Source organism: Streptomyces sp. ISL-12, from assembly GCF_018614415.1.
Lineage (GTDB): Bacteria > Actinomycetota > Actinomycetes > Streptomycetales > Streptomycetaceae > Streptomyces.
In genome coordinates this window covers 1-223313 of the sequence record NZ_JAGGOO010000028.1, presented here as the reverse complement: position 1 = coordinate 223313, position 223313 = coordinate 1, and the positions used below count along the sequence as shown (strand labels likewise).

Below are 223313 nucleotides of genomic sequence, written 5' to 3'. Positions count from 1 at the left end.
GCTGATGACCACGCACGACCTGGCGGCGGCCGCCCGCACCTGCGGCCGGGTGGCCCTGCTCAACCGCACCGTGGTCGCCGACGGCGGCCCGGAACTCCTCGCCGACCCGGACCAGATGCTGCGGGCCTTCGGCCTGGACCGTGCGATCGGCACGGTGACCGCGCCGTGAACGCTCTCGCCGGCTTCCTCACGGACCCCTGGCAACTGCCCTTCATGCAGCGGGCCTTCGCCGTGGCGGCGATCATCGGCGCGGTGTGCGGTGTGGTCGGGGTCCACGTCGTGCTGCGCGGCATGGCGTTCATCGGCGACGCCGTCGCCCACTCCGCCTTCCCGGGCGTGGCGCTGGCCTACGCCTTCGAGGGCAACCTGCTGCTCGGCGGGGCCGCGGCCGGGATCACCACGGCCGTGCTGATCGCGTTCGTCTCGCAGAACCGGCGGTTGAAGGAGGACACCGTCATCGGCGTCTTCTTCGCCTTCGCGTTCGGCCTCGGCATCGTCCTGGTCTCCACCCGCGACAGCTGGACGACGGACCTCTCGTCGTTCCTGTTCGGGCAGGTACTGGCGGTCAGCGCCGGGGACGTACGGACCGTGGCCGTCGTCGGGGCCGTACTGGTCCTGGTCGTCCTGGCGATCGGCAAGGAACTCGTCACCGTCAGTCTCGACCGCGAGACCGCCCGGTGCGCGGGCCTGCCGGTGTTCCGCCTCGACCTCACCCTGTACATCCTCGTCACCACGACGATCGTGATGTCGCTGGAGGCGGTCGGCAACATCCTCGTCCTCGCGCTGCTCATCACACCCGCCGCCACGGCCCGCATGCTCACCGAGCGGCTGTGGGCCATGACCCTGCTCGCCTCGTCCGTCGGGTGCCTGGGGAGCATCGCCGGGCTCTACGTCTCGTACGTGTACGACCTGGCGGCGGGCGGGTCGGTGGTCGTGGTGCTGACCGGGCTGTTCGTCCTGACCTGGTGTCTGGCGCCACGCCACGGGCTGCTGGCGAAGCTGGTCCGGCGACCGGAGGTCACGGCCCCGGTCGTGGCCGGCCGCTGAGTCCCGTCCGGCCGGGGCGCCGGTGACAGCGAGCCCCGCCGGCCTGCCGGCCGGCGGGGCCTCGTGCTGCGGTCCTGCCGCGGCGGTCAGGCGGGGGTGATGTTCTCCGCCTGCGGGCCCTTCTGGCCCTGCGTGATGTCGAAGGTGACGGCCTGGCCTTCCTGGAGCTCACGGAAGCCCGTGGCGTTGATGTTGGAGTAGTGCGCGAAGACGTCGGGGCCGCCTCCGTCCTGGGCGATGAAGCCGAAGCCCTTTTCCGCGTTGAACCACTTGACGGTGCCGCTGGCCATGTTGGTGCCTTCCGATCGGTGACGGGTCCGCACGGTGCGTCCCGGAGGTGGTCGTCCTGGTCCTCGGGCACACAGCAGAACGCCCGCGCCACGGCGCGGGCTGGTACGGCGAACCACGACATCTGCTGCTGACGCTACACGGCGGCACGGTGCCCTGCCAACGGGGAACGCCATTGTCACCAGCCGTAGTTAAGCCTGGTCACGAAGGCTCGTTCCGGGCGACGCGGGCGAAACCGGGTGGCTCGCGGTACCGCGCCCCCCTTCGGCGTCGCCGCCGTGCGCGCTCCGTGGGGGCGGGTCAGGACGTCGCCGGCCTGCCCATCACGTCGGCCACCGTGCCCAGGTCCGCGTCCGGTTCGGCGGCCCGGGCGAGGGACCAGAAGAGCAGGGCGACACCCGTCGCGCCGGGGTCGGGGGCGCCGAGGGCGCGTTCGCCGAGGTAGGAGGCGCGACCGCGGCGGGCCTTGATGTCGGCGGTGGCGCGTGCTCCGGCGAGGGCGGCCCGGGCCGCGTCGGCGAACCCCGCGCCGCCGACGAGGGCGTCGCGGGCGGGGGCGAGCGCGTCGACCATGGTGCGGTCACCGGGCTCGGCCTCACCGACGCGCTGGATGGCGGCGAGGCCCTCGCGCACGCCGGCCGCCCAGCCCTCGCGGCCGTCCCCGTGGACGGCGAGCGCCCGGCCGATCTCCTGGAACAGCAGGCCGATCAGCGGGCCGCTGGTGCCGCCGACCTCGTCGAGGAAGACGCCGGCGGCGACGGTGAACGGGGCGTCGGCGGGGCGTGCGTCGAGCGCGGCCTCCACGCCGTCGAGGCCGCCGCGGAGGTTGTCGCCGAAGTCTCCGTCGCCGGAGAGCTGGTCGAGGGCGGTCAGCGCGTCGTGGGCGGTGCGGGCGGCCTGCGCGTAGGTGCGCAGGACCTTTTCCTGGTCGGCGGTCGTGGTCATCGGGCGGTCTCCGAAACGGGGAAGGCGGGGGTCAGGGCGGGCGCGTGCCACCAGTCGAGCCAGTTGTCGCGCAGCGCGGTCACGGTCACCGAGAACCCGCTCATGTCGAGTGCGGGCACGAAGGTGCCGACGAGTTGCCCGGCGACGCTCACACCGCGCTCGCCGAGGAGGTGGCGGACCCGGTCGTGGACGGCGTACAGCTCCAGCAGGGTGGTCGCGCCCAGGCCGTTGACCAGCAGCAGTACGGTGTCCGGGGCGCCGTCCGGGAGCGCGGCGAGGACCTGCTCGGTCATGCGGTCGACGAGGTCGGCGAAGTCGGGGCGGGGCACGGTGCGGGCGGCTCGTTCGCCGTGGATGCCGACGCCGTACTCGATCTCCCCGTCGGCGAGTTCGAAGGCCTCGCCGCCGCGGCCGGGGGCGGTCTGGGCGCGGGCGGCGACGGCGATGCTGCGCGAGGCGGCCGCGAACCGGGCGCCCGCCTCGGCCAGTTCGTCCAGCCCGAGGCCCGCGTCGGCGGCGCCGCCGAGGAGCTTCTCCACGACGACCGTGGCGCCGGTGCCGCGGCGGCCGGTCGCCGTCTCCGTGTCGTCGGTGGCGAGGTCGTCGTCGACCAGGACGCGGCGTACGGGGATGCCGTCGGCGCGCAGGCGTTCGGCGGCGATGCCGAAGTTGATGCGGTCGCCGGTGTAGTTCTTGACCACGTGCAGCACGCCGTCCGGGCCGGCGACGGCGCGGGAGGCCTCGTAGACCTGGCGGTTGTGCGGGGAGGCGAAGACGCGGCCCGGTACGGCGGCGTCGAGCATGCCGCGGCCGACGAACCCGCTGTGCAGGGGTTCGTGTCCGGAGCCGCCGCCGGACAGCAGGCCGACCCGGCGGCTGGGGTGGCGGTCGCGGGCGGTGACGTAGAGCGGGTCCTCGTGGAGGCGGACGAGGCCGGGGTGGGCGAGCGCGAAGCCGCGCAGGGCGGCGTCCACGGGCGCGTCGGCCGGCAGGAAGAGATGGTTCACGGCGTTGCGTTCCTTTCGGGGGTGCGCCCGGCCACGGTATCCGCCCGTCCGGGCCGGCCTCACCCCGGTCCGGCCGTGTCGTGGCGGGCGCGGCGGGACGGCCACGCCGCCGCCCGGGGTGGCGCCTACCCGTCCGTCCGGTGGGTGACCCGGATCTTGGACTGGCCGTGGCCGAGTTGCTCCCAGTCGTCCATGAAGCGGGCCGCCAGGCCGTGGTCGGCGGCCAGGGCGGTCAGTGTCTCGGTGCGGTAGTAGAAGTCCTCCCGCAGGACGTGGTGTTCCTCGCCCTCCGTGCGGTCGAAGGTGAAGTCGAACCAGCCGCCCGGTGCCAGGACGCGGCCGATGTGGGCGAAGCACTCCTCGATGACCGGCAGCGGCGAGTGGGAGAACACGCTGTGCGCGTGCACCACGTCGAACCGGCCCTCCGGAAGGAACCCCAGGGTCAGGTCGCGTACCGGTGTCAGCGTCGGCAGCCGGTCCTGGAGGCCCTGGTCGCGGAGGGTGTCCTGCGCGGCGAACAGGATGTCGGGCGAGATGTCCACGCCGTAGTAGTGGCCGGGGCGCAGGTACTCGATGAACCGCCAGCCCGCCCGCAGGTTGCCGCAGCCGATCTCCAGCATCCGGTGCTCCGGGCGCAGTCCGTGGCCCAGCAGGTAGTCGAACTGCATGGCCCCCAGCGCCAGCCAGCGTTCGCGGTTGCGGCTGCCCACGGCGGCGTCCGGGTCGCGGCGGGTGTCCGAGCGCATGACCGCGCGGTAGTAGGCGACGTGGTCCGGCGAGCGGTGGCGCAGCCAGGCGTCGCGGGCGGTGCGGCGCAGGTGCCGGGGTATCCGGGCGGGGTGGCGCAGCGCGTAGGACAGGCGGTGGCCGAGGGCGGCGCGGTTGGCGGTGAGGTTCTTGGGCATGGCGGTGCTCGTTCTCCGTAGGGTTTCCCGGGGTGCGGCCGGGGCCGGTCCCCGCAGTCTCGCGGGCGGGGCGGTCGGGGTCGTCCCACGTCCAGTCATCCCCGGGGGGCCGCGGAGGGCCATGCCATGTCGGCCGTTCGGATGATGTGCCTCGCGGGGCCGGCGTGTATACGTGGTGGGGCAGGCACGGGCGAGGCGACGGGAACGCGGCGGTGGAGCGAGACGGCACGGAGCCGGACCCCGACGCGCGCTGGCTGACGGCGGCCGTGCACGCCGCCTTCGTCCTGCTGCTGGGCGGCGCGGTGACCCGTCTGCTGACCCACGGCCTCGCCGACGGCGCGCGCACCGGAGGGGTCCTCGCCCTGTTCCTGGCCTTCGGGGCCCTCTACCTGTTCGGGCAGGTGCGGGCGCCCGCGCCCCGGCCCGGCGAACGTCCCGCCGTCCGGCACCTGCTCTGGCTGGGCGCGGTGCTCGCGCTCTGGCTGCTGCTGCTCGCCCTGGAGCCCAGTGCCACCTGGTGCACCATGCCGCTGCTGTTCACCGGCCTGCACCGGCTGCCGGTACGGCTGGCGGTGCCGCTCGCCGCCGTACTCGTCGTCCTCGTCGTCGTCACCGAGGTGCGGATCGCCGAGGGCGGGTTCAATCCGAACCTGGTGATCGCCCCGGTAGCCGTCGGCATCGTCGCCACGGCCGTCCTCGTGCACAGCCGGCGGCTGACCGCCCGGCAGCGGGTGCTCATCGACGACCTGGTGCGCGCCCGCGACGAGCTGGCCGCCACCGAGCGGCGCGCGGGCGTCCTGGCCGAGCGCCAGCGCCTGTCGGCGGACATCCACGACATTCTCGCCCAGAGCCTGTCCAGCCAGCAGATGCTGCTGCAGGCCGCGCAGCGCCACTGGCACACCGCCCCGGACACCGCGTACGGGCACGTCCGGGACGCCGCCGCGAGCGCGGACCGGGCGCTCGCCGAGGTCCGCCGGTTCGTCCGCGACCTGAAACCGCTCGACCTGGCGGAGAGCTCGCTCGTGCAGGCGCTGCGCGACCTCGCCGGACGGGACGGCGGGGCGCCGGGGCCGGCCGTCGAGTTCCGCCTGGACGCCGCCGACGGCGCGCCGGGTGCCGTCGGTCCGCTGCCCGGGCCGGCCGAGGCGGCTCTGCTGCGGGTGACCCAGCAGGCGCTGGCCAACGCGCGGGAGCACGCCGGGGCCGGCCGGGCCGTGGTCACCCTGACCTGTCTGGAGGACCGGATCACCGTGGACATCGCCGACGACGGACGTGGCTTCGATCCGCACGCGCTCGGCCCGGGCCGGCCGGCCCGTCGCGACCGGGCCGCCGGCCGTGGCCACGGTCTCGCGCTGATGCGGATGCGGGCCCGGCGGGCGGGCGGCACGCTCACCGTCGAGTCCGCGCCCGGTGAGGGGACGGTGGTGACGGTGTCCGTGCCGTTCGCGGCGGACGGCGCCGGGACGGGGGCGCCATGACCGTGCGGGTACTGCTCTGCGACGACCACGCCGTCGTCCGTGCCGGACTGCGCGCCCTGCTGTCCAGCACCGAGGGGATCGACGTCGTCGGGGAGGCCGGCAGCGGCGAGGAGGCCCTCGGCATGGTGCCGGGGCTGCGGCCGGACGTGGTCCTGATGGACCTGCACCTGGGCACCGGCATGGACGGGGTGACCGCCACCCGCCGACTGACCGCGCCGGGCGGCGGTCATGTCCCGCGCGTGCTGGTCCTGACGATGTTCGACACCGACGCCGACATCGCGCGGGCCGTCGCCGCGGGCGCCACCGGGTACCTCCTCAAGGCGGAGCCGCCGGAGCGGCTGTTCGCGGCGGTCCGGGACGCCGCGGCCGGACGCGCCGTACTGTCCGGGTCGGTCGCCGACCGGGTGGTCTCCCGCCTGCGCGCCCCCGGCCCCGCCCTCACCCCGCGCGAGCGCGACATCCTCGGCCACCTCGTCCAAGGGCTCGGCAACCGGGAGATCGCCCGGACCCTGTTCCTGAGCGAGGCCACCGTCAAGACCCACCTGAGCCGTGTCTACGCCAAGCTGGGCGTGCGCACCCGGGCCGGAGCCGTGGCCGCGGCGGCCCGCCACCGGCTGCTGCCGTGACCGGTCGCGGGGTTCCCCGGGCTACGGACACGATCTCCCGCCGGAGACGGCCGACTGGTGGGCGGCGAACCAGGCGGCGGTGTGCGGGGCCAGGGGCGGGACGTCGACGGGGACGCCTCCGGAGCGCAGTGACGTGGTGGCGGCCAGTCCCGCGGCGACCGCCTCGCGGGCAGCGACCGGCGAGGTGTCGGTGGCTCCGCCGTGGGCAGCGAACCGCAGGAACTCCGCGACGATGGCCCCGTCCGCGCCGCCGTGCTCCCCGCTCCCCTCCTCGGTGACCGTCAGGTTCAGGTCGGCGTCGGGCCGGTAGCCGGAGCGCCGCCGGTTCCAGACCTTGATCACCGAGTCGTCGCCCTCGATGCCGTCGCCGAAGTTCTCCATGCGGCCCTCGTCGCCGATGACCGTGTAGTTGCGCCAGTAGTCGGGGGTGAAGTGGCACTGCTGGTAGCTGGCGAGCACCCCGTTGTCGAGGCGGGTGAGCATCATGCTGATGTCCTCCACGTCGATGACGGGGTTGAGGTCACGCAGGGCGGACGGCGGCCATACGCCGGCGTCGAACCAGTCCTGGACGCGCTGTGCTCCCTGCGGCCGGGTGCGCCGGTGCGGGTTGCCGCCGTGGACGGCGAGGTCGCCCAGGGCGGTCACCGAGCGGGAGTAGCCGCCCGCCAGCCAGTGGATGGCGTCGAGGTCGTGCGCCCCCTTCTGCAGCAACAGGCTTCCGGTACGGGCGCGTTCGGCGTGCCAGTCCTTGAAGTAGTAGTCGCCGCCGTGGCCGACGAAGTGCCGGCACCACACCGCGCGCACCTCACCGATGGCGCCCTCGTCGATGAGACGCCGCATGCGCCGCAGGACCGGCAGGTGGCGCAGGTTGTGCCCGACGTACAGGCGGGTGCGGGTGCGGGCGGCGGTGGTCAGGACGCGGTCGCAGTCGGCGAGGTCGACCGTCAGGGGTTTCTCGACGAACACGGCGACGCCGGCTTCGAGGAAGAAGAGGGCCGGCTCGGTGTGCGCGTCGTCGGGGGTGAGGACGAACACCGCGTCGAGGCCGTCGGCGAGCATGTCCTCGTACCGCTCGTGGACGTGGACCTGGTCCCCGAAGAGCTTCCGCGCGTCGTCCCGGCCGCGCCGGGCCGGGTCGGCGCAGGAGACCACCCGGGCGGTTCCCGGGCGGTCGGCGAGGGTGGCCAACTGGGCGCGCTGGCCGACGCCGACGACACCGACGCGCAGTTCGGACGCGGCTGGGGCTTCCGACATGGTCATCCCTTCTGCGGACAGGGCGATCACGTCTGACGATAGATGCTTGAAAGTGCTCGATCAATGGCCGTAATGAACACATGTGAGCAGAGCTGCCCGTGGTGGCGGGGCAGTCGGTCGCCTGCCCCGCCACCACCCGGGGCGTCAGCTCACCGCGAGGGTGAAGACGTGCAGGTTCGCGTTGTCGGGCAGCCGTACGCCGCTCACCCGCTTGCCGTCCGGCGCGGTGAACGGCTCGGTGGCGAACACGTACGTCGCCACCGGGTCCTTGTCCGCGCCCGCGACGTTGCGGTACGCGGTCTTGGCGACGGTCCGGTTGCCGTACTGGACGGCGCCGCCCCCGCCGCCGACGGTCCAGTCGGTGAAGGCGAGGTCGACGGTGGCGGTGGTGCCGTCGGTGTAGGTGACGGTGGCCTCGGACTTCTGGTTGCCGTTGACGGCGCTGCCGATGAACGACAACCGGGCCGCCGGGTCGGTGAGTTCGATGGTCTGGCCGGTGGCGGAGGCGTTGTCCGGGCGGCCCGCCGGGGAGTTCGGCCAGGTGAAGGTGAGGCCGTCGACCGTGCCCCGTTCCCCCGGGGTCAGGCCCGCCGCCGCCAGTGCCTGGCGTGAGTAGCTCCAGCCGCCGCCGTCGTAGTCGGCCTCGTCGTGTTCGCCCTCGTCGTCGGAGACGCCGGTGTTGTCGTAGGCGGCGAGGAGGGTGCCGGGGGCGGCGACGGTGAGGGAGACGGGCTGCTCGTAGGAGGTGTCGCCGGAGGTGACGGTGACCTTCACGTCGTAGAAGCCCTGGGCGGTGCCGTCGGCGGCGGTCAGTGCGATCTGCTGGGCGCCGTCCGTGACGGTGCCCGCGGCGGGGCTCGCCGTGATGCCGTCGGGGGGGGTGACCCGGAAGCGCACGTCGGGGCCCTCGCCGCCGCTGACCGCGAGGGCGCGGATGCCGACCGTGGTGCTGTCGCCGGGGGCGAGGGTCGCGGCGGTGGGTCCGACGCCGATCTGGTAGGGCTGCTCGCCGTCGCGGAAGGACGGCGGGGCCTGGTCGGCTCCCCAGGTGGTGTCGGGGGTGGCGGAGAGGGTGTAGTCGAGCCGGCCGCCGTGTTCGACGACGGAGGCGGGGAGCCACGGGCGGTCGCTGGTGCGGCCGTCGACCTTCAGGGAGTGGATGTACGGCGCGTCGGCCGCAGCGCCCCGCGCGCGGACGGAGATGTCCTTGCCGCCCGGCCGGTCGATCTCCACCCGGGGGAACAGCGGTGAGGCGAGGACGAGTTCGGCGCGGGAGGGCACCTGCGGGTACATGCCGAGCGCGGAGAAGACGTACCAGGACGACATCGCGCCGAGGTCGTCGTTGCCCGGGATGCCGCCCGGCTCGGTCGACCAGAGTGCGCGCATCGCCGCGCGGACGGTCTCCTGCGCCTTGTACGGGGCGCCCGCGTAGTCGTACAGGTAGGGCACGTTGATCGACGGCTCGTTGTCCATGCCGGCCTTGTCGCCACCGCCGCCGCTGAAGACCCAGCCGCCGTCGGCGTCGTGGAAGAAGGTGTCCAGCCGCTTCAGTGCCTCGTCGGTGCCGCCCATGGCCGCGAACAGGCCGGCCGGGTTGTGCTGGACCATCCAGGTGTACTGGGCCGCCGTACCCTCGACGAAGCCGTTGCCGGTGGCGGGGGTGAAGCCGGTGACCCAACTGCCGTCGGCCTTGCGGTTGGCGATGTATCCGCCGGTGGGGTCGGCGGCGATGTTGAAGTCGTTCTGCCAGTACTGGGCGCGGGTGGCGAAGGTCTTCGCGGTGTCCTCCTGCCCGGCCTCGGAGGCGAGCAGGGACAGGGCGAAGTCGGCGCCGGACATCTCCAGTGTCTCGGCGGCGCCGCCCCAGGCGTTGGATACGGACGGCATGTAGTGCAGTTTCAGGTACTTGTCGAGGGAGGGGCGCTGGCCGACCGACAGCACGGGTTTCCCGGCGGGTGAGAGGTCCTGTTCGGTGGGTACGGTGGCCGCCTCGACGAGGGACTTCAGCGCGCCCTTCAGGTCGAAGCCGGTACCGCCGAAGGCGTGGATGCCGGCCAGGGCGATGGGTGACGGGTCGCCGTTCATGACGTGGGTGCCGCTCGCCCCGTGCAGCCAGCGGTCCCAGATCCCGCCGTTCTGCCCGGCGAACTCGTACAGCGACTGGGCGATGTCGGAGCCCACGCGCGGGTCGAGCAGGGTCAGCAACTGGACCTGGCTGCGGTAGACGTCCCAGCCGGAGAAGGTGCCGTACTGGGCCTGGTGGCCGCGGCCGACGCGGTGCACCTTGTCGTCGGGGCCGCGGTAGCGGCGGTCGGTGTCGCTGATGACGTTCGGATGGAACAGGGCGTGGTAGAGCGCGGTGTAGAAGATGGCGCGCTCCTCGTCGGTGCCGCCGCCGACCCGGATCGCGTCGAGGCGCTCCCGCCAGGCGTCGTGGGCGGCCTTCCGGACCGAGGCGAAGGAGCGGCGGGGCGGGTTCTCCGCCCTGAGGTTGGCCTCGGCGCCGGCCTGGTCGACGTAGGAGATGCCGACCTTGACACCCACCGGTCCGGTGCCCGGTTCGAACTCGACGTAGCCGCCCGCGCCCTTGCCGGCGACGGGCCGGCCGCCGTTCGCGAAGCCGCCGGTGCCACCGGAGGCGGTGGTGGAACCGGGGTTCAGCCGGTCGTCCTGCCAGGTGCCGGTGGCCTTGAAGGCGCGGTCGAAGGTGGCGGTGAAGTACAGGGTGTAGTAGGCACGCCGGCCCTCGGGGTCGAGGTAGCCGCAGAAGTTCCCGGAGGTGACGGAGCCGGAGATGGTCCGGGTCTCCGGGTCGATCCGCACCGTGGAGTCGGTGGAGCCGACCTCGGAGTTGGCGGTGCGGACCAGCAGGCTGGCGGGCTTGTCGGCCGGGTAGGTGAACCGGGCGGAGCCGGTACGGGCGGTGGCGGTGAGGTCGGCCGTGACACCGGAGGCGAGGCCCACCTCGTAGTGGCCGGGCTCGGCCGTCTCGTCGTCATGGCTGAAGTCGGCGGCGTAGACCGCGTCCTCGGTGTCGCTCGCCGGGGACGAGGTGACCTCGCCGGCGTAGGGGAAGAACGGGATGTCGCCGCTGCCGCCCGCGCAGCCGGTGCCCGACATGTGGGTCAGGCTGAAGCCGCGGATACGGGTGGCGTCGTAGTGGTAGCCGCCGGGGGCGACGGTTCTGGTGGCGTCACCCTTGGTGTTCTCCGGGCTCCAGGAGAGCATGCCGAAGGGGACGACGGCTCCCGGGAAGACGTTGCCGGCGTTGGCGGTGCCGATCAGGGGATCGACGTAGGCGGTGGGGTCCTTGACGAGGGAGGTGTCGGGTGGGGCGGCCGGGGCCGCCAGGGCGGGGGTGGCACCGCCGACCGCGAGCGCCGCGGCCAGCAGCAGGGACATCGGACGGAAACGCATGACGCGGCCCCTCCTCCGGACGGGTCGCGCACCACGGGTCGCACAAGCCGCAGGGACAGTAGCGTGTGCGGGTGGTGTGGCGGAAGGGTGCGTCGGCCGGTGGGGTGGGGCGCCTCGTGGACGGCGGACGGAGTCGCTCGGACTGGCGGAGCTGCGCCGCGTGGTCGACCCCTGGTAAGACATCGCCTGGGGGTTGACATCGTTGTCCGTCCGCGCGGTAGTCTCGGCGGACCATTACGACAACGTTGTCGCACCGTGATGTCGCCACAAGCCGTTCACCGTGCGGGGCGGTTCACCCCGTCGGCCCCGTGAGACAGCGAGGGCCGCACTCCTCGGTGGGAGTGCGGCCCGTCCTCGTGCGGGCCTCTCTACGCTCCGTCAGGCGGCGCGTCCGAACCGGGCGCCGCGGGTGCGGGCGGGCAGGCCGAGGAGTTCGTGCAGCGCGGAACCGTCCTCCGCCCAGCGCCGCAGTTTCTCCCGGTCGACCCAGTGGACGCCGTACCGGTCGCCCCAGGCCATGGCGTCGCGGGTGAAGGACCCGTTGGTGACGACGACCGCGTGGTCCGCGCCGTGGGCCGGCCCGGCCGTCCCCTTCACCGCGTACATCACCGACGAGCCGACCTTCCCGGCGACCCGCGTGTGCTTGGCCTGCACGACGATCCGGCCGCGTACCGCGTGGTCACCGATGACGTCGGCGGCCTGGTCGCCGCCGCCTCCCACCCGCCGGGCCGGCCAGCCGTCACGGACGAGGAGGTCCCGCAGGGCGTGCTCGAAGTCCCGGTCGTCCATGGCGTCGAGCTCGGCGAGCGTGAGGCGCAACGCGGCCAGCCGCGCCCTGTCCCGGCGCCGGCCCGCGACGGCCTGACGGAGCCGCCACGCCACTGCCGCCCCCGCCGGCACCGCGATGAGCAGCAGCACCGGCCACGCCTCGGCCAGAGCCTCGACGGCCGCACCGGCCGTCCGGACCGCCAGTACCACGGCGGCCAGCGCCACCACGGCGGCCGAGGCCGACTCGACCGGGCCGTGCGGGAGGCGCGGGAGGCGCGGATGACCCAGGCGGCGCGGGGGGCGCGCACGGCCCGGACGACTCGCACGGCTCGGGCCGCTCGGGCGTGATGGCCGCCTCGCCGTCACCGCCGCCTCACCGGCCCTCGGCCGGTGCGCTGACGGCCGGGTTCGGAGACGCCGGGGACGCGGGGGCGGCCTCTCCGGAGCCGAACAGCTGCCCCCCACAGCCAGACCCCCGCCAGCAGACCGGCGATCGTCCACCCACTCATCCGCTTGGCACTCCGAGGCCTCGGATTGCGGCGGATGTGCGCGCGTACGGTGTGGAACCCGTCCGGTACCTTCGCCATGCTTCCCCTCCCGGTCGTGGCCGCCGGGCGCGGCCCGTCTTGAGGAACGGGTCTAGCAGCGGGCACCGACAACACCTCGGGGTGCCGTTATCGGGCGGGAAGTCATTCGGACACGGTCCACGGGCCGCCGCGCCGGGCCCGGGAGGACCGGGGCACGGTGGCCGCGAGGGACATCGTCCGAGGTCGGCGGCGCGCGACCGTCGGCGCGTCACCCGCACGAACGGGATACTTCACGGCAAAGGCCGCCCCGTGGGAAATGGCCGGATACAGCGGGCGTGTTCGACAGCCGCCCGGAGTCGGCGGGCGACGCCGACGGTGCCGGACGGGTCTGCCGGCGTTGCACGCGGGGCGCGGCAGGCGACAGACGGTAGGAGCCGGCCAGCTCCCGCACCTCCGCCGACAGGACCACGTCGTCCGCCCGCAGGTGCTTGCCGACCAGGGCCAGGATGCTCTCGGCCAGGTGCCCCTTCAGCGCCTCGGACCGCCCTGGTTTGAGACCGACCTCCACGTGCACGAAGGCGGCCCCCTCCCCCGCTCCGTCACCGACGTACGTCTCGGCCGGACGCACCAGCGTCTTGCACACGCCCGCCGATCCGCTCTCCTCGAGGACGAGCGGATGCAGCTCCCTGACCAGGGCCGCACGGTCGAAGACATCGGCCAGGTGTGCGGAGTAGTCGATGGCGAGGTGGGGCATGGAGGACCTTTCACGCGACCTGGTTTCTGCAGGCAACCATTTTCTCGCACCGCTTTCTCACACCGCGAGACACCTCCTCCCACCGGCCACTTCATTCGCCTCACGTCAACAGCGCGCCGGGATGGTCACCCGTACGAGATCCGGTGCGGTACGGCCGGACCGGCCGCGTCACCGGGGTGCCTCCCAGGGGTGACGCGGGCACCGAGGGGCCCGCCGACCGGCCACGCTGCGGTGATCGGCCGATTCCAGACCGTAACGTGGCTGCGGCACACTGCTCTGCCGCGCAGCGAAGAGATCACGGCGTGCGGCGACGCGAGGGAAGGGGACGAGGATGGAGTTGGAGGCCCACACGGCGGGCGGGCCGGTCGAGAGGGCGCCGGGGCGGTCCTGGATGGTGCGCCTCGATCCCGTCGGTCGCGGCAGCGCGGCGGTGCGGTTCTCCTGCACCCGTCCGGCGTGCCCGGCTCAGCGTCTGCCCTCCGCCGCCGCCGGCCGGTCCTTCGCCGTCGCGCACCTCACCGCGCATCTGCGGGCCGCCGCGGGCCCGCGGGGCGAGGCGTACTGCGCGTGCCGGGCCGACGGGTGCCCCGGACACGGCGACGCCGCCACCGGTGGCAGGCAGGCCGGCGCCGCGGCGTGGCGGTGCGGCGGCGGGGTCGTGTTCGCGGTCGTCGCGGACCGGGCGGGACGCTGGTGGCAGGCGCTCGAGTGCTGTGCGCGCTGCGCGGCCGCTCGTCCCGGCGCGCAGGTCGTGGCCACCGCCCCGACGCCGGCCGGCCCGGTGCCGTCCCCGGCCGACGCCCGGCCCGCCCGGGCCGCGGTGGGACCGAGCTTCTCCCACGCTCCCGCGTCCCTGACCGAGCCCGGCGGTACCTCGCGAGCCGGCGGCGCGCGGGCCGGACTGCCCGCCCCGCGTCCTTCCGGGAACCGGCCGTACGGCAAGCAAGGGAAGATCGCGCAGCGCATCGTGCCGCACCATCTGCGGCCGACCAGCCTGCGCGACGAACTCATCGAACTGGGCAACCAGTTCCGCGCCTACCAGAAGCGCGCCGAGCCCGACCTGTCGCTCCTCGCCGACCTGCACGCCCGCAAGGCCCGCGCCTTCCACGAGTGGGCCGACATCATCGGCGACGTCCAGTTGCGCGCGGACGCGGTGCGGGCGGAACAGGCCGCGGCCACCGCCCGCAGTCAGCACCAGCAGCGCACCGGACACACCGTCGACGGCCAGGAACCCGCCGTTCCGCGCGTGCTGTCCGGACCGCAGCTGTGGGAGCACGCCCGTACCGTCCTCGCCTACGCGCGCGACCACGCGCCGCTGCCCGGCCCGGAGGCCCGCCTGCTCACCTTGCTGCTCGTCCTGCGGACCGCCCGCACCGGTGCCGGCAATCTGACCGGGCAGGATCTGACCGCCCTGCCCCTGGAGGAACCCGAACAGCTCATCAGCCGGCTGACGGAGTGCGGGTGGCTGCGGATTCCCGGTTCTCCCGCCGACGTGCTCGCCTCCCGGCCCGAGAACCCGACTCCGGTCACCGTGCCGTCCCTCGCACCCGGTCCGGACGGCAGCCGTCCGCTCCCGTTCGGGAAGAACACCCGGGCCAAGCTGAGCGGCTGGACACAGCGCGTCGTCACCGAGCGGAAGCTGCGCAAGTCGCGGACGAGCGCCGGAGCCCGGCTGCTGGCCCTCTCCCTCGCCACGCGCACCGGCCTGGACGGGCAGACGCTCGGACCCGCCGGGGAGGGGGTGGACGTCGGTGTGCTCGCCGCCCTGTGTGCCGGTGATCCCGGCGCGCTGCAGCCGCTGGTCGACCAGTTGACGACCGCGGGATGGCTCAGCGACGCGGAGCTGTCCGGCGAGCGCCTCACCGGGCGGTTGTCCGAGCGGGTGTGGCCGCTCAGCTGCCCGGTGCCCTGAACCCCGTCCGGGGGCGGCACGGATGCGGGTCACGGGGGCCGCCCACGGGTGCGGGTGACAGACGCGGGTCACCGGGGCCGTCCACGGGCGCGGGTCGCCGGGGCCGTCCACGGGCGCGGGTCAAGGGGGCCGTTCACGGATGCGAGGAGGCAGGGGGTGCCTGATCATCGTGCCTGTGCAGAGACTCGAACTCACCCGGCCCCCGGCCGCCTCCGCGTCCATGATCGTCCGCAGGCCCCCGGAGGAGGTGTTCGAAGCCTTCGCCGATCCGTCCGTCACGACGCGGTTCTGGTACAGCCGGAGCAGCGGGAGGATGGTCCCGGGGGCCGAGCTGCGCTGGGAGTGGGCGGTCTACGGGGCGTCCGTCCAGGTGCGTGTCGAGGCGGTGGAGGCCGGCCGGCTGATCCGGTTCGAGTGGGGCGACCAGGATCAGCCGACGCTGGTCGAGATGACGTTCACACCGCACACGGCGAACGCCACGCTCGTGCGGGTCACCGAGACCGGATTCCAGGGTTCCGGGGACGACGCCGTCGGCTGGCTCAATGACACCGTCGGCGGATTCACCACCGTGCTGTGCGCACTGAAAGCCCTCCTCGAACACGACATCGAACTCGGCGCGGTCGCCGACCACCACCCGGCCTGACGCATGACGGAGACGACCGGAGCCGAGGACAGACACGTCCGGGCCCGCCGTATCGAGCCGGCCGCCCCGGACCGCCCCCGCTCCTCGCGCACGGCTCGCTGACCGTCGGTCGCGGTCCGTCAGCCCTGCTGTACCGGGACCACGACCACCTCGGCCATGTTCACGTTGGCCGGTGCCGCCGCGGTGAAGGCCACCGTCTCGGCGATGTCCTCGGCGGCCAGCGGCCGCAGGTCGGTGCGCATCCGGGCCAGGGCGGTGCGCAGGTTGTCGTCGAGCATGTCCGCGCCCAGTTCGGTGACGGTGACGCCGGGCTCGATATTGCGTACCCGGACGTTGCGGGGTCCCAGTTCGGCCCGCAGGTTGCGGGTCAGGTGGGCCACGGCGGCCTTGGTCGCGCAGTAGACCGACCAGTCGGGGTACAGGCTGTGGCCGCCGACGGATCCGACGAACGCGAGGTCGGCCGGACCGGTCTGCGCGGCGGCGAGCAGGTCGTCGACGAAGGCGCGGCCGGTGAGCAGCAGTCCGCGCAGGTTGACGTCGAGCATGCGGTCCCACTCGGCGGTGTCGGCGCTCTCGAACGGTGCGCCCAGCATCACGCCGGCGTTGGCCACGACCAGGTCGGGCCGGCCGAGCACGGCGCGTACCGAGGCCGCGGCCTCCGTGAGGGCGGCGGAGTCGGTGATGTCCACGGCCACCGGCAGGATCTTGCCCGCGGTGGTGGAGCGCAGTTCCTCGGCGAGGCCGGTGAGCCGGTCCTCCCGGCGCCCGAACAGGGCGACGCCGGCACCGCCGCGGGCCAGTCGGCGGGCGGTGGCGGCACCGATACCGCTGGTGGCGCCGGTGACGACGGCCACCCGCCCGGCGAGCGGGCCGTCGGGCGTGGCCGGGGAAGGGGAAGTGATCGAAGAATTCATGTCCCCACCGTCGTGCCGGTCCGGCGACCGCACCAGGCAGCCGCTCACCGGGGACCGCTCATCGTAGGAGTGGCACGGCCACCCTCGCCGGCTCCGCTCGTTCTACGCTCCTGTGTATGGACCGCGTGGAGAGTGACAACCCGATCGGGCAGTATCTGCGGGCCCGCCGCCGGCTCGTGCGCCCGGAGGACCTCGGGCTCGCCCCGGGGGTCCGGCGCCGGGTGCCCGGCCTGCGGCGCGAGGAGGTGGCGATGCTGGCGGGGGTGAGCACCGACTACTACGTGCGCCTGGAGCAGGGCCGGGAACGCCGTCCCTCGGCGCAGGTCGTCGACGCGATCGCCCGGGCGCTGGTGCTCGACGAGGAGGCGACCGCGTATCTGCGGCGGCTCGCGGCTCCGGCTCCGCGCCGCCGGCGCCGGGCGGGGCGGAATCAGCGGGTGAGCGAGGGACTGCTGCGGATCATGGACGGCTGGCAGCACCTCCCGGCGGTGATCCTCGGTCCGTATCTCGACGTGCTGGCCCACAACGACCTCGGCCGGGCCCTGTTCGCCGGTCACACGTACAGCGACGACCTGATGCGGCTGGTCTTCCTGGACCCGGACGCCCGCGAGTTCTACGTCGACTGGGACCGGGCGGCGCTGAACGCCGTGGCCGCGCTGCGGGCGGCGGCCGGGGACGCCGACGATCCGTCCCTGACGCGGCTCGTCGGCGAACTGAGCCTGCGCAGCGAACCCTTCCGGCGTCTGTGGGCCCGTCACGACATCGGGCACAAGACGCACGAGACCAAGCGCCTGCGGCACCCGCTCGTCGGCGAACTCACCCTGTCCTACGAGACCCTGACCGTGAACGCCACCCCCGACCAGCAGCTCGTCGTCTATCACGCCGAGCCCGGCAGCCCCTCCGCCGAGGCCCTCGCCCTCCTCGGCAGCCTGGCGGCGGAGTCCTCGCAGGACGCCGGGCAGCAGCGGCACCCGGCCGGGTGGCCGCCGCGTCCGCGCGGGTAGCAAAACCGGCCGGGCCGGTTCCCGGGCCGCCGTCTCCTCGGGTCCCGCCACCGCGCCGGGACCGGAGGAGGCGGGCGTCAGCCGCCCGCGGACAGCAGCGGCAGGTCCAGGCGGCCGGCGAGTTCGTCGACGGTGGTGCCGAAGGTCTCCCGCACCGAGACGCCCCGCTCGGTGATGTCGAAGACGGCGAGGTCGGTGTAGACCCGGTCGACACAGGCCAGCCCGGTCAGCGGGTAGGTGCACTCGGGGACCAGCTTGGGCGCGCCGGTCTTGGTGAACAGCGTCATCATGACGAAGACCTTCTTCGCCCCGATCGCCAGGTCCATGGCCCCGCCGACGGCGGGTATGGCGTCCGGCGCGCCGGTGTGCCAGTTGGCGAGGTCACCGGCGGTCGAGACCTGGAAGGCGCCCAGAACGCAGATGTCCAGGTGGCCGCCGCGCATCATGGCGAAGGAGTCGGCGTGGTGGAAGTACGCCGCGCCGGGCAGCTCGGTCACGGGGACCTTGCCGGCGTTGGTGAGATCGGGGTCGATCTCGTCGCCCTGCGCGGCGGGTCCCATGTTGAGCATGCCGTTCTCGGTGTGCAGGACCACGCCGGAGTCGGCCGGCAGATGGTCGGCGACCAGGGTCGGCTGGCCGATGCCGAGGTTGACGAAGGCGCCGTGCGGGATGTCGCGGGCCACCAGGGCGGCCATGTCGTGCTTGCCGAGCGGGCCGCGCCCGGTGTCCGTGACGAGGGAATCGGTGCTCATGCGGTCGCCTCCTGCACCACGCGGTCGACATAGATGCCCGGGGTGATCACGGTCTCGGGGTCGATGGTGCCGGTGTCGACTATCTCGCGGACCTGGGCGACCACGGTGGTCGCGGCGGTGGCCATGACCGGTCCGAAGTTGCGGGCGGTCTTGCGGTAGACGAGGTTGCCCATGCGGTCGGACCGGTGGGCGCCGATCAGCGCCACATCGCCCTTGATCGGGTACTCCAGGACGTAGGTGCGCCCGTCGATGACGCGGGTCTCCTTGCCCTCGGCCAGCAGGGTGCCGGCGCCGGTGGGGCAGTAGAACGCGCCGATGCCGGCCCCGGCCGCCCGCATCCGCTCGGCGAGGTTGCCCTGCGGCACGACCTCCAGCTCGATCCTCCCGGTCCGGTACAGCTCGTCGAAGACGTAGCTGTCGGCCTGCCGGGGGAAGGAGCAGACGACCTTGCGGACGCGTCCCTTCGCCAGCAGCGCGGCCAGGCCGGTGTCGCCGTTGCCGGCGTTGTTGGACACGACGGTCAGGTCGGTGGCGCCCTGCCGGATGAGGGCGTCGATCAGGTCGACCGGCATGCCGGCCATCCCGAAGCCGCCCACCAGTACCGTCGAGCCGTCCTCGATCCCCGCGACCGCCTCGTCGGCGTTGGCGCACAGCAGCGTGCTCATCCCTTGGCCTCCGTCACGTTCTCCAGGACCACGGCGAGCGCCTGGCCCACCCCGATACAGATCGCGGCGACGCCCCACCGCTCGCCGGACCTCGTGAGCCGGTGGGCGAGGGTGCCGAGGATGCGGCCGCCGGAGGCGCCCAGCGGGTGGCCGAGCGCGATGGCGCCGCCCTTGGTGTTGACGATGTCCGGGTCGATCCCCCAGGCGTCCACGCAGGCCAGCGACTGCACGGCGAACGCCTCGTTGAGTTCGACCGCCGCTACGTCGGACCAGGTGATGCCCGCGCGCTTCAGGGCCCGGTTCGCCGCCTCGACCGGCGCGAACCCGAAGTCCTGCGGATCGAGCGCGAAGACGCCGCGCCCGGCGACGCGGGCCAGCGGGGCGGTGCCGATGCGGGCCGCGGCGGCCTCCGAGCCGAGCAGGACGGCCGAGGCGCCGTCGCTCAGCGGTGAGGCGTTGCCCGCCGTGATCACACCGTCGGGCCGGAAGGCCGGCTTGAGCCCGGCGAGCTTCTCGGGTGTGGAGCCGGGCCGGATGCCCTCGTCCCGGGCGAGGGTGGTGCCCTTGGCGTCGGTCCCGACCGGTACCACCAGGTCGTCGTAGAAGCCGTCCGTCCAGGCGGCGTCGGCGAGTTGGTGGGACCGGGCGGCGAACTCGTCCTGCCGCTCGCGGGGGATGGTGAACCGCTCGGCGAGCTGCTCGTTGGCCTCGCCCAGGGAGACCGTCCACTCCTTCGGCATGTTCTTGTTGACCAGGCGCCAGCCGAGGGTGGTGGAGACGGCGGTCACGTCCCCGGCGGGGAACGCGCGGGAGGGCTTGGGCAGGACCCAGGGGGCCCGGCTCATCGACTCCACGCCGCCGGTGAGCACGATGTCCGCGTCGCCGGTCTCGATGGCGCGGGAGGCGATGATCGCCGCGTCCAGCGAGGATCCGCACAGCCGGTTGACCGTGGTGGCGGGCACCGAGGTGGGCAGCCCTGCCAGCAGGACGGCCATCCGGCCGACGTTGCGGTTGTCCTCGCCGGCGCCGTTGGCGTTGCCCCAGACGACGTCGCCGATCTCACCCGGGTCCAGCTCCGGGGCCTTGGCCAGGACGCCCCGCACGGCGAGCGCCGCGAGGTCGTCGGGCCGGACGCCGGCGAGGGCACCGGAGAACCGTCCGAAGGGTGTTCTTGCCGCTGCGTACACGTAACTGTCGGTCACGCCCTCACGCTAGGCCCACGGCCTTCATCGGGTCCAAGACCTAATCCGGATCGATTGATAAGGCTCTCTTATAAACTGTCGGTATGGAGCTTCGTCAGGTCCGCTACTTCCTCGCGCTCGCGGAGGAGTGCCACTTCGGGCGGGCGGCGGCCCGGCTGCATGTCGCCCAGCCCGCCCTGTCCCAGCAGATCAAGCAGCTGGAACACGAGTTGGGCACGACGCTGTTCCACCGCTCCACCCGGCACGTCGAACTCACCGAGGCCGGCCGGCACCTGACCGGGTACGCGCGCACGCTGGTCGCCGAGGCCGAGCGCGCCCGCGTGCACATGGCGGAACTGGCCAGCGGCCACACCGGCCGGGTCTCCGTCGGCTTCATCGGCACCGCCACGTACGACGTCCTGCCCCAGGTCGCCCGCATGGTGCGGTCGCGGCTGCCGCACATCACGCTGGACCTGCGCGGCGAACTGCTCACCCCGCAGCTGGTGGAGGGCCTGCTCACCGGCGCCTACGACCTCGCCGTGTCGCGGGCCGGCGCGGCCGGCACCGAGGGGGTGAGCATCACGCCGCTGCGGGCAGAGCCGCTGGTCGCCGTGGTCCCGGCCCACCATCCGCTGGCGGCCGGGACGGAGATCCCCCTGGCGGCGCTGGCGGACGAGCCCTTCGTCATCCATCCCTCGCAGCCGCGGTCCGCCATGTACGACCGGGTGCTGGCCGCCTGCGACCGGGCCGGGTTCCGGCCCTCGGCCCTCGTCGAGGTCGGCGAGACCGCGACGCTCGTCGTCCTCGTGGCCGCAGGGCACGGTGTCGCCCTCGTGCCGCGGTCGGTGCAGAGCCTGCGGCTCGACGGCGTGACGTACGTGCCGCTCGCCGAGACGGAGACGATCGACCTGGTGCTGGCCCGCCGCGCGCACCGCAACTCGCCGGCGACGCAGCAGGTCGCCTCGGTCATCGAGGAGTGCGTGCGCGGCTGAGAGCGGCGGGCCCGGCTCGTGGCGCGGGGTCGCCGTACGGCGTATCGTGCTCCGGCCGTGCGATCTTCCGCAAGGCCGTTTCCGCTGGTCACCCGTGGGGGTCTCCTCGTCATGTCCGCATCCGGTGCGCCGCGTCCGCTGCCGGCGCTTCCCGCGTCACCGCCCGTGCCCGCGCGAGGGTTCCTCGTCGCCGTGGTCACGGGGCTGACGCTCTCGGCGCTCGTCGATCTGTTCAGCGTCTTCGCCGGGATCCGGTACCGGATGGTCATCGGCGGGGACACCGGGTTCCTCACCGCTTCCGAGGAGGAACTGGACGCCGCCGCCTCGCTGTACGACACGGCCGCGCGCTGCCAGATGATCGCGCTGCTGCCCTGTGCGGTCGCCTTCGTCGTCTGGTTCTTCCGGATGCGCCGCGCCACCGGGCCGCTCGCCCCCGACCGGTTCCGCAACGGTGCCGGCTGGGCCATCGCCGCCTGGCTCGTTCCGGTGGCGAACCTGTGGCTGCCGTACCGCGTCGCCGTCGACATGTGGAGCGCGGCCACGATGCTGCCGTCCGACGGCGGGCTGCCGCGGATGCGGCTGTGGCCGGTCAACCTGTGGTGGGGGCTGTTCGTCGCCGGCAGCCTGTCCGGCCGGTTCGCCGGGAACGATTTCGAGACCGCCCAGACGCTGATCGATACAGAACGGGCTGGTGCAGTACATGATCTCGGACGCGCTCGACGTCCTGGCCGCGGCCGCCGCCGCGTACTTCGCCGTCCAGCTCACCGCCATGCAGCGGGACAAGGCCGTGCACGGTCCTTACGGCAGGGCGGCCGTCGAGGACCCGCCGGCCACGTCCTCCTGACATCGCCGGGCGGGCGTGGACACCCCGCCGAGGCCGCTCACACCGCACCTACCACCCTCGGCGAGGCCCCTCACACCGCCCGTACCACCTCCGCCGGTGCCGTCCGCAGCGCCCGTCGGGTGGGCAGTTCCACCGTCAGGAAGGACGTCAGCGCCACCGTCGCCGCGGTCGCCGGAAGCAGCCAGGCCGGGCCGGCCGGCCAGGGGCGGCCGAGGAACCCCTGGCCGAGGAGGGCGAGGGGCAGCGCGGAGAGGGCCAGGCCCGCGGCGAGGGCGGCGGCGGCCGTCATCGCGGACTCGCGGCGCGTCATCGCCAGGATCTGCCGCGGGGTCGTGCCGACCAGGCGGAGCGCGGCGATCTCGGTGCGGCGCTGGGCCGTGGCGGCGACCAGCCTGTTGGCGATGCTGAGCAGCAGACAGCCGAGGAGGACGACGATGACGACGAGGTTGATCCACACCTCGGGCGGTGTGTCCTGCCCGGCGGCGCGGTCCGCACCGGTGCCGGTCAGGGCGAGGCCGGGGCGGGCGGCTGCGAACGCGGCCAGCCGCTGACCGGCGGCGGCCGTGCCGTCGGTGTGTACCAGGACGCTCTGCGCCGCCGGGTCGGCCGTGGTGTGGCCCGCGGCCAGGTCCGGGGAGAGGACCACGGGGCCGAAGCCGAGCCCGCGCGCGTACACGGCGACGACCTCGGCGGTGACCCGGGCCCCGTCGCCCAGCACCAGCCGCACCCGCCGGCCCGGCCGCGCGTCGCGCTGCCCTGCGGCCTCGCCGCTGACGGCGACCGTGGCCCCGGTGAGCCGGTCCAGGGAGCCCTGCTCCACCCCGAGGTCGAGGACGTCGGCCGCCCGCCCGCCGAGGATCACGGCCGAGGACGCCTCGGTCTCCGTCTCGCCGAACAGCCGGTACGGCCACACCACCGTGGTCGCGCCGACCGGCTCGGCCGCCCGGACGCCCGGCACGGCGCGCACCCGGGCCAGGGTGTCCGCCGGGAGGCCGCCCAGGGCGGGCGCGGTCAGCCGGTACTGGGCGAGGGTGCCGGCGCTGGTGTCGGCCGAGGTGGCGGCGAGCACGGTGGTCTGGGCGAGGGTGTACGTCAGGACGAACACGACGCCCATCGCCAGCGGGCTGATGACTCCGGAGAGCCGCTGCGCGTAGGCGCGTACGTTGGAGAGCGCGAGCCAGGCCGGGGCCGCCGCCCCGGGCCGCAGCCGCCGCAGCGCCGTCCGTCCCGCCGCCCGGACGAGGGCCGGGCCGGCCAGGGCCAGGCCGATCGCGGCGACGATGCCCGCCATCGAGGTGGCCGAGGCGCCGAGCGCGGTACGGGAGATCAGGGGGACGGCACAGAGCGCGCTCGCGCCGAGGATCAGCAGCAGGCCGGCCCGGGTGCGTACGCGGGACGGTGCCCGGGGCTCGGTGCGGGACTCGGCGACCGCCTCGGTGGCCGGCATCCGGGAGGTGCGCCAGGCCGCGCAGCGCGCCGCGAGCTGCACCGCGCCGGCGGTGAGGAGGAGCGTGGCGAGGGCCGGGAAGGGGCTCAGCGTCAACGGCAGGCCGGCGGGCAGGACGTCGCGGTCGACGAGGACGTCGCGGAACGCGTCCGCCAGCAGGTAGCCGAGGGCCACGCCCGGGACCAGGGCCACCGCGGCGACGAGGGTCGACTGGGCGGCGGCCAGGCGGCGGATCTGCTTCGGTGTCGCTCCCACGGCCCGCATCAGCGCCAGGTCGCGGCGCTGTCCGGCGACGGCGAGGCCGAGCGCGCCCGCCGTGACGAACCCGGTGATCAGCAGGACGATGCCGCCGAGCGAACCGGCGAGCAGGACGAGCAGGGAGCGGGCCGAGCCGATACCCGGCTCCACGGCCTCGCCCCGGTCGGTGCCCGTGAGGACCTCCAGTCCGGTGCCGGCCAGACGGTTGCGGACCGCCGAGGCGAGCCAGGCCCCGGTGCCGGGTTCGGCCCGCAGACCGATCAGGTCGACGGTGCCGGCCCGCGGTCCGTCGCCGCCGGCCGCCCGCCGCGCCAGCCGCGCGGCCGTGGCGTCGGCGAGGTAGACGCCCGCGTCCGGGGCGTCGACCAGGGCGGTGACCCGGTAGGGCGCGGCGGCCCGGCCGTGCACGGCGGCCCGGACCCGGTCGCCGACATCGAGGCCGCTGTCCGCCGGTACGGCGATCTCGTCCGCGCCGACCGGTGCGCGGCCCGTGACGCGTGGTGCGGCCAGCAGTTCGGTGGAGGACCAGCCGTGGCCCGCGGCGGCCGGGTCGGCGGCGGACGGGAGCGGACGGCCCGCGTCGTCGAGCAGGGCGGCCGGGAAGGTGATGTCGCCGACCACCGCGGTGACGCCCGGCAGTCCGGCCAGGCGGTCGGTGAGCCGGGCCGGGATCGCGGCCCGCTCCGGCAGGGCGATCGGCGGATCCGCCGCCGGGTGGTGCTCCTGGTCGGCGGCGACCACGACGTCCGCGCCGCCGAGCCGGCCGGGCGGCAGCTGGGAGCGCAGGCCCGTGTCGGCCAGGACGCCGGTGCCGGTGATCAGCACGGCGCCGCCGAGGACGGCGCAGGCCACGGCGAGCAGCGCGGTGATCCGGTGCCGGGCCGTGCGCAGGGCGAGGTACAGCATCGGCTACTTCTCCCCCAACGCGACGAGCCGCTCGGCGAGTTCGGGTGCGGTCGGTGAGTCGAGGGACTCCACCACCCGGCCGTCGGCCATCACCAGGGCCCGGTGCGCGCGGGCCGCGGCGGCCGGGTCGTGGGTGACCATCACCACCGTCTGGCCGAGGTCGTCGACGAGGTCGCGCAGCAGGTCCAGCACCTGGTGGGCGCTGCGCAGGTCCAGTGCCCCGGTCGGTTCGTCCGCGAAGACGACGGCGGGCCGGGCCACCAGCGCCCGTACCAGCGCGGCGCGTTGCTGCTGGCCGCCGGAGAGTTCGGCGGGGCGGTGCGCGAGCCGGTCGGCGAGGCCGACCCGCTCGACGAGGGTGCGCAGCCAGGGACGGTCCGGTGCGCGGCCCGCCAGCCGCAGCGGCAGTGTGATGTTGTCCTCGACGCTGAGCGACGGGATCAGGTTGTACGCCTGGAAGACGAAGCCGACGTGTTCGCGGCGCAGTTCGGTGCGGCGGGTCTCGCTCAGCCCGGTGATCTCCCGTCCGCCGACGCGGACGCTGCCCGAGGTGGCGGAGTCCAGTCCGGCGGCGCAGTGCATCAGGGTGCTCTTGCCGGAACCCGAGGGGCCCATCACGGCGAGGAACGTGCCGCGTTCCACGGTCAGCGACACGTCGTCCAGGGCCCGTACGCCGCCGGGGTACGTCTTGCCGACGCCGGTCAGCGCGACGGCGGGTGCGGTGCGCGCGGTGTCCGGCGCGACTGCGGTGTTCATCGGCGCCCGCGCAGGGCGCGCACGGCCAGGGTGCCGGCGGCGAGCACGGTGACGAAGCCGCAGGCCAGGTTGGCCACTACAGGGGTGTCGCCGTAGGAGACCGCCATGTTGGCGACGGCGCTGAGCACCACCACGGCCCACAGCAGGGTCCGTACGATGTCCGAGCGGCTGACGCCGTCCGTACGGTCGCCGTCGCCGGCGTCGCTCAGCCGGTAGGGGTCGGTGTGCGGCATGGCGGCTGCCTCCAGGGGTTGGTGACGGCCGGTCTCCACGGCCGTCTTTGCTGCCCCCGACGCTAGGGACCGGCACCCCTTGCCGCCGATCCAGCGGTCCGCCCGGTCGGAGGTACAGCAGGCTGTACCTTTCCGGCCCCCGGCTGACGGTCGCCCCGCGGGCGGCCTAGGGTCGGTGTGCGACACAGTGGAGGAGGGCGGATGACGACCCGCGACGCGGCGGCCGGGACCACCGGCTTCAAGGACATCGCGGTACGGGCCCTCAGGGACGCCCGCGCCGCGATCGCACAGCTCGCCGGCGGGCTCGGCACCGCCGTGCCCGCCCTCGGCCTGCTGCTGCTGACAGCGGTGGCGGCGGTGACCGCGCCGCTCGGCGTGGGCCTGCTGATCGGACAGCCGGTGCCGCGCGCCCTGCACGCCCTGGCCCGCCGGGAACGCGCACGGCTCGGCCGCTGTGGGCCCGAGGTGATCGCCCCCGAGCCGCCGCCCGTCCGGCTGCGGGCGGCGCTCGCCGATCCCGTCACCCGCCGGGAGCTGCGCTGGCTGGCCCGGCACGCCACCCTGGGGTTCGTCCTCGGGCTGCTCGGCGTGCTGCTGCCGATCGCCGCCGTCCGGGACTGTGTCTTCCCGCTGCTGTGGCCACTGGCGCCCCCGGACGCCACCAGCACCTCCCTCGGGATCGGCACCGCGCACACCTGGCCCCAGGCCGCCGCCGTGACGCTGCTGGGGCTGGGCTGGACGGCCATCATCCTGGGCCTGTTCCCCGCCCTGGCCCGCCTCCAGTCCGCGCCCGGACGGCTGCTGCTGGCGGCCGGTCCCGAGACCGACCTGTCGCTGCGGGTCGCCGAGCTGACCGCCACCCGCGCCGCCGCCCTGGACGCCCACGCGACCGAACTGCGGCGCATCGAGCGTTCGTTGCACGACGGCACGCAGAACCGCATCGTCACCGTCACGGTGCTGCTGGGTGCCGCCCGCCGCATGGTGGCCCGCGACCCGGAGGGCGCCGGGGAGTTGCTGGAGCGCGCCCAGTCGGCCGCCGAACAGGCCCTGGCCGAACTGCGCACCGTCGCCCGCGGCATCCTGCCGCCGGTGCTGGCCGACCGGGGGCTGGCGGGCGCGCTGACGGGTCTGGCCGCGCACTGCGCGGTGCCCTGCCGGACCGACGTCGACGTGCCCGAGCGGTGCGCGGCCTCCGTCGAGGCGACCGCCTACTTCGTGGTCGCCGAGGCCCTGACCAACGTCGCCAAGCACAGCGGCGCCGAGGCGGCCACCGTCACCGCCCGCGCCCGGGGCGGCCGGCTGCGCCTGCGGATCGAGGACGACGGGCGGGGCGGGGCCGACGAGCAGGGCGGTTCCGGGCTCACCGGCATCCGTGACCGCGTCGCGGCCCACGACGGTACGCTCACCCTGGCCAGCCCGCCGGGCGGCCCCACGGTCCTGGACGTGGACCTGCCGTGCGGAACGTGAACTCGAACTGCGGAACGTGACATGCGCATCGTGATTGCCGAGGACGACCCGTTGCTGCGCGAGGGGCTCGCCCTCCTGCTGCGCGCCGAGTCCCTCGACGTGGTCGCCACCGCCGGCACCCCCGACGGCGTGCTCGACGCCATCGACGAGCACCGGCCGGACGTCGCCATCCTCGACGTGCGGATGCCGCCCAGCCACACCGACGAGGGCATCCGCGCCGCCGTCGAGGCCCGGCGGCGCCACCGGGGACTCGCGGTGCTGGTGCTGTCCGCGTACGTCGAGCAGTCCTTCGCCACCGAGTTGCTCACCGGCGGGGTGACCGGCCTCGGGTATCTGCTCAAGGAACGGGTGGGCCGGGTCGAGGAGTTCCTGGACGCGCTGCACCGGGTGGCGTCCGGCGGCACCGCCATCGACCCCGAGGTGGTCGCCCAGCTGTTCACCCGCTCCCGTCAGGACACCCGGCTGGAACGGCTCAGCCCGCGCGAACGGGAGGTCCTGGCGCTGATGGCGGAGGGGCTCGGCAACACCGCGATCGCGCGCCGGCTGGTCGTCACCGACGGCGCGGTGCACAAGCACATCCGCTCCATCTTCGCCAAGCTCGACCTCTCGCCCGCCGACCAGGTCGACCGGCGGGTGGCCGCGGTCCTGCGCTACCTGGAGGACGCCCGCCGCCGCGGCTGACGGCGCCACCCGTTCGACTTTGCCAGTTCTTTACAACCGGTCCTCCTCCTGCCTCGTCTCTCCGGTCGATTCCCGCGCCGCCCCGTCACGCCGACCGGGCGGACCGACGAAAGAGAGCGACCGATGCGCCGGACCACCCTCAGTTCCCTGGCCCTCGCGGGCACCGCCGTACTGGCGACCGCCGTGCCCGCGTTCGCCTCCTCCCCGAGCCCCGTTCCCACCGAGAGCAAGCCGCCGACCCCGGTGCCGTCCTCCCCCGGCACGGCCGCCCCCGCGGAGGAACCGACCGAGGCGCCGACCGAGGCGCCGTCCGCGAGCGCGGTGCCCGCCGAGGAGCAGGTCCCCTCCCCGGGGCAGGTCTCCGTCGTCCCGTCCGGCGCCGCCGACACCGGAGTGAGCACGGCCGACTCCTCGTCGTCCGGGCCGGGCGGGGCGCTGGTCGGCGGGGGTGCCGCCGCGGTGGCCCTCGCGGGCGGCGCGACGGTCCTCGTCGTCCGCCGCCGTCGGGCGAACGGGGCGTGACCACGTTCTCCAGGCGGGCGTTCGTGACCGCGGCGACGGCCACGCTGCTCGCGGGCTGCGGCAGCGGCGGTACCGGCCTGCGCACCAGTACGGCCGGCCGCACGCCGCGGCCGCCCTCGCCCGCCTCCCCCGGCGCGTCGGCTCACCCCGGCGACCCGGCGCGGGCGGTGGCCCGTTCGGTCCCGGTGCGGCTGCGGATTCCGGCGATCGGCGTGGACACGCCGGTCGTCCGGCTGGGGCTGGCCCCGGACGGCAGCGTGCGGGTCCCGCCGGTCAGGGCGCACGACCCGGCGGGCTGGTACGAGCACTCGCCCACCCCGGGACAGGTCGGCCCCTCCGTCGTCCTCGGCCACGTCACCGTGGGCGAGTACGGTGACGGAGTCTTCCGGCGCCTGGCCGAACTGCGCCGGGGCGACCGGGCCGTGGCCCGCCTGGAGAACGGCACGGCCGTCACGTTCGAGGTCACCGCCGTGCGCACGGTGGCGAAGTCCGACTTCCCGACCGAGGAGGTCTACGGGGACGTGGACCGCCCGGAGCTGCGGCTGATCACGTGCGGCGGCCCCCGCACCGGTGACGGCTACGCCGACAACGTCATCGTCTTCGCGGCCCGGGTCCCCGCCGGCCGCTGACCCCTCGCCCCCACGACCCTGGAGTACGTTGAAACGCTCCCGTGACAGGGCGGCGTCCGAACTGTTCGCCGCCCTCTACCCGCGCCTGGCCGGCTGGTGCCGCCGGCTCGTCGACGACGACGAGACGGCCCACGAGATCGCCTCCGAGGCGTTCACCCGGCTCTGGGCCCGGTGGACGTCGGTGGAGGAGCCGCGCGGCTTCCTCTACGTCACCGCCGCCAACCTGGTCCGGGACCACTGGCGGAAACTGGAGCGCGAGCGCCGGGCCGTGCGCCGGGCCGGCACGGAGGCCGCCGTGCGCCCGCACGCCGAACAGGACGACCCTTCCGTACGCCTGCTGGTGCAGTCGCTGCCCGAACGGCTGCGGGTGCCGATCCTGCTGCACTACTACGCTGACATGCCGATCCGGGAGGTGTCCGCGCTGACCGGACGGAAGGAAGGAACCGTCAAGGCCGATCTGCACGCGGCCCGGGAACTGCTCCGTGTCCATCTGAGGAGAAGCCTTGACCACACGCGTTGACGAAGGCGAGGGCGAGGGCCCGGAGTCCGGCCCCGACGACCCGTTCCTGGTGGTCCTGCGCCCCGCCCCCGGGCACCTCTCCGCGCCCCCCGGCCGCTACGAGCAGATCCGCCGCGCCGCGTCCCGCCGCCGCCTGCTGCGCACCGCCGCGGGCGCCGGTCTGACCGTCGCCGTGGCCGGCCTGGTCGCGCTGCCGTTCCTGCGGGCGGCGCCCGAGCGGCCCGCGTCCCCGACGGTGCCGATGGCGCCGCCCTCCGCGACGGCCCCGTGGCCCTCACCCCCGGCCACCGACGAGCCGCCCACCCCGGCGCCCTCCGGCCCGGGGCAGACCGCGTCCACCCCCTCCGAGGCACCGTCGGCCTCGCCCACCGCCAGTGCCCCGCCGACCGTGAGCGAGAGCCGACGGCCGTGACCGGCGCCCCGGGAGCCGGCCGGCGGCCCGGGGCTACTCCCAGACCACCACACTGCGCCGCACCGGCACCGTCGAGGAGCCGGAGGCGAACAGCTCGGGCGCGTGGGCGCGGATGCGTTCGATGTCGTTGAAGACGGCCCTCAGGTGGTCGCGCATGCGCGAGCGGGCCAGCGGCACGTCACCGCTCTCGACCGCCGCGAAGATCTCCTGGTGCTGGTCGGCGAAGACCGCCGGGGACTCGTGCCCGTGCAGGCCGAGCCGGCGGGCCCGGTCCAGGTGACCCTTGGCCGCGGCGACCGTCGTCCACGCGTTGCCGTGGCCGCTCAGCCGCAGCAGGGCCTGGTGGAACGCCTCGTCCAGGGCGAAGAACTCCTCCCGGCCGAGGCCGGTGGCACGCTGGCGCTCCAGGTTGTCCCGCAGCTCCGCCACGATCCCCGCGTCGAGCCGTTCGGGCAGGTCCTCCAGGGAGGCGAGCTCCACGGCCTCGCGCAGGAACTGGGCGTCGGCGACCTGCGCCGGGTCCACCCGTGACACGAACGACCCGATCTTGGGGAACACCTGCACCAGCCCTTCCTGGGCGAGCAGGATCAGGCTCTCGCGCACCGGGGTCCTGCTGACCCCCAGCGACGCGGCCAGCTCGTTCTCCGACAGGGCGGCGCCCGGGGCGAGTTCCAGGGTCAGGACCATCTGACGCAGCTTCAGGTAGATGTCGCGCCGACTGGTCCGCCGCCCGTTCGATTGAGGCATGGGGCCATCCTACGTACCTGCGGAAAGGGTATTGCACCCCTGCACGACAGATGCTTGTATACAAGCACTGCACGACAGGATGGAGCCGCAAGTGAGCACAATCGAGCGGGCCGAGGTGTTCGTCTCCTCCCCGGGGCGCACGTTCGTCACGCTGCGCATCACCACCAGCGACGGGGTGACCGGGCTGGGCGACGCCACGCTCAACGGCCGGGAACTGGCCGTCGCCGCCTATCTGCGCGACCACGTGGTGCCGCTGCTCATCGGCCGGGACCCGGCCCGCGTCGAGGACATGTGGCAGTACCTCTACAAGGGCGCGTACTGGCGTCGCGGTCCGGTGACGATGACGGCGGTGTCGGCCGTCGACACGGCGCTGTGGGACATCAAGGGCAAGGTCGCGGGCCTGCCCGTGTACCAGCTCCTCGGCGGCCGGTCCCGGGACGGCGTCCTGGTCTACTCGCACGCCAGCGGCACCGACGTCCCTTCCCTCCTGGACGACGTCCAGCGCCACCTGGAGCTGGGCTACAAGGCGGTGCGGGCGCAGGCCGCCGTGCCGGACGTCGGCGGCACGTACGGGGTCCGCAAGGGCACGATCTACGAGCCGGCCGCGACCGACCTGCCCCAGGAACAGCCCTGGGACACGGAGGCGTACCTCGGTTTCGCGCCCGCCTATCTGGAGGCGGTCCGCGAGCGGTTCGGCTTCGGCTTCCACCTGCTGCACGACGTGCACCACCGCCTGACCCCCATCGAGGCGGCCCGGTTCGGCAAGAGCGTCGAGGCGTGCCGGCTGTTCTGGATGGAGGACCCGACCCCGGCGGAGAACCAGGAGGCGTTCCGGCTCATCCGGCAGCACACCACCACGCCGATCGCGGTCGGCGAGGTGATGAACTCGGTCTGGGACGTCCAGCACCTCATCACCGAGCAGCTCGTCGACTACGTACGCACCACCGTCGTGCACGCGGGCGGCATCACCCATCTGCGGCGGATCTTCGACCTGGCGGCCCTGTACCACGTACGGACCGGCTCGCACGGCGCGACGGACCTCTCCCCCGTCTCCATGGCCGCCGCCGTGCACCTGGACGTGACGGTGCCGAACTTCGGCATCCAGGAGTACATGGGGCACGCGGAGGAGACCTTCGAGGTGTTCCGCAGCGGTGTCACCTTCGCCGACGGGTACCTCAACCCGTCGGACGCTCCGGGCCTGGGCGTCGAGTACGACGAGAAGGCGGCCGAGCGCTTCCCGTACCAGCGGCGTTATCTGCCCGTGGCGCGCCGCCTCGACGGCTCGGTGCACGACTGGTGAGCGCGGTGACACCTCCTCGTCTGGACCGTACGGCGCTGTCCCGGCTGGCGCCGGGGCTCCGGCCCGCCGTGGACCCGGCCGGGCTGCGCCCGCGCGTGGTGCACTTCGGGCTCGGCGCCTTCCACCGGGCGCACCAGGCGCTGTACACCGAGAACGCCGCCGCGCTGTCCGGTGAGCCGTGGGGCATCACCGCCGTGGCCCCCCGCTCGGCCGGCACGGTGCGCGCCCTGCGCGAGCAGGACTGTCTCTACTCGCTCGTCGAGCGCCGTCCCGCCGGCGACGCCTGCCGGGTGGTGGGTTCGGTCATCGGCGCCCTGGCGATGGGCCCGGACGCCGGAGCCGTGGACGCCCTGCTCGCCGATCCCCAGGTGACGGTGGTGACCCTGACGGTGACCGAGAAGGGGTACCACCGGTCGGCCGTGACGGGCGGGCTCGACACGGCCGCGGCGCCGGTCGCCGCCGACCTCGCGGCGGGCCCGGACGGCCCGCTGACCACGGTGGTGGGCCGCCTCGCCGCCGGACTGGCCGCCCGGATGCGGGCCGGCGCGCCCCCGGTCACCGTCGTGTCCTGCGACAACATGGCGGACAACGGCGCCGTGCTGGGCCGGGTCGTGGCCGACTTCGTACGGGCCTCCGCCTGGCCGGACCGCGACCTGGTGCTGGACCGGATGGCCCGGGCGGTGGCCTTCCCCTCGACGGTCGTCGACCGGATCGTGCCCGCGACGGGCGAGGCCGACCGGGCCGCCGCCCGCGCCGCGCTCGGCCTCGACGACGCCCTGACGGTGGCCGGCGAGCCCTACCGCCAGTGGGTGCTGGAGGACTCCTTCGCCGCGCCCCGGCCTCCCTGGGAGCGGGACGGCGCGCTGTTCGTGCCGGACGCTGGCCCGTACCAGCTCACCAAGTTGCGGCTGCTGAACGGCTCCCACTCGGCCCTGGCCCACCTGGGCCTGGCCACCGGCCGCGAGACCGTCGCCGACGCGATGGCGACGGACTGGGGCGAGCGGCTCGTCCGGGCCCTGTGCGCGGAGGTCGCCCCGACCCTGCCGGAGGGCGGCCCCGACGCGGGCGCGTACGCCGACGACCTCGTCGTGCGGTTCCGCAACCCGGCGATGCGCCACCGGCTGGAGCAGATCGGCTCCGACGCCTCGCTGAAGATCACCGAACGCTGGCTGCCCGCCCTGCGCGAGCTGCGCGCGGCCGGCGCGGACACCCCGGTCCTCGCCCTCGCCGTCGGCGCCTGGGCGTACGGCACCCGGCCCGGCGCGCCCGGCCGGTCCGACCCCGCGGCCGAGGCGCTCGCCGCCTGCTGGAAGGCCGGGGGCCGGCCCGCCGGGACGGTGGCCGCGCTGCTGCGGGCCGTCGGCGCGGCCGACCTGGCCGACGACACCGCCCTCGTCACGGCCGTCGCGGACCGGCTGCCGGCACTGCGCGCGGGCCGCGTCGAGATCTGACGCCCCCTCCTCCCGTTTCACCGCTCCCGTCCCCTCGAACAACGGAGTTCACGATGAAGGACAGTGCCGTCACCGCGGAGCAGACCCGCCCCGCGGAGCGCACCACGGGCGACCTGGCCAGAGCCGCCGTCTCCGGCTGGCTGGGCACGGCCATGGAGTTCATGGACTTCCAGCTGTACTCGCTGGCCGCCGCGATCGTCTTCAACAAGCTCTTCTTCCCGGACGTCAGCCCCGCCATCGGCCTCATCGCCGCGATGGCCACCTACGGCGTGGGCTACGTGGCCCGGCTCGCCGGCGCCGTCTACTTCGGGCGGATGGGCGACCGGATCGGCCGCAAGAAGGTCCTGTACCTGACCATCCTGCTGATGGGCGCCTCCACCACCCTGATCGGCGTGCTGCCCACCTACGCCACGATCGGCATCATGGCGCCGGTCCTGCTGGTCGTGCTGCGGCTCGTCCAGGGGTTCGGCGCGGGCGCCGAGATCGCCGGCGCGACGGTGCTGCTCGCCGAGTACGCCCCGGCCAAGCGGCGCGGTCTGATCTCCTCGCTGGTGTCGCTCGGCACCAACTCCGGGACGCTCGCCGCCTCCGGGCTGTGGGCCGTGCTGCTCGCCGTGCTCAGCGAGGACCAGTTGCTGTCCTGGGGCTGGCGGCTGCCGTTCCTGCTCAGCTTCGGCCTGATGATCTTCGCGGTCTGGCTGCGCCGGGGCCTGAAGGAGAGCCCCGTCTTCGAGGAACGCCCCGACGTGGTGGACGGTGTGGCGCTGGCCCGCGACGAGGTGGAGGCCGCGATCGCGGGCACCGGCGAGGGCACGGAGAACGTGCTCGCGGCCGGCATCCGGCAGCGCAAGGGCAAGGCGTTCTTCCTCGCCCTCGGGCTGCGCTTCGGCCAGGCGGGCAACTCCGGGGTGATCCAGACGTTCCTGGTCGGTTACATCGCCACCAACCTCGCCGTCGGCCGGTCCGTGCCCACCGACGCGATCGTGTACGGCTCGCTGCTCGGCTTCGCCACCGTGCCGCTGGTCGGGCTGCTCGGCGACCGGCTCGGACGCCGGGTGGTCTACCTGGCGCTGACGCTGCTGACCGCCGTCATCGCCTTCCCGGTGATGCTGCTGATCACGTCCGGCTCGACGCCCGGGGTGATGATCGGCATGGTGCTCGGCCTCAACGTCGGTGTGCTGGGGCTGTTCTCGCTGGAGAGCGTGACGATGGCCGAACTCTTCGGCGCCCGCACCCGGTTCACGCAGCTGGCCCTCGCCAAGGAGATCGGCGGCATCCTCGCCACCGCGATCGGCCCCGTCCTCGCCGCCACCCTCACGGCCGTCACCGGCAGTTGGTGGCCCATCGCCGCGATGCTCGTCGTCTACTCGCTCATCACCTTCGTCAGCGCGTACCTCGCGCCCGAGACCCGCGGACGCGACCTGGTCCGCCTGGAGGATGCCGTATGACCGCCGTGACCGAAGAACGCGCCGCCACCGAGGGGCGCACCATGCGGGCGGTCGTGGTGCACGGCCCCGGTGACGTGCGGGTCGACGCGCGGCCCCGCCCGGTGCCGGGCGCCGGTCAGGTGCTGCTGGCCCTGGAGTGGGGCGGGATCTGCGGCTCCGACATCGCGTACTGGAAGAAGGGCGCGTCCGGCACGGCCGCGCTCGCCCATCCGCTGGTGCTCGGGCACGAGGTCGCGGGCCGGATCGCCGCGCTCGGCCCGGGCGTCACCGGCCTGGCCGAGGGGCTGCCGGTGACCGTGCACCCGGCCCGGCTGGTCGGCGACGGCGTCCTGCCGGACCGGATCGCCGGCCGCACCAACCTCTACCCGCACGTCCGCTACTTCGGTTCGGCGGCGTTCACCCCGCACACCGACGGCGGGTTCAGCGAGTACCGGGTGGTCGACGCCGGCCAGGTCAGGCCGCTGCCGGACGGCGTGGGCACCGAACAGGGCGCGCTGGCCGAACCGCTGGCGGTGGCCCTGCACGCGGTCGGCCGGGTACCGGATCTGCGCGGCCGGACGGTCCTGGTGAACGGCGCCGGGCCGATCGGCTCCCTGGTGGTGGCCGCCGCCCGGTACCGCGGCGCGGACACCGTGATCGCCGCCGACCTGTCGGCGGACGCCCTCGCCGTAGCCCGTGCGATGGGCGCCGCCGAGACCCGTGACCTCTCCCGCGGCGAGGTGCTGCCCGAGGACGTGGAGGTCGTCTTCGAGGCGTCCGGCGCTCCGGCGGCGCTCGGCGCGGTGCTGCGGGCCACCGCCCGGGGCGGCACCCTGGTCCAGGTCGGCAACCTGCCCGGTACGGCCGTCAGCGCCGTCCTCGGTGACCTGGTGACCCGCGAGATCACCTGGACGGGCTCGTACCGTTTCGTCGAGGAGATCGACGACGCGCTGCTCGCCCTGCGGGACGGCGTGGACGTGCGCCCGCTGATCACCCACCGGTTCCCGCTGGCGCGGGCCGAGGAGGCGCTGTCGGCCGCCGCGGACCCGGGCAGCGGCAGCAGCAAGGTCATGCTGCGTCTGTCCGGCGCGTGAGCCCGCGCGACACCGATCCCCAGGAGGTTCCCGTGGCTCTGCCCACCCCGCCGCCCGCCGCCGACGCCGTGTGTGTCGGCGAGACGATGGCCGTCCTCGGCCCGCCGGACGACCGGCCGCTCGCCGAGCAGGCGCAGCTCAGGCTGGGCATCGGCGGCGCCGAGTCCAACGTCGCCTGCGCGCTGGCCGGGCTCGGCCACCGGGCCGCCTGGCTCAGCCGGCTGGGCGACGACCCGTTCGGGCGCCGTGTCCTGGCCGAACTCACCGCGCGCGGCGTTGAGGTGGGCGCGGTCCAGACCGACCCGGACCGGCCGACCGGCGTCTACTTCAAGGACCCGGGGCCGGACGGCACCCGTGCGCACTACTACCGCCGGGAGTCGGCCGCCGCCGGCATGGGCCCGGAGCTGGCCCGGCTGCCGCTGCTGCGCCGGGCCCGGCTGACGCACCTGACGGGCATCACCGCGGCGCTCTCGGACGGCTGCGCCGGCCTGCTCGACGCGCTGCTCGTGGACCGGGTCACCGGTACGGGCCCGGTCGTCTCCTTCGACGTCAACCACCGTCCCGCCCTGTGGCGCGGCGGCCGGGACGAGGCGGCGCCCCGGTTGCTGGCCCTCGCCCGCGCCGCCGACCTGGTGTTCGTCGGCCGGGACGAGGCCGAGGGGCTGTGGGCCACGCCCCGCGCGCAGGACGTGGCCGCGCTGCTCGGACCGGCGCCGGCCGTGGTGGTCAAGGACGCGGAGCACGGGGCCACCTCGTACGCCGGGGGTGTCCGGACGTTCGTGCCGTCGCTGCCGGTCAAGGTGGTCGAACCGGTCGGCGCGGGCGACGCGTTCGCGGCCGGTTACCTCTCCGGTGTCCTGGACGGCCGCGACGAGCGCTCCCGGCTGCGGCTGGGCCATCTCGCCGCCGCGGCGGCCCTGCGCACCCGGGACGACGTACCGGTGATGCCGTCGCGCGCGCGGACGGAGGAGTTCCTCGCGCTGGACGACGACGCCTGGGCGGCCTTGGCGCCGCGCTGACCCGTGCGGGGTCAGGCCGTCCCCCGGGCCGCCGCCCGGAACTCCAGCGGGGTGCGCCCGTCGTGCCTACGGAAGAACGCGCCGAAGTCGCTGGGGTCGGCGAAGCCGAGGTGGCGGGCGACGTCGGCGGCGGTCCGGTCGGTGTGCACCAGCAGGCGTTTGGCCTCCAGCACGATGCGGGCGTCGAGGTACGCCTTGGCCGTCGTCCCGGTGGCGGCGTGGACGGCGCGGGTGAGGGTGCGCACGCTGTAGCCGAGGGCGGCGGCGTAGTCGGCGACGCGGTGGGTGCGGGTGAAGTCCCGCTCCACGGCGGCCCGGAAGCGGGGGAAGGGCCCGTCCCCGGCCGCCTCGGCGCCGGTGGTCTCCGGCGGTGCGGCGTGGGCCAGCCGCAGCAGCAGGACCGTCAGCAGCATCCGCAGCGCCTTGTTGTGCGCCTCCAGGGGCATCGTGCCCAGGTCCGCGTACTCGGCGACCAGGTGCCGGCGGGCGTGGTCCACCGACCGGGCGTGCGGGCCCGCCGGGACGACGGGGCCCGCCGCGTCCGGGGGATCGTCCGGGACGAAACCGGGGCGCCAGATCACGATGTCCCCGGTCGCCACGGCCCAGGGCCCCTCGGGTCCGGCGCCGTACTGGTGGACCTGGCCGGGCCGCACCCACAGCCAGCCGCCGGCCGGGACGACGTACCGGGTGAAGTCCACGGTGTGCGGCAGCGGCGCGGAGTCCGGGTGGACGTGGATGAGGTGGTGGAAGTCCGGGCGCTGCGGGCTGGACAGGTCGATGCCGCGGCGCCGGCCGCGGGCCCGCAGCTCCGCGAAGTCGACGACGTCCATGCCGATCGGCGCGCTCAGCGCGGGCCGGTACGCCACGTCGGTGATCGTGGAAGCCATACCGCGCACCTGTCCGTTTTTCCCCATCAGTTGTCCTCAGCATACCGGCCCACGCCAGCAGTGGCTCCTAGCGTGGACGGAGAACGGACCGGGAGCTGACCGAAAAGGAACAGGTGTGCCGTGCGGGTGATCGTGGCGATGACGGGGGCCACCGGCGCGCCCTTCGGGGTGCGGCTGCTGGAGCGCCTCGCCGAACTGCCGGACGTGGAGACCCACTTCGTCGCCAGCCGCTGGGCGCGGGCCACCGTCGAGCTGGAGACCGGCCGCACCATGCGGGAGGTGGCCGCGCTGGCCGACGTGGCACACCCGCCCGAGGACCAGGGCGCCACCATCTCCTCCGGTTCGTTCCGGACGGACGGCATGGTCGTGATCCCGTGCTCGATGAAGACACTGGCCGGCATCCGCGCCGGTTACGCGGACGGCCTGGTGGGCCGGGCGGCGGACGTGACGCTGAAGGAGCGCCGGCCGCTGGTGCTGGTCCCCCGCGAGACGCCGCTCAGCGAGATCCACCTGGAGAACATGCTGGCGCTGGCCCGCATGGGGGTCCGCGTCGTCCCGCCCGTGCCCGCCTTCTACAACCACCCGGAGACGGTCGACGACGTCGTGGAGCACATCGTCTCCCGCGTCCTGGACCAGCTGGACCTGCCCGCCGCCGGCGCCCGCCGCTGGACCGGCCTGCGCGCAGCCCGCGGCGCTTCCTGACCCCACCGCCCCACACGAGGAGAGAACCCCCATGCCCTACGACGACCTGCGCTCGTTCCTCGACACGCTGGAGAAGGAGGGACAGCTGCTGCGGATCACGGACGAGGTCCTGCCGGAACCCGACATCGCGGCGGCGGCCAACGCCGCGGGCCGTATCGGCGAGGGGGCGCCGGCCCTGTGGTTCGACCGGGTCAAGGGCTTCACCGACGCCCGGATCGCCATGAACGTGCACGGCTCCTGGCGCAACCACGCCCTCGCCCTCGGCCTGCCGAAGGAGACCTCCCCGCGCGAGCAGGTCGAGGAGTTCGCCCGCCGCTGGGACGCGTTCCCGATCGCCCCGGAGCGGCGCGCGGACGCGCCCTGGATGGAGAACACCGTCACCGGTGACGACGTCGACCTGTTCGACGTACTGCCGCTGTTCCGCCTCAACGACGGCGACGGCGGCTTCTACCTCGACAAGGCCGCCGTGGTCTCCCGGGACCCCGCCGACCCGGACCACTTCGGCAAGCAGAACCTGGGCACGTACCGCATGGAGGTCATCGGCCGCGACCGGCTCGCGCTCCAGCCGGTGCCCGTGCACGACATCGCCCAGCACCTGCGCACCGCCGAGGAGCGCGGCGAGGACCTCCCGGTCGCGATCACCCTCGGCAACGACCCGGTGATCCCGATCGTCGCCGGCATGCCGCTGCGCTACGACCAGTCCGAGTACGAGATGGCCGGCGCCCTGCGCGGCGCGCCGATGCCCATCGCCACCGCCCCGCACACCGGCCTGGACGTCCCCTGGGGCTCCGAGGTCGTGATCGAGGGCGTCGTCGAGTCCCGGGTACGGCAGATCGAGGGCCCCTTCGGCGAGTTCACCGGGCACTACTCGGGCGGCCGGCGCATGCCCGTCATCCGGATCGAGCGGATCTCGTACCGCACCCGGCCCGTCTTCGAGTCCCTCTACCTGGGCATGCCCTGGACCGAGTGCGACTACCTCGTCGGCCCCAACACCAGCGTGCCGCTGCTGAAGCAGTTGCGCGCCGAGTTCCCGGAGGTGCGCGCGGTCAACGCCATGTACACCCACGGACTGCTGGTGATCATCTCCACGGCCAAGCGGTACGGCGGTTTCGCCAAGGCGGTCGGCATGCGCGCCATGACCACACCGCACGGCCTCGGTTACGTCTCCCAGGTCATCCTCGTCGACGAGGACGTCGACCCGTTCGACCTGCCGCAGGTGATGTGGGCCCAGTCGGCCAAGGTGAACCCGAAGGAGGACGTCCTCGTCCTGCCGAACCTGTCGGTGGTGGAGCTGGCCCCCGCCTCCCAGCCGGCCGGTGTCACCAGCAAGATGATCATCGACGCGACGACCCCGGTCGCCCCCGACGTACGCGGCAACTTCAGCACGCCCGTCAAGGACCTGCCCGAGACCGCCGAGTGGACCGCGCGGCTGCGCACCCTGCTCGCCACCCGCTGAGCGACTCCCTGGAAAGGAACACCCTCTGATGTCCGACCTCTGCCCCCGCTGCGCCGACCGGACCGTGCGTACCGTCGCCCACTCCCCCGTGCCCGGTGTCTGGCAGGTGCTCCAGTGCGCCCGCTGCCTGTACATGTGGCGCACCACCGAACCCGCCCGCCGTACCAGCCGCGACGCCTACCCCGAGCGGTTCCGGCTGACCGCCGAGGACATCGCCTCGGCGTCGGAGGTGCCGGCCGTCCCGCCGCTGCTCGGGTCCGCATAATCTGTTCCCGTGTCAGCTTCCCGTCTGCGCCGCGTGGCCGTCCTGGTCCTGGAGGGCGCGAAGCCGCTCGACGTCGGCATCCCCGCCCAGGTGTTCGCGACCCGCGCGAGCATGCCGTACGAGGTACGGGTGTGCGGTGCGCGGCCCGGTCTCGTCTCCGGCGGCGAGGGACTGTCGTACCACGTCGCCGACGGCCTCGACGCGCTCGCCTGGGCGGAGACCGTCTTCGTCCCCGGGTACCGGTTCCCGGACCGGGAGGACCCGCCGGAGGCGGTCGTCGAGGCGCTGGTCGCGGCGCACGAGCGGGGCGCGCGGCTCGCCGCCATCTCCACGGGCGCCTTCGCCCTCGCCGCCACCGAGCTGCTGGACGGCAGGCGTGCCACCACCCACTGGCACTACGCGCGGGCGCTGGCGGCCAGATACCCGCGGGTCCGGGTCGACGAGAACGTCCTCTTCGTCGACGAGGGCAGCGTGCTGACGTCGGCGGGCGCCGCCTCCGGGATCGACCTGTGCCTGCACATACTCCGCGGCGACCTCGGGGTCGCCGCGTCCAACCACGCGGCCCGGCGGCTGGTGGCGGCCCCCTACCGCAGCGGCGGGCAGGCGCAGTACGTGCCGCGCAGTGTGCCCGAGCCGCTCGGCGAGCGGTTCGCCGCCACCCGGGAGTGGGCGCTGCACCGGCTCGGCGAGCCCCTCACCCTGGAGACACTCGCCCGGCACGCGGCGGTGTCGCCGCGCACGTTCTCCCGGCGCTTCGCCGAGGACACCGGGTACACGCCGATGCAGTGGGTGATGCGGGCCCGCCTCGACCTGGCCCGTGAGCTGCTGGAGCGCTCCCAGCGCAGCGTCGAGCAGATCGCGGCCGACGTCGGACTGGGCACCGGCACCAATCTGCGGCTGCACTTCCAGCGGGTCCTGGGCACCACGCCCAGCGAGTACCGGCGCACCTTCACCAGGGGCGAGTGACCCGGTCGGACGCGGGTGGCGCGGGGGTGGCGCGAGGGGTGGCGCGATACTTTCGAACCCTGGCTCCCGCGCCGCTGTCGACAACCGGCGTCCCGCGCGAACCTGGTGGCGAACCGACGGAAAGGGACACCCTTCATGACCCGCATCGCCATCAACGGATTCGGCCGCATCGGACGCAATGTGCTGCGCGCGCTGCTGGAGCGCGACAGCTCGCTGGAGGTCGTCGCCGTCAACGACCTCACGGAGCCCGCCGGTCTGGCCCGCCTGCTCGCCTACGACTCGACGGCCGGCCGCCTCGGCCGGCCGGTGACCGTCGACGGGGACACCCTGGTGGTCGACGGCCGGCGGATCAAGGTGCTCGCCGAGCGGGAGCCGGCCCGGCTGCCCTGGGCCGAACTCGGCGTCGACATCGTCCTGGAGGCGACCGGCCGCTTCACCTCCGCCAAGGCCGCCCGCGCCCACCTCGACGCGGGCGCGCGGAAGGTGCTCGTCAGCGCCCCGTCGGACGGCGCCGACGTCACCCTGGCCTACGGCGTCAACACCGACGCCTACGACGCGGAACTGCACACGATCGTCTCCAACGCCTCCTGCACGACCAACGCGCTGGCGCCGCTGGCCAAGGTCCTGGACGACCTGGCCGGCATCGAGCACGGGTTCATGACGACGGTGCACGCCTACACCCAGGAGCAGAACCTCCAGGACGGCCCGCACCGCGACGCCCGCCGGGCCCGCGCCGCCGCCGTCAACATCGTGCCGACCACCACGGGCGCCGCGAAGGCGATCGGCCTGGTCCTGCCGGGCCTGGACGGCAAGCTGTCCGGCGACTCGATCCGGGTGCCGGTGCCGGTGGGCTCGATCGTCGAACTCAACACGACCGTCGCCCGCGACGTGACCCGCGACGAGGTGCTGGCGGCGTACCGCACCGCCGCCGAGGGCCCGCTCGCCGGTGTCCTGGAGTACTCGGAGGAGGCGCTGGTCTCCTCCGACATCACCGGCAACCCGGCCTCGTCGATCTTCGACTCGGCGCTCACCCGGGTCGACGGCCGGCACATCAAGGTGGTCGCCTGGTACGACAACGAGTGGGGCTTCTCCAACCGTGTGATCGACACGCTGGAGCTCCTCGCCCGCGGCTGACCCCTCCTCCTGCCGCAGCGGCGGGCACGGCCGGCGCGGCCGGCTGAAGAAGAACCCGGTGATGCCCTGGGCGGGCAGGCCGGGTTCTCGGTTTTCGGCGGCGCGGCGGACGCGGGACCGCGCCACCGGCCCGAAAGGCACTGTCGGAGGGGTGCGGGCGGCGTGGGGCCGGCCCTCAGCCCAGCGGCAGCATCGCGACCGCCACCAGGGCGAGCAGGCCGATGTACGCCCAGGAGTGGACCCGGTCCGGGATCCGTGGCGGGCGCCGCCGCAGGACGACGATCACCGGCAGCGCGCCGAGCAGCAGCGCCGCGGCGGCCACGGGGGCGACCAGGCCGACCAGGCGATGGTGCGTGTCCGGGACCGCCGTGAGCGCGGTACCGGACAGGGACACCGCGGTCGCCGGGAGCGCGATGGCGAAGGTGAGCGGATTGGCCAGCGCGGTCGCCACCCGCATGGGGTGCCCGGCCCGGCGCATCGCGGGGACGGTCAGCACGCTGCCGCCCACGCCGAGGAGGGCGGCGACCGCTCCGACCGGGGCGCCGAGCAGGGGCGGCAGCGGACGCGGTCCGCCGGACGTGTCCCCGTGCTCCGCGCGCGGGCGCAGGAAACCGGGGCGCAGCAGCAGGTCCACGACGGTCAGGGCGACGTAGCCGACGAACGCCCACCGGGCCGGGCCGGGCGGGGCGACCCGGCCGGCGAGCGCGCCGGCCGCGCCACCGGCGGCGAGCAGGAGCAGCAGGACGCCGCTGCCGCGCAGGGCCGCGAGCACCCGCCGCGGGGTGACGGCCGTCGCGAACCCGGCGTTCACCACCATCACCAGGGCGGAGGTGGCCGTCGCCACCCGCATCGCGTCCGCGCCCAGCGCGGCGTCGGCCCACACCACGACCGGCACCGCGACGAACCCGCCGCCGAACCCGAACAACACCGTGGTCAGCCCGGTGAGGACTCCGATTCCGGCCAACGCCACAAGACTCATGGGACCTACCTCACCAGGTCTCCCGGCCGTCCCGCATGCGAAGGTCGGCGCGTTTCCTTCGCGTCTCGGCCTGTACCGTGGCGGGGGTGAGAAACGTCCCCCTGGCCGACGTCGACCACATCGACCGGGCCGTCCTGCCGATCGCCACCGACTACCCGCCCGGCCACCTGCTGGACTGGCACGGGCACCGGCGGGCGCAGTTCCTGCACGGCGCCACCGGCGTCATGGTCGTCGACACCGCCGAGGGCACCTGGACGGTGCCGCCCGACCGCGCGGTCCTGATCCCGCCCGCCACCCGGCACCGCGTGCGCATGCTGGGCGTGAGCACCCGGAGCCTGTACGTCGAAGCGGGCGCCGTCCCCTGGTGGCCGATGGCCTGCACGGTCGTGGACGTACCGCCCCTGCTGCGCGAACTGCTGCTGGCCAGTGCCGAGTTCGAGCCCGACTACGGCATGGCGGGGCGGGCGGGGACCATCGCCGCGCTCCTCCTGCACGAGATCGCCGCCCTCACTCCGCTCCCGTTCCACGTCCCGGTCCCCGTCTCCCCGGACCTGGCCGCGCTGTGCCGTACGTACCTGGACGCCCCGGACACGGGGATCGGCAACGCCGCGTGGGCGGCGCGGGTGGCCATGAGCGAGCGAGCCTTCACCCGGCGCTTCCGCTCGGAGACCGGCGTCAGCCCCGCCGTGTGGCGGTCCCGCGCCCGGTTGCTCGCCGCCGTTCCGCTGCTGCGCGCGGCGTCGGTCAGCGAGGTCACCGGCCGCCTCGGCTACTCCTCCCCCGCCGCGTTCACGGCAGCGTTCACGCGCACCTTCGGCACGCCGCCCTCCCGGTTCACCACGAGCCGGGCCGGCGGCGGCGCGCGGCCGTGACCGGAACACGCGCACCGATTCCCCACGCCCAAACGCCAACTCTCCCAGGGCTACGCCTTGTTGAGGACCCTCCGCGTCGCGTGTCCCAGGAGTTCACGATGTCCGCACTGGACGACTCGCCGAAGACCTCACGGATCGACAACGGCAGACCGCACCCCGCGCGCATGTACGACTGGTTCCTGGGCGGCAAGGACAACTACCCGGTCGACGAGGCGATGGGCCGGCAGCTGATGGCCCTGGAGCCGAACATCCCCTTGATCACACGGGTCAACCGGGCCTTCACGCAGCGGGCCACCCGCTGGGCGGCGGCGCAGGGGGTCAGGCAGTTCCTCGACATCGGCACGGGGATACCGACCGAGCCCAACTGCACCAGGTGGCACACGCGGAGGCGCTGTTGCGCGGCAGCGCCGAGAGGGCGCTCGACTACGTGCAGGCCGACGCCCGCGGCACGGAGCTGATCCTCCCGCGGGCCGGGGAGACGCTGGACTTCGGCCGGCCGGTGGCCCTGTCGATGATCGCGCTGCTGCACTTCCTCGGCGACGAGGACGGGGCCCACACGGTGGTGGACCGGCTGAAGGAGGTCCTGGCGCCGGGAAGTCACATCACCCTCTCGCACGTCACCACCGACTTCCACTCGGCGGAGGTCGCCCGGGGGGCCGACAGCAGGTACAAGGCCGGCGGGTTCACCCTGGCGCCGCGCAGCCGCGCCGCGTTCACCCGCTTCTGCGAGGGGCTGGAACTCGTCGAGCCGGGCGTGGTGCTCGCCGAGGAGTGGCACCCGGAGCTGGGCGAACCGATGCCCGGCCGGGAAGAGGGGTGCACCAGCGCGATCTACGCCGGAGTGGCCCGGAAACGGTAGCCGGGCCCTACGACACCAGGACGGCCTTTAGCCGGACGCGATCAGTCCGGCGCGGACGAGGCGCGCGACCGGCGGTGGGCCAGTACGGCGAGAACGTTCTCCACCAGGCGTTCGGCGTCCGCGTCCGGAGTGAGCGGCTCGCCCAGCAGGGCGTGCGCATAGGCCGGGGCCAGGATCAGTTCTCCGATGTCGAGGAAGCCGATCTCGGTGGTGCCGCTCGCGGCGAGGACCGCCTCGACCTGGCGTACGCGGGGCTCGGCGAAGTCGGCCAGGCCGGTGAGGCCGTCGGTGCGGGCCGCGGCGGCGATCGCCCTGACGAAGACCCGGTTGGCGGGAGCCTGAAGGTCCGCCAGCATCCGGCGCGTGTACGTGAGCAGGTCGCCGCGCAGGTCCCCGGTGACCGGCAGGGGCGAGCGGCGGCTCAGCTCCTCGAACAGGGTGTCCAGGACCAGGCCCTCGGGTCCGCGCCAGCGCCGGTAGATCGTGGCGGTGTGCACGCCGGACCGCTGGGCGACCTCCGCGACCGTCACCGTGCCGTCCGCCGACTCGTCCAGCAGCGACCGCACGGCGGCGTGCACCGCCGCGCGCGTCCTGGCCGATCTGCCTCCGGGACGGGTCACTCCCACTGCCTGTGTCATGACACCAGCCTATCGCGAGCAAGTCGCGTTAGGCAGCCGGACGGGTGTAGCGTCTAACGCGAGACTTTCGCGTCAGTGCGTCAGTCAGTGGGTCAGTGGTGGGGAAGGAACGGACATGGCACGTGTTCTGGTGGTCGGGGCCGGTATCGCCGGTGACACCCTCGCGCTTCTGCTGGGCAGGGCCGGCTGGGAGGTCACGGTGGTGGAGATCGCGCCGGACCTGCGCACCGGCGGGCAGACCGTCGACCTGCGCGGGGACAGCCGTGACGTCCTGGAGCGGCTCGGCCTGCTGGACGAGGTGCTCGGCCGGCTCGTCCCGCAGCGCGGCGCCGCGTGGATCGACCGCACCGGCCGTCCCCTGGCCACCATGCCGGTCGAGGCGTTCGACGGGAACGGGTACGTGTCGAAGGAGGAACTCCTGCGCGAGGACCTCGCCCGGGCGCTGCACGACGCGGCCGGCCCCACCGTCACGCACCGCTTCGGCGAGACCGTCGAGGAGCTCACGGACACCCCGGACGGGGTGCTCGCGCACTTCCGCGGCGCACCGCCCGAGGAGTTCGACCTCGTCGTCGGCGCGGACGGCGCGCACTCACGGGTCAGGCGGCTGCGCTTCGGCCCCGAGGCGTCCTTCCGTCGCCCGCTCGGCCTCGCGCACGCCTGGTTCACCCTCACCGAGACACCGGCCACGCCCGGTCTCGACGGCTGGTTCCTGACCCACAACGCGCCCGGCCGACGGTCCGTGGAGGCGCGGCCCGGTCATCCGGGCACGCAGGAGGTGGGGTTGACCTTCGCCGCCGTCGAGCTGCCGCCGCGGCACGACCGGGCCGCCCGGTTCGCCCTGCTCGACGAGGTCTTCGCGGACGCGGGCTGGCGTACGGCGGAGTTCCTCGCCGCCGCACGCGTCGCGCCCGACTTCGCCCTCGACACCTTCGACCAGATCCAGGTGCCGAGGTGGTACGACGGCCGGGTCGTCCTGCTCGGCGACAGCGCCTGGTGCGCCAGCCCGCTGAGCGGGCTCGGTACGGCCCTCGCCCTGCGCGGCGCCGCCGAACTGGCCGACGCCCTCGGCTCGGCGGCGGTGAGCGAGCACCCGGACCGGCTGTCCGACGCCCTCGCGGCGTTCGAACGGTCGATGCGGCCCCGTACCCGCGCCGCGCAGCGGCTGTTCCCGGGCCGGGTGCGGCAGGCGGCGCCGGTCACGGAGCGCGGTATCCGCGTCAACGCCTGGATCATCCGGCAGTTGCAGTCCCGGCCGGTGCGGAAGGCCGTCGGCCGCGTCGCGGCCCGGCACGGGCAGGACCCTTCCGCCGACGGCCCGGGGCCCGCTGCCGCCGGGCGGGCGGCGGCGCGCTGACGTACGGTCGTCCGCCGGTCAGAGACAGGCGAGCAGGCCGTCGAGCGGGGCGGGTACGCGGTCGGCGTCGCATGCCTCGACCAGGACGCGACCGTAGTGGATCTTGCGGCCCTTCTTCGTGCCGAGGAAGCGGCGCAGTTGCTGTCGCGGGGTGCGGCCCCGCTGGGCGGGCTGGCGCAGGAAGGAGTCCAGGGCGCGCTGGTCGCCCCCCGCCCGGACGAGTTCGGCCACCCGGGTCACGCCGAGCGCGCGGATCAGCTCGTCCTCCAGGTCCGCCGCGCAGACGAAGAAGCCCTGCTGAGCCGCACCGGCCCGTTCCAGACCGCGGGCGTAATAGGGGTGTTCCCGCTCGTCGCACAGGCCCGCGAGGCGCAGGCCCAGGCCGGGCGGTCCGAGGAGGCGGGCGAAGCGGCCGATGTTCATCGCGCCGCCCATCGACAGGACGCAGACTCCTTCGGCGGCCAGGTTCCGCCGGCGCCGCTCGGCCAGCGCGCGGACCGCGGCGACGTCGCTCGGACCTTCCAGCAGGACGGCCGCCCGGACGGGCAGCCGCGCGGCCAGCTCCCGCGCGGGGTCGCCGGACCCGCCGGCCGCCCACACGGCGACCGCCTCCCGGAAGGGCCCCATGTCGTCGGTCATGGGGCCAGTCTGCGCCGTTCGCCGCCACCGCGGTAGCGGATTACGACGCGGCGCGGGGTCAGGTCACCGTGATCCGGTCGATGTCGGGTGCCCATCCGGAATCGTTGGCGAAGGTGATGCTGTTGCCCGTGCCGCTGTCCAGGGCGAGACTCAGTGTGACCGTGCCCGGGGTCGTCCAGTCGGCGGTGGGGGCGAAGTCGACGGTGCGCGGTGTGCCACCGTCGACCTGGACGGTGGCCGAGCGGGCGACCGCGGTGGCGTAGTGGACCGTGACCTGCCGGGTGCCGCCGTCGCCACCGTCGACCCGGGGGAAGGTGAGGGTCGCGCCGTTGCCGAGGTAGCCGACCTTGGCGCCGCCGGAGCAGCCGGCGCAGTCGGCGACCACGGCGGTGCCGGTGAGGGTGTTGCCGCCGGCCTCGGCCTCGTAGCCGGCCGGGTCGGCGCTGCCGCCGGAGCCGACGGTCATGGCGCCCAGGTCGAGCCAGCCGTCCGCGTTCTGGCCGGTGTTGGCGAACCGCAGCTTCTTGGCGTCGGAGCTGATGTCCTCCAGCGGGTTCTTGGCCTTCATGACGAGCCGGTAGCCGCCGGCGGTGACACCGCTCAGGTCGATGTCCGCGTCGAAGTACCGGGCGTAGCCGTAGTCGAGGTAGGTGGGGTCGGAGCCCACGCCCCAGTCGGGGAAGGCCCGGATCTTCTTCGGCATGACCTCGCGCAGGTCCCAGGGCGTGTCCCAGCTCTTGACGACGTTGCCGGCGGAGTCCTTGAGGCCCAGGCTGACGGTCCAGGGGTAGTAGAACGGGGCGACCCCGTTGTTGCTGATGCGCACCCCGACGGTGGTGCTGCCGGCGGCGGTGTCGTGGAAGTAGGCGTCGTCGACGGTGAGGTCGTAGCCCATGAGCCGGACCGCCGCCGCCACGTTCGGGTCGGAGGAGGAGTAGCCGGCGCTGCCCTCGTTCATCTTCCAGGTGGTGTGCTCCAGTTCGAGGCACGCCCGCATGTCGTCCACGTCGCCGGAGCCGGCGGGCCAGAAGGTGAAGGCCCTGGGCTGGATCTCCGGGCGCACCTCACCGCCCATGGAGGCGGTGGTCCAGCGGTTCTCCACCCCGCGTTCGACGGCCCGCTGCAACTGGGAGTACGAGGCTCCGCCCATCGACGTGGGCAGGGTGACACCGGCGAGCGGGCTGCCCTCGCGGAAGCAGAAGGAGTCGTCGTGGAAGCCGACCGACGGCAGCTCGGCGGCGGCGCCGCCCGCCGAGTCCGGGTAGCGCACCTCGACCTTGGTGTGGGTGAAGGCGCTGGTGTAGGCCCGCATGATCTCGGCGCCGTGGGCGTCGGTGGGCATGTGGTTCGGGTGGCCGTCGCCGGTGTCGGTGTCGTAGGGGTAGGTGTGCCACTCACCCCAGAGGCCGATCAGACCCATGTGGATGAAGCCGATGCGCGGGTCGCCGTCGTAGCGGGCGCCGAACGCGGCGATGAAGTCCTTCAGCCCGTCCAGCAGGTACGCGTTGTCGTAGTCGGGGCGGGTGGTGCCGTTCACGGCGTCGGCGCGGTAGTCGACGTGGCCGTCGAAGCAGTGCGGGATGGCGTTGGAGGGGTGGGTGCCGCCGGGGTCGCCGGGATACTCCAGGTAGAAGCGCAGCGCCAGCTGGTTGCCGTAGGAGGCGGACTCGTCGAGCGCCTCGTCCAGCACGCTCCAGTCGTAACTGCCGCAGTCCGAGGCGTTGTTCATGACCTCGGAGAGCCCGAAGTAGCTCCAGGTCAGCGCGTGCGGGTAGCCCGTGTTCTGGTCGGCGCCGGGCTGGTAGAAGCGGGCGAAGCCCTTGAGCGGGTTGTCCAGCGGCGCGTCGGCGCGGGTGAGGGTGTGGACCGGGAGCGAGGGATCGGGGTCCGGGCCAGGTGCCGGGCGCTCGGGCACGCCCTGGGCGGCGGCGGCCGAAGCGGTTGCGGTGTCGGCGGCCGGTGCGGCCTGGGCGGTGAGCGGCAGCACGGCCAGGGACAGGGCCAGGGCGGAGGAACAGAGCGCGGCCAGCAGTTCTCTGCCGCGTCGTGGTGCGAAGGTGCGCATGGTGACGGCCTCCGAGGCTCTAGAGGTAAGCGAAGTTATGCGACAGCATTGACAAAGTTTCGCTGTTGCTCATCAATATGTTGTCCACGGTGCCCCACTGGCAAGAGGTGCGGCGCGAATCCCTTCGGAGGGGAACCATGGGCGCGGAGACCGCAGTTGCGCCACCGCACAAGAGCGTCGGCCCGCCCCCGGACGGGTCCCCGGCGCCGGGCGGGGCACGCCGGCCCCGCGACGACCGGAAGGCGGCGTGGCTGTTCCTGGCCCCCGCGCTGCTGGGGTTCGCGCTGTTCTACGCGTATCCGACCCTGCGCGGCGTCTACTACTCACTCACCGACTACAGCCTGCTCGCCGCACCTGACTTCGTCGGCGCGGACAACTACCGCGAACTGATCGGTGACGAACAGTTCTGGAACGCGCTGGAGGTCACCGGCTCCTACGTGGTCCTCAACATCGTCTCGCAGACCGTGCTGGCGCTGCTCCTGGCGACGCTCATGCACCGCCTGACCCGGTCGGTGGCGCTGCGCGCGATGCTGCTGGTGCCCTGGCTGGTGCCGAACGTCACCGTCGGCCTGCTGTGGATGTGGATGCTGGACGCCAACCTCGGCCTGGTCAACCACGTCCTCGGCGCCTTCGGCATGGGCCCCAACGGCTTCTTCACCTCGCCGGACTGGGCGATGCCGTCCGTCGCCGCCGCCAACACCTGGGCGTACACGGGCTATACGGCGCTGCTGCTGTACGCCGGGATGCTCCAGGTCCCGCAGTACCTGTACGAGAGCGCCTCACTGGACGGCGCCGGCGAGTGGCGGATGTTCACGAAGGTCACGCTGCCGCTGCTGCGGCCGGTGCTCTCGCTCGTGCTGGTGGTGTCGCTGATCGGCTCGTTCCAGATCTTCGACACGATCGCGGTGACCACCCAGGGCGGTCCGGTCAGCGCCACGCGCGTCATCTACTTCTACATCTACGAACAGGCCTTCACCTACTTCCACATGGGCTACGCCTCCGCCGTCGCCGTGGTACTCGCGCTGATCCTCGGCGTGCTGACCGCCGTACAGATGCGCCTGCTGCGTGCCTCCCGCTCGGACCTGGCCTGAGGAGCACATCATGACCCGTATCCGCACGAAGGCCCGTACGAAGGCCCGCGTGACGGCCCGTGTGAAGGTCTCGCCCGGCCGGATCGCCGCGTGGGCGGTGCTCGTCGGCGCGCTGTTCCTGACCGTCTTCCCGTTCTACTGGATGGTCCGCACCGCCCTGACCCCGGCGGCCGACCTGTACACCGACTCCACGGGGCTCGTCCCGGACCACCCCACGATGATCAACTTCCTGCGGGTGCTGGGGCTGACCAGCCAGGAGGAGGCGGTGGCCGCCGGGGGTTCGGGCGCACAGGTGGACTTCCTGCGGTACCTGCTCAACTCCGTGGTCTACAGCGGGCTGATCGCCGTGCTCCAGACGCTGTTCTGCGCGATGGCCGGGTACGCCTTCGCCCGGCTGCGCTTCCCCGGGCGGGACCTGGTGTTCGGGGTGCTGATCGCCGCGCTGATGGTGCCGCCGATCTTCACCGTGCTGCCCAACTTCGTGCTGGTGAAGGATCTGGGCTGGCTGAACACCTTCGCCGGCATGGTCGCGCCGAGTGTGCTGATGACCCCGTTCGCGGTCTTCTTCCTGCGGCAGTTCTTCCTGTCGATCCCCCGCGAGGTGGAGGAGGCGGCCGTCCTGGACGGGGTGGGCCCCTGGGGTCTGTTCTGGCGGGTGGTGCTGCCCATGACCCGTGGGCCGCTGCTCACCATCGGCCTCACCACCACGGTGTGGGCCTGGAAGGACTACCTCTGGCCGCTGCTGTCCGGCCGTGAGGAGCAGACCCGGGTGCTCACCGTCGCCCTCGGCATCTTCCAGCAGCAGTCGCCGAACGCCCAGCCCGACTGGACCGGGCTGATGGCCGGGTCCGCCCTGTCGGTGCTGCCCGTCCTGGTGCTGCTGGCCCTGCTCGGCCGCCGGCTGGTCGAGTCCCTCAACTTCACCGGCGTGAAGTGACCGCCCGCACGTCCCGAAAGAGGCCCCTTGCGATGAGCCCCCGACTCTCCCGCGCCGGCGCGGCCCTGCTGTGCCTGACCGCCACCGCCACCCTCGTCTCCTGCGCGGGCTCGGACACCGACGCCGGGGGGAGGACGACCCTGGACTACTGGCTGTGGGACGACCTGCAACTGCCCGCCTACCAGGAGTGCGCGAACGTCTTCCAGAAGGCCAACCCCGGCATCACCATCAAGATCACCCAGACCGCCTGGACCCAGTACTGGCAGAACCTCACCACCGAGATCGTCTCCGGTGAGGCTCCGGACGTCTGGACCGACCAGAGCACCTACTACCCGACGTACGCCGACGGACAGCAGCTCCTGGACCTCCAGCCCTACGTCGAGCGGGACAAGGTCGACCTGTCCGGCTACCAGTCCGGGCTGACCGACGTCTGGGTGAAGGACGGCAGGCGGTACGGCCTGCCCAAGGACTGGGACACCATCGCGATCGTCTACAACACCGACCTGCTGAAGAAGCAGGGCGTGGACGCCGCCGACCTCGCCGGCCTCACCTGGAACCCGTCCGACGGCGGCACCCTGGAGCAGACGATCGCCAAGGCCACCATCGACACCGAGGGGCGCAACGGCCTCGACCCCGCCTTCGACAAGAACCATGTGAAGACCTACGGGTTCCTGCCCGAGTGGAAGGACGGCAACACGGGCCAGAACGGCTGGGGCCCGCTCGCCGCCGCCAACGGCTTCTCCTACCTCGACAAGAACCCGTGGGGCACCCACTACCAGTACGACGACCCCAAGCTGGTCGAGACCATCGCCTGGTTCAAGCGCCTGATCGACAAGGGGTACGCGCCCCGCCTGGACCAGAAGTCGAGCCTCTACAACTCCGAGCTGCTCATGGCGGGCAAGGGCGCCATGACCCTCGCGGGCTCCTTCACCGTCTCCACCTACCTCGATCCGGAGCTGAAGGGCAAGTTCGCCTACGCCCCGCTGCCCATCGGCCCGGCCGGCCGCAAGAGCTCCATCAACGGTCTGTCGGACGCCATCTGGGCCGGCACCGACCACAAGGAGGAGGCGTGGAAGTGGGTCAAGTTCCTCGCCTCCGCCGACTGCCAGGACATCGTCGCCGAGCACGGCGTCGTCTTCCCCGCGCTGAAGACCTCCACCCAGAAGGCGCTCGCCGGGCACCAGGCCAAGGGTGAGGACGTGCGCGTCTTCACCGACGCCGCCGCGGCGAAGGACGGCACCTTCCTGCTGCCCGTCACCGAACGCGGCACCGAGATCGGCCCCATCGTCCAGGACGCCATCCAGTCGGCGATCCTCGGCCAGACCACGCCGGAGGCCGCCCTGAAGTCGGCCAACGACAAGGTCAACGGCCTCCTCGACTGACCACCCGGGCACACCCTCCGGTACCCGGAAACCCTCATACGCAAGGAGATCCATGGCCCAGCTCGTAGAACTCGGCGGGCGCGCGTTCGCCGTCGAGCTCGAAGGCGACGCCCCGCCCCGGGCCGTCGACGGTGGTCTGCTGCTGCCACCCGGCCGGACGGCCGTGCTGCACGGGCTCGGTGACGCGCTCTTCTACCGGCACGGACACAACTCGTGGAGCCCGTGCGGCTGGCGCCGGCTCTCCGACGCCCCGCTGCGCATCGAGAGCGCCGAACGCCGCCTCACCGCCGACGACACCGTGTGGGACGCCCCCGCCCGCCACCACTCCTCCGCCGTCGCCGCGCTGGAGGGCCCCGACGGACGGGTGCTCCTGCTCGGCGCGCTCGGCCTCGACATCCCGCGCCTCACCGCGGACCGGGACACCCTCGCCGGGTGGTACGAACGCGACGGGGCTCCCTGGTTCCTCGCCTACGGCGACGAGGAGGAGGTGTTCGCCGCCTACACCCGGCACCTCGGTGAGCGGCTGGGGCTCAGCCGCAAGCGGGCGGGGAACGTGTGGTGCAGCTGGTACGCGTACTACGAGAACATCACGGAGGAACAGCTCACCAAGGACATCACCGCCCTGCGCGGCCTGCCCTTCGACGTCGTGCAGATCGACGACGGCTGGGAGCGGGCGGTGGGCGACTGGGAGGCCAACGACAAGTTCCCCTCCGGTATGCGCGCGCTGGCCGACCGGATCACGGACGCCGGGCTGCGGCCCGGGCTGTGGATCGCCCCGTTCATCGTCCTGCCCGACTCCCGCACCGCCCGGGAACGGCCGGAGCTGCTGCTCCGGGACGCCGCCGGCGAGCCGGTGGTGGCCGGGCACAACTGGGGCACCGGCTACTGGGCACTGGACCTCACCCTGCCCGCGGCGCGGGAGCACCTGCGGGAGATGATCCACCGGGTCAGCCGGGAGTGGGGGTACACCTACCTCAAGCTCGACTTCATCGGGGCCGGCGCGGTGACCGGCGTCCGGTCCGTGGACACCGGCCGTGAGGAGGCCTACCGGGCCGGTCTGAGCGTCATCCGGGAGGCCGCGGGACCGGACGCCTACCTGCTCGGCAGCGGCGCCCCGCTGCTGCCCTCCCTCGGACTGGTCGACGGCATCCGCAGCGGCCCCGACGTCGCGCCGCTGTGGGAGCACTACGCCACCCAGGACCCCTCGGACGCGCTGGCCCGCAACGCCGTCGTCAACACCGTGCACCGGCTGTGGCAGGCGCCGCTCCTGGAGGTCGACCCGGACGTCGTGTACTTCCGCAGCCGCCTCAACCTCCTCACCGAGCCGCAGCAGGGCCTGCTGCGCGATCTGGCCGACATCTGCGGCTTCCGGGCGGTGTCCGACCCGCCGGGGTGGCTGCGTCCCGACGAACTGGAGGCGTTGACGGCGTACTTGACCGCCCGGCCGGACGTACGCAGGCTCGGCCGGTACCGGTTCGCGCTGGACGGACGGGAGGTGGACTTCGGCCCGGCGGTGACCCCCGAGTCGGAACAGCGGTATCCGATCGCGTGACGCCTTCGACGGGCGGCACGGCCACCGCCGGCAATTAGTAAACTGCTCAGCATTATCCGGCGGTGGCCACCGAACCGCGACGCCTCCAGGGAGCACCAGCATGGCGACGACCGGAACAGACATGTCCCGGATGCGCGAGATGAACCAGCTGTCCATCGTGAGCGCGCTGCGCGGCAACCCGCCGTCGACGGTCACCGAGCTGGCGGGCCGGGCCGGGCTGTCCCGGCCCGCGGTCGACGTGCTGGTGCGGGGTCTGGTCGCCGACGGCTGGGCGGAGGTCGAGGAGCCGGGGGCCAGCAGTGTGGTGGGGCGACCGGCGCGCCGCTACCGGTTCCGGGCCACCGCCGGCCATGTGCTGGGCATCGACATCGGCGTGCACAAGATCCTCGTCATGCTGAGCGACCTGGAGGGCCGGCTCGTGCGGACGGTGCGCCGCCCGGCCGATCCCGAGGCGCCGCCCGAGGCACGCCTGGCGGCGGTCGACGGTGTCATCGACGAGGCGCTGCGGGGTGCGGACATGACCCCGGCCGACATCTGGGCGGTGACGGTCGGGGTGACCGGCCCGGTCGACGCCTCCGGCCGCACCACCCTGTTCACTCCGCTGCCCGGCTGGCACACCACCGATCCGGCCGCTCACCTCGCGGACCGCTTCTCCTGCCCGGTCCAGGTGGAGAACGACTGCAAGCTCGCCGCCGTGGCCGAGCGCTGGAACGGCGTCGCCCAGGACGCCGACGACATCGTCTACCTCCTGGCCGGCCTGCGCACCGGCGCCGGCCTCATCCTCGACGGCACCCTGCGTCGCGGTCACGGCGGCGCCGCCGGGGAGATCGGCGCCCTCAAGGCGGTGCGCTGGCTCTCGGCTCCCGAGCATCTCCAGAGCTGCCCCGGCGTACCGGCGACGGCCGCGCCGGGCGAGGCGGCGGCCTGGGTGTTCCAGGCGGCCCGCGAGGGCGACCGGGACGCGCGGGCGGCCGTCCGCCGCTACACCCGCGACCTGGCCGTGGGGGTCGCCGCGCTGGTCCTCGCCCTGGACCCGCAGGTCGTCGTCTACGGCGGCGGCTTCTCCCGCTCCGCCGACGTGGTCCTCGACCCGCTGCGCCGCGAACTCACCAAGCACTGCCTGCGCATGCCGGAACTGCGCGCCTCCACCCTCGGCGACGAGAGCGTGGCCCTGGGGGCGGTACGGCTGGCCCTGGACGAGGTCGACAGCCGCCTGCTCAGCGACGGTCTGGCGGCCCCGACCGCGCCGCGCCGCTGACGCGCGCCGACACATCGACACATCGACGCACCCGCACATAGACACATAGACACATAGGCAAAACGGTCAATAATCGATTTTATCGTCGGTCGTCTATGCTGCCCCCATGACGCAGTCGGCCCCCACCTCCCCCTCTCCAGGGAAGCGGATGCTCTCCGAGCAGGTCCACGCGCATCTGCGGGACGCGATCATGCGCGGTCACCACGCGCCGGGCGAGGCCCTCAAACCGCAGGACCTCGCCAAGGAGCAGGGGGTCAGTCTGGCCGTGGTGCGCGAGGCGCTGGTGCGGCTGGTCGGTGAGGGCTTCGCGGACCGGCTGCCCAACCGCGGCTTCGCCGTCCCGGCCTTCTCCGACCGCCGCTGGCAGGAGATCGCCGAGGCCCGCCGGACCATCGAACCGGTGATGCTGCGGATGTCCGTCGAGCGCGGCGACGTCGACTGGGAGGCCCGGGTACGCGCCGCCCACCACCGGCTGGTCCGCACCCCGGCGTATGTGCCGGAGGAGGGCGAGTACTACAGCGCCACCTGGGCCGAGGCCCACCGGGTCTTCCACCGGACCCTGCTGGAGGGGTGCGGCAACCCCGTCCTGCTGGAGACCTTCGACCGGATGTGGACCGCGAGCGAGCTGGCCCGCCGCTGGTCGGCGCACCGCAATCCGGGCCGGGACGGCGTCGAGGAGCACCGCCGGCTGGAGGAGGCGGCACTCGCCCGGGACGCCGACGCGGCGGCCGAGGTGCTGGTCCAGCACCTCACCCGGACCGCGGCCGACCTGAAGGACGGTTCCGCGCCCGCCTGAGGGAGTCGGTCCCTCGCGGTACGGGTGATGAGGTCCTCGTCGCCTGTGCGGATACCGACGTCGTCGACGAACGCGCGCAGTCCGCGGAGGTATCAGCGCCGGGACAGGTAGAACCCGACGGCCCTGTGCAGGGCCTTGTTGAGCGGGTACTCCCACTCGCCGAGATACTCGACGGCCTCGCCGCCGGCGCCGGCCTTGAAGCGGAGCAGTCCCACGAGGTGGTTGCTCTCCTCCAGGGTGTCGGTGATGCCGCGGAAGTCGTAGACGGCGGCCCCCTGTTCATGGGCGTCGGACATCATGCGCCACTGGAGGGCGTTGTTCGGCTGCACCTCGCGCTTGCGGACGGTGGAGGCGCCGTAGGAGTACCAGACGTGCTCGCCGACGGTCAGCATCGTGGCGGCGGCGAGTGTGTCGCCGTCGTGGTGGGCGAGGTAGAGGCGCATGCGGCGGGGGTCTTCTGCCGTCAGGGCGGTCCACATCCGCTGGAAGTAGGGCAGCGGGCGGGGGACGAAGCGGTCCCGTTCGGCCGTCTCGGTGTAGAGGGTGTGGAAGACCGGCAGGTCGTCGTACCCGCCCTCGACCACCTTGACCCCGGCCTTCTCCGCCTTCTTGATGTTGCGGCGCCACTGCTGGTTCAGGCCCCGCTCGATCTCGTCCAGCGACCGGCCGGTGAACGGGACCTGGAACACGTACCGCGGCTGTCCGGCGGCGAAGCCGTCCTCCGTGCCCGGTTCGGTCCGCCGCCAGCCCGCCCGGTGCAGCCGGCCGGCGATCTCGTCGGCCGCCGGTTCCCGGGTGGTGGCCTCCACGTCCCCGAGCCGCTCGGCCGCCGGGTCGGCGATCGCCGCCTTGACCACGTCGGCGCTCCAGCGGCGGGCGACGACGGGCGGTCCCATCCGTACGGAGAAGGCACCGCGCTCCTTCAGGTGGGCGAGCATCGGTGCGAGCCACTGCTCCAGATCCGGCGCGGTCCAGTCGACGACCGGCCCCTCGGGCAGGTACGCGAAGTACCGCCGCACCTTCGGCAGCGACCGCAGGAGCACCAGCCCGGCCCCGACGAGCCGGCCGTCCCCGTCGAACCACCCCAGGCTCTCCGCCCGCCAGTCCGGCTTCACGTCCCCCCACGAGGGGACCTGCATGTGGCTCACCGAGGGCCGGGCCGCGGCGAAAGCCAGGTGTTCCTGACGGGTGATCACCTTCAGGCGGTAGCTCATGCGCAGCGCTCCTTTGTCGGGCGCACCAGCCTAATGAGCGGCGCCCCCGCATCCGCGCAGCACACGGCCGCGCCCTTGCGTTCCCCTCCTATGGGTGCATACGATCGATCAAGTAAGTAATAATCGATTATCTTGGAAAGAGGGATGGGCATGGACGCACCCACCGGCCGTCGCTGCCACAACGCCGTCAGCCCCCTGCACTCGACCGTCTACTTCGCACCGGAGTACCGGGACGAACTCGCCGCGCTCGGGCTGGAGCCCGGGGCCATGTCCTACCTCGCCGGGCGCGCGGCCCCGCTCGGGGCGGTCGGGGCGGGCGCGGTCACGGCGACGTTCTACAACTTCGACCACGCGCACGTGGCCCGGTACATGCCCGCGGCCTGGACGGTCACCACGCCGGAAGCGGTGCTCGCCGCGCGGCTGCGCGGCGCGGACAGGACGCTGCGCAGGCTGCTCGGAGAGAAGGCGCTCGCCTCCGAGGAGATGGCCGAGGCGGCCGGCCTGGCGTTGCGCGCCGCCGGCGCGGGCCGCCGCGAGGGACGGCCGCTGTACTCCGCCAACGCCGCCCTCCCCGTGCCCGCGGAACCGCATCTGGCGCTGTGGCACGCCGCGACGCTGCTGCGCGAACACCGGGGCGACGGCCACCTCGCCGCGCTCGCGGTCGCCGGGCTCTCCGGGATCGAGGCGCTGGTCCTGCACAACGCCACCGGTGAGACGGTGACGTCGGCCGTGCTCAAGCAGACCCGCGGCTGGTCCGCGGCGCAGTGGGCCGCCGCCGCGGACCGGTTGCGGAAGCGCGGCCTGCTGGACGACGCGGGAGACCTCACCGAGGCGGGCGCCGCCCTGCGCGGCGACACCGAGACGCTCACCGACCGCCTCGACGCCGCCCCGTACGACCACCTGGGCCCGGCTGCCACCGCGCGGCTGACCGAACTGGCCGGCGGCTTCACCCGGCTGGTGCGGGCGGCGGGAGCCTTTCCCCCGGAGCTGTTCGGCAAGGACTGACCGGCGGCCGGGGAGCGGCTGCCCTCAGGCGGTCTCCGCGGCGGCGGCGCGGCCGGCCTGACGCCCGGAGAAGAGGCAGCCGCCGAGGAAGGTGCCCTCCAGCGACCGGTATCCGTGCACGCCGCCCCCGCCGAAACCGGCGGCCTCACCGGCGGCGTAGAGGCCGGGGACCGGGGCGCCGTCGGCGTCGAGAACGCGGCCGGAGAGGTCGGTCTGGAGCCCGCCGAGGGTCTTGCGGCTGAGCAGGTTGAGCCGGACCGCGATCAGGGGCCCGGCGGCGGGGTCGAGGATCTTGTGCAGGTCGACCGTGCGCGAGAGGTCGTCGCCCACGTACGCCATGGAGTTGCGGATGCCCATGATCTGGACGTCCTTGCCGAACCGGTTGTCCACCTCGCGGTCGCGCGCGGTGATCTGCCGACCGAGTTCAGCGGCGTCTACGAGGTTCTCACCGGTCAGCTCGTTCATCCCCGCGACCAGTTTCTCCAGGGTGTCCGCGACGACGAAGTCCTCGCCCTTGTCGAGGAACTTCTGGACCGGTGCCGGGGTCTGGTCGAGGAGCCGGTTGGCGAGGTAGGCGACCAGGTTCTTGTCGGTGAGCTCGGGGTTCTGCTCGGAGCCGGAGAGCGTGAACTCCTTCTTGATGATGCGCAGGTTGAGCACGAACCACGAGTAGTCGTACCCCGTGTCCTTGATCATCTTCAGGGTGCCGAGGGTGTCGTACCCCGGGATGGCGGGCGTCGGGAAGCGCCGGCCCTTGGCGTCGAACCACAGGGAGGAGGGGGCGGGCAGGATGCGGATGCCGTGGCCCGGCCAGATGGGCGTGTGGTTCTTCAGGCCCTCGGTGTAGTGCCACATCCGGTCCCGGTTCACCAGCCGGCCCCCGGCCCGTTCGGCGATGGCCAGCATCCGGCCGTCCACGTGGGCGGGGACACCGGTGACCATGGTGCGCGGGGCGGGCCCCAGGCGGCTCGGCCAGTTCTGCCGGACCAGGTCCAGGTTGCCGCCGATGCCACCGGAGGCGACGATCACGAGGGGGGCGCGCAGTTCGAAGGAACCGACGGCGGTGCGCGAACTGGCGGTGCCCCGTGGCGCGTCGCTGGCCTCCAGTACGGACCCGCGCACCCCGTTCACCACACCGCCGGTGGTGAGCAGTTCGTCCACCTGGTGGCGGAACTTGAAGGTGACCAGGCCCTTCCGCGCGGCCGCGCGCACCCGCTTCTCGAACGGTTCCATCACGGCCGGTCCGGTGCCGAGGGTCACGTGGAAGCGGGGCACGGAGTTGCCGGGCCCGGTGGCGAGCTGGCCGCCGCGTTCCGCCCAGCCCACGACCGGGACCCAGGTCATGCCCATCCCCGCCAGCCAGGAGCGCTTCTCACCCGCGGCGAACTCCAGGTACGCGTCGGCCCATCTGCGGGCCCAGTAGTCCTCGCCGAGTCTGTCGTCCACCCCTCGGTCGAAGCCCGCCGTGCCGAACCAGTCCTGCCGGGCCAGTTCGAGGGAGTCCTTGATGCCGCACAGCCGCTGCTCGAAGGAGTCGATCAGGAACAGACCGCCGAACGACCAGTACGCCTGACCGCCCAGGCTCGCCTCCGGTTCCTGGTCGAGCAGGAGCACCTTGCGGCCCGCCGCGGCCAGTTCGGAGGTGGCGACGAGACCGGCCAGGCCGCCTCCTACGACGATGACGTCCGCGTCCGCGGCGGCGGCGGACGCGGACAGCGGGGCGGCGGCGGCACGGGACGCTCCCATGACCGTACCGGCCGCCACCACACCGCCCGCCACCTGCAGTGCGTGGCGACGGCTGAGCGGGGTGCGGTGCTGGATCTCTTCCACGGTCGTACCCCTTCGGTAGGCGAGAGGCCGCCGGGATTTGATGCGGCCACGACAACAACACGACGACAGCAGTGCGGAGTTACTCGAAAGTAAGCACGCGGCGTGCGGTGCGCAAGACTCCTGACGAGGAGGAGGGCAGCGGAGGAGACTCCTGACGTGATCGACGGGAACCGGGACCGGACGACAGGCGGAGCCTTGGCTGGACGCGACCGAGTCAGGACGCGCCGCGCGGGTCCACGCGTACGCGGCTGACGGACCTCGAACTGCGGCCCCGGCACGTCCGGTCGACCGCCAACCTCTTCGGGCTCGCCCCTCTGCTACCAGTGCGCGACAGGGTCGGCGGGTTTAGGCGCCTGGCGTGAACTGGCCGCACACCCCATGACCACGCGGCGGGTGCTGCGCGACGAGTACACGGGTTCCCCCTGCTCTACCACTGGCGGGTCCTGCCCGACACTCCCCCGGCCGGCTTCGGGGACGCGTTCGGAGGAGTGGAAGGGGCCGTCGCGCACTGGGACGGGACGCAGGCCGTGCGCCGCCGGCTGGAGGCCATGGGGCGCTCCGCCCGCAGTGTGGTCCTCTTCCTGGAGCACCTGCCGCGAACGCCGGCCGTCTGGCTCGGTGGCCACCGTGCCGCGGGCGGGACGGAGTCGGTGGGCGCGGAGCATGTGGGTCGGTGCGTAGGAGCGGTCGTAGGCGAGGAGCCGGGTGAGGAAGGCGGCCCCGGGCGCCGCCAGGTCGAAGTCGCGGACCCTCCTCAAGGGGTGGCGTTCGAGCCGTCGGCCCGACGGCGTCTGCGCCGGCCTGCGCGCGCTCATCGACCGCCACGCCCCGCACGCCGCCGTCATGCACGCCGCCGTCATGCACGACGTCCAGCACCGCCTGCTCGCCCGGAGCAAGCGCGGACCCGTTCCCCGCGGCCGAGATCGAGCGGGCCCCGGCCGGGGCCGAGGGCGGTGACGCCCCGGCCGCTACGGCCCCGTAGCGGCCGGCCCGCGAGCGCTCCGCGCCGGTGGTCCCCCGTCGGCGCGGCGCCGTCCGCTGCCCGGCGAGAGGTCAGCCCAGGGGCCGGACGGCGCTCCCCCGGTAGCCGACGGCGGGACCGTGGCCGTGCCGGAGAACACCGGAGAACTGCCCGTAGGCGGGAGTCGGGTGACTGTCCTTCCTCAGCAACTGCACCCTGTTGAGCTGGATCTCGCCCACGCCCTCCGCGTTGGCGGTGATGTGCAGCCGGTAGCGGGCGTACGGCGCCGCGCCGGTCACGGTGAACTCCCGTACCAGGAAGCGTTCGGGGAACGTCTCACCGGTCCGGCGGTCCAGGGTCACCCAGGTGCGGCCGTCGTCGGAGCCCTCCAGCCGCCAGTCCTTCGGGTCCCGCGAGCAGTGGTCGTCGGCCGAGGTCAGCGCGTAGTCCGTGACGGTGGCCGGGGCGGGCAGCACGAACTCCAGCCGGGCCGTCCCGGAGAAGACGAGCCATTTGCCGGCGTCGGCGCGGAGCAGGTTGGCCGCGACCTCACCGGCGCCCGTGTGCTCGCCGCTGGCCTCGATCCGGGAGACGGGGACGGGGGCGCCGACCAGGCCGGGGTCGGCGTCGGTGAGGAGTTCCACCCGGTTCAGCTGTGTCTCGGGCGCCCGCCCCCAGTTGCGGTCGATGTCGAGCCGGTACAGCGGGTAGGCCGTGGAGTTGGCCACGGTGTACTCACGGCTCTGGTCGCGCCGGGGGAACGCCTGGTCCACGCGTGAGTCGAGGGTGTACCAGGTGGTGCCGTCCTCCGATCCCCGCAGCCGCCAGTCGCGGGGGTCGCGGTCCCGGTAGTCGTTGGCCGAGGTGAGCCGGTAGGCGGTGACGGCGGCCGGGGCGGGCAGGGCGAAGTCGAGGGTCGCGGTGTCCTCGGGCGTCAGCCACTTGCCGGGCCCGGGGCCGAGCAGGTTCGCGGCGACTTCGCCGGCCTTCCGGTGTTCGCCGCTGGCCACGACCTCCTTGACCGCCACCGGTACGGTGTTCCGGGCGGGCGCGGGGCGCAGGGTCACGGTCCCGAAGGTGCCGTTCCCCGTACGCCAGATGACCCGTTCCACGGGGCCCTGGCCGTCGTCCAGGACCAGGCGCAGCCGCCCGACCCACGGCCGGGCGTCGGCCCCGTCCCCGTCCCCGTCATCGATCCCGTCATCGATTCCGTCATCGATCCGGTCCTCCTCGGTGACGAAGACGTGCGACGGGACGACGGGTATCTCCCCCTCGCTCGCGCGGCGTCCGCGCTCGGTTCCGCGGTACTCCCGTGTCATGCCGTCGGCGGTGCGGCACTGTCCGCGGAATGCCGTCATCGCGTCGTCGAACACGATCACGGCCTCGGCTCCGCTCGCGGACCGCCAGGCCAGCTCCCTCAGCCCGCCGGGCTCGCCCCGGTCCAGCCGGACCGTCAGCCGGGGGCCCCGGTGCCACCACCGGTCACCGGCCCGCACCTCGGTGTCGTAGACGAGGACGGGGGCGCCGGGGGAATTCCCGGTGCGTCCGGTCGGTCGCGCGTCGGTCCGGTCCCGCATGGAGATGCTCCGCTTCAGTCGCTGGACGAGTTGGCGCGGAGCACTCTTCCACAGGGGTCTGACAACGGAGTTGACAGCTGGTCAGAGTCCGTGGTCGCGCAGGAAGGCGCGGAGCAGGTCGTCGTACCGCACGGGGTCCTCCAGGAACGCCGCGTGGCGCCGGCCCTCCAGGACCGTCGGCGTTCCGCGCCACAGCGCGGCGTACGGGAGGGACGCCACGTAGGCGTGGTCGACGAACGGGTCGTCGCGTCCGTCGATGATCGCGAGCGGTACCGGGGACTTCTCGACGAGCGCCTTCTGGTCCGAGTCCCGCCCGGCACTGAACGACTCGAACATGAGGCGCCGGGACCGCCCGTCCGTCCGTACCACGTCGTCGACGACCCAGGCGGGGGGCGGGGAGAGCGTGATCTGTCCGGCGAACTCGGCCGCCTGGGCGGGCGTGAGGTCCTCGGTGCCGGCGTATGCCAGGCCCGGCCGGAAGCCCTCCCTGAGGGTGTCCCGGTTGACGGGCGGGGTGCCGGTGACGACGAGCCCCGCAAGGCCGGGGAAGAGGGGGACGAGCTCCAGGCCGATGTGCCCGCCGAGCGACCAGCCGACGACCACGGCCCGGTCGATGTCCAGGGTGCCGAGGAACTCGACGATCGCGGCGGCGTAGCCGCGCTGCGTGTACGCCGCCCCGGGGTCCGCCGCGTCGTCCGACTCCCCGTGGCCCGGCAGGTCGAGGGCCAGCAGCCGCCGCCCGCCGAAGTCGTCGGCGAGCTGGGCGTGGAAGACCTTCCGGGACGAGGAGTTGCCGTGCACGAACAGCAGCGGCGGCGCGGCGGCGGAACCTGACGGGTCGGTGTCCGTGTAGGCGATCCGTCCGTACCGTGTCCCGGCGTACCGGGTGGCGCCGGGCAGTCGCGGCGGCTCGTGTTCTGCTTCCATGACGGCATGGTAGCCAGCGGATTCCGTCAGGCGCCGGGGGTACCCGGGTCACCGGTGCCGCGCTGGACGGTGCCGGGTTCGCCCGTGTCCCGGTGCCAGGCCACCACCAGTTCGTCCCTGGCGCCGAAGCGCACCAGGTGACGGCCGACGACGTCCTCCAGCCGCGGCAGCCTGTCGTCCGGCGCCTCCACGGTCAGCAGCAGGGCCCCGTCGGTGGCGGCGAGGGTCCCGGTCCCGTCCTGGAAGACCAGGCGGCCCTCGGCGGCCTCCTCGTCCCAGTCGGTACGGGCCCGCCTGCCGAGGTGGGCGGCGAGCTGTCTGGCATAGCGGTGCGGGCGGTCGGTGACGACACGGGCCTGTGAGCGGGGCACGGGCGACTCCCTGGGAGACGGTCGGTGGGCGGTGCGCCGGCGGCGGCACGCGCCGACCGCTCCTGACTACCAGGCCCCGGCCCGCCCCGCGCCGCGCCCGCCGCAAGCTATGTGTGCGTCCCGTCCGCACCTGACAGGGCGCCGCGCGTCAGGCCGCCGCCTCGACGGCCTGCTCCGTCCGGTTCGTGTCCCGTACGACACGGCGGCGGCGCACCGGCAGGCCGAGCGTCGGGTGGGCGACGCCCCAGGCCGCGCCCTTGCAGACCAGTTCCTTGTAGAGGGCGGCGAGCCGGCCGGTCAGGGCCGCGCCGACCGACCGGTCGTCGGCGGTGACGTACTGGATCAGGCCGTCCCCGCGGCCCAGGGAGACGCACTGGTTGAAGTAGCGGATCGTCAGGTCCGGGAGCTTCCCGCCGGTCAGGCGGGCCGCGATGGCGTCGGCCGCTTGCCACGCGGTGGGGCCGCCCGAGGCGCACGACATCCGCAGCGGCTTGTCGCCGGGGCCCATCGCCCAGGCCGCGTCGCCGACGGCGTACACGTCGGGGTGGGAGACCGAGCGCATGGTCCGGTCGACCACGACCTGGCCCGTGCCGGTGACCTCCAGGGCGGTGGCCCGCGCGATCGGGTGGGCCGCGAAGCCGGTGGTCCACACGGTGGCCGCGGCCGGTACGGCCGTGCCGTCGGTGGTGACGACGCGGTCGGCCTCGACGGCGGTGACGGCGGTGTGCTCGTGCACGGTGATGCCGAGCCGGGCCAAGACCTTCCGCAGGTGCCGGCGGCCCTTGTCGGACAGCCAGTCGCCCAGAGCGCCGCGGGTCACCAGGCCGACGGCGAGGTCCGGGCGGGCCTCGGCGATCTCGGTCGCGGCCTCCAGGCCGGTGAGGCCGCCGCCGACGACGACCACGGGCTGCCCGGCGGCCAGGCCGGCCAGCCGCTCGCGCAGCCGGAGGGCGCCGGGCCGGCTCGCGACCTCGAAGGCGTGCTCGGCGGCTCCGGGGACGCCCTGGTCGTGCCGGCCGCTGCCGAGGGCGTGGACGAGGGTGTCGTAGGCCAGTTCCCCGGTGCCGCCGTCCGGGTCTGCGACGGTGACGGTCCGGCGGTCGACGTCGACGCCGGTGACCCGGGCGATCCGCAGTTCCACGCCGGTGCCGGCGAACATCTCGCGCAACGGCCGGGGCCTGAGATCCTGGCCGGCCGCGAGCTGGTGCATCCGCACGCGTTCGACGAAGTCGGGCTCGGCGTTGACGAGGGTGATGGTCACGTCGTCGCGGTGCAGCCGCTTGGCGAGGCGGCCGGCCGCGACGGTTCCGGCGTAGCCGGCGCCGAGGACGATGATGCGGTGCTGCATGGTCCTGCTCCTGTCTGCGCGGGTCCCGCACGTGTCGTGCGTGCTTCCGCCCCTTGAACCGGGCGGCCGGCCCTTTCCTGACAGGAACGCGATGTGAAGCACCTCACATCACGAGTGACCGGCCTGAAGTGTTCCGAAGTGTTCAGAAGGCGTGGAACAGGGGCTCCCCGTGCTCGGTGGCCGCCCAGACCTCGGTCGCGCGCCGGAGTTTGTCGGGGTTGGCCTGGCTTCGGAACGCGGCGATGCCGTCGGCGGTGACCTCCAGGCACATGATGCCGACGACCCGGCCGTCGAGGACCGCCACGACCGCGGGGCCGCCGTTGGCGCTCGTGAGGTGGATGGCCGGCGAGCCGCCGACCAGGGCGCGCTTGGAGCGGGCGGGTTTGAACAGGCCCCGCAGGAACTTCGCGACCGCGAGGGCCCCTTCGAACGGCTTGGTCCGGGCCGGGACCTTCCCGCCGCCGTCACCGATCGCGACGGCGTCGGCGGTGAGCAGTTCCACGAGCGTCTCGGTCCGCCCGCTGGTGGCGGCCGCCAGGAACTCCTCGACCACCCGCCGCGCGGCGGCCTCGTCGACCTCGCCGCGGGCCCTGCCCTCGGCGAGGTGCTTCTTGGCGCGGTGGAAGAGCTGCTGGCCGGCCGCCTCGGTGACGTCGAGGAGCGCGGCGATCTCCCGGTGGGAGTAGTCGAAGGCCTCCCGCAGCACGTACACGGCCCGCTCCCTGGGGGACAGCCGCTCCATCAGGGTGAGGACCGCGTACGAGACCGACTCGCGCCGCTCGGCGGTGTCGGCCGGGCCGAGCATCGGGTCCGGGGCGAGCAGCGGCTCCGGCAGCCACTGCCCCACGTAGGTCTCGCGCCGCGCGCGGGCCGACGTGAGCTGGTTGAGGCACAGGTTGGTGAGCACCTTGGTCAGCCAGGCCTCGGGGACCTCGACGCGCTCGACGTCGGCGCTCTGCCAGCGCAGGAAGGTCTCCTGGACGATGTCCTCGGCATCGCTCGCGGAGCCGAGGAGGCGGTAGGCGATGGCCTCCATACGGGGCCTGGCGGCCTCGAACCGGTCCACGTCCTGCACGGTGAGCGGCATGCCCCGGATCCTAACCGGAGGAGATTGCGCGCGCTGCGCGGTGGAGGCGCCCCGTCACCGGCGAGGGGTGACGAACCTGTCCACGGCCGGGGCCGCGTCGTCCCGGCCGGTGCCGGCCCAGGCGACATGCCCGTCGGGGCGGACGAGGGCGGCGCGCACGTCGGCCCAGGGGGCGGGGGGCTGGTCGAGCGTTCCGGTGCGGACGGCGAGCCCCGGCCGTGCGAGGCCGCCGAGCGCGCCGCCGGCCGTGAGGTCGAGCAGCAGGTACGCGTCGGGCCGCAGCAGGCCGGACAGGCCGGTGTCCGTGCCGGTGAGGGACAGGTCGGGGGCGCGGGTGCCGGTGAGCGGGTGGGCCGTGGGGTCGGCGGCGGGGTAGCGGACGGCGAGCGCGGTGAGCCGTTCGGCGAGGGCGCGGGCGAACGCCGGCTGGTCGGCGATCATGCCGCTGAGCAGGGAGCGCAGATCGAGGGCCTCGGGGGTGAAGGTGGCCATGAGGGAGGTCTGGGCGCGGCTGTGCTGCGCCAACTGGGCGCCCACCGGCCACCGTTCGGCGTGGTAGGTGTCCAGCAGGCCGTCCGGGGCCCAGCCGTTCAGCGTCGCGGCCAGCTTCCAGCCGAGGTTGTGGGCGTCCTGGATGCCGACGTTCATGCCGACTCCGCCGGCGGGGAAGTGCTGGTGGGCGGCGTCGCCGGCCAGCAGGACCCGGCCCCGCCGGTACTCGGCGGCCAGCCGGGTGGCGTTGCCGAAGCGGGAGAGCCAGGACGGGTCGCGCATGCCGAAGTCGTCCCCGGTGACGGCGGTGACCTTCTGCCGCAGTTCGTCGAAGGTGAGGTCGCCGGGCCACTCGGTGGTGAGGCTGTCGGGGCTGACCCCGACGATGCGGAACCGTCCGCCGGGCAGCGGCGCGACCATCACCCCGCCTCGGGTGTTCAGGGAACTGAAGCCGGGCCGGGGCGGGTTGTCGAGGGTGACGTCGCCGAGCCAGCCGAGGACGGTGGAGGGCGTGCCGGGGAAGCCGATGCCGGCGGCGGTGCGCACGGTGCTGCGGGTGCCGTCGCAGCCGACGACGTACGCCGCCTCGATCTCGTACCCGCCCTCCGGCCCCGCCACCTGGGCGGTCACCGACTCCGCCCGCTCGGTGAAGGCGGTGACGCGGTGCCCGCGCCGGATCGTCGCGCCCAGCCCGTGCGCGTGCTCCTGGAGCAGTTCCTCGGTGCGGGCCTGCGGCAGGGCGAGGGTGTACGGGAACGGTGTGTCCAGTTCCCGGAAGTCGAGCCGGTCGTCGAGCATCGCGAAGTGGCCCGTGGGGATCGGCAGGCCCTCGGCGAGGAACGGCCGGTGGGCCCCGCGTGCGGCCAGGACCTCGATGGTGCGCGGGTGGATGGTGAGCGCCTTGGAGCGCTCGTCGGCCTCGGTGCGCTGCTCGACGACGGTGACGGGGATCCCGCCCAGCCGCAGTTCGGCGGCGAGCCAGAGTCCGACGGGGCCGCCTCCGGCGATGACGACGTGGTGTGCCTGCATGACTGGGCCTTTCCGGGTCGTGTTCCGGTCAGCGCTTCTTGGTCACTGACCAATGCGCCTCGCCCGCAGTAAACTAGGTCAATGACCAATAAGCAAACGGCCGAGCGGCTCGAACCCGGCACCGTGATCCGCGCCGCGCTGGAGCTGCTGGACGAGAAGGGCCTGGACGCGCTCTCCACCCGCGCGGTGGCCCACCGGCTCGGCGTCCGGATGAACACCGTGCTGTGGCACGTGAAGACCAAGGCCCGGATGCTGGAGCTGATGGCGGACGCGGTCGTCGGGGAGATCCCGCTGGACGGCCTGCCTGACACGCCGGACCCGCGCGCCCGTGAGCTGGCCCGCCGCTACCGCCGCGCCCTGCTCGGCCACCGCGACGGCGCGGCGCTCGTCGTCGGCACCTACGCCGCCGAACCGCACACCCTGCGGTTCGCCGAGACGTTCGTCGCCGCGCTCCTGGAGGGCGGCCTGGACGAGCGCCGGGCCGCCTGGACCACCTGGACGGTCATGTACTTCGCCCTCGGTCTCACCCAGGAGGAACAGGCCGCCCAGCGCCAGTCCCTGGGCGACCGGCTGCGGGACGCGGTCACCGAGGCCACCCACCCGGCCCTGCACCGGGTGGGCGATCACCTCAGCCCGGGCTCCTTCGAGGAGCGCTTCGAGTTCGGCCTCACCGCGATCCTCGCGCGGCACTGAACCTGACCGGAGCGGACGCTCAGCGCAGCGCGGCGACGACCGTCTTCGTCGCGTCCGCGATCAGCGCGTCGTCGGAGGCGGCGTCCTTCGTGCCGCGGTCGGACAGGACGGCGACGACGATCGGAGCGCCGTCCGGCGGGCGGACGACGGCGATGTCGTTGCGGGTGCCGTAGCCGCCGGCGCCGGTCTTGTCCTGGACCTTCCAGCCGGAGGGGACACCGGCCCGGATGTAGGGGTCGCCGGTCGTGTTCCGCGCCATCCAGTCCCCGAGCATCTTCCGCCGGGCCTCGGGGAGATGGTCCTCCAGCAGCAGCCGGCGCAGGTCGGTGGCGAGGGCGCGCGGGGTGCTGGTGTCCCGGTCGTCGCCGGGCGTCGCCTCGTTCAGCTCCGGTTCGACGCGGTCGAGGTTGGTCGTGGTGTCGCCCAGGCCGCGCAGCGCCGCCTCGACCTTCCCGGGGCCGCCGAGTTCCTCCAGGATCAGGTTGGCGGCCGTGTTGTCGCTGTAGCGCAGCATGGCGTCGACGAGGGCGCTCAGCTTCATCCCGGTGTCCACGTGCTCGGAGGTGACCGGCGCGTACTCCAGCAGGTCGGAGGAGTCGTAGGAGACCACCCGGTCGAGCTGGTCGTCGGTGGCGCGCTTCAGCAGGACGCCGGCGGCCAGGGCCTTGAACGCCGAGCAGTGCGCGAACCGCTCGTCCGCCCGGTACGTCACGGTGCGGCCCGTGCCGGTGTCCAGTGCGTACACGCCCAGCCGGGCGTCGTCGTACCGCTTCTCGACCTCGGCGAGAGCGCGGGTCGCCGCCGGGGAGGCGGACGACGGGACGGAGGCGGAAGCGGAGGGGGTGGGGGCCGCCTGGACGCCGGTGGCGTCGGCACAGCCGGTCAGCAGGCCCGGTACGAGCAGGAAGGGCGCCGCGAACAGCGCCGCCCGGTTCTTCGGAGTAGGCATGTGAGGAGCCTGTCAGCGGCCCGGTCATGCGGGCAAAGACAGAAATGAGGGTTCCCATGCGTTTGTGGCATAGGCTCGGGTGCCGTGGATCTCGTCAGTGCCTGCCGGGTGTTCGTGCACGTCAGTGAACGCGGCAGCTTCACGCTCGGTGCCGCGGCGGCCCGGGTGCCGCAGTCCGTGGCCAGCCGGCGGATCGCGGCGCTGGAACGGCACTTCGGGGAGCGGCTCTTCGACCGCACGACGCGGCGCGCCACGCTGACCGTGTTCGGGCGGGACATGCTGCCGTCCGCGAAGCGGCTGGTGCGGCTCGCGGAGGCGATGGAGTACGACGCCGAGCGGGCCAGGCTGCGGCCGTTCGGTCTCGCGGTGCCCCGGACCTGCCCGGTGCGGCGGCTGGCGCTGCTCGACGCGGCCGCCCGGGACCAGGGCACCGTCCTGGACCTGCGCCCCGCGGGGCCGGCGGAACGCGCGGAGCTGCTCCGCTCCCACGACGTGCGCGCCGCGCTCCTCGCGCTGCCCCGGGACGAGGCCGACTGGACCGTGCCGCTCGGCGTCGCGTCCCGGGCCGGTGGCGACGCGCCGGTCAAGCCGCTGCGGCTGGAGACCCTGCGGCCCGGGCGGGCGCAGCCCGGGTTCCGGCGGCTGCGGATCCAGCCGGAGGACGACGTACCGCACATCCGGGACCGGCTGGAGCAGCTCGGCCACCGGGCCGCGCTCGTCCCGGCCCAGATCACCGTCGCCGCGTCCTTGGTCGAAGCGGTGTCGGAGACGCTGCGTACGGACGACCTCCTGCTCTGCCCCCGGCCGCAGGCGGCGGAACTGGGGCTGCGGTGGCGTCCGCTCGCGGGCGAGGCCGTCGTGCGCGGGTACGGGGTCGCGGCGCTGACGGGCGACGACGCGGAACGGGTGCGCGAGGGTCTGGGGGCGCAGGTGGCACGGGCCCTCGGCGCGGAGGCGGACGGCTCGGCGGCGGACAGCGCGGAGCGGAACGGCGCCGAGGAGGACGGCGCTTGAGTACCGAACGCGTGGTCAGGCAAGCACGGGGAATGCTCGCCGACGCGGGTCTGTCGGGCTCCTTCCTGGTCCGGGACCTGTCGACGGGCGAGGAGATCGGCGTCGACGCGGACCGGGAGTTCCCCGTCGCGTCCCTGGTGAAGGTCGCCCTCGCCGTCGCCGTGCTGGAGCGGGTCCACCGCGGGGCGCTCGACGGCGCCACGACGGTGGAGGTGGCCCCCGGGCAGGTCACCTCCCCGGGGCCGACGGGACTCAGCCGGTTCCGGCACCCCGCGCGGGTGGCCGTGGACGACCTGCTCTACCTGTCCACGTCCGTCAGCGACAACGCCGCCGCGGACGCCCTGTTCGACCTGGTACCGCCCGCCGAGGTGCACCGGACCGTACGGGATGCGGGCGTCACCGGTCTCGCGGTACGGCACCGCATGCGCGACCTGGTGGAGACCCCCGCCGAGCGGCTCGGGCCCGGTGACGCGCACCTCGCCCACTCACTGGCGATCGGGTCCCGGACGGCGGGCGGCGGGCATCCGGTCCCGCAGCTCGACGTGAGCCGGGCCAACTCCGGTTCCGCGCGGGCCTTCGCCGACCTGCTCCAGGCACTGTGGACGCCTTCGCGCATCCCGGCGGAGGTGGCCTCCCGGGTGCGCTCCCTGATGGGCCAGAACGTCATCCGGCACCGGCTGGCGCCCGACTTCTCCTCCGACGCCTCGACGTGGTCGTCCAAGACCGGCACCCTGCTGAACCTCCGGCACGAGGCGGGCGTGGTCGAGCACGACGACGGTGACACGCTCGCCGTGGTCGCGCTGACCGAGTCCACGGTCCCGGCCGTGCTCCAGCCGGCCGCCGAGGCGCTGATGGCCCGGGTGGCACGCACCCTCCACGACCACCTGCGCGGCGGATGAGGAGAGTGCCCTTCCCCGGGCGGCCGGCCGGTGACCGCCTCAGGGCGCGGGGTCCGGTGACGCCGTCCAGCGCAGCGTCATGTCGGGCAGGTTCTCCATGTTCCGGCCGCCGTCGCTCGTGTCGAGGACGCGGAAGCCGTGGCGCTCGTAGAACGCGCGCGCCTCGGTGTTGCGCTGGAAGACGTACAGGGACAGGGCGTGCGGGCTGTGCCGTCGGGCCTCGTCGAGCAGGAGCGTGCCGATGCCCCGGCGGCGGACGTCCGGCCGCAGATACAGGTGTTCGAGCATGTCTCCTTCGAGGGCGGCGTAGCCGACGACCTCGGTCCCCCGTACCGCCACCCACACGCGGCACGTCTTGAGCACCACGTCCTCGATCCACCGGGTGACGTCCTCGTGGCCGTGGCGCGGCGGGGGCAGGTACGGCATCGTCGCGGCCCGGGAGTCCAGGTGGATCCGTGCGATCACCGCCGCGTCCCGCGCGGTCGCGGGACGGATCGTCGTCGTCGACGACGCCGGCACGGGCCGGCGTTCGATCCTGGACCAGCCCGTGGCCGTCACGCGGTAGTGGTCCCCGTCGTCGGCGTCCATGCGCGAGTGGCCGTGCACGCGCAGGGAGTTCTCGTCCAGGCGGTAGGTGAAGCCGCCCATCATGCCGATCACCGTGAACGTCATCGCCACGGCCGGGCCCTCCGTCAGCGGGGTCAGCGGTGGCAGCAGGTACTCGGTCTGCTGGAAGCAGGTGCCGGTGCGTTCCCGCAGCAGGGTGTGGAAGTGGTGCTCCAGCACGTCCTCGGGGCCGGGGAGGCGGCGCACCTGGACCGGTTCCAGGAGCTGGAGCAGACGCGTGTGCCCCCGCTCCCGCGCGACGTCCACGGGGCGCCGCCCGTCCCGGGCGCGCTGGGTGCGCCAGGCGCCGTGCGCGATCAGCCGGGAGACGACGGCGAAGTCCGCGCCGTGCCAGGCCGCCTGGTGCAGCGGGGCGAAACCGCTGCGGTTGCCGGGCCGGGGCAGGTTGGCCCACCCCGGATGCTTGCCCAACCGGTCGAACACGCCGTTCCAGTCGGCGTCCCGGGCCGCGTCCGCGAAGCGGTCCCGCTCCGCCACGTACCGGTCGTTGAAGCGGTCGCGGTCGGTGAGGCAGTCCCATTCCATGGTGATCACACGGACACGGTAGTGCGTTCTTCCCTGGCGTCCGGCCGCCGGTCCGTCGACAGTGGGGGCAGTCGGGGCGACGGGGGGCCGGCATGGCGACGCACACGCATCCCGCACGGGGACAGTCGCCGCAGCGGCGGCCGGAGCTGGACGTGATCCGGATGCTGATCGTGATCGGGCTGGTCTTCTTCCATTCGGCGCTGGTCTTCGCCGCGGACGACGACTTCTACGTCAAGAACGCCGAGACCAGCGAGGCCGTGCTGATCGTCGCCGGGTTCGGGGTCGTCTGGGCGATGCCGCTGCTGTTCCTCATCTCCGGGCTCGGCGCCTGGTACTCGCTGCGCCGCCGTGGCGCGGGCGGCTTCGCCCGGGAGCGTCTGCTGCGGCTCGGCGTCCCGCTGGTGTTCGCGACCCTGGTGCTGAACCCGTTGCCGCAGTGGCTGCGGCAACGCGCGGCCGGCGCGGACCACCACGGGTCGTACCTCGGCTTCCTGCCCCGTTTCTACGACGTGCGGCTGGAATTCGACGAGGTGCCGTTCATCGTGCAGGGCGAGTACTTCGAGACCGGTCACCTCTGGTTCGTCGTGCTGCTCCTGGCGTTCTCGCTCCTGCTGGCGCCGCTGCACCGGTGGCTGCCGCGCGGGTGGCTGCGCCGTGCCCGCGACCGTGCGGCGCGGACCGCCGCGCGCCGCCGTGGCGTGGTGCTCCTGCCGGCCCTCGGCACCTCGGCGATCTGCGCCTTCGGGAAGATGGAGGAGAACTACGCGGGCTGGCACCGCTGGTCGTACCTGCTGTTCTTCCTGGCCGGGTTCGCGCTCGCCGCCGACGACCGCTTCCGTGCCGCGGTGCGGGAGTCGGCGGTGCCCGCGGCCTGGCTCGGTGTGCTGCTGTTCGCGGGGGCCGGTCCCGGGTTCGCCGTCGCCGAGGAGCCCTTCACGGACACCGGCGCGCAGGCCACCGTCGCGCGGGCGCTGTTCGGGGCGTCCGGATGGTGCCTGGTGGTCGCCGTCCCCGGCCTCCTGGACCGCCGCCGCACCCGACGGCCGCCCGACACCGCACCGGAACCGCAGCCGCGACCGGTGCCGGCAGCGACGGCACGGCGGCGCCTTCACGGTTGTCTCGCCGCCGCCGTGCTGCCCCTGTACGTCCTGCACCAGCCGGTCGTGGTCGCCGTCGCCTACTTCGTGACCGGCTGGCCGGCCCCGATCCCGGTCGAGTACGCCGTCCTCGTGGCGATCGCCCTGCCGCTCACGGTCGCCGCCTACGAACTGCTGGTCCGCCGCGCCCGGGTGACCCGTTTCCTGTTCGGAATGCGCGCCTGAGCGCCTCGGTGACGCTCACCGCAGCGGCCGCCGCAACCACGGACGTGACCTTTTCCGTCTCATGGGGAGACCAAGGAGGCGGCAGGTGTTCGCGTGGCTTCTGCTCTGGCTGGTGCTGGTGGTCTGGCTGACCGCCGGGGTGGCCGGTCACGCGCTGTGGAAGCGCCGTCGGCGTCCCCCGCGGCACCTGAGCTGGTGGGTGGCGGGCGCGTGCCTGGTCGTCCTCGGATACGCCCATACGCTCGCCTACGGGTTCGCGCTGACGCGGTCCGCGGAGATCTGCGGGCAGCGGACCCTCGACGCCGACTACCCGCTGCGGCATGCCCGTGCCGACGTGTTCCCCCCTGACCTGTCGTGCTACTGGTCGGACTCGTCGGCGTACGGGCCGAGCCATCCGACAGCCGCCGGCACCTGGCTGATGTGGTGGGGCGCGGCGCTCCTGGTGGCGGGGACGGTCGCCTGGGCGACCGCCCTGCCGTCCCGCGCGCCGCGCTGGGCCAGAGCGGGACTGGTGCTGGCGCCCGCGGTGGCCGCCGTCCTGTGGGCCACTCAAGTGTCGCCGCTCATGGGGATGTCGGCCACCGAGCTGCACAACGCGTGCTTCCGGTGGCAGGTGGCCCGTCTGCACTCGGCACCGTCCGGCGAGGTCGCGGCGACCGACCGCGGTCTCCTGCCTCCGCACGTCGACTGCGTCTTCACCGACGCACGACGAGCCTCATCCCCCTCACCTCCCTCGGACTGTGGTCCTGCTGCGCCGCGTTCCTCGGCTGCTGCGCGGCGCTCCGGCTCCTCAGGTCTCCGCCTCTCCCGGGCCGGTGAAGCGGGCGCGGGCCGCGCCGCACGGGCCTTGTCGAGGGCCGGCCCGCCGCCGTCACACCCGTACGGGCGTCTTCCCCTCGTCCGCCGCCGGTACGTGTTCCAGCGTGGTCAGACTGGGGTGTCCCGCCAGTTCCCGGTCGGTCAGGAAGCGCGCCAGCACATCGCTGAAGTCCTTGGGCCGCTCCAGGTGGACGACGTGTCCGCTGCCCTTCATCGTGGTGAACACCGCGCCGGGGATGCTCTGTGCGACCGCACGGGCGCGCTGCGGCGGGCACAGCCGGTCGTGCTCCCCGCTCACGCACAGCGCCCGCACCCCCCGGATGCCCTCCGGGTGGTCGAAGGGGTGCCGCAGCAGGCGGTCGTTGGCGGCGGCGTAGCGCTCCACGTCGTGCGGGTCGGCGGCCTCCAGGACCCGGCGCAGCACCTCGGCCGCGCTGTGCGGATGCGCGGCCAGGCACTCCGGGCGCCGGCACACCAGCAGGTCGACCGCGCGCCGCGCGAACTCCGCCATGTCGCCGGTCCGCAGCAGCCGGCTCATCGCCTCCACCGTGGCCCGCGCGTCCCCCGGCAACGAGGGCGTGGCCCCCACCAGGGCCAGCCGGGCCACCCGTTCGGCGTTGCGGTGGGCGTAGCGGTAGGCGATGGCGGTGCCGTAGGACACGGCGATGATGTTGACGCGTTCCAGGGCGAGTTCGTCCAGGAGATGTCCCAGCGCGTCGCCCATGAAGTCGAAGCCGTACTCGGCCGGCAGGTCGTCCGCGGTGCCCAGTCCCGGCAGTTCCACGTTGACCAGGGTCGCCGCGCGCGCCCACGGCCGCTCGGAACGCCGGTTGGAATGCATGGTCTGATAGGCCCCGCCCAGGACCACGACCGGTTCCGTTTCGGCTGCCGGCTGCTCCACCACCCGGCAGCCGAAACGGAACCCTTCGAAGACACTGTGATGGATGAACTCCACGTCTGCTCCCGCACCTGGTCGTCACGCTTTACCGGCGGTCAACGAGCCGGGCCCGTCTCGGTCACTGCAACGGGCCCCACCGCGTGGGAAGCAGGGCGCGAGCCTCTCCTGGGAGGACGTACCGGGCCGGGTCCGGGCCTGGCGTGACACCATGGACACGGAAAACCACCCGAACACTGTGAAAGCCGTCATCGCGGCGCAGTTCCTCGTGGTGGCGGCGGTCGTCGTCGAGATCATCGGCGGGGCGGACCACCCGCTGACACCTCCCGGTCCGCTGGTCCCGCTCGCCGTCGGACTGGTGCTCTGTATGCGTCCACGGTTCGCGTTCGTGGCCGCACGGTCCGGCCGGGTGGGCGGTCATCGGCCGCCGGGTCCGGACGACGCTGCTGCGGATCGTGGCCGTCGTCGCGGTGATCGTGACGGGTGCGCCGGCGCTCGCGCGCAGGCGCCGGGCGGCGGTACGCCGATGACCGCGCCGACGGAATCGAGGAGACCCGCGGGCCCCTCGCCGCCGTCGCGGGTCCGCCGGCGGCCGGTGCGGCGGACGCCGGTCAGGGTACGACGGGCCGGGCCCTCACCTCTGCTGGGCCGTCGCGGCGCTGGTGGCCCTCCGGCCGCGGCGGTGGACCCTGGCGGTGGCCGCGGGGTGCTGCGTCTTCCTGCTGACCGGGGCGCTCGTCGCACCCCAGGTGGCGGAGCTGCTGTCCGCGCCGTCCGGCACCTTCCTCTTCGTGACCACCCTGCTCCAGCTCGCCGGCCTGACGGTGGGCCTGGCCGCCGGGCGCCTGGGCGCCCGGCGGAACCGCGGGAGGCCCGCGCCGTGGGTCCGCGGCGCGGGCGGTGAGGTGACGGCGGCGGTGCGGCTCGTCCGGACCCGGCGGCCGATGACCGCCCACCGGCCGGACCGTGCGGGCCGGCCGGGTGGGCGGTGATGCCGCCACTCCCCTCGCGCGTCCGCCCCTGCCGCACGGCGGCGCCGAGCGAGAACGGACCGCCGGGGGTGAGGACGGCGGCACCCGCGGTCAGCCGCCGTACACGGTGAGCCGGTAACCCTCGGGGCCGGTGAAGGAGAACATCGGGCCGAACGGGCTGTCCTGGAGAGGGCCGACGTCCGGCGTGTCCGCCGCCAGGAGCCGCTCGCGCACCGCGCCCGCGTCCGGGGTGCGCAGCCACAGCGCGACACCCAGGCCGGGGCGCGCGTCGCCGGTGAGGTCGACGCCCGGCAGCGGCTCGCGGACGGCGAACGCGATCGGGCTGGTGGCGAAGACGACCGCACCAGGCGGCGAGGCGGGGGCCCGGCGCAGCCCGAGGCGCTCCTCGAAGAACGCGGCCGCGGCGGGCACGTCCCTCACCTGGAGAGCGACGAAATCGGGACCTTCGACGGCGGTGGCGGACATGGTTCCTCCGAGGGGTTACTGGAGCTGCGATGTCAGGACTTTGACATGCCCGACTGTAGGCACCACCCCTCCCCCATGTCAAAATGCTGACATGGATGACCGCACACCCGTACCCTCGCCCCATCCGGCCAAGGACGTCACCGAACACGTGGGGTACCGCCTCAAGCGCGCCGCCGCCGCCCTGCGCGGCGCCATGGACCGGGCCCTGCGCGAGCACGACCTCACCGTGCCGCAGTACTCCTGCCTGGAACTCTGCGACGAACAGCCGGGCCTGTCCAACGCCGACCTGGCCCGCGGCACCTTCGTCACCCGGCAGTCGGCCAACGTGGTCCTGCGCGGCCTCATGGACGCGGGTCTCATCACCCGGGCGGCCGGCGCCGAGCACGGCCGGGCCCTGCCCGTCCACCTCACCCCGGCCGGGCGGCAGCGCCTGCACGCGGCCCGCGGCGCCGTCTACGCCATCGAGGAACGCATGATCGAAGCCATCCCCGGGCAACGCCTCGCGGCTCTCCTGGCCGACCTCGACACCATGGCGGCGGCACTCGGCGAGTGAGCCGGGTCCGACGTGCGCCCGGGGCGGACTGCCCGGATGCTGGGGGGAGTGTCGGCCACGGTGGTCCCGCCGTGGTTCTCCACTGCTACGGAAACGCCAGGGAACGGCTACGGGAACGGACGGGTACGGCTCATGGACAAGGCGCGTCTGGTCGCAGCGGCCTCCGAGGCGACCGCCGGGCACGGCGGCGAACGGCCGCTGGCGCCGGAGGAGGTCGGCAGGGTCTTCGACGCTGTCTTCGGCACCGTGGAGCGGCCCGGCGCCATCGCCCAGGCCCTGCGCCGCGGTGAGACGGTGTCCCTGGGCAGCTTCGGCGGCTTCCACAGCGAGGACGGCACCGCGGCCTTCCGGCCGGGCACCGCCCTCACCGAGTATCTGCGCGACAGGGTCCGCTGACCCGGCCGGCCCTGCGCTACGACCGGTCGGCGTACCCGCCCCCGGCGCCCCGCGCCCGGTCCGCCGGGCGGTGCGCCCCGGCCTCCCACAGGCACCAGGTGGACCACAGCAGCAGGACCAGGAAGGCGGCCAGCAGGGCCAGCAGCAGGACCGTCTGCCGCGCCGACCCGTCGCCCGTGACCACGCCGAACAGCAGGCAGAAGGACCAGGCGGCCACCCCGCCCGTGTACACGGCCCTGAGCTGCCGCAACTGAGCCACCGAACCCATCGTCACCCTTCCGGCCGTCCCGTCACCGTCGTCCTCCCGGTACCCCCGATCCGCCTACTGCAACGCGCGTACTACAGCGTGCGTTCCAGACGGTCCGTCATCAGCTTGACGAAGCGCGCGGGCTCCTTCGGCTGACCGCCCTCGGCGAGCACCGCCAGGCCGTGCAGCAGTTCGGCGGTCTCCACGAGGGAGGTACGGTCCTCGCGCTCGGTGTACGCCTCGTTCAGGCCCTTGACGACCGGGTGGTCGGGGTTGAGCTCCAGGATGCGCTTGGTCTCCGGCACCTCCTGGCCCATCGCCCGGTACATCTGCTCGAGGGCCGGGGTCATCTCGTGCGCGTCGGAGACGACGCAGGCCGGGGAGACGGTGAGCCGGGACGACAGCCGCACGTCCTTGACCTCCGCGCCGAGCTGCTCCTTCAGCCAGCCGAGCAGGTCCGCGTAGTCGGCGGTCTGCTTCTCGCGCTCCTCCTCGGACTTGCCGTCGCCGTCCGTGCCGAGGTCGATGTCGCCCTTGGCGACGGACTTCAGCGGCTTGCCCTCGTACTCCCCCACCGCGTCGGCCCACACCTCGTCGACGGGGTCGGTGAGCAGCAGCACCTCGATGCCGCGGTCCCGGAACGCCTCCATGTGCGGGGAGTTCTCGATGGCCTGCCGGGACTCGCCGGTCATGTAGTAGATCGCGTCCTGGCCGTCCTTCATCCGCTCCAGGTAGCTCTTCAGCGTGGTCGGCTCCTCCTCGGAGCCGGTCGTGGCGAAGGAGGCGACGGCGAGGATGGCGTCCCGGTTGTCGGAGTCGGTGACCAGCCCCTCCTTCAGGACCGCCCCGAACTCCCGCCAGAACGTGGCGTACTTGTCCGGGGAACCGGTCATCAGCTCCTTGACCGAGGACAGGACCTTCTTCGTCAGCCGGCGCTGCATCAGCTGGATGTGCCGGTCCTGCTGGAGGATCTCGCGGGAGACGTTGAGCGACAGGTCGGCCGCGTCGACGACGCCCTTGACGAAGCGGAGGTAGGGCGGCAGCAGCGCCTCGCAGTCGTCCATGATGAAGACGCGCTTGACGTAGAGCTGCACCCCGCGCCGGTAGTTCTGGGTGAACAGGTCGTGCGGGGCGTGGGAGGGGACGAACAGCAGGGCCTGGTACTCGAAGGTGCCCTCGGCCTGGAGGCGGATCGTCTCCAGCGGTTCGCGCCAGTCGTGGCTGAGGTGCTTGTAGAGCTCGTGGTACTCCTCGTCGGACACCTCGTCCCGCGAGCGGGCCCACAGGGCCTTCATGGAGTTCAGCGTCTCGGGCTCCGGCGTCGCGCCGTCCTCACCGGCCTCCGGCACCATCCGGACCGGCCAGGTGATGAAGTCCGAGTACCGCTTGACGATCTCGCGGATCTTCCAGGCGGAGGTGTAGTCGTGCAGCGCGTCCTCGGAGTCGGCCGGCTTCAGGTGCAGGGTGACCGAGGTGCCCTGCGGCGCGTCCTCGACCGTGTCCAGGGTGTACGTGCCCTCGCCGCGCGACGACCAGCGGGTGCCCTGGGTCTCGCCGGCCCGCCGGGTCACCAGGGTCATCTCGTCGGCGACCATGAACCCGGAGTAGAAGCCCACGCCGAACTGGCCGATCAGCCCCTCGGCGTTGCTCTCGTCCTTGGCCTCCCGCAGTTCCTGGAGGAACTTGGCCGTGCCCGAGTTGGCGATCGTGCCGATGAGCTGTCCGACCTCGTCGTACGACATCCCGATGCCGTTGTCCCGCACCGTGAGGGTACGGGCGTCCTTGTCGGTCTCGATCTCGATGTGCAGGTCGGACACATCGGCGTCGAGCGTGTCGTCGCGCAGCGCCTCCAGGCGCAGTTTGTCCAGCGCGTCGGAGGCGTTGGAGACGAGCTCGCGCAGGAAGACGTCCTTGTTCGAGTAGACGGAGTGGATCATCAGCTGCAACAGCTGACGGGCTTCTACCTGGAACTCAAACGTTGCGGCCGGCATGGTTGCTGGGCACCTCACAGGTCACTGCTCCGAGAACTGACGGAGACACTGTAAGGCAGCCGGTCACGCCGTACGTACCGTGGACCTCAGGCGGCCAGCGGCCGGGGCACCGCGCGCGCCGGGGAGACCGGCGGGACCGGCGTCCGGACCGGCGCGGCCGGGAGGCGGGAGGGCGGTGCCGGGGCGCCGGCGGGGCGGACGCGGTACGTCGTCTTGCCGGGGTCCACCAGCGGCCCGTCGAGCGCGATGCGGCCCCCGGCGTACAGCTCCTCGCAGACCGCGCTCGGCAGGGCGACGTAGCAGCCACCCCGCTTGGTCCGGGAGTCGTAGGGCTGCCAGTAGCCGTAGCGGCGGCGCCCGCTGGTGTGCACGGTGACGAAGACCGGGGTGCGGGGGTCGGCGATGACACGGAGCACGCCGGGGCCGTCCGCCTCGAACGGCACGGCGGGGTACGGGGCGTCGGGCCGGTAACTGGGCGTGGCGACCCGCAGGGCGCCCTGGTGCCTGGCCGGGAAACGGTCTGCGGTCCTGCCGCCGCGCACGGGCGCACCGGTATGGTCCGTCGCCGCGCGCGAGGCGGGCGGAACGACGGTCGGGGCCTGGGCGAGGACGGAAGACATCAGCGAGCGCCTTTCACGGACAGGAACGCAAGATCACCTGCCCAATCCAATCAGATGTTGATCTCATTTACCCAACTTTCCGTCCCTCATGTTCCGTTGATCGCGCGGCGTGCGTCGCACGGCCCCCTCCGTGCTCTCCCGGAGCACGAGCCGGTGGGCCACGACCAGGTCCTGGGGCGACCGGACGCCGGCCGCGGCGGCGTCCGCCGGGGCCGGGTCCGCGGCCTCGTCCATCCGGCGCAGCAGCAGTTCGACGGCGATCCGGGCCACCGCCGCCTTGTCGGGGGCGACGGTGCTCAGCGTCGGTGTGCTGAACCGTCCGCCCTCCACGTCGTCGAAGCCGATGACGGCGACGTCCTCGGGCACCCGCAGCCCGTGCTCGTACAGGGTGCGCAGCGCGCCCAGCGCCAGCTGGTCGTTGAGGCAGAGCAGCGCGTCGGGGCGGTGCCCCGCGCCGAGCGCCCGGGCCACGGCCTCCGCTCCGTCGGGCATCCGGAAGGAGGACACGGGCAGCAGCGCGGCCGGGTCGAAGGCGAGGCCCGCCGCGGCGAGGGCGGCGCGGTAGCCGCGGGTGCGGGCCTCCGCGGTGCCCAGGCCCGCGTCGTCCCGGCCGCCGACGGCCCAGATCACGCGGCGCCCCAGGCCGATGAGGTGCCCGGTCGCCTCCCGCGCGGCCCGCTCGTTGTCGATGGCCACGTGGTCCGCGCCCTCCTCCAGCAGCTCGCCGAGCAGCACGGTCGGCGGAGTGCCGGCCCGGTCGCGCAGATCGTCGGCGGTCAGCGCGAGCGGGCTGAGGATGACCCCGTCGACGAAGGTGGAACCGAATCCGGCCAGCGCCGCCAGTTCGTGGTCGCGGTCGGCGCCGGTCTGGTGGATGAGGACCGTCAGGGAGCGCTGCTCGGCCTCGCGGATGACGTGCCGGGCGAGTTCGGCGAAGTAGGGGACGTCGAGTTCGGGGACGACCAGGGCGATGATGCCGGTGCGGCCCTTGCGCAGGTGGCGGCCGGCCAGGTTGACCTTGTAGCCGAGCTGGTCGATGGCCTCCCGGACCACCCGCCGGGTGCGCTCCGAGACATGGACGTAGTCGTTGATCACGTTGGACACCGTCTTCTCGGACACCCCGGCGTGCCGGGCGACGTCCTTGATCCTGGGCCGTACCACCGCAACCTCCCCGTCCCTCGTCGGCCCCGAGTGTAGATCGCGGCAGGCCGAGGACCAGCGGGGCGGTCCCCGTCCCCTCTCGTCCGCCGGGGAGTTCCCCGCCTCCGGCCATCCGACGCAGACTCTTTACAGCCAATGTACATCGATGTAAAAACGTGCCACCGCACCGCGTCAGCCGGTGCGCGCCCCGCCTGCCGGACCCGGCGGGGGCCACGCGCCCCGTGGTCCCCCGCCGCGCCGGCACGCGTGTCCGGCCGTCGAAAGGTCAATGATGACTGCGCGATCTCCTGTCCCCGCACCGCCCGCGGCGGCGTCCGATCCGGGCCGCGGCCTGACCCGCCGCCGTCTGCTGGGCACCGGCCTGGCCGGGGCGGGCGCGCTGCTCGCCGCGGGCTCGCTGTCCGGCTGCGCCTCCCCCGCCTCGGCCTCCGGCGCCTCCGCGCTGAGCGTCTGGGACCTGTTCCAGGGCGGCGACGGCCTGCTGATGGACGACATGATCAAGGCCGTGGCGGGCGGCTCCCGGGGCTTCGACGTCGACCGGACGATCCTCGACTGGGGTCCGTCGTACTACACCAAGCTGGCCATGTCGGCGGCCGGCGGACGGGCCTCCGACGTGGCAGTCCTTCACCTGTCCCGGCTGGCCGGCTACGCGCCCGGCGGCCTGCTCGACCCCTTCGACCTGGACCTGCTCGCCGAGTTCGGGGTCACGGAGCGGGACTTCACCCAGGCGGTGTGGAGCCGGACCCGGCACGACGGCACCGTCTACGCGATCCCGCTGGACATCCACCCGTTCATCGTCTTCTACGACAAGGACGCCGCCGACAAGGCGGGACTGCTCGACTCCTCGGGCGAACTGGCGCCGATGGGGTCCCCGGAGGCGATGCTGGACGCGGGCAAGGCGCTCGCCGAGGCGACCGGCCAGGCCGGCGTCGTGTTCGGCCACGTCAACGACACCGCGCAGAACTGGCGGCTGTTCGCGGGCCTCTACGCCCAGACCGGAGCCGAGTTCACCCTCCCGGACGGCGGCCCGCCGAAGATCGACGTCGACGCCGCGATCCGGGTCGTGTCGTTCCTGCAGCAGTTGTTCGACGGCAGGACCAACCCCAACAACCTGGACTACTACGCGGGTCTCACCATGTTCACCGGCCGCCGCGGCGGCATGGCCATGCTCGGCGAGTGGGAGCTGCCGACGCTGAAGAAGTCCGGCTTCCCGCTCGGCGCCGCGCCCTTCCCGCAGGTCTTCGACCAGCCCGCCGTATACACCGACAGCCACAGCTTCGTCCTTCCGCACCAGGACGACCCCGACCCGGCCCGGCGGCGCGAGGCCCACCGCTACGTCGCGTCGATCATCAAGCAGAGCCTGACCTGGGCGAGCGCCGGTCACATCCCCGCGTACCAGCCCGTCCTCGCCGAGCCGGAGTACGCCGCCCTGAACCCGCAGTCCTCGTACGCGGACGCCGGGAAGGCGGCGGTGCTCGATCCGCCGAACTGGTTCGCCGGAGCCGCCTCGAACTTCCAGATCCGGATGTGCCAGCCGCTCCAGTCGGCGCTGCTGGGCGACACCACCGCCGAGAAGGCGGTGCGGCAGATGGTCCGCGAGGCCGACACGCTGCTGAAGCAGCCCGACCCGGTGGCCTGACCGGCAGAAGGAGTGACCCACGTGACCACCACCGCACCTTCCGGCGGCGACCTGCGCACCGGCTCGGACCCGAGCCGCACGGACGGCCCCCGCCGCACCGGCCGGCGCCGCGGCCTCGGCTCTCCCGGCTCCGGCCTGGTCTTCGTCCTGCCGTTCCTGCTGCTGTTCGCGCTCTTTCTCGTCTGGCCCCTGGTACAGGGCCTGTGGATGAGCTTCACCGACTCCTCGCTGACGCTGCGCGACACGTCCTTCGTCGGCTTCGACAACTACGCCGAGGCGTTCGGCGACCCGGACGTGTGGAGCAGCCTCGGCAACACCGTCTTCTTCACCGTCGTCTCCAGCGTCCCGCTGGTGCTGATCGCACTGGCGATGGCCCTGCTGGTGCACAGCGGGATCGCCGGGCAGTGGGCCTGGCGGCTGGCGTTCTTCGCCCCCTACCTGCTGCCGGTGACGGTGGTGACCCTGATCTGGACCTGGCTGTACCAGCCGGACCTGGGCTTCGCCAACCAGCTCCTGGACACCCTCGGCATGGAGCCGGTCGGCTGGCTGTCCGACGAGTCGGTCGCCATGTGGTCGATCGCCGCCCTGACCGTGTGGTGGACGGTCGGCTTCAACTTCCTGCTCTACCTGTCCGCCCTCCAGTCCCTGCCGACGACCTTCGACGAGGCCGCGGCACTGGACGGCGCGGGCGCGTGGCGCCGGCTGTGGTCCATCACCCTGCCGCAACTGCGCCGGACCACCGCGCTGGTGGCCATGCTCCAGGTCCTCGCCTCGCTCAAGGTGTTCGACCAGATCTACATCATGACCAAGGGCGGCCCCAACGGCTCGACCCGTCCCGTCCTGGAGTACGTGTACGACGTCGGCTTCACCGGTTACCGGCTCGGTTACGCCTCGGCGGTCTCGTACCTCTTCTTCGCGCTGATCGTCGTCGTCTCGCTCGTGCAGCTCCGCCTCTTCCGCCAGGAGGACTGACCGTGTCCGCTACCGCAACGCCCCTGAGCCCCCGGCGTCCCCGGGAGGCGGCCGGCTCTCCGCTGCTCCTCGGCCACGGCCGGCTGCCCCGTGTGCTGGCCGGGACGGCGCTCGTCGTCCTGGCGGCGGTCTGGCTGCTGCCGTTCGTGTGGGCGGTCGTCACGTCCGTGCAGAGCGAACAGGACGTATCGAAGCCGGGACTCTCCCCGTTCAAGGGCGCCTTCACGCTGGACGCGTACCGGCGGATCCTGGAGCGCGGGGACGTACCCGTCTGGGCGTTCAACAGCTTCCTGATCGCCGGCCTGGTCACCCTCATCACCGTGGCCGTCTCCACGCTCGCGGCGTACGGCTTCTCGCGGGGCACGTTCCACGGGCGCCGGGCGCTGCTCGCCGTGACCGTGGCCGCCATCATGGTCCCGCCGCAGCTGCTCATCGTGCCGCTGTTCAAGCAGATGCTGCTGTTCGACCTGGTCGACACCTACGCGGCGGTCATCCTGCCGCAGGTGGTCGCGCCCATGATGGTGTTCATCCTCAAGCGCTTCTTCGACGGCATCCCCCGGGAGCTGGAGGAGGCGGCCCGGATCGACGGCGCCTCCGAGTTCCGGGTGTTCCGGTCGGTCGTGCTGCCGCTGTCGCGGCCGATCGTGGCCGCGGTGTCGATCTTCGTCTTCATCGGGGCGTGGAACAACTTCCTGTGGCCGTTCATCGTGACCAACGACTCGGACCTGATGACCCTGCCGGTCGGACTGGCCACGGTGCGCGACTCCCACGGCGTCCAGTACGTGCCGGGGATGGCGTCCGCGCTGCTGGCCGCGCTGCCGCTGATCGTGGTGTTCCTGTTCTTCCAGCGCCGCATCGTCGACTCCGTGGCCACCACCGGCCTCGGCGGTTCCTGAACCCTTTCCCTCCGCTCTGCCCGATCGATCCACTGGAGCATGTGTGCCCACTCACTCCGTACCGCGCCCGGAGTACCCGCGACCGCAGTTCACGCGCCGCGACTGGCTCAATCTGAACGGCGCCTGGCAGTTCGAGACCGACCGGGGGGACAGCGGCCTGGAACGCGGTCTGCTCGGCCGGGAACTGCGCGGCGAGATCCTCGTGCCCTTCCCGCCCGAGTCCGAGCTGTCGGGCATCGGTGACACCGACTTCCTGCACGCCGTCTGGTACCGGCGGGCCCTGACCCTGCCCGCTCAGTGGGCGGGACGCCGGGTGCTGCTGCACTTCGGCGCGGTCGACCACGACACTACCGTGTGGGTGAACGGCGTGGAGGTCGCCCGGCACCGCGGCGGCTTCACGCCGTTCACCGCCGACCTCGGCGACATCGCCGGAGCGGGCGAGGAGGTCGTGATCACCGTCCGGGCCCGCGACCCCAAGTCCGGGCCGCAGGCCCGCGGCAAGCAGGCCGTCCAGTACGCCAACCACGACTGCAACTACACGCGGGTGACCGGCATCTGGCAGACCGTGTGGCTGGAGCCGGTGCCCGACGTCCATCTGCGCCGTCCCCGGATCACCCCGGACCTCGCCGGCAGCGCCTTCCACCTCGAACTGCCGCTGTCCGGCAACCGCCCCGGCCACCGCGTGCGGGCCGTGCTGACCGACAGTGACGGCGAGGTGAGCCGCGCCGAGGCCCGCGCCGACCTCGACCTCGCACCGCGCCTGCACCTGCCGGTGCCCGAGGACCGGCGCCGCGAGTGGGGACCGGACGACCCGCACCTGTACGGGCTGCGGCTCGAACTCCTCGACGCGCGGGGGGAGGTCGTCGACAGCGCCGAGAGTTACGCCGGTCTGCGCGCCGTCGGCCTGCGCGGCAAGGCCGTCCTCCTCAACGGCCGCCCGGTCTTCCAGCGCCTCGTCCTGGACCAGGGCTGGTACCCGGACGGGCTGATGACCGCGCCGACCGACGAGGCACTGGTCCGGGACATCGAACTGGCCCTGGAGGCCGGCTTCAACGGCGCCCGGCTGCACCAGAAGGTCTTCGAGGAACGCTTCCTCTACCACGCCGACCGCCTCGGCTACCTGGTCTGGGGCGAGTTCGGCGACTGGGGCTGCGAGACCGGCGGCTCCTCGGGGGACAACCAGAAGCCCGACGCCTCCTACGTCGCCCAGTGGCTGGAGGCCCTGGAACGGGACTACTCCCACCCCTCGATCATCGGCTGGTGCCCGCTCAACGAGACGTACCAGAAGCTGCACGACCGCATCACCCAGCTCGACGACGTCACCCGCGCGATGTTCCTGGCCACCAAGGCGATGGACACCACCCGGCCGGTGATCGACGCCTCCGGCTACGCCCACCGGGTGGCCGAGACGGACGTCTACGACTCCCACAGCTACGAGCAGGACCCGGCCGCCTTCCGGCAGCAGATGTCGGGGCTGGCGAAGGACGAGCCGTTCGTCAACGCCTACGAGAACGGCGCCGCCTACTCGCTCCCCTACGGCGGACAGCCGTACTTCGTCAGCGAGTTCGGCGGCATCTGGTGGGACCCCGAGGCGGCGGCCGAGCTGTCCGGTGAGGACCGTACCCAGTCCTGGGGTTACGGCGAACGGGTGCGGGACGAGGACGAGTTCCACGCCCGGTTCAGCGGCCTGACCGAGGTGCTGCTGAACGACCCGAACATGTTCGGCTACTGCTACACCCAGTTGACGGACGTCTTCCAGGAGCAGAACGGCGTCTACCGCTTCGACCGTTCCACCAAGCTGGACATCGCGCGGGTGCGTGCAGCGCAGCTGCGGCCGGCCGCCATAGAGGAACAGGAGTAGGAGAGGGAGGGGGCGGGGGCCGCGGCCCCCGCCCCCATCTCATGCCCGCTCCAGCCGCCAGATCTGCGGCTGGAGCCCGTTGCAGGTGTACTGCTGGACGTTGGCACCGGCCGTCCGCGAGCCCTGGGCCACGTCCAGGCACTGCCCACTGGAACGGACGACCGCGCGGTAGTAGCCCCGGCCGGTGTTCTCCAACTTCCAGTCCTGGGCGGCGGCCGCGTTGCAGTACCACTGGCGGACGTTGGCGCCCGCGGTGGCGGAGCCGTTCTCCACGTCCAGGCAGTAGCCGCTGTTGCGGCCGGTGAGCGTGAAGTACCCGGTGCCGTGGGCCTTGACGGTCCACTGCTGCGGGCCGAGGCCGTTGCACGTCCACTGCTGGACGTTGCCGCCTGCCGTGCGGGAGTCGGCGGCCACGTCGAGGCACTGCCCGCTGTTGGCGTTGACCAGCCGGTACACCGCCCCGTCGACGACTCCGGCTCCGTCACCGGTGCCGGTGACGGAGCCGGTGGCGTAGTACGGCTTGCAGACCGCGCCGTCGAAGTCGGTGGCGATCTGCAGGACGGTACGGCCGTCGGCCGAGGGCAGCAGCGGGGAGCTGTAGTTCTGGCAGTAGTTGATCTGCGGGTCGGGCACGTCGACCGGCGCCTCGATCTCGTACCAGGGGCCGCTGCCGTTCTCGGTGTTGGCGAGGATCGTCCGGCCGCTCTCGGCGGCGACGCTGCCGTCCTTGTTGAGCAGGCGCTGCCCGATCAGCAGCAGCCGGCCATTGGCGCCGCCGTTCGGGTCCGGGGCCCAGGCGATGGTCGGCGTGGCGCGGAAGTACTTGCCGTCGACCGTCTCGGGGCGGACGCCGAGGTCGGTGACGGTGCCCCAGTTCCAGCCGTCGGCGGAGGTGCGGTAGTGCACCACGCACTGGTACTGGCCGCCGGGGGTGCAGATCTCGTAACTCATGAAGTAGGTGCCGTTGGGCAGCTTGCGGACGACCGGCATGCCCGGCCGGTCGGTCTGCAGGCTGCTGGCCACGGTGTCGTGGCGGCCCTGCCAGGTGACGCCGTCGTAGCTGCGTACGGCGACTAGCTTCTGGCTGTGCGCGGAGTCCGTCTCGTCGGAGTAGTGGCAGACCAGCGCGCCGTCCGAGGCGATGGAGAACTCCGGTTCCCACAGGCCGCCGGTGCCGGTGGCGACGGCGCACGAGGAGAGGTAGGACCAGGTGCGGCCCACGTCGTTGCTCCGCCAGATACGCAGCGCCATCCGGCGGTCCGTCTCGTCCTGTCCGGCCGAGGAGGCCCAGAGCAGGGTGCCGGCGGGCAACGCGCCGACCTGCCGGGGCAGTTCGAAGAGGGTGGTGCAGCACAGCCCCTGGCCGGACGTCGACTCGGGGTCGGAGACCCGGCCGACCTCACGGAAGGTGGCGCCGTTGTCGGTGCTCTCGTGGATGGCGCCGATGCCGTTGTTTCCGTCGAAGGTGACGACACTGGCGAGGATCCGGCCGTTGGCGGCGCCGTTGTGGGCGAGGCGGACGGCGCGCGGGTACAGACCGGTGCCGTCGCGCAGCGGGGTGCCGGTGGCCGTGGCGGAGACGGCGTCCGTCGTGGAGGCGGCGGGGGCCGCTTCGGCGGGCGCGGCGAGCACCAGGCTCGTCAACGCGACGGCGAGGGCGAGCAGCAGGGCGTGGGGGCGGCGGCGTCCGAGGGCGTGGAACAGGCGGAGCATCAGCGGGTTCTCCTCTCCTGCGGGCTTCCCGGGACCTTCTGGGAAGCGGAATGCGCGCCAGGCTAGAGCCGCGTGTACATCGATGTAAACAGGCGTGCAGGCGTGCACAGGGGGAAGCTCTGTGGCGCGCTGTGCCGGTGGGCCAGCGGGCGATGGGCGCCGGGGTGCGGATCGCACGGGTCCTGCTCACCGCCCGACACCACCGCTCGCGAGCGGCTGACGGGCCGTGAACTCGGCTCGGAGCTGGACCGGGACCTGCGCGGCAGCCTGCGCAAGGCACGGCTCCTCGACGAGCGGGTCCCGGCGGACACCGTGCGGGTGGCGGCGGACGGCTGCCGGGTCACCTACATCGCGCGGGAGGCGGTGGCCGCCACCGGCTGGGCCGCCGGCCCCTGATCAGCCGTGCCGCTCCAGCCGTACGCGGCCGCCGGCGTCGCCGGTGTCGGTGCCGGTGTCGTCATCGGTCAGGAAGGCGGCCAGCGCCCGGCCCTCCTCGGTGACGTCGGCGCGCTCCGCCGGGGAGAGGGTCCTGAGCGGGGTGACGACGAGGGTGCCGAGGTCCATGGACCAGGTGGCGGAGACCCGGCCGTCGACCAGGACGACCCGTTCGCCGGCGACGGACAGGCCGCGGTGGGCGTCGTCGATGACGCGGGTGCGGTCGTGGTAGCCGAGGATCGCGTTGTCGAACGCCGGCAGGAACCGGACGGGTGCGGGGGTGTCCGGGTCGGGCCGCGGCGCGTCGGGGAGGTCGAGGAGTTCGCGTCCCCGCTCGTCGCGGAAGGTGACGAGTTCGTCGCGTACGGCCTTGACGGCGGCGGGCAGTCCGGTCAGGCCGCACCAGGAGCGCAGGTCGGCGGAGGCGGCGGGTCCGTAGGCGGCCAGGTAGCGGCGGACCAGGGTCCGGCCCACGGGGTCGGAGCCGTCGGCGGGGAGCGGGTCGGGGTCCCGTCCCAGCCAGGTCGACAGCGGCAGGTTGCGTACGCCCGCCTTGGCCCGCCACAGGCCGCGCGGGGGCAGTTGGGCCATGGGGACGAGGGCGGCGACGAGCAGCTCGCCCAGGACCCGGCGGGGCGGTCCGGGCCAGCGGCCGTCGAGGGCCTGGACGAGTTCGGCCATGGTGCGGGGCCGGCCGTCGGCCATCACCGCCCGCCCGGCCGCCGCGACCTCCTCCAGGTCGAGGCCGGCGAGTTCGGCGCGGTAGGTCGTCACCACCCGCTGCCGCAGCATGCTGTCGTGCCGGGCGCGCCAGGCCAGGGCGTCGACGGCGGCCATGAGGTGGACGGTGCGGCGCATCAGGTGGGTGCGCACGGCCCTGCGCCCCGTCAGCAGCGTGTCCAGGTGCGGGGGCCGGAAGGCCCGTATCCGCGACCACAGTCCGGTGAAGGGTTCCTGCGGCTCCTGGGCCTGCATGCCGCACAGGTGGGTGATGACGTCGAGGGCGGGGGCGGTGGTCCGGTCGAGCAGGAACTGCCGGGCGAGGGTGGCGCGGTTCAGGGCGCGGGTGTCGAGGACGGTCGTCATGGTCTCAGGCCGCGGCCCGCTCGCCGGCCGGGCGCCTGCGCAGGGCGGGGCGGGTGAGGGCCGGCGGGGTGTAGGACACGTCGATGGGGCCCACGTCGGTGCCGGGCGGGACGATCTCGTCGATCCGGTCGAGGACGTCGTCGCCGAGTGTGGTGGCCGCGCCCGCGAGGAGGTCGTCCAGCTGCTCGCCGGTGCGGGGGCCGATGATGGCGGAGCTGACGTCGGGGTGGGCGGTGGCGAAGGCCATGGCCAGGTGAGGCAGTGACAGACCGGCCTCCTCGGCGACGGCGGCCAGCCGCTCCACGGCGTCGAGTTTGCGCTCGTCGGTGAGGTGTCCGGGCACCCAGCGCATCCTCTGGTTGTCGGGCCGCGGGTCGCCCTTGCGGTACTTCCCCGTCAGCAGTCCCATGGCCAGCGGGCTCCACACCAGGACGCCCATGCCGTACGTCCGGCAGACCGGCAGCACCTCGCGTTCGATGCCGCGGTTGAGGAGGGAGTACGGGGGCTGTTCGGAGCGCGGCCGTTGCAGTGCGCGCCGCTGCGCCGTCCACTGCGCCTCGACGATCTGTGACGGTGGCAGGTTGGAGGTGCCGATCGCGCGGACCTTGCCGGCGCGCACCAGGTCGGTCAGCGCGGACAGGGGCTCCTCGATGTCGGTCGTGGGGTCGGGGTGGTGGAGCTGGTAGAGGTCGATGTGGTCGGTCCGCAGGCGGCGCAGCGACTGTTCCACCTCGGCGATGATCCAGCGCCGGGAGCTGCCGCCGCGGTTGGGGCCCTCCCCCATCCGGCCGTTGACCTTGGTGGCCAGCACCACGTCGTCGCGCCGGCCCTTCAGCGCCTTGCCGACGATCTCCTCGGTCTCGCTGTAGCCGTAGACGTCGGCGGTGTCGATGAAGTTGATCCCGGCGTCCAGCGCCCGGTGCACCATCCGGGCGCAGTCCTCGTGATCGGGGTTGCCCAGCTTGCCGAACATCATCGTGCCCAGGCAGTAGGCGCTGACCTGGATGCCGGTGCGGCCCAGCTCACGCATTCTCACAGCGGTGTTCCCTTGGTTCGCGGCGGAAGGGGGCGGAGGGGACGGGGTGCGGCCGGACGTCCGGCCGCACCCCGCTGGAGGGGTGAGGTCAGCCGTTGTACGGGGCGGCGACGTCCAGCACCCAGACGACGCCGAAGCTGTCCTTGAGCATGCCGTACAGCGGCGCCCAGGCGGAGGGCGCCAGCGGCTGCACGACGGTGGCGCCGACGGCCAGCTTCTCCCACAGGCCGGTGATCTCGTCGGCGTCGTCACCGCGCACCGAGACGAAGACGGGGTTCTCACCCGGGTGGTACGGCATCGCGGACGGCACGTCGTAGGCCATGACGTGGAAGCCGTTGTCCGCGGTCACCTGGCCCCACATCACCCAGTCCGCCTCGGCCTGGACGGGGACGTTCCCGGTGTCCTTGTAGGTCACGGCGACGACCTGGCCGCCGAAGACGGAGGAGTAGAAGTCGAGCGCGGCGCGGGCGTCGCCCCGGAAGTTGAGGTGGGTCGTGGTCTTGATGGACATGGGGGCTCCTGGCCTGTGGTTCTGTGTGCGGTTTCGGATCGGACGCCGGTCGGTGACGGTCGGTGACAGTCCTTGTCGGACCCCGGCCGGCGTCGGTGACCTCACACTCGCAGGGGTAGCGGACAGGGAGTGTCCGCTACCGGGAGAGAATGTGTCCCATGCCGAAGACGTCCGCTCGACTGCTCGCGCTGCTCTCGCTGCTCCAGACCCGCCGCGACTGGCCGGGGGAGGAACTGGCCGGCCGGCTCGGCGTGAGCGCGCGCACGGTCCGCCGCGACGTGGACCGGCTGCGGGAGCTCGGCTATCCCGTCACGGCCGTCAAAGGACCCGACGGCGGATACCGCCTCGACGCCGGATCGCAGCTGCCCCCGTTGCTGTTCGACGACGAGCAGGCCGTCGCCCTCGCGGTGGCGCTCCAGACGGCCACCGTGACCGGCGCGGGTATCGCGGAGGCCGCCGCCCGCGCCCTCACCACCCTCCGGCAGGTACTGCCGGCCCGGCTGCGGCACCGGATCGCCGCGCTCCAGGTGACGGTGGTGGCTCCGCCCGAGGCCGAGCCGGTGCAGGCGGACAGCGGGGTGCTGATGGAGATCAGCGGCGCGATCCGCGCCCGCGAGGAACTGCGCTTCGACTACACCACCGCCTCCTCCCCCGCCCCGGGCCCGGAGGACACCGGCGCTGCACGGCGCCGGGTGCAGCCCCACCACCTGGTCGCCTGGCGGGGCCGCTGGTACCTCCTCGCCTGGGATCTGGACCGCGAGGACTGGCGCACCTTCCGCGTGGACCGCGTCTTTCCGCGCACGCCCACCGGCCCCCGCTTCACCCCTCGCGAGGTGCCGGGCGGTGATGTGGCCGCCTTCGTCGCCGGACGGTTCCGCGGCTCCGACGGTCCGGCCGCCTGGCCCTGCCGGGGCGAGGCGGTCCTGGACGTGCCCGCGGCCTCCGTCGCTCCCTACGTACAGGACGGAATGGTGGAGGCGCTGGGCCCCGGCCGCTGCCGGGTGGTGCTCGGCTCCTGGTCGTGGATGGGCCTGGCTTCGGCGATGGGCCGGTTCGACGCCGGTCTCCACGACGTCCGGCCCGCCGAGCTACGGGAGGCGTTCGCGCTGCTGGCCCGCCGCTGTGCCGTCGCGGCCGGCGAGCAGCCGGGCGCGTCCCCGGCGGGGTGAGCGTACGGCCGGGCGCTGTCAGTGGTGCCTGCCAGACTCCGTAGGACCCCGGCCGACCCCCGGGGCCCCGGACCGGAAGGCCGACCATGAGCGACACGCCCGTACCCCAGCACTACGCACCGCGTTGGGCCGCCGACGCCCGCCCCGCGCTGCCCTCCGTCGGCACCGAGCGCGAGACGCTCGGCGCGTTCCTGGACTGGCACCGGGCGACGTTCGAGCAGAAGTGCTCCGGCCTGTCCGCCGAGCAGTTGTCCACGCGGGCGGTGCCGCCGTCCGGGATGTCCCTGCACGGTCTGGTACGGCACCTGGCCGGTGCCGAACGGTGGTGGTTCCGCATGCAGTTCGCCGGGGAGGACGTCCCGATGCTGCACTACTCCGACGACGACCCGAACCAGGACTTCGACCGGCTCGACGGTGACCCCGAGGCGGCCTTCGCCGTCTGGCGCGCGGAGTGCGAGCGGTCGCGGCGGATCGTCGCCGCCGCGGCGACGCTGGACGAGACGGGCATCCGTGCGCGCACCGGAGAGCCGGTGTCGCTGCGCACGATCATGGTGCACATGATCGCGGAGTACGCCCGGCACAACGGTCACGCCGATCTGCTGCGCGAACGCCTCGACGGCGCGGTCGGGATGTGACACGGCCGGTACCGCGTCGCCGGGCGGCCGACCCCTTGCACCAAAGGGCAGGAGAACGTGCCCGACAGCACCCGGAGAGAGCCTGCGCAAGGGCGTCCGGAAAGCGCCTCCGCGATTTACTTTTTCGTCAAAAGGAAGGGTCGCAGCCCCTCTTGAGGTGCTCATTCCCGGGCCTCCCGGACTGCACCGTCACGAATCGGTCATGATTCGTTGCAAGTCGTTCACACGCAATCATTCTGCATCTCAGTTGTTCATCTGACGGCTGGTAATGTGCCCGCCGTTCCACCCCACAGAACGATGTAACCGATCTCTGGATTTCCTTTATGACTGGTACGCCAGAAGAAACCCCCACGAACACCTTCTCCCCCGGCGGCAGCCGCCGGCACCGCAAGGCAAGAGTGAGCCGCGTCGGCGCGCGCCGGGCCCTCGTGCTCGCGATGGCCGTGCCGGTGGCCTCGGCCACACTGGCCGGCACCTCGGCGTTCGCCGCCGACAGCGCCTCCACGACTGCGGCGCAGGGCGTCTCGGTCGACGGCCTCGACGCCGACGACGCGCAGTTGGTGAAGAACCTCACCGAGCGCGTCGCCGACGAACGCCTGGGCTCCGACGTCAGCGGCGTGGTCCTCGACGCCGACTCGGACACCGCCCTGTGGGACCACAACGGCTCCACCGCGCTCATGCCGGCCTCCAACGCCAAGCTCGCCACGGCGACCACCGCCCTGACGCTGCTGGGCGCGAACCACGAGTTCACCACCAAGGTCGTCTACGGCGACGGCACCCTCACCCTGATCGGCGGCGGTGACCGCACCCTCACCAGCGACGACCTGGCCGAGATGGCGAAGACGGCGGTCGACGGCCTCAAGGCCGCGGGCGTCACCGACGTCAAGGTCCGCGTGGACGACAGCCTGTTCGCCGAGCCGACCCTCGCCAACGGCTGGAACGAGGGCTACTACCCCACCGAGGTGGCCCCGGTCCGTTCGCTCGTCGTCGACGGCGCCGCGGTGAACGACACGTCCATCGACGCCGGCAACGTCTTCGCCGAGAAGCTCGCGGCGCAGGGCGTCACCGTCGACGGCGAGGTCAGCCGGGCGACGGCGAAGCAGTCCGACGTGCCGGTGGCGCAGCACAAGTCGGCGCCGCTGTCGTCGATCGTCAAGCAGATGCTCAAGACCAGCGACAACAACATCGCCGAGACCCTGCTGCGGATGACCGCCGTGGAGATGGGCAAGCCCGCCACCTTCGAGGGCGGCGTCGAGCTGGTCCGCCAGGTGCTCAGCTCGTACGGCATCTCGCTCGACAACTTCGAGATGTACGACGGCAGCGGTCTCTCCCGTGCCGACCGCATCCCGGCGGCCACCCTCGCGCAGCTCCTCGACTCGATCACCGAGGCCCCCGCCCTCAGCTCGATCCTGGACGGCCTGCCGGTCGCCGGTGAGGCCGGTGCCAGCCTCGGCCCGGAGTGGGGACGCTTCGACGACGCCAACTCCGAGTGCGCCGTCGGCAAGGTGCAGGCGAAGACCGGCACCCTCACCGGGGCCATCGCGCTGAGCGGTGTGACGCGGACCGAGGACGGCGAGTGGCGGATCTTCTCGTTCATCGAGAACAACTCCACGGCCGCCCCGGCCGACATCAAGGACGCCATGGACGGCCTCGCCGCCACGGTGAACGGCTGCTGGGCCTGAGCCGCCGTATCTGAGAGGGACACCTCACCTCGCACGGCCCGTCTGCGCGTCGCCCACCGGCGGCGCGCAGACGCGTGAACCCGGGGCCGCTTCCGCTCGTTGACTCCACGACAGCTCTCCACGCACACGACCGTTTGAGGAGTTTCGGTGAAGGATCTCGCGGACTCGACCGAATCGATGGAGCAACTCGCCACGGTGTGGCGGGCCTTGGTCCTCGACCGCGACCCGGGGGCAGACGTACGTGACCTGCCGGGCATCGCCGTCCGCTGGGCGGACAGCCGCTTCGCCTTCTGGAACTGTGTCACGCTGACCGAGGTGAAGGCCGACGCCTCCCTCCTGGCCCGGCGGCTGGCCCAGGCCGCCGACGTCATGCGGTCCAAGCGGCACCCCGGTTTCCTCTGGCTCTTCGAGGACCTCCTGGACGACGGGGCCCGCGCGGCCCTGGACGACGCGGCCGGGCGGGCAGGGCTCCGGCTCGCCTTCCCCGGCACCGGCATGGCCGGTGACCTGCTGCCCGTGCCCGACCCCGTCCACCCCGACCTGACGTTCGTACGCGTGAGCACCGACGACCACCTGACGGCCTACGCGGACCTCAACTCCCGCGCGTACGGCTTCCCGCTGGACGAGGGCCGCGACGGGCTGGCCGGCTCCGCGCTCTGGAAGAACGACGTGTACGCCTATCTCGCCCTGCGGGACGGTGTCCCGGTGGCGTGCGCCGGGGCCGTGCCGGCCGACGGCCGTCTCTTCGTGGCCCTCGTCGCCACGGACCCCCAGTGGCAGCGCCGGGGCTACGGCGAGGCCGTGACCAGGAAGGCGCTGCACGAGGGCGCGCGGGCCACCGGGCTGACGCGGGCGACGCTGCACGCGACGGAAGCCGGCGCGCCCGTGTACCCGCGCATCGGCTTCCGGCCGAACTCGCCGATCCGCTTCTACGGGCTCGGCGGCTGACGTCTCAGCGGGCGGCGAGGGTGATGCGCGTGACGCGGTCCTCGCCGCCCGGCCCCGAGGCCGACTTGTCCAGGACGTAGGCGGTGCCGTCGTCACGCACGTGGACGTGGTTGGGGAGCGCCGCGGTGGCGATGGTCTCGGTGACGGTGCCCGGCCGCGGGGCGACCACGGAGACGCTCGCGGCCAGCCGGTTGACGACCAGGACCCGGCCGGAACACGGGTCAGTGGCCACGGACTTGGCACCCTCGCCGGTGGCTATGGACCGGGTGACCGCGCCCTTGCGCAGATCGACGACCGACACCGTGCCCGCGCCCTGGTCGGCGGTGTAGGCGGTGCGGCCGTCGGCGGAGAGCGCGACCGAGAGCGGGCCGTCACCGGTGGGGGCGATCCGGGGGACGTCGGAACGGGGAGTGATGCTCAGTATGCGGTCGTGGGTGAAGTCGGCGGCGTGGACGGTGCCGGTCCGCTCGTCCAGCGCCAGTCCCGTCGGACCGGCCCCCGCCACGGTGACGCGCCTGACCTCCCGGTACGTACGGCTGTCGAAGGCGACGACGGAGCCGCTGCCGTAGGCGCTCGCCCACACCAGGTCGCGCTCCTCGTCCACGACGACCTCCCGCGCGTGCGCGACGCCGGGCACGGTCGCGAGGTGCCGGCCGGTGCGCTGGCTGTAGACGGCGACGCTGTCGTCGCGGGTGTTGGTGACCCACACCGTGTTGTGCTCGTCGTCGACGTCGATGCCGTAGACCGCCTCGACGGTGCCGTCGGACTCGTCGAGCGGGGCGTCGTAGGCCGCCTCCACCTCCAGGGTGTCCGGGTCGAGCCGCACCAGCCGCGACCGGGTGACCGCCGCCGGGGGCTGTCCCACCGACGCCGTCGCCCACAGCACGTCGTTGCGCTCCGAGTACGCGGACTGGTACAGCCCCTGGACGAGCGGTGCGGAGGTGACGGACGAGGCGGGCGCCGCGGCCTCGGCGCCGGCCGGCACGAGTGCGCCGGCCAGCGCGAGGGCCACGGCGCCCGCGGCGGTCAGGGGGACACGTCGGTGGAGGGTAGGCATGTGTGCGGTCTTTCTGCGGGTGCCCCACTGACGAGGGCAGGCTGAAGGTATTCCCGAGGTAAAGCTTAGGTAAGCCTAAGCCAATGGGATCCTCAGCGAAGAGGCGCCCTACAGCAGATCGCGGCGGACCGTCTCGTTCCAGGTGCGGGAGAAGACCCGGCGGTCGCCCTCATAGCCGTCGAGCGTGGCGTCGACGTGGAAGTCCCGTTCGTCGCAGGTGAGCCGGGTGTGTGTGACGACGCGGACGTCCCAGTCCGCGCGCCGGAACGTCATGGTCCAGGTCGACTCCCCGCTGACGGAGGTGAAGTCGTCGGCGACCGCCGCGTAGCGCTCGTGGGCGCGGCGGCCCACGTCCAGGCCGATCTCCTCGAAGCGGACCGTGCCGCGGTCCTTCACGATGTCCAGTGCGGCGTGGTAGTCGATCAGGTCGCGCCTCACCTCCCAGCGCTCCTCGGGCGGGGTGAGCTGCGTGGTGGCGAGGGGCTCGGTGCCCTCCGGTTCGCCGAACGGGGTGGCCGGTGCGCCGTCGGGCGCGTCCGCCGGGCGGACGGGCAGGGTGAGCGTGCTGGAGTGCTCCCGGACGCCGAGGCGGGCCGGCTTCGGCGGCGGCCAGGCCAGCGGCCAGTAGGACGTCGACAGGGAGAGCCGTACGCGGTGGCCGGGCGGGAAGGTCTGCGCCACTCCGTTGAGGTGGACGGTGGCGCGGTAACGGCGTCCGGGCTCCAGGGGTTCGGGGTGCTCGGTGCTCTCGTGCCGGGTGAGGTTGAGCAGGCCGTAGGTCACCCGGGTCGCGGCCCCGTCCGGGCGGACGTCGGAGAGCCGGGCGGCCACCATGGCGACCGGCTGGTCGACGGACAGGTCGAGGTCCACGGTCGGCGAGCCGAGGATCTCCAGCGGCTCGGTGAGCGGATCGGTCTCGAAGACCAGGGAGCCGCCGTCCTCCTCCCGCTGGTCGTAGGGCAGGTCCGGGGGCGCGTTGTACGAGGCCCACTTCCCGCCGAACTGGCCGACGGACAGCGGCGACTGCACGGTGAGCACCTCGCCGTCCCCGTCGGCGGCGGGCTCGCCGGGCGGCGCGATCCGGTGCCGTACCAGGGGGTGGGTGACGGGGTGGACGTTCGGTGAGGGCCAGGACGGTTCCGCCACCCAGCGGCCGGGCCGTTCCTCGTAGGAGGTGGACGGCGGCACGCTGTCCTGCATCCACGTGTGCAGCATCGGGCCGTCCATGACCCCGTTGTCGGCGCCCTTGAGCCAGTGGTCCCACCAGCGCACCACCTCCTGGAGGTAGCCGATGGCGGGGCCGGGCTCACCGAGGTGGGGGTACTTGTGCGACCAGGGGCCGATCAGTCCCTTGCGGGGGACGTCGAGGCGGGCCAGGAGCCGGGTGACGGCGTTGGAGTAGCCGTCCGCCCAGCCGCTGGAGGCGAGCACCGGGCAGCGGACGTCCTCGGGCCGCTCCCCGACGGAGGCGTGCCGCCAGTAGTCGTCGCGGCGCTGGTGGCGCAGCCACGGGAGGACCCAGGGCTCGGTGCGCTCCAGGCGTTCCCGCCACATCTCGCGCCAGCTCTCGCCGACCACGGCCGGGTCGGGCGGGCAGGTGGCGTAGGCGAACATGGTGCCCGCCTCGGCCAGGTTGTCGGAGAGCATCGCCCCGCCCATGTAGTGCATGTCGTCGGCGTGCCGGTCGTCGGTGAAGGAGGCGATGACGATCGCCTTGAGCCCGGGCGGCTGCCGGGCCGCCACCTGGAGGGCGGCGAAGGCGCCCCAGGAGATGCCCATCATCCCCAGGGAGCCGTCGCACCAGGGCTGCTCGGCGAGCCAGGCCAGCACCTCCTCCGCGTCGCGCTGTTCCCGCTCCAGGTACTCGTCCTCCAGGACCCCTTCCGACTCCCCGGTGCCGCGCAGGTCGACGCGGACGCAGGCGTAGCCGTGTCCGGCCAGGTAGGGGTGGTGGACGGAGTCGCGGACGGCGGTCAGGTCGCGTTTGCGGTAGGGGATGTACTCCAGGACCGCCGGCACGGGGTCGTGGTCGGAGGAGGTGGGGCGCCAGATCCGCGCCGACAGGCGGACGCCGTCGGACAGGGGGACGACGACGTGTTCCTCTTCCTTCGTCGCGTACGGCAGATGGGTCACGTGGCGCATGCGGCGGCCTCCTTACGCGCGCGGTCCCGCTCCGGGCTCGTCGATCACGAGCCCGAGGGCCGCCACGCACTGGTCGAACTTGCGGCGCAGGTCTTCCTCGTCGTCACCGCCGGTGAAGACGTGCGCCACCTCGTAGCTGTAACTGTCCTGCTGGGACAGGTCCGAGAGCCGCTGCCCCCGCTCCGGTACGACGTGGACGCGCACGCCCGGTATCTCGCGTTCGATCCGCGCGATCTCCTCGGGCGAGGGCACCGCGCGCACCACGCCGTCCGTGAACCAGCGGTAGTACCACTTCGCCGCCATGGCGTACTCGCCCTGCCGGTAGGGCATCGCCGGATCGGTGCCGAGGGCGAGGGCGACCATGCAGTGGTGGTTGGGCACCCCGTCCACGTACTCGAACAGCTCGGCGTGCGACTGGGAGTGGCGGGGGTTGATCTCCAGCAGGCTGACCTCCTGCGTCTTCGGGTCGTAGAAGTACTCCACGCTGAAGGTCGCCGCGTCGAAGCCGATCCGGGTCATCACGCGCCGGGTCACGTCGTGCAGCCGGTCGATCACCGGGGGCGGCAGGGTCGAGGGGTACTGGTGGCGCAGGAAGCACGGCGAGTCGGGGTAGTCGATGGAGTCCAGGGTGCCGTAGACGGTCACCTCGCCCTGGTGGACGTAGCCCTCCACCGCGACCTGGATGCCCGTCAGCGCCTCTTCCGCCAGGCACACCCGGCCGCCGACGCCGTCCATCTCGGGCGGCAGGTCGACCCGGTCGAGGACGTGCTCGAAGGGGCGGCCGACCCGGGAGATGCCCTCCCGTATCTCGGCGGCGGCCTTGCGGAACTCCTGCTCGTCCTTGACGCCGAAGGCGAGTTCGGAGGAGTAGGACAGGGCGGGCTTGAGCCACATCGGGAAGCGCAGGCCCTCCGGGACCGGCGGCGGATCGGCCTCCAGGTCGACCCGGCCGAAGCGCGGCAGCGCGTCGGTGACCTTGCGCTGTTCCACCCGGCTCCAGTATTTGTGCTCGCACTTGACGATCGACGCGAGGCTGGTGGTGCGGGTGCCGTAGCGTTCGCCCAGGATCGGCACGAGGGTGCTGACCGGGAAATCCCAGTAGCCGACGATCGCGTCGACGCTTCCGTCGAAAGCGTCGAGCACGCTCTCCGCTTTCTTGATCACTTCCGGTAGCGACACCTCTCCGTCCTGCAGTTCCTCGATGGTCAACAGGCCGTGGAAACGCAGTGATTCGGCGCCCGGTACGGCCTGGAGCGTCGGCAGATTGGCCTCGTCCAGGCCGATCATGAAAATGTTCTTCTTTTCCTCAGCAGACAACGGCTCTCCCTTCCAGAATGGGCGGAGTACCCTGCCCTGTCCCGGCCAACCTCGCCGTACCGGAGGGGAATCACGCGATGGGAACAACACCCCGGCACGCCAGGCCGAAGCCGCGCTCGCTGCGTATCGGCATTCTCGTCACCGCCGGGGCCGTCACCACGGCGGCCCTTTCCCTCGCCACCGCGGCCAGTGGCGACCCCTCAGGTCCTCGGGTCACTCAACTCGGCCTCGGACCGGGTTACCTCACCGCCGGGCAGCGCGCGTCGGCGCGGCTGGAGATCACCGCGGACCGGTGCGTCACGGCGGACCGGGTCACGGTCGCCGTGCGCGACGGTGCCGGGCGCAACCTCGACTTCCCGGACGCGGAGTCCGGCGTACGGCTGTGCCCGTCGGGCCACACCTTCACCTCGGGGGCGCGGGAGTTCGCCGCGGGGTCGTACACCATGTTCGGCTCGTGGCAGGACACCGACGGAGTGTGGCATCCGCTGCCGTCGATCACCTTGAAGGTCGGTGCGACACCGAAGACGGAGCCGGAGCCGGCGCGGGAGCCGGGCGGCGGCGGTCCGTCGTGGGAACCGTCCGGCGCGTGGCAGCTCCGGTTCTCCGACGAGTTCGAGGGTGACTCGCTGGACACCTCGAAGTGGAACACCGGCTGGTTCGGCACCGGCGTCACCGGCCCGGTGAACAGCGCCGAGGACGCCTGTTACGACGCGCGGAACGTCGGTGTGTCCGGCGGGGCGCTGCACCTGAGGCTGACCGGTGAGGACAGCTCGTGCAAGGGGAAGGCACGCCGGCACACCGGAGCCCAGGTGAACACGATGGGCACGTTCTCCTACAGCTACGGCGCCGTCGAGTACCGGGCCCGCGTCCCGTCGGCGGACGGCGAGGTCGCGAACTGGCCGGCGCTGTGGGACACCGGCGAGTTCTGGCCCCGGGACGGCGAGACCGACACCATGGAGGGCCTGTCCGGCGAGGTCTGCTCGTACTGGCACGCCACGGACACCGACCGGGGGCACTGCCCGTCCGGCGATCTCACCGGCTGGCACACCTTCGGGCACCGGTGGGAGCCCGGGAAGATCACCTGGTTCTACGACGGGAAGCCGGTGCACACCCAGACCTCGGGCGTCGTCGGCTCCCCGCACTATCTGGTCATGCAGAACACCCAGGGCTCCTTCGGCGGCCCGACGCTCGTGCCGGCCGACCTCCAGGTCGACTGGGTCCGGGTCTGGACGGAATGACGGTCACGCGGCAGGACCAAGACATGTGGCGGCCCCTGCGGGGGCACCCGAGACTGCAAGAGGACGAGCGCTCGGAGACAGGCGGGTCATGGGCACCATCGAAGAGACCATCGAGATCGCGGTGCCGGTGCGCACCGCCTACAACCAGTGGACCCAGTTCAAGGTCTTCCCGCGGTTCGTGTCCGTGGTGCGCGGCGCCGAGCAGATCAAACCCGCGCTCGTCCGCTGGCGGGTCGGGCTCGGTCCGGTGCACCGGGACTACCTGACGGAGATCGTCGAACAGCGGCCGGACACGGTGGTGCGCTGGCGGGTCCTCGGTACGCGGGTGCGCGGCGAGGCGGTGTTCGCCGCGCTCGCACCGGACCGGACGTCGGTCACGGTGCGGACGGGGCCCGCCGACTCCCTCGGGATCACGCGGCGCGTCCTCGGGTCCGGGCTCGCGCACTTCAAGGAGTTCATCGAGGGGCTGGGGGAAGAGTCAGGGGCCTGGCGGGGCACGATCCGCGACGGTCATGTCCTGCCGGCCGAGGCCGTGCCGGCCAGGAGCCTGGTCCCGCACTGGCCGCACGGCTGACCCGACCCCGAGAGAGCGAGAGATCCGCCTGATGCCGAAGCCGCAGAAGTCGCCGGGCGACGAGCCCGCGGAGAACCTCACCGTCGAACCGCCCAAGACCTGGGCCACGGGCGCCCCCGCGGTGGCGCACGCGCTGCGGTACTCCCTGGCGGAGACCTCGCCGCGGCGCACCGGCACGACGCTGCTGACCATGAACCAGGTCGGCGGCATCGACTGCCCCGGCTGTGCCTGGGCCGACCCCACCCCCGGTCACCGGCACGTCAACGAGTACTGCGAGAACGGCGCCAAGCACATCAACGACGAGGCGACGACGCGCCGGATCACCGCCGACTTCTTCCGCCGGCACTCCGTCTCCGAGCTGGGCCGGCGCTCCGACCTCTGGCTCAACCAGCAGGGCCGGCTCACCGAGCCGATGGTGAAGCGGCCGGGCTCGGACCACTACGAGCCCATCGGCTGGCAGGACGCCCTCGGGCTGCTCGCCGAGGAACTCCAGGGACTCGACTCGCCCGACGAGGCGGTCTTCTACACCTCGGGCCGGGTCAGCAACGAGGCCGCGTTCGTCCTCCAGCTCTTCGCCCGGGCCTTCGGCACCAACAACCTGCCCGACTGCAGCAACATGTGCCACGAGTCCAGCGGCTTCGCCCTGCACGAGACGCTGGGCACCGGCAAGGGCACGGTGAGCCTGGAGGACCTGCACCACGCCGACCTGATCTTCGTGGTGGGCCAGAACCCCGGGTCCAACCACCCGCGCCAGCTCAGTGCCCTGGAGGCGGCCAAGCGGGGCGGCGCCCGGATCATCGCGGTCAATCCGCTGCCGGAGGCGGGACTGCTGCGGTTCAAGAACCCGCAGAAGCCGCGGGGCGTGATCGGACGCGGCGTCGAGATCGCCGACCGGTTCCTGCGCATCCGCGTCGGCGGCGACCTCGCGCTGTTCCAGGGGCTGAACCGGCTCCTGCTGGAGGCGGAGGACGCCCGGCCGGGCACCGTGCTCGACCACGAGTTCATCCGGTCCAGTACCGCCGGTTTCGAGGAGTTCTCCCGGCACGCCCGCTCGGTGGCCTGGGAGGACATCCTCCGCGCGACCGGGCTGACCCGGGCGGAGATCGAGCAGGTGCGCGACGACGTGCTGGCGAGCGAGCGGGTCATCGTCTGCTGGGCCATGGGCGTCACCCAGCACCGGCACGGCGTCCCCACCATCAGGGAGATCGTCAACTTCCTGCTGCTGCGCGGGAACCTCGGCCGGACCGGGGCCGGGGCCTGCCCGGTGCGCGGGCACAGCAATGTGCAGGGCGACCGCACGGTGGGCATCTGGGAGCAGATGCCCGACTCCTTCCTCGACGCGCTGCGCGACGAGTTCGGCTTCGAGCCGCCCCGGCACCACGGCCTGGACTCGGTGAACTCGATCAAGGCGATGCGCGAGGGCCGGATCAAGGTCTTCCTCGGGGTGGCGGGCAACTTCGTGCGGGCCGCCCCGGACAGCGAGGTCACCGAGGAGGCCATGCGGCGCTGCCGCCTCACCGCGCACGTCTCCACCAAGCTCAACCGGTCGCACACCGTGTGCGGACAGACGGCGCTGATCCTGCCGACGCTGGGCCGCACCGAGCGGGACGTGCAGGCCACCGGCGAGCAGTTCGTCACGGTGGAGGACTCCATGAGCGAGGTGCACGCCTCGCGCGGACGGCTGGAACCCGCCTCCCGGCTGCTGCTCAGCGAGGTGGCGATCCTGTGCCGGCTGGCCCGCCACACCCTGGACGGCAGGACACAGATCCCGTGGGACCGGTTCGAGGCCGACTACGGGACCATCCGCGACCGGATCTCCCGCGTCGTGCCGGGCCTGCACGACTACAACCGGCGGGTCGCCCGGCCCGGCGGCATCAGGCTGCCCAACCCGGTCAACGAAGGGGTGTTCGGCACGGCCTCGGGCAAGGCCCAGTTCACCCCCAACGACTGGCGGATGCCCGAGGTCCCCGAGGGGCACCTGCTGCTGCAGACGCTGCGCTCCCACGACCAGTGGAACACGGTCCCGTACACGAACGACGACCGGTACCGGGGCATCCACGGCAGCCGTCGGGTGGTCATGGTCAACCCGGACGACCTCACGGCGCTCGGGCTGGCCGACGGGGCGCGGGTGGACCTGGTGAGTGTGGGGCCCGACGGTACGGAGCGCCGCGCCGCCGGTTTCACCGTGGTCGCCTACCCCAGTGCCCGCGGGTGCGCCGCCGCGTACTACCCCGAGACCAACGTCCTGGTGCCGCTGGACAGCGTGGCCGAGTTCAGCAACCAACCGGCGTCCAAGGGGCTGGTGGTACGTCTGGAGGCCGCCGCGACCCCGGTTTGACGTGCGATTTTGGCGTCCATTAGGTTTCTGTGAGACGCGCCCAGCCGGTGTGCGGCCCCGTGCCGCGAGCCCGGACCGAGTCGCCAGGACCACTGCCGGTCCGAGGCGGGGCCGTGTCCGCCAGATGGAGCCCGTCAGTCATGCCCAGCCACCGCGTCCGCACCCGTCCGTCCGCCGCCGTCCTCGCCGTGACGACCGCCCTCACCGCGCTGCTCGCCACGGCGTGCGCGAGCGGCGCCGAGGGCGACCCGAAGGCCACGGCCTCCACGACGGTGACACCGCCTCCCGCGCACGCCGGGTTCGACTACCAGCTCGGCGGCCCGTACGCCCCGCCCGACGGCGTACGGGTCGTCGTACGCGACCACACGGTGAAGCCCGCCGCCGGCCTCTACAACATCTGCTACGTCAACGCCTTCCAGGCCCAGCCCGGCGCCGAACGGGACTGGGACTCCGACCTCCTGCTGCGCGACGAGGACGGCGAGGTCGTCATGGACGAGGACTGGGGCGAGGCCATGCTGGACATCGGCACCGCCGGCAAGCGCGAGCGGATCGCCGAGAAGGTGAACGGCTGGATCGACGGCTGCGCGGCCAAGGGCTACGACGCGGTCGAGCCGGACAACTACGACAGCTACACCCGGGCCCCCGAGGGGCTGCTGAGCGCCGGCGACGCCAAGGCGTTCCTCACGCTGCTCGCCTCGTACGCCCACGGCCAGGGCCTGGCCATCGGCCAGAAGAACACCCCGCAGCTCGCCGGGGACCGCGAGAAGGTCGGCCTGGACTTCGCCGTGGCGGAGGAGTGCGGGAAGTACGCCGAGTGCGGGGAGTACGTCAGCGCGTTCGGCGACGCCGTCCTGGTGATCGAGTACGACGAGAAAGGCCTGCAGTCGGCTTGCGAGGGCTGGGGCGACGACATCAGCATCGTCCGGCGTGACCTCGACGTCCTGCCCGGCGGCCGCTCGGGTCACGTCCGGGAGACCTGCGACGACGTGTGAGGCGCCATGGCCGACGTCCACTGCACGGTGTGGGACGAGACGCGCGGTGAGGGCGCTGCCGCCGTCTTCGTGCACACCATCTTCACCTGGGGCGACGACGACGCCTACGGGTTCGCGGCGCAGCGGCCGCTGGCCGACCGGTACCGGCTGCTGCTGATGGACCGGCGCGGCTACGGACGCAGTCCCGGCACCGGGCGCAGCGACTTCGACACCGACGCCGCCGACCTCGTGGACCTGCTGGCCCGGCAGGACGGGGGCGCCCATGTGGTCGGCCACGGCAACGGCGGCCTCGCGGCCATGCTCGCCGCCGGGCGACGGCCCGACCTGGTGCGCTCCCTGACCCTGATCCAGCCCTCGGCGTTCTCGGCCGCCGCTGGTGATCCGGCGGTGCGGGACATGCTGCGGCGGGTGGCTCAGAGCGCCGGTGTGCCGGAGTCGGTCACCCCGGAGCAGTATCTGCGGGCCTCGACCGAGGGCATCGGGCTGCCCATGCCCGAGCCGACCGAGATGCGGCTGCGGGCGGTGGCCACCTCGATGCGGGAACGCCCGGTCTGGGAGGCGCGGGTGCCGCTGGAACCGCTGCGGGACGCGCCGTGGCCGACGCTGGTGATCTGCGGGACCTGGCAGGACGCCCCTGAGCCGTACCGGACGTACGCCGGTGAGCCGCTCGTCGCCTGCGCGCGGGCCGTGGCCGAGGCCGTCGGCGCCCGCCTGCTGCGGGTGGACGGCTATTACCCGCACACCCAGCGGCCGGCCGCCGTCAACGCCGCGCTGCGGGAGTTGTGGGGCTGACCGGCCGGAGCGGCCGTCACCGCACCAGGCAGGGCCGCTTGGCGTCGAAGGTCCAGTCGGGGACCAGGTAGCGCATTCCGACGGCGTCGTCCCGCGCCCCCAGCGCCTTCTCCCGGTACAGCTCGTGGGCGGCGAGGAGACGGTCCATGTCGAGGCGGACCCCGAGGCCCGGGGCGTCGGGCACGGCTATCTCACCGTCGACGATGCGGGGCGGGGCGACGGTGAGCCGCTCCAGGCCCTCCTGCCAGATCCAGTGCGTGTCCAGGGCGTTGTACTCGCCGGGCGCGGCGGCCCCGCAGTGCGTGACCATCGCCAGGGAGATGTCGAAGTGGTTGTTGGAGTGGCAGCCCCAGGTCAGTCCCATCGCGTTGCACAGCTGCGCCACCCGCACCGAGCCCTGCATGGTCCAGAAGTGCGGGTCGGCCAGCGGGATGGACACCGACTGCAGGGCGAGGGCGTGGGTGAGCTGCCGCCAGTCGGTGGCGATCATGTTGGTGGCGGTGGGCAGGCCGGTGGCCCGGCGGAACTCCGCGAGCACCTCCCGGCCGGAGTAGCCGCCCTCGGCTCCGCAGGGGTCCTCGGCGTAGGCGAGGGTGCCGACGAGGGGCGCGCAGAGTTCGACGGCCTCGCGCAGCGACCAGGCGCCGTTGGGGTCGAGGGTGATCCGGGCCTCGGGGAAGCGCTCCTTGAGCGCGCGTACGGCCTTGACCTCCTCCGCACCGTCCAGGACGCCGCCCTTCAGCTTGAAGTCGCGGAACCCGTAGCGGGCGTAGGCGGTCTCGGCCTGGCGGACGATGGCCTCGGGGGTGAGGGCCTCCTCGTGCCGGATGCGGTGCCAGGTGTCGTCGGCGTCGGGTTCGCGGACGTACTCCAGGTCGGTGCGGTCGGGGTCGCCGACGTAGAAGAGGTAGCCCAGGACCCGGACCGAGTCGCGCTGCTGTCCGTCGCCGAGGAGGGCCGCGACCGGCACGTCCAGGTGCTGTCCCAGCAGGTCGAGCAGGGCGGACTCGACTGCGGTGACCGCGTGGACGGTGGTGCGCAAATCGAAGGTCTGCGCGCCGCGCCCGCCGGAGTCCCGGTCGGCGAACCGGTCGCCGATCTCGCGCAGCACCCGCTTGTAGTCACCGACCTTCGCGCCGACCACCAGGGACTCGGCGTCCCTGAGGGTCTGCGTGATCTTCTCTCCGCCGGGTACCTCACCGAGTCCGGTGCGTCCCTCGGAGTCGGTCAGGACGACGATGTTGCGGGTGAAGTAGGGGCCGTGGGCGCCGGAGAGGTTCAGCTCCATGCTGTCCCGGCCGGCCACGGGGTAGACGGCGAACGCGGTGACGGTCGGCTGGCTCGTGGTCATGTGGTGTCAGGTTCCTTGGGGTAGGGGGGTGGTCACAGGCTGAGGATGTCGAGGGCCCACTCGCCGGCCAGGACGCCGGCGAGGCCGAGGACCGACAGCACCGTGGTGTAGCTGGTGCGGACCTTGATGGCCTGGATGACGGAGAGGTTGAAGTACTCCTTGAAGAGCCAGAATCCGGGGTCGTTGACGTGGGAGAAGGCGATGGAGCCGCAGGAGACGGCGAGCACCATCATCTCGGCGTGCGTGCCGCTGCCGGCGAGCAGGGGCAGCACGACCCCGGAGGCCGTGACGACGGCGACCGTCGCCGAGCCGAGGGCGATGCGGAGGATGACCGCGATGAGCCAGGCGAGAACGAGCGGCGAGATGGACCAGGTGTCGGTGACGTCCTGGATGTAGTCGGAGATGCCGCCTTCGACGAGGACGTTCTTGAACGCGCCGCCCGCGCCGATCACCAGCAGGATCATCGCCATCGCCTGCGCCGCGGAGCCGCACGAGGCGCCGACGTCCGCGAGGCTCCGGCCGATCCGCGGGCCGAACGCCCAGATGGCCAGGCACAGGGTCAGCAGCAGCGCGATCGGCGCGGAGCCGATGAACGCGACGGTGTGCAGGAGCGGGGTCTCGCCGGAGGCGGCCATGTCGGTCACCGCGGCGCCGGCGATCAGGACGACGGGGAACAGCGCCACGGACAGCGACCAGCCGAGGCCGGGCATCTCCTCGTCGGTGAACTCGCGCTCGGACACCAGGCCCTTGGGGATGGCGGGGCTGATGGCCTTCACGAACGGCAGGCGCGGCCAGAGCAGGGCGATGAAGGCGCCGACGGGGACCGCGATGAACAGGCCGTAGAAGAGGGTCAGTCCGACGGAGGCATGGAAGGTGGCGGCGACGGCGGTGGGGCCGGGGTGCGGGGGCAGGAAGCTGTGCATGGTGGACAGGGCGATCGACATCGGCAGGCCGACCCAGAGCAGGTTCGCCCGGGTGACCCTGACCAGGGTGAAGGCGATCGGCACGATGATGATGAACGCGACCTCGTAGAACATGGTCACGCCGATGAGCATCGAGGTGACGACCATGGCGATCTGGACCCCGCGGGGCCCGAAGGCGTCGAGGAGTCTGCCGGCGATGCGCTGGGCGGCGCCGGAGTCCCCCATGACCCGGCCGACCATGGCACCGAGCCCGATGGTGAGCATCGTGTCACCGATCTGGCCCCCGATGCCCTCCGAGAGGATGTCGGGTATGTCCTTCACCGGTATGCCCTGCACCAGGGCGACACCGACCGCCACCAGCAGGAGGGCCGCGAAACCGTTCAGCTTCAGTCTGGTCATGAGCAGCAGCAGGACCAGAACGCTGATGCCGACTACGACAAGTGGCATGTCAGTTCCCCTTTGAACTGTGGGACAAGTGACCGCCGAACGGCACCGAACTGCGGTTACCGGCTGACCGTAGAGATCGTTCCGATTCCCGTCCATGTCGAATTTTGTTGGTTGCGATACCTTGCGTGCATGACTGGCGTGTGACGCCCGTGCGTCAGGTATGTGTCACAGGTGGTGCAGGAGGGCGTCCAGGGCCGGGTTGTCGTTGTTCTTGCGCCACACCAGCTTCAGTTCCACCGGCCGCGGGTCCGGCAGGACCACCTGCCGGAAGACGATCCCGCCGTAGCGCATGTGTGCCGCGGTCTCCGGTACGAGGGCGATGCCCCAGCCGCCGTTGACGAGGGCCAGGATGCTGTGCACCTGGGTGAGGTACTGGGTGAAGACGGGCCGCACCTGGGCGGCCCGGAAGATGCTGATCAGCAGTTCGTGGAAGTAACGGGCCTCGATGGGCGAGTACATGAGGAAGTCCTGCCCCGTGAAGTCCTCGATCGGCATCGGCCCGTCCTGGACGGCCATCGGATGCCCTTCCGGCAGGGCGGCCACCAGCGCTTCCCTGACGGCGGTGCGGGAGCACAGGTCGGTCCCGGTGGCCGAGGGCCGGATCAGTCCGAGGTCGAGGGAGCCCGCGCTCAGGGCCTCCAGCTGACGGCGGGTGACGAGTTCCTGCAACAGGATCTCCACGCCGGGCAGGGCCGCCCGCGCGGTGTCCAGGAGGCCGCCGAGGGCGGAGTAGGCGCTGGCGGCCGTGAACCCGACCGCGATCGTCCCCGCCTCGCCGCTGGACACGCGGCGCACGGCGAGGGTGGCGTGCTCGGACTGGCGCAGGATGCGGCGGGCCTCGACCAGGAAGGCCCGGCCCGCCGGGGTGAGCCGCACGGTGCGGTTGGTCCGGTCCAGCAACTGGACGCGCAGTTCGTTCTCCAGCAGCTGGATCTGCCGGCTGAGCGGTGGCTGGGTCATGTTGAGCCGCTCCGCGGCCCGGGTGAAGTGCAGTTCTTCGGCGACGGCCACGAAGCTCGTCAGCTGCGCGAGGGTGAACATCGATGCGCTCCAGGTATCAGTACATCCAATATCTATGTTGGACGTGCATTAAAGCCGACCGTAGCGTCGGGGCCATGACCACCATGAACGTCGGGCCCATGAACACCGTCAGTGAGGTCGCGCAGGACCGGATCGCCTGGGTGCGGCTGTCCTCGGTGACCCTTCCGCTGGCGACGCCGATCAGTGACGCGAAGGTGTTCACCGGCCGGCAGAAACCGATGACAGAAGTGGCCCTGCTGTTCGCGGAGGTCTCGACCGAGCAGGGTCATGAGGGCATCGGCTTCAGCTACTCGAAGCGGGCCGGCGGCCCCGGGCAGTTCGCGCACGCCAAGGAGATCGCCGGGGAGCTGATCGGCGAGGACCCCAGTGACATCGGCAGGATCTGGACCAAGCTGGTGTGGGCCGGCGCCTCGGTGGGCCGCAGCGGACTGGCCACCCAGGCCGTGGCCGCCTTCGACATCGCCCTGTGGGACCTCAAGGCCAGGCGGGCCGGCCTGCCGCTGGCCAAGCTGCTGGGCGCGCACCGCGACTCGGTGCGCTGCTACAACACCTCCGGCGGTTTCCTGCACACGCCGATCGAGCAGGTCCTCGACAACGCCACCGCCTCCCTGGCCAGCGGCATCGGCGGCATCAAGCTCAAGGTCGGCCACCCCGACGGGAAGCACGACCTGGCCCGCCTCACCGCCGTACGCGAACACATCGGCGACGACGTGCCGCTGATGGTCGACGCCAACCAGCAGTGGGACCGGCCCGCCGCCCAGCGCATGGGCCGCGCCATGGAGGAGTTCGGCCTGGTCTGGATCGAGGAACCGCTCGACGCCTACGACGCGGCCGGGCACGCGGCGCTCGCCGCCTCCCTCGACACTCCCGTCGCCACCGGCGAGATGCTCGCCAGCGTCGCCGAACACGTCGAGCTGATCCGGCACGGCGCGGCCGACGTCGTCCAGCCCGACGCGCCCCGCATCGGCGGCATCACCCAGTTCCTCAAGCTCGCCGCCCTCGCCGAGCACCACCAGCTCCAGCTGGCCCCGCACTTCGCGATGGAGATCCACCTCCACCTCGCCGCCGCCTACCCGATCGAGCCCTGGGTGGAGCACTTCGACTGGCTGGAGCCCCTGTTCGACGAACACATGGAGACCCGTGACGGACGCATGCTCGTGCCCTCCCGTCCCGGTCTCGGCATCACCCTCAGCGACCGGGCCCGTGCCTGGACGGTCGCCGCACACGAAGCGGGCTCCCGGCCCTGACCCCGGCCCCGGTGCGGACGGCGTCGAAACGGACAGCCGCGCCGCCCGCACCGGCCCCCTCCCTTTCCCGACACTCACTGGAGCCTTCCCATGACGTCCTTCACCCCCGCAGAACTCGGCCGCCGCATCGGCTCGGGCCTGCTGTCCTTCCCGGTGACCCACTTCCGCGACGACCTCTCCTTCGACGAGGACGCCTACCGGGAGAACATCGTCCGCCTCGCCGAGTACGACGTGGGCGGTCTCTTCGCCGCGGGTGGCACGGGCGAGTTCTTCTCCCTGACGCCCGCCGAGGTGGAGCGGGTCGTCACCGCCGCCGTCGAGAGCGCTCCCGACGGCACGCCGATCCTGGCCCCCGCGGGCTACGGCACCGCCACCGCCGTCGAGTTCGCCGCCGCGGCCGAGCGGGCCGGCGCCGACGGCATCCTGCTCTTCCCGCCCTACCTCACCGAGGCGTCGCAGGAGGGCCTGGCCCGGCACGTGGAGGCCGTCTGCCGCGCCACGTCCCTCGGCGTGGTCGTCTACAGCCGCGCCAACGCCGTGTACTCCGCCGACACCATCGCCCGTCTCGCCGAGACCTGCCCCAACCTCATCGGGTACAAGGACGGCGTCGGCGACATCGACACGGTGACCCGGATCGTCGCCGGGCTCGGCGAGCGCCTCACCTACATCGGCGGCCTGCCCACCGCCGAGACGTACGCCCTGCCCTACCTGCAGCTCGGTGTGACGACGTACTCCTCGGCCATCTTCAACTTCCTGCCCGAGTTCGCCCTCGCCTTCTACGCCGCCGTCCGCGAGCACCGGCAGGCCGACGTCACCCGGATGCTGTCGGACTTCGTGCTGCCGTACACCGGGATCCGCAACCGCCGGGCCGGTTACGCGGTCAGCATCGTCAAGGCCGGCATGACCGCCACCGGTCACACCGCCGGCCCGGTCCGCCCGCCGCTCACCGACCTGGCCCCGGCGGAACTCGACGAGCTGTCGGCGCTGATCGCCAAGCTGCCCGCCACCAGCGCCTGATCCGCCGCCGCCCGGCGCCCGGCGCTCAGCGCGCGGCCGGTTCCGGCAGTCCGAGGACGACGGTGCGCTCGCCCTGGGAGAAGTCCGCGAAGGACTGCTCCCAGCGGGCGCCGGGCCAGTGGTAGGTGACGTGGCCGTCGGCGGGACGGTAGTGGGCGGTGTACACCGTGCCGAGCCACTGGTCGTACGCCTGCTGGTAGAGGGGCGGTCGCAGCATCGCCGTCACGTCCGTCCCGGCCGCGCGCACGGCGGCCAGCCGCTCCAGGGTCCGGGTGACCCGCTCCTGTCCGTCCGGTACCGGCAGGTGCTGGTGGTTGGCGGCGCAGGCGTCCGGTGCCTCGGTCAGCGGTATGTCGGGTCCCACGTGGACGGTGACGGCCCGGCCGGGGTCGACGAGGGTGACGTTCTGGGGGATGGCGACGGGCACGGTACGCAGCCTGCCGACGGCCTCGTCGACGGTCCGGCAGGTCTCCAGCAGGTAGCGCAGGACGAGGGGCATGGCGAAGCCCGGTCCGTGCACATGGCGTCCGCCGAAGGTCAGGGACACGGCGAGCCCCGCGTCGTTCATCCCGTCCAGCAGGCCCCACCCCGCTTCCTGCATGCCGATCACGGGCCGCAGGAAGCGGGAGGAGACGATGACCGCCTCGCAGTGCTCGGGGGCGTGGTCGTAGTTGCGCAGCAGGGTGCCGGCGGTGCCGGTCTGGGTGCAGGCGGAGAAGAACGGCCGTACCGCGGCCAGGGTGAGCAGTGTCCCGGCCCTGGGTGACGGCAGTTGTCCGGCGAGCCCGTCGAGTGCCGGGACCAGTTCGGGCAGATGTGTCTCGAACAGTTCCCGGGCCCGGGCCGCACCCTCGGGAGTGCGGCCCTCCTCGGTCAGCCAGAAGTCCTCGGCGCCCGCCATAGCCGGCCCGGCGTGCGCGGCCCAGCGCCCGTCGCCGCCGTCACCGATCTCGATCGCCCGGAACGTCTTGGTGTACCTCACGCCACGCATATCCCATCCCTCGGTTCGTCAGGTGCTTGCTACCTCTTTCCGCCGCCACGCGCCACCTCCCGTCCGTTCCGTCCGACGATGGGCGGATGACACGGACCCGGGAATCTCTCGGCGGGTGGGAACCGGCTTCCCTGGCCGAGGTCGTGGAGAGGTTCTCCGTCCTGGTCCTCCCGCCACCCGCCACCCGCCGAGGGACGTCGCCGGTTGCGGGGCCACGGTGACATCGACGTCATGCTGCTGCCGCGGGACCAGCTCGCGGCCCAGCGGGCCCCGGCAGGCCGGCAGTGGTGGGCCGCGGACCCGCCGGGCACCCTGCGCCCCTGGGCAGAGGGTGAACGGCTGCCCACCGACGTGCACGACATCTGGTGCCGGCCCGCTCCGGAGCGGCCGTGGCGCAGCCAAGTCACGCTGGACGAGTCCCGCGGCCACGAGTGGTGCTCCCGCCGCGACCCCCGTGTGCACCGGCCGGTCAGCGCACTGGGCCTCAGGCCGGCGGACGGCATCCCCTGTCTGGCCCCGGAGGCCCAGCTGTACTACAAGGCCAAGTCGCCGCGGCCCAAGGACGAGCAGGACTTCGACGCCACCCTGCCCCTGCTCACGGACGGGCAGCGGCGGTGGCTCACCGGGGCGGTCACCGAGACGTAGGGACCCCACCCGTGGACCGGGCGCCTCGGCACATGAACCGGCCCGCGTCCCGCCGCCCCTCCGTCAGCCGAGCATGACCCGGGCCGCGACCGGCAGGTGGTCGCTGCCCGTGGCGGGCAGGGTCCGTATGGGGCCGACGGTGGCCGAGGCGGCCATGATCTGGTCTATGCGGGCCAGCGGGAAGCCGGCGGGGAAGCTGAAGGCGAAGCCGCTGTCGGGTACGTCCAGGCGCGAGGTCAGCGGGGAGAGTCCGCGGTCGTCGACCGTGCCGTTGAGGTCGCCCAGCAGCAGTACCCGGTCCAGGTCCTCGGCGGCGACGGCCGCGCCCAGCAGGCCGGCGCTCTCGTCGCGCCGCGCGGAGGCGAGGCCGGTCACGCCGAGGCGGACCGAGGGCAGGTGGGCGACGTAGGCCGCGAGGTCGCCGTGGGGTGTGCGGACCACGGTGCGCAGGCCGCGGTTCCAGGAACCGGTGATCCCCTCGGGTCTGATGTCGACCTGCCGGGTCCCGGTGAGCGGGTGCTTCGACCAGATCCCGACGGTGCCCCGGACGGCGTGGTACGGGAAGTCGGGGGCGAGGACCTCCTCGTAGTCCCGCAGCGCCGGGGCGACCAGTTCCTCCAGGGCTATGAGGTCGGGGTCCGTGTCCGCCAGGGCGCGGGCCGTGCTCGCGGGGTCGGTGTTGTCGTCGCCGACGTTGTGCTGCACCACGAGGAGGCCGCAGGCGCCGGGCTCGGCGCCGGGCCGGAGCAGCCCGCCGAAGTGGGCCGTCCAGGCCACCACCGGCAGCAGAACGGTGATCGACGCGGTGGCCGACCGGCGCAGCAGGGACAGGGCGAGCAGGACCACGGTCACGAGGCCGAGCCACGGCAGGAAACTCTCCAGCAGACTGCCGAGGCGGCCCACGGAGTTGGGCACGGCCCGGTGGAACAGCAGAAGCGCGGCGGTCAGCACCGCGAGTGCGGCGAGCACCCGGCCCCGGCTCCAGAGGGAGCCGCGCCGCCCTGTGCCCTCCGCCCGGACGGCCGGAGCCCGCCGCGCAGCCCGCCACCGGGACACCGCGGCGCCCGCTCTCTCCCCCACCACGCGGTCCCCTCCCCGCTGCCCGGACGGACCTCCGGACGGAGGTCCCTGTTCCCGGTCAACGCGCGGTCCGGCCGGAAGAGTTCCTGGTCGTCGCGGCCCTCTCCCCGGCCGCCGGGTCCCGCGCGGGGGTACGGCGCGGCCGGCTTCGCCCGCCGGACCCTGTCGCGGCGGTCCTCAGCGGCGCCGTGTCACCGCAGGGCCACCGGCCGTCCGGTCCTCCGCCGCCTGCCGGAGAGGTCGCGGCCGGTGCGCCGGTAGGTGACGAACGCGTACACGGACAGGCCGGCCCACAGGAAGGCACTCAGCAGGGGCCACCAGCGGTCCGAGCCCTGTGCGCCCGTGATCAGGCTGTTCACCCAGGACAGGACCCAACTGACCGTCAGCAGCGAGGCGACCCACCGGAACCAGCGCATGAGACTCATGGTCCCTTTCGCCCGCGCCACGGCCGGATCCCGGTCGTCGTCGGAGCGTGCTCGTTCATTCTTCATGCACATCGAGTACCCCGTTTCGCCGCGCCCGCGCCCGCCGATGGGCGGACGCGGGCGCGGCGGTGCGGCACGCTCAGGCTGCGGGCTGCTCCGAGGCGGTGCGGCGCACGCCGACGGCGGCCACCACGGCGCCGATGACGCACAGCACGCCGGCGACGAGCACGGCGGTGTGCACGCCGTTCATGAACGCCTGGTGGCTGCCCTCGACGACGGCGTCCCGGAGCCGGGCCGGCATGCCGTCGGAGACGGGCGCGACGCCCATGGCCACCGCGTCCTTGGTCTCCTCCAGCCCGGCGGCAGCGGTCGCGGGCACGCCGGCGGAGGTGAGTTCGCCGGTGAGGGTGGAGCCGACGCGGCTGCTGATCAGCGACACGAGGACCGAGGTGCCGAGCGCGCCGCCGATCTGCAGGGCGGTCGCCTGGAGGCCGCCCGCGACTCCCCCGTCCCTGACCGGCGCGTTGCCGACGATGGCGTCCGAGGAGGACGACATCACCATGCCGACGCCCAGGCCGAGGGCGATGAACGGCGGCCACATCGTGGCGTACGAGGAGTCGGCGCTCCAGCCGAGCATGACGAAGCAGGCGACCGCCTGGAGGGCCATGCCGAGCGGCATCGTCAGCCGCGGTCCGAAGCGGTCGGTGAGCGCCGCGCCGAGCGGGGAGGCGACGACCGAGGCGAGGCTGAGCGGCAGGGTGCGCACCCCGGCCTCGACGGGGGTGAAGCCGCGCACGCTCTGCAGGTAGAGCATGACGAAGAAGATCACGCCGAGCAGGACGAAGAAGTTCAGCGCGGTGACGCCCGTGCCGATGGTCAGCGCGCGGCTGCGGAACAGCCGCATGGGCAGCAGGGGCGAGGCGACCCGGTTCTCCCAGAAGCCGAAGACCAGCAGGACCACCACGCCGGCCGCGATGGCGCCGAGCGTGCCGCCCGAGGTCCAGCCCCAGGTCTCGCCCTTGACGACGCCGAAGACGACGGCGAGCAGTCCGAGGGCGAGCAGCACGACGCCGAGGATGTCGAACTTCTCGTCCGCGGCGGCGCTGTTCTTCGTCTGCGGCAGGACGACGATGCTGAAGATCAGCGCGATGACGCCGATGGGGGCGTTGATGTAGAAGACGGACTCCCAGTTGACGTGCTGGACGAGCAGCCCGCCGACGATGGGGCCCAGCGCGGTGGAGACCGAGGAGACCATGGCCCAGATGCCGACCGCCATGCCGAACTTCTTCGGCGGGAAGACGGCTCGCAGCATGCCGAGGGTGTTGGGCATCAGCAGGGCGCCGAAGAAGCCCTGGACGGCGCGGAAGGCGATGACGCCCTCGATGGAGCCGGCCAGTCCGATGGCGACGGAGGCGACGGTGAAGCCCGCGACGCCGATCAGGTAGAAGGTGCGGCGCCCGAACCGGTCGCCGAGCTTGCCGCCGAGGATCAGGGCCGCGGCGAGGGCCAGCAGATAGGAGTTGGTGACCCACTGGAGGTCGGAGGTGGAGGCGCCCAGGTCCCGGCCGATCTCGGGGTTGGCGATGGAGACGACGGAGCCGTCCAGGCCGACCATGAAGAGGCCGAAGGCGACGGCGATCAGCGTCAGCCAGGGGTTGGCCCGCCGTCCGCGCGGGCGGTCCGCGGCCGGGACGTGGGACGGTGGGGCGGAGGATGCGGTGGGGGCGGAGGGCATGACTGTGCGTGTCCTTCGATCGTACGGGGAGTGACACCGCACGGCGGATCCGGCCACGGAACGTGACGGAACAGCCGTCGGCACAGGGGAAAGCGCGGAAAGGAGAAGACCTCGACGAGCGAGCGCGCCACGCCCTGACGGCCCCGGTCCGCGCGGGACCGGGGCGGGTGGTCAGTGACGGGAGCGCAGATGCCCTTCGAGTGCCGAGAGCGACCCCAGGGCCGAGCCCAGGGCGTCCAGCTCGCCTTCGGTCAGCGCCCGCAGGGCACTGCTCAGGTGGGCGCCCATCAGGCGTTCGACCTCGGCGAGTTGCCGCCGGGCCAGCGGGGTGCGGTGCAGGTGCGCGACCCTCTTGTCTGCCGCGTCCTGGCGACGCTCCAGCAGCCCCTGCTCGGTCAGCCGGGTGACCAGCGCGCTGACGTTGTTGGGCTTCATCAGCAGGGCTTCGGCCGCCGCGCGGACGGTGGTGCCGTCGTTCTCCTCGACGTGCCGCAACAGCGCGAGCTGCGCCTCGGGCGGCTTGGGGCGCGCGTAGTCCTGCGCGACCTGGCGGTCGAGGGCCCGGGTCAGCCTGGGCAGGCACGCCACGAGCCGTGCGGCCACGTGGTCGATGTCCTGCGCGGACGTGTTCTCCTCGGGCATACGGACAGCATAAATATATCTTCATACCTATGTCAAAGGAGCCATTGGTGTCACTCGGACCGGTCGGCCGGACGACACCAATGGCACGCCCGTCGGCGGACTACTTCCGGCGCCGGACGTACAGCCGGTTGCCCTCGGGGCCGGTCCACTCCAGCCGTACGACACCGGGCACGGCGGCCTCGTCGACGCACGCGGCGTTGGACCAGTAGCCGGCGGCCGGGTTGAGGAAGTACGTCGCCCACAGGCCGCCCTTGTGATCGACGAAGAAGTTGTTGTGCCCGGCGCCGACACCGGCGGTGTACCGCTTCGAGTACGGGCCCTCGAACGTGTCGGACACGGCGACGATCGCGTCGTACTGGTACTGCACGCGCCCCGTGGCGGCCACGTCGTAGGCGTGGCGGGTGGTGCCGTCGGCGTTGAGGGACGCCCGGTTCCAGGCGGCGTGGACGAGGTGGTACGTGCCCTTGTACTTGAACACGTACGCGCCCTCCAGGTACGGCTCGGGCGCGTACGGCTGCTGCTGGAACGTCGGCAGGTTCGTCGGCGTGACGATGTCCTCCATGTCGTCCCGGAACTTGGCGTACAGGTTGTTGTGCAGGACGAGCCACGCGTCGTCGCCCTCGGTGTAGAGGCCGCCGTCGATGTGGTGGTAGGCGCCGGGTTCGATGAAGCTCGGCCCGCCGATGAACGAGTCACCGAAGGGCTTCTCCAGGTTGCCCTCGACCAGCCGGTACGGACCCTCGACGCCGCCCTCGCTGACCAGCATGAACGAGCCGACCTTCTGGGCGTAGTCGCCGGTGCACGCGACGAGGTACCACGTGCCGCGGAAGTAGTGCAGTTCCGGGGCCCAGGCGTGGCCGCGCTTGCCGTACGTGTCGTCGTACCAGTACTCCTGCCAGGGGGCGACGACCGTGCGTCCGTCGGTGTTCTCGTCGACGAACTCCGGCGACCACACCTTGCCCTTCTCCGCGCCGGGCCGGATGGCGGTGGTGTCGGCCAGGCTCCAGGGTCCCTCGAGGGAGCGGGCCGTCCAGACGAAGATGCCGTCGTTCCAGGGGGCGGCCACGTCGAGCCCCGGCACCCGGGTGGTGCCGGTGGCGACATAGAGCGGACGGCCGTCGACGACGAAGCAGTTGACGTAGGTGTCCCGGATCCAGACCACGCCGCGCTCCTCGTCACGGGGGCGCAACTCCAGTGGAAGGACGAAGGAGTTGTCCTCCCGCGGCCACAGGTCCAGCCGGGCGTCGGCCAGACCGTAGGGCTCGGGGTCGGGCCAGTTCGCCGGGTACCGCCGCCCCGCCGCCGCCTCGGCCGGTACGGCGGCGGCCGGTTCCGCCCGCGCGCCGGCCGCCGGGAGCACGGCGCCCGCGCCCACGCCGGCGACTCCCGCCAGCAGGGACCGGCGGCCGACGGTGAACCTCTTCTCGGTGTGGCTCATCAGTCACGTTCTCTTTCGTCGTCGGGAACGCCGGTGGCCCGGCCGTGACGTGCGGAAAAGGCCCCTCGGAGGGGACGCCCTCAGCATGCGAACGCGCGGCGAATTACGTCAACACTCCGGATAATTAATCCGGAGGCTCCGCTGCCGCGCGGCGCGATGCGTCGGTCCGTTCCCGCTGGCAGGGCGGATTTGTGAAGTCATGAACATCTCGTGACACGCGGGGTAGGGTGGTCCACCGTGAACACCGGACCGGCGACGAAACGCCACACACGGAACGGCAATCCGGTGGAGGACTGACCGCACGGCGGGTGCGCGCGACGCGCCCCGCGCACCGGCCACGTGGTCCTCCCCGTGCTCGCCCGCATGAGTTCCCTTCCCATGTCGAGCGAGAGCGAGATCAGCCGTATGACCGTCACGTTCAACCACACCATCATCGCCGCCGTGGACCGCGCCGAGTCGGCGCGTTTCTTCCGGGAGTTGCTGGAGCTCCCCGAGGCGCCGTCCTGGGGGCCGTTCACCAACATCCAGCTCAGCGACGGCGTACTGCTCCAGTTCGCCGAGCCGCCGGTGGAGATCCAGATGCAGCACTACGCGTTCCTGGTCGACGACGAGCTGTTCGACCGGGCGTACCGGCGGCTGTGCGAGCGCGGCGTCGAGCACTGGGCCGATCCGCAGATGCGGCGCCCGGGTGAGACCAACGACGAACACGGCGGCCGTGGCGTCTACTTCAAGGACCCCGCCGGGCATGCGATCGAACTGATCACCCGGCCGTACCTGTGACGTCGCCGCCCCGGCCTTCGCCCGCGCGCCCCAGGGTGCTCTCGCGTACGGCCAGGCGGTAGCCCGCCCGGATGCGGCGGGGCTCAACGGCTCCGCCGCCGAGCCGGATCAGTACCGACTCACCGCCGGCCGGCCGATGGCCGCCTTGTCCGGTGACACGGAGGTGAGGCTCACCGCGCCGAACCGGCCCTCGACCACGTCGTCGAAGCCGACGACCGCGATGTCCTCGGGGACCCGGACTCCGCGTGCGTGCAGCACCCGCATGGCGCCGATGACCATCGGGTCGTTGTAGGCGAAGACCGCGTCGGGGCGCCGGCCGGAGTCCAGGAGGCGGACCATGGCCGCCTCGCCCTCCGCGTGTCCCCAGCCGTCGGCGGCGGCCACCAGGCCGTCGTCAGCGGCCACCAGGCCGTCGTCGGCGGCCAGTCCGGCGGCGGTCAGTTCCTCGCGCCAGCCACGCACCCGGAGTCGGGCCGGTTCGCTGCGGCCGCGCCGGGCGCCGATGAACGCCACTTCCCGGCGCCCCACTTCGACCAGGTGCCGGACGGCGGCGCGGTCGGCGGCGACGTTGTCGATGGCGATGCGGTCGCAGGGCAGGTCGTACTCGCGCTCGCCCGGCAGCACCAGCGGCACGTTCTCCGCGCGGTCGCGCAGGTCCTCGGTCTCCAGCTCGATGGGGCCTGGCGGCCAGGTTGGGCCGGTAGCCGAGGGCGTCGATGGACCGCTGGACGCGTGCGCGCATGGCGGGGGTGACGTGCTGGTAGTCGTTCACCACGTTGGAGACGGTCTTGATGGAGACCCCCGCGTGCGCGGCGACGTCCTTGAGGCTGACCCGCACGGCATTCCCTTCCGGAGCGATCGACCCGGGCGCCACGCTGGAGCCCCGCCTCCGTGACACTGACGCGGCGATCGTACGGCGTGCCGTCGTCGGCGTCCGGGACCATTCCGTCGCTTCCGTGACCGTCCGGTAGAGTCCCCGGCAGTGCACAGAGGCCTTCCTGGCCGGGACGGACGTCCGCCGGGGAGGCTTTTCTCATGCCCGAAAACCCACCACCACGGAGGAGCCCCATGCCCGGCATCGTCCGCCCCGCCCTCGCCGCCGACCGCCCGACCGTGGAACGGCTGTGGCTGATGTTCCGTCATGACCTGTCGGAGCTGGACGGTTCGCTGCCCGGAGGGGACGGGACCTTCCGCAGCGACCGGCTGCACTCGGCCTTCACGGACGCCGACTGGGCACCGTACCTCTTGCTGAGCGGTGACAGTCCGGCCGGTTTCGTCTTCGTCCGCGCGCTGTGCGGTCCGGCGCGGGTCATGAACAGTTTCTTCGTCGTTCGGGGTGCCCGCCGGACCGGGATCGGGCTGCGGGGTGTTCGGGAGGTCGTCGCCAGGCATCCGGGGCCGTGGAAGATCCCCTTCCAGGACGCCAACGCGCCCGCGGTCGCGTTCTGGCGCCGCACCGCCACGGAGATCGCCGGGGCCGCCTGGACCGAGGAGCGCCGGCCGGTGCCGCACCGGCCTCAGGTGCCGCCGGACGTGTGGATCTCGTTCACCACGGCCACGGCCGCGGACCGCGGCTGACGACCGGCACCGGCACGGCGGCGGGCCGCTCGGCGCGAGCGCCTCAACAGGGGTAGTCCCAGGCGCGCGCGATGTCGCGCAGCGGCGCCGGCACGTCCTCGGGGAGCGGCAGCGGGCGGGCCTTCTGGATCGACCCGGACTTGATGTTGTCGCTCCAGTCACCGATGAACGGCACGAACGGCCCGTGATCGCCCTTGCGGTACTCCAGCATGCCGGACGTCCACGGGACGCCGAGGAACGCGCAGAGCTCGCGGGTGGTCCGCTCCGGCTGTTCCGTCAGTTCCTCGTAGCGGACGGTCAGACCCGGCAGCGCGGTGCGGGCCGCCTGCACGGCTTCGACATAACCGCGTACCTCCCGGACGGTGGCGTCGAGGTCACGGTCCGGACGGTTGTTGATCAGGGAGCTGACCATCGAGGCGGGGTGGCGCAGCAGGAAGACGTAGCGGGCCCGTGGCCAGCCCTCGTGGAGCCGCTCCCAGACGCCCGCGTTCCCGGGTGTCTTGTCGACGATGATCTTCTTGCCGCTGCGCACCAGCTCTCGGTGGAGGATCCGGTCCCACAGCAGGTACTCCAACTCCCGCTGATCGAGCTGGAGTTCCGCCATCGCCTTCTTGGTGTACGGCTTGGCCAGGTCGACCGTGAGGGTCCGCAGATGCATCTCGTGCGGGGCCCGGATCTCCGGGTGGCTGTTGAGCAGCACCCGCAGCAGAGTGGAGCCGGAACGCACGGAGGAGATGACGAACACCGGTTCCGGTACGAGCCGCCGGGCCGACTCGGGCACGGGGGGTTCCGCGAGTCTCCGCAGCCGCCGCCGTATGCCGCGCACCACCCGGCGCATGTCCGTTCTCGTACCGTTCGACATCGGCACCGCGCTTCCTGCCGTCGACCTGCGGTTCTGGCCCCCCTGCTGGCTGCTCGACGATAACGCGGGTCACCCCCGGGGCCGCCATGGGCGAGGGATGAGAATCCGATGAAACACGGGCGTGCCGTGGGACCACCTCACCTCACCCTGCGGACCGCTGCGGCCCCCGATCCCGGCTCTTGGCTGCGATCCGCTCCCGCAAGGTCTCACGTGCCGTCGGCCACTCGTCCGCGGGCAGGCTGTAGTACAGCGAGTCGCGGCGGGTGCCGTCCTGGCGGCGCATGTGGCTGCGGAGCGTGCCCTCGTGGACCGGGCCGAGACGGGTCAGGGCGCGCTGGGAGCGCTCGTTGAGGTGGTCGGTGCGCAGCGCGAGCCGGGCGAGCCCCAGGTCCTCGAAGGCGTGGGCGAACAGCAGGAGTTGGGACTCGGCGTTGTAGGGACCTCCCCAGCAGGAGCGGTCGAACCATGTCGCGCCGATCTCCGCGCGGCTCTCGGCCAGGTCGATGTCGTAGAGGCTGGTGGAGCCGATCACGGCGTCGTCGCCGCGCCGCTGGGCGGCGAAGCAGCGCCGGTCCGGATCGGCGGTCATCTGCCCGAGCGTCTCGCGCGTCCCGGCCACGGTGGCGGGACGCGGGCGGGGCATCCAGCGCCATACCTCCGGGTCGGAGGCGGAGGGGAACAGGGCCTCCGCGTGGTCGGTGGACAGGGGCATGAGGTGGCCGGTGTCGCCGAAGAGGGAGTCACGGGTCACCGCACCACGGTGGAGCCGAGCATCACGGCACAGGGGGGCGACGGCAGGACCAGAGCGTCTGCGGGCACTCACCGGCTGAATCGTGGAGGCGGGAGCCATAGGGTGAACCCCATGTCTGTCACGTTGAGTTCCGCGAGAACCCGCGCCGCGCTCCGTACCGGGGCTCGCATCTCCGTCGACCTGTTGCTGCTTCTCGCGATGCTCGCGGTGACCCTCTGGCTCCTCGGCCGGATGTGGTCGGTCGTGTGGCCGCTGGTCGTCGGTCTGCTGCTCACCACGCTCACCTGGCCCCCGGCCCGCTTCCTGCGCCGGCACGGGTGGCACCCGGCGCTGGCCGCGTCCACCGTGACCGTGGTGTTCCTGCTGGCCGCCGCCGGGGTGGTGGCGTTGATCGCGGTGCCGATGGCCTCGCAGACCGACGAGTTGACCGACGGCGTCGTCGAGGGCATCCAGCGGCTGCGCGAGTGGGCCGCGGGGCCGCCGCTGAACATCGGTGACGCGCAGATCACCAGTGCCGTGGACTCCGCGATGGCCCGTATCCAGGACAGTGTCGGCAGTGTGGTCGACACCGTCGCCACGGGCGTGGGCACCGTCGTCAACGGACTGGTCACCGCCGTGCTCGCGGTCTTCCTGATGTTCTTCTTCCTCAAGGACGGGCCCCGGTTCCTGCCCTGGCTCACCCGCCAGTTGCCCGGCCGGCTCGCCACCGACATCCCGGCCGTCGCGTCCCGCAGCTGGAACACCCTGGGTTCCTTCGTGCGCTCCCAGGCACTCGTGGGGGTACTGGACGGCGTCTTCATCGGCCTCGGACTGTGGATCCTCGGGGTGCCGCTGGTGCTGCCTCTGGCGGTGCTTACCTTCGTGTCCGCGTTCGTGCCCATCATCGGCGCGCTCTTCGCCGGTTTCGTCGCGGTCCTCATCGCGCTGGTGTCCAACGGACCGACGGACGCGCTGATCGCGCTGGCCATCATCATCGTGGTGCAGCAGTTGGAGGGGAACGTGTTCCAGCCGATCATCCAGAGCCGCGGGCTGGGGCTGCACGCCGCGGTGATCCTGCTGGCGGTGACGCTGGGCGGCAGTCTGGCCGGCATCGTGGGCAGCCTGCTGGCCGTGCCGGTCGCCGCGCTGATCGCGGTGGTGTGGAACTACCTGCGCGAGCAGCTGACCGACCCGCCCCGCGAGCCGGAGACAGCGGCGACCGCGTGAGCGCGGAGGCGGCCGTCCGCCGGGGTCACGCCAGCGGGTCGTGGCCCCAGTTCATCAGCGAGTACCGCCACTTGGTGTCCGACACGTCACCCGACGGCCGCTGGGCCAGATGCCGGCGGACGTAGCCGACGACCTTGCGCATGTGGGCGTAGTCGTCGTCGGTGAGGTCGGCCTTCCTGGCGCGCAGGATCTCCACGATCCGACGGCCGGAGGCGTGGCCGGTGGACTCTCCCCCGTCGTTGTGCTGCCCCGCGTCCATCGACTCCTCGGTGGACAGCCACCTCTCCAGGTCGGCCGGTGTCATGTTCACCAGGTCACGGAAGCCCGCCCAGGTCTCCTCGTGCTCATCGCCGCCCACGCCGGTTCACTTCTTCCTCTTGAGGGCCGACGGCTTGTGCACGGCGGCCTTGCCCGACTTCTCGCTGCGCACCTGGTACTGCGGGTCGTCCGGGGAGGCGTCCACCGTGCGGCCGGCCGCCTCCGTCCGCTCGGTGATCCTCTTCTCCACCTTGCCCTCGGTCTCACTGCCGTGGCTGCTCCAGGCGACCTTGTCGCCCTTCTTCAGCCCCTTGCCCTCGTCCCGGCTCTTGGCCATGGCCCGCTCCCTCGTGGCTCCCGCGCACCGGACCGCTCCCGGCCGTCGCCCTTCCAGCGTGGGCCAGCGCGGTCCGTCCCGCACCCGCGAGGCCGCCGCTACGGGGTGACCCGCACCGGCAGGCTGTGCGGGCCGCGGATCAGCATGCCGGTGCGCCAGGTGATGGCGGCCGGATGGATGTCCAGGTCCAGGCCGCCGCAGCGGTCCAGCAGCGTACCGATGGCGATACGGGCCTCCAGACGGGCCAGCGGCGCGCCCAGGCAGTAGTGGATGCCGTGGCCGAACGCGATGTGGCCGCGGGCGTCCCGGGTGATGTCGAAGCGGTCGGATTGCGGGAAACGGTCCGGGTCGCGGTTGGCGTCGGCCAGGGCGACGAGGACGAGTTCGCCGCCGCCGGGCACGGTGGTGCCCCCGATGGTCATCGGCTCGGTGGTGAAGCGGTACGTCGGGGTCTCCACCGGTGAGTCGAAGCGGAGCATCTCCTCGACCGCGTTGCCCATGAGGCCCGGGTCGGCGCGCAGGGCGGCCAGTTGCTCCGGATGGGTGAGCAGGGCGAGGACGCCGTTGGAGATGAGGTTGACGGTGGTCTCGTGACCGGCGACGAGCAGCAGCCAGGCCATGCCGAGGAGTTCCCTCGGCGAGAGGGAGTCGCCGTCCTCGTCCGAACCGTGGATCAGGGCGCTCATCAGGTCGTCGCCGAGGTGCCGGCGCTTGTCCTCGATCAGCTCGGTCAGGTAGCCGACCATGGCGGTGGCGGCGGCCTCGCGCTGTGCCGGGTCGGTGGCGCCCAGTGCGTCGTTCGACCAGGTGCGGAAGGACCGGCGGTCCAGGTCCGGGACGCCGAGCAGATCGCAGATGACGGAGATCGGCAGCGGGAAGGACAGCGCCTCGACCAGGTCGACGCGTCCGCCGGGGGCGGCGAGCATGGCGTCGACGAGTTCGTCGGTGGTCTTCTGGACGCGCGGCGCGAGCTGCTCCACGCGCCGCGCGGTGAACTCCCGGGCGACCAGTTTCCGCAGCCGGGTGTGGTCGGGCGGGTCCGCGCGGAGCATGTGCGGGCCGGCGGAGATCGCGCCGTGCCGGAAGGCGGGCGCCGCGTTGTCCCAGTTCTTGGAGAGCCTGGGGTCGGTCAGCGCGGCCCGTCCGGCCTCGTAGCCGACGACGAGCCAGGCGTCCATGCCCTCCGGCATCCGGATGCGGTGCACGGGGCCCTGGGCCCGTAAGCGCGCGTAGACGGGATACGGGTCGCGGGTGAAGGACTCACCGAGCGCGGCGAGATCGACGACGGTCATACTGCTGCCACCTCACTGGGGGCCGGTTGCGGGAACGGCGCTCACCAGGATGGTGGCCGCCCGGCGCCGGGTCCAGAGGGAGTCCCTCGGGCGGCGGGCACGGCGGCTGGTCGGCCGGCTCGGTCGGCGGCGGCGTCCACCGAAGCGGGGGTGGTACGGACCGTCGTCCGTACCACCCCCGCGTACCGTCTCACTCCTCGGACGGCTGCCGTCCGTTCAGCAGACGCCGTCGCCCGGCTTGGGGTTGCCCAGGCCGAACAGCGGACGCAGCTTGAGACCGACCCAGGTGCCGGCCAGGGCGACGGCGCCCCACACCCAGCCGCTGAGGCTGCCCGAGGCGATGCCCGCGAGGTAGGCGCCGATGTTGCAGCCGCCGGCCAGGCGTGCGCCGATGCCCATCAGCACACCGCCGAGCACCGACGCGACCGCCGTGCGCCAGGGGATGCCGCGGTGCAGGGCCCAGCTGCCGCCGAGGGCCGCGGCCACGGCCGCGCCGATCATGATGCCGATGTCGGTGAGGCTGGTCTTGTCGGCGAGGACCGGACCCGCCAGCATGTCGGCGTTGCCGGGCTGCTTCCACCACGTCCAGTTCTCCGGATGGCCGCCGAGCGCTCCCACCAGCTCCGATCCCCACAGGCTGAAGGCGCTGGTGACGCCCCAGGCGCCGCCGGAGACCAGCAGTACGCCCGCGCCCAGCACGGCCAGCGCCAGGGCGCCGGCGGCCAGCGGCCAGGAGCCGCGCAGCGCCCGGACGGCCGCGCCGCGCGCCGAGGGGACGGAGCCGAGCGGCGGCGGGTTGCGGCGGGCCTGGACACGGCGCGAGACGAACACCACCACCAGCAGCGCGGCGATCGTCGCCGCCCAGGAGCCGAACCAGCCGATGTGGTCGGACAGCACGACCGGGTCCCAGGCCGGCAGGTCCTTCCACAGGTCGAACTGCCAGGCGGCGAGCGTGGCGCCGGCGATGAACCCGGCGAGGGTCAGCACCACCGAGGTCTGTCCCGAGCCGACGGCGAAGAGCGTGCCGGAGGCGCAGGCGCCGCCGAGCTGCATGCCGACCGCGAAGAGCGCCGAGCCGACGACGAGGCCGATGCCGAGCGAGCCGCCCGAGGGGGCCGGCTGGGAGCCGAACAGCCCCGTACCGGTACCGATGATCACCGCGAACAGGGTGGCGGTGGTGCCGAGCAGCAGGGTGTGCGCCCGCAGTCCGGTGCCGTTGCCGACCGCGACCAGCTGGCGCCAGGCGGAGGTGAAACCGAAACGGGAGTGGAAGAGGGCCACGCCGAGGCCGAGGCCCAGCAGGAGCAGTACGCCGGGCTTGGCGCCATGCGCGGACCACACGTAGGCGGTCAGGGCCACGGCCAGCAGCCCGGCCACGACGAGGGGCGTGCGCCGGACCGGGGGCAGGGGCGGTGCGTCCGGCCGGGCCGAGGAGGTGGGCGAAGGGGTGAACAGGCCGGCGGGCACGCGCGGCGGCGCGGCCGGCCCGGCGGGCGGGGCGGTGGTCACGGATGGTCTCCGGGGTGGTGCACGGGGGGCGACGGGCGGGGGCACGGGGCGCCCGACGGCGCGGGTGGCGCGGACGGGACGGGTCTCAGGGGCGACAGAGACCGTCGTCGACGCACCACGCGGAGTTCGCGAACAGCGCGAGGCACAGCAAGGGAGCCGAGACAGACATGCGTGCGAATATACGGAACACAAGACTCCGGAAGCCATGTCGTCTCGCCATGCGGGCAGCTTTTTGAGACGGACGAGACGGGCGGGGCGAGCGGGGCGAGCGGCTCACCTCGCCGGACCGCCCTGACGCGGCGCGAGCGGCGGCACCGTAAACCGGCCCGTGGTGGGTCAGACGCGGTCCAGCGGCCGGTGCGGCCCGGTGGGCAGTTCCGCCGTGATCGTGTCGCCGGGGCGGACCACGCCGCCCTCCCGCACGATGGTCATGATCCCGGCCCTGCGCACGGTCCTGCCCTCCTCGTCCCGGCCCACCACCCGCTTGAGCAGGCCGTCCTGGAACGCGTCGATCTGGAGACAGGGATTGCGCAGGCCGGTGACCTCCAGCACCGCCGTGTCGCCGAGGCGCAGCAGTGTGCCGACCGGCAGGCCGAGCAGGTCGAGACCGCGGGTGGTGACGTTCTCGCCGAGTTCGCCGGGCGCGACCTCGAAGCCTTCTTCGCCGACCTCGGTGAACAGTTCCTCGTGGATGAGGTGGACCTGGCGCAGGTTCGGCTGGGTGGGGTCCTGCGCGACCCGCGACCGGTGCTTGACGGTCACGCCGGCGTGCACGTCGCCCTCCACCCCCAGGCCGGCCAGCAGGGTGATGCTCGGCCGGTTGGGCTTGGTGAAGGAGTGCTCACCGTTGCTGCTGACCGCTGTCACCGTCCCGCGCATACTCCGCGTCCCCCTTCGCATCGACAAGACGGTGCCGACCCTAACCCTCTCGCGCACACGTGCGGCAGAGTGTCCGCCCTCAAGAGCCGGTCCGCGGGCCCCGCGTTCCGCGTGCGTACCGTCGCCGCCGCCCGCACGCTGGTGACATGGCTGCGACGCACCCGGTGACCGTGTACCCGCCCGACGACGACGGAGCCCGGCGCGTGCGGGTGGACGGGGAGATCCTCGGCCGGGCGTACAGCGTGCGGGACATCGCCCGTTTCCTGCAGGAGGCCGGGCTGCAGGGCTGGGACGAGATGGACGTGGTCCGCTCGCGGCTGATCGACTGGCGCGGCGGCGGGCCGGGCGAGTGGACGGCGGGCGGGACGAGCGGGTCGTGACCTCCACGTCTTCATCCGGGTTCCGGTCCGACGCGGCACCCGATCTTCCGGCCCGGCATGGTGCCGGATCTTCCGGCCCGACGCGGCACCCGATCTCCTCGCCTGACGCGACGCCCGATCTTCCTGCCCGACGCGGTACCTGATCTTCTAGGCTGACGCGGTGCCCGATCAGGAAACGTACCGCCGCCGCTCCGCCCGTGTCGTGCTCGTCGACGAGGCGGGCCGGGTCCTGCTGCTCAAGTCCCACACCGACCCGGACGCTCCCGACAGGGGCCACGACTGGTCCACTCCCGGAGGGGGCGTGGAGGAGGGCGAGACCCTCGCGGAGGCCGCTGCGCGGGAGCTGTTCGAGGAGACGGGGCTGTCCGTCACGTCCGAGGCGCTCGGCTCCCCCGTGGCCCAGACGTCCGGACACGCCGACCTGGGCTGGGCCGAGGGGCTCTTCCAGGACGTCTTCTTCCACCTCCGGGTCAGGGACCACCAGGTCGACACCGGCGGCCAGGAGGAACACGAGGCCCGCCACCACGCGGGGCACCGCTGGTGGACCGTGGAGGAACTGACCGTCGGCGCCGAGGCCGTTCGCCCGTCCGGCCTCGGTGACCTGGTCGCCGATCTGCTCGCCGGACGGGTCCCGGCCGAGCCGCGCCGGTTGCCCTGGCACCACTGACGGGCCGGCACCCCTGCACAACGGGCACGACCGGCACGACCTACGGATGCCCGGCGGGCTGCTCGTCCCGCTGCCGGGAGGGGCTCCCGGAGCGGGCGAGACACGAGGTGACCACGACGAACGGCCACACGGACTGGACGGACGTCACCACCCGTTCCGCGAGCCCCGCGGCGCCCTGCCGCTGCATCTCGATCATGAACCAGACCCCGCCCACCGCCATCAGGGCGGTCGCGGCGATCGCGGGCCCGGGCCGCAGGGCCCAGGGAGCCGCGCCGCCGCCCCACGCGGCCAGCACCGGCCACACCGCGAGAAGCGTGAAGCCGATCACGGTCGCGGTGCCGTGGCGCAGGGAACCCCCGCTGCTCGGCGCGGGCAGCGCCACCACCACGAACGCCGCCACCCCGCCGCCGCCCAGTGCGAGGCGGCCGGCGTTGGCAGCGGCCCGCAGCCCCCAGGCGGTCAGCAGGTGACAGACGCCCAGGGCCGCCAGCGCCCCGTTCATCACCCAGTACCCGGGCGCCCCGTAGGCCGCCAGGACGCTGATCGTCCGGGCGAGGGGGTCGTAGCCGGGCCCTTCCAGGGCCGCCGCGATCGTCCAGCCCGCGATGAGCAGGACGGGCGCGCACCCGGAGGAGAGCAGGGCCCAGCGGGGAACGATTCGCACCGGACCACCATAAAGCGCACAGGCCCGGTCAGCGCCCGATCAAGGTCGGTCAGGGACGCCAGCCGTACTGCGGGGGGATCCGCACGTCGCCGCCGAGTTCCCGGGCGGCGCGCCGGGCCCAGGTGGGCTCGCGCAGCAGTTGCCGGCCGATCAGGACCGCGTCGGCCTCGCCGGCGGCGAGGATCTTCTCTGCCTGGCCGGGATCGGAGATCTCACCGACGGCGGCCACCGGCATGTCCGTCTCCCGCTTGATCCGGGCGGCGAACGGCACCTGGTAGTTCGGGCCGACCGGGATGGTCACGCCAGCGGCGTTGCCGCCGGTGGAGACGTCCATCAGGTCCACGCCGTGCTCGGTCAGGACCCGGGCCAGGGCGACCGACTCGTCCGGGGTCCAGCCGCCCTCGTCCAGCCAGTCGGTGGCCGACAGGCGGAAGAAGAGCGGGAGGTCGTCCGGCCAGACCTCGCGCACGGCGTCGACGACCTCGACGGCGTAGCGGATGCGGTTGTCGAAGTCGCCGCCGTACTGGTCGGTGCGCCGGTTGCTGTGCGGGGAGAGGAAGTTGCCGATCAGGTAGCCGTGGGCGCCGTGGATCTCGACGACCTGGAAGCCGGCGGCGAGGGCGAGCCGGGCGGAGGCACGCCACTGGTCGAGGGTCTCGCGGATCTCCTCGACGGTGAGCTCGTGCGGGACCTTCAGACCGGGGTACGGCTCGGCGCTCGGGCCGACCGGGGTCCAGCCGTGCTCGTCCGGCCCGACCGGGCGGTCGCCCTTCCAGGGCTGGCTGGTGGATGCCTTGCGGCCGGCGTGGGCGAGCTGGATGCCCGCGACGGTGCCCTGGCTCTTGAGGAAGTCGGTGATGCGGCGCAGTCCGCCGGCCTGTGTCTCGTTCCACAGGCCGAGGTCCTGGGGCGAGATCCGGCCCTCGGGCGAGATGCCGGTGGCCTCCAGGATGACGAGGCCCGTGCCGCCCGCCGCGCGGGCGCCGTAGTGCTGGAAGTGCCAGTCGGTGGCCACGCCTTCGGCCAGGCCGTCGGGGGCGGCGGAGTACTGGCACATCGGCGGCATCCAGACCCGGTTGGGGATGGTCACCGAGCGCAGGGTGTAGGGCTCGAACAGAGAACTCACAGAAAACTCCTGACAGGGGTGGGAGGAACATCAAGCGTCGTGCGGCCTTCCGGGGCCGGACATCGCCGGAACCGGCGCCGTCAGCCGACCCGGAGGACGATCTTTCCCCGGGTGTGGCCTTCCTGGCTGAGCCGCCAGGCCTCCGCGGCCTGGGCGAGCGGCAGCACGCGGGCGATCGGGACCCGCAGCTCGCCCGCGTCCGCCAGGGTCCCGAGTGCGGCCAGGCCGGCGCTGTCCGGACGCACCCACACGTAGTGGCCGCCCTCGGAGAGCACCGCGTCGTCGACGATCGACGCGAGCCGCCGCGGGCTGCCGAGCAGACGGAGGGAGAGGTCGGCGGCGTCACCGCCGATGAAGTCCAGCGCGGCGTCGACCCCTGCGGGGGCCAGGGCGCGCACCCGGTCGACGAGACCGGGTCCGTAGGTCACCGGCTCGGCGCCCAGTTCCCTGAGGAAGGGGTGGTTGGCCTCGCTCGCCGTGCCGATGACCCGGGCGCCCAGCGCCTTCGCGATCTGCACGCCGAGCGATCCCACGCCGCCGGCCGCCGCGTGCACCAGCACGGTGTCGCCGGCGGTCACGCCGACACGCCGGACCGCCTGGTGGGCGGTGAGTCCGGCCAGCGGCAGAGCGGCGGCCTCCTCCCAGCTCAGGGCGGCCGGCTTGGGGGCGAGCAGGCGCACGTGGGCCGAGACCAGCTCGGCGTACGCGCCCGACTGGACCTGGTCCTTGCGGATGTAGCCGACCACCTCGTCGCCCACCGCGTACTCGTCGACGTCGAACCCGACGGCCTCGACGACCCCGGCCACGTCCCATCCGGGGACGAGGGGGAAGCGCACCTCCATGAGGGCGTCGAGGTGGCCCGCGGCCAGCTTCCAGTCGACCGGGTTCACCCCGGCTGCCTTCACCCGGACCAGAACCTCACCCGGCGCGACCTTGGGGTCGGGAATTTCGGCCCGCTCCAGAACGTCTGCCGATCCGTATCGGCGCATCACAACAGCTTGCACACGTTGACATTACCACTTCGCGGATACCCGCATTCGCAATATACGGCGTACGCAAACAGCTTCGCGAAGGCGCACCCCTGGCCGACCCCGGGCGAGTTCCCTACGTCACATTCGCGTCGCACCCGCGCCCCGACGGGGAGAGCGCACCGGAAAACCCATCCGCCCGACGAGCAACTGACGCAGCGGGCACTCCTATGACAAGCAGACCGCACCGGTCACAGCTCTCGTACACCAGAGCCCACTCGATACCCGCGTTTGATTCTCCTGACCCCCGCCGGACCCGGACACACCCAGGTACGGCCACACAACCGACCGGAAATGACTTCCCGGGCGGCGAGGCGAAAGATCTAGCCTTGGTCGCAGCATGCGCAAAAGGGGGACTTGTGGCCACACTTGGCAAAAAGGATTCAGAATGACCGTGGGGGTGCTGATCGTCGACGACCACCCCTTGTTCCTCCAGGGGCTGCGGGTCGCGCTGGACTCCGAAGGCGACCTGGTGGTGGTCGGGGAGGCGGGCAGCGGCGAGGAGGCGGTGGAGGCCGTCGCCCGCCTCGGGCCCGCCGTGCAAGTGGTCCTCATGGACCTGCGGCTGCCCCGGATGCCGGGGGTGGAGGCGATCCGCGCGATCACCTCGAAAGCCGCCGGCCACCGGCCTCGGGTGCTCGTCGTCTCCCAGTACGAGGACGACGACGAAGTGGTGGCGGCGCTGCGCGCGGGCGCCCACGGCTATGTGGCCAAGGAGGCGTCCCGGGACGAACTGCTGCGGGCGGTGCGGACGGTGGCCGAGGGCGGCGCGGTCTTCAGCGCGTCCATCGCCGAACGGCTGGGCACGTACTTCTCCGCCATCCACGATTTCCCCGGCCGGCTCGCCTTTCCCCAACTCACCAACCGGGAGCGGGAGATCCTCGACCTGCTGGCCCGCGGGCACACCAACCGGCGGATCGCCCGCCACCTGGTCCTGTCGGACAAGACGGTACGCAACCACGTGTCCCACATCTTCGCCAAGCTCCAGGTCACCAACCGCGACGACGCCATGACGCGGGCGCGGGACGCCGGCCTGGGTGCATGACGCCGCCGCCCTGGAACCCCCTCGCGCGAGCGGTCAGCCCGTACCGCCCGGCCGCCGCTCGTGGGCCGGTTCGGCGGCCAGCGCGCACCAGGCGCGGCCTGCGTCGTCGGCGCGTTCCGCCGTCACCGGCAGTCAGTGCCTCCCGCTCGCCCCGCTCCAACTGTGCCGGGCCGGTCGGCAGCGGCTCGGCGGCGGCCCACGGCGCGTCGGGCGGCAGCCGCCGGGAGCGCGCGGGGCCGAGCCCGGTGGAGCGGCGGGGCCGGGACGTCGGGCACGGCCACGCGGACGTCCGGGTCGCCGCGCCTGGCCCGGGTGCCGGCTTCGGCGTCGCCGCCCCTGCCTCCTCCACGTGCATCATTCATCTCATGCCAGAAGTTCCGCAGGGTGAGCGGAGTGATGATGGGCCCGGCCGGCGTCGGCCCCGCCCGGATCCCGGTCACCGGCTGACCGCAGCCCCGTACGTACCGCACCCGCACGCCGTACCGCCCGTCCCGCACCCCGGAGATCCGCACCCATGACCACGACGACGTCCCAGCCGCCCGCCTCCCCCTCCCCGTCCCCGGCGGCCGGGTCCGAGGTCTGGGTGCGGCGCGCGGCGACCGTCCCCGACAGCCCGGGCTATCCCACCGTGGACGAACTCATCGACCGCTTCCGGGCGCTGGCCGCCCGCCACCCCGGCCTGGTGACCGAGCACCGCATCGGCACCTCCACCCTGGGCGAGCCCCTGCTCTGCTTCACCGTCCACGAGGGTCCCCTCACCCCCGACACGGACCACTACGTCGTCGTCGGTGGCGTCCACCCCAACGAACCGGTCGGCGCCGTGACGACCCTGCACCTGGCCACCGCCCTGTGCGAGGAACCGGAACTGCGCGCACACTTCGGCGGCGCCTGGCAGATCGTGCCGTGCGTCGACCCGGACGGGGCCCGGCTCAACGAGGGCTGGTTCGGCCGCCCGGCCGACAAGCGCGCCTACGGACGCCACTTCTACCGGCCGGCCGGCCGCGAACAGGTCGAGTGGACCTTCCCGTTCGCCTACAAGAAGGCGTACTTCGACCAGGTCCTCCCCGAGACCCTGGCACTGATGCGACTGCTGGACGACACCCGCCCCCGCTTCCTGACCACCCTGCACAACTGCGAGGCGGGCGGCGTCTACTACTACGTGAACCGGCCGGCGCCGGAGCTGTACGGCGTCCTCGCCGACATCCCCGCCTCGCTCGGGCTGCCGCTGGCGACCGGCGAACCCGAGGCCGCCCACACCCCCCGGCACGCCCCGGCGGTCTACGGCTGCATCGACATGCGGGACGCCTACGACCACCTGGAGAGCCTCGGCGTCGACGCCGCCGCCACGATCGGGGGCTCCTCCAGCGCCGCCTACGCCGAGCGGTACGGCACGTTCTACTTCGTGGCCGAGGTGCCGCACTGGAGCCACCCGGACGCCGACGACGACACGCCCACCGGGGAGCGCCACGCCGACGTGGTCCGGCGCCGCGCCCGCGCCCTCGGTGAGACCGGCCAAGTCCTCGCCGCCGTCCTCGACGCGGCCCGCCCCCGCCTGACCATCCGGTCGCCCTTCCTGCGCGCGGTGGAGGACTTCGTGCCCTCGCTCACCGAGATCGCCGCGCTGGAGGCGAACCGCGCCGACGGCCTGCCCGACCGGCCCGCCACCGTCTCGGAGACCTACGACTGCGAAGCGAGCGTGCACAGTTTCCGCATCCGCTTCGGCGGCATGCTGCTGCGCGCCCTGGGCGCAGAGGTGGCCGCCGGCACGGCCACCTTCGAGGTCCGCAGGCTCCACCGCGAACTGCTCGACCGCTACGCGTCCTGGGAACGCGAGGCCGAGCCGGTGACCGGCGACCCCGTCCCGGTCGCCACCCTCGCCGGGATCCAGTACGGCGCGCTGCTCGCCGCCGCCGACCACGCCCGTGCCGCCGACCGCCCGGGCCTCATGGCGGAGCCCGGATGACGTACCCGCCCCGCCGCTCGGTGGAGACCCTGGCGGCTCCAGGGCCCGCCCAGGCCCTGGGATGATCCGACCATCCCTCTGCACAGCCCGAACCGGCCCGTGTCATGCGCGACATCAGGAGGACACCGTGACGACGACCGCCACGACCGCCACGACCACCGCGCCGCCGGTCACCCTGGCGCGGGTCCGCCTCGGGGCGGGCGGACCGCTGAGCGACGTACGGGTCGAGAAGGGGCTGGTCACCGCCGTGCACCCGGCGGGCGACGCGCCTCGCGCCCCGGGTGAGCGCCTCGACCTGGACGGCCGTACCCTGCTTCCCGGCCTCTGGGACGCGCATGTGCACATGGTGCAGTGGGCCGGGGTGCGCCGTCGGCTCGACCTGTCCGGCGCCGGGTCGGCCCGGGCGGCGGCCGACGCGGCGGGCCGAAGGGCCGTCACCCTGCCGCCCGGCGAGATCCTCGTCGGCTACGGCTTCCGCGACGGGCTGTGGCCGGACACCCCCGGCAAGGAACTCCTGGACGCGGTCGCCGGGGACCGGCCCGTACTGCTGATCAGCGCCGACCTGCACTGCGCCTGGCTGAACTCGGCCGCCCTCGCCGCCCTCGGACACGGTGACCATCCGACGGGGCTGCTGCGGGAGGGCGCGGGCATGCGGGCGATCGCCGACCTGACCGCCGTACCCGACGAGGTGACGGACCGGTGGGTGCACGAGGCGTGCGCCGCGGCGGCCGCACGCGGTGTCACCGGGGTCATCGACTTCGAGTACGCCGACAACATCACCGACTGGACCCGGCGGGCGCACACCGCCCCGATGCCGCTGCGGGTGGCGGCGTCCATCTGGCTGCCGCATCTCGACGCGGCGATCGAACGGGGGCTGCGCACCGGGCAGGTGCTGGACGCGCCGGGCGGCCTGCTCCGGGTCGGGCCGTTCAAGCTGCTCACCGACGGCTCGCTCAACACCCGTACCGCACTGTGCCACGACGCCTATCCGGGCCTGGAGCCCGGTACGCCCGGCGCGCACGGGCTGGAGGAGGTGTCGCCGGCCGACCTGGTGAGGCTGCTGCGGTACGCGTCCTCCCACGGCATCGATCCGGCCGTGCACGCCATCGGGGACCGCGCCAACGAGATGGCGCTGGACGCCTTCGAGGCGGTGCGCTGCCACGGCCGCGTGGAACACGGCCAGTTGCTGGCCGCCGAGGACATCCCGCGCTTCGCCGAGCTGGGCGTCACCGTCGGGGTGCAGCCCACCCACGCCGTGGACGACCGGGACGTGGCCGACCGGCACTGGAGCGGCCGTACCCACCGGGCGTACGCCTTCGCCGACCTGCTGCGGGCCGGGGCCGTACTGGAGCTGGGGTCCGACGCGCCGGTCGCGCCGCTCGACCCGTGGCTGACCATCGCCTCCGCCGTGGCCCGGACGGACGGTGAGCGGGAGCCGTTCCATCCCGAGCAGCGCATCCCGGTGGCCGACGCGCTCGCGGGGTCCACGCGGGGCAGGCGGCTGATCCGGGTCGGTGACCCGGCGGACCTGGTGGTGACCGACGCCGACCCGTTCGACGCGGACGCGCGCACGCTGCGGGAGATGCCGGTGCACGCGACGATGCTGGCCGGCGCCTGGACCCACCGCGGGCCGTCCTGACCCCGGTCGCCCCTCGGGGTCAGGACGGGTCCGGTCCAGCCTGCACGAGACGGCGCGGTCTCCGCTCCCGGTGATCCCGACGGCAGGCTCGATCCGCGGGCCCGCTGCGGGCTCACTTCCCCAGGACGGCGAGGAGCGCGTCGTTGACCTCCTCCGCGTGGGTCCACAGCAGTCCGTGCGGGGCGCCCTCGATCTCCACGTACTCGGCGGACGGCAGCGCCTTGTGGAACGGCCGCCCCGTCGCCTCGACCGGCAGGATGCGGTCGCCCGTACCGTGCAGGATCAGGGCCGGCACGTCGATGGCCTGGATGTCGGCCCGGAAGTCGGTGTACCAGGTCGAGGGCGCGGCAGCCGCGGCGAAGAAGCCGCCGGCCGCGGCGACGTTCCAGCTGTTGCGCACGGCCTCCTCGCTGATCCGGGAGCCGAGGTTCTCGTCGAGGTTGTAGAAGTCCTTGTAGAAGTCCTTGTAGAAGTCCGTGTAGTAGGCGTAGCGGTCCGCCTTGACGGCCGTGACGACGCCGTCGAAGACCAGCACGGCGTCCCGCAGATCGAGGGTCTCCAGCACGGTGTTCAGATCGGCCGCGAAGGTGTCGTAGTCGTACCCGGTGGCCGGCCGGCTGGACTGCCCGAAGCCGCGGCGGTCGTAGGTGATCACTCGGTGGCCCGCGTCCAGCAGCGCGGCGCTCTGGCGTTCCCAGGAGTGTCCGTCGAGCGGGAAGCCGTGGATGAGGACGACCGGCTGTCCGGTGCCGTGGTCCTCGTAGGAGAGGTCGATGGTGGTGGAGTTCTCCTGACCCACGGTGATGTAAGGCAAGGTCTCTTCCTTCGTTCGGTGTGACTGGTGCGCGCGGGGGCGCGCTCCGGCTTCGACGAGGCGGGGCGCTTCGTGGACGGGCTCGGCGTTCCGGCGGCCGACGCCCGGGGTCCGGGGTCCGGGGCATGCGCGGCACGGGACTGCATCACGCCAGGGTGGACGTCTGGCCCTGTGTTGTCCTCGAGTGCATCGCTTCTTGCCTGGCCGGGGCCGGCGTGCTCGCGAGTCCTGCCGCTGAACGGGCAGGCCGCGGCCGGGCGGCCGTCCGGGTGCACGCAGGGAACGGTTAGAGTGCATGGAGAGACAAGGCCCCCGAAAGGGCGGTGCCGGCCGTCGGCGCGGTGGGAGACCGGCCTCGGCGGGCGAGTGCGCATGGGGTGGATCGTAGAAATGGCAGGAGCAGGCGGTCCGCTGTCCCGCAGCGGTCTGCGCGGCCGGGAGGCCGAGCTCGGCGAGCTCGACGCGCTGATCGCCTCTGTGGCCCGCACCGGAGGCGGCGGGTTGGTGCTCATTCGGGGCGAACCGGGCATCGGCAAGACCACGCTGCTCGCCGAAGCCGTCTCCAAGGCCGGCTCGGCGGGGTTCTCCGTCGGCGTCGGCAAGGCCGACGAACTGCATCACCTCGTGCCGCTGTCGTCGTTGGCGGCCTGTGTCCTGCGAGGTGATCGGCCCCTGCTGTCCGGCGATGCCTTCGCCGATCTGGCCCGCAATCACGACCAGCGGATCTGGCTGGTGGAACGCCTGGCCGAAGCGATCGAAGCCAGGGCGGGCGGCGTGCCGGTACTGATCGGCCTCGACGACGTGCAATGGGCCGATCCGCTGAGCCGGTTCGCCCTGCAGCAGCTTCCGACGCGTCTGCGGACCTCGCCGGTGCTGTGGATGCTGACCGGGCGACGGGAGCCCGCCGGCCCGGCGGAGGAGATCGTCGCGGCCGCGGCCGGAAACCTCACGACCGTCACCGTGCCCTTGGGTCCCCTGACCGGCGCGGCCATCGCCCAACTGGCCGACGACGCACTCGGGGCGGCGGCCGACGAGCGGGTACGGGAACTGCTCGACGGAGCGGGCGGGAACCCGTTCCTGGCCGTCGAGATGCTGGCGGGCCTGCGCACCGCCGATGCCTCGGACACCCTCGTGCCCCCGGGGCTCGTGGTGGGCGTGCGCGGCAGACTGAGGTCCCTGAAGTCCGACACCCTGCGCTTCCTCCAGATGGGCGCGGTCCTGGGACGCAGGTTCGGCTTCCATGACGCCGCCGCACTCTGCGGCCGGCCGGCCGCCACCCTCATCGCGGCGCTGGAGGAGGCCGTGCGCGCGGGGCTCCTGGACGACGACGGTGATCACCTGGTCTTCCGGCATGATCTCCTGCGCCAGGCGGTCTACGCCGACATCCTGCCGTCGGCCCGCAAGGCACTGCACCGAGAGGCCGCGCGCGGTCTTGTCGCCGCCGGCCACCGGCCGATCGACGCGGTGCCGCACGTCCTGCGGGGCGCCCTGCCCGGAGACGAGGAAGCCGTGGCGCTGCTGCGGCGCGCGGCCGACGACGTACTGCCGGTCACCCCGGACCTCGCGGCCGACCTCATGGCGCGCGCCCTGGAACTGGTGCCGTCGGCACGGCCGTCGAGGTTCGCGGTGGGGGAACAGGCGATACTGTGCCTGACCCGGGCCGGCCGGAGCCGGGACGCCCTGTCCACGGGCGACGGGCTGCTGGCCGGCCGGCCACCGCTGGAGGTGTTCAGCCGGCTGCAGGCCGCCCTCGGCGGGACGCTGTGGAGCATGGACCTCGCCGGTGAACTGCGCCGCCGGACCGAGGCCGCCCTCGCCACGGGAGGCGCCGCCCCGGAGATCGCGGCGCGGCTGGCGGCCCTGCGCACCCTGGCCCTGTCCCGGGAGCACGATCTGGCCGCGGCGCGTGAGGCGGGCGAGAGAGCGCTGCGTGCCGCCACCGACATCGGCGACCGGGAGGCACACGTCCTGGCCTTGTCCGGGCTCGGTGAGATCGCGCAGAACGCGGGCGAGAACGCCGTGGCGCTGGAGCGCTTCACCGCGCTGAGCGCCATTGATCCCGCCTTCCTGCCCGAGGAGATCGTCGCGCACCTGCATGTGGACGACTTCGCGTCCGGGCAGCGGCTGCTCCTGCGGGCGACGGAAGCCGGGGCGACGCGTCAGGCGATGCTGCTGTGGGCCCAGGGCCAGCACGATCTGGGCCTCGGCCGGCTCGATGACGCCGACGCCGATTTCGTGACCATGGAACACCTGGAGGACGAGGTGCGGGTACCCGTCCAGCAGGTGAACGGCCGCGTGATCCGCTCCCGGATCGCTCTGCTGCGCGGCGACCGGGAAGCGGCGCGGGAGCATCTGATCGCGGCGCGGGAGAGGCTGGCGGCCAAGCCGAACCCGGGCAACACGGCCGCTGTGCGCTTCCTGGAAGCCGTCCACGCCGAGGCGGACGGGGACATCGGCCTCGCCGTCGTCAAGGTCCGGCAGGTGCAGCGGGAGAGCGCCTTCATGCGCTGGCGGCTCCTGCGCGACTGGGTCGACTCCGCGATCCGCATGGCCCTGAGCGGGGCGGACCACGAGCTTGCCGAGGACCTCGCCGCACAGGCCGACGCCCACGCCGGACGCAACCCTGCCGTGCCGACCGCCACGGGCGTCGCGGCGCAGGCCCTCGGGCTCGTACGGAACGATCTCGCCCTGCTCGAACGCTCCGTGGAACTGCTCGCCGCGAGCCCCCGCCCACTGGTCCGGGCAGCCGCGTCCGCGGATCTCGGACAGGCCCTCCTGGCGACGGGCCGGAAGCAGCAGGCGGTGGCCGCGCTGACCGGCGCCCGTGACACGTTCGCCGAGTCGGGCGCCCACGCCGCGGCGGCACGGGTCCAGCGAGCTCTGCGGGATGCGGGGGCCGCCGGCCGCGGGGCAGCGCCCGTGCGGCGCCCCGTGGAGGGATGGGGTGCTCTCACGGCCTCGGAGAAGAAGATCGCGCACCTCATCGCCCAGGGCCACACCAACCGGTCGGCCGCGGACCTGCTCGTGGTGTCCCCGCACACGGTCAACACCCACCTGACGTCCGTCTTCCGCAAACTGTCGATCAACTCCCGGGTGCAACTGGCCAACGTGGTCATGGCCCTGCCCGACAGCTGAGGGAATCCGTTGGTACGTTCACGCGATGCCGTACCGGACTCGGATGCGTATGACTGGGACATTCCCACACCGTCGGAGGTCACCAGGCATGCACGGACCCGGCTCCGCGCCGCCGACCATCGTGCTGGTGCACGGTGCGTTCACGGACGCCTCGTCCTGGGCGGAGGTCATCGGTCTGCTGCACGCCGACGGACTGACCGTGCGCGCCCCGGCGAATCCGCTGCGCGGTCTGGCGCAGGACGCCGCCTACCTCAGGAGCATGCTGCGTGACATCGACGCGCCGGTCGTTCTGGTCGGCCACGACTACGGTGGCGCGGTCATCACCCAAGCCGCCGCCGACGCCGACAACGTCGTGGCCCTGTGCTACGTCGCGGCGTTCGGCCTCGACGCCGGCGAGTGCGTCCTGGACATCCTGAACCGGTTCGCCCCCGCGCCGGCCGCCGACGCGACCCGCACCGTCGCTCTGCCCACCCGGTTCCCCGGCGGCCCGGACAGCGAGCTGTACATCCGCGCGGAGCTGTTCCCAGACGTCTACGCCGCCGACCTGTCGCCCGCCGTCAAGGAGCTGCTGTCCGTGGCACAACGCCCGATCGCGTGCGGCGCGCTGACCGGTCGAGCGGGACCGCCGGCCTGGGCCTCCATGCCGTCCTGGTACGCCATCGCGACCGCCGACCGGATACTCAACCCCACGGCCCAGCGCTTCATGGCGCAGCGTATGGCGGCCACCGAGCACGTGCTGGACGGGTCGCACGCCGTTGTGCTGTCGCGGCCCGATGCCGTGGTGAGGATGATCCGGGAAGCTGCCGAACAGGGACGATGACCGCGGCGGCGAGTGAACCGCCAGAGTGCCGTGCCATGAGCCCATCAAGGGCGTTCAAGATGCGTTCGAACAGAAGACACCCATGTGGACTACCCTGACGGCTCATGGAGTCCGCCGGCCTCGCGACATCGGCCCCGGCCCGCGGACCGTCACTCTGCAAAGGCACTCGCATGATCTCACCGGCCGGACGGCCGACGCGGCGCACCGCCGTCCGCTGGGCCGGAGCCCTGGCGCTGGCACTGGCGACCACCGGGTGTGCCGGCGGAACCGGCGCCGGGTCCGCCGCCGGCGAGGTCACCTCCATCACCGTGCTCGACTACTACACCCAGCGGTCCGAGCACACCCAGTGGGACCAGGTGCTCACCGCGTGCGGCAAGACCGCCGGCGTCCGGGTCGAGCACACGAGCGTCCCGCCGGCGTCCCTTGTCCCCAGGGTCCTGCGGCAGGCCTCGTCGCGGACCCTTCCCGACCTGCTGATGCTGGACAACGCCGACCTCCAGCAGGTCGCGCAGACCGGCGCGCTGACCCCGCTGGACCAGTACGGCATCGACACCAGCGGCTTCGCCGAGGGCATCCTGTCGGCGGGCACGTACGACGGAAAGGTGTACGGGCTGGCTCCCTACGTCAGCACGGTCGCCCTCTTCTACAACAAGGACATGCTCGCCGAGGCCGGTGTCGCCGTACCGAGGACCTGGGACGAGCTGAAGGAGGCGGCCGCGGAGCTGACCCGGCCCGGGCGCCACGGCATGGCGGTCGACGCGAGCGCCACGTTCGAGAGCAGCTGGCAGTTCCTGCCCTTCCTGTGGTCCAACGGCGGGCACGAGAAGCAGCTGGACACTCCGCGGGCCGCACAGGCGCTCCGCCTGTGGGTCGACCTGGTGAAGGACGGGTCCATGTCGAAGTCGGTGCTCAACTGGACGCAGGCCGACGTCCACGACCAGTTCGCCGCCGGCCGCACGGCCATGATGATCAACGGACCCTGGCGGACAGCCGCCCTGAACGACGACGAGGACCTGCGCTGGGGAGTGGCCCCCGTCCCCGTCCCCCGGGCGGGGCAGGCCCCGGTCACGCCGCTCGGCGGTGAGGTGTGGACCGTCCCGCAGAGCTCCTCCGAGGAACGGCAGAAGAAGGCTGCCGAGGTCCTCACCTGCCTGAACAGCGCGTCCAACACGCTCACCCTGGCCAAGCAGCACTTCACCGTGCCGTCCCGCACCGCGGTCGCCGCCCGGTATGCCGAACAGGATCCGACGATGGCCGTCTTCGTCAAGAGCACGGAAGGAGCACGCGTCCGTACCGGCGAACTCGGCGTCCGGTGGCCCAAGGCGGCGACCGGGATCTACACCGCGATCCAGTCCGCGCTGACAGGAGAGCAGACACCGGAGGAAGCTCTCAGGCGTGCGCAACAGATCGCGACCAGTGACTGACCGGTCTCTCGATCGCACTGGTGTCGGTGATCGCCCTGATCCAGCGGGTTCACGCGATGTGCCGCCCCCGCCCGGCTGGCACGGTGTCGCTGAAGGCAGACACCAGTCGAAGGGCGGAGATCATGGCGCCGGAAGTCCAGGAGAGAAGCGCCCCCGGCGGCTTCCACACCACCGATCCGCTGCCCGCCCGAGGCAGACGGGCCTACTGGCGCGAGGCCCTGTCCCGGACATTCGGCGCCGTGGACATCATCGTCCCCGACGAGGTGTACTCCGGCATGATCCGTGCGACGCCGCTCGGCCCTCTCCAGGCCGTGACCGTGGACGGCGACGGCCTGTCCGCCCTGCGCACACGCCGGCTCGTCACGCAGTACGGCCAGGACGAGGACGTGGTGGTCAATCTGCTGGTCAGAGGAGTCGGCCGGCTGGAGCAGGACGGCCGTGACGCGCTCCTCGGGCCCGGGGACATCTTCGTCTACGACATGGCACGCCCTCTCCAACTCGAATTCCCCCAGCCCTTCCGGACCAAGTCCCTGGTCCTGCCCAGAGACGTTCTGGGCCTGAGCGAGTCCGACGTGGCTCGCATCACCGCCTGCCCGCTCGGCTCCGACACACCTCTCAGCGGTCTGCTGTCGCCCTTCATCTCCGGCATCGTGGACGGCGCCGGAAACCACCTGCCGCGCACCAGCGAGCTGATGGCGCGCAACGTCGTGGATCTGCTGGGTGTGCTGGCCGACGAAGTCATGGGCCGGACCGGGGGCGGGACGACCGGGGAGACGCGCGGTGGGAACCTGGCGCTGCTGCTGCGGATCCAGGCGTTCATCGACCGGCATCTCGCGGAGCCCGATATGACCCCGCAGACCATCGCCCAGGCCCATTACATATCCCTGCGCTATCTGCACAAGCTGTTCGAGAGCGAGGAGGCCACGGTCGGCCGGTGGATCCAGCGGCGCCGCCTGGAGGCGTGCCGACGCGACCTGGCGCTCCACGGGAACGCCACGATCGCCGCGGTGGCACACCGATGGGGCTTCGCCAGTGCCGCGCATTTCAGCCGGGTGTTCCGGGCCGCATACGGGATGTCCCCCCGTGAGTGGCGCGGCGCCCGGGACGTGACACCGCAGGTGCCGTCGTCCGCACGGCTCGTCGATGCCTGAGACCGGTGGCCGACACCGGGCGGACCGGAAGCGGTCCGTCACTTCTCGATCAACGCCCTGCGCCGCGCGCCGGCATCAGGTGAGCCCCGCCGTGGCCCATACCGCGCGCCGAGCCGACGGCCCTTCGAAGGACGTCCCGACCACCGCCCGGACCCTGCGGCCTGCTCCCGGCCCCTCGCTCGTGGCCGTCGGTCCGGTCCGACCGCCGCCTCACCCCTCCGGCTCGCCGAGCCGCCCGAGCGCCCGGGGCTCGGCGAGCGCGGCCCGGCCGCCCGCGCCCAGCAGCCCCGTCGGCTCCAACGGCTCCTCGGCGGCGAGGCGGGACAGTTCCCGCCGGGAGACCGCGGTGACGACGGGTGGCATGGCGGCGCGCACCAGTTGGGCCGCGCGCAGCCAGCCGGGTACGTACACGGCCGGCCGGCGCCGTTCGACCGCGTCGGCCAGCCGGCCGGCCACGTGGGCCACCGAGTGGATCTTGCGGGCCGGCGGCGGCAGGTGGCCGCGCAGCTCGCGCAGGACCGCGTGCCGGTCGGCGTCGCGGATCATGTCGGTGTCGGTCCAGTTGATGTAGGCGATGCCGACGCCCACCCGCCGGTGGGCCACCTCGGCCCGCAGGGACTGGGCGAACGACTCCACACCGGCCTTCGAGGCGCAGTACGCGCTCATCAGGGGCACCGCCCCGATGGAGGCGAGCGAGGCCACCTGGAGGTAGTAGCCGCGGGTGGTGAACAGGTCGGGCAGGAAGGCCCGCGCGGACACGGCACTGCCGACGAGGTTCACCTCGACGACGCGGCGCCAGGTCGCGGGGTCGGACTCGGCGAACGGTCCGCCCTCGGCCACGCCCGCGTTGGCCACCAGCACGGACGGCGCCCCGAGCCGCTCCCGGACCCCGGCGGCGGCCCGGGCCATGGCGGCGTCGTCCGTGACGTCGGCCTCCCAGCACCAGGACTCCCCGGGCAGCGCGTCCCGCACCCGGACCAGCGTCGCCTCCTCACGGCCCAGCAGGGCCAGCCTCATGCCCCGCCGGGACAGCTCGTGGGCCAGGGCCTCGCCGACGCCCCGCGCCGCACCGGTCACGACGGCCGTCCTGCCGTCGAGCGGGCTCACTTTCACCGGCATGCGACCACTCCTCGTGCGCGGCGGACTCACCGGGTACCTCGTCCGGGCCCCGGTACGCACTCGACCAAGGGCAGGCAAAATGGTCAATCCGGACTGCACAGGCAGGGCTGTCCGAATCAGCGGTGGACGGGTGAACGGGCACTCGGACGCCGCACCCGGGCCGGGTGGCCCTTCCGCGTGACACCGGGGCACCCCTGGGCCCCGCCGGACGTTCTCACCTGCGGAAGGTCGGATGCCGGCCGCAGGGGCCGGCAGCGGAGAGGAAGATCCTTAAATGAACCACCTGAGGGTGCGCGACCTGATGAGCGACGCCGTCGTCCGCGTCCAGCGCGGCACGCCGTTCAAGGAGATCGCGCACCTGCTGCAGGAGTACGACATCACCGCCGTGCCCGTCGTGGACGCGGACGACCGTCCCGTGGGGGTGGTGTCGGAGGCGGACCTCCTGCAGAAGATCTGGGGCGGGGACACCGCGCCGCCCGGCGGCGCCAAGGCGTCGGCCACGGACGCGGCGGGGCTGATGACCTCGCCGGCGGTCTGCGCCCGGGAGGACTGGAGCGTCGTGGACGCCGCCCGGGTGATGGCCCGTCACGGCATCAAGCGGCTGCTGGTGGTCGACGCGGACGAGCGGCTGATCGGCGTGGTCAGCCGCAGCGACCTCCTGCGGGTCTTCCTGCGCAAGGACCGGGAGATCCGCACCGAGATCATCGAGGAGGCCCTGGTCCAGACGCTCGGGCTGGCTCCCTCGGCCCTCCAGGTGGACGTGACGCACGGACATGTCGTGCTCACCGGCCGGCTCCCGGAGCACGTGCCGGTCTCCGTGCTGGAGGAACTGTGCGGGCGCGTGGACGGGGTGGTGGCCGTGGAGTTCAGGGCGGCGGGCGACATGGACGCCGAAGTGACGCGCTGACACCCGCCGCCCTCCGCCGGGGACAGCCGTCCGGACGCGCGCGGGATGCGGCCGGGCGGCCCGGACGGTCGGATGGAGGCGTGCGCAGACCCATAGCCGTGGCGGACGGCCGTTTCCGCCTGCTCGCGTCGGGCAGCCTGCTCGCCGCCCTGTCGATCCTGTTCCCTCCGACCGCCGTCCCGTCGGCGGCCGACGACACCCCGATCCGCGGCTCCGCCTACATGGGCATGGGCGTCCTGGCCCACGACGGCGTGGCCGGAAGCCCCGCCGGGACCCGCGCCGTCCAGACGGAGGGCGTGGACGTCTCCAGCCACCAGGGGGACGTCGCCTGGCAGACCTTGTGGGACAGCGGGGTCAAGTGGGCCTACGTGAAGGCCACCGAGGGCACGTCCTACATCAACCCCGAGTACGGGCAGCAGTACAACGGTTCGTACGACGTCGGCATGGTCCGCGGGGCCTACCACTTCGGGACGCCGGACACCTCCGGCGGCAGCGCGCAGGCGGACTGGTTCGTCGACCACGGCGGGGGCTGGTCGGCGGACGGCCGGACGCTGCCGGGTGTGCTGGACATCGAGTGGAACCCGTACGGTTCCGCCTGCTACGGCAAGACGCCGGGGCAGCTGGTGTCCTGGATCCGTGACTTCGTCGACCGGTACCGGGCCCGGACCGGACGGGACGCGGTGATCTACACCTCCACCAGCTGGTGGAAGCAGTGCACCGGTGATGCCGACGGGTTCGGCGCCACCAACCCGCTGTGGATCGCCCGGTACGCCGCGACTCCCGGGACCCTCCCGGCCGGCTGGTCCCGGTACACGATGTGGCAGTACACCTCGACCGGTCCGATCGTCGGCGACCACAACCGGTTCGACGGGACCCTGGACCAACTGGCCGCCCTGGCCAGGGGCTGAGCGGGGCGCGTCCGGCGCGGAGCGGCTCTTTTCGGCCAACGACCGCCCTGGACCGAACAGCTGTCCAAGACCCCCTGTCGCGCCCGGGAGATGATCAATAACCTTGGGGCGTACGCCCGTTACCGCCCCCAGGGAGCCCCATGTCCACGGCTCAGCAGGTCCCCGACATCCTCTCGCCCGAGTTCGCGGCGGACCCCTACCCCGCCTACCGCGTGATGCGGGAGAGCGCGCCGCTCATCTGGCACGAGGCGACGCAGAGCTACATCGTCTCCCGCTACGAGGACGTCGAGCGCGTCTTCAAGGACAAGGCCGGCCAGTTCACCACCGACAACTACGACTGGCAGCTGGAACCGGTGCACGGCAAGACCATCCTCCAGCTCAGCGGCCGGGAGCACGCCGTACGCCGGGCGCTGGTCGCGCCGGCCTTCCGCGGCGCCGACCTCCAGGAGAAGTTCCTGCCCGTCATCGAGCGCAACTCCCGCGAGCTGATCGACGCCTTCCGGCACACCGGCTCCGCCGACCTGGTCAGCGACTACGCCACCCGTTTTCCCGTCAACGTGATAGCCGACATGCTCGGTCTGGACAAGGCCGATCACGAACGGTTCCACCGCTGGTACACGGCCGTCATCGCCTTCCTCGGCAACCTGTCCGGCGACCCGGAGGTCACCGCGGCCGGGGAACGGACCCGGGACGAGTTCGCCGAGTACATGCTGCCGATCATCCGGGAGCGGCGCGACCGCCTCGGTGACGACCTGCTCTCCACGCTGTGCGCCGCCGAGGTCGACGGCGTGAAGATGAGCGACGAGGACATCAAGGCGTTCTGCAGCCTGCTGCTCGCCGCCGGCGGCGAGACCACCGACAAGGCGATCGCCAGCATCTTCGTCAACCTGCTGCTCAACCCCGAGCAGCTCGCGGCCGTCCGCGAGGACCGCTCCCTGATCGCGCGCGCCTTCGCCGAGACGCTGCGCTTCACCCCGCCGGTCCAGATGATCATGCGGCAGTCGGCGACCGAGGTGGAGCTGACCGGCGGAACCGTCCCCGCGGGTGCCACCGTGACCTGCCTGATCGGCGCGGCCAACCGGGACGGCGACCGCTACCGGGACCCGGACCGCTTCGACATCTTCCGCGACGACCTGACCACGACGACCGCGTTCTCCGCCGCCGCCGACCACCTCGCCTTCGCGCTGGGCCGGCACTTCTGCGTCGGCGCGCTGCTGGCCAAGGCCGAGGTCGAGATCGGGGTGAACCAGCTCCTGGACGCCATGCCCGACGTACGGCTCGCCGAGGGCTACGACCCGGTGGAGCAGGGCGTGTTCACCCGGGGCCCGCAGTCGGTCCCGGTGCGCTTCACCCCTGCCGCGGCCTGAGCAGGACACGGAGGTACGGGGGAATGAGACGCACGGGGGCTCGGGGCCCCGCGAGGGGCCCCGCCGGTCACTGCACGACCGGCGTGAACCGCACCGGGAGCGCCGTGAGGCCTCGCATCCAGATCGAGTCCCGCCAGGTCAGCTCCTCCGGCTCGACCGCCAGCACCAGGTCCGGCAGCCGCTCCAGCAGCGTCTCCACCGCCGTGCGCGCCATCACGTCCGCGAGCAGCGGCGCCGGGTAGGGGCAGCGGTGCTCGCCGTTGCTGAACGACAGGTGCGCCGAGTTCTCGGCACCGACGTGCGACTCCGGCCAGATCTGCGGGTCGGTGTTGGCCGCGGCGATGCCGAGCACCACGCAGTCGCCGGCCCGGATCAGCCGGCCGCCGAGCTGGGTGTCACGCACCGCCCAGCGGCCGATGAAGTTCTGCGTCGGCGTGTCCAGCCACAGCACCTCGTTGAGCGCCTCGCCGACGCTGAGCCGGCCGCCGGAGACGTTGATGGCGAACCGCTCGTCGGTGAGCAGCAGCCTGAGGGTGTTGCAGATCCAGTTGGCCGTAGGCTGCTGGGCCGCGGCGATGACGGAGATCAGGTCCTGCACGATCTCCTCGTCGGTCAGCCCGGCCGGGTGCAGCAGCATCCGCGAGGTGATGTCCGGGCCGGGCCGCTCCCGCTTCTCCTTCACCAGCTGCGCGATCCGTTCACCCACGCGCGCGTACGCGGCCACCGGGTCGTCGCCCTCGGCCGCGTCCAGGGAGATCCGCAGATCGTCCACCAGCCGCTCGGTGTCGGTGCCCGAGTGCGGCATGCCGCACATCTGGACCACGGCGATCATCGGCAGGGCGTGCGCGTAGGTGCTCATCAGCTCGGCCTCGCCGCTGCCCGCGAAGGCGGCGATGAGTCCGTCGGCGATCTCCCGGCACTGCCGGGCCAGTTCGAACTGGTCGACGCCCTCCAGCGCCTCGGTGATCACCCCGGCCCGCCGCTGGTGCTCCTCGCCCTCGGTGAACAGCACCGACGGCTGGTACCCGACGAACGGCATCAGGGGCCAGTCCGGGGGGATGTTGGGCCACTGGTTCCAGCGGCGGCAGTCCCGCGCGAACAGCTCGTCGTGGTTGGTCACGTAGCTCAGCTCGGAGTAGCCGAGGACCAGCCAGGCCGGGATGTCCCCGTCCAGCAGCACCGGCGCCACCGCGCCGTGCTCCCGGCGCAGCGACCGGTACAGCTGCGACGGCGTCTGCTGGTACTCCAGCCCGGCCAGGCGCAGCGCGCCGTCGCCGCCGTGGGCGGGGCAGCCCGGGGGCGGCCCGTCGGGCGTGGGGTTCTCGGTCACGGTGTCGTCTCCCGGGCCATGGCGAGGTCGTACAGGTGGTCCACGAGGGTGATCAGCACGTCCTTCCCGGAGCGTCTGACCCGCGCGTCGCACTCGATCAGCGGCACGTGCTGCGGCAGGGCGAGCGCCTGCCGGATCTCCTCCAGGGAGTGGCCGGCGGAGTCGTCGTCGAACCGGTTGACGGCCACCACGAACGGCGTCCCGTGGTGTTCCAGCCGGTCGATGGCGTACCAGGAGTCGTTCATGCGGCGGGTGTCGACCAGGACGACCGCGCCGAGGGTGCCGGAGAACAGCCGGTCCCACAGGAACCAGAAGCGCTCCTGTCCGGGCGCGCCGAACAAGTAGAGCACCATGCGCTCGTTGAGGCTGATCCGGCCGAAGTCGAACGCCACCGTGGTGGTGGTCTTGCCGGCCACGCCGCTGGTCTCGTCGACCCCGACGCCGGCCTGGGTCATCACCTCCTCGGTGTTGAGGGGGCGGATCTCGCTGACCGAGCGGACCAGGGTGGTCTTGCCGACCCCGAACCCGCCCACGATGACTATCTTCAGGCCGGTCTCGGCGGCGTCGGCCAAGGGCGTACGGCCGACGGGCAGTTCAGAGGTTGCGGAGCCCATGGAGCACCTCCTTGAGAAGGGCGGAGTCGGGGAGCGAGGCGACGGACTCGGCCGCGCGCGGGTGCCGGGCGGTGATCCGGCCCATGTCGAGGAGGTCGCCGAGCAGGATGCGTACCACCGTGATCGGCAGCCTCAGTTCCGCGGCGATCTCGACCACGGCGGTCGGGTGCCGGCACATCTCCAGGATGCGGACGTGTTCCGACTGCATCCCGGCCGACGGTTCGCTCTCGCTGACCACCAGGGTGACCAGGTCGAAGGTGTCGTCGGCGCGGCTGCGTCCGCCGGTGACCGTGTAGAGCCGGTCGGGGTCGCCGGTGTCCACGGGCTTGCGGGGCGTCATGAGACGGCACCCCCTGGGAGGGGCTGGCGGGGCTCGGCCCGCAGGTGTTCGCCGATCTGCTCGACCAGTTCGGTCATCTGGTGGCCGACCACGCCGGGGTCGGCGTTCTCCTCGGCGACGACCGCGAGGTGGGCGCCCTCCCCGGCCTCGACGATGAAGAGCAGGCCGCCGTGGAACTCGGTCATGGAGTGGCGCACTCCCCCGGTTCCGTCGCCGAACTCCACGGAGGCGCCCTGGGCGAGCGCCTGGATGCCCGAACAGATCGCCGCCAGCTGGTCCGCCCGGTCCAGGGTGAGGTGGTCGGACCAGCACAGCTTCAGTCCGTCCCGGGACAGGACGAGGGCGTGCCGGGTTCCCGGGGTGCGCTCCAGAAGGTTCTGCAGAAGCCAGGTGAGGCTGTTGTCGGTGGTCTGCATGGTGGTGATGGGACGGTGGGTGCCCGGCTGACCGGTCACCGGCCCGTTCCTCCAATCTCACGTACTCAAGCGGGGGGGTAAAGGGAGCCGAGGCCTGGAGGCGGGCGCTACGGGGCGGCCGGTGGCTCGGGCCGGGCACCGGGTCCGGCGGCCTCCCGGCCGGACCGGCGGGCGCGGTGGAAGGCGCCGAAGCGGGAACCGGCGTCGCGTACGGCGGGACGCTCCCGGTCCGGTGCGCCGTCCTCGGTGCTGTCGCCGCCGCGGCGCTGCTCCCGCTCGCGTTCGGCCTCCGCCATGGTGCGGCCGGGGGTGCGGACGGGCAGCCCGTTCGGCGTGTTGTCGGGCGCGTCCGCCGGCCCGGGAAGGCCGGCGCGGGGTGCGGCGGGCTCGACGGGGGCGGGACGGGGTGCCGGGGGCGCGACGGGGGCCGGGGCCGGGGCCGCGGGAGCGGGGGCCGGCGCGGCGGGGCGGCCCTGGGCGCCGACGGGGGCGGGTTCCCGCTGCTGGGCGAGGAGCTGGCGGGGCAGCAGGACGACGACGCCGGTGCCGCCGCGGGAGGAGGGGCGGTAGTTGACGCTGATGCCGTACTTGACGGCCAGCCGCCCCACGACCGCGAGGCCGAGCCGGGTGCCCTGGAGGGAGGCGAGGTCGGTCATGCGGCCGGCCACCGACTCCTCGGCCCGGCGCATGGCCGCGGCGGCCATCTTCAGGCCGCTGTCCTCGATGGTGACGACGATGCCGGCGCTGCGCTCCTCGACGTAGACGTTGACCTCGTCGATCGGCGGCGAGAAGTTGGCCGCGTTGTCCATCAGTTCGGCGAGCAGGTGCATCACGCCCTCGGCCGCGAACCCGGTGACGGCGGCCGTGGTGGAGCAGTGCAGGCGCACCCGCTGGTAGGCGGCGATCCGGCCGACGGCGCCGCGCAGGATGGACTCCATGACGATGGGCTTGTTCCAGGCGCGGCTGGAACGGCCGCCCATGAGCAGGGCCAGCCGGTCGGTCATCAGGCCGAGCTGCGAGGTGCTGTGGTCCAGCTTCAGCAGGTCGCCGAAGACCTCCTCGCCGTGCCGCTCCTGCATCTCGCGGAGGTCGGCGAGCATGCTGACCGCCTTGGCCTGGACCCGGCTGAGCGCCTTCGCGGAGGCGGCCTGGGCGGCGGCGGCGCGGCGCTCGCTGTGGGCGAGTTCACGGACGAACGATTCAGCGGGCGCCCGGACCGCCGGGGTGCGCGGCCAGTCGAGCTCGCCGAGCACGGTGTCGGCGGACTGTCCCTCGCGCAGCCTGGCCACCGCGGCGGGCAGCAACTCGTCGGTCAGCCGCTCCAGTTCGGCCGATATGCGGCCCGACTCGTCGGCGGCCTGGCGCCGTTCGGCGTCATAGGCGACGGCGAGCCGTACGGCCTCCTCCACCTCGGCGACGAAGGTGTGCGCGAGCTGGCGCAGCTGCGGATCGGAGGGGCTGGTCACCTGGGCCAGGGCGTCCTGCGCGGTCGTTCCGTCCCGCAGCCGCTTGGCGACGGCGGGGAGGGTGACGCTGACCAGGTGCGCGGACTCGGCGGCGATCTGCGCCAACTGCGCCCTGGCCTGGGTGACGTCGTCGCTCTGCCGCAGGCCGGCCCGGCGGGCGCGCCGGATCGACAGCGTGCTGACCACGACCGTGACGGCGAGGCAGAGCCAGGCGCCGAGCATCGCGGCCAGCGGCCAGGTGCCGGCTCCGGCCGGCGCCGCGGCGACGGCCGCGCCGGCGGCCGCCGCGCTCACCACCAGGACGGCCGCGGGCACGACCGGGACGGCTCGGGGGGCCTTCGCCGACCGGCGCTGGCTGGATGGTGCAGGCACTGACATTCCGCGGTCCCTCGGGATGGAGAGCAGGAGAAACGGTCGACCGACACACACGGCGGTCACGGGTCAGGAAGCGGCCCCCAAGAGGACGGCGATCTTCCGGACCAGGTACGGGCACATGGTAGTCAACCCGTCGCGTCCCGAGATCTGACTATCCACGCACTCCGCCCAGCAATCGATTTCGGCCCGAACGTGCGGTCGACTGATCTCGCCGTGGTAATGAATGAGGCGCTCAAACTCCTTGTGCTGCTTGGCTGTTCAGCGGCCCGGACGGGCAAGTCGACGGCGCCCCGACGGAAGGATGACCGTTTCTTCAAAACATAGGAACTGCGAACAGGTGAGCACTTTCCGGCCAACTCATGACGCTCCCGCTGTCCGATCACCTCAAGACCTCCACATCACAACCGCACATTCATGCGATTGAGTCCTGGCCGGACCCCGGCCCGGCGAAGGCGCGTCGGCTGTGTGCCAGCATCTCCCGCACCGCGGGGTGGGGCGCGTTCTTCCAGACCAGGGCGAGCAGCGCCGGTGTGTCGAGGCCGTCCACGGCGCGGGCGGTCAGCCGGGGACGGTGGCCCTCGGCCATCGATTCGCTGAGCACGGCGACGCCCAGTCCGCGGGCGGCGAGGTCGGCGACGGCATCGGCGGCACCCGCCTCCAGCACGATCGAGGGCTCGAGGTGGTGCGCGGCGCAGGCCCGGTCGAACGCGGTGCGCAGGCCCGTGCCGGGCGGCATGCAGACGATCGGATGGGTCACCAGGGCGTCCAGCGTGACCCGGCTCCGGTCCGCGAGGGGGTGTCCGGCCGGGACCGCCGCGACGAGCCGCTCGCTGAGGATCGTCAGGGCCTCCAGTCCGTCCGGGGTGGCGGTCGCGGTGCCGACCAGCGCCAGGTCGAGGGTGCCGTCGCGCACCCCCTCGACGAGCCGGTCGGAGTTGTCCTCCAGGAGCGAGATCTCCACCCCCGGGTGGGCCCGGTGGAACGCGGCGAGCGCGTCGAACAGCGGGGTGAGGGTGCAGCCGATGACCATGCCGACGGTCAGCCGGCCCCGGACCAGACCGGTCACCTCCCCCACCGCGCGGCCGACCGCCCCGGCCGCGGCGAGTGCGGCGCGGGCGTGCTCCAGCGCCGCCTTCCCCGCAACGGTGAGGGTGGCGGTGCGCGCGGACCGGTCGAACAGCTCGGCGCCGAGTTCCCGTTCCAGCCGGCGGATCTGGGCGCTGACCCCGGACTGGCTGATGTGCACGCGCTCGGCGGCCCGGGTGAAGTTCCGCTCCTCGGCGACCGCGACGAAGTACTCCAACTGCCTCAGTTCCATGAGTGGTGATTCTAGTTTCGAGAAGAACCATCTGTTGGACTTCTGATCGGCGGACGGACAGGCTGGACAGCACGGAATTCGAGGTCAGGAGGAAGTCGTGGCGGAGTACGAGCACGAGTACGCGTACGAGAGGTACGAGAAGGCCGTGCGGCCCGAGGACATCACCCGGCTGTTCGTCGAGCGGTCCAACGCCGGCGACGCCGCCGGGGTCGCCGCGCTCTACGAGGAGGACGCGGTGCTGGCCTACCCGCCCGGTGAGGTGACCGTGGGCCGGGAGGCGATCCGCGCGCTGTGGGAGAAGGTGCTGTCCGGCCGGCCCCGCTTCGAGCCGGAGCCGCCGCTGCCGACCCTGGTCGGCGTCGACGGTGACATCGCCCTCACCGCCACGCCGCCGAAGGACGGGACCGGCGCCCGCGCGCAGGTCGTCCGGCGGCAGCCCGACGGGAGCTGGCTGCGGCTGCTGGACCAGCCGGAGTTCGTCCCGCCCGCCCACTGACCCGGTCGCCGGTCCGGCCCGCCCGTTCGCCCGGTCGCCGGCCGTGACCGGGCGGCCACGTCCTCGCCGAGGTCCGGGCCGGAGCCGTTCCGCACGGCGTCGCGCGTCCGCGCCGGTTCCGTACCCTTGCGGCATGCGCATGCGCCCCACCCTGAGCTGGACCCCCACCGAGGACCTGCCGCCGGGCACCACCGACCCGGAGCCGGTCGCCGAGGCGCTGGGCGCCGGCGGTGTGCTGGTGCTCAGCGGGGCGGGGATCTCCACGGAGTCGGGCATCCCCGACTACCGGGGCGAGGGCGGGAGCCTGAGCCGGCACACCCCGATGACCTACCAGGACTTCACCGGCGACGCTCAGGCCCGGCGCCGGTACTGGGCCCGCAGTCACCTGGGCTGGCGCACCTTCGGCCGGGCCCGCCCCAACGCCGGGCACCGGGCCGTGGCCGCGTTCGGGCGGCGGGGCCTGCTGTCGGGCGTGATCACCCAGAACGTCGACGGCCTGCACCAGGCCGCCGGCAGCGAGGGGGTCGTGGAGCTCCACGGCAGCCTGGACCGGGTCGTCTGCCTGTCCTGCGGCGACCTCAGCCCGCGCCGGGAACTCGCCCGGCGGCTGGCGGCGGCCAACCCGGACTTCGCGCCGGTGGCCGCCCACATCAACCCCGACGGGGACGCCGACCTCACCGACGACCAGGTCGGGGACTTCCGCGTGGTGCCGTGCGCGGTCTGCGGCGGCGTCCTCAAGCCCGACGTGGTGTTCTTCGGGGAGGCCGTGCAGCCTCGGCGGGTCGAGCACTGCCGTGCGCTGGTCCGCGCGGCGGCCTCCCTGCTGGTGCTGGGCTCCTCCCTGACGGTGATGTCCGGGCTGCGGTTCGTCCGGCAGGCGGCCGAGGCCGGCACGCCGGTGCTGATCGTCAACCTGGACCCGACCCGGGGCGACCGGCACGCCGTCACCCGGGTCGCGCTCCCGCTGGGCGAGACCCTCACCGCCGTGGCGGGCCGGCTCGGCGTACCCGTCGACGCCTAGCCGCGGGGCTCCGGCTCCAGCTGCACCAGCAGATCCCCGCCCTCGACCTGCTGGACGCGGTGGACGGCCAGCCTGGTCACCGTGCCCGCCCGGGGCGCGGTGATCGCCGCCTCCATCTTCATCGCCTCGATGCTGGCCACCGTGGCCCCGGCCGCCACCTGGTCGCCCTCGGCGACCGCGAGGGTCACCACACCGGCGAACGGCGCCGCGACCTGCCCGGGGTCGCTCCGGTCGGCCTTCTCGGTCACCGGGACGTCGGAGGCCGCCGCCCGGTCCCGGACCTGGATCGGCCGCAACTGCCCGTTGAGACCGGCCATCACGGTCCGCATGCCCCGCTCGTCGGCCTCGCCGATCGCCTGGAGCTCGATGAGCAGCCGTACGCCGGGTTCGAGGTCGACGGTGTACTCCGTGCCCGGCCGCAGCCCGTAGAAGAAGTCCTTGCTGTCCAGGACGCCGGTGTCGCCGTACGTCCGCCGGTGGGTCTGGAACTCGCGGGACGGGCCGGGGAACAGCAGCCGGTTGAGGGTGGTGCGCCGGTTCCCGGCGAGGCCGGCGCGGTCCTCGGCGGACAGTTCCGTGACCGGTGCGGCCTCGGCGCGGTCCCGCAGCGCCTTGGAGCGGAACGGTTCGGGCCAGCCGCCGGGCGGGGTGCCCAGCTCGCCGCGGAGGAAGCCGATGACGGAGTCGGGGATGTCGTACCGGTCCGGGTCCGCCTCGAACCGCGCCGGGTCGACCCCGGCGCCCACCAGGTGCAGGGCCAGGTCGCCGACCACCTTCGACGACGGGGTGACCTTCACCAGGCGGCCGAGCATCCGGTCGGCGGCGGCGTACATCGCCTCGATGTCCTCGAAGCGGTCGCCGAGGCCGAGGGCGACGGCCTGGGTGCGCAGGTTGGAGAGCTGGCCGCCGGGGATCTCGTGGTGGTAGACGCGGCCGGTCGGCGCGGCCAGGCCCGCCTCGAAGGGGGCGTAGACCTTGCGGACGCTCTCCCAGTACGGCTCCAGGTCGCCGACGGCCCTCAGGTCCAGGCCGGTGGGCCGCTCGGAGTGGTCGGTGGCGGCGACGATCGCGGACAGGGACGGCTGCGAGGTGGTGCCGGCCATGGACGCCACGGCGCCGTCGACCGCGTCCGCCCCGGCGCGTACGGCGGCCAGGTAGGTGGCGAGCTGGCCGCCCGCCGTGTCGTGGGTGTGCAGGTGCAGGCGGGCCACTCGCCGGGGCGGGTGAGGGTGGGAGTCGCACCCGCCTGTGACGCCCCGTCGGGGGAAGGCTCCCGCACATGCGCGCACTCGTCGTCAACTGCACCCTCAAGCCCTCGCCCGAGCCGTCGAACACCGAGGCCCTCGCCGCCACCGTCATCTCCTCGCTCCAGGGGCACGGCGTGACGGTGGACACCGTGCGTGCCGTCGACCTGAACCTGAAGCCGGGTGTACGGACCGACATGGGGGACGGTGACGACTGGCCCGCCGTGCACGAGAGGCTCCTCGCCGCCGAGATCCTCGTCATCGCCTCCCCCACCTGGCTGGGCCGGCCCTCCTCCGTCGCCCAGCGGGTGCTGGAGCGGATGGACGCCATGCTCGGCGAGACCGACGACCAGCGGCGGCCGGTCGCCTACAACCGGGTGGCCGGGGTGGTCGTCACCGGCAACGAGGACGGCGCCCACCACGTCATCAGCGAGATCAACGGCGCCCTGGTCGACATCGGCTACACCGTCCCCGGCCAGTCGTGGACGTACTGGCACCTCGGTCCCGGCCCCGGACCCGACTTCCTCGACGACGACCGCGGCCACGACTGGTCGGTGTCGACCGCCAAGGCCATGGCGTCCAACCTCGTGCACGCCGCCCGCGCCCTGGCCGCGCTGCCGCTGCCGGCTCCGCCGTCCTGACCGCGCGGGGCCGGCGCCGCGGGTCCGTGGGGCAGGGGCGGCCGTCCGCCGTCCTGGCACTGGCGGTACCAGGACAGCGGGGGCGATGGCTGCCTCCGGGCGGGTGGGCCACCGTGGAGTCGGCCGCCCGCCGGAAGGCACGGCCCCTCGCACCCCGCACACAGGAGCAGCCATGAACAAGCTCGCACTCGTCACCGGCGCCTCGTCGGGCATCGGCCGGGCCTTCGCCCGGCGGCTGGCCGGCCAGGGCCACGACGTGGTGGCCGTCGGCCGCCGCGCCGACCGGCTGGAGGCGCTCGCCGCCGAGTTCCCCGACGTCGAGGTCCGCCCCCTGGTCGCCGACCTGTCCACCGACGCGGGGGTGGACGCGGTCGCGGACGTGTGTGCCACCGAGCCCCTGACGATGCTCGTCAACAACGCGGGCGTGGCCCACTACATGCCGCTCGCCGACCTGCCCGCGGCCAAGGCCCGGGAACTGGTCCAGGTCAAGGTGGCCGCCCCGACCCTGCTGACGCGCGCCGCCCTCCCCGGCATGCTGGCCCGCGACGAGGGGGTCATCGTCAACGTGGCCGGCATGATCGCGTTCAGCGGCCCGGCCCCGGCGTCCCAGCTGCCCCGACGCGCGGTCTACGCCGGTGCGCTGGCCCATCTGGTCGCGATGTCCCAGGTGCTGGCCGCCGAGCTGTCCGGTACGGGGGTCACGGTGCAGGTGCTGTGTCCCGGTGTGGTGGCGACGGAGTTCCACGAGCGGCAGGGCCTGGACCTGAGCGCGGTGCCCCGGATGTCCGCCGAGGACGTGGTCACCGCCGGGCTGCGCGGCCTGGAGCTGGGGGAGACGGTCTGCGCCCCGGGTGTCGAGGACGCGAGCCTGCTCCAGCGGGTCTTCGACGCCGACCTCGCCGCGTTCGGCGCGCAGGGCGTCGAACTGGCCGGGCGGTACCGGTCCTGACCGGCCGCCAGGACATGTCCCGGCGTGCTCGCCGGATGCCTGAGGCGGGTACCTCCTCGCGGTGTGGTGTCGGCGGCCGGACGGGGGGCGCCGGTCCCGGCCGGGTGAACTCTTCCCGCCACCGGGGCACCGTCTGCGCCGAACGGGGGAGGCGGGGCGGCCCGCGGGAAACCCGTACCGGAAGTGGTCAAGCAATGATCAGGTCCACGTACGGAGGCGGAGTTCGGTATGACGCTGAGGAAAGTGCTGGTGTGCGCGTTCGGTGCCGTGGTGTGCACCGGCCTGCTGGGAACCGGCTGTACCCAGGAGCCGCGCGGCTCCTCCTCGCAGAGCACGCCCGCGCCCGGTGCTCCTCCGGCGAGAACCGCCCCCCGCCCGCTCCCCGGGGTCGGGCCCGCCCTGCGCGACCGGGTCCCGGCCGCCTCCCGGCAGGCCGTGGTGGTGCGGGGCACGACGGAGAACGGCAACCGGGCCCGGGTCGTGCTGTACGAGCGGGACGCCGAGCACGGCTGGCGGGCCGTCGCCGGTCCGTGGCCGGCGCACAACGGGCTGCGTGGCTGGACCCGCGACCATGAGGCCGGGGACCTGCGCACCCCCATCGGCGTGTTCACGCTCAGCGACGCCGGGGGACGGCTGCCCGCCCCGTGGGCCCGGCTCCCCTACGACCAGGACCCGGACTTCTCCGCCGAGGGCACCGGGCACCTCGGTGAGTCGCTGGAGGGCTCGTTCGACTACGTCGTCGCCATCGACTACAACCGGGTGCCCGGCACGACCCCGCTGGACAACACCCGGCCGCTGGGCGAGGACAAGGGCGGCGGAGTGTGGATCCACGTCGACCACGACGGGCCGACCAACGCCTGTGTCTCCCTGCGCGAGGAGCACATGCGGGTGCTGCTGAAGGCGCTGGACCCGGCCCGGAAACCGGTCGTCGTCATGGGACCCGAGGCGGCTCTGGAGGAGTGACCGGAACGGCGGCGGGGGCCGCGGCGCCCACCGGCTCCCAGCTGATCCGCGTACCGCACAGGGCCACCACGGCCGCCGACCCGGCGACGGCGCCCATGCCCCACGCCAGTGAGGCGGCGTCCGCGACGAACCCGATGAGCGGCGGTCCGGCCAGCAGGCCGGTGGTGCCCATGGCGGCGACGAGGGTGAGCGCGTCCGAGCCCTGCCGGGCCGCCGCCGCGTAGACGCAGGGCGTCACGGCGGCGATGCCGAGGCCGACGCAGGCGAAGCCGAGCAGGGCCGGCAGCACCCCGCCGCTCAGCAGGGCGCCGGTCAGGGCGGTGGCGGCCAGCGCGCTGCCGAGCAGGACGACCCGCCGGTCGCCCCAGCGGTCGCGCCAGCCGTCGGCGAAGAGCCGGGCGATCACCATGGCGCCCGACACCACGGCGATACCGAGCGGCGCGAGCCCGGCCGACGCCCCGGCGACGTCCTTCAGGTAGAGGGCGGACCAGTCGTTCATCGCGCCCTCGGCGACCGTGCCGAAGACCATGGCGCAGCACATCCACAGGGTGAGCGCGGTGGGTACGGTCCAGCTCCGGCGGCGTTCGTCCGGCACGGGCGCGTCCGTCGCCTCGCCGCTGCCCTTCTCGTCCAGCAGTCCGGTGCGGGCGGTGGCGCCCAGGACCAGCAGGAGGGCGACGGCCACGCCGAAGTGCGCGCCGACCGACTCGGTCAGCGTCGTCATGGCGGAGGCGACCAGGGCGGCGAGCAGTGATCCGGCGCTGAACGTGGCGTGCAGCCGGGCCATGGTGGTGCGCTCGAACCTGGCCTCCAGAGCCGCTCCCTGCGCGTTCATGGCGACGTTCAGACAGCCCACGAGCACGCCGTCGGCGCACATGACCAGCAGCGCCACGTGATAGTTCGGCGCCGCCGCCAGGGCGAGCAGGAGCAGGGCCAGGCAGAGCTGGGAGAGCAGGGCGAGCCGCCGGGAGCCCAGGCGCCGCATCAGCCAGGCCACCAGCGGGAACGAGACGGCGGCGCCGACGCCGGCGGCCATCAGCAGCACCCCGACCTCGGCCGTGCTCAGCCCCAGGTCCGACTTCAGGGCCGGTATCCGCGCCGCCCAGGTGGCGTACTGGAACCCGAGCGAGCAGAACAGCGCGGCTGCCGCCAACTGGCCGCGGCGGTACGGGTCATGGAGCAGGGGCATGCGCATCAGCTCACTTCACGCGGGGCCGGCACCGGCCGGGACATGTAGACGGCGTCGGGTCCGTAGCCGCCGGGCGGGGTGACGTCCGGGTGCGGTACGAAGCCGCGGGCCGTCCAGAACCGGTCGCTGCCGCCCACGGCGACCAGGGAGATCCGCTCGTCGCCACGGACGCGGGCGGTGCCGGTGAGCCGGCGCAGCAGGTGCCGCGCCAGTCCCCGGCGGCGCAGGGCGGGCGCGACGACGATGTCGTGCAGGTGGAGGTTGCCGGGCGGCGCGGCGGCGGCCCGCTCGGTCCGGCCGAGGGCGGGGACGCTCAGCGCCGGGTACGGCAGGGCCAGCAGGTACCCGGCCGTCCGGCCGCCGACATCGAGGACGAAGCAGGTCTCCGGCGAGGCGGCCGCCCGGGACTGGAGCGCGGCCCGCCCCTCGGACAGGCCGAGCGGGGCGTAGGCGTCGCGCTCCAGTGCCGCGACGGCGTCCCAGTCGGTGCCGGTGATACGGCGGACCCGTACGGGTTCAGTCATCGGCGCCGCCGGTGACGGTGTACGGCAGCGGGGGGAAGCCGTTGAAGCCGCGGGTGGTGTAGCTGAGGGCGTACGCGCCGCTGGACAGCACCCAGACGGGGTCGCCGGACGCCAGGTCCGCGGGTACCCGGACGTGGCCGTCCTCGTGGGAGTAGGCGTCGTCGCTGTCGCAGGTGGGTCCGGCGACCACGGCCGGGACGGTGGGGCCGCCGGTACGGCCGGGGAAGACCAGCCGGTACTGGAGCGCGTCCATCTCGTAGAGGCCGTTGAACTTGCCGCAGCTCAGGTACAGCCAGTACCGGTCCGCGCCGCCCGGTTCCCGGCGCCGGGCGAGCCGGGCGACGTGGGCGCGGACGGCGCCGTGGTCGGCGACGAGGTACCGGCCGGGTTCGACGACGAAGTCCAGGGGGCCGCCGTGGGCCCGGCGCAGGGTGTCCATGCCTTCCCGGAGCACCGCGAAGATCTTGTCCAGCGGCGGGTCGAGGGGGTGGCCGTGCCGGTCGAGGTAGCCCACTGCCGGAAGTCCGCCGCCGAGGTTGACGTGGTCCGGGGTGATGCCGCGGGGGCGCAGGGCGCGCAGCACCTCGGCGAGGTCGTCCACGGCGACGCGCCACGCCTCGGCCGTCATCTGCTGGGAGCCGACGTGCACGGAGAGGCCGGACGGCACCAGGCCCGCCTCCCGGGCCCGTTCCAGGACGCGGACCGCGTCCGCGGGCGTGCACCCGAACTTGTGGGAGAGGCCCCACACCGCGCCCTCTCCCTGGGCCGCCACCCGGCAGAAGACCCGGGCGCCGGGCGCGTGCGCGGCGAGGGCGGCCACGTCCTCCAGGCTGTCGGTGGCGAAGGTGCGGACGCCGAGCCGGTGGGCGGCGGCGATGTCGCGGTCGGATTTGACGGTGTTGCCGTAGTGGACGCGGCCGGCCGGCACACCCGCCCGCAGGGCCTGCTCGATCTCGGCGGGGCTCGCCGCGTCGGCTCCGGCGCCGGCCCGGGCCAGCGTGCCGACGACCTCGTCCACCGGGCACGCCTTCAGGGCGAACCGGACGTGGACGCCGGGCAGTTCGCGGCGCAGCGTGGCGTGGGCGCGGGCGATGCCGCCGAGGTCCAGGACGAGGCGGTCCGGGCCGGCGGCGGTGAGTGCTGCGGCGAGCGGCGCGCTGAGCGCCGGGGCGGTCCCGGTCAGTGTGTTCACGCGGGCTGCCCGGGCGGTGCGGTCAGTCCGGTGCGCTTGGCCGCGGACATCAGCGGTTCCCACGCCTCGGTCAGCAGCGCGAAGTCCGCCATGTCGTCGCGGGCCTCGTCCAGGAGGCGTGCGCGGCGGGCGGTCAGCAGGTCGGCGACGTCGGCGTACCGGCCGCCGAGGCGCCGGTAGGCGGCGTCGACCGTGTCCAGCCGCCGGGTGTTCTCCGTCCGGTCGAGGCCCGTGCTCTCCCGGGCGAACGCCGCGATCGCGGCGGGACGTACCCGGCCGGTGTCGTCCAGCAGGGCGTCGCCGGCGTCTGCCATCCGGTCGTAGACGTGGTGGAAGCAGAGCATCGACAGCAGGAACTTGACGAAGCGCAGCTGATAGGCGCGGAAGCCGTCCTCGGTGCGGCGTTCGCCGGTGTGGTAGTTGACGATGTGCCGGTTGTGCAGGACGCCGGGCAGCCGGGCGTCGTGGACCAGGTGGATCAGGAAGTAGTCGCTGCCGATGGTGTCCCGGGCGGGTGGCAGCGGCACGCGTTCGTGCACCCCGTGGAAGGCGATGTTGCACATGTCGACGCGCATCGGGTCGACGAGGGTCAGCAGTGAGCGGTCGCCGGTGAACGGTTCGGTGCCCGCGCCCCGGAAGGACTCCTCGGCCAGTTCGTGTCTGCGTGCGGCGGACCAGTGGGCCGGTGCCCACAGGCCGACCACGTCGCGGTAGACGTCGGGGTCGGCCCGGCGCATGTCGGCGATGTCGACGGAGAGTTCGCCGACGAAGGAGCCGCCCACCATCGCCACCGTCCGGTCCGCGTACACCGCCGGCAGGTCGGTGTCGGTGACCTCGGCCTGCCCGGCGGGTCTGCCCAGGGCGGCCAGTTCGTGGTGGACGGGGAAGACCGTACGGCCGTCCAGGCGCTGGTAGCGGCTGTCGGAGTCGCGGCGGTGGACGGACTCGCAGCCGAGCGCGGCGGCGATCAGGAAGGCGCGGTTCGTGCAGGCGCCGTAGGAGAGGCCGTCGGGGAGGAGCAGGTCGAGGAGGAGGTCGGGCTTGGCGCTGCCGGAGCGGGTGACGACGCGGGTGAGGAAGGCGCGCTGGGCGGCCTCGTCGAGGTGGTGGACGGTGATGCGCGGGTGGGCGGGCAGGCGCCGGACGACGGTGGCGTGTGCGGTGCGCACGGCGGGGGCGCAGGAGTCGAGGATCAGTACCTCGACTTCGACGTCGGTGTGCCGCTCGACGGCGTACGCCGCCTCCGCGCCGAGGGCGGTGATGGTCTCGGGGCAGGACCGGTTCGTGGGCAGGGTCAGGCAGATGCGGCGCATGCGGTGTCCCCGGTGGGCTGGTCGGTGTCGCTCCCGTCGCGCCAGGACTTCAGGCCCAGCAGGCGGGCGCCCAGGTCGTTCAGTTCGGCGGTCGGGTACCGCTCGGACTCGGGCCGGCGGGCGTCGCCGAGCAGGGTGGCGTTCCACTCGGGGGTGGCGAGGGTGCGCCAGGACCCGACGCGGGAGCGGCGCAGTTCCTCGTGCTCCTCCAGCGCGGGCATCATCGACAGGTACTGCACGGCGCGCACTCCGCCGCCCGAGGTGTTCGGCGCGACGCCGTGGGCGAGCAGACCGTTCCAGATCAGCAGGTCACCGGCCTTCAGGTCGGGCCGTACGACGGGCAGTTCGGCGCGGTCGATCGCGGGCCGGATGGGGTCGCGGCCGGCGGGCTGGAGGGCCTTCCAGCTCTCGAAGCGGCGGAAGAGTTCGGGGCAGCACTGGAAGCCGCCGTGGTCCGGCTCGGTGTCGTTGAGGGCGATGATGCCCTGGACCCGCTGGGGCAGGACGCCGAGGGTGGTGTCGACGTCCCAGTGCAGTTCGATGTCGAAACCGCGCTCGCGCTGCTCGATCAGGGCGCGGTCGCGGTTCTTGACGTTGGGCGGGTTGAGGTTGAGGCGGTCCAGGGTGACCCAGAGTTCCGCGCAGTCCCATACGTCGGCGAAGGCGTCGTAGACCCGCCGGGTCTGGCGGCTGTCCCAGATGAGCTGGTGGTGGTAGGCCTCGACGAAGCCGTAGACGTGCAGTTCGCGATCGAGGTCGGAGCGGTAGGCGCGCTCCTCGTACCAGGTCTCCGGGCGGTCGGGGTCCAGGCCCTGGAACTCCCAGGCGAAGTCCAGCAGGCGCCGGGCCGACTCGGCGGGTATGGCCTGCTCGACGACGGTGTAGCCGTACGTCTGCCAGTGCGCGAACTGCTCCTCGGTCAGCACCCGCAGGGGGCGGGTCTTCTCCAGGTCGCGCAGCTGGGTGCGGGCGAGGTAGGTGTCCGCGTCCGCGCTGAAGTAGGGGATGTCCGAGGCGGCTCGGTACAGGTAGGGGTCGGGTGTGGCCATGTGGTGCTCCAAGTCGTCGCCGTCGCGCCTGCCGTGGACGGCGGTCTGTGCGGAGGGCGTGCCACTGTGCGCACGCGGGAGGGGCTACGGGTTCCGCTCGGGGCCGGGTGGCGGAGCGGGGCGGGGCGGCGGACACCGGTCTCCTGTGCCACTCGCCGAACGAGGCCTCACAATGGACTAGACCAAGTAGCGGTGTCAACACCCTTGGCGCGGCGGCGCGTTGGCTTCGATTCAAGAATTTTTCGTCGTCGCCCGGCCCTTGACACACCTGGTTGGCCCGGGTGCATCGTGTTCCTGGTCTGTACCAATGAGCAGGGGGTGGCGTGGGTGTCGTGCCCGTCCACCGGAAGGCGCGGCGGCCGGTGTCCTCCAAGCGGGCGCGGCCTCCGGGGTGGCCGCGCCCTCCGGTGCCGGGCTCAGCCGGGGCTGGGCCGGCCCTGGCGCCAGTAGCCGTGGAAGGCGATGTCCGACTTGGGCACGGCCCGGTCCCGCACCAGGTGACGGCGTACACCGGTGGCCAGCCGGGACTCCCCCGCCGCCCAGACGTATCCCCGGCCCGGCCGCGGCTCCGCGCGCCGCACCGCGTCGAGTGCCGCCGCGCCCGGTGCGGCGCCGTCGCGGGCCAGCCAGTGCACCGTGACGCCCTCGGGGACGGCGAGGTCCGTACGGAAGTCGGCCTTGCCCGGCACCTCCAGGAACACGTCCCCGGTGAGGGAGGCGGGCGCCCCGTCCAGGATGGCCAGGATGGCCGGCAGCGCGCTCTCGTCACCGACGAGCAACTGCCACGCGGCGTCCTCGGGCGGCAGGTAGGTGATGCCCATGTCGAAAACGCCGGCCGGGTCGCCGGGCCGGGCGCCCCGTGCCCAGGCGGAGGCCGGGCTGTCGCCGTGCAGGGCGAACTCGATGTCCAGTTCCCCGAGTCGGGGCCGGATGCGGCGGATGGTGTAGTTGCGCACCCAGGGCCTGCTCGCCTTCGGCATCAGCAGTACCTCGGCCATCCACGCCTCGCTGTCGCGGCGCGGCATCCGCAGGCGCTCCTGGCCCGCGCGGGGGAAGAACAGCCGTACGGTCTGGTCGTGTCCCATGGGTTCCAGGTGGGCCAGTTCGGGACCGCCGAGCGTGACGGTCAGGAAGGTGGGGCTCAGCCGCTCGGTCGCCCGCACCTCCAGGTTGATCATGCGCCGGGTCCGGGGCATGCGCGTCTTGGGCAGCAGACTCATCGCTGTCTCGCTCTCGTCGTGGTGGTTCGGCGGTACGGCTCACAGGTCCACGACGAGCCGGGCCGACCGTGCGCGGGAGACGCACGGATACATGCGGCCCGCCGGGGCGCCGATGTCGTCGCGGTGGTCGGGTTCGCCGTCCAGGACGGTGAGTTCACAGCTTCCGCAGACGCCCTCCCGGCAGCCGGCGGACACCGTCCGGCCGCTGTGGGCCAGGGCGTCGAGCATCGGCTTCCCCTCCGGCACGTGCACGGTGCCGCCCGACCGGGCGCACACCACCTCGAAGGCGGTGTCGGGGCCGAACTCCCGGCGCAGCGGCCGGAACCGCTCCGCGCGCAGACGCCCGGCGGGGAAGACGGCCTCGGCGGCGGACAGCAGGGGCGCGGGGCCGCAGCAGTAGACCAGGGTGCCGTCGTCCAGTTCCGCGGCCAGGGCGGACAGGTCGGGCCTGCCCTGTTCCCGGGTGGCGACGACGCGCACCCGGTCCCCGTACTGCGCGCGCAGGTCGTCGGCGAACGGCATCGTGTCCGTCGACGGGCCCACGTACACCAGCCGGGCGGGTACCCCGGCCGCCGTCGCCGCCCGCAGCATCGGCAGGACGGGGGTGATGCCGATGCCGCCGGCCAGGAAGAGGTAGCCCGGCGCGGGCAGCAGCGGGAAGTGGTTGCGCGGCGCGGACACCTCCAGGCCGCGCCCGGCGCGCAGGAAGCGGTGGACGTACTCCGAACCGCCCCGGCTGAGGCGGTCGTGGCGCACGGCGATCCGGTAGGTGTCCCGGTCGGCGGGGTCCCCGCACAGCGAGTACTGCCGGGTCAGCCAGTTGGGCAGGGAGACGTCGATGTGGGCGCCCGGCTCCCAGGGGGCGAGCGGGCGGCCTTCGGCGCCCTTGAGGGTGAGGGAGACGACGTCCTCGGTGAGGGGTGCCATGCGGTCGACGACGACGGTCTGCCGGGGCGGTGGTGACAAGGGCGGAGGGGTCAGGCGTCGTGGTGCCTGGGGCGGTGGTGCCTGGGGCCGTGGCGTCATGGGGGTCTCCTTCGGCGAGGGGCGGTGTCCGGGCCGGGTCAGTACAGCTCGCGGTAGCCCTCTTCGAGGCGGCTCGCGATGATCTCCGGGTCGATGTCGAGGCCGGACTGCGCGACGGCGACTTCGCCGACCGAGGGCATCTCGTCGGCGAGTGCCTGGGCGGCGGGGTCCCACAGGCGGGACCGGATGAGCGCGCGGCCGCAGTGGAAGTAGACCTCGTCCACCTCGACCAGGAGGGCCAGCACCGGCCGCCTCGCCTCGGTCTCCATGCGGGCCAGGACGTCGGGCTCGTCGGTGGGCCGGGCACGGCCGTTGACGCGCAGGGTCTCGCGCATGCCGGGGATGAGGAAGAGCAGCCCGATGCCGTCGTTGTCGGCGAGGTTGCGGAAGGAGTCGGCGATCCGGTTGCCGGGGCGGTCGGGGATGGCGAGCGTGCGGTCGTCGAGGACCTTCACGAAGCCGGGGTAGTCGCCCCGGGGCGAGCAGTCGGCACGGCCCCGGGCGTCGGCCGTGGCCATGGTGAGGAACGGCGAGTGCGCGATGAACCGGCGGAAGAAGGCGTCCAGGCGGTCGGTCTTCTTCGCCGCCGTCATGGCGTCGGGTCCACCGAGCCGGGCCCGGACCGCGTCCGGGGGAACACTCCGGTAAGACGTGGCGACATGCGTCATGAAGGGTCCTTCCCAACAGGAGGATCGGCAGCCGTCCTTGACGGCTCCGCCGCAGGTCATGCCACTATTGTGAGCAATTACTCAGGTCGTTCGCCACTCGCTTTCGCGGGCCTGACCAGGAGGTTCCATGACATCCGGCCGACGCGCCATCGCCCCACGTAAACAGCCCCGTCAGGTCCGCGCCGAGCTGACCCGGCAGCGCATCCTGGACGCGGCTGCTCACATTTTCGAGGAGTACGGCTACGCGGCGGGCACCACCAACCGGATCGCCGAACGGGCGCGGGTCTCGATCGGTTCGCTCTACCAGTACTACCCGAACAAGGACGCGATCCTGGTGGAGCTGGTGACCCGGCACCTGGAAGCCGGGGAGGCCAGTGTCGCCCGGTACCTGGCCGAGGGGCTGCCCCCATCGCTGGAGGACACGCTCCGGGTGTTCGTGCGGGCCGCCATCGAGAACCACGTCGACGATCCGCGGCTGCTGCGCATCATGGCCGAGGAGGCACCGCGGTCGCCGGAACTGCTGGCGAAGGTGAACGACTACGAGGCGGAACGCTTCCGGTACACCCAGGAGTTGTTCGAGAACCACCCCGAGGTCCGGGTGGCCGACACCGAGGCCGCCGCCCGGCTCGCCGTGACCACGGTGGAGCTGGTGGTCCACAAGGTCTGCTCGGCTCCCGACCCGCTGGGCACCCGGCGCCTGGAGGACGAACTCGTCGCCATGCTCCACCGGTACCTCACCGGCCCGGGGTGAGCGTCAGGCCGGGGCCAGGGGCGGGGACGGCCGGTCGGTGCGGCGCAGGAAGCGGATGACCGGGCGGCCGTGGCCGCCGTCGGTGACCTCGGCGCGGACGCCGTAGACCCGTTCGATCAGGGCGGGGGTCAGGACGTCGCCCGGGGTGCCTTCGGCGACGGCCCGGCCCTCGCCGAGGACGAGGACGCGGTCGCAGTACATCGCCGCGAGGTTGAGGTCGTGCAGGGCGACGACCGTGGTGACGGGCAGGCTCACGACCAGTTCCAGCAGGTCGAGCTGGTGCTGGATGTCGAGGTGGTTGGTGGGTTCGTCCAGCAGCAGTTCGCGCGGTTCCTGGGCGAGGGCGCGGGCTATCTGGGCGCGCTGGCGTTCGCCGCCGGACAGGGTGTGCCAGGACTGGTCCGCCCGGTCGGTGAGGCCGGTGCGGTCGAGGGCGGCGGCGACGGCCCGGCCATCAGCGGCCGACCCGGCCGCCCAGGGGCGGCGGTGCGGGATGCGGCCGAGGGCGACGACGTCGCGGACGGTCAGTTCGGTCTGGGTGTGGGCGTGCTGTTCGACGGTGGCGATACGGCGGGCCGCGGTCCGGCGGCCGACGCCGGTCAGCGGCCTGCCGTCGAGGGTGACGACGCCGGCGGCGGGCTGGAGCACGCCCGCGAGCAGTCTGAGCAGCGTGGACTTTCCCGACCCGTTGGGGCCGAGCAGGCCGACCGTCTCGCCCGGGCGGGGGGCGAGGGTGACGCCGTCCACGACGAGCCGGCCGCCCGCGCGCCGGCCCACGCGGTCGGCCCGCAGTCCCCCGGCTCCGGGAGCGGCCGTCTCGGCGCCGGCCGTCTCACGAGTCGTCCCGGAGCCGGCCGTCTCGCAGGCCGTTCCGGGGCCGGCCGTCTCGGGCTCGTTCACGCCCGCCTCCGGCCCCGGTAGAGGACGGCCACGAAGGCGGGCACGCCGATGAGGGACGTCACCACTCCCACCGGGATCTCCTGCGGGTCGAGGACGGTACGGGCGAGGGTGTCGACCCACACCAGGAACACGGCCCCGGTCAGCACGGTGACCGGCAGCAGCCGGGCGTGGGCGGCGCCGGTGAGCGCGCGGGTGGCGTGCGGCAGGACAAGGCCGACGAAGCCGATCGCCCCGGCACAGCTGACCAGGGCGGCGGTGAGCAGGGCGGTGGCGCAGAGCAGGACGAGGCGGGTGCGGGCCACGCGCACACCGAGGCTCGCGGCGGCCTCCTCGCCGAAGGTGAACGCGTCCAGGGTGGCGGAGTGGACCAGGCAGACCACGAGTACGGCGGCCAGCACCCCGGCGCACAGCAGCACCTCGGTCCAGCCGGCGCCGGTGAGCGAGCCCAGCAGCCAGAACATCACGCCCCGGGTGGTCTCCGCGTCCGCCGAGGTCAGCACGGTGAACGAGGTGAGCGCGGAGAACAGCTGCATGGCGGCCACCCCGGACAGCACCACCCGGTCGACGCTGCCGCCGAGGCTGTGACTGAGCAGCAGGACCAGCCCGAAGGAGAACAGCGCGCCGAAGAACGCGCCGGCGGACAGGGACACCGCTCCCCCGCCCACGCCGAGCACGATCACCGCGACCGCCCCGGTCGAGGCCCCGGAGGAGACCCCGAGGACGAACGGGTCGGCCAGCGGATTGCGCAGCAGGGACTGCATGACCGCCCCGCACAGCGCGAGGCCGGCGCCGCACACCGCGGCCAGCATCGTGCGCGGCATGCGCAGGTCCCACACGATGCCGTCGCGCAGCGGGGCGAGGTCGGTCCGGCCCAGCCCGAGGTGGGCGGCGACCGAGGCCCATACGTCGGCGGTGGAGATGTCGGCCGGTCCGATGGTCACCGCGACGGCGACCGACACCGCCAGCGCGGCCAGTCCGGCCACGGTGAGCAAGGGGGTCCGTATGCCGGTCACTTGGCGAGTCCGAGGTCCCGCAGGCCGGCCGCGACCTTTTCGATGCCCTCCACCGTGCGGATGGACGGGTTCATCGCCTGTCCGCTGAGCAGGACGTACCGCTTCTTCCGCACGGCCGCGAGGTTGCGGGTGGCCGGGTTGGTCTCCAGGAACTCGATCTTGGCCTTGGCGGTCTCGGCGGTCTGGGACTCGCGGGTCAGGTCGCCGAGGACGATGACGTCGGGGTCGCGGTCGGCGACGGTCTCCCAGTTGATCTGGGGCCACTCGTCGTGGGTGTCGGAGAAGACGTTCCGCGCGCCGAGGGCTCGGGTGATGGCGCCGGGGGCGCCGCAGCACCCGGCGAGGTAGGGCGCCTGGGAGTTGGCGAACCAGTACATGAGGGAGACGTCGGACACCCGGAGGCCGTCGGTGGCCTCGCGGACCCGCGCCTTGAGCCGCTTCACCAGTTCGTCGCCGCGCTCGTCCACGCGGAAGGCGTGCGCCAGGTCGTGTATCTCGCCGTACACCGTGTCGAGGGTGAGCGGCGTGCCGCGGGAGCCGTCGCCGCCGCTGTCGTTGTCCTTGCCCGCGGCGCAGTCGGACGGAGAGACATAGGTGGGCACGCCCAGCTTCTCGAACTGTTCGCGGGTGGCGACGCCGCCCGTGCCGAGCGTGGAGACGAACGAGGCGGTGACGAAGTCGGGCCCGGCGTCCAGGACCTTTTCGAAGGAGGGGGCGTTGTCGGCGAGGCGGGGCACCCCGGCGTTCGCCTTCTCCAGGCCCTTCATCACGGGGTCGGTCCAGGTCGCGGTGCCGGCCAGGCGGTCCGCGAGCCCGAGGGAGAGCAGGATCTCGGTGCTGCCCTGGTTGAGGGAGACGGCACGCCGCGGCGCCGACTTCAGGGTGACGCGGTGCCCGCAGTTCTCGAGGGTGACCGGCCGGCCGGCGGACGGGGAGCCGTCCGTGGCCGGGTCCTTGCCGCCGGAGGTGCCGCAGGCGGTGAGCAGCAGGACGGAGGTGAGCAGCAGGGCTGCGGAACGGGGGACGGGAGGGAGCACGGGCATGCCTCGGGTGTCGGGGCTCTGGACGCGGAGCCTGGCCTGTGGTCGACCTCCGCACGGGGTGCGGAGGTGCCAGCAGGTCTTCGGACTCGGGTTCGTCCGGACGAGGCGCCTTCCCAGGACCGTTCCCGCCGTCGCGCGGTTCCCGTCCCAGTGGCGTCAGTGCCCCGCCCGTCCCCCTCACCGCTGCGCGTCAGTTCCGGATTCCCACCGGATTCCCTGACCACCGAGGTGGCGTGACTGGCTTCGGCAGACTACCAAGCACCCCGGCCGGGGCGGTGCGGCGGGGCGACGGCGGTGAGGCGCTGCCGTATCCGCTCGACGCCGACGGGGGTGCGCAGCGGCGCGGCGGTGGCACAGCCGGGCAGGCCGGCCTTGACCAGGGCGCTGAGCAGGGCCCGGGGGCCGCTGTCGAGGTAGGTGGTGAAGCCGGCCTGGCGCAGGGCGAGCAGGGTGTGGTGCAGGGCCATGGGTTCGGTGAGGTGGGCGGCGGCCGCGGTGCGCAGTTGGGCGGGGGTCTGGGCCCAGTGCCCGGCGGTGGTGTGCACGGCGAGGGCGGGGCGGGCGATCGGCTGGGCCCGCAGCAGACGGCGGAAGGACCGGTGGACCTCCCCGAGCAGCGGATGGTGGAAGGCGGTGCGGCTGGTCAGCCGGGTCACCCGGTGCCCGTCGTCCAGCAACGCCCGCTGGAGGCGGGCGAGCTGGCCGTCGGGACCGGCGAGGACCGTCTGGGCGGGCGCGTTGCGGGCGGCGATCCGTACCCGCTCCGTGCCGCAGGTACGGATCAGGTCCGCCGCCCGGTCGGCGCCGGCGTCGGTGGCCACCATGCCGGCCGCCGGCAGTTCGGCGGTCCGCAGCAGCCGGTCCCGTACGCGCAGCAGCTGGACGCCCTGGCGCACGGTGACGGCCCCGGCGACGGTGAGGGCCGCCAGGTCCCCGACGCTGTGGCCGAGGACCGCGTCGATCCAGGGGCGGGCGAGGTCGAGCAGGGCGGTGGCGGCGGCGACCACCGCGGCGTAGGTGGCCAGGTCGAAGCCGAGCGGGTCCGCGCGCAGGAGTTCCTCGGGGCCCGGGGCGTCCGCCTCGGTGAGGAGCCGGCCGACCGGCACGGCGGCGGGGCCGCGGTCCGGCGCGTGGGCGTCCACGGTCGCCAGTACCTCGGCGACCGCGGGCACCTCACGCAGGTGACGCAGGGCGCCTGGGAGGTAGGCGCCCTGCCCGGGACACATCAGCACGGTGCGCGGCCGGTCCGCCGCCCGCGCCGGGGGGCCGTCGGCGCCGGCGGGGCGGGGGCTCACGGGACGAGGGTTCACGGAACGTGGGCTCGCGGGGCGGGGGGTGACGGCACGGTGGTTCGTGAGACGCCGGTGGTGGTTCACGGGACGGTGGTGAAGGCCAGCGCGACGTTGTGCCCGCCGAACCCCATGCTCGTACTGACCGCCGCCAGCGGTCCGGCGGGCAGCGGTTCGGGACGGCGGCCGACGACGTTCAGATCGATCGCCGGGTCCACGCGTTCGAGGCTGCGGGTGGGCGGCGCGGTTCTGTCCCGCAGGGCGAGGACGGTGGTGACGGCCTCGATGGCTCCGGCGGCGCCCAGGGTGTGTCCGAGGGCCGCCTTGGTCGCGCTGACCGCCACGTCGTCCAGCACCTTCCCGAACGCCGTGTGCAGGGCCTGGGCCTCGCTGAGGTCGCCGACGGGTGTGGAGGTGGCGTGCGCGTTGATGTGCCCGACCTCCTCCGGGAAGAGACCGGCGTCGTCGAGAGCGGCGGTCACGGCGGCGGCGCAGCCCGTGCCGCCGGGCGCCGGCTGGGCGACGTGGTGGCTGTCGTTGGTGATGCCCGCGCCGGTCAGGCGGCCGTGCACCCGGGCGCCGCGGGCCGCGGCGTGCCCGGCGCTCTCCACCACCAGCATGCCGGCGCCCTCCCCCATCACGAAGCCGTCGCGGTCGGCGTCGAACGGACGGGACGCCCGCTCGGGGTCGTCGCAGCGCCGGGACAGGGCGCGCAGCCGGGCGAACCCGGCGAAGACCAGGGGATGCAGGCCGGCCTCCGCGCCGCCGGCGATCACCACGTCGGCGCGGTCCTCCCGGATCAGGGCGAGGGCCTGGGCGAGGGCCTCGGCGCCGGACGCGCAGGCACTGACCGGGGTGTGCACCCCGGCCGTGGCGCCGACCATCAGGCCCACCTCGGCGGCGGCGTGGTTGGGCAGCATGACGGGGATGGCCCGGGGGCTGACCCGGCCGGGACCGCCCGTCTCCAGCCTGCGGTTCTGCTCCAGGATGCTGATGAGCCCGCCCAGCCCCACACCGACGATGACGACGACCCGGGAGCCGCCCCCCGCCAGGGACGCCCCCTCCAGGCCGGCGTCGCGCAGCGCCTCCCGCGCGGCGACCAGGGCGAACTGCGCGGAACGGTCGCAGTGGGCGGCCTTCGCGGGCGACAGTTCCGAGCCGGGGTCCACGGCGGCGGGCGCCGCCGGATACACCTGGGGCGGGCCGTCCGGGGCGCCGAAGTCGAGGCTCTCGACCCCGCAGGCGCCGTCCAGCAGCGCCGCCCAGGTGGACGGGACGTCACCGCCCAGGGCCGTGGTCATGCCCAGCCCCGTGACGACGGCGGCGGTCTCGTCACGGGCCCGCGCGGCCCGGTCCCGTGGGCTCACGCGGCGCCACCGGCCGGGGCGGGGACCACGGAGAGGAGGTGGTCAACGATCTCGCGGACCGTGGTCAGTTGCGCCGCGTCGTCCATCGGGACCTGGACCTGCCAGCGGTCCTCGATCGCGGCGATCAGTTCCAGCAGGGCCAGCGAGTCGACACCGAGGTCGTCCTTCAGGTCGCTGTCGAGGCCGACTTCCTCGACGGACACGTCCTCGACGGTGGCGGCCATCAGTTCACGCAGTTCGTCGAAGAGCTCGCGGTCGTCGGCTGTGGGCGGCATGGGAGGTCCTCCTTGGTCGTGGCGTGCGGCGCGCCCGGGAACGGACCGGTGGGCACCGTCCGTCCCGAGCGCTCCGACACGGCACCGGCGTCCGCCGGATGCACGCCGACAGCCTTTCCGACCGTTCCGAACGGTAAGCGCCGGTTCAGGAGAGACCCCGGGGCAGCCGGAGCACGTCAGGGGCGCTCCGCCAACTGCCGTGCGAGCCACGTGCGTTCGGGCGCCCCATGTCGCGCTCAGGGTGAAGGGCGCCCCGTGCGTAAAGGGGCACCCGAGCGCCCTTCAGTTCCTGCGTTCCGTCCGTCGCCGGCCGGTGGGCTCAGCCCTCGTCCTCCTCGTCCCCTTCGTCGTCGCCCTCGAAGAAGTCGCCGACCTCGTCGACCACTTCGGCCGCGACCATCCCACCGACGACGCCCACGGCCACGCCCGCGGCACCGGCGGCGACGGCGGTGCCGATGCCCGGGCCGGAGTGGTGACCGTCGTGGTGGCCGCCGTGGTGCTCCTCGTGGCCGTGGTGCCCGTACGAGGCGTGCGAACCGTAGGAGGCCCGGTGGTCGATCAGCTCCCGGATCCAGCCGTCGACCTCGGCGTTCCAGTCGCGGACGTCGTGGTGGCCGACGGTGAAGCGGGTGAGGGCGTCGTGCCCCTCGGTGAAGAACCCGCCGCGCTTGTCGGCCTCCAGGACGACCTCCAGGCCGCCGGGGTGGGCGAGGAAGGTCAGCTCGATCTCGTTGACCTGGTGGGCGTACTGCGGGGCCGGGACCAGCTCGATCTCCTGGTAGAACGGCAACTGCTGCCCGGTGCCGCCGATCCGGCCGTACTCCAGGTCGGCGGAGCGGAAGCCGAAGCCGAGCTGGCCGAGCGCCTCCAGGACCGCCTCCTGGGCGGGCAGCGGTGCCACGGTGAGCTGGTCCAGGTCGCCCTTGTCACGGGCGCCCGCCACCGACAGTTCGGTGCGCACGCCGAGCACGATGCCCAGGCCCTGCCCGTACAGCTCGGTGACCGGGGTCTCCCACGGCAGCGGCACGCTGAACGGCACGGCACGCTCCTCGCCCTCGGCGAGCCGGAATCCGCCGCCGACGAGGAACCGGTCGAAGACGACCGCGCCCTCGCTCTCGCCCTCGGCGTGCTCGGCCTCGACCCTGGCCACCAGTTCCAGCGCGATGTGCTCGACATCGAAGTCGGCGGTGCCGCCCTTGAGCCGGACCTCGCCGGTGAGCGCCGCACCGGGACGGGCCGCGCCCGGGGCGAGGACCGTGTCGACCGTGGGTCCGCCCACGCCGAGCGAGCCGAGCAGTCGTTTGAACACCATCGTGGCGTCCACTCCTTCATGAGACAGGTGTTTCTACGTGCATGTAGAAGAGTAGAGGCAGAAGGGCGTTCGCCGGCACGCGAGTTGGGCCCGTGTCCCGGTCGGCCGTCGCCGTGGAGGAACGCCGGCGGTTTTGCTTTTCCTTTGCCCACGGGAACCGCGTGCCGTCCGGAGACGTTTGACCGGGTGGGCACGCAGTAGCGTGCTCGACGGCAGGCGCACAGCAGGCCTCGTACGAACAGCGGACCTCGTGCGACAGCAGACGTACACGACAGCGGCAGAAGGTGGCACCAGTGGCGATGTGGGACCGGATCAAGGACCAGGCCAAGAACCTCCAGCAGTCCCAGAGCGCGCGCGGCACGGGCAGTGGGCACGGGCAGGGGCAGAGCCCGTACGGCGGTCAGGGGCAGAGCCCGTACGGTGGTCAGGGGCAGGGTCAGGGCGCCTACGGTGCTCACGGCCAGGGTCAGGGTCACGGCTCGGGGTCGTCCTCCGGCGGCACCAAGGCGCAGCTGATCGGTCTGTTCAAGACGCAGCTGGCGTCGGTCAAGACGGAGCTGAAGAGCGGTGCCTACCGGGACGCGAGCATGGCGATGTGCGCGCTGGTGGCCGCGGCGGACGGACAGGTGGAGCCGGCCGAGCGGCAGCGGGTGGAGGAGCTGATCGTCACCAACGACGTGCTGCAGAACTTCCCCGCCGACCAGCTCCGCCAGCGGTTCAACCAGCATGTGGACCGGCTGCTCACCGACTTCCACGCGGGCAAGGCGGAGGCTCTCCAGGTGATCGCCAAGGCCGCCAAGAAGCCCGCCGAGGCCCGCGCGGTCATCCAGACCGGCATCGTGGTCGCCGGGGCGGACGGCGTCTTCGAACCGGCCGAGCAGCAGGCCGTCCGCGAGGCGTGCACCGCCCTCGGCCTGCCGCCGACCGAGTTCGCCGTCTGAGCGGACGCGGCACACACTTTCTCCACCTCTCCGTCAACTCCGCTTCACCCCCTCGGTATGCTCCGGTCGTTCCGTTCGCTCCACTGAGGGGGGATTTCCTCATGCGTATACGCCCTGCCCTGACAGCCACCGCCGCCGTCGCCGCGGCCGGCACCCTGGGCCTCGCCGCCGCCGTACCGGCCCAGGCGGCCGAGTACTCCTCGGCGCTGAAGGTCAAGGGGATCCAGTACGACGCTCCCGGCAAGGACTCCAACAAATGCTCCGGGGGCAACACGAAGAACGAGTACCTGACGATCAAGAACTACTCGCGCACGAAGACCGTGAACCTGAAGGGGTACCTGGTCAAGGACGCCGCGGGCAACAAGTTCACGTTCAAGACGAGTCACAAGCTGGAGCCCGGCGACTCCGTGAAGCTGCGCGGCGGGCGCGGCACCGACTCCGACGCCAAGAACGTCGTCTACCGGCAGAACTGCAACTTCATGTGGAACAACGACAAGGACACGATCTACCTGGTCAAGCCCACCGGCAGCCGGGCCGACGTCCACTCGTACACCAAGAAGGCCGATGACCGGGACGGCAACGGCTACATCACCTACCACGGCTGACGCGGCTGGTGTCCCGGTCCGGGGCGAGGTCCGAGTCATGGTCCGGGTCCTGGTCCGGGCCCGGTTCCTCAAGGGAGTCTGGTCGCTTCCTTAAGGATTTTTGAAGTTGGCCTCCGGGGCCCGTGTCCGTACCGGGCCCGCCCTAGGCTCTCGGCATCCCCCCACACAGTCCCGGTGGACGCGGTCGCGTCCACCGGGCCCTGTCCGCCGATCGACCAGCCGAGGTGCACTGCGCATGGGTTCCCGCCGAGCCGTCCGTCCGTCCCGCTCCCACGCCCGCCCGTCCGGGGGACGACGGGCACGCGGCACCGCTCTGGTGCTCGGCGCCGTCACCGTCACGGCCGGCGTCGGGATCACGCTGGCGGCCGTCGGGGGCGAGGACGACGGACGGTCGGACCACGTCGCCTCGAGCGCCGCCGATGACTCGACCGGCACCGTGGAGCCGACGAGCACGTCGTCCTCCGCGTCACCGTCGGCCACCGCGAGCGCCTCGGTGAGCCCCTCGCCCTCGCCCAGCAAGAGCGCCACCCCCTCCGCGGCGAAGAAGAAGGCGAGCCCGGCCAGGACGGCCGAGCCCGCCGCCGAGACGTCCTCCCGGGCGGCGACGGGCGGCGCCGGCGGCCAGTCGTCCGGCAGTGGTGACAGCGGCGACACGGGTTCGGACTCGGGTTCGGGGTCGGACGCGGACACGGGGGCGGGCACCACGTCCGTCTCCGGCGGTCCCGAGGCGCGGGTCCTCGCGCTGGTCAACGAGGAACGTACGGCGGCCGGTTGCTCCCCGCTCACCGAGAACGCCCGGCTGACCCGGGCCGCGGACGACTACAGCGACGTGATGGCCGCGAGCGGCGTGATGTCCCACACCGGTCCCGACGGCTCCACGATGGCCTCCCGCGTCGAGGCGGCCGGATACCAGTGGGCGGCGCTGGGCGAGAACATAGCGCGCGGCCAGGCCGACGCCGAGGCCGTGATGGACGCCTGGATGAACAGCTCCGGTCACCGCGCGAACATACTCAACTGCGACTTCGAGGAGATAGGCATCGGCGTCCACGCCGGTGACGGCGGCCCCTGGTGGACGCAGGACTTCGGCACCGGCCGCTGACCCGGAGCCTCCTCAGCCCCCGCCCACCAGGGCGAGCGACACCCGTACCCGCGCGCCGCCCAGCGGTGCCCGGCCGATCGTCAGCTCCCCGTCCGTGGCGCGGGCGGCCCGCCCCACGATGTCCAGGCCGAGCCCCGTGGAACCGGTCACGCTGACGCCCCGGGTGAGCGCCGCCCCGGGGTCCGCGACGCCCGGGCCGGCGTCGTCGACGGTGAGCAGGACGTGCCGCCGCTCCCGTTCCACCCGTACGGCGAAGGCGGTGCCCTGCGCGGTGTGCCGGAAGACGTTGCCGATCAGGGCGTCGATCACGGCCGCGAGGTCGTCCTCGGCGAAGCGGACGGGCGTCGGGCGCGGGGTGAGGTACCGCTCGCAGGGGCGCTCCTGCTGGGCGGCGAGGACGGACCAGAACTCCAGCCGGGCGGCGACCACTTCGCTCACGTCGCACGGCTTGGCGGTGGCGGTGGCGGCACCGCCGGGCTGCGCGGCGGCCAGCGGCGTACGGGCCGCGGTGATGATCGAGTCGAGTTCGGTCTCCAGCCGCACGGCGGCCTCGGTGACCCGGCGGGCGCTCTCGGTGGCGCCCATCCGGTCCGCCTCCAGGTAGAGCGCGGTCAGTGGGGTGCGCAGCCGGTGCGAGAGGTCGGCGACCAGTTCGCGTTCGACGGCGAGCAGGTCGACGACCCGGTCGGCCATGGTGTTGAACGCCGCCCCCGCCTCCTGGAGTTCGGGCGGGCCGTCCGGTTCCACCCGGACGTGGAGATCGCCCGAGCCGAGGGCGAGGGAGGCCCGCTTCAGACTCCGGGAGGACCGGACGACGCGGGCGCCGAGCCGGTCCGCGACCAGCACCGAGCCGCCGACGAGCCCCAGTGCCAGCAGGGCCATCACGCCCCAGGACGCGGCCACGCCCCGGGTCAGGTCCGCGGCGGGCACGTACGCCTCGACCACGGCGACGCGGTCGCGGGGCAGCACGACGGGCTGGAGGTGGACCCAGCCGTCCGCCGTGTCCAGGGCGAGCGTCTCGCGCCGTCGTACGGCCCGCTCCAGCGCGTCCTCGGGCGCGTGCGGGGCCCCCACCAGGCCGCCGTCGGGCAGCCGTACGGCGAGCTGGTCGGCCGAGCCGAGTTCGACGACGGCCTGCTGCACGTCGGCCCGCCGGGTGGTGAGGGCGAGCACCGGTGACACGGCCGCGGCGCGTTGCTCGGCGACGGTGGTGGCCCGGTCGCGGGCCTGTTCCCGCACCAGCAGGGCGAGCGGGACGAGGAAGGAGAGCGCCACCATCGAGGTGACCGCCAGGGCGATCCCGGCGAGGGCACGTCTCATGGCGCGCTGACCAGCTTGATGCCGATGCCGCGGACCGTGTGCAGCAGACGCGGCTCGCGGGCCTTCTCGCCCATTTTCCGGCGGAGCGCGGAGAGGTGGACGTCGACCGTCTGGTCCTCCAGATACGGCTGCCGCCACACCTCGGTGAGGATGCGCTGCCGGGACATCACCTGGTCGGCGTGGGCGGCGAGGTAGGCCAGCAAGTCGAACTCGCGGCGGGTCAGGGGGAGTTCCCGGCCCGCCAGGTGCGCGGTGCGGGCGGTGCGGTCCACGCGCAGGTCGGCGACCTGGAGGGTCCGCTCCTGCGCCGCCCGGACGTCGGGGGGCGCGGACCGGCGCAGTACGGCGCCGAGGCGGGCTGCGAGCTGACCGCCGGAGAACGGCTTGACCAGGTAGTCGTCGGCCCCGGCGTTGAGCAGCCGGATGATCTCGGTCTCGTCGTCGCGGGCGGTGGCGACCAGTACCGGGACGCGGGAGATCCCCCGGATCATCCGCAGCACGTCGAGCCCGTCGACGTCGGGCAGGCCGAGGTCGAGCACCACGATGTCCGGCGGGTTCCGGGTGATCTCGCGCAGTCCCTCGAAGCCCTGGTGCGCGGTCCGCACCGCGTGGCCGTGCCCGGTGAGGACCTCGATCAGGGCGGCCCGGATCACGGGGTCGTCCTCGACGACAAGTACGGAGGCCATGGGCAGGCACGTTAGCCGGTCGGTCACCATGGTGTCGTGTCCCGTCTCCTGCGTTACCTGCTGCTCTGGCTGTGCTGCACGGCGGCCAGCGTGACGGCCGTCATCCTCACCATCCACTTCGTGCTGGGTTCGACCCGGCCGACGGCGCCGGTCGCGCAGTCGGCGCCGCAAGAGCCGGCCGCGTCGCCGGGTCCCACGCCCGACCGGAGCCAGACGCGCTCCCCCGGTCCGTCGCCGAGCCGGGACCGGCCCGGTACGGCCCCTTCGCGGACGGCCGGGACCTCCCGGTGGACGACTCCGGCGCCCTCCCCCACCCCTACGCCCACGCCGACGCCGGCACCGACCGCTCGTACCGCGCCGCCGCGGCAGCCGGAGGCGAGCGGGCGTGCGGCGGCGGGGTGCGAGGAGGGCGGGTCCGGGGTGTACACGGTGCCGTCCGAGGGCGGGAAGGCCACGGTGCGCTTCGGCGCCGGCGGAGTGTGCCTGATCTCGGCCGTGCCGGACCAGGGCTTCACGGTGCGTACGCGCCAGAGCGCGCCGCAGACGCTCACGGTGACGTTCTCGGCGGACCGCCACCGCTCGGAGATCACGGCGACGACGGAGCCGCACGACCAGGCGCGGGTGAGCGAGACCTCGTTCTGAGGCGCCCGGCGCCGCCCGGGATTTCAGGCAGCCGTGCCGGCCGCTTGGCCGGTCAGTGCCGCGAGCAGCCAGTCGTGCGCGGAGCCCGGGGTCGGTTCCGGACGGGCGCCCGGTGCGGTGATCACCTCGGTGACCAGGTCCCAGTAGCGGTCGATGCGCGGATCGGCCGTGAGCTGCCCGGCCAGCAGGCGGCGGAAGCCGGGGGTGTCACGGGTGCCGTACGCGGCCGTGTACGCGCTCACGAAGCAGTCCAGCGCCGCACCCGGACGCGGCGCGTGGTCCCGGCGCAGGTGCACCCCGGCCAGGTCGTACGCCTCGGCCAGGGACGCGTACAGGACGGCCGCGCCGCGGGCGCCCACCGCGCGGTGTGCCTCGGGCTGGGGCCGGGCGGAGGGCGTACAGGGGGCGGTGGTCAGGGCGTTGAGCCGGGCGAAGGCCAGTACCTGCGCCGGTGCCGGGTCATCGGGCGGCTGCGGCACCGCCGCCTCCAGGAAGGCGGTGACGGAACGGGACGGCATGCGCGGCGGCAGCCAGGCACGCCAGAAGCGGGCCAGCGGTGCGGTGCTCGGCGGGGCGGTCACCGTGCCGACCAGGCGGAGCCGGTCGGCCCGTTCGTCCGGCGGGCACTCCTGGACCAGGCGCAGCGCCGCCTCCCGCCAGCGCAACGCCGTGAGCTGGGAGCCGAGGGCGCGCAGGTGTCCGGCGACGGCGTCCTCCAGCGCGCGGCCCGCGTCGCCTTCGTCCCCCTCGTCGAGGACGCGGCGGATCTCGGGGACGCCGAGGCCGAGGGAGCGCAGGGAGCGGATCAGCCGTAGCCGGTCGAGGGCCTCGGGGCCGTAGCGGCGGTGGCCGCCCAAGGTGCGGGAGGTCTCCGGCAGCAGGCCGCGGTCGGAGTAGAAGCGGACGGTCTTGACGGTGACGCCCGCCCGCTCGGCCAGTTCGCCGATGCCGAGCTGACCGTCGTGCGCGCGGTCCTGCGCGCTGCCGTGCGGACCGTCGTGCGGTGCGAGCACTTGAACCTCCCTCTGGGGGAGTTTCTACGGTACCGGCGAGCGCGGGCCGGTCAGCGGCCGGACCGCGATGTCACCACTGCCGAGGAGAGGGTCATGACCGTATTCGTTCTGGTGCCGGGCTGGTTCACCGGCGCGTGGGTGTGGGAGGAGACGGCCGCGCGGCTGGCCGAGTCGGGCGCCGAGGCCCATCCGGTGTCCCTGACCGGGCTCGACGGGCCGCCAGGGGCCGGAGGGGTCGACGGTACCGCCGGTGTCGGCGGTGTCGGCGGTGTCGGCGGTGTCGGCGGTGTCGACCTGGAGACGCACATCGCGGACGTCCTCGCGGTGATCGACTCGGTCGGAGCGGGGGCTGACGGGTCCGGCGGGTCCGGCGGGTCCGGCCGGGAGATCGTGCTGGTCGGTCACGACTACGGCATCCATCCGGCGCTGGGGGCCGCCGCCCGGCGCGTCGGGCGGGTCGCGCGGGTCGTGTACCTGGACGCGGGGATGCCGCGGGACGGGGTGCCGGCGCTGGCCGCGGTGCCCGACCCGGCGCTGCGGGAGAAGGCGGCTGCGCGGGGGACGGAAGGAGGGGACGGCTTCGAGGGGGTGCTGCCGCCGCCGGACCGGGACGAGTGGCCGCGCTGGGGCAGTACCGCCGGTGTCCCGGACGCCGCGCTGGACCGGCTCACCGCGCGCGCCGCCCCGCAGCCCCTGGGCACGCTGCTGCAGCCGCTGCGGCTGGCCGCGGCGGTGGCCTCGGTGCCCGCCACCGGAGTGCTGTGCACCGGCAACGGGGCGGGCATCGGGATGCTCCAGCTCCAGGTCGACTTCGGTGACCCCGCGCTGGGCGCCCTGGCCGACGCGGGGGTGCCGTTCTTCGAACTGCCCACCGGGCACTGGCCGATGCTGTCCTGCCCCGCCGAACTGGCCCGGGTCCTGCTGCGGGCCGCGGCCGGAGGGGGGCACCGGCTCGCCCCGTTCGACGCCGCACGGCCGCCCGCGCATCTGCGGCCGTTCCCCTTGGACGTCCCGGAGCGGGCGCGCGAGCGGACCGGCCACGTCGATCTGTACCCGCCGGACGCCGAAGGCCCGCGCCCCGCGGTGCTGTTCGTGCACGGCGGTCCGCTGCCCCCCGGGGCTCGGCCGGGGCCGCGGGACTGGCCGCTGTTCCAGGGGTACGCCGGGTACGCCGCAGCCCGGGGCGTGGTGGCCGCGACCGTCGAACACCGGCTGCACGCGGTCACCGACTACCCGGCCGCCGCCGACGACGTGGCCGCGGCGGTGGAGACGGTGCGGGCCGATCCACGGGTGGACCCGGACCGGGTGGCGCTGTGGTTCTTCTCCGGCGGCGGGCCGCTCGCGGCGGAGTGGCTGAGCGCTCCCCCGCCCTGGCTGCGCTGTCTGGCCACCACGTACCCGATCCTCGCCCCGCTGCCGAACTGGGGTCTGCCCGGCGGCCGTTTCCGTCCGGCCGAGGCGGTGGCGGGCGCGGGCGACCTGCCCGTGGTCCTGACCCGGGTCGGGCTGGAGCTGCCCGAGATCGCCGCCACCGTCGAGGAGTTCCTCACCGCGGCCCGGGCGGGCGGCACCGACGTCGAGGTGATCGACGTACCGCACGGACACCACGGGTTCGAGACCCTCGACCTGACCGAGGAGTCACGCGCGGCGGTGCGGCGCGCGATGCGGGCGGTGCTCGGGCATCTGACCGGGTGACGGACGCCCCGCCGCGGCGGTGCCGGGCGGGGCGCCCCCGGTCTTTCTTCGGAACCAGGCCGGCCTCTTGGGGGACGAGGCCGGTCCCTCCGGGATCAGACCAGGTCGAACCGGTCCAGGTTCATGACCTTGACCCACGCGGCGACGAAGTCGCGCACGAACTTCTCCTTGGCGTCGTCGCTCGCGTACACCTCGGCGAGCGCGCGCAGTTCGGAGTTGGAGCCGAAGACGAGGTCGGCGCGGCTGCCCGCCCACTTGACCTCGCCGGTGGCGGCGTCACGGCCCTCGAAGGCGGTCTGGTCCTCGGACGTCGCCTTCCACGTCGTGCCCAGGTCGAGCAGGTTGACGAAGAAGTCGTTGGTCAGGGCCCCGGGGGTCGTGGTGAGGACACCGAGCTGGGACTGCTGGTGGCTCACGCCGAGCACGCGCAGACCGCCGACGAGGACCGTCATCTCCGGCGCGCTGAGGGTCAGCAGGTTGGCCCGGTCGAGCAGCAGGTACTCGGCGGGCAGCCGGTTGCCCTTGCCCAGGTAGTTGCGGAACCCGTCGGCGGTCGGCTCCAGCGCGGCGAACGACTCGGCGTCCGTCTCCTCCTGCGAGGCGTCCACCCGGCCCGGGGCGAACGGGACCTCGATCTGGAAGCCGGCCTCCTTGGCGGCCCGTTCGACGGCGGCCGAGCCGCCGAGGACGATCAGGTCGGCCAGCGACACCTGCCGGGTGCTGCCCGCGTTGAAGTCCCGCTGGACGCTCTCCAGGGTGCTCAGCACGGTGGCGAGCCGGTCGGGCTCGTTGACCTCCCAGGCGCGCTGCGGCTCCAGGCGGATGCGGGCGCCGTTGGCGCCGCCGCGCTTGTCGCTGCCGCGGAAGGTGGACGCCGACGCCCAGGCGGTGAAGACCAGGTCGGAGACGGTCAGGCCGGAGTCGAGCAGCTTGGTCTTGAGGACCTCGACGTCGGCGGCGCCGATCGGCTCGCCCTCGGCCTCCGGCAGCGGGTCCTGCCACAGCAGCGTCTCCTCCGGGACCTCGGGGCCGAGGAAGAGCGACTTCGGGCCCATGTCGCGGTGGGTCAGCTTGTACCAGGCGCGGGCGAAGGCGGCCTGGAACTCCTCGGGGTTCTCGTGGAAGCGGCGGGAGATCGGCTCGTAGACCGGGTCGAAGCGCAGCGCCAGGTCGGTGGTGAGCATGTTCGGCGCGATCTTCTTGGTGGCGTCGTGTGCGTGCGGGACCGTGCCCTCGCCCGCGCCGTCCTTCGGCTTCCACTGGTGGGCGCCGGCCGGGCTCCGGGTCAGTTCCCACTCGTAGCCGAAGAGGTTGTCGAAGAAGCCGTTGCCCCACTGGGTGGGCGTCGAGGTCCAGGTGACCTCCAGGCCGGAGGTGATGGCGTCCGCGCCCTTGCCGGTGCCGTGAGTGCTGCGCCAGCCCAGGCCCTGCTCCTCCATGGAGGCGGCCTCGGGGTCGGCGCCGACGGCGTCCGCCGGCCCGGCGCCGTGGGTCTTGCCGAAGGTGTGGCCACCGGCGATCAGGGCGACGGTCTCCTCGTCGTTCATCGCCATCCGGCCGAACGTCTCACGGATGTCGCGGGCCGCGGCCAGCGGGTCCGGGGTGCCGTTGGGGCCCTCGGGGTTGACGTAGATCAGGCCCATCTGGACGGCGCCGAGCGGGTTCTCCAGCTCGCGGTCGCCGGTGTAGCGCCGGTCGTCGAGCCAGGTGGTCTCGGGGCCCCAGTACACGTCCTCCTCGGGCTCCCAGACGTCCTCGCGGCCACCGCCGAAGCCGAAGGTCCTGACGCCCATCGACTCCAGGGCGACGTTGCCCGCGAGGATCAGCAGGTCGGCCCAGGACAGGCTCTGGCCGTACTTCTTCTTCACCGGCCACAGCAGACGGCGGGCCTTGTCCAGGTTGGCGTTGTCCGGCCAGCTGTTGAGGGGGGCGAAGCGCTGCTGGCCGGCGCCGGCGCCGCCGCGGCCGTCGCTGATCCGGTAGGTGCCCGCGCTGTGCCACGCCATCCGGACGATGAACGGGCCGTAGTGGCCGAAGTCGGCGGGCCACCAGTCCTGCGAGGTGGTCAGTACTTCGGCGATGTCCCGTTTGACGGCCGGCAGGTCCAGGCTCTGGAACGCCTCGGCGTAGTCGAAGTCCGGGTCGAGCGGGTTGGACACCCGGGGGTTCTTCGCGAGGATCTTCACATTGAGCCGCTCCGGCCACCACTGGCGGTTCCCGCCGCCCTGCGTCGGGTGGGCGGCGCGCCCGTGCGCGACCGGGCAGCCGCCTTCGCCCTCGGCCTTCGGGTCGGTGACGATCGCGTCGTGGTTCTCGGTCATGGGAGTCCTTCCGGGCATGGATCTCGGTGCTAAGGAATCACTGGTGGGAGGAACAGGCGGGGCACAGGCCCCAGTAGGTGACCTCGGCCTCGTCGACCGTGAACCCGTGGTCGTCGGAGGCGGTCAGACAGGGTGCGTGGCCGACCGCGCAGTCCACGTCGGCGACCGCGCCGCACGCACGGCACACCACGTGGTGGTGGTTGTCGCCGACCCGCCCCTCGAAGCGGGCCGGACTGCCGGCCGGTTCGACGCGGCGGACCAGTCCGGCCCTGGTGAGCGCGTGCAGTGCTTCGTACACGGCCGGTACGGAGATGTGGCCCACGCGGTCGCGCACTCCGGCGGTGATGGCCTCCACGTCGAGGTGGTCGCCGCGGCGGACCGTTTCGAGCAGGGCGACGCGAGCGGCCGTCACCCGCAGACCGGCGCCGCGCAGTTCCTCGGCGGTGGTCGGGGGCCGGGAGGCGGTCATGGCGGTGAACCTACGCCCTAAACCTGAACTGTTGAAGAGAACGAACGGTTCAAGTTCGGTTGCGCGCGGGGGGATTGCCGGTGCCCGTCGTTTCCCCTTCCGCTCTCACCTGACCTCGGCATGCCCGAACAGGTGCGCTACATTTTGCATCTCTTTGCATTGACATCTCTCACCTACGGAGCCGGCACACCCATGAGCGACATCGTCAACGGACTCGGCCGGGCCACCGCCTACGGCGCCCTCGGTCTGGTCCTGCTGGTCCTCGGCATCGTCCTGGTCGACGTGCTGACGCCCGGAAAGCTCGGCCGGCAGATCTGGGAGCAGCGCAACCGCAACGCCGCCACGGTGCTCAGCTCGGCGCTGCTGGGCATCGGCGCGATCGTGTTCACGTCGATCTGGACGACGTACGAGGACTTCGGCAAGGGGCTGGTGTCCACCGCGCTGTTCGGGCTGCTGGGGCTGGTGATGATGGCCGTGGCGTTCCTGGTGGTGGACCTGATCACGCCGGGGCGGCTGGGCGCGACGCTGGTCGAGCCGGAGCCGCACCCGGCGGTCTGGGTCACGGCCTCCTGCAACCTCGCGGTCTCCGCCGTCATCTCGGCGTCCATCGCCTGAAAGGGCAGGTCGTCGCCTGAGGGGGCAGGTCACCGCCTGAGAGGGCAGGTCACCGCCCGGCCAGGACCGTCACCACCCGGCCGGGTCCGTCACCACCCGGCCGGGCCGGTCACACGAGCCTCCTGATGTCGCCGCGGACCCGGTAGAACCCGCCCGCGGCGGCGTGCACCGCGTCGACGACGTACCGGGCTCCCGGTTCCCTGATCGCCCTCGGGAACTGCACGTTCCACGACGAGTCGTAGCCGTCCGACACCACGTGGATCCGCGTGCGGCCGCCGTCGCGCACACACTCCACGACCACCGACCCGGCCGGGGCCGCGGCGACCGTGGTCACCGACTCGGCCGCCGTCGCCGCCGCGTAGGTCGGCAGCGCCGCGGCGAGCTTGACGTCCCGGGCGACCGGCACCGAACCCTGCTGGGCGGCCGTCACCGCCGCCTCGCTCGCGTCCACGCACACCAGGGACCCGTCCGTGGTCACCAGGTAGAGCCGCTCGTCGCGGTACTGCATCGACAGCGCCGAGCCGCCGCCCGTACCCAGCTTCCACAGCCGGGTGCCGTCCCGGTCGAAGCAGTACACCGAGGAGGCGGCGTCCCCGGCGAACACGAACCGCCCGCCGGGCGAGGTGGCACACGAGTACACGGAACTGTCGCAGCGGTACGTCGCCTCGACGCCGCCGGTCTCCTTCGACAGCCGGTGGACGACGCGGTCGGCCGTACCGGCGTACACCGCGTCGTCCTCCTGCCAGCCGAAGAGCACCGCGCCCCGGGTCCGCGTGTGCCACAACTCGGCGCCGCCGTCCGGGGCGTGGGCCGTCACGCCGCCGCTGTCACCGTGGTACACGGCGCGGTCGTCGGCACGGACCATCCAGGCGTGCTCGCCGTGGCCGCCGCGTGCCCACTGGTGCTCGTCCTCGTGGTCGATGACGGTGAGTCGGCCGGCGCGGTCCGCGACGTTCAGCACGCCCTCGTGGATGTCGAGCCAGAAGATGTCGACGTCGGCCGCGATGTCGTAGGCCGCGAAGGGCAGTTTGGACGACAGGTCGTAGACCCGCCCGTCGTCGCAGCCGGCGTAGATCCAGAAGTCGTCGGCGACCAGGCACTTGACGCCGTCGGGCAGCCGGTAGTGGGAGAGGACCTCACCGCCGTGCGCCAGGGTGTAGACGTCACCGGCCTGGTTGCCCACCCAGCAGTGCTCCTCGTCGATGTGGATGCCGAACGCCGCGGAGCCCGTCCGGAACCGCCACAGCACGGGGGCGACCGAACGCACCGTGGACGGCGCCGAGGTGATCTGCCGGCGGGTGACCGGCCGGGGCGCGCGCTGCCCCCGCACCGCCGGGGCGTACCCCTTGCGCACCTTCTCGCCTATCTTCTTCGCGGCCGCCGCCTGTGCCTTCTCGGCCGTGGGGAACGTCGACGTCTGGGTCTGCCCGCCGGCGCCGATCCGCCCGTAGGACACGGTGACGACCGTCCCCTCGACCGTCACCTCGTAGAACTTGTGCGCTCCCCCGCCGTCCTGTGACAGCTCCAGGTACGTCTTCGACATGGCAGACCTCTCCCCAGGCCAGGGCCCGAGGCGTGTCCGCGGACCCCACTGACCGAACCGTAGATCCAGGCACTGACATCGGCCCTGGCGGGCGGGTCACGGGACGCTCGGCCCGGTGATGCGCCGGCCCTCGCTGTCGTAGGGCCAGACGTTGGTCTTGCAGCCGTGCAGTCCCTTGATCTGCTGCATCATCGCCGGGGCGAGCTGTCCTTCGCCGGGACAGGTCTCGTGGCCGTGGCCGAGGAAGTGGCCGACCTCGTGGTTGATGATCAGGGCGCGGTACGAGGGCACGTCGTCCGCGTAGTACTTCGTGGCCAGTTCCCACCGTTTGAGGTTGACCATGACGTCCTGGCCCACTCTGCAGTTGACCTCGCCGCCGGTGTCCAGTCCGTACTGGCCGCAGATGTCGTCGACCGTGCCCGGGGTGGCGAGCCGTACCCGGAAGTCGGAACTGTCACCGGACACCCTCCGGAACCCCACCTTGCCGTCGGCCGTCCAGCCGCGCGGGTCGGCGAGTATCTTCTCGACCTCGGCGGCGACCGCGTCCGTCGGCCGTCCGATGCCGTCCTCGACCTGGACCCGGTAGGTCAGTAACCGCTGGTCACCGCCGACGGGTTCGCTCTCTCCGCCGGCCGTGGTGAACGTTCCGGGTCCCGTGGCCGGGATCGAGAGCCGCTCCTTCTTCTCCGTGGCCTTCACGGTGGCCTCGCCGGTGGCCTCCTCCGTGGCCTCCTCCGTGGCCTCCGCGGCGGACGGCTCCTCCTCCATCGTCGCGACCGGTGCCGCCCCGGCCGTGCCGTCGGAACCTCCGGACGGGCCGGTCAGCCCCCTCACGACCAGCACACCGAGGACCGACAGCACGACGGCCGCCGCGAGCCCCGCCCAGAGTCTCCTCGGTTTTCGGCCGCGTCCGCGGGCATGGCGCGAGCGCCCGGTCACGGGTCGCGCGACGGACGGAAGGGGTGTCGTTCGGTGTGCGTTCATGATCCTTCAGCATGGGTGGGCTGTGTGATGGCCCGGGGACCGCTTCTGGACCGCTCTGTAACAGCCGCCCCCACCGGAACGGCCCAGTCCCTCACCCACGCATACTGAGCCCCATGCCACGCGTCCTGATCATCGAAGACGACCGCGCCGTGCGGGAGGGTCTGCGGCTCGCCCTGCGGCGCCAGGGACACGAGGTGGCCGCTGCCCCGACGGGTGAGGACGGGCTGGAACAGGTGCGGTCGTTCCGGCCCGACGCGGTGGTCCTGGACCTGATGCTGCCCGGCATGTCCGGCCTGGAGGTGTGCCGCCGCATCCGCGACCGGGACCAGATACCGATCATCATGGCCACCGCCCGCGGTGACGACACCGACGTGGTCGTCGGACTGGAGGCCGGAGCCGACGACTACGTGGTCAAACCGGTCCGCGCCCGGGTGCTGGACGCCCGTATCCGCGCCGTGCTGCGCCGCGTGGGCGGCCCGCCCGCCGCGTACGGCCCGCCGGCCGCCGAGCACCACGGCGACCTCGTCCTGGACCGGGCCGCACTGACCGTCACCCACCAGGGCGAGCCCGTCCCCCTGGGCCCCTCCGAACTGCGCCTGCTGCTCACCCTGTCCGCCGCCCCCGGCCAGGTCTTCAGCCGCCAGCAGCTGCTGGAGGCCGTGTGGGAGCACAGCTACCACGGTGACGCCCGGCTGGTGGACGCCTGCGTCAAGCGGCTGCGCGCGAAGCTCGGTGAGACCTCGGACCGGCCGCGGTACGTCCAGACCGTGCGCGGCTTCGGCTACCGCTTCGGGTCCCGGTGGGAGTCCCGGTGACCGCCGCGGCGCGCGTCCGGCGGCTGCCGCGGCCGCTGGGCGGACTGCGGGTGCGGCTGCTGGTGGCCTTCGCCGTCGTCGCCGCCGCGGCCACGCTGACCACCGGCGCGCTGACCTTCCGCGAGGCGCGGACCGGCGTGCTCCAGCAGAGCCAGGACACGGTGATCGAGGACTTCCGGGAACGGGTCGACGCGCTGGCGCCCAACTACCCGTTCCCGCCCGCCCGGCCGGACCTGGCCTCGCTCGCCGCGGACGTGGCGCGCGGCGGGCGCGCGGACAACTGGCGGGTGCTGGCCGCCTACCGGGAGCTGAGCGCCACCTCCTCGCCCGGGGACACGTTCGAGGAGCTGTCCCCGGCGATGCGTGCGGCCGTGGGCTCCCGTCCCGCCACGGTGTTCCAGCGGGTGTCCCGGGACGGCCGCTCCTCACTGGTCGTCGGCATGCCCGTCATCTACGCCGCACCGCGGCACGCCGCCAGGGAAAGGTCCGGCCTGGAGCTGTACCTGACCGTGTCGCAGCAGGAGGAGCAGGGGTACGTGGAGGCCCTGGTCAGCGCCATCGAACGGGCCACCGTGGTCGCGCTCGCCCTGGCCGTCGTACTCGCTCTGCTGGCCGCGCGCGGGGTGCTGCGGCCGGTGCGGGAGCTGCGGCGGGCGACCCGCAGCATCGCGCAGGGCCGGCTGGACACCCGGCTCGCCGTGCGCGGCTCCGACGAACTCGCCGACCTGTCGCACAGTTTCAACGAGACCGCCGCCGCGCTGGAGGAGTCGGTGGCCGAGCTGCGGCGCATGGAGGCCGGGGCCCGGCGGTTCGCTGCGGACGTCTCGCACGAGCTGCGCACACCGCTGGCCGCGATGTCGGCGGTGACCGACGTACTGGACGAGGACGCGGTCCGCCTCGACGACGACACCGCCATGGCCGTACGGCTGATCAGCGAGGAGACGACGAAACTGACCGGTCTGGTGAACGACCTGATGGAGATCTCCCGGTTCGACGCGGGCGCCGCCGACCTGCACCTGGACGAGATCGACCTCGCCGAGTCGGTGCGGCGCACCCTGTCCGCCCGCAGCTGGCAGGAGGCGGTGGAGACCGAACTGCCGGAGCCCGGCGCGCTGCGCGGCCGGGTCGATCCGCGCCGCCTCGACGTGATCGTCGCCAACCTCGTCGCCAACGCCCTGCGGCACGGCGGGCCGCCGGTCCGGGTGCGGCTGCGCGGCGAGGGCGGCCGGTCCGCGGTCATCGAGGTCAGGGACGGCGGGGAGGGCATCGACGGCACGGTGCTGCCGCACGTCTTCGACCGGTTCTACAAGTCGGACACCGCGCGGTCCCGCAGCGAGGGCAGCGGGCTCGGACTGGCGATCACCGCGGAGAACGTACGCCTGCACGGCGGCACCGTAAGGGCCGCCAACCATCCGGACGGCGGCGCCGTCTTCACGGTCGTCCTCCCGCTGCGGCAGGACGGCGCACCGGGGCCGGCGACCGGCCGGGAGAAGGAGACCCGGCCGTGAACGGCGGGACGAAGCAAGCCCGGAAGAAGAGATCCGGCCGTGAACGGCCGGGAGAAAGAGGTCGGCCATGAACCCCGCCGCGAGTCAGCCGGTGTCCCGCCCCTCCCGGCCGGTCCGCCGCACGCTGCCCCTTCTGTCCGTCCTGCTCGGTGCCGCCTGTCCGCTCACCGCCTGCGGCATCCCCGCGACCGGGGTGATCGAGGCGGGGGCGCCCGCGAGCGGGGTCCGGGAGCCGGTGGCCGCCGCCACCTGGCCGACGGCCCCGGTGCCGGACACCGCCACCGCCGCGGTGCCGCTGTACTTCGTGAAGAACGGGACTCTGGCGCCCGTCATCCGTCCGGCGGCCGTCCCCGCCGAGCCCGCGAGCGCCGTGTCGCTGCTGTTCCAGGGCCCGGACAGCGAGGAACGCGCGCTGGGCCTCACGACCGAACTGCCGCGCGCGGTCGCGGTGCCGGCCATCCGGACCGACGGGGCGACGGTCGCCATCGGGCTGCCGGCCGGGGCCACGGCGCTGAGCGACACGGCCGTCGCCCAGCTGGCCTGCACGGCCGCCGCCGCACGACTGAGCCAGGACCCGGAGCTGGGGACGGCACTGGTGACCGTGGAGCGGCCCGGCGGCCTGCCGGCGGGCCGCTCCAGTGACGACTGCCCGGGCCTCTTCCGGCCCGCGGAAACGGCCGGCCCCACCGAACCGCCGGACTGGAGTGCCGCCCCCACACCGGCGCAGCCCCGCTGACGGGGGCACGCCCCGGCGTCGTCTGGCACCCTGGCGACAGGAACCGCACGGGGAAGGACCGTCATGATCATTTTTGGCACCAAGGGGTACCTCTACCAGCTGGCGGTACTGACGCTGGTGTGCGGCCACTGCGGCAACCCCGCCGCCCACACGCTCCGCAAGCGGGTCACCAAGTTCACCCTGTTCTTCGTGCCGCTGTTCCCGGTGTCGACGAAGTACACGACCCAGTGCACGTACTGCGGCGCGGAGCGGAAGCTGACCGGCGAGGAGGCGGAGCGGCTGCGGGCGCAGGGCGCGAGCGGCACCGTCAGCCCGCCGGTGTGACCGCCAGGGCGAGGTCGTTGTCGACGGTGTAGTAGGGGCGTACGGCCGTTTCACCGACGGGGACCGCGGGCTGGACGTGGATGTCCTTGCGGTCCGCGATGTCGTCCAGGAGGCGGGCCACGCGGACCGGCGGTGCGGACCGCGCGGGCCGGACGAAGACGTCCCAGACGCGCTGCCCGGAGCCGGTCCCGGTGTCCGTCTCCGTGCCGGTGCCGGCGACCAGGTCCGCGAGGTCGACCGTGAAGGAGAAGCTCCGGCGGTCGTCGGCGAGCCGGGGTTCGACGGACCGTTCGGTGCGGGTGCCGCGCAGCCGCAGCCGCACGGCGGCCCCCTCCCCGAACACCGCGCCGTGCAGCCGGGCCCCGACCGTGAGCACTCCCTCGGCGGCCGTGATGCCGCCGGTCTCGGCGTGGGCGTCGCGCAGCCAGGCCCGTACCGCCAGGAACCCGTCCTTGGTGACGTACGGGATCCGGACCGCCACCGGCGCGCGGCGGTCGCGGGTGTGGCCGTCCACGAGGGCGCGCAGGTCGCGCAGGCCGGGGCGCAGGCGGCGCCGTTCGCCGTCCGGTCCGTCGAGCAGGTACACGTCCCACCGGCCCTCCGCCAGCGCCGTTCCGGTCGGCAGTACGGCGGTGGGGTGGCCGTCCTCCGTCGCGTCGAGGGCGAGGGAGTGGTGTGTCTCCGCGGGCTGTCCCTTGTCCGGCTTCCCCTTCTTGGGCCGCAGCCGGATCAGCAGCCGTGCGTCCGGAGTGGCCGGGGGGAGGCGCAGGCCGAAGGTGATCAGACCGTCCGCCTCCACCGTGCAGCCGGCGCGCGGTTCCGTGCCGTGCTTCGTGCCGTGTCCTGTGGCGCGCTCCGCGCCGTGCCCCGTGCCTCGCTCCGTGGTCATCGCCGTCCCCTTCGTATCGTGTGCAGCGCGCTGCTGCCCGTGGCGTGCACGGCGTCCCGTGCCGCGTAGCCCTGACCGATCAGCACCTGGCGCACCGGGTCGCGGCCCTGGGTGACGGGCCGTCCGGAGCGCCGGGCCGCGCACGCCTCCTCGAACAGGCGCTCGGCGTGGCGCACCACGGGGTCCGGGGCGAACCGCCGCGCGTTCTCCAGCGCCGCCCGGCCCATACGGCGGCGCCGTTCGTCGTCCCGGACCAGTTCGAGGAGCGCGTCACCGAAGGCCGCGGGGTCGCCGACGGGGACCAGCCGGCCGTCGACGCCGTCCTGGATGATCTCGCCGGGGCCGTAGGGACAGTCGGTGCTGACCACCGGCAGCCCGCACCGCATGGCCTCCACGATGGTCATGCCGAACGGCTCGAAGTTGGAGGCGGCGGCCCCGATCGAGCCCTTGACCCACTCGGCCTCCATGGGAGCGGCGGCGCCCATCAGGAAGACGTTGGCCGTCAGGCCGAGCCGTTCGATCAGGGCGCGCAGCCGGTCGTGTTCCTCGCCCTTGCCGTAGATGCGCAGGGACCAGTCGGGGTGTTCGGCGGCGACCCGGGCGAACGCCTCGATCAGCAGGTCGTACCGCTTGACCGGGACCAGTCGGCCGGCCGCGACCACCAGCTTGGCGCTGCCGTCCGCGGGCGGCAGCACGGGGTCGGGGACGCTGTTGGGCAGGGCTTCGACCCGGACGCCGGGCAGCCGCATCTTGCGCCGGTAGGCGGCGGCGTCCGCCTCCGTGACCGTGGTGAGCACGTCGAGCCGGCGGTAGGCGCGGCGCAGCGCGGTGCGCAGCCGGGAGGGGTGGTTGTCCAGGGTGAGGTGTTCCTGCCCGACGCGGGCGACGTGCTCGGGTGCCTGGAGCGCTAGGTGGACGTTGAGTCCGGGGCGGGTGCCGACGACGACGTCGGCATCGATGTCCGCCAGGCACGCGCCGATCCGCTCGTCGGTGAGCTCGCTGTACTGGTGGTGGCGGTACTCGGCGGCCGGGAAGACCTTCGCCGGCCGCAGGTGCTGAGGGTGCTCCTTCTCCTGCCGCAGGTCCACCAGGGGTCTCAGCGACACCCGGGGGTCCAGGGTGAAGTTGGGGCGCTCCCGGTGCCGCAGCACGGAGACGATCTCCACGGTGTGCCGCTCGGCCAGGGCCTGGGCCAGGTTGAACGTCGTGGTGATCGTGCCTCCGATCCCGTAGGCGTTGTGCAGGAGGAAAGAGATCTTCATGGGGGACTAGACCGGATGCGCGTACGAACGGTTGTCTGCCGTTATCACTTCGTGGTCCACCCGTTCACCAGGCGTTTCCCGAGCGACACGGCGCGGCGCGCCGACCGGCGCCACCGGGCGCGACCACGCCCGCCCCGCCTTCACCGACCCCCCCCCGACCCTCCGACGACCTTGACATATTTCGTGCTCATGACAGATTTGTTGACAGGTGTTCAACTCCCTTGTCGGGCACCGGTGGTTGGTCAAGGCTGTACCCCGGTCCGGAGCGGAACGCGACGCTCCCCGGGCCGTGTGCGCGATCCCGCGCACACCCCCCACAGACGCGCGCCCCACCCCGGGCGCGCGCCGCCTAGAGGAGGACTCCCTCGTTATGGCACAACTGCGGAGCAAGAGACTCAAGTTCGCCGCGACCGTCGGCGTCGTGGCCGCCGCCCTGACCGGCGGGCTCACCGCGATACCCGCCCAGGCCGCCCCGGCCGAGGGCACCGTCCTCGCGGCCGGCTCCCCCACCGCGGTCAAGGACAGCTACATCGTCACGCTCAAGAAGGACAGCGGGCTCAAGGCGTCCTCGGCGGCCGGCAAGGATGTCGTCGAGGAGTACGGCGGCACGGTGAAGAAGACGTTCAAGAGCGCGCTGAACGGCTACACCGCGTCCCTCTCCGCCGCCGAGGCCAAGCGCCTCGCCGCCGACCCGGCCATCGCCTCCGTCGAGCAGAACCAGCGCGTCACGCTCGCCGACACCACGCAGTCCAACGCCCCGTGGGGCCTGGACCGCGTCGACCAGACCTCCCTGCCGCTCTCCGGCACGTACACCTACCCGGACACCGCGGGCAGCGGCGTGACGGCGTACGTCATCGACACCGGCGTCCGCATCACCCACAGCGACATCAGCGGCCGTGCCTCCTACGGTTACGACGCCGTCGACGGCGACACCACCGCCTCCGACGGCAACGGCCACGGCACGCACGTGGCCACCACGATCGCGGGCAGCACCTACGGCGTCGCCAAGAAGGCGAAGATCGTCGCGGTCCGCGTGCTCAACAACAGCGGTTCGGGCACCACGGCCGGTGTCATCGCGGGCATCGACTGGGTGACCGCCAACCACTCGGGCCCCTCGGTCGCCAACATGTCGCTCGGCGGCGGCGCCTCCACCACCCTGGACACGGCCGTCCGCAACTCCATCGCCAGCGGCGTCACCTACGCGATCGCCGCGGGCAACAGCGCCGCCAACGCCTCCTCGTACTCCCCCGCCCGGGTCACCGAGGCCATCACCGTCGGCGCCACCACCAGCACGGACGCCCGGGCCAGCTACTCCAACTACGGTTCCGTACTGGACATCTTCGCGCCCGGCTCCTCCATCACGGCCGGCTGGTACACCAGCGACACGGCGACCAACACCATCTCCGGTACGTCCATGGCCACGCCGCACGTGGCGGGCGCCGCCGCGGTCTACCTGGCGGGCCACACCTCCGCCACCCCCGCGCAGGTCTCCTCGGCCCTGACGAGCGGCGCGACGACCGGCAAGGTCACCAGCGCGGGCACCGGCTCGCCGAACCTGCTGCTGAAGATCGTTCCCTGATGACGCGGTGATCCCATGACGTGACCCGTCCGGCACGGAATGCCCCCGGAGGCCACCCGCCTCCGGGGGCATTTCGTATGCCCCGAGCCCTGACCGCGTGCTCGAATCTGCTTACAACTACGCCCTTCCAATCAGCCCCGATCACCAACTCAGGCGTTTCGGACCCTTGACACGGTCGGGACCCGGTCGATTTACTCCCGGTCAGCGCCGACGTCGTCAGACCGGCCGGCGCCAGAGGTACGCCCAGCCGGTAGCTGGCCCCGCGCCAGGAGTCCGGCCCGAGTCGCCAGGACCGCCCACGGCGTCCGAGGCGGGGTCGTGCCCACCAGACCGGGAGCTCGTGCCATGAGCCGTCAGCGGGTCCCTCCTCCCTGACACCTTCACTCCCACCCTCACCGCCTGACACCGGGCCACGGCCGCCGGCCGTCGCGCCCCGCCGAGCGACCAACACCTGCCTGGAGGTACAGATGGACGCGGTCCGACGCGGTGTTCGACCCTCGCGCCGCGGGGTGCTGCGGGCCGGCGGGGGCGCCCTGCTCGCCGGGGCCGCGGGAGCGGCCGTCTCCGGGTGCGGGGCCGGGACGGACGACGGGGTCGCCGCCGACGGCACGGTCACCATCGAGGTGTGGCACGGCCAGGCCGACACGGCGAAGAAGGTCCTGCACAATCTCGTCACCGACTTCGAGCGCGAGCACCCGAAGATCCGGGTCGACCTGGGGGGCGGAGTGCTGTCGGACGTGATGCTGCAGAAGGTGACCGCCGCCCTCGCCGCCGGCTCCTACCCCGACATCGCCTACGTCTTCGGCTCTGACCTGGCCCGGGTCGCCCGCGGCCCGCAGGTCGTCGACCTCACCGACACGGTGGACTCCGGTCCCCTGCCGTGGAAGAACTACTGGGCCGCCGCCCGGGACGCCGTCACCGTCAACGGCCGGGTCAGGGCGGCGCCCGCGGTGCTCGACGCGCTCGCCGTCGTCTGCAACAAGCGGCTGTTCCGCGAGGCGGGCGTGGACCTGCCCGAGGCCGGCTGGACCTGGGGGGACTTCACCGAGACCGCGCGGCGGCTGACCGACCGGGCCGCGGGCCGGTTCGGCACCGGCTGGCCCGGCACCGGCGACGAGGACACCGTCTGGCGGCTGTGGCCGATGATCTGGGACCTCGGCGGCGATGTCGTCGACGACAGCGGCAAGGGCATCGGCTTCGCCGACAGCGGGATCCGCGCCCTGGAGGTGGTGGCCGGCCTGGCCCGCGACCGGAGCGTGTACGTCGACCCCAAGCCCGGCAGCGAGCAGATGTACCAGGTCTTCCAGTCCGGCCGGATGGGAATGGTGGTCACCGGTCCCTGGCAACTGCCCGACATCCGGCAGGCGGGGATCGACCACCACGTCGTCCCGCTGCCCAGCTTCAGCGGCAGGCCGGTCACCATCTCCGGCCCCGACACCTGGACCCTGTTCGACAACGGCGCCGCCCGCTCCCGGGCCGCCCGCACCTTCGTCACCTGGCTCACCCAGCCGGCCCAGGACGTCCGCTGGGCCGTCGGCGCCGGCAGTCTCCCGCTCAGCCGCCGCACCGAGGCCCAGCCGGCCTGGCGGCGCAAGGTCGAGGAGACCGAGGGCCTGTCGGTGTTCACCGAGGCACTCGACAGCGCGCGCGTCCGTCCCGTCCACCCGGCCTACCCGGAGGTCTCGCAGGCGCTCGGCCGGGCCGTCGTCTCCGTGCTGCTCGGCCGCAGCAGTCCCGGGGCCGCCCTGCGGTCCTGCGCCGACGAGGCCGACGCCGCCCTGCTCATACCGCGTTGAGGAGCCACCACGCCATGGAGCGACTGCCCCGAGCCATCACCCTCGCGGACCCGCCGGACGAGCGGCGCCGGGCCCTCGTACGCGAGCGCCGCGCCGAGACGGCCGCCGCCTGGGCCTACGTCTCCCCCGCGGTCCTGATCGTCCTGGGCCTCGGCGTCGTCCCGGTCGTCTGGTCGCTGCTGCTGTCCTTCCAGGCCGGCGACCTGGTCACGCCCAGCCGCTGGGTCGGCGTGGACAACTACCGCGCCCTCGCCCAGGACCCGCACTTCGGCCAGGCCGTGCGCAACACCCTGCTCTACACGGTGCTGTACGTGCCGCTGAGCCTGCTCGGCGGCCTGCTGCTCGCCCTGGTGCTGAACCGCCGCATCCGGCTCGTCGGCCTCTACCGCACCCTGATCTTCGTACCGTTCGTGCTGTCGGCGACCGCGCAGGGCGTGCTGTTCTCCTTCATCCTGGACCCGGAGTTCGGCGCCGCCAACTCCGTCCTGCATCAACTCGGCGTCTCCCCGCAGGGGTTCCTCACCGACCCCGGGCAGGCCCTGCCGGTGCTGGTGGCGATCACCCTGTGGAGCGGCACCGGTTTCTGCGTCGTGGTCTACCTGGCCGCCCTCCAGGACGTCCCGCGGTCCCTGGTCGAGGCCGCCCGGCTGGACGGCGCGGGCCGGCTGCACCTGCTGCGCCACGTCACCCTGCCCACGCTCACCCCGGTCACCGTCTTCCTGGTGCTGTGGCAGACCATCCAGTCCCTCCAGGTGTTCGACCTGGTGTACGTCACCACCAAGGGCGGGCCGCTGGGTTCCACCACCGTGATCGTCTACTTCATCTGGGAGCAGGCGTTCATGAACGCCACCGCCGGCTACGGCGCGTCGGCCGCCTACGTCCTCGCCGTCGTCCTGGGCCTCGCCGCCGGGGCCGTACGCCTCGCCCGGCGCCGTGAGCGCCACCGTCCGGAAGGGGCCCGCTCATGACGGCGACCACCTCCGCCCGGCCCCGCACCGTCCCCGCCCGCCCGGTCCGGACCGCCGGTTCCGTACGGCGCCGCCGGCGGCTGCCGTTCAGCCCCTGGCACCTGCTGCTGGCGCCGCTCGCGCTGACCTTCGCGGTGCCGCTGGTGTGGCTGCTGCTCAGCTCCGTGATGAGCGACGCGGAGATCAACCGCTTCCCGCCCGCGCTGTGGCCCTCCGGCATCGACCTCGGCGGCTACCGCTATGTGCTGGGCAACGCGATGTTCCCGCGCTGGTTCGCCAACTCGCTGATCGTCTCCGCCGTCACCGTCGCCGCCAACCTGCTGTTCGGCGCGCTCGCCGGGTACGCCTTCGCCCGGATGCGGTTCGCGGGGTCCCGTGTCCTGCTGGGGCTGATGCTGGCCACGATGGCCGTGCCGTTCCAGCTGACCATGATCCCGACGTTCCTGGTGATGAGGAAGCTGGGTCTGATCGACACCCTCGGCGCGCTCATCGTGCCGTCGCTGGTCACCCCGTTCGCGGTGTTCCTGCTGCGGCAGTTCTTCCTCTCGCTGCCCCGGGAGCTGGAGGAGGCCGCCTGGATCGACGGGTGTTCGCGGCTGCGGGTGCTGTTCCGCATCGTGCTGCCGCTGTCCCGCCCGGCGCTGAGCACGGTCGCCGTCCTGACCTTCCTGACCACCTGGAACGACCTGACCTGGCCGCTGATCGCCATCAACCACGACACGCAGTACACGCTGCAACTGGGGCTGACCACCTTCCAGGGACAGCACCACACCAGGTGGTCCGCGGTGATGGCCGGCAACGTGCTCACCGTGCTGCCCGTGCTGCTCGCCTTCCTCGGCGCGCAGAAGACCTTCGTCCAGTCCATCACCTCCAGCGGCCTCAAAGGCTAGTGACTCCCAGGGAAAGGCCCATGCCGCACACCTTCGACCTGCTCGTCGTCGGGGACGCCAACCCCGACGTCGTCCTCGGTCCCCTCGACGCCCCGCTCGCCTTCGGCCAGCACGAACAGCTCGTGCCCGGCGGCGCCCTCACCCTCGGCGGCTCGGCCGCGATCATGGCCTGCGGGGCGGCCCGCCTCGGTCTGCGGGTCGCGTTCGCCGGCCGGGTCGGCGACGACGACGCCGGACGCTACGTACGGGACACCCTCACCGCGCGCGGGGTGGACACCCGGGGTCTGCGCACCGACCCGGAGCTGCCGACGCCGCTCACCGTCGTCCTGACCCGGGACGGGGCGGAGTCCGACCGGGCCATCGTCACCGCGCCGGGCACCCTGCGCGCCACCACCCCGGCCGACGTCCCGGCCGGGCTGCCGGCCGCCGCCCGGCACGTCCACTTCGCCTCCTACTTCCTGCTGCCCCACCTCGCCGCCGGGCTGCCCGGCCTGATGCGCACCGCGCGCGCCCACGGCGCGACGACCTCCCTCGACACCAACGACGACCCGGCCGGCCACTGGGACCCGCCGGGCCTCGCCGCCGTCCTCCCGCACACCGACTACCTGCTGCCCAACGCCGCCGAGGCCCGGAAGCTGGGCGGCGCCGAGGACCTCGTGACGGCCGCCGCCGCGCTCGCCGGGCGCGGCCCCGTGACCGTCGTCAAGGACGGCGCCGAGGGAGCGCTCTGCCACGACGGGCACACCGTCACCCGCGCCCCCGCCTTCCCGGTCCGGCCGGTGGACACGGTGGGCGCCGGCGACAGCTTCGACGCCGGTTTCGTGGCCGGCCTGCTCGCCGGGCTGCCGCTGCCCGAGGCGCTCCGGCTGGCCGCCGTCTGCGGCGCGCTGTCCACCCGCGCGCCCGGCGGCACCACCGCACAGCCCACCTGGGACGAGGCCCTCGCCCAGGTCACCCGCGACCTCACCCCCGCCCCCTCCCACAACCCCGCCCGCGAACGGAAGAACTCCGCATGAGCACCGCTCACCCGGCCGCCCCCAAGATCACTTTCATCGGGGCCGGCAGTGTCGTCTTCACCCAGGGACTCCTCGCCGACCTGTTCGCGTTCGACGAGCTGAAGACCGCCCACATCTCGCTGCACGACATCGACGCCGAGCGCCTGGCCACGGCCGAGGCAGCGGCCCGGTACATCGCCGCCGAGCGCGGCGCCCGTCCGACGGTCACCGCGCACGCCGACCGCCGCGAGGCGCTGGTGGACGCCGACTTCGTCATCAACATCGTGCAGGTCGGCATGGGCGAGGCCACCCGCACGGACTTCGAGGTGCCGGCCCGCTACGGGCTGCGCCAGACCATCGGCGACACCCTCGGCATCGGCGGCATCTTCCGCGCGCTGCGCACCTTCCCGCTGCTGAAGGCGCTCGGCCAGGACATCACCGAGGTGTGCCCCGACGCCTGGCTGCTCAACTACACCAACCCGATGGCGATGAACGTCCAGTACCTGGCCGAGGCGACCGGCCTGACCCGGGTGGTCGGCCTGTGCCACTCGGTGTACTGGACGATGCGGGGCCTGTGCGACCTGGCCGGGGTCCCCTACGAGGAGGTCACTTACCACGCGGCGGGCGTCAACCACCAGGCGTGGGTGCTGCGCTGGGAGCACGAGGGCCGCGACCTGTACCCCCGCCTCGACGCGCTCGTCGCCGAGGACGAGCAGCTGCGCCGGCGGGTCCGGGTCGACATGTACCGGCGCCTGGGCCACTACCCGACCGAGACCAGCGAGCACTCCTCCGAGTACGTGCCGTGGTTCCTGCACCACCCCGGCGAGGTCGACCGGCTGCGGCTGCCCGTCGGGGCCTACCTCGGCATCGTGGACGAGAACGTGGCGGAGTACGAGCGGACCCGGGACGCGCTGGCCTGCGGGGCGCCGCTCACCGTCGAGGGCACCATGGAGTACGCGCCGCAGATCGTCCACAGCATCGTGACCGGGACCCCGCGCACGGTGTACGGCAACGTGCCCAACCGCGGCCTGATCGACAACCTCCCCGCCCACGGCGCCGTCGAGGTGCCCTGCCTGGTCGACTCCGCCGGTGTGCAGCCCACCCGGATCGGTGCGCTGCCGTCCCAGCTGGCGGCCCTGAACCGGACCTACCTCAGCACCACCGACCTGGTGGTGCGGGCGGCGACGGAGGACGACCCGAGGCACATCCGGCACGCGGCGATGACCGACCCGGCGACGGCGGCGGCGCTGCCCGTCGAGGAGATCTGGCGGCTGTGCGACGACATGGTCCGCGCGCACGAGGACCGGCTCCAGCCGTCGCTGCGGGCGGTACTGGGCGCCTGAGGGAGGCCGCTCAGCCCGTGCACGGCCGGGTCACCGCACGGGCCGCCGCGGGCCGGGTGAGGACCTCCGTGCTGTCGACGAACTGGTCGACGGCACCGGCCGGCGGCAGGGCCCGGACGGCCGGGTCGGTGATCCGGGCGGTGAGCGCGTCGGCGAACCGTTCGGCGCGCAGCACCCGGAAGGGCCTGCCGTGGTAGGGACGGGTGGCCGGGTCCACCGGGTCGGTGAGGCCGAGCCGGTTGTGCTCGGCCGCGACGGTCTCGTACGCCGTGGCCAGGTGCCGTTCCCGGGTGTCCGGGTCGGTGGCGGCGAGGACCGCGCGGAGCACCGGGGTGAGCCCGGCCGCGCCGGGGACGCGGGCGAAGGCGCTGCCGAGCCACTTGGCGTACGGCGGGTAGCGGCGGTCCATCAGCAGGCTGAGCCGCATCAGGTCGCGGACCAGGCGAGCGGCGACGACGGCGGCGCCGAGTTCGTCGCCCACCTCGCCGCAGCGGCCCACGAAGGCCTCCTCCTGGGAGACGCGGCGCCACTGGCAGGCGAGCACGTGGAGCCAGAGGTCGTGCGGGTACCAGGCGAGCCGGGCCTTGGCGGTGGTCAGGGCGCCGAGCCCGTCGTGGAAGACGTCGCCCGAGGTCACCTCGGCGAGCCGCTGTGCCGGGGCGGAGAGCCAGTCCTGACGGGTCACGCCCCGGCACGGGTCGAAGCCGAGGCGCCCGGTGAACCAGGTGCCGGGGTCGGTGATGTCGACCGCGTGCCGGACCGGGCCGTCGGTCGCGGCCATGACGCGGATGCCCGCCTCGTCGGTGGGGGCCAGGTGAGTCGGGTGGCCGAGGAAGGTCCTGGGCAGCCCGGCGGCGAGCCGTTCGCTGATCGCCGTGGCGTGGCGGGCTACGTCCCCGGGCCGGAGGAAGAGTTCCAGCCGGGGTCCCCAGTCGTGGTCGCGGGAGCGGGCGGTGTCGAACCCGAGCACCTCCGAGCCGCTGCCGAGCCGGGCGGCGGAGTACGCGATCCCGGGGGCGGCCTCCGCGACCAGGGGTCGCACGGCCTCGTGGAAGAAGCGGCGGGAGAGTTCGAGACCGGGGACGAAAGGCGGCGGTGTGGTCATGCGGGGAGAGTGCCGGACGGACGGGCGGCCGGGCGAGCACATTTCCCCGGGGTCCCGTACTCCCACCCCGGTACACCGGGTTGCTCCCGCCGCCGGACGACCTCGCGGCGCCCGACCGGCACCGTGGGCCGTATGACTCGACCGCCCGGCCCGGCGGGCCGCACTCAGGGTCCATGTCGTCTCCTCCGCGGGCTGGCTCGGGCTCACGCTCGGCCTGCTCGCCCTCGCGGTCACCGGGGTCACCACCACCTCCCCGGCGGCCTCGGAGGCCGCCGTCCGCGCGATGAAGCTGTTCGCCGACTGGCTGCTGCTCCCCGTCGCGCTCCTCACCCTGCTCAGCGGAGCGCTGCTCTCGCTGGGCACCCCCTGGGGGCTGGCCCGCCACCGCTGGGTGGGGACGAAGTTCTGGCTGACCCTGGCCACGGTCACCGCGACGGCGTTGGCCCTGCGCCCCGCCGTGGACTCCGCGGTGGACTCCGCGGTGGCGGCCGTCGCCGCGGGCGGGCCGCTGCCGGACTCCGGCATCGTGCTGATGGGGCCGGTCGTCTCCCTGTCCGCGTACGTCTTCATGACGGTCGTCTCCGTGGTCAAGCCCTGGGGGCCGACCCGGCGCGGCAGGCGGCTGCGCGACCGTGCCCACGGCGACCGCGCCGGAAAACCGGAGGCGCCCGTCGTACGAGCGGCGGTACCGTCCCCGGATGGTCGATGACGACGGATACTTCTCAGAACCCATCGCGGCCACCTACGACGAGTCGGCGGCGGACCTGTTCCGGCCCGAAGCCGTGGACCCGGCGGTCGACGTACTGGCCGAACTCGCCGGTGACGGACGGGCGCTGGAGTTCGGCGTGGGCACCGGGCGGCTGGCGCTGCCGCTGGCCGCGCGCGGCGTGGCGGTGCACGGCATCGACATGTCCCGGGCGATGCTGGACCGGCTGCGCGCCAAGCCCGACGGGGACACCGTCGACGTGACGGTCGGCGACTTCGCGACGACCCGGGTGGAGGGCACCTTCTCCCTCGCCTACCTGGTGTTCAACACCATCAACAACCTGACCACGCAGGACGCCCAGGTGGACTGCTTCCGCAACGCCGCGCGGCACCTGCGGCCCGGTGGCCACTTCGTGGTCGAGGTGGGGGTGCCCGCCCTGCGCCTCCTGCCGCCCGGGCAGACCGCCGTACCGTTCCACATCTCCGACACGCGCTGGGCGTTCGACACCTACGACGTGGTGACCCAGGCCATGAGCTCCCACTACGTCACCGTCGTCGACGGCCGCGCCGAGCACTGGTCCATTCCGTTCCGGTACGTGTGGCCGGCCGAACTCGACCTGATGGCACGGCTCGCCGGACTGCGGCTGCGCGACCGCTGGGACGGGTGGTCGCGGGCGCCGTTCACCAGCGAGAGCACCGGGCACGTGTCGGTGTGGGAGAAACCGGCGGACTGACGGCGGGCGCCGTCCTGCCCCGGCGCCCCGGCGCGGGGCCGACCGCGCTGCCCTTCCGGGCAGCCGGTCCTGCCTCGGTGTCTCCTGACGCCGCCGGGGCGGGACGGTACCGTCCGTGCGTGAGCATCACGTCTTCCCGGACGCCGTACCCGGCGTGCCGTTCCACACCCGTCGCAGCGACGGTCCGGCCACCGCGCGAGGGCGCCGTCACTCCCGTGGCGGGCGGCCGGTGAACGACGAGCGTACGACGGGGGCGCCGGCCGTGCCCGGCCCCCGGGTCCCCGCCGAGGAGGGGCACCTCGCCCCTCCCCCGCCGGCACACCCGGAACCTCCCGGCCCGTCGGCGCCCCTCGCCCCACAGGCGCCTTTCGATTCGCCGGCACCCCTCGAACCCGACGGGCAGCCGCCCGAGCAGAAGGAACGGCGTAAGCGCCGGGGGCCCGGCCCGGTCGTCGTGCTGGTCCTGCCGGGTCTGCTGACCCTGTCCGGGGTGGCGGGCTTCTTCGCGCTGAACGGCGGCTTCCCCGTCGACTCGGAGCAGGAGGCCGGCCCGGAGCAGGCCGCGTCGGCCGATGTCGACGCCTCCTACGTCCCGTGGCTGCGCAAGGCGGCCGACGGCTGCGAGGTCGTCACCCCGTCCCTGCTCGCCGCGCAGATCGACCAGCTCTCCGGCTGGAGCGACGACACGGGCGAACTCTCCGGCCAGAAGGGCATCGCCGCCTTCACCGACGACCAGTGGAAGCGCTGGGGCAAGGACGCCGACGGCAACAAGCGCTCCTCGCCCCGCGACCCGGCGGACGCCATCATGGCCCTCGGCCGGCAGGACTGCTCCCTGGCCACCGAAGTGACCGGCCTGCGCACCGAGGGCCTCGTCAACGGCGACCTCGTCGACCTCACGCTCGCCGCCTACGCCGCCGGCGTGGACCAGGTGGCGGGGGCCGGCAAGGTGCCCGACGACGCGCGGACCTACCTCACCGAGATCAAGGCATTGCTGCCGCGGTACGAGGCGCTGGACCAGGAGAGCTCCGGCGGGACCCCCGCCGCGGCGGGCGCGATCCTGGCCGCGCCCGTGAGCGACCTCACCGTCACCTCGCCCTACGGTTCCCGCCAGCACCCGCTGACCGGGGTGACCAAGCTGCACACCGGGATCGACTTCGCCGCCCCGCAGGGCGCCCAGGTGTTCGCCGCGCGCGGCGGCCAGGTCGTGTTCGCCGCGTCGACCAGCGCGTACGGCAACCGTGTCGTGATCGACCACGGCACCATCGAGGGCAAGCGGCTGCAGACGACGTACAGTCATCTGTCCGCGATCGACGTGGCCGTGGGCCAGACGGTGGAGACGGGGACACAGATCGGGCGGGCCGGTTCCACGGGCCTGTCCACCGGCCCGCACCTGCACTTCGAGGTCATCTACGACGGCTACTACTCCAACCCCCAGCCCTGGCTCGCCCCCTCCGGCTGACGACCCTCCGGTGATCTCGCCATGCACACCATCGCCGTACTCGCCCTGGACCGGGTGATCCCGTTCGACCTGTCCACGCCGATCGAGGTCTTCACCCGTACCCGGCTGCCGGACGGGAGCCCCGGTTACCGGATCCGGGTGTGCGCGCGGGAGCCGGAGGTGGACGCGGGGGTGTTCACCCTGCGCGCCCCCTGGGGGCTGGAGGGGCTGGAGGGCGCCGACACGGTCATCGTGCCCGGCACGGCCGACGTCTCGGCCCCGCTGCCCGACGCCGTCCGGGACGCGCTGCGGGCGGCGGCCGAGCGCGGCACGCGGATCGCCTCGATCTGCTCGGGCACCTTCCCGCTGGCCGCCACCGGCCTCCTCGACGGCATGCGGGCCACCACGCACTGGGTCGCGGCCGGCGCCCTGGCGGCCCGGTATCCCGAGGTCGAGGTGGACCCGGACGTGCTGTACGTGGACAACGGGCAGATCCTCACCTCGGCCGGTGCCGCCGCGGGCCTCGACCTGTGCCTGCACCTGATCCGGCGCGACTACGGCTCGGCCGTCGCCGCCGACGCCGCCCGGCTGTCCGTCATGCCGCTGGAACGGGAGGGCGGGCAGGCGCAGTTCATCGTCCACGAGTACGCTCCCCGGCCCCAGGGCTCCGTGCTGGAACCGCTGCTCACCTGGCTCCAGGAGAACCTGGGCCGCGATCTCACCCTGAACGACATCGCCGCCCAGGCCGGGACCAGCACCCGCACCCTGATCCGGCGTTTCCGTGAACAGACCGGCACCACACCGCTCCAGTGGCTGCACCGGGCCCGCGTCCGGCAGGCCCAGCACCTGCTGGAGACCACGCGCCACCCCGTCGAACGCATCGCCGCCCAGGTCGGCTTCGGCTCCCCCACCGCCTTCCGGGAGCGGTTCAAGCGCACCACGGGCGTCAGCCCGCACGCCTACCGCCGTACCTTCTCCTCATCCCCCGCCGGCTGACCCCCGCACCCGGTCGCGCAGGCTGCCCGCCTCCGCCAGGGTCCGCGCCGCGGCGGCCGCCAGCCGGGGCCGGGCGCGCACGAACCGCCGGGCGGCCCGGGCCGGTTCCTTCGCCAGCAGGTGGGCGGCGCCGCCCGGCACCGGGCGTACCACCGCGCCCTCGTACACCCGCAGGTCGCGGGTCTTGAACGACTCCTTGTAGCGGGCCGGTCCGGTCCCGAGGTCGACCATCCGGATCCCGTCGGCCGCGGCGGCCTCCAGCATCCGCAGGTGCAGCACGAGGCCGGGTGAGTACTTGCCGTAGGCGCGGTCGTACGCCGGGAACCACCAGGAGAGCACCGTGGCCGAGCGCAGCCCGAAGTGGGCGGCGACGGGGCGGCCGGCGGCGTAGAGGACGGAGAGCAGTCCGCGGCACTCCGGTTCGCCGCTCTGCGCGAGCAGGCCCACCAGTGTGTTGATCCACTCCTGCGCGAAGCGGTCCCGCCGGCCCGTGCGGCGGTACTGGGCCGACTTCCACCGCATGAGTTCCCGCAGCACTGCCGGGTCCCGGGAGTCCAGGACGAACCGGACCTCGCCGACCTGCCGGGCGAGCTTGCGTTCCTTGGCGAGGGTCTGTCTGAGGAACCCTGGGGCGTCCCGGCGCAGTCTCTCCAGGTAGCGGTCGTAGCCGCCGTCGATGTCGACGACCGGGGAGGCGAGTTCCTCGACGGCGTGCGCGGCGAGGGCGCCCTGGCCGTCCTCCAGGTTGTCGAACTCCCAGGACGCCAGGGAGCAGGCCCGCAGCAGCCGGCGCGGCTCGATCCTGACCCCGGGGCGCAGGACGGCCCCCTGGCAGTCCGAGACGCCGAGCCCGATGGCCCGTCCCCGGCCCAGGAGGCCCTTCTCGTAGGGGAAGTAGCCGACCGGCGTGCCGTCCTGCTGGAGGACCGCGACGCGGGCGCCGGGCCGTACCCGGCCGACGGCCGCGGTGAACACCGGGTCGAGGAAGGGGTTGGCAGGTGCCCCGGTCAGGGCGCGGATCTCCCGCCACATCTTGATGTCGTCCGGTCCCAGTTCGTCCGGCCGCAGAATGAGAATGCGCTGTCCCGGCATGGCTGATGCCTCCCGTGTGGTCGAATCGAGGACACACGCGGGCCTGTTCGTCACCGCGTCCCGGCTCAGGAGTCGGCGGGCCGCACGGCGCAGGCCCCGTTACCGCTCGCGCCGCTCAGCAGCGATACGTCCGCAGGAGATCGGCGCCCGGGGACGGGCCGAGGGAGGCCGGCCGTACGGCGGTGACCGCGCCCCGGGGTTCCGTGGCGTCGCGGTCCGCCGCGGACGCCCGTACCGGGGCACCGTCGGCCGCGCATCCGGCGCCGGCCGCGCCCGCGGTCCTCGCGGGGCGCAGCGCGGCGCGGCGGACGGCCGTGCCGTCCTCGCACGGGCTCGGTTCGGTGAGGCTCTCGTCCCCGGTGTCCGCCGCGGCCACGGCGGGGGCGGAGACGGAGGCGGAGGCGTCCGGTGACGGCTCGGGCGCGCAGAGGTTCAGCAGCACCGAGGCGAGCAGCAGCAGCAAGGCCACTGCCCATCGACGCCGCACCATCGGACTCCTGCCCCTGCGTCTCGGCGGGGGTCGGCCGACGGCTCGGCGACGGACGGCTCCCCCGGACGCGCCCGACCGCGCCTTCCAGTAGGCCGAGCGCGTCCCGGCCCGTCAAGTCCCGCGCGCCGAATCGGCGCGCTCCTGACGGACGTTGGCGCCTGCGCGCCCGTCCGGGACCGTGGGGTGTCGTCTCCTGCGCGGTGTGCCGCCTTCCGGGGAGGCGGGAGGGCTCAGTGCTCGGCTGCGCGGTCCAGGATCTCGGTGACCTGCTCGCGGAGCACGGCCCGGGCCTCGGCGGGCAGGGAGCCGAGGGCGGAGGCGTCCAGCGCGTCGGCGGTCCGGGCGGCGTCCGGGCCGCAGTCGGTGCTCTCGCTGAAGACCTCGTAGCCGTCGCGGACGGCGACCCGCAGCCGCCGGTGTCCGTTCTCGTCGGCGTGCACGGCGGTGGCGACGACCAGGGGCGGCGGGCCGCCCGCCTCGGCGGGCATCTTGCGGTACCCGCTGACCAGGGGCGACCGCCAGTGCAGGGAGAGCAGCAGCGGCCGCTTGGCGACGAGTTCGGTGAGGTCGGTCTCGTAGACGCGGTCCTGGGACAGCACCGTGGCCCGGGCGTCCAGCACCAGCGCGGCGGGCAGCAGGCAGCGCAGGCTGCTGCCCACTATGTTGCCGCCGACGGTGGCCGCGCGCCGCACGGCTCCGGTGCCCACCGTGCCGGCCGCGCGCCGCAGGACCTCGGGCACCCGTTCGTCGACCTGGTGGAGCAGCACGGCCGCGCCCAGCGTCTCGCGGCCCCTCTCGTTCGCCTCCGGCAGGTTCCGCAGCGACATGGCCAGTTCGGGGAAGCCGTCCCGTTGCCAGCCCGCCCAGACGAGCGTCGCCCCGCCTATGGGAACCGCTCCCTGGGCGAGGTACTCCTGAGCTTCGGACACGGACGTGGGCAGACGCAACAGCACGGCGGCCGACCTGCCTTCCTCGGAACTCGGTGGCCGAGGTTCGGCACCTTCAGCCACATGATCGATGGCATGGCGCATTGTGCCCACCCCCGCGGGGGCGCGTACAGGGCTCATGTCGGAGGTTCGTGCGCCGCTTCTGCGCCGGGCGCACGACCTGTCGGCAGGGGAACGGTACGGCCGCGACGCCCGGCGGCGCTACGGCCGGTGCGCCGCCGCTTCCTTCGCCAGCTGGACGGCCGAGGCCAGCCCGAGGCCCGGTGCCGACGTCCGCAGGGCCTTGATCGCCCGCACCGAGTCGACGGGGCCCTGGTGGCCGGCGGCGGTGAGCCGTTCATGGACCCAGCGGGCGCGCAGCGCGGCGTCCGGTACGGCCGCCGCCCGCTCCACCAGTTCGGCGGCGCGCTCCAGTCCGGGCCGCTGCTCCGGCGTGGCGTCGGTCAGCGCCGTGCGCAGCGCGGCGGCGATCACGTCCGCGTCCCGCAGCACGAGGACGTTGAGTTCCAGGGGCTTGCTCCGTCCGAACATGCCGCCATGGTCGACGCCGTACGCCGTACCGGGCAAGCCACTTGAGCCACTTCTGAGCCGCGCCTCAGTCCGAGCCCACGGGGTCGGTGTCGACGCGGCCGGACAGGCGCTCGTAGCGCTGGCGGGCGGCCTGCGGGGTGCCCAGGCCCAGACCGAAGGCGATCTCGTGCCAGGTCATGCCGCGGCCCCGGGCCATCTTCAGGAGGCCGGCTTCCAGTTCGTCCAGCTCACCCCGGACCAGCGGGACCAGGGTCAGCGCGGCGGTGATGTCGGCCCGGTCCACCTCGGGTTCGCCGTCGTCCGGCAGGGCCGCCCCGCCGAGCAGGAACGAGACGAGCCGGACGGCCTCGTGCGGGCCGAGGAGCGAGGGGTGGGTCTGGCGGCGGCGCTGGGCGTCGGTGGCCGCGTGCCGTTCGGCGATGCGCAGCAGGGAGGCGTACACCCGCTGTGCGCGGGCCTGCTCCGGCTGCGGCGGGGAGAAGACGTCGGGGGACGGCGGTTGGGAGGTCATGGCGGTCAGCCTGCACGATGAACGGTAAGAGTTCAACCAGTTATGGTGAACGAGTCGTTCAACGGCACCCGTGCCTTGGCGTCCGGGGCGCCGCTGCCTGGCGTGTCCCCCGGCGACCGGCCCGGCTCCGACGAGAGGAAGCAGCGCGATGACCCTTCTGGACAGCGAGGTCTGGGGAAAGAGGTTCCTCAGCGACGGCTGGCGGGACGCCGCCGCGACGCGGCCGGTGATCGAGCCGGCCACCGGCGACCGGCTCGGCACGGTCGGCCTGGCCACGCCCGAGGACGTCGGCCGTGCCGCCGCCCGGGCCGCCGAGGCGCAGCGGGCCTGGGCGGCGACCCCGCCGCAGCGGCGGGCCGCCGTGCTGCGCCGCGCGGGCGAGCTGCTGACCGAGCACGCCGCCGAGGCCGAGGACTGGCTGGTGCGCGAGGCGGGGTCGGTGCGGGCCAAGGCGGCCTTCGAGGTGGGGCTGGCCATCGGCGAGTTCTTCGAGTGCGCGGGACTGCCGAGCCATCCGCAGGGCGAGGTGCTCACCTCCGAGACCGCCCGCTGGTCGCTGGCCCGGCGCCGCCCCGCCGGGGTCGTCAGCGTCATCGCCCCCTTCAACTTCCCGCTCATCCTCGGCCTGCGGTCGGTGGCGCCCGCGCTCGCCCTGGGCAACGCGGTCCTGCTGAAGCCGGACCCGCGCACGGCGGTCGGCGGCGGCGTCGTCATAGCGCGCGTCCTGGAGGAGGCCGGGCTGCCCGAGGGCGTGCTGCACCTGCTGCCGGGCGACGGCGCGGTGGGACAGGCGGTGGTCGAGGCGCCCGAGGTGCGGGTCGTCTCCTTCACCGGCTCCACGCCGGTCGGCCGGGCCATCGGGGAGCGGGCGGGGCGGCTGCTGAAGCGGGCCCACCTCGAACTGGGCGGGAACAACGCCCTGGTGGTGCTGCCCGGCGCGGACGTGGCGAAGGCGGCCTCGGCGGGCGCGTTCGGCTCGTACCTGCACCAGGGGCAGATCTGCATGACGACCGGCCGGCACGTCGTGCACGAGTCGCTGCTGGCGGAGTACACCGCCGCGCTCGCCGCGAAGGCGAAGGCGCTGCCGGTCGGTGACCCGGCCCGCCAGGACGTGGCGCTCGGCCCGATCATCGACCGGCGTCAGCTGGAGCGGGTGCACTCGATCGTCACCGAGAGCGTGGCGGCGGGCGCGACCGTGGCCGCGGGGGGCGAGATCGACGGCGCCTGCTACCGCGCCACCGTCCTGACGGACCTGACGACCGACATGCCCGCCTGGCGGGAGGAGATCTTCGGCCCGGTCGCGCCGGTCATCGGCTTCTCGACGACCGAGGAGGCCGCGCGGATCGTCAACGACTGCGAGTACGGGCTGTCCGTCGGCATCCTCGGCGACGTCGGCACGGCGATGAAACTCGCCGACCTGGTGGACTCCGGCAAGGTGCACATCAACGAGCAGACCGTCGACGACGAGCCGAACGCGCCGTTCGGCGGGGTCAAGGCGTCCGGCACCGGGTCGCGGTTCGGCGGGGCGGCAGCCAACGTGGAGGCGTTCACCGAGACCCAGTGGGTCACGGTCCGCCCGGACATCGCCGACTACCCCTTCTGACCCCGCGGGCGGTCCCGGCGCGCGCCCGGCGCCGGGCGCGGCGAGGATCGGTGGATGGGTTTCCTCCTGCCGGTCCTCTTCGCGCTCCTCGCCGCGCTCAGCAACGCCACGGCCACCGTGCTGCAGCGGCGGGCCGCGCTGACCGTGCCGCAGTCCCAGGGGTTCCGCCTCTCGCTCGTCCTCGACCTGCTGCGGCGGCCCGTCTGGCTCGCCGGGATGCTCGCCGTGGTGGTCGCCGGGGCGGGCCAGGCGGCGGCGCTGGCGACCGGTCCGCTCTCGCTCGTCCAGCCCCTGTTCGTACTGGAGCTGCCGCTGGCGCTGCTGCTGGCCTCGCTGTCGACCGGGCGCCGGATGCCGCCGGTGATGTGGGCCGGGGTGGCCGCCGTGGTGGCCGGACTCGGCATCGCCCTGGGGGCGGCGTCGCCGTACGGCGGCCAGGGCGAGGTGTCCGCCCCGCGCTGGGCGTTCGGGCTGGCAGCCGGCGCGGCGGCGGCCCTGCTGCTGGCCGGGGCCGGGCTGCGGCGGCCCGTCGGCAAGGCCCGGGCCGGCTGCCTGGGCGCGGCCACCGCGGTGTGCTACGCGCTGACGGCGGCGCTGATGAAGGACTCCATGCGGGTGCTGGACACGGCCGGCGTGACCGGCTTCCTGACCGCGTGGCAGACGTACGCGTTCGCCGCGGCCGGGGTGGGCGCCGTCCTGCTGCTGGAGCACTCCATGCAGGGCGGTCCGCTGGTCGCCTCGCAGCCCGCCCTCACCCTCGGGGACGCGACGGTCAGCCTGCTGCTCGGCGTGTTCCTCTACCTCGAACACCTGCGGACCGGCTGGTGGCTGCTGCCGCAGGCGCTCGGCGTCGCCCTGGTCGTGCTGGGCGTGCTCTCCCTGGCCCGGCACGGGATCGACCTGCGCACCGGACACTGACCTCCCCGCGGCCGGCCCGGACGCCCGCGCCGACGCCCTGCCGCGCCGGGCCGACGTCGAGGTGATCACGGTCGTCGGCACGGCTGTGGGACCAGACCGGGGTCGGGCGGTGCGACGGCTGTCTGTGGGGACCCGCGCGGGGGCCGTAGTGCGACGGCCGCGTCCAGACCGCGACACCGGTGCCGGCACCACGCCGGCCGGCCCCGCGGCAGCCCGCGCTGACCCTGCGCCGCCCTGCGCCGGCACCGGACGCCAAGGCCCCGCGCCCCGATCAGCGGGCAGGCCACGCGGTGGCCGTCGCCCCGGCCCCGGCCCGGGCGCCCCTCGCACCGCCCAACCCCGGACCGGCCCCCGGGCCGCCCCGGCCTCCGGTACGCCCGGCGCTCGCCGCGTCGCACCGCGGGGCGGGAGGTCAGGGGTGACGAGCGGGCCGGGCCGGGCCGAGGGCGGTGACCGGGTCGACGCCGGTGAGGCGGACGCTCGCCGCCCACAGCCGGGCCGCGACGGCGGTGTCCGTCAGGTGGCTCCACACCGGTTCGGGCCGCGGCCTGCCCCGCAGGCCGAACACGCGCGGCCCCCAGAGCTGCCCGCCGCGCACGGCCGGGTCGAGCACCGCCCGGACGGCCGGCCATGCGCCGGCGTGCTTGCCCTGCACCAGGACGGCGGCCGGCGCCGCTCCCAGCCGGGAGCCCGGGCCCGGCTCGTGGACCGGCGGCCGGGCGGGCGTCAGGCCGTCCAGGGCGCCGCCCGGATGGACCACCACGCTCGTCACCGGACTGCCGGCGGCGCGCAGCCGCCGGTCGAGTTCGAGGCCGAAGTACATCTGCGCCAGCTTGGACCGCCCGTACGTGCGCTTGGGCCGGTAGTCGGTCCGGGACTGGAGGTCGTCCAGGTCCAGCCGCTCGGTCTTGGCCGCGAAGCTGCCCACGGTCACGACCCGGCCCGCGGGCGCCGCCGAGAGCAGGGGCAGCAGCCACCGGGTCAGCGCGAAGTGGCCGAGGTGGTTGGTGCCGAACATCAGCTCGTGCCCGGCGCCGGTCTCCTCCCGGGGCGGGTCGTCGAGCGCGACCCCGGCGTTGAGCACGACGGCGTCCAGCCGCTCCGCCCCGAGGGCGTCCGCCGCGCCGCCGAGCGAGGCGGGATCGGCGAGGTCCAGACGCAGCGCCCGGACCCGCGCGCCGGGGACCCGGGAGCGGACGGCGTCCAGGGCGACGGTGGCCCTGGCCGGGTTCCTGCTGCCGAGCACCACCGTGGCCCCGGTCGTGGCGAGCTGTTCGGCGGTGAAGTAGCCGATGCCCGCGTTGCCCCCGGTGACGAGGAAGAGACGGCCCTCGGCCCGGGGCAGCCGGTGGACGTCCCAGGAGGGCGGGGCGGAGGGAACAGCGGGCATGACGGGAGACTCCCCTGCGTCGGCGGCACGGACGTACGCCCACCGGTGGCGGCGGGCGGGTCCCACCCTCGCGCGCCCGGCCGACAGATCGCCTGCAGTCCGCCGACGCCGGTGCGCGCCGCGCCGTACTCCGTCCGAGTGGTGCGTCGGCGGGCCCCGCCGTAGCGTCGTATCGGACGACCGACCGTGACCCGCAGCACCACGGTCCTCGGTCGAACGGAAGTCGAACGGCAGGAGCGGACATGCGCGGACATGCGATGAGGGCGGCCGTCACACTCGGTGCCGCCGCGGCGCTCGCGGCGCCCCTGGGAGCGGCTTCGGCCACCACCCCGTCCCCGGAGCCGGACCGGCATCGAACCGGCGGCCCCGTCCTGGCCGACTGCCAGGGCCGCGGCGAGGTGCGTCCCGGGGAGTACCTGCTCGCCTGCGGTGACGGCAACAGCAGGCTGGACTCCCTGCGCTGGGCACGCTGGGACGCCGACGCGGCGGTGGGCCGGGGCGTCAACCTGGTCAACGACTGCGACCCGTACTGCGCGGCGGGCACGTTCCGCTCGTATCCGGTGACCGTGCGCCTCGAAGCGCCCGTGGCGGACGGGAGGAACCCGGGCGAGCCCCGCTACACCCGGATCAGCGTGACGTACACCGACGGGCGGCCGGACGGCGCCCCGCGCGTGGTGAGTTACCCGCTGCCGGGCTGAGCCCCGCCCCGGGGACGGTCCGGGAGGACCAGGCGGCAGATGTCGCCGGGCTGGACCTGGACCGTCCGGCCGGGGAGCCGGACGTCGATCGGCAGCCGGTCGGAGGCCGGTACGGCGATCTCCAGCAGCTCGTGCTCCAGCCGCAGCCGTACGCCCCAGTGGCCCTGGTAGCGCAGGGAGAACCCGTACGCCGACAGCTCCGGCAGCGGCACCGGGTCCAGCCACAGCGCGCCGGCGCGGGTCTCCAGCCCGGTCAGTCCGCGCTGGACGAGGTCGAGGGTGCCGGCCATGGCGCCGAGGTGGATGCCCTCGCCGGTGGTGCCGCCCTGGAGGTCGGCGACGTCGCCCTTGAGGGCGTCCTGGACGTAGGCCCAGGCCCCGCGCCGGGCGCGGGCCAGGATCCAGCCGTGGACCAGGCCGCTGAGGGTGGAGCCGTGGCTGGTGCGGGCCAGGTAGTAGTCGACCGTGCGGTGCCAGGTGTCGTCGTCCAGGCGGTGGCCCAGCCGGGCGAACAGGGAGCGGAGTTCGGCCGGGGAGAAGAGGTAGCCGAGCATGAGGACGTCGGCCTGTTTGGACGCCTGGTAGCGGTTGACGGTGTCGCCCTCGGCCTCCAGCACCCGGTCCAGGCGGCGGATGTCGCCGTGCCGCTCGCGCAGCCCTTGCCAGTCGAGTTCGGCGAGGTCGCCGTAGCCCTCGAACTGGCTGATCACGCCCCGGTGGAAGGGGACGTGGAGGGTGCGGGAGACGTCCTCCCACTGCTGGAGTTCGCCGTCGTCCAGCTCGGTGCGTTCGACGAGTTCGCGGCGGCGCGGCTCGGGCAGGGCGCGCAGCACCTCCAGGGTGCGGGTGAGGACCCAGGCGGCGGTGACGTTGGTGTAGGCGTTGTCGTCCAGGCCGGGCCGGTCCGCGTCCGGGTACGCCTCGTGGTACTCGTCGGGGCCGACCACGCCCCGGATCCGGTGCCTGCCCAGACTGCCGTCCCAGACCGCCGAGTCGGCCCAGAAGCGGGCGATCTGGAGGAGCATCTCGGCGCCCTTGGTGTGCAGGAACTCGGCGTCGCCGCTGGCCTCGCAGTACTGCCAGACGTTGTACGCGATCGCCGAGCCGACGTGGTGCTGGAGGTGGGAGTGGTCCGGCAGCCAGCGGCCCGAGCGCGGGTTGAGGTGGAGCTGCTGGGTCTCCTCCCGTCCGTCGCTGCCGCTCTGCCACGGGTACAGCGCCCCCCGCCTGCCGATCGCGCGGGCCGCCGCCCGGGCCCGGTCCAGCCGGCGGTGCCGGTAGTGCAGCAGGGCCCGGGACACCTCGGGGAAGTGCAGGTTGAGGTAGGGCAGCACGAACAGCTCGTCCCAGAAGACATGGCCCCGGTACGCCTCCCCGTGCAGGCCCCGGGCCGGGACGCCGACGTCGAGGTCGGCGGTGTGCGGGGAGAGGGTCTGCAGGACGTGGAAGAGGTGCAGGCGCAGGATGCTGCCCGCCTCGCCCGGCACGTCCAGTTCGGCGCGGCGCCACAGCTGTGCCCACGCGGTGCCGTGGCTGCGCAGCAGCGCGTCGAAGCGGGGCGCGGACGCCACCCGGTCGACGGCGGCCTGGAGCGGGTCGCTGATCGCCGGGTCGCGTGAGGTGTGCAGGGCGACGGTCTTGTCGACGACGGCGGTGCGGCCGGGGCGCAGCGGCAGCCGCAGCCGCTGGACGGCCCGCAGTTCCGCCGCTTCCGGTTCGACCGGTACGTCGGCCGTCACCCGGGAGGCCAGGCCGATCCGGATGTCCGAGGTACGGGTGCGGCAGCGCAGCCACACCGTGCCGGGTCCGGCGTCACCGGTGTGCACGTGGGTGAGGTGCCGGCCCTCCAGGTCCCGGTAGCGCGGCACCCCGGAGTTGGTGACGCCGCCGTCGAGGGCCGCCTCCACGTCGAGGTCGACGGCGGCGGTCTCGGCCGTGAACTCGGTGCGCAGACAGGCCAGATGGGGGTCGGCCATGTGCACCAGACGCAGCTGCCGCACAGCGAGCACGCCCGAGTCGCCGAGCCGGAACCGGGTGTGCCGCTCCAGCAGCCCGGTGTCCAGGTGCACCGCCTGCCGGTGGGTGAGCACCTCGGCGGTGTCGGGCGTGAGCCACGCGCCGCCCGCCATGCGGAACCTCAGCGACAGCCAGTCGGGCAGGTTGACCATGTCCTCGTTCTCGACCTCGCGCCCGGCGACGGACGAGGTGAGCCGGTTGTAGCAGCCGGCGACGTACGTGCCCGGGTAGTGCACGTCGTCCGCGGCGCACTCGGGCAGCGCGCCGCGGGTGGCGAAGTAGCCGTTGCCGAGCGTGCACAGCGACTCCCGCAGCCGCTCCTCGGCGGGGTCGTAGCCGTCGTACTCCCAGGTCGAGGCGGCGGTCGCGGTCACGGGGCGCTCCTTTCACACGGGTCGGCGCGGGTCAGGCTTCCCAGGACCAGTCGGCGACCTCCGGCAGGTCGACGCCGTGCTCGCGGATGTACGCGTGGTGGCGCAGCCGGACGTCCGCCATCCGCTGGCGGACGGCGGCGGCCCGCACGACGAGGCCGGGCACCCGGTCGATGACGTCCATGACGAGGCGGTAGCGGTCCATGTCGTTGCCGACGACCATGTCGAACGGGGTGGTCGTGGTGCCGATCTCCTTGTAGCCGCGCACGTGCAGGTGCTGGTGGCCGTTGCGCCGGTAGGCCAGCCGGTGGATCAGCCAGGGGTAGCCGTGGTAGGCGAAGACGACCGGCTTGTCGGCGGTGAACAGGCCGTCGTACTCGAAGTCGCTCATGCCGTGCGGGTGTTCGCCGCTCGGCAGCAGCCGGGCGATGTCGACGACGTTGACCACGCGGACGGCGAGTTCCGGCAGATGCTGCCGGAGCAACTGGGCGGCGGCCAGGACCTCCTGGGTGGGGACGTCGCCGGCGCAGGCGAGCACCACGTCGGGTTCGCGGCTGCCGTCCTCGGTTCCGGCCCACTCCCAGATGCCGGCGCCGCGCGCGCAGTGGGTGCGGGCCTGGTCCATGGACAGCCAGTCGAAGCAGGGCTGTTTGCCGGCGACGACGACATTGACGTAGTCCCGGCTGCGCAGGGCGTGGTCGGCCACGGAGAGCAGGGTGTTGGCGTCCGGCGGCAGGTAGACCCGTACGGCCTCGGGGCTCTTGTTGAGGATGTGGTCGACGAAGCCGGGGTCCTGGTGGGAGAAGCCGTTGTGGTCCTGGCGCCACACGTGCGAGGTGAGCAGGTAGTTGAGGGAGGCGATGGGCGCGCGCCAGGGCAGCCGGCGGGTGACGCGCAGCCACTTGATGTGCTGGTTGACCATGGAGTCGACGATGTGGACGAACGCCTCGTAGCAGGAGAACAGGCCGTGCCGGCCGGTGAGGAGGTAGCCCTCCAGCCAGCCCTGGCAGGTGTGTTCGGAGAGGATCTCCATGACCCGGCCGTGCGGGTCGAGGTCCTCGTCGACGGGCAGGACCGGCTCCTGCCATGCCTTGCCGCTGGCGGCGTAGACGGCCTGGAGGCGGTTGGAGGCGGTCTCGTCGGGGCCCACGAGGCGGAAGTCGCGCCGGTCGGCGGTGGCGGCCATGACGTCGCGCAGCAGGTCGCCGAGGACCCGGGTGGGTTCGTGGAGGGTGGCGCCGGGTTTGTCGACGGGGACGGCGTAGGTGTCCAGCGGCGGCAGCGGGAGTTCGCGCAGCAGCAGACCGCCGTTGGCGTACGGGGTGGCGCCCAGGCGGCGGGTGCCCTCGGGGACGCAGCGCAGGACCGCGGGGCGCGGGGCGCCGTTCGCGTCGAAGAGTTCCCCGGGCCGGTAGGAGCGCAGCCAGCGCTCCAACTGCCGCAGGTGGTCGGGGTTGTCCCGGACGGCGGCCATCGGGACCTGGTGGGCGCGCCAGGTGCCCTCGACGGGGAGGCCGTCGACCTCGGCGGGGCCGGTCCAGCCCTTCGGGGTGCGCAGCACGATCACCGGCCAGCGGGGGCGCTCGGTGGTGCCGTCGTGGCGGGCGGCGCGCTGGATCGCGGCGATGCGGTCCAGGGCGGTGTCCAGGGCGCGGGCCATGGCGCGGTGGACGGCGGCCGGGTCGTCGCCGGTGACGTGGAGCGGGTCGTGGCCGTAGCCGCGCAGGAGTTCGTCGAGTTCGGCCTCGGGGAGCCGGGCGAGCACCGTGGGGTTGGCGATCTTGTAGCCGTTGAGGTGCAGGACCGGCAGGACGGCACCGTCGTGCACGGGGTCCAGGAACTTGTCGGAGTGCCAGGAGGCGGCCAGCGGACCCGTCTCCGCCTCGCCGTCGCCGATGACACAGGCGACCACCAGGTCCGGGTGGTCGAAGGCGGCGCCGTAGGCGTGGGAGAGGGAGTAGCCCAGCTCACCGCCCTCGTGGATGGAGCCCGGGGTCTCCGGGGCGACGTGGCTGGGCACGCCGCCGGGGAAGGAGAACTGCCGGAACAGCCGCGCCATCCCGGCCGCGTCCCGGGTGATGTCCGGATACGTCTCGGTGTACGTGCCCTCCAGCCAGGAGTTGGCCAGCACGGCGGGCCCTCCGTGACCGGGGCCCCAGACGCACAGGGCGTCCAGGTCACGGGCCTTGATCACCCGGTTGAGATGGGTGTGGACCAGGTTGAGGCCGGGTGAGGTGCCCCAGTGGCCGAGCAGCCGGGGCTTGACGTGCTCCGGGCGCAGGTCCTCGGTGAGCAGGGGGTTGTCCATCAGGTAGATCTGGCCGACGGAGAGGTAGTTCGCGGCACGCCAGTGGGCGTCCAGGACGGCCAGTTCCTCGTCGGTCAGGTCGCCGCCGGCCAGGTCGTTGCCGGTCGGGTCGTCGTCGGTCGGCCGGTCGGGCGCCTCGTGCGGGTCGGCGGACATCCGGGGTCCTTTCCGTGTCGGGACGGCGGTCGGGCCGGTGGCGGACCGTGGTGCCGCCGGACCGCGCGGCCGACGGGACCGGCCGGCCGCGGCGCCCGGTGCGCACATCCCACCACCCTGCGCGGACCGGCCGGGTACCCGACAGGGCCGTTCGGGTCACTCCCCGCGGCCGGCCCGACCGGACAGGGGCAAATTTTGCATGTCGTGCATCTTTGCATAACATGCAAGTTATGTCGGAGGGGAGTGCCGCGGGGGGCGGACTGCGCGAGCGGAAGAAGCGGGCCACACGGGCCGCTCTCACCGAGGCCGCGGTGCGTCTGGCGGCGGAGCACGGGGCGGAGAAGGTCACGGTCGAGGCGATCAGCGCCGCGGCCGGGGTGTCCGTACGGACGTTCTTCAACTACTTCGACACCCGCGACGACGTGTTCGTCCTGGTGGGTGCCGAGACCGGCGCCCGCGTACGTCAGGCGCTGCTCGCCGCGCCGGCCTCGCTGTCCCCCCTCCAGGCGCTGCACGACGCCATGGCCGCCGAGCTGGCCGAGGCCGAGCAGCAGCACGAGCTGTGGCGGCTGCACGGCGAGGTGCTGCGCGCGGCGCCGCACCTCCTCGTCCGCAGTCTCGGCGCGCATCTGGCCGACGAGACCGAACTGGCCGAGGCCCTCACCGAACGGATCCGCTCCGGGCCCGCCCCCGGCGGCACCCCGC

208 protein-coding genes, 6 pseudogenes and 1 riboswitch (1 of these 215 running past the window's edge) are annotated in these 223313 nt (G+C 73.3%); of the genes and pseudogenes, 106 read left to right on the top strand and 108 right to left on the bottom strand.

Annotated features, from left to right (window positions below; genetic code table 11):
- Together J7I94_RS09135 and J7I94_RS09130 are read left to right on the top strand one after the other, a co-directional pair.
- A protein-coding gene (locus tag J7I94_RS09135; RefSeq protein ID WP_308114522.1) for an anchored repeat-type ABC transporter ATP-binding subunit crosses the window boundary here: on the top strand, positions 1 to 169 show its final stretch. The gene continues 581 nt to the left of window position 1, outside the view; only the last 169 of its 750 coding nucleotides appear in the window; its start codon lies off the left edge, out of view; it ends in the stop codon at positions 167 to 169.
- Positions 166 to 1047 (top strand): anchored repeat-type ABC transporter permease subunit, encoded by an 882-nt coding sequence (locus J7I94_RS09130; RefSeq protein ID WP_308114521.1) that lies wholly within the window; start codon positions 166 to 168, stop codon positions 1045 to 1047. The genes J7I94_RS09135 and J7I94_RS09130 overlap by 4 nt, the downstream gene beginning before the upstream one ends.
- A gap of 86 nt (positions 1048 to 1133) precedes the next feature.
- On the opposite strand, the gene J7I94_RS09125 is transcribed toward J7I94_RS09130, so the two are convergent.
- From J7I94_RS09125 to J7I94_RS09110, 4 genes are all read right to left on the bottom strand, one after another.
- Positions 1134 to 1337 (bottom strand): cold-shock protein, encoded by a 204-nt coding sequence (locus tag J7I94_RS09125; RefSeq protein WP_037622929.1) that lies wholly within the window; start codon positions 1335 to 1337, stop codon positions 1134 to 1136.
- 298 nt (positions 1338 to 1635) lie between these two features.
- A complete protein-coding gene (gene dhaL / locus J7I94_RS09120; protein WP_215166446.1) occupies positions 1636 to 2280 on the bottom strand; it encodes a dihydroxyacetone kinase subunit DhaL in 645 nt (214 codons plus the stop codon).
- Positions 2277 to 3287, bottom strand: coding sequence for a dihydroxyacetone kinase subunit DhaK (locus tag J7I94_RS09115; RefSeq protein WP_215166445.1), 1011 nt, complete (start codon positions 3285 to 3287; stop codon positions 2277 to 2279). Before J7I94_RS09115 ends, dhaL begins: the two co-directional genes overlap by 4 nt.
- Positions 3288 to 3412: 125 nt before the next feature.
- Positions 3413 to 4192: a class I SAM-dependent methyltransferase gene (locus J7I94_RS09110; protein WP_215166444.1), complete on the bottom strand. Its 780-nt coding sequence runs from the start codon at positions 4190 to 4192 to the stop codon at positions 3413 to 3415.
- Positions 4193 to 4404: 212 nt separating this feature from the next.
- Here J7I94_RS09110 and J7I94_RS09105 point away from each other — a divergent pair, with 212 nt between their 5' ends.
- Positions 4405 to 5670 carry a sensor histidine kinase gene (locus J7I94_RS09105; protein WP_215166443.1) on the top strand — a complete coding sequence of 422 codons (1266 nt, stop codon included), beginning with the start codon at positions 4405 to 4407 and terminating at the stop codon, positions 5668 to 5670.
- The gene (locus tag J7I94_RS09100) at positions 5667 to 6296 is read left to right on the top strand and encodes a response regulator transcription factor (RefSeq protein WP_215166442.1); all 630 of its coding nucleotides are present in this window, start codon (positions 5667 to 5669) and stop codon (positions 6294 to 6296) included. Before J7I94_RS09105 ends, J7I94_RS09100 begins: the two co-directional genes overlap by 4 nt.
- A 21-nt stretch (positions 6297 to 6317) precedes the next feature.
- Here the strand turns inward: J7I94_RS09100 and J7I94_RS09095 are convergent, their stop codons facing one another.
- The 4 genes from J7I94_RS09095 to J7I94_RS09080 form a co-directional block, all read right to left on the bottom strand.
- Positions 6318 to 7550 (bottom strand): Gfo/Idh/MocA family protein, encoded by a 1233-nt coding sequence (locus J7I94_RS09095; protein WP_215166441.1) that lies wholly within the window; start codon positions 7548 to 7550, stop codon positions 6318 to 6320.
- Positions 7551 to 7694: 144 nt separating this feature from the next.
- On the bottom strand, positions 7695 to 10967 hold the full coding sequence (locus J7I94_RS09090) for a GH92 family glycosyl hydrolase (RefSeq protein ID WP_215166440.1): 3273 nt from the start codon (positions 10965 to 10967) through the stop codon (positions 7695 to 7697).
- Positions 10968 to 11345: 378 nt separating this feature from the next.
- On the bottom strand, positions 11346 to 11963 hold the full coding sequence (locus J7I94_RS09085; RefSeq protein ID WP_215166439.1) for a restriction endonuclease: 618 nt from the start codon (positions 11961 to 11963) through the stop codon (positions 11346 to 11348).
- 567 nt (positions 11964 to 12530) lie between these two features.
- Positions 12531 to 13016 (bottom strand): 5-carboxymethyl-2-hydroxymuconate Delta-isomerase, encoded by a 486-nt coding sequence (locus tag J7I94_RS09080; protein WP_215166438.1) that lies wholly within the window; start codon positions 13014 to 13016, stop codon positions 12531 to 12533.
- A gap of 331 nt (positions 13017 to 13347) precedes the next feature.
- On the opposite strand from J7I94_RS09080, the gene J7I94_RS09075 reads away from it, so the two are divergent.
- Positions 13348 to 14928, top strand: coding sequence for a hypothetical protein (locus tag J7I94_RS09075; protein ID WP_215166437.1), 1581 nt, complete (start codon positions 13348 to 13350; stop codon positions 14926 to 14928).
- Between the two features lie 175 nt (positions 14929 to 15103).
- Complete coding sequence (locus J7I94_RS09070) at positions 15104 to 15571, top strand: SRPBCC family protein (protein WP_215166436.1); 468 nt, start codon at positions 15104 to 15106, stop codon at positions 15569 to 15571.
- Between the two features lie 119 nt (positions 15572 to 15690).
- Here the strand turns inward: J7I94_RS09070 and J7I94_RS09065 are convergent, their stop codons facing one another.
- Positions 15691 to 16485 carry an SDR family oxidoreductase gene (locus J7I94_RS09065; protein ID WP_215166435.1) on the bottom strand — a complete coding sequence of 265 codons (795 nt, stop codon included), beginning with the start codon at positions 16483 to 16485 and terminating at the stop codon, positions 15691 to 15693.
- A 116-nt stretch (positions 16486 to 16601) separates the two neighbouring features.
- Here J7I94_RS09065 and J7I94_RS09060 point away from each other — a divergent pair, with 116 nt between their 5' ends.
- On the top strand, positions 16602 to 17489 hold the full coding sequence (locus tag J7I94_RS09060; RefSeq protein WP_215166434.1) for a helix-turn-helix domain-containing protein: 888 nt from the start codon (positions 16602 to 16604) through the stop codon (positions 17487 to 17489).
- A 77-nt stretch (positions 17490 to 17566) separates the two neighbouring features.
- Here J7I94_RS09060 and J7I94_RS09055 read toward each other — a convergent pair whose 3' ends face one another.
- The 3 genes from J7I94_RS09055 to J7I94_RS09045 are packed head-to-tail and all read right to left on the bottom strand — an operon-like array spanning position 17567 to position 20108.
- Positions 17567 to 18241: a 3-oxoacid CoA-transferase subunit B gene (locus J7I94_RS09055; protein ID WP_251074842.1), complete on the bottom strand. Its 675-nt coding sequence runs from the start codon at positions 18239 to 18241 to the stop codon at positions 17567 to 17569.
- A complete protein-coding gene (locus J7I94_RS09050) occupies positions 18238 to 18906 on the bottom strand; it encodes a 3-oxoacid CoA-transferase subunit A (RefSeq protein WP_215166433.1) in 669 nt (222 codons plus the stop codon). Before J7I94_RS09050 ends, J7I94_RS09055 begins: the two co-directional genes overlap by 4 nt.
- Complete coding sequence (locus tag J7I94_RS09045) at positions 18903 to 20108, bottom strand: thiolase family protein (protein WP_215166432.1); 1206 nt, start codon at positions 20106 to 20108, stop codon at positions 18903 to 18905. Before J7I94_RS09045 ends, J7I94_RS09050 begins: the two co-directional genes overlap by 4 nt.
- Positions 20109 to 20191: 83 nt before the next feature.
- On the opposite strand from J7I94_RS09045, the gene J7I94_RS09040 reads away from it, so the two are divergent.
- From J7I94_RS09040 to J7I94_RS38195, 3 genes and pseudogenes are all read left to right on the top strand, one after another.
- Positions 20192 to 21079 (top strand): LysR family transcriptional regulator, encoded by an 888-nt coding sequence (locus J7I94_RS09040; protein WP_215166431.1) that lies wholly within the window; start codon positions 20192 to 20194, stop codon positions 21077 to 21079.
- 111 nt (positions 21080 to 21190) lie between these two features.
- Positions 21191 to 21727: pseudogene (locus J7I94_RS39215) on the top strand (DUF4328 domain-containing protein); the annotation flags it as partial.
- 52 nt (positions 21728 to 21779) lie between these two features.
- A complete protein-coding gene (locus tag J7I94_RS38195; protein ID WP_251074841.1) occupies positions 21780 to 21923 on the top strand; it encodes a hypothetical protein in 144 nt (47 codons plus the stop codon).
- Positions 21924 to 21993: 70 nt separating this feature from the next.
- Here J7I94_RS38195 and J7I94_RS09030 read toward each other — a convergent pair whose 3' ends face one another.
- Genes J7I94_RS09030 through J7I94_RS09020 form a run of 3 tightly spaced genes read right to left on the bottom strand, consistent with a single transcriptional unit; the run spans position 21994 to position 25523 of the window.
- Complete coding sequence (locus tag J7I94_RS09030) at positions 21994 to 24534, bottom strand: FtsX-like permease family protein (RefSeq protein WP_215166430.1); 2541 nt, start codon at positions 24532 to 24534, stop codon at positions 21994 to 21996.
- Positions 24535 to 24537: 3 nt separating this feature from the next.
- Positions 24538 to 25290, bottom strand: coding sequence for an ABC transporter ATP-binding protein (locus tag J7I94_RS09025; protein ID WP_215166429.1), 753 nt, complete (start codon positions 25288 to 25290; stop codon positions 24538 to 24540).
- A complete protein-coding gene (locus tag J7I94_RS09020) occupies positions 25287 to 25523 on the bottom strand; it encodes a hypothetical protein (RefSeq protein ID WP_215166428.1) in 237 nt (78 codons plus the stop codon). Before J7I94_RS09020 ends, J7I94_RS09025 begins: the two co-directional genes overlap by 4 nt.
- Positions 25524 to 25724: 201 nt before the next feature.
- Here J7I94_RS09020 and J7I94_RS09015 point away from each other — a divergent pair, with 201 nt between their 5' ends.
- From J7I94_RS09015 to J7I94_RS08990, 6 genes are all read left to right on the top strand, one after another.
- On the top strand, positions 25725 to 26990 hold the full coding sequence (locus tag J7I94_RS09015; RefSeq protein WP_215166427.1) for a sensor histidine kinase: 1266 nt from the start codon (positions 25725 to 25727) through the stop codon (positions 26988 to 26990).
- Between the two features lie 21 nt (positions 26991 to 27011).
- On the top strand, positions 27012 to 27671 hold the full coding sequence (locus tag J7I94_RS09010; RefSeq protein ID WP_215166426.1) for a response regulator transcription factor: 660 nt from the start codon (positions 27012 to 27014) through the stop codon (positions 27669 to 27671).
- A gap of 123 nt (positions 27672 to 27794) precedes the next feature.
- Positions 27795 to 28193, top strand: coding sequence for a Tat pathway signal sequence domain protein (locus J7I94_RS09005; RefSeq protein WP_215166425.1), 399 nt, complete (start codon positions 27795 to 27797; stop codon positions 28191 to 28193).
- The gene (locus J7I94_RS09000) at positions 28190 to 28822 is read left to right on the top strand and encodes a class F sortase (protein ID WP_215166424.1); all 633 of its coding nucleotides are present in this window, start codon (positions 28190 to 28192) and stop codon (positions 28820 to 28822) included. Before J7I94_RS09005 ends, J7I94_RS09000 begins: the two co-directional genes overlap by 4 nt.
- 28 nt (positions 28823 to 28850) lie before the next feature.
- The gene (locus J7I94_RS08995; RefSeq protein WP_215166423.1) at positions 28851 to 29342 is read left to right on the top strand and encodes an RNA polymerase sigma factor; all 492 of its coding nucleotides are present in this window, start codon (positions 28851 to 28853) and stop codon (positions 29340 to 29342) included.
- A complete protein-coding gene (locus tag J7I94_RS08990; RefSeq protein ID WP_215166422.1) occupies positions 29326 to 29754 on the top strand; it encodes a hypothetical protein in 429 nt (142 codons plus the stop codon). The genes J7I94_RS08995 and J7I94_RS08990 overlap by 17 nt, the downstream gene beginning before the upstream one ends.
- Before the next feature lie 33 nt (positions 29755 to 29787).
- Here the strand turns inward: J7I94_RS08990 and J7I94_RS08985 are convergent, their stop codons facing one another.
- On the bottom strand, positions 29788 to 30501 hold the full coding sequence (locus tag J7I94_RS08985; protein ID WP_215166421.1) for a GntR family transcriptional regulator: 714 nt from the start codon (positions 30499 to 30501) through the stop codon (positions 29788 to 29790).
- Positions 30502 to 30580: 79 nt separating this feature from the next.
- Between J7I94_RS08985 and manD the strand changes: the two genes are divergently transcribed.
- The 5 genes from manD to J7I94_RS08960 are packed head-to-tail and all read left to right on the top strand — an operon-like array spanning position 30581 to position 36792.
- Positions 30581 to 31801, top strand: coding sequence for a D-mannonate dehydratase ManD (gene manD / locus J7I94_RS08980; RefSeq protein ID WP_215166420.1), 1221 nt, complete (start codon positions 30581 to 30583; stop codon positions 31799 to 31801).
- 5 nt (positions 31802 to 31806) lie between these two features.
- The gene (locus J7I94_RS08975; protein ID WP_308114519.1) at positions 31807 to 33252 is read left to right on the top strand and encodes a mannitol dehydrogenase family protein; all 1446 of its coding nucleotides are present in this window, start codon (positions 31807 to 31809) and stop codon (positions 33250 to 33252) included.
- A 53-nt stretch (positions 33253 to 33305) separates the two neighbouring features.
- On the top strand, positions 33306 to 34700 hold the full coding sequence (locus J7I94_RS08970; RefSeq protein ID WP_215166418.1) for an MFS transporter: 1395 nt from the start codon (positions 33306 to 33308) through the stop codon (positions 34698 to 34700).
- Positions 34697 to 35773, top strand: a complete 1077-nt coding sequence (locus tag J7I94_RS08965; RefSeq protein WP_251074840.1) for an L-idonate 5-dehydrogenase — start codon at positions 34697 to 34699, stop codon at positions 35771 to 35773. Before J7I94_RS08970 ends, J7I94_RS08965 begins: the two co-directional genes overlap by 4 nt.
- Before the next feature lie 32 nt (positions 35774 to 35805).
- The gene (locus J7I94_RS08960; RefSeq protein WP_308114518.1) at positions 35806 to 36792 is read left to right on the top strand and encodes a sugar kinase; all 987 of its coding nucleotides are present in this window, start codon (positions 35806 to 35808) and stop codon (positions 36790 to 36792) included.
- An 11-nt stretch (positions 36793 to 36803) separates the two neighbouring features.
- Here J7I94_RS08960 and J7I94_RS08955 read toward each other — a convergent pair whose 3' ends face one another.
- Positions 36804 to 37679 carry an AraC family transcriptional regulator gene (locus J7I94_RS08955; RefSeq protein WP_251074839.1) on the bottom strand — a complete coding sequence of 292 codons (876 nt, stop codon included), beginning with the start codon at positions 37677 to 37679 and terminating at the stop codon, positions 36804 to 36806.
- A gap of 120 nt (positions 37680 to 37799) precedes the next feature.
- On the opposite strand from J7I94_RS08955, the gene J7I94_RS08950 reads away from it, so the two are divergent.
- The 5 genes from J7I94_RS08950 (at position 37800) to gap (ending at position 42202) form a co-directional block, all read left to right on the top strand.
- On the top strand, positions 37800 to 38381 hold the full coding sequence (locus J7I94_RS08950) for a non-oxidative hydroxyarylic acid decarboxylases subunit B (RefSeq protein WP_215166416.1): 582 nt from the start codon (positions 37800 to 37802) through the stop codon (positions 38379 to 38381).
- A gap of 31 nt (positions 38382 to 38412) precedes the next feature.
- A complete protein-coding gene (locus tag J7I94_RS08945; RefSeq protein WP_215166415.1) occupies positions 38413 to 39837 on the top strand; it encodes a non-oxidative hydroxyarylic acid decarboxylases subunit C in 1425 nt (474 codons plus the stop codon).
- Between the two features lie 28 nt (positions 39838 to 39865).
- Positions 39866 to 40102: a non-oxidative hydroxyarylic acid decarboxylases subunit D gene (locus J7I94_RS08940; RefSeq protein WP_215166414.1), complete on the top strand. Its 237-nt coding sequence runs from the start codon at positions 39866 to 39868 to the stop codon at positions 40100 to 40102.
- Between the two features lie 9 nt (positions 40103 to 40111).
- Complete coding sequence (locus J7I94_RS08935) at positions 40112 to 41068, top strand: GlxA family transcriptional regulator (RefSeq protein WP_215166413.1); 957 nt, start codon at positions 40112 to 40114, stop codon at positions 41066 to 41068.
- Positions 41069 to 41203: 135 nt separating this feature from the next.
- Complete coding sequence (gene gap, locus J7I94_RS08930) at positions 41204 to 42202, top strand: type I glyceraldehyde-3-phosphate dehydrogenase (protein ID WP_215166412.1); 999 nt, start codon at positions 41204 to 41206, stop codon at positions 42200 to 42202.
- A 175-nt stretch (positions 42203 to 42377) separates the two neighbouring features.
- On the opposite strand, the gene J7I94_RS08925 is transcribed toward gap, so the two are convergent.
- Entirely contained in the window at positions 42378 to 43181 is an 804-nt protein-coding gene (locus J7I94_RS08925; protein WP_215166411.1) for a sulfite exporter TauE/SafE family protein, read from the bottom strand.
- An 86-nt stretch (positions 43182 to 43267) separates the two neighbouring features.
- Here J7I94_RS08925 and J7I94_RS08920 point away from each other — a divergent pair, with 86 nt between their 5' ends.
- A complete protein-coding gene (locus J7I94_RS08920; protein WP_215166410.1) occupies positions 43268 to 44053 on the top strand; it encodes a helix-turn-helix domain-containing protein in 786 nt (261 codons plus the stop codon).
- A 98-nt stretch (positions 44054 to 44151) separates the two neighbouring features.
- A pseudogene (locus J7I94_RS08915) lies at positions 44152 to 44912 on the top strand (SAM-dependent methyltransferase).
- Positions 44913 to 44953: 41 nt separating this feature from the next.
- Here J7I94_RS08915 and J7I94_RS08910 read toward each other — a convergent pair.
- Positions 44954 to 45550, bottom strand: coding sequence for a TetR-like C-terminal domain-containing protein (locus tag J7I94_RS08910; RefSeq protein ID WP_215166409.1), 597 nt, complete (start codon positions 45548 to 45550; stop codon positions 44954 to 44956).
- Positions 45551 to 45665: 115 nt separating this feature from the next.
- Here J7I94_RS08910 and J7I94_RS08905 point away from each other — a divergent pair, with 115 nt between their 5' ends.
- Complete coding sequence (locus J7I94_RS08905) at positions 45666 to 46904, top strand: FAD-dependent monooxygenase (protein ID WP_215166408.1); 1239 nt, start codon at positions 45666 to 45668, stop codon at positions 46902 to 46904.
- An 18-nt stretch (positions 46905 to 46922) separates the two neighbouring features.
- On the opposite strand, the gene J7I94_RS08900 is transcribed toward J7I94_RS08905, so the two are convergent.
- Together J7I94_RS08900 and J7I94_RS38970 are read right to left on the bottom strand one after the other, a co-directional pair.
- Entirely contained in the window at positions 46923 to 47543 is a 621-nt protein-coding gene (locus tag J7I94_RS08900) for a TOPRIM nucleotidyl transferase/hydrolase domain-containing protein (RefSeq protein WP_215166407.1), read from the bottom strand.
- 58 nt (positions 47544 to 47601) lie between these two features.
- Positions 47602 to 49608 (bottom strand): DUF4832 domain-containing protein, encoded by a 2007-nt coding sequence (locus J7I94_RS38970; protein ID WP_215166406.1) that lies wholly within the window; start codon positions 49606 to 49608, stop codon positions 47602 to 47604.
- 137 nt (positions 49609 to 49745) lie between these two features.
- On the opposite strand from J7I94_RS38970, the gene J7I94_RS08890 reads away from it, so the two are divergent.
- From J7I94_RS08890 to J7I94_RS08865, 6 genes are all read left to right on the top strand, one after another.
- Positions 49746 to 50699, top strand: a complete 954-nt coding sequence (locus J7I94_RS08890) for a carbohydrate ABC transporter permease (RefSeq protein ID WP_215166405.1) — start codon at positions 49746 to 49748, stop codon at positions 50697 to 50699.
- A gap of 10 nt (positions 50700 to 50709) precedes the next feature.
- Positions 50710 to 51636, top strand: a complete 927-nt coding sequence (locus J7I94_RS08885) for a carbohydrate ABC transporter permease (protein WP_215166404.1) — start codon at positions 50710 to 50712, stop codon at positions 51634 to 51636.
- 32 nt (positions 51637 to 51668) lie between these two features.
- Positions 51669 to 53018 (top strand): sugar ABC transporter substrate-binding protein, encoded by a 1350-nt coding sequence (locus J7I94_RS08880; RefSeq protein ID WP_215166403.1) that lies wholly within the window; start codon positions 51669 to 51671, stop codon positions 53016 to 53018.
- 52 nt (positions 53019 to 53070) lie between these two features.
- Complete coding sequence (locus J7I94_RS08875; RefSeq protein WP_215166402.1) at positions 53071 to 54570, top strand: glycoside hydrolase family 36 protein; 1500 nt, start codon at positions 53071 to 53073, stop codon at positions 54568 to 54570.
- 100 nt (positions 54571 to 54670) lie between these two features.
- Positions 54671 to 55828: an ROK family transcriptional regulator gene (locus J7I94_RS08870; RefSeq protein WP_215166401.1), complete on the top strand. Its 1158-nt coding sequence runs from the start codon at positions 54671 to 54673 to the stop codon at positions 55826 to 55828.
- Between the two features lie 106 nt (positions 55829 to 55934).
- A complete protein-coding gene (locus J7I94_RS08865) occupies positions 55935 to 56624 on the top strand; it encodes a GntR family transcriptional regulator (protein WP_215166400.1) in 690 nt (229 codons plus the stop codon).
- A gap of 92 nt (positions 56625 to 56716) precedes the next feature.
- Here the strand turns inward: J7I94_RS08865 and J7I94_RS08860 are convergent, their stop codons facing one another.
- Entirely contained in the window at positions 56717 to 57838 is a 1122-nt protein-coding gene (locus J7I94_RS08860; protein ID WP_215166399.1) for a peptidoglycan bridge formation glycyltransferase FemA/FemB family protein, read from the bottom strand.
- A 150-nt stretch (positions 57839 to 57988) separates the two neighbouring features.
- Here J7I94_RS08860 and J7I94_RS08855 point away from each other — a divergent pair, with 150 nt between their 5' ends.
- Positions 57989 to 58843, top strand: coding sequence for a hypothetical protein (locus J7I94_RS08855; RefSeq protein ID WP_374198366.1), 855 nt, complete (start codon positions 57989 to 57991; stop codon positions 58841 to 58843).
- Between the two features lie 24 nt (positions 58844 to 58867).
- On the opposite strand, the gene J7I94_RS08850 is transcribed toward J7I94_RS08855, so the two are convergent.
- Complete coding sequence (locus J7I94_RS08850) at positions 58868 to 60664, bottom strand: FAD-binding dehydrogenase (protein ID WP_374198370.1); 1797 nt, start codon at positions 60662 to 60664, stop codon at positions 58868 to 58870.
- A gap of 714 nt (positions 60665 to 61378) precedes the next feature.
- Between J7I94_RS08850 and J7I94_RS08845 the strand changes: the two genes are divergently transcribed.
- Positions 61379 to 61630 carry a hypothetical protein gene (locus J7I94_RS08845; protein WP_215166397.1) on the top strand — a complete coding sequence of 84 codons (252 nt, stop codon included), beginning with the start codon at positions 61379 to 61381 and terminating at the stop codon, positions 61628 to 61630.
- A gap of 96 nt (positions 61631 to 61726) precedes the next feature.
- On the opposite strand, the gene J7I94_RS08840 is transcribed toward J7I94_RS08845, so the two are convergent.
- The 6 genes from J7I94_RS08840 to J7I94_RS08815 form a co-directional block, all read right to left on the bottom strand.
- Entirely contained in the window at positions 61727 to 63211 is a 1485-nt protein-coding gene (locus J7I94_RS08840; RefSeq protein ID WP_215166396.1) for a coagulation factor 5/8 type domain-containing protein, read from the bottom strand.
- An 81-nt stretch (positions 63212 to 63292) separates the two neighbouring features.
- Complete coding sequence (locus tag J7I94_RS08835) at positions 63293 to 64138, bottom strand: alpha/beta fold hydrolase (protein ID WP_215166395.1); 846 nt, start codon at positions 64136 to 64138, stop codon at positions 63293 to 63295.
- A gap of 26 nt (positions 64139 to 64164) precedes the next feature.
- The gene (locus J7I94_RS08830) at positions 64165 to 64509 is read right to left on the bottom strand and encodes a DUF2218 domain-containing protein (RefSeq protein ID WP_215166394.1); all 345 of its coding nucleotides are present in this window, start codon (positions 64507 to 64509) and stop codon (positions 64165 to 64167) included.
- Between the two features lie 148 nt (positions 64510 to 64657).
- Positions 64658 to 65857, bottom strand: coding sequence for an NAD(P)/FAD-dependent oxidoreductase (locus J7I94_RS08825; RefSeq protein WP_215166393.1), 1200 nt, complete (start codon positions 65855 to 65857; stop codon positions 64658 to 64660).
- A gap of 142 nt (positions 65858 to 65999) precedes the next feature.
- Positions 66000 to 66944 carry an RNA polymerase sigma-70 factor gene (locus tag J7I94_RS08820; protein ID WP_215166392.1) on the bottom strand — a complete coding sequence of 315 codons (945 nt, stop codon included), beginning with the start codon at positions 66942 to 66944 and terminating at the stop codon, positions 66000 to 66002.
- A gap of 54 nt (positions 66945 to 66998) precedes the next feature.
- The gene (locus J7I94_RS08815) at positions 66999 to 68465 is read right to left on the bottom strand and encodes an FAD-dependent monooxygenase (protein WP_215166391.1); all 1467 of its coding nucleotides are present in this window, start codon (positions 68463 to 68465) and stop codon (positions 66999 to 67001) included.
- Between the two features lie 81 nt (positions 68466 to 68546).
- On the opposite strand from J7I94_RS08815, the gene J7I94_RS08810 reads away from it, so the two are divergent.
- A complete protein-coding gene (locus J7I94_RS08810) occupies positions 68547 to 69158 on the top strand; it encodes a TetR/AcrR family transcriptional regulator C-terminal domain-containing protein (RefSeq protein WP_215166390.1) in 612 nt (203 codons plus the stop codon).
- A gap of 19 nt (positions 69159 to 69177) precedes the next feature.
- Here J7I94_RS08810 and bla read toward each other — a convergent pair whose 3' ends face one another.
- The gene (gene bla, locus J7I94_RS08805) at positions 69178 to 70107 is read right to left on the bottom strand and encodes a class A beta-lactamase (protein WP_215166389.1); all 930 of its coding nucleotides are present in this window, start codon (positions 70105 to 70107) and stop codon (positions 69178 to 69180) included.
- 84 nt (positions 70108 to 70191) lie between these two features.
- Between bla and J7I94_RS08800 the strand changes: the two genes are divergently transcribed.
- Positions 70192 to 71121, top strand: a complete 930-nt coding sequence (locus J7I94_RS08800; RefSeq protein WP_215166388.1) for a LysR family transcriptional regulator — start codon at positions 70192 to 70194, stop codon at positions 71119 to 71121.
- Positions 71118 to 72020 carry a serine hydrolase gene (locus J7I94_RS08795; RefSeq protein WP_215166387.1) on the top strand — a complete coding sequence of 301 codons (903 nt, stop codon included), beginning with the start codon at positions 71118 to 71120 and terminating at the stop codon, positions 72018 to 72020. The genes J7I94_RS08800 and J7I94_RS08795 overlap by 4 nt, the downstream gene beginning before the upstream one ends.
- 39 nt (positions 72021 to 72059) lie before the next feature.
- On the opposite strand, the gene J7I94_RS39490 is transcribed toward J7I94_RS08795, so the two are convergent.
- Positions 72060 to 72485: an N-acetyltransferase family protein gene (locus J7I94_RS39490; protein WP_374198369.1), complete on the bottom strand. Its 426-nt coding sequence runs from the start codon at positions 72483 to 72485 to the stop codon at positions 72060 to 72062.
- A gap of 779 nt (positions 72486 to 73264) precedes the next feature.
- Here J7I94_RS39490 and J7I94_RS08785 point away from each other — a divergent pair.
- Entirely contained in the window at positions 73265 to 74494 is a 1230-nt protein-coding gene (locus J7I94_RS08785) for an acyltransferase (RefSeq protein ID WP_215166386.1), read from the top strand.
- 357 nt (positions 74495 to 74851) lie between these two features.
- On the opposite strand, the gene J7I94_RS08780 is transcribed toward J7I94_RS08785, so the two are convergent.
- Together J7I94_RS08780 and J7I94_RS08775 are read right to left on the bottom strand one after the other, a co-directional pair.
- A complete protein-coding gene (locus J7I94_RS08780) occupies positions 74852 to 75043 on the bottom strand; it encodes a hypothetical protein (protein ID WP_215166385.1) in 192 nt (63 codons plus the stop codon).
- A gap of 322 nt (positions 75044 to 75365) precedes the next feature.
- Positions 75366 to 76268, bottom strand: coding sequence for an alpha/beta fold hydrolase (locus J7I94_RS08775; protein WP_215166384.1), 903 nt, complete (start codon positions 76266 to 76268; stop codon positions 75366 to 75368).
- 635 nt (positions 76269 to 76903) lie between these two features.
- Between J7I94_RS08775 and J7I94_RS08770 the strand changes: the two genes are divergently transcribed.
- Entirely contained in the window at positions 76904 to 77200 is a 297-nt protein-coding gene (locus J7I94_RS08770; protein ID WP_215166383.1) for a hypothetical protein, read from the top strand.
- A gap of 90 nt (positions 77201 to 77290) precedes the next feature.
- Here J7I94_RS08770 and J7I94_RS08765 read toward each other — a convergent pair whose 3' ends face one another.
- Entirely contained in the window at positions 77291 to 77665 is a 375-nt protein-coding gene (locus J7I94_RS08765; protein WP_215166382.1) for a VOC family protein, read from the bottom strand.
- A 91-nt stretch (positions 77666 to 77756) separates the two neighbouring features.
- On the opposite strand from J7I94_RS08765, the gene J7I94_RS08760 reads away from it, so the two are divergent.
- Both J7I94_RS08760 and J7I94_RS08755 read left to right on the top strand, forming a co-directional pair.
- Positions 77757 to 78218, top strand: a complete 462-nt coding sequence (locus tag J7I94_RS08760; RefSeq protein ID WP_215166381.1) for a MarR family winged helix-turn-helix transcriptional regulator — start codon at positions 77757 to 77759, stop codon at positions 78216 to 78218.
- 132 nt (positions 78219 to 78350) lie between these two features.
- A complete protein-coding gene (locus tag J7I94_RS08755) occupies positions 78351 to 78614 on the top strand; it encodes an HU family DNA-binding protein (protein ID WP_215166380.1) in 264 nt (87 codons plus the stop codon).
- A 16-nt stretch (positions 78615 to 78630) separates the two neighbouring features.
- Here the strand turns inward: J7I94_RS08755 and J7I94_RS08750 are convergent, their stop codons facing one another.
- The 4 genes from J7I94_RS08750 to J7I94_RS08735 all read right to left on the bottom strand — a co-directional run bounded on the left by J7I94_RS08750 (position 78631) and on the right by J7I94_RS08735 (position 82633).
- A complete protein-coding gene (locus tag J7I94_RS08750) occupies positions 78631 to 78873 on the bottom strand; it encodes a hypothetical protein (RefSeq protein ID WP_215166379.1) in 243 nt (80 codons plus the stop codon).
- Between the two features lie 80 nt (positions 78874 to 78953).
- Positions 78954 to 80852 (bottom strand): molecular chaperone HtpG, encoded by a 1899-nt coding sequence (gene htpG / locus J7I94_RS08745; RefSeq protein WP_215166378.1) that lies wholly within the window; start codon positions 80850 to 80852, stop codon positions 78954 to 78956.
- Between the two features lie 86 nt (positions 80853 to 80938).
- The gene (locus J7I94_RS08740) at positions 80939 to 81472 is read right to left on the bottom strand and encodes a hypothetical protein (protein ID WP_215166377.1); all 534 of its coding nucleotides are present in this window, start codon (positions 81470 to 81472) and stop codon (positions 80939 to 80941) included.
- A 63-nt stretch (positions 81473 to 81535) separates the two neighbouring features.
- The gene (locus J7I94_RS08735; protein ID WP_215166376.1) at positions 81536 to 82633 is read right to left on the bottom strand and encodes a LacI family DNA-binding transcriptional regulator; all 1098 of its coding nucleotides are present in this window, start codon (positions 82631 to 82633) and stop codon (positions 81536 to 81538) included.
- Between the two features lie 271 nt (positions 82634 to 82904).
- On the opposite strand from J7I94_RS08735, the gene J7I94_RS08730 reads away from it, so the two are divergent.
- Genes J7I94_RS08730 through J7I94_RS08715 form a run of 4 tightly spaced genes read left to right on the top strand, consistent with a single transcriptional unit; the run spans position 82905 to position 88001 of the window.
- Positions 82905 to 84272 carry an extracellular solute-binding protein gene (locus J7I94_RS08730; RefSeq protein ID WP_215166465.1) on the top strand — a complete coding sequence of 456 codons (1368 nt, stop codon included), beginning with the start codon at positions 82905 to 82907 and terminating at the stop codon, positions 84270 to 84272.
- A 21-nt stretch (positions 84273 to 84293) separates the two neighbouring features.
- On the top strand, positions 84294 to 85244 hold the full coding sequence (locus tag J7I94_RS08725) for a carbohydrate ABC transporter permease (protein ID WP_215166375.1): 951 nt from the start codon (positions 84294 to 84296) through the stop codon (positions 85242 to 85244).
- 2 nt (positions 85245 to 85246) lie between these two features.
- Complete coding sequence (locus tag J7I94_RS08720; RefSeq protein ID WP_215166374.1) at positions 85247 to 86140, top strand: carbohydrate ABC transporter permease; 894 nt, start codon at positions 85247 to 85249, stop codon at positions 86138 to 86140.
- Positions 86141 to 86183: 43 nt separating this feature from the next.
- Positions 86184 to 88001, top strand: a complete 1818-nt coding sequence (locus tag J7I94_RS08715; RefSeq protein ID WP_215166373.1) for a glycoside hydrolase family 2 protein — start codon at positions 86184 to 86186, stop codon at positions 87999 to 88001.
- 39 nt (positions 88002 to 88040) lie between these two features.
- Here the strand turns inward: J7I94_RS08715 and J7I94_RS08710 are convergent, their stop codons facing one another.
- The gene (locus J7I94_RS08710) at positions 88041 to 89714 is read right to left on the bottom strand and encodes an RICIN domain-containing protein (RefSeq protein ID WP_215166372.1); all 1674 of its coding nucleotides are present in this window, start codon (positions 89712 to 89714) and stop codon (positions 88041 to 88043) included.
- Positions 89715 to 89857: 143 nt separating this feature from the next.
- On the opposite strand from J7I94_RS08710, the pseudogene J7I94_RS08705 reads away from it, so the two are divergent.
- Positions 89858 to 90110, top strand: a pseudogene (locus J7I94_RS08705) (hypothetical protein); the annotation flags it as partial.
- Here the strand turns inward: J7I94_RS08705 and J7I94_RS08700 are convergent.
- The 3 genes from J7I94_RS08700 to J7I94_RS08690 all read right to left on the bottom strand — a co-directional run bounded on the left by J7I94_RS08700 (position 90111) and on the right by J7I94_RS08690 (position 92782).
- Positions 90111 to 91235 (bottom strand): winged helix DNA-binding domain-containing protein, encoded by a 1125-nt coding sequence (locus tag J7I94_RS08700; RefSeq protein ID WP_215166371.1) that lies wholly within the window; start codon positions 91233 to 91235, stop codon positions 90111 to 90113.
- 4 nt (positions 91236 to 91239) lie between these two features.
- Entirely contained in the window at positions 91240 to 92271 is a 1032-nt protein-coding gene (locus tag J7I94_RS08695; RefSeq protein WP_215166370.1) for an aldo/keto reductase, read from the bottom strand.
- Between the two features lie 88 nt (positions 92272 to 92359).
- Positions 92360 to 92782 carry a VOC family protein gene (locus J7I94_RS08690; protein WP_215166369.1) on the bottom strand — a complete coding sequence of 141 codons (423 nt, stop codon included), beginning with the start codon at positions 92780 to 92782 and terminating at the stop codon, positions 92360 to 92362.
- 158 nt (positions 92783 to 92940) lie between these two features.
- On the opposite strand from J7I94_RS08690, the gene J7I94_RS08685 reads away from it, so the two are divergent.
- The 4 genes from J7I94_RS08685 (at position 92941) to J7I94_RS08670 (ending at position 97216) form a co-directional block, all read left to right on the top strand.
- Entirely contained in the window at positions 92941 to 93951 is a 1011-nt protein-coding gene (locus J7I94_RS08685; RefSeq protein WP_215166368.1) for a YafY family protein, read from the top strand.
- An 86-nt stretch (positions 93952 to 94037) separates the two neighbouring features.
- Complete coding sequence (locus J7I94_RS08680; protein ID WP_215166367.1) at positions 94038 to 94586, top strand: DinB family protein; 549 nt, start codon at positions 94038 to 94040, stop codon at positions 94584 to 94586.
- Between the two features lie 323 nt (positions 94587 to 94909).
- A complete protein-coding gene (gene dacB / locus J7I94_RS08675) occupies positions 94910 to 96268 on the top strand; it encodes a D-alanyl-D-alanine carboxypeptidase/D-alanyl-D-alanine-endopeptidase (RefSeq protein WP_215166366.1) in 1359 nt (452 codons plus the stop codon).
- Positions 96269 to 96445: 177 nt separating this feature from the next.
- Positions 96446 to 97216 carry a GNAT family N-acetyltransferase gene (locus J7I94_RS08670; RefSeq protein WP_251074863.1) on the top strand — a complete coding sequence of 257 codons (771 nt, stop codon included), beginning with the start codon at positions 96446 to 96448 and terminating at the stop codon, positions 97214 to 97216.
- A gap of 4 nt (positions 97217 to 97220) precedes the next feature.
- Here J7I94_RS08670 and J7I94_RS08665 read toward each other — a convergent pair whose 3' ends face one another.
- From J7I94_RS08665 to J7I94_RS08655, 3 genes are all read right to left on the bottom strand, one after another.
- Positions 97221 to 98273, bottom strand: coding sequence for a YncE family protein (locus J7I94_RS08665; protein ID WP_215166364.1), 1053 nt, complete (start codon positions 98271 to 98273; stop codon positions 97221 to 97223).
- Between the two features lie 108 nt (positions 98274 to 98381).
- Positions 98382 to 100415: a CocE/NonD family hydrolase gene (locus J7I94_RS08660; RefSeq protein WP_215166363.1), complete on the bottom strand. Its 2034-nt coding sequence runs from the start codon at positions 100413 to 100415 to the stop codon at positions 98382 to 98384.
- Between the two features lie 12 nt (positions 100416 to 100427).
- A complete protein-coding gene (locus tag J7I94_RS08655; RefSeq protein ID WP_215166464.1) occupies positions 100428 to 101702 on the bottom strand; it encodes an ATP-grasp domain-containing protein in 1275 nt (424 codons plus the stop codon).
- 107 nt (positions 101703 to 101809) lie between these two features.
- On the opposite strand from J7I94_RS08655, the gene J7I94_RS08650 reads away from it, so the two are divergent.
- The 5 genes from J7I94_RS08650 (at position 101810) to J7I94_RS08630 (ending at position 107666) form a co-directional block, all read left to right on the top strand.
- A complete protein-coding gene (locus J7I94_RS08650) occupies positions 101810 to 102970 on the top strand; it encodes a family 16 glycosylhydrolase (protein WP_215166362.1) in 1161 nt (386 codons plus the stop codon).
- Positions 102971 to 103058: 88 nt separating this feature from the next.
- Positions 103059 to 103544 (top strand): SRPBCC family protein, encoded by a 486-nt coding sequence (locus J7I94_RS08645; protein WP_215166361.1) that lies wholly within the window; start codon positions 103059 to 103061, stop codon positions 103542 to 103544.
- 31 nt (positions 103545 to 103575) lie between these two features.
- Complete coding sequence (locus J7I94_RS08640) at positions 103576 to 105882, top strand: FdhF/YdeP family oxidoreductase (protein WP_215166360.1); 2307 nt, start codon at positions 103576 to 103578, stop codon at positions 105880 to 105882.
- A 140-nt stretch (positions 105883 to 106022) separates the two neighbouring features.
- Positions 106023 to 106874, top strand: coding sequence for an endo alpha-1,4 polygalactosaminidase (locus tag J7I94_RS08635; protein ID WP_215166359.1), 852 nt, complete (start codon positions 106023 to 106025; stop codon positions 106872 to 106874).
- 6 nt (positions 106875 to 106880) lie between these two features.
- Positions 106881 to 107666, top strand: coding sequence for an alpha/beta fold hydrolase (locus tag J7I94_RS08630; protein ID WP_215166358.1), 786 nt, complete (start codon positions 106881 to 106883; stop codon positions 107664 to 107666).
- A 16-nt stretch (positions 107667 to 107682) separates the two neighbouring features.
- Here J7I94_RS08630 and J7I94_RS08625 read toward each other — a convergent pair whose 3' ends face one another.
- The 3 genes from J7I94_RS08625 to J7I94_RS08615 form a co-directional block, all read right to left on the bottom strand.
- The gene (locus tag J7I94_RS08625) at positions 107683 to 109017 is read right to left on the bottom strand and encodes an enolase C-terminal domain-like protein (protein ID WP_215166357.1); all 1335 of its coding nucleotides are present in this window, start codon (positions 109015 to 109017) and stop codon (positions 107683 to 107685) included.
- 32 nt (positions 109018 to 109049) lie between these two features.
- Positions 109050 to 110387 (bottom strand): gluconate:H+ symporter, encoded by a 1338-nt coding sequence (locus tag J7I94_RS08620; RefSeq protein WP_215166356.1) that lies wholly within the window; start codon positions 110385 to 110387, stop codon positions 109050 to 109052.
- Between the two features lie 165 nt (positions 110388 to 110552).
- Positions 110553 to 111428 (bottom strand): LysR substrate-binding domain-containing protein, encoded by an 876-nt coding sequence (locus J7I94_RS08615; protein WP_215166355.1) that lies wholly within the window; start codon positions 111426 to 111428, stop codon positions 110553 to 110555.
- 83 nt (positions 111429 to 111511) lie between these two features.
- Here J7I94_RS08615 and J7I94_RS08610 point away from each other — a divergent pair, with 83 nt between their 5' ends.
- On the top strand, positions 111512 to 112675 hold the full coding sequence (locus tag J7I94_RS08610) for a mandelate racemase/muconate lactonizing enzyme family protein (protein ID WP_374198368.1): 1164 nt from the start codon (positions 111512 to 111514) through the stop codon (positions 112673 to 112675).
- Between the two features lie 90 nt (positions 112676 to 112765).
- The gene (gene kdgD / locus J7I94_RS08605) at positions 112766 to 113692 is read left to right on the top strand and encodes a 5-dehydro-4-deoxyglucarate dehydratase (RefSeq protein ID WP_215166353.1); all 927 of its coding nucleotides are present in this window, start codon (positions 112766 to 112768) and stop codon (positions 113690 to 113692) included.
- 25 nt (positions 113693 to 113717) lie between these two features.
- Here kdgD and J7I94_RS08600 read toward each other — a convergent pair whose 3' ends face one another.
- Complete coding sequence (locus J7I94_RS08600) at positions 113718 to 114683, bottom strand: C45 family autoproteolytic acyltransferase/hydolase (protein WP_215166352.1); 966 nt, start codon at positions 114681 to 114683, stop codon at positions 113718 to 113720.
- A 204-nt stretch (positions 114684 to 114887) separates the two neighbouring features.
- Here J7I94_RS08600 and J7I94_RS08595 point away from each other — a divergent pair, with 204 nt between their 5' ends.
- Positions 114888 to 115328 carry an amino acid transporter gene (locus J7I94_RS08595; protein ID WP_215166351.1) on the top strand — a complete coding sequence of 147 codons (441 nt, stop codon included), beginning with the start codon at positions 114888 to 114890 and terminating at the stop codon, positions 115326 to 115328.
- 63 nt (positions 115329 to 115391) lie between these two features.
- Here the strand turns inward: J7I94_RS08595 and J7I94_RS08590 are convergent, their stop codons facing one another.
- The 5 genes from J7I94_RS08590 to J7I94_RS08570 form a co-directional block, all read right to left on the bottom strand.
- Positions 115392 to 116384 (bottom strand): endonuclease/exonuclease/phosphatase family protein, encoded by a 993-nt coding sequence (locus J7I94_RS08590; RefSeq protein WP_374198367.1) that lies wholly within the window; start codon positions 116382 to 116384, stop codon positions 115392 to 115394.
- 215 nt (positions 116385 to 116599) lie between these two features.
- Positions 116600 to 116824: a hypothetical protein gene (locus J7I94_RS08585; RefSeq protein ID WP_251074838.1), complete on the bottom strand. Its 225-nt coding sequence runs from the start codon at positions 116822 to 116824 to the stop codon at positions 116600 to 116602.
- A 148-nt stretch (positions 116825 to 116972) separates the two neighbouring features.
- A complete protein-coding gene (locus tag J7I94_RS08580; protein ID WP_215166349.1) occupies positions 116973 to 118568 on the bottom strand; it encodes an MFS transporter in 1596 nt (531 codons plus the stop codon).
- A gap of 171 nt (positions 118569 to 118739) precedes the next feature.
- On the bottom strand, positions 118740 to 119210 hold the full coding sequence (locus J7I94_RS08575) for a MarR family winged helix-turn-helix transcriptional regulator (protein ID WP_215166348.1): 471 nt from the start codon (positions 119208 to 119210) through the stop codon (positions 118740 to 118742).
- 100 nt (positions 119211 to 119310) lie between these two features.
- On the bottom strand, positions 119311 to 120648 hold the full coding sequence (locus J7I94_RS08570) for a family 43 glycosylhydrolase (protein ID WP_215166347.1): 1338 nt from the start codon (positions 120646 to 120648) through the stop codon (positions 119311 to 119313).
- Positions 120649 to 121053: 405 nt separating this feature from the next.
- Between J7I94_RS08570 and J7I94_RS08565 the strand changes: the two genes are divergently transcribed.
- Positions 121054 to 121428 (top strand): VOC family protein, encoded by a 375-nt coding sequence (locus J7I94_RS08565; protein ID WP_215166462.1) that lies wholly within the window; start codon positions 121054 to 121056, stop codon positions 121426 to 121428.
- On the opposite strand, the pseudogene J7I94_RS08560 reads toward J7I94_RS08565, so the two are convergent.
- Positions 121409 to 122266: pseudogene (locus J7I94_RS08560) on the bottom strand (LacI family DNA-binding transcriptional regulator). The gene J7I94_RS08565 and the pseudogene J7I94_RS08560 sit on opposite strands and share 20 nt — an antisense overlap.
- A gap of 230 nt (positions 122267 to 122496) precedes the next feature.
- On the opposite strand from J7I94_RS08560, the gene J7I94_RS08550 reads away from it, so the two are divergent.
- Positions 122497 to 123006, top strand: coding sequence for a GNAT family N-acetyltransferase (locus J7I94_RS08550; protein WP_215166346.1), 510 nt, complete (start codon positions 122497 to 122499; stop codon positions 123004 to 123006).
- A gap of 43 nt (positions 123007 to 123049) precedes the next feature.
- Here the strand turns inward: J7I94_RS08550 and J7I94_RS08545 are convergent, their stop codons facing one another.
- On the bottom strand, positions 123050 to 123868 hold the full coding sequence (locus J7I94_RS08545) for a sulfotransferase (protein ID WP_215166345.1): 819 nt from the start codon (positions 123866 to 123868) through the stop codon (positions 123050 to 123052).
- 142 nt (positions 123869 to 124010) lie between these two features.
- The gene (locus tag J7I94_RS08540) at positions 124011 to 124619 is read right to left on the bottom strand and encodes a GNAT family N-acetyltransferase (protein ID WP_215166344.1); all 609 of its coding nucleotides are present in this window, start codon (positions 124617 to 124619) and stop codon (positions 124011 to 124013) included.
- 111 nt (positions 124620 to 124730) lie between these two features.
- Here J7I94_RS08540 and J7I94_RS08535 point away from each other — a divergent pair, with 111 nt between their 5' ends.
- Positions 124731 to 125825 carry an AI-2E family transporter gene (locus J7I94_RS08535; RefSeq protein WP_215166343.1) on the top strand — a complete coding sequence of 365 codons (1095 nt, stop codon included), beginning with the start codon at positions 124731 to 124733 and terminating at the stop codon, positions 125823 to 125825.
- 25 nt (positions 125826 to 125850) lie between these two features.
- Here the strand turns inward: J7I94_RS08535 and J7I94_RS08530 are convergent, their stop codons facing one another.
- The 5 genes from J7I94_RS08530 to J7I94_RS08510 all read right to left on the bottom strand — a co-directional run bounded on the left by J7I94_RS08530 (position 125851) and on the right by J7I94_RS08510 (position 130100).
- Positions 125851 to 126183, bottom strand: a complete 333-nt coding sequence (locus J7I94_RS08530; RefSeq protein WP_215166342.1) for a DUF3140 domain-containing protein — start codon at positions 126181 to 126183, stop codon at positions 125851 to 125853.
- Positions 126184 to 126189: 6 nt separating this feature from the next.
- Positions 126190 to 126420, bottom strand: a complete 231-nt coding sequence (locus J7I94_RS08525; RefSeq protein ID WP_215166341.1) for a DUF2945 domain-containing protein — start codon at positions 126418 to 126420, stop codon at positions 126190 to 126192.
- Between the two features lie 98 nt (positions 126421 to 126518).
- Positions 126519 to 127712 carry a cytochrome P450 gene (locus tag J7I94_RS08520; protein WP_215166339.1) on the bottom strand — a complete coding sequence of 398 codons (1194 nt, stop codon included), beginning with the start codon at positions 127710 to 127712 and terminating at the stop codon, positions 126519 to 126521.
- A gap of 216 nt (positions 127713 to 127928) precedes the next feature.
- Positions 127929 to 129221 (bottom strand): YeeE/YedE family protein, encoded by a 1293-nt coding sequence (locus J7I94_RS08515; protein WP_215166338.1) that lies wholly within the window; start codon positions 129219 to 129221, stop codon positions 127929 to 127931.
- A 336-nt stretch (positions 129222 to 129557) separates the two neighbouring features.
- Positions 129558 to 130100 (bottom strand): MOSC domain-containing protein, encoded by a 543-nt coding sequence (locus J7I94_RS08510; protein WP_215166336.1) that lies wholly within the window; start codon positions 130098 to 130100, stop codon positions 129558 to 129560.
- Positions 130101 to 130246: 146 nt separating this feature from the next.
- Between J7I94_RS08510 and J7I94_RS08505 the strand changes: the two genes are divergently transcribed.
- Together J7I94_RS08505 and J7I94_RS08500 are read left to right on the top strand one after the other, a co-directional pair.
- Positions 130247 to 130480 (top strand): hypothetical protein, encoded by a 234-nt coding sequence (locus tag J7I94_RS08505; protein WP_215166335.1) that lies wholly within the window; start codon positions 130247 to 130249, stop codon positions 130478 to 130480.
- A 160-nt stretch (positions 130481 to 130640) separates the two neighbouring features.
- Positions 130641 to 131147, top strand: a complete 507-nt coding sequence (locus J7I94_RS08500; protein ID WP_215166334.1) for an NUDIX hydrolase — start codon at positions 130641 to 130643, stop codon at positions 131145 to 131147.
- 40 nt (positions 131148 to 131187) lie between these two features.
- Here the strand turns inward: J7I94_RS08500 and J7I94_RS08495 are convergent, their stop codons facing one another.
- From J7I94_RS08495 to J7I94_RS08485, 3 genes are all read right to left on the bottom strand, one after another.
- Positions 131188 to 131811, bottom strand: a complete 624-nt coding sequence (locus J7I94_RS08495) for a DUF998 domain-containing protein (protein WP_215166333.1) — start codon at positions 131809 to 131811, stop codon at positions 131188 to 131190.
- A 49-nt stretch (positions 131812 to 131860) separates the two neighbouring features.
- Entirely contained in the window at positions 131861 to 132937 is a 1077-nt protein-coding gene (locus tag J7I94_RS08490) for an NADH:flavin oxidoreductase/NADH oxidase (protein ID WP_215166332.1), read from the bottom strand.
- Positions 132938 to 133017: 80 nt separating this feature from the next.
- Positions 133018 to 133926, bottom strand: a complete 909-nt coding sequence (locus J7I94_RS08485) for an NADP-dependent oxidoreductase (protein WP_251074837.1) — start codon at positions 133924 to 133926, stop codon at positions 133018 to 133020.
- Positions 133927 to 134353: 427 nt separating this feature from the next.
- Between J7I94_RS08485 and J7I94_RS08480 the strand changes: the two genes are divergently transcribed.
- From J7I94_RS08480 to J7I94_RS08470, 3 genes are all read left to right on the top strand, one after another.
- Positions 134354 to 135010 (top strand): response regulator transcription factor, encoded by a 657-nt coding sequence (locus tag J7I94_RS08480; protein ID WP_215166330.1) that lies wholly within the window; start codon positions 134354 to 134356, stop codon positions 135008 to 135010.
- Between the two features lie 514 nt (positions 135011 to 135524).
- Entirely contained in the window at positions 135525 to 136973 is a 1449-nt protein-coding gene (locus J7I94_RS08475) for a M14 family zinc carboxypeptidase (protein WP_215166329.1), read from the top strand.
- A 127-nt stretch (positions 136974 to 137100) separates the two neighbouring features.
- Positions 137101 to 138612 carry an amidohydrolase gene (locus J7I94_RS08470; protein ID WP_308114516.1) on the top strand — a complete coding sequence of 504 codons (1512 nt, stop codon included), beginning with the start codon at positions 137101 to 137103 and terminating at the stop codon, positions 138610 to 138612.
- Positions 138613 to 138724: 112 nt separating this feature from the next.
- Here the strand turns inward: J7I94_RS08470 and J7I94_RS08465 are convergent, their stop codons facing one another.
- On the bottom strand, positions 138725 to 139426 hold the full coding sequence (locus tag J7I94_RS08465) for an alpha/beta fold hydrolase (protein WP_215166327.1): 702 nt from the start codon (positions 139424 to 139426) through the stop codon (positions 138725 to 138727).
- 390 nt (positions 139427 to 139816) lie between these two features.
- Here J7I94_RS08465 and J7I94_RS08460 point away from each other — a divergent pair, with 390 nt between their 5' ends.
- The 4 genes from J7I94_RS08460 (at position 139817) to J7I94_RS08445 (ending at position 145956) form a co-directional block, all read left to right on the top strand.
- Positions 139817 to 142561: a LuxR family transcriptional regulator gene (locus J7I94_RS08460; RefSeq protein ID WP_215166326.1), complete on the top strand. Its 2745-nt coding sequence runs from the start codon at positions 139817 to 139819 to the stop codon at positions 142559 to 142561.
- Positions 142562 to 142649: 88 nt separating this feature from the next.
- Positions 142650 to 143381: an alpha/beta fold hydrolase gene (locus J7I94_RS08455; protein WP_251074836.1), complete on the top strand. Its 732-nt coding sequence runs from the start codon at positions 142650 to 142652 to the stop codon at positions 143379 to 143381.
- 170 nt (positions 143382 to 143551) lie between these two features.
- Positions 143552 to 144805, top strand: a complete 1254-nt coding sequence (locus J7I94_RS08450) for an ABC transporter substrate-binding protein (RefSeq protein ID WP_215166325.1) — start codon at positions 143552 to 143554, stop codon at positions 144803 to 144805.
- A 122-nt stretch (positions 144806 to 144927) separates the two neighbouring features.
- Positions 144928 to 145956 (top strand): helix-turn-helix domain-containing protein, encoded by a 1029-nt coding sequence (locus J7I94_RS08445; protein WP_215166324.1) that lies wholly within the window; start codon positions 144928 to 144930, stop codon positions 145954 to 145956.
- A 210-nt stretch (positions 145957 to 146166) separates the two neighbouring features.
- Here J7I94_RS08445 and J7I94_RS08440 read toward each other — a convergent pair whose 3' ends face one another.
- Positions 146167 to 147075 carry an SDR family oxidoreductase gene (locus tag J7I94_RS08440; RefSeq protein ID WP_215166323.1) on the bottom strand — a complete coding sequence of 303 codons (909 nt, stop codon included), beginning with the start codon at positions 147073 to 147075 and terminating at the stop codon, positions 146167 to 146169.
- 274 nt (positions 147076 to 147349) lie between these two features.
- Between J7I94_RS08440 and J7I94_RS08435 the strand changes: the two genes are divergently transcribed.
- The 3 genes from J7I94_RS08435 (at position 147350) to J7I94_RS08425 (ending at position 150257) form a co-directional block, all read left to right on the top strand.
- Positions 147350 to 147982, top strand: a complete 633-nt coding sequence (locus J7I94_RS08435) for a CBS domain-containing protein (RefSeq protein ID WP_215166322.1) — start codon at positions 147350 to 147352, stop codon at positions 147980 to 147982.
- Positions 147983 to 148062: 80 nt separating this feature from the next.
- Positions 148063 to 148890 carry a lysozyme gene (locus J7I94_RS08430; protein WP_215166321.1) on the top strand — a complete coding sequence of 276 codons (828 nt, stop codon included), beginning with the start codon at positions 148063 to 148065 and terminating at the stop codon, positions 148888 to 148890.
- Between the two features lie 140 nt (positions 148891 to 149030).
- On the top strand, positions 149031 to 150257 hold the full coding sequence (locus J7I94_RS08425) for a cytochrome P450 (RefSeq protein WP_215166320.1): 1227 nt from the start codon (positions 149031 to 149033) through the stop codon (positions 150255 to 150257).
- 67 nt (positions 150258 to 150324) lie between these two features.
- On the opposite strand, the gene J7I94_RS08420 is transcribed toward J7I94_RS08425, so the two are convergent.
- The 6 genes from J7I94_RS08420 to J7I94_RS08395 all read right to left on the bottom strand — a co-directional run bounded on the left by J7I94_RS08420 (position 150325) and on the right by J7I94_RS08395 (position 156116).
- Positions 150325 to 151587, bottom strand: a complete 1263-nt coding sequence (locus J7I94_RS08420) for a cytochrome P450 (protein WP_215166319.1) — start codon at positions 151585 to 151587, stop codon at positions 150325 to 150327.
- Positions 151584 to 152201 carry an ATP/GTP-binding protein gene (locus J7I94_RS08415; RefSeq protein ID WP_215166318.1) on the bottom strand — a complete coding sequence of 206 codons (618 nt, stop codon included), beginning with the start codon at positions 152199 to 152201 and terminating at the stop codon, positions 151584 to 151586. The genes J7I94_RS08420 and J7I94_RS08415 overlap by 4 nt, the downstream gene beginning before the upstream one ends.
- Positions 152182 to 152541, bottom strand: coding sequence for a DUF742 domain-containing protein (locus tag J7I94_RS08410; RefSeq protein WP_215166317.1), 360 nt, complete (start codon positions 152539 to 152541; stop codon positions 152182 to 152184). The genes J7I94_RS08415 and J7I94_RS08410 overlap by 20 nt, the downstream gene beginning before the upstream one ends.
- Positions 152538 to 152957: a roadblock/LC7 domain-containing protein gene (locus J7I94_RS08405; RefSeq protein WP_215166460.1), complete on the bottom strand. Its 420-nt coding sequence runs from the start codon at positions 152955 to 152957 to the stop codon at positions 152538 to 152540. Before J7I94_RS08405 ends, J7I94_RS08410 begins: the two co-directional genes overlap by 4 nt.
- Positions 152958 to 153064: 107 nt before the next feature.
- Positions 153065 to 154801, bottom strand: a complete 1737-nt coding sequence (locus J7I94_RS08400; protein ID WP_215166315.1) for an ATP-binding protein — start codon at positions 154799 to 154801, stop codon at positions 153065 to 153067.
- Between the two features lie 409 nt (positions 154802 to 155210).
- On the bottom strand, positions 155211 to 156116 hold the full coding sequence (locus J7I94_RS08395) for a LysR family transcriptional regulator (protein WP_215166314.1): 906 nt from the start codon (positions 156114 to 156116) through the stop codon (positions 155211 to 155213).
- A gap of 97 nt (positions 156117 to 156213) precedes the next feature.
- On the opposite strand from J7I94_RS08395, the gene J7I94_RS08390 reads away from it, so the two are divergent.
- Positions 156214 to 156612, top strand: a complete 399-nt coding sequence (locus J7I94_RS08390) for a nuclear transport factor 2 family protein (RefSeq protein WP_215166313.1) — start codon at positions 156214 to 156216, stop codon at positions 156610 to 156612.
- A gap of 133 nt (positions 156613 to 156745) precedes the next feature.
- The gene (locus tag J7I94_RS08385) at positions 156746 to 157633 is read left to right on the top strand and encodes an NAD-dependent protein deacetylase (RefSeq protein WP_215166312.1); all 888 of its coding nucleotides are present in this window, start codon (positions 156746 to 156748) and stop codon (positions 157631 to 157633) included.
- On the opposite strand, the pseudogene J7I94_RS08380 reads toward J7I94_RS08385, so the two are convergent.
- Positions 157630 to 158835 (bottom strand): annotated as a pseudogene (locus J7I94_RS08380) (biotin/lipoyl-containing protein); the annotation flags it as partial. The gene J7I94_RS08385 and the pseudogene J7I94_RS08380 sit on opposite strands and share 4 nt — an antisense overlap.
- 77 nt (positions 158836 to 158912) lie before the next feature.
- Here J7I94_RS08380 and J7I94_RS08375 point away from each other — a divergent pair.
- The 3 genes from J7I94_RS08375 (at position 158913) to J7I94_RS08365 (ending at position 161430) form a co-directional block, all read left to right on the top strand.
- Positions 158913 to 159518: a flavodoxin family protein gene (locus J7I94_RS08375; RefSeq protein WP_215166311.1), complete on the top strand. Its 606-nt coding sequence runs from the start codon at positions 158913 to 158915 to the stop codon at positions 159516 to 159518.
- 172 nt (positions 159519 to 159690) lie between these two features.
- The gene (locus tag J7I94_RS08370; protein ID WP_215166310.1) at positions 159691 to 160467 is read left to right on the top strand and encodes an SDR family oxidoreductase; all 777 of its coding nucleotides are present in this window, start codon (positions 159691 to 159693) and stop codon (positions 160465 to 160467) included.
- A 228-nt stretch (positions 160468 to 160695) separates the two neighbouring features.
- Positions 160696 to 161430 (top strand): L,D-transpeptidase family protein, encoded by a 735-nt coding sequence (locus J7I94_RS08365; protein ID WP_215166309.1) that lies wholly within the window; start codon positions 160696 to 160698, stop codon positions 161428 to 161430.
- Here the strand turns inward: J7I94_RS08365 and J7I94_RS08360 are convergent.
- The 8 genes from J7I94_RS08360 to J7I94_RS08325 all read right to left on the bottom strand — a co-directional run bounded on the left by J7I94_RS08360 (position 161399) and on the right by J7I94_RS08325 (position 169611).
- Positions 161399 to 162619, bottom strand: a complete 1221-nt coding sequence (locus tag J7I94_RS08360) for an MFS transporter (protein WP_215166307.1) — start codon at positions 162617 to 162619, stop codon at positions 161399 to 161401. The genes J7I94_RS08365 and J7I94_RS08360 overlap by 32 nt on opposite strands.
- A gap of 5 nt (positions 162620 to 162624) precedes the next feature.
- Positions 162625 to 163143, bottom strand: coding sequence for a GNAT family N-acetyltransferase (locus tag J7I94_RS08355; RefSeq protein WP_215166305.1), 519 nt, complete (start codon positions 163141 to 163143; stop codon positions 162625 to 162627).
- Positions 163136 to 164326, bottom strand: coding sequence for a type III PLP-dependent enzyme (locus J7I94_RS08350; RefSeq protein WP_251074851.1), 1191 nt, complete (start codon positions 164324 to 164326; stop codon positions 163136 to 163138). Before J7I94_RS08350 ends, J7I94_RS08355 begins: the two co-directional genes overlap by 8 nt.
- Before the next feature lie 5 nt (positions 164327 to 164331).
- Positions 164332 to 165648: a DUF6271 family protein gene (locus J7I94_RS08345; protein ID WP_215166303.1), complete on the bottom strand. Its 1317-nt coding sequence runs from the start codon at positions 165646 to 165648 to the stop codon at positions 164332 to 164334.
- Positions 165630 to 166697 (bottom strand): phytanoyl-CoA dioxygenase family protein, encoded by a 1068-nt coding sequence (locus tag J7I94_RS08340; protein ID WP_215166302.1) that lies wholly within the window; start codon positions 166695 to 166697, stop codon positions 165630 to 165632. Before J7I94_RS08340 ends, J7I94_RS08345 begins: the two co-directional genes overlap by 19 nt.
- A gap of 416 nt (positions 166698 to 167113) precedes the next feature.
- Positions 167114 to 167917, bottom strand: coding sequence for a siderophore-interacting protein (locus J7I94_RS08335; protein WP_251074835.1), 804 nt, complete (start codon positions 167915 to 167917; stop codon positions 167114 to 167116).
- 39 nt (positions 167918 to 167956) lie between these two features.
- Positions 167957 to 168844 carry a PDR/VanB family oxidoreductase gene (locus J7I94_RS08330; protein WP_251074850.1) on the bottom strand — a complete coding sequence of 296 codons (888 nt, stop codon included), beginning with the start codon at positions 168842 to 168844 and terminating at the stop codon, positions 167957 to 167959.
- Between the two features lie 137 nt (positions 168845 to 168981).
- Entirely contained in the window at positions 168982 to 169611 is a 630-nt protein-coding gene (locus J7I94_RS08325; RefSeq protein ID WP_215166300.1) for an MSMEG_1061 family FMN-dependent PPOX-type flavoprotein, read from the bottom strand.
- A 127-nt stretch (positions 169612 to 169738) separates the two neighbouring features.
- Here J7I94_RS08325 and J7I94_RS08320 point away from each other — a divergent pair, with 127 nt between their 5' ends.
- A complete protein-coding gene (locus J7I94_RS08320) occupies positions 169739 to 170362 on the top strand; it encodes a TetR/AcrR family transcriptional regulator (protein ID WP_215166298.1) in 624 nt (207 codons plus the stop codon).
- A 3-nt stretch (positions 170363 to 170365) separates the two neighbouring features.
- Here J7I94_RS08320 and J7I94_RS08315 read toward each other — a convergent pair whose 3' ends face one another.
- The 7 genes from J7I94_RS08315 to J7I94_RS08285 form a co-directional block, all read right to left on the bottom strand.
- Complete coding sequence (locus J7I94_RS08315) at positions 170366 to 171154, bottom strand: ABC transporter ATP-binding protein (RefSeq protein ID WP_215166458.1); 789 nt, start codon at positions 171152 to 171154, stop codon at positions 170366 to 170368.
- A 104-nt stretch (positions 171155 to 171258) separates the two neighbouring features.
- Positions 171259 to 172275, bottom strand: coding sequence for an iron ABC transporter permease (locus J7I94_RS08310; RefSeq protein WP_215166297.1), 1017 nt, complete (start codon positions 172273 to 172275; stop codon positions 171259 to 171261).
- Positions 172272 to 173318 (bottom strand): ABC transporter substrate-binding protein, encoded by a 1047-nt coding sequence (locus J7I94_RS08305; protein ID WP_215166296.1) that lies wholly within the window; start codon positions 173316 to 173318, stop codon positions 172272 to 172274. The genes J7I94_RS08310 and J7I94_RS08305 overlap by 4 nt, the downstream gene beginning before the upstream one ends.
- Before the next feature lie 53 nt (positions 173319 to 173371).
- Positions 173372 to 173575: riboswitch (cobalamin riboswitch) on the bottom strand.
- A complete protein-coding gene (locus J7I94_RS08300) occupies positions 173570 to 174613 on the bottom strand; it encodes an acyltransferase domain-containing protein (protein WP_308114515.1) in 1044 nt (347 codons plus the stop codon). (Overlaps the previous riboswitch by 6 nt.)
- A gap of 77 nt (positions 174614 to 174690) precedes the next feature.
- Positions 174691 to 175974 carry a beta-ketoacyl-[acyl-carrier-protein] synthase family protein gene (locus tag J7I94_RS08295; protein ID WP_215166295.1) on the bottom strand — a complete coding sequence of 428 codons (1284 nt, stop codon included), beginning with the start codon at positions 175972 to 175974 and terminating at the stop codon, positions 174691 to 174693.
- On the bottom strand, positions 175971 to 176249 hold the full coding sequence (locus J7I94_RS08290) for an acyl carrier protein (protein ID WP_215166294.1): 279 nt from the start codon (positions 176247 to 176249) through the stop codon (positions 175971 to 175973). The genes J7I94_RS08295 and J7I94_RS08290 overlap by 4 nt, the downstream gene beginning before the upstream one ends.
- Positions 176250 to 176568: 319 nt before the next feature.
- On the bottom strand, positions 176569 to 177561 hold the full coding sequence (locus J7I94_RS08285) for a sporulation protein (protein WP_215166293.1): 993 nt from the start codon (positions 177559 to 177561) through the stop codon (positions 176569 to 176571).
- A gap of 293 nt (positions 177562 to 177854) precedes the next feature.
- Here J7I94_RS08285 and J7I94_RS08280 point away from each other — a divergent pair, with 293 nt between their 5' ends.
- From J7I94_RS08280 to J7I94_RS08270, 3 genes are all read left to right on the top strand, one after another.
- Positions 177855 to 178502 (top strand): tellurite resistance TerB family protein, encoded by a 648-nt coding sequence (locus J7I94_RS08280; protein WP_215166292.1) that lies wholly within the window; start codon positions 177855 to 177857, stop codon positions 178500 to 178502.
- 101 nt (positions 178503 to 178603) lie between these two features.
- Positions 178604 to 179107, top strand: coding sequence for a lamin tail domain-containing protein (locus J7I94_RS08275; RefSeq protein WP_215166290.1), 504 nt, complete (start codon positions 178604 to 178606; stop codon positions 179105 to 179107).
- 235 nt (positions 179108 to 179342) lie between these two features.
- Entirely contained in the window at positions 179343 to 180206 is an 864-nt protein-coding gene (locus tag J7I94_RS08270) for a CAP domain-containing protein (RefSeq protein ID WP_215166289.1), read from the top strand.
- Between the two features lie 12 nt (positions 180207 to 180218).
- Here the strand turns inward: J7I94_RS08270 and J7I94_RS08265 are convergent, their stop codons facing one another.
- Genes J7I94_RS08265 through J7I94_RS08255 form a run of 3 tightly spaced genes read right to left on the bottom strand, consistent with a single transcriptional unit; the run spans position 180219 to position 182640 of the window.
- On the bottom strand, positions 180219 to 181526 hold the full coding sequence (locus J7I94_RS08265) for a HAMP domain-containing sensor histidine kinase (protein ID WP_215166288.1): 1308 nt from the start codon (positions 181524 to 181526) through the stop codon (positions 180219 to 180221).
- Positions 181523 to 182212: a response regulator transcription factor gene (locus J7I94_RS08260; RefSeq protein ID WP_215166287.1), complete on the bottom strand. Its 690-nt coding sequence runs from the start codon at positions 182210 to 182212 to the stop codon at positions 181523 to 181525. Before J7I94_RS08260 ends, J7I94_RS08265 begins: the two co-directional genes overlap by 4 nt.
- 53 nt (positions 182213 to 182265) lie before the next feature.
- Complete coding sequence (locus tag J7I94_RS08255) at positions 182266 to 182640, bottom strand: hypothetical protein (protein ID WP_251074834.1); 375 nt, start codon at positions 182638 to 182640, stop codon at positions 182266 to 182268.
- Here J7I94_RS08255 and J7I94_RS08250 point away from each other — a divergent pair.
- Positions 182633 to 182854, top strand: coding sequence for a hypothetical protein (locus J7I94_RS08250; protein ID WP_215166284.1), 222 nt, complete (start codon positions 182633 to 182635; stop codon positions 182852 to 182854). The genes J7I94_RS08255 and J7I94_RS08250 overlap by 8 nt on opposite strands.
- A gap of 23 nt (positions 182855 to 182877) precedes the next feature.
- Here the strand turns inward: J7I94_RS08250 and J7I94_RS08245 are convergent, their stop codons facing one another.
- On the bottom strand, positions 182878 to 183867 hold the full coding sequence (locus tag J7I94_RS08245) for a MerR family transcriptional regulator (protein WP_215166283.1): 990 nt from the start codon (positions 183865 to 183867) through the stop codon (positions 182878 to 182880).
- A 93-nt stretch (positions 183868 to 183960) separates the two neighbouring features.
- Here J7I94_RS08245 and J7I94_RS08240 point away from each other — a divergent pair, with 93 nt between their 5' ends.
- Complete coding sequence (locus J7I94_RS08240; protein ID WP_215166282.1) at positions 183961 to 185562, top strand: S9 family peptidase; 1602 nt, start codon at positions 183961 to 183963, stop codon at positions 185560 to 185562.
- Between the two features lie 95 nt (positions 185563 to 185657).
- Here the strand turns inward: J7I94_RS08240 and katG are convergent, their stop codons facing one another.
- Both katG and J7I94_RS08230 read right to left on the bottom strand, forming a co-directional pair.
- On the bottom strand, positions 185658 to 187883 hold the full coding sequence (gene katG, locus J7I94_RS08235; RefSeq protein ID WP_215166280.1) for a catalase/peroxidase HPI: 2226 nt from the start codon (positions 187881 to 187883) through the stop codon (positions 185658 to 185660).
- Between the two features lie 37 nt (positions 187884 to 187920).
- Positions 187921 to 188352, bottom strand: coding sequence for a Fur family transcriptional regulator (locus J7I94_RS08230; RefSeq protein WP_215166279.1), 432 nt, complete (start codon positions 188350 to 188352; stop codon positions 187921 to 187923).
- A 192-nt stretch (positions 188353 to 188544) separates the two neighbouring features.
- On the opposite strand from J7I94_RS08230, the gene J7I94_RS08225 reads away from it, so the two are divergent.
- Entirely contained in the window at positions 188545 to 188967 is a 423-nt protein-coding gene (locus tag J7I94_RS08225; RefSeq protein ID WP_215166278.1) for a DUF350 domain-containing protein, read from the top strand.
- A gap of 109 nt (positions 188968 to 189076) precedes the next feature.
- Here the strand turns inward: J7I94_RS08225 and J7I94_RS08220 are convergent, their stop codons facing one another.
- Positions 189077 to 190510 carry a WGR domain-containing protein gene (locus tag J7I94_RS08220; RefSeq protein ID WP_215166277.1) on the bottom strand — a complete coding sequence of 478 codons (1434 nt, stop codon included), beginning with the start codon at positions 190508 to 190510 and terminating at the stop codon, positions 189077 to 189079.
- Between the two features lie 96 nt (positions 190511 to 190606).
- A complete protein-coding gene (locus J7I94_RS08215; RefSeq protein ID WP_308114514.1) occupies positions 190607 to 191353 on the bottom strand; it encodes a DUF3152 domain-containing protein in 747 nt (248 codons plus the stop codon).
- Between the two features lie 254 nt (positions 191354 to 191607).
- Here J7I94_RS08215 and J7I94_RS08210 point away from each other — a divergent pair, with 254 nt between their 5' ends.
- From J7I94_RS08210 to J7I94_RS08195, 4 genes are all read left to right on the top strand, one after another.
- Complete coding sequence (locus J7I94_RS08210; RefSeq protein ID WP_215166275.1) at positions 191608 to 192309, top strand: response regulator transcription factor; 702 nt, start codon at positions 191608 to 191610, stop codon at positions 192307 to 192309.
- A gap of 23 nt (positions 192310 to 192332) precedes the next feature.
- Positions 192333 to 193817 carry a cell wall metabolism sensor histidine kinase WalK gene (locus J7I94_RS08205; protein ID WP_215166456.1) on the top strand — a complete coding sequence of 495 codons (1485 nt, stop codon included), beginning with the start codon at positions 192333 to 192335 and terminating at the stop codon, positions 193815 to 193817.
- 67 nt (positions 193818 to 193884) lie between these two features.
- Entirely contained in the window at positions 193885 to 194553 is a 669-nt protein-coding gene (locus tag J7I94_RS08200) for a hypothetical protein (protein WP_215166273.1), read from the top strand.
- A gap of 63 nt (positions 194554 to 194616) precedes the next feature.
- The gene (locus tag J7I94_RS08195) at positions 194617 to 194877 is read left to right on the top strand and encodes a zinc-ribbon domain-containing protein (RefSeq protein WP_215166272.1); all 261 of its coding nucleotides are present in this window, start codon (positions 194617 to 194619) and stop codon (positions 194875 to 194877) included.
- Here the strand turns inward: J7I94_RS08195 and J7I94_RS08190 are convergent.
- Both J7I94_RS08190 and J7I94_RS08185 read right to left on the bottom strand, forming a co-directional pair.
- A complete protein-coding gene (locus tag J7I94_RS08190) occupies positions 194861 to 195766 on the bottom strand; it encodes a hypothetical protein (RefSeq protein WP_251074833.1) in 906 nt (301 codons plus the stop codon). The genes J7I94_RS08195 and J7I94_RS08190 overlap by 17 nt on opposite strands.
- The gene (locus tag J7I94_RS08185) at positions 195763 to 197028 is read right to left on the bottom strand and encodes a glycosyltransferase family 4 protein (protein ID WP_215166271.1); all 1266 of its coding nucleotides are present in this window, start codon (positions 197026 to 197028) and stop codon (positions 195763 to 195765) included. The genes J7I94_RS08190 and J7I94_RS08185 overlap by 4 nt, the downstream gene beginning before the upstream one ends.
- A 370-nt stretch (positions 197029 to 197398) precedes the next feature.
- Between J7I94_RS08185 and J7I94_RS08180 the strand changes: the two genes are divergently transcribed.
- From J7I94_RS08180 to J7I94_RS08155, 6 genes are all read left to right on the top strand, one after another.
- Positions 197399 to 198607 (top strand): S8 family peptidase, encoded by a 1209-nt coding sequence (locus J7I94_RS08180; RefSeq protein WP_215166270.1) that lies wholly within the window; start codon positions 197399 to 197401, stop codon positions 198605 to 198607.
- Positions 198608 to 199074: 467 nt separating this feature from the next.
- Positions 199075 to 200403, top strand: coding sequence for an ABC transporter substrate-binding protein (locus J7I94_RS08175; protein WP_215166269.1), 1329 nt, complete (start codon positions 199075 to 199077; stop codon positions 200401 to 200403).
- A 14-nt stretch (positions 200404 to 200417) separates the two neighbouring features.
- Positions 200418 to 201371: a carbohydrate ABC transporter permease gene (locus tag J7I94_RS08170; RefSeq protein ID WP_215166268.1), complete on the top strand. Its 954-nt coding sequence runs from the start codon at positions 200418 to 200420 to the stop codon at positions 201369 to 201371.
- Positions 201368 to 202261 (top strand): carbohydrate ABC transporter permease, encoded by an 894-nt coding sequence (locus tag J7I94_RS08165; RefSeq protein ID WP_215166266.1) that lies wholly within the window; start codon positions 201368 to 201370, stop codon positions 202259 to 202261. Before J7I94_RS08170 ends, J7I94_RS08165 begins: the two co-directional genes overlap by 4 nt.
- Before the next feature lie 20 nt (positions 202262 to 202281).
- A complete protein-coding gene (locus tag J7I94_RS08160; RefSeq protein WP_215166265.1) occupies positions 202282 to 203277 on the top strand; it encodes a carbohydrate kinase family protein in 996 nt (331 codons plus the stop codon).
- Positions 203274 to 204599 carry an alpha-glucosidase/alpha-galactosidase gene (locus J7I94_RS08155; protein ID WP_215166264.1) on the top strand — a complete coding sequence of 442 codons (1326 nt, stop codon included), beginning with the start codon at positions 203274 to 203276 and terminating at the stop codon, positions 204597 to 204599. Before J7I94_RS08160 ends, J7I94_RS08155 begins: the two co-directional genes overlap by 4 nt.
- A gap of 10 nt (positions 204600 to 204609) precedes the next feature.
- Here the strand turns inward: J7I94_RS08155 and J7I94_RS08150 are convergent, their stop codons facing one another.
- A complete protein-coding gene (locus J7I94_RS08150) occupies positions 204610 to 205704 on the bottom strand; it encodes a DUF4037 domain-containing protein (RefSeq protein WP_215166262.1) in 1095 nt (364 codons plus the stop codon).
- 136 nt (positions 205705 to 205840) lie between these two features.
- Here J7I94_RS08150 and J7I94_RS08145 point away from each other — a divergent pair.
- From J7I94_RS08145 to J7I94_RS08130, 4 genes and pseudogenes are all read left to right on the top strand, one after another.
- A pseudogene (locus J7I94_RS08145) lies at positions 205841 to 206413 on the top strand (hypothetical protein); the annotation flags it as partial.
- Positions 206403 to 207143, top strand: a complete 741-nt coding sequence (locus J7I94_RS08140; RefSeq protein WP_215166261.1) for a class I SAM-dependent methyltransferase — start codon at positions 206403 to 206405, stop codon at positions 207141 to 207143. The pseudogene J7I94_RS08145 and the gene J7I94_RS08140, both read left to right, overlap by 11 nt.
- A gap of 262 nt (positions 207144 to 207405) precedes the next feature.
- Positions 207406 to 208602, top strand: coding sequence for a M23 family metallopeptidase (locus tag J7I94_RS08135; RefSeq protein WP_215166454.1), 1197 nt, complete (start codon positions 207406 to 207408; stop codon positions 208600 to 208602).
- A 21-nt stretch (positions 208603 to 208623) separates the two neighbouring features.
- Positions 208624 to 209577, top strand: coding sequence for a GlxA family transcriptional regulator (locus J7I94_RS08130; protein WP_215166260.1), 954 nt, complete (start codon positions 208624 to 208626; stop codon positions 209575 to 209577).
- Here the strand turns inward: J7I94_RS08130 and J7I94_RS08125 are convergent.
- The 5 genes from J7I94_RS08125 to J7I94_RS08105 form a co-directional block, all read right to left on the bottom strand.
- Positions 209560 to 210669, bottom strand: a complete 1110-nt coding sequence (locus J7I94_RS08125; protein ID WP_215166259.1) for a GNAT family N-acetyltransferase — start codon at positions 210667 to 210669, stop codon at positions 209560 to 209562. The genes J7I94_RS08130 and J7I94_RS08125 overlap by 18 nt on opposite strands.
- Before the next feature lie 115 nt (positions 210670 to 210784).
- The gene (locus J7I94_RS08120; RefSeq protein ID WP_215166258.1) at positions 210785 to 211159 is read right to left on the bottom strand and encodes a hypothetical protein; all 375 of its coding nucleotides are present in this window, start codon (positions 211157 to 211159) and stop codon (positions 210785 to 210787) included.
- A 230-nt stretch (positions 211160 to 211389) separates the two neighbouring features.
- Positions 211390 to 212112, bottom strand: a complete 723-nt coding sequence (locus J7I94_RS08115; RefSeq protein ID WP_215166257.1) for an FAD binding domain-containing protein — start codon at positions 212110 to 212112, stop codon at positions 211390 to 211392.
- Positions 212113 to 212307: 195 nt separating this feature from the next.
- On the bottom strand, positions 212308 to 212637 hold the full coding sequence (locus J7I94_RS08110; RefSeq protein ID WP_215166256.1) for a hypothetical protein: 330 nt from the start codon (positions 212635 to 212637) through the stop codon (positions 212308 to 212310).
- Between the two features lie 64 nt (positions 212638 to 212701).
- Positions 212702 to 213148 carry a DNA-binding protein gene (locus J7I94_RS08105; protein WP_215166255.1) on the bottom strand — a complete coding sequence of 149 codons (447 nt, stop codon included), beginning with the start codon at positions 213146 to 213148 and terminating at the stop codon, positions 212702 to 212704.
- Between the two features lie 148 nt (positions 213149 to 213296).
- On the opposite strand from J7I94_RS08105, the gene J7I94_RS08100 reads away from it, so the two are divergent.
- Entirely contained in the window at positions 213297 to 214751 is a 1455-nt protein-coding gene (locus J7I94_RS08100; RefSeq protein ID WP_215166254.1) for a benzaldehyde dehydrogenase, read from the top strand.
- A gap of 54 nt (positions 214752 to 214805) precedes the next feature.
- Positions 214806 to 215669, top strand: coding sequence for a DMT family transporter (locus J7I94_RS08095; protein WP_215166253.1), 864 nt, complete (start codon positions 214806 to 214808; stop codon positions 215667 to 215669).
- Between the two features lie 412 nt (positions 215670 to 216081).
- Here the strand turns inward: J7I94_RS08095 and J7I94_RS08090 are convergent, their stop codons facing one another.
- Complete coding sequence (locus tag J7I94_RS08090; RefSeq protein WP_215166252.1) at positions 216082 to 217059, bottom strand: SDR family NAD(P)-dependent oxidoreductase; 978 nt, start codon at positions 217057 to 217059, stop codon at positions 216082 to 216084.
- Positions 217060 to 217301: 242 nt separating this feature from the next.
- On the opposite strand from J7I94_RS08090, the gene J7I94_RS08085 reads away from it, so the two are divergent.
- Positions 217302 to 217757, top strand: coding sequence for a hypothetical protein (locus J7I94_RS08085; RefSeq protein ID WP_215166250.1), 456 nt, complete (start codon positions 217302 to 217304; stop codon positions 217755 to 217757).
- Here the strand turns inward: J7I94_RS08085 and J7I94_RS08080 are convergent.
- Together J7I94_RS08080 and J7I94_RS08075 are read right to left on the bottom strand one after the other, a co-directional pair.
- Positions 217739 to 220147: a glycoside hydrolase family 65 protein gene (locus J7I94_RS08080; protein WP_215166249.1), complete on the bottom strand. Its 2409-nt coding sequence runs from the start codon at positions 220145 to 220147 to the stop codon at positions 217739 to 217741. The genes J7I94_RS08085 and J7I94_RS08080 overlap by 19 nt on opposite strands.
- Positions 220148 to 220178: 31 nt before the next feature.
- Positions 220179 to 222608, bottom strand: coding sequence for a phosphoketolase (locus J7I94_RS08075; protein ID WP_251074832.1), 2430 nt, complete (start codon positions 222606 to 222608; stop codon positions 220179 to 220181).
- Between the two features lie 221 nt (positions 222609 to 222829).
- On the opposite strand from J7I94_RS08075, the gene J7I94_RS08070 reads away from it, so the two are divergent.
- Positions 222830 to 223313 (top strand): TetR/AcrR family transcriptional regulator (locus tag J7I94_RS08070; RefSeq protein WP_215166248.1); only part of this gene is annotated, 484 nt, incomplete at its 3' end.

Excerpts from the sequence above, each read along its gene's own strand:
- J7I94_RS09125 (WP_037622929.1), bottom strand. The coding sequence starts at position 1,337 with ATGGCCAGCGGCACCGTCAAGTGGTTCAACGCGGAAAAGGGCTTCGGC.
- dhaL (WP_215166446.1), bottom strand. The coding sequence starts at position 2,280 with ATGACCACGACCGCCGACCAGGAAAAGGTCCTGCGCACCTACGCGCAG.
- J7I94_RS09110 (WP_215166444.1), bottom strand. The coding sequence starts at position 4,192 with ATGCCCAAGAACCTCACCGCCAACCGCGCCGCCCTCGGCCACCGCCTG.
- J7I94_RS09100 (WP_215166442.1), top strand. The coding sequence starts at position 5,667 with ATGACCGTGCGGGTACTGCTCTGCGACGACCACGCCGTCGTCCGTGCC.
- J7I94_RS09095 (WP_215166441.1), bottom strand. The coding sequence starts at position 7,550 with ATGTCGGAAGCCCCAGCCGCGTCCGAACTGCGCGTCGGTGTCGTCGGC.
- J7I94_RS09090 (WP_215166440.1), bottom strand. The coding sequence starts at position 10,967 with ATGCGTTTCCGTCCGATGTCCCTGCTGCTGGCCGCGGCGCTCGCGGTC.
- J7I94_RS09080 (WP_215166438.1), bottom strand. The coding sequence starts at position 13,016 with ATGCCCCACCTCGCCATCGACTACTCCGCACACCTGGCCGATGTCTTC.
- J7I94_RS09075 (WP_215166437.1), top strand. The coding sequence starts at position 13,348 with ATGGAGTTGGAGGCCCACACGGCGGGCGGGCCGGTCGAGAGGGCGCCG.
- J7I94_RS09065 (WP_215166435.1), bottom strand. The coding sequence starts at position 16,485 with ATGAATTCTTCGATCACTTCCCCTTCCCCGGCCACGCCCGACGGCCCG.
- J7I94_RS09060 (WP_215166434.1), top strand. The coding sequence starts at position 16,602 with ATGGACCGCGTGGAGAGTGACAACCCGATCGGGCAGTATCTGCGGGCC.
- J7I94_RS09055 (WP_251074842.1), bottom strand. The coding sequence starts at position 18,241 with ATGAGCACCGATTCCCTCGTCACGGACACCGGGCGCGGCCCGCTCGGC.
- J7I94_RS09050 (WP_215166433.1), bottom strand. The coding sequence starts at position 18,906 with ATGAGCACGCTGCTGTGCGCCAACGCCGACGAGGCGGTCGCGGGGATC.
- J7I94_RS09040 (WP_215166431.1), top strand. The coding sequence starts at position 20,192 with ATGGAGCTTCGTCAGGTCCGCTACTTCCTCGCGCTCGCGGAGGAGTGC.
- J7I94_RS38195 (WP_251074841.1), top strand. The coding sequence starts at position 21,780 with ATGATCTCGGACGCGCTCGACGTCCTGGCCGCGGCCGCCGCCGCGTAC.
- J7I94_RS09030 (WP_215166430.1), bottom strand. The coding sequence starts at position 24,534 with ATGCTGTACCTCGCCCTGCGCACGGCCCGGCACCGGATCACCGCGCTG.
- J7I94_RS09025 (WP_215166429.1), bottom strand. The coding sequence starts at position 25,290 with ATGAACACCGCAGTCGCGCCGGACACCGCGCGCACCGCACCCGCCGTC.
- J7I94_RS09020 (WP_215166428.1), bottom strand. The coding sequence starts at position 25,523 with ATGCCGCACACCGACCCCTACCGGCTGAGCGACGCCGGCGACGGCGAC.
- J7I94_RS09015 (WP_215166427.1), top strand. The coding sequence starts at position 25,725 with ATGACGACCCGCGACGCGGCGGCCGGGACCACCGGCTTCAAGGACATC.
- J7I94_RS09010 (WP_215166426.1), top strand. The coding sequence starts at position 27,012 with ATGCGCATCGTGATTGCCGAGGACGACCCGTTGCTGCGCGAGGGGCTC.
- J7I94_RS09005 (WP_215166425.1), top strand. The coding sequence starts at position 27,795 with ATGCGCCGGACCACCCTCAGTTCCCTGGCCCTCGCGGGCACCGCCGTA.
- J7I94_RS08985 (WP_215166421.1), bottom strand. The coding sequence starts at position 30,501 with ATGCCTCAATCGAACGGGCGGCGGACCAGTCGGCGCGACATCTACCTG.
- manD (WP_215166420.1), top strand. The coding sequence starts at position 30,581 with ATGGAGCCGCAAGTGAGCACAATCGAGCGGGCCGAGGTGTTCGTCTCC.
- J7I94_RS08970 (WP_215166418.1), top strand. The coding sequence starts at position 33,306 with ATGAAGGACAGTGCCGTCACCGCGGAGCAGACCCGCCCCGCGGAGCGC.
- J7I94_RS08965 (WP_251074840.1), top strand. The coding sequence starts at position 34,697 with ATGACCGCCGTGACCGAAGAACGCGCCGCCACCGAGGGGCGCACCATG.
- J7I94_RS08955 (WP_251074839.1), bottom strand. The coding sequence starts at position 37,679 with ATGGCTTCCACGATCACCGACGTGGCGTACCGGCCCGCGCTGAGCGCG.
- J7I94_RS08945 (WP_215166415.1), top strand. The coding sequence starts at position 38,413 with ATGCCCTACGACGACCTGCGCTCGTTCCTCGACACGCTGGAGAAGGAG.
- J7I94_RS08940 (WP_215166414.1), top strand. The coding sequence starts at position 39,866 with ATGTCCGACCTCTGCCCCCGCTGCGCCGACCGGACCGTGCGTACCGTC.
- gap (WP_215166412.1), top strand. The coding sequence starts at position 41,204 with ATGACCCGCATCGCCATCAACGGATTCGGCCGCATCGGACGCAATGTG.
- J7I94_RS08925 (WP_215166411.1), bottom strand. The coding sequence starts at position 43,181 with ATGAGTCTTGTGGCGTTGGCCGGAATCGGAGTCCTCACCGGGCTGACC.
- J7I94_RS08910 (WP_215166409.1), bottom strand. The coding sequence starts at position 45,550 with ATGACACAGGCAGTGGGAGTGACCCGTCCCGGAGGCAGATCGGCCAGG.
- J7I94_RS08905 (WP_215166408.1), top strand. The coding sequence starts at position 45,666 with ATGGCACGTGTTCTGGTGGTCGGGGCCGGTATCGCCGGTGACACCCTC.
- J7I94_RS08900 (WP_215166407.1), bottom strand. The coding sequence starts at position 47,543 with ATGACCGACGACATGGGGCCCTTCCGGGAGGCGGTCGCCGTGTGGGCG.
- J7I94_RS38970 (WP_215166406.1), bottom strand. The coding sequence starts at position 49,608 with ATGCGCACCTTCGCACCACGACGCGGCAGAGAACTGCTGGCCGCGCTC.
- J7I94_RS08890 (WP_215166405.1), top strand. The coding sequence starts at position 49,746 with ATGGGCGCGGAGACCGCAGTTGCGCCACCGCACAAGAGCGTCGGCCCG.
- J7I94_RS08885 (WP_215166404.1), top strand. The coding sequence starts at position 50,710 with ATGACCCGTATCCGCACGAAGGCCCGTACGAAGGCCCGCGTGACGGCC.
- J7I94_RS08880 (WP_215166403.1), top strand. The coding sequence starts at position 51,669 with ATGAGCCCCCGACTCTCCCGCGCCGGCGCGGCCCTGCTGTGCCTGACC.
- J7I94_RS08875 (WP_215166402.1), top strand. The coding sequence starts at position 53,071 with ATGGCCCAGCTCGTAGAACTCGGCGGGCGCGCGTTCGCCGTCGAGCTC.
- J7I94_RS08870 (WP_215166401.1), top strand. The coding sequence starts at position 54,671 with ATGGCGACGACCGGAACAGACATGTCCCGGATGCGCGAGATGAACCAG.
- J7I94_RS08865 (WP_215166400.1), top strand. The coding sequence starts at position 55,935 with ATGACGCAGTCGGCCCCCACCTCCCCCTCTCCAGGGAAGCGGATGCTC.
- J7I94_RS08860 (WP_215166399.1), bottom strand. The coding sequence starts at position 57,838 with ATGAGCTACCGCCTGAAGGTGATCACCCGTCAGGAACACCTGGCTTTC.
- J7I94_RS08855 (WP_374198366.1), top strand. The coding sequence starts at position 57,989 with ATGGACGCACCCACCGGCCGTCGCTGCCACAACGCCGTCAGCCCCCTG.
- J7I94_RS08840 (WP_215166396.1), bottom strand. The coding sequence starts at position 63,211 with ATGCGGGACCGGACCGACGCGCGACCGACCGGACGCACCGGGAATTCC.
- J7I94_RS08835 (WP_215166395.1), bottom strand. The coding sequence starts at position 64,138 with ATGGAAGCAGAACACGAGCCGCCGCGACTGCCCGGCGCCACCCGGTAC.
- J7I94_RS08825 (WP_215166393.1), bottom strand. The coding sequence starts at position 65,857 with ATGCAGCACCGCATCATCGTCCTCGGCGCCGGCTACGCCGGAACCGTC.
- J7I94_RS08820 (WP_215166392.1), bottom strand. The coding sequence starts at position 66,944 with ATGCCGCTCACCGTGCAGGACGTGGACCGGTTCGAGGCCGCCAGGCCC.
- J7I94_RS08815 (WP_215166391.1), bottom strand. The coding sequence starts at position 68,465 with ATGCAGGCACACCACGTCGTCATCGCCGGAGGCGGCCCCGTCGGACTC.
- J7I94_RS08810 (WP_215166390.1), top strand. The coding sequence starts at position 68,547 with ATGACCAATAAGCAAACGGCCGAGCGGCTCGAACCCGGCACCGTGATC.
- bla (WP_215166389.1), bottom strand. The coding sequence starts at position 70,107 with ATGCCTACTCCGAAGAACCGGGCGGCGCTGTTCGCGGCGCCCTTCCTG.
- J7I94_RS08785 (WP_215166386.1), top strand. The coding sequence starts at position 73,265 with ATGGCGACGCACACGCATCCCGCACGGGGACAGTCGCCGCAGCGGCGG.
- J7I94_RS08765 (WP_215166382.1), bottom strand. The coding sequence starts at position 77,665 with ATGTCCGCCACCGCCGTCGAAGGTCCCGATTTCGTCGCTCTCCAGGTG.
- J7I94_RS08760 (WP_215166381.1), top strand. The coding sequence starts at position 77,757 with ATGGATGACCGCACACCCGTACCCTCGCCCCATCCGGCCAAGGACGTC.
- J7I94_RS08755 (WP_215166380.1), top strand. The coding sequence starts at position 78,351 with ATGGACAAGGCGCGTCTGGTCGCAGCGGCCTCCGAGGCGACCGCCGGG.
- htpG (WP_215166378.1), bottom strand. The coding sequence starts at position 80,852 with ATGCCGGCCGCAACGTTTGAGTTCCAGGTAGAAGCCCGTCAGCTGTTG.
- J7I94_RS08740 (WP_215166377.1), bottom strand. The coding sequence starts at position 81,472 with ATGTCTTCCGTCCTCGCCCAGGCCCCGACCGTCGTTCCGCCCGCCTCG.
- J7I94_RS08730 (WP_215166465.1), top strand. The coding sequence starts at position 82,905 with ATGACTGCGCGATCTCCTGTCCCCGCACCGCCCGCGGCGGCGTCCGAT.
- J7I94_RS08710 (WP_215166372.1), bottom strand. The coding sequence starts at position 89,714 with ATGCTCCGCCTGTTCCACGCCCTCGGACGCCGCCGCCCCCACGCCCTG.
- J7I94_RS08700 (WP_215166371.1), bottom strand. The coding sequence starts at position 91,235 with ATGACGACCGTCCTCGACACCCGCGCCCTGAACCGCGCCACCCTCGCC.
- J7I94_RS08690 (WP_215166369.1), bottom strand. The coding sequence starts at position 92,782 with ATGTCCATCAAGACCACGACCCACCTCAACTTCCGGGGCGACGCCCGC.
- J7I94_RS08685 (WP_215166368.1), top strand. The coding sequence starts at position 92,941 with ATGCCGAAGACGTCCGCTCGACTGCTCGCGCTGCTCTCGCTGCTCCAG.
- J7I94_RS08680 (WP_215166367.1), top strand. The coding sequence starts at position 94,038 with ATGAGCGACACGCCCGTACCCCAGCACTACGCACCGCGTTGGGCCGCC.
- dacB (WP_215166366.1), top strand. The coding sequence starts at position 94,910 with ATGACTGGTACGCCAGAAGAAACCCCCACGAACACCTTCTCCCCCGGC.
- J7I94_RS08670 (WP_251074863.1), top strand. The coding sequence starts at position 96,446 with ATGGAGCAACTCGCCACGGTGTGGCGGGCCTTGGTCCTCGACCGCGAC.
- J7I94_RS08665 (WP_215166364.1), bottom strand. The coding sequence starts at position 98,273 with ATGCCTACCCTCCACCGACGTGTCCCCCTGACCGCCGCGGGCGCCGTG.
- J7I94_RS08660 (WP_215166363.1), bottom strand. The coding sequence starts at position 100,415 with ATGCGCCACGTGACCCATCTGCCGTACGCGACGAAGGAAGAGGAACAC.
- J7I94_RS08655 (WP_215166464.1), bottom strand. The coding sequence starts at position 101,702 with ATGATCGGCCTGGACGAGGCCAATCTGCCGACGCTCCAGGCCGTACCG.
- J7I94_RS08650 (WP_215166362.1), top strand. The coding sequence starts at position 101,810 with ATGGGAACAACACCCCGGCACGCCAGGCCGAAGCCGCGCTCGCTGCGT.
- J7I94_RS08645 (WP_215166361.1), top strand. The coding sequence starts at position 103,059 with ATGGGCACCATCGAAGAGACCATCGAGATCGCGGTGCCGGTGCGCACC.
- J7I94_RS08640 (WP_215166360.1), top strand. The coding sequence starts at position 103,576 with ATGCCGAAGCCGCAGAAGTCGCCGGGCGACGAGCCCGCGGAGAACCTC.
- J7I94_RS08635 (WP_215166359.1), top strand. The coding sequence starts at position 106,023 with ATGCCCAGCCACCGCGTCCGCACCCGTCCGTCCGCCGCCGTCCTCGCC.
- J7I94_RS08630 (WP_215166358.1), top strand. The coding sequence starts at position 106,881 with ATGGCCGACGTCCACTGCACGGTGTGGGACGAGACGCGCGGTGAGGGC.
- J7I94_RS08625 (WP_215166357.1), bottom strand. The coding sequence starts at position 109,017 with ATGACCACGAGCCAGCCGACCGTCACCGCGTTCGCCGTCTACCCCGTG.
- J7I94_RS08620 (WP_215166356.1), bottom strand. The coding sequence starts at position 110,387 with ATGCCACTTGTCGTAGTCGGCATCAGCGTTCTGGTCCTGCTGCTGCTC.
- J7I94_RS08615 (WP_215166355.1), bottom strand. The coding sequence starts at position 111,428 with ATGTTCACCCTCGCGCAGCTGACGAGCTTCGTGGCCGTCGCCGAAGAA.
- J7I94_RS08610 (WP_374198368.1), top strand. The coding sequence starts at position 111,512 with ATGAACGTCGGGCCCATGAACACCGTCAGTGAGGTCGCGCAGGACCGG.
- kdgD (WP_215166353.1), top strand. The coding sequence starts at position 112,766 with ATGACGTCCTTCACCCCCGCAGAACTCGGCCGCCGCATCGGCTCGGGC.
- J7I94_RS08600 (WP_215166352.1), bottom strand. The coding sequence starts at position 114,683 with ATGCGTGGCGTGAGGTACACCAAGACGTTCCGGGCGATCGAGATCGGT.
- J7I94_RS08585 (WP_251074838.1), bottom strand. The coding sequence starts at position 116,824 with ATGCGCTGGTTCCGGTGGGTCGCCTCGCTGCTGACGGTCAGTTGGGTC.
- J7I94_RS08580 (WP_215166349.1), bottom strand. The coding sequence starts at position 118,568 with ATGCCCTCCGCCCCCACCGCATCCTCCGCCCCACCGTCCCACGTCCCG.
- J7I94_RS08575 (WP_215166348.1), bottom strand. The coding sequence starts at position 119,210 with ATGCCCGAGGAGAACACGTCCGCGCAGGACATCGACCACGTGGCCGCA.
- J7I94_RS08570 (WP_215166347.1), bottom strand. The coding sequence starts at position 120,648 with ATGAGCCACACCGAGAAGAGGTTCACCGTCGGCCGCCGGTCCCTGCTG.
- J7I94_RS08565 (WP_215166462.1), top strand. The coding sequence starts at position 121,054 with ATGACCGTCACGTTCAACCACACCATCATCGCCGCCGTGGACCGCGCC.
- J7I94_RS08550 (WP_215166346.1), top strand. The coding sequence starts at position 122,497 with ATGCCCGGCATCGTCCGCCCCGCCCTCGCCGCCGACCGCCCGACCGTG.
- J7I94_RS08545 (WP_215166345.1), bottom strand. The coding sequence starts at position 123,868 with ATGTCGAACGGTACGAGAACGGACATGCGCCGGGTGGTGCGCGGCATA.
- J7I94_RS08535 (WP_215166343.1), top strand. The coding sequence starts at position 124,731 with ATGTCTGTCACGTTGAGTTCCGCGAGAACCCGCGCCGCGCTCCGTACC.
- J7I94_RS08525 (WP_215166341.1), bottom strand. The coding sequence starts at position 126,420 with ATGGCCAAGAGCCGGGACGAGGGCAAGGGGCTGAAGAAGGGCGACAAG.
- J7I94_RS08520 (WP_215166339.1), bottom strand. The coding sequence starts at position 127,712 with ATGACCGTCGTCGATCTCGCCGCGCTCGGTGAGTCCTTCACCCGCGAC.
- J7I94_RS08510 (WP_215166336.1), bottom strand. The coding sequence starts at position 130,100 with ATGCGCGGGACGGTGACAGCGGTCAGCAGCAACGGTGAGCACTCCTTC.
- J7I94_RS08505 (WP_215166335.1), top strand. The coding sequence starts at position 130,247 with ATGGCTGCGACGCACCCGGTGACCGTGTACCCGCCCGACGACGACGGA.
- J7I94_RS08485 (WP_251074837.1), bottom strand. The coding sequence starts at position 133,926 with ATGCGCCGATACGGATCGGCAGACGTTCTGGAGCGGGCCGAAATTCCC.
- J7I94_RS08480 (WP_215166330.1), top strand. The coding sequence starts at position 134,354 with ATGACCGTGGGGGTGCTGATCGTCGACGACCACCCCTTGTTCCTCCAG.
- J7I94_RS08475 (WP_215166329.1), top strand. The coding sequence starts at position 135,525 with ATGACCACGACGACGTCCCAGCCGCCCGCCTCCCCCTCCCCGTCCCCG.
- J7I94_RS08460 (WP_215166326.1), top strand. The coding sequence starts at position 139,817 with ATGGCAGGAGCAGGCGGTCCGCTGTCCCGCAGCGGTCTGCGCGGCCGG.
- J7I94_RS08455 (WP_251074836.1), top strand. The coding sequence starts at position 142,650 with ATGCACGGACCCGGCTCCGCGCCGCCGACCATCGTGCTGGTGCACGGT.
- J7I94_RS08450 (WP_215166325.1), top strand. The coding sequence starts at position 143,552 with ATGATCTCACCGGCCGGACGGCCGACGCGGCGCACCGCCGTCCGCTGG.
- J7I94_RS08445 (WP_215166324.1), top strand. The coding sequence starts at position 144,928 with ATGGCGCCGGAAGTCCAGGAGAGAAGCGCCCCCGGCGGCTTCCACACC.
- J7I94_RS08440 (WP_215166323.1), bottom strand. The coding sequence starts at position 147,075 with ATGCCGGTGAAAGTGAGCCCGCTCGACGGCAGGACGGCCGTCGTGACC.
- J7I94_RS08435 (WP_215166322.1), top strand. The coding sequence starts at position 147,350 with ATGAACCACCTGAGGGTGCGCGACCTGATGAGCGACGCCGTCGTCCGC.
- J7I94_RS08425 (WP_215166320.1), top strand. The coding sequence starts at position 149,031 with ATGTCCACGGCTCAGCAGGTCCCCGACATCCTCTCGCCCGAGTTCGCG.
- J7I94_RS08415 (WP_215166318.1), bottom strand. The coding sequence starts at position 152,201 with ATGGGCTCCGCAACCTCTGAACTGCCCGTCGGCCGTACGCCCTTGGCC.
- J7I94_RS08410 (WP_215166317.1), bottom strand. The coding sequence starts at position 152,541 with ATGACGCCCCGCAAGCCCGTGGACACCGGCGACCCCGACCGGCTCTAC.
- J7I94_RS08405 (WP_215166460.1), bottom strand. The coding sequence starts at position 152,957 with ATGCAGACCACCGACAACAGCCTCACCTGGCTTCTGCAGAACCTTCTG.
- J7I94_RS08400 (WP_215166315.1), bottom strand. The coding sequence starts at position 154,801 with ATGTCAGTGCCTGCACCATCCAGCCAGCGCCGGTCGGCGAAGGCCCCC.
- J7I94_RS08395 (WP_215166314.1), bottom strand. The coding sequence starts at position 156,116 with ATGGAACTGAGGCAGTTGGAGTACTTCGTCGCGGTCGCCGAGGAGCGG.
- J7I94_RS08385 (WP_215166312.1), top strand. The coding sequence starts at position 156,746 with ATGCGCATGCGCCCCACCCTGAGCTGGACCCCCACCGAGGACCTGCCG.
- J7I94_RS08375 (WP_215166311.1), top strand. The coding sequence starts at position 158,913 with ATGCGCGCACTCGTCGTCAACTGCACCCTCAAGCCCTCGCCCGAGCCG.
- J7I94_RS08370 (WP_215166310.1), top strand. The coding sequence starts at position 159,691 with ATGAACAAGCTCGCACTCGTCACCGGCGCCTCGTCGGGCATCGGCCGG.
- J7I94_RS08365 (WP_215166309.1), top strand. The coding sequence starts at position 160,696 with ATGACGCTGAGGAAAGTGCTGGTGTGCGCGTTCGGTGCCGTGGTGTGC.
- J7I94_RS08360 (WP_215166307.1), bottom strand. The coding sequence starts at position 162,619 with ATGCCCCTGCTCCATGACCCGTACCGCCGCGGCCAGTTGGCGGCAGCC.
- J7I94_RS08355 (WP_215166305.1), bottom strand. The coding sequence starts at position 163,143 with ATGACTGAACCCGTACGGGTCCGCCGTATCACCGGCACCGACTGGGAC.
- J7I94_RS08345 (WP_215166303.1), bottom strand. The coding sequence starts at position 165,648 with ATGCGCCGCATCTGCCTGACCCTGCCCACGAACCGGTCCTGCCCCGAG.
- J7I94_RS08340 (WP_215166302.1), bottom strand. The coding sequence starts at position 166,697 with ATGGCCACACCCGACCCCTACCTGTACCGAGCCGCCTCGGACATCCCC.
- J7I94_RS08335 (WP_251074835.1), bottom strand. The coding sequence starts at position 167,917 with ATGAGTCTGCTGCCCAAGACGCGCATGCCCCGGACCCGGCGCATGATC.
- J7I94_RS08330 (WP_251074850.1), bottom strand. The coding sequence starts at position 168,844 with ATGGCACCCCTCACCGAGGACGTCGTCTCCCTCACCCTCAAGGGCGCC.
- J7I94_RS08325 (WP_215166300.1), bottom strand. The coding sequence starts at position 169,611 with ATGACGCATGTCGCCACGTCTTACCGGAGTGTTCCCCCGGACGCGGTC.
- J7I94_RS08320 (WP_215166298.1), top strand. The coding sequence starts at position 169,739 with ATGACATCCGGCCGACGCGCCATCGCCCCACGTAAACAGCCCCGTCAG.
- J7I94_RS08305 (WP_215166296.1), bottom strand. The coding sequence starts at position 173,318 with ATGCCCGTGCTCCCTCCCGTCCCCCGTTCCGCAGCCCTGCTGCTCACC.
- J7I94_RS08290 (WP_215166294.1), bottom strand. The coding sequence starts at position 176,249 with ATGCCGCCCACAGCCGACGACCGCGAGCTCTTCGACGAACTGCGTGAA.
- J7I94_RS08285 (WP_215166293.1), bottom strand. The coding sequence starts at position 177,561 with ATGGTGTTCAAACGACTGCTCGGCTCGCTCGGCGTGGGCGGACCCACG.
- J7I94_RS08275 (WP_215166290.1), top strand. The coding sequence starts at position 178,604 with ATGCGTATACGCCCTGCCCTGACAGCCACCGCCGCCGTCGCCGCGGCC.
- J7I94_RS08270 (WP_215166289.1), top strand. The coding sequence starts at position 179,343 with ATGGGTTCCCGCCGAGCCGTCCGTCCGTCCCGCTCCCACGCCCGCCCG.
- J7I94_RS08265 (WP_215166288.1), bottom strand. The coding sequence starts at position 181,526 with ATGAGACGTGCCCTCGCCGGGATCGCCCTGGCGGTCACCTCGATGGTG.
- J7I94_RS08260 (WP_215166287.1), bottom strand. The coding sequence starts at position 182,212 with ATGGCCTCCGTACTTGTCGTCGAGGACGACCCCGTGATCCGGGCCGCC.
- J7I94_RS08240 (WP_215166282.1), top strand. The coding sequence starts at position 183,961 with ATGACCGTATTCGTTCTGGTGCCGGGCTGGTTCACCGGCGCGTGGGTG.
- katG (WP_215166280.1), bottom strand. The coding sequence starts at position 187,883 with ATGACCGAGAACCACGACGCGATCGTCACCGACCCGAAGGCCGAGGGC.
- J7I94_RS08230 (WP_215166279.1), bottom strand. The coding sequence starts at position 188,352 with ATGACCGCCTCCCGGCCCCCGACCACCGCCGAGGAACTGCGCGGCGCC.
- J7I94_RS08225 (WP_215166278.1), top strand. The coding sequence starts at position 188,545 with ATGAGCGACATCGTCAACGGACTCGGCCGGGCCACCGCCTACGGCGCC.
- J7I94_RS08220 (WP_215166277.1), bottom strand. The coding sequence starts at position 190,510 with ATGTCGAAGACGTACCTGGAGCTGTCACAGGACGGCGGGGGAGCGCAC.
- J7I94_RS08210 (WP_215166275.1), top strand. The coding sequence starts at position 191,608 with ATGCCACGCGTCCTGATCATCGAAGACGACCGCGCCGTGCGGGAGGGT.
- J7I94_RS08200 (WP_215166273.1), top strand. The coding sequence starts at position 193,885 with ATGAACCCCGCCGCGAGTCAGCCGGTGTCCCGCCCCTCCCGGCCGGTC.
- J7I94_RS08195 (WP_215166272.1), top strand. The coding sequence starts at position 194,617 with ATGATCATTTTTGGCACCAAGGGGTACCTCTACCAGCTGGCGGTACTG.
- J7I94_RS08190 (WP_251074833.1), bottom strand. The coding sequence starts at position 195,766 with ATGACCACGGAGCGAGGCACGGGGCACGGCGCGGAGCGCGCCACAGGA.
- J7I94_RS08185 (WP_215166271.1), bottom strand. The coding sequence starts at position 197,028 with ATGAAGATCTCTTTCCTCCTGCACAACGCCTACGGGATCGGAGGCACG.
- J7I94_RS08180 (WP_215166270.1), top strand. The coding sequence starts at position 197,399 with ATGGCACAACTGCGGAGCAAGAGACTCAAGTTCGCCGCGACCGTCGGC.
- J7I94_RS08175 (WP_215166269.1), top strand. The coding sequence starts at position 199,075 with ATGGACGCGGTCCGACGCGGTGTTCGACCCTCGCGCCGCGGGGTGCTG.
- J7I94_RS08170 (WP_215166268.1), top strand. The coding sequence starts at position 200,418 with ATGGAGCGACTGCCCCGAGCCATCACCCTCGCGGACCCGCCGGACGAG.
- J7I94_RS08165 (WP_215166266.1), top strand. The coding sequence starts at position 201,368 with ATGACGGCGACCACCTCCGCCCGGCCCCGCACCGTCCCCGCCCGCCCG.
- J7I94_RS08160 (WP_215166265.1), top strand. The coding sequence starts at position 202,282 with ATGCCGCACACCTTCGACCTGCTCGTCGTCGGGGACGCCAACCCCGAC.
- J7I94_RS08155 (WP_215166264.1), top strand. The coding sequence starts at position 203,274 with ATGAGCACCGCTCACCCGGCCGCCCCCAAGATCACTTTCATCGGGGCC.
- J7I94_RS08150 (WP_215166262.1), bottom strand. The coding sequence starts at position 205,704 with ATGACCACACCGCCGCCTTTCGTCCCCGGTCTCGAACTCTCCCGCCGC.
- J7I94_RS08140 (WP_215166261.1), top strand. The coding sequence starts at position 206,403 with ATGGTCGATGACGACGGATACTTCTCAGAACCCATCGCGGCCACCTAC.
- J7I94_RS08130 (WP_215166260.1), top strand. The coding sequence starts at position 208,624 with ATGCACACCATCGCCGTACTCGCCCTGGACCGGGTGATCCCGTTCGAC.
- J7I94_RS08125 (WP_215166259.1), bottom strand. The coding sequence starts at position 210,669 with ATGCCGGGACAGCGCATTCTCATTCTGCGGCCGGACGAACTGGGACCG.
- J7I94_RS08120 (WP_215166258.1), bottom strand. The coding sequence starts at position 211,159 with ATGGTGCGGCGTCGATGGGCAGTGGCCTTGCTGCTGCTGCTCGCCTCG.
- J7I94_RS08110 (WP_215166256.1), bottom strand. The coding sequence starts at position 212,637 with ATGTTCGGACGGAGCAAGCCCCTGGAACTCAACGTCCTCGTGCTGCGG.
- J7I94_RS08105 (WP_215166255.1), bottom strand. The coding sequence starts at position 213,148 with ATGACCTCCCAACCGCCGTCCCCCGACGTCTTCTCCCCGCCGCAGCCG.
- J7I94_RS08100 (WP_215166254.1), top strand. The coding sequence starts at position 213,297 with ATGACCCTTCTGGACAGCGAGGTCTGGGGAAAGAGGTTCCTCAGCGAC.
- J7I94_RS08095 (WP_215166253.1), top strand. The coding sequence starts at position 214,806 with ATGGGTTTCCTCCTGCCGGTCCTCTTCGCGCTCCTCGCCGCGCTCAGC.
- J7I94_RS08090 (WP_215166252.1), bottom strand. The coding sequence starts at position 217,059 with ATGCCCGCTGTTCCCTCCGCCCCGCCCTCCTGGGACGTCCACCGGCTG.
- J7I94_RS08085 (WP_215166250.1), top strand. The coding sequence starts at position 217,302 with ATGCGCGGACATGCGATGAGGGCGGCCGTCACACTCGGTGCCGCCGCG.
- J7I94_RS08075 (WP_251074832.1), bottom strand. The coding sequence starts at position 222,608 with ATGTCCGCCGACCCGCACGAGGCGCCCGACCGGCCGACCGACGACGAC.